This window comes from Bradyrhizobium sp. LA6.1, assembly GCF_040547805.1.
Taxonomy (GTDB): Bacteria; Pseudomonadota; Alphaproteobacteria; order Rhizobiales; family Xanthobacteraceae; genus Bradyrhizobium; species Bradyrhizobium barranii.
Map to the genome: position 1 here is coordinate 112603 of NZ_JBEPQK010000006.1, position 224566 is coordinate 337168.

Here is a 224566-nt window from a genome sequence, read left to right on the forward strand (position 1 = left end):
CCTCAACGCCTTCGAGGGCCGCGCCATCGTGTTCGAGGGCCCGGAGGATTATCACGAGCGGATCGACGATGCCTCGCTCGACATCGACGAGAATTGCATGCTGTTCGTCCGCGGCACCGGCCCGATCGGCTACCCCGGTGGCGCCGAGGTCGTGAACATGCAGCCGCCGGCTGCGCTGATCAAACGCGGCATTCTCGCCCTGCCCTGCATCGGCGACGGCCGCCAGTCCGGCACCTCGGGCTCGCCGTCGATCCTGAACGCCTCGCCGGAAGCTGCCGCCAATGGCGGGCTCGCGATCCTCAAGACCGGCGACAAGGTGCGCATCGACCTCAACAAGGGCAGCGCCAATATTCTCATTTCGGACGACGAGGTGAAGAAGCGCCACGCCGAGCTGATGGCCAATGGCGGCTTCAAGCATCCGGCGAACCAGACGCCGTGGCAGGAGATCTACCGCAACACGGTGGGCCAGCAATCGACCGGCGCCTGCATGGAGCTCGCCACACGCTACCAGAACGTCGCCGGCACATTTGGTGTCGCCAGAGACAACCACTAACAGCCACGTCGTCATTGCGAGCGAAGCGAAGCAATCCAGAGATATCTCCAAGGAGACAGTCTGGATTGCTTCGTCGCAACAGTGCAAAATTGCTGCGCAATTTTGTCACGAGCTCCTCGCAATGACGAGCCGTTAGACAAATTCAAGCCAAGGAGAAAAACAACATGGCAGACCGCCTCAAGGGAAAGCGCGCCGTCGTCACGGCTGCAGCGGCAGGCATCGGGCGCGCATGCGCCATCGCATTCGCGCGTGAAGGCGCAACCGTCATCGCCACCGACATCAACGAGGCCGGCATCGCGGGCCTGACCAAGGAAGGCATCGCCGAGGTCGCAAAGCTCGACGTCCGCAACACCGCCGACGTCAACGCCTTCGCCAAGCGCATCGGCAAGGTCGACATCCTGCTCAACGCGGCCGGTTTCGTGCATCACGGCACCATCCTGGAGTGCACGGAAGAGGATTTTGACTTCTCGTTCGACCTCAACGTCAAGTCGATGCACCGGACCATCAGGGCGTTCCTGCCCGAGATGCTGGCGGGCGGCGGCGGCAGCATCGTCAACATCTCGTCCTGCGCGGCGCTGCGGCCACCGGCCAACCGCTACGTCTACAGCGCGTCGAAGGCCGCGGTGTCGCTGCTGACGCGCGCGGTGGCGCTCGACTTCATCACCAAGGGCATCCGCTGCAACAGCATCTGCCCCGGCACCGTCGAGACGCCCTCGATGCTCGACCGCGCCGCCGCGCAGGGTCCGCAGGGCAAGGAGATGTTCGTCTCCCGCCAGAAGATGGGCCGGCTCGGCACCGCCGACGAAATCGCATCCATGGCGGTCTATCTCGGCAGCGACGAAAGCGCATTCACCACCGGCGTCGACCTTGTCGTCGACGGCGGCTACATGCTCTGATCGCTCCTCATCCCGAGGAGGCGCGACAGCGCCCTCTCGAGGGATGGGCCACGGGCTTATGGTTCGAGGCGCGCGCAAGTGCGCGCTCCTCACCATGAGGGATAGATAAGGGAGTTCTCGATGAACAAGATCGATCTCAACGGCCGCATTGCCGTCGTCACCGGCGGCGCGCAGGGCTTTGGCCGTGCCATCACCCGGCGTTTCATCGACTCCGGCGGCAAGGTCGCGATCTGGGATTTCGACTCGGCTCTCGCCGAGAAGACCGCGAATGAAGTCGGCGGCGAGACAAAAGTCTTCAAGGTCGACGTCACCGACCCCGCCGCCGTCGAGCAGGCGCGCGATGCGACGCTTGCCGCCTTCGGCAAGATCGACATCCTCGTCAACAATGCCGGCATCGCCGGCGTCAACAAGCCGGTCTGGGAGACAGATCTCGAGGAGTGGCGCAAGGTCCTGCGCATCAATCTCGACGGCCCTTTCATCGTCTGCAAGGCGATCGTGCCGACGATGCTCAAGCAGAAGTACGGGCGGATCGTGAACATCGCCTCGATCGCCGGCAAGGAAGGCAATCCCAACGCCTCGCATTATTCGGCCTCCAAGGCCGGACTGATCGCGCTGACGAAATCGCTCGGCAAGGAATTGGCGGCACATGACATCCTCGTGAATGCGGTGACGCCGGCCGCGGCGAAGACCGCGATCTTCGACCAGATGACGCAGCAGCATATCGACTTCATGCTGTCGAAAATCCCCAAGGCACGCTTCGTGCTGGTGGAAGAGCTCGCCGCGATGGTGAGCTGGCTCGCATCCCAAGATTGTGCCTTCTCCACCGGCGCGGTGTTTGATATTTCCGGCGGACGGGCGACTTACTGAAGCTTTGGCCGCCCCTTGAAGGGGTGGACCATGCGGCTTGGACGTCGGGATTTTGGGCGTCGGGATTTCGTGAAGCTCGCAGCGGGCGCAGGCGCGCTGCCGTTGCTGTCGCGTGTTGCGCCCGCGCAACTGGCGCCCAGCCCGCCGAGCATCCGTCCGCCCTCGCCGGCCGAACGCGGCGCCATGGCGCGGCTCGCGCGCAGCTACATGGACAAATACGACGTGCCGGCGCTGTCCTTTGCGATCGGCTATGCCGGCACTGTTGTCCACGAGGACGCCTTCGGTCTTGCCGATCGCGAGCGGAACGAGACCGTGACGCCGCGGCATCTGTTCCGGATCGCCAGCGTCAGCAAGATGATCACCTCGGTCACGATCTTCCGCCTGATCGAGGAGAACCGCCTCAAGCTCACGGATCGCGTGTTCGGCCCCGGTGCATTGCTCGGCACCGATTACGGGTCACCGCCCTACTCCGCCGGCATCGACCAGATCACGCTCGAGCATCTGCTGACGCACGCTGCCGGCGGCTGGAGCAACGACAACCGCGATCCCATGTTCACGCATCCGCGGATGGATCATGCCGAGCTGATCGCCTGGACGCTCGCCAACCGGCCGCTGGACCGGCCGCCGGGCCAGCACTACGCCTATTCCAATTTCGGCTATTGTGTTCTGGGCCGCGTGATCGAGAAGCTCACCGGCCAGGCCTATGCCGAGCACGTCCGCACCGAGGTGCTGGCGCGCTGCGGCGTCACCGACATGACCATCGCCGGTAATACCCGCGACCAGCGTCAGGCCGGCGAAGTCGCCTATTACGGTCAGGGCGAAAGTCCGTATGAGATGAAGGTGAGGCGGATGGATTCCCATGGTGGCTGGATCGCGACGCCAACGGATCTGGTTCAGTTCCTGATGCATGTCGACGGCTACACGAGGCCCGCGGACATCCTGCGGCCGCGCACCATAGAGGTCATGACCACCGCGCCCAGTTACAGCCCGAACTACGCCAAGGGCTTCTGTGTCAACAAATTCGACAATTGGTGGCACAATGGCAGCCTGCCGGGCACGAGCACGATTGCCGTGCGCACCCATGGCGGCTTCTGCTGGGCCGCCTTCACCAACACCAGACGCGGGAATTCCAACATGGATGGCGATCTCGACAATCTCAACTGGAGCATGGCGCGCCAGGTCGGCGAATGGCGGGTGGCCTGAGCCATGATCCGGGAAGGTGGATGCCTGTGCGGCGCGGTGCGGTTCAAGGCGGAGGGTGAGCCGCTCAACGTCCGCATCTGCCATTGCCGCCTGTGCCAGAAGGCGATGGGCTCGCCCTACTTCGCCCGCGCGCAATTCGATCAACGCGCGCTGACCGTCGAGGGTGACATCGAGCGCTATGCCTCGTCCGAGAACATCGACCGCGTTTTCTGCAAGCGCTGCGGCACGCGCCTGTTCTCCTGGCGGCGCAACGGCACGCTGGCGGGTGTTTCGCTCACGACCTTCGACGATCGCAACGCCTTCGCGCCGACCGAGCACATCTGGGTCTCGGAGAAGGTCGCCTGGCTGAAGCTCGACGACGGCCTGACGCAATATCAGGGCACCATCCCGGCGTGACGTCAGGCTTGCCCTGACGCAGGCACTCTCGCCGCCTGAGCGCGCCGTCCCGTCGTCGTCGCGATCCAGATCCCGGCAAACACCGCGACAATGCCGGCCGCCAGATTCCAGCGCAGCGGTTCGTTCAGCAGCCAGGCGCCGACCAGCGATGCCGTGATCGGGTTGACCGTGACCGAGATCGCAACGCGCGTCGGCGTGGTCCGCTCCAGCGCGAAGGCCCAGAGATAGAAGGTCAGCGCTGCGCCAAAGGCGCCGAGATAGAAAGCCGCCAGCCATTGCGGCGCGCCGAAGCCGGCGACGGGCGCAAAACTGCCGCGGACATACGAGAGCAGGATGAGGCAGGCCGCCCCGGCCGCCATGCTCATGGTCGTGAAGGCGATCGGGCCGGAGCGCCGGATCAGCGGCTTCGACCAGATGCCGTACAGCGCCATGCACAGCGCGGCCGCCATCATCAGGAGATCGCCGCGCCAGGCGCCGGATGGTGCCGAGGTCAGGTCGGAGAGCAGCGCGACGGCAACGCCAAATGTCGCGATCACGACACCGATCGATTTGCGCCAGCTCAGGGCTTCGGCGCCGAGCGCGGCGCCGATCACGAGCGACAGCAGCGGAAGCGTCGACAAGGCGAGCGCGCCGCGCGCGGCGGTCGTGAAGATCAGCGATGCGTTGAACAGGATCGGAAACAGCGCAAAGAACAGGATGCCGAGCCCGGTCGCGGCGGCCCAGTCCCCTCGCCCCGGCCAGCGGTCACCGCGGAGCAGCGTGAGGGGCAGCAGCAGCAAGAAGCCGATGCCGAACCGGAACGAGCCGATCGCCAGCGGATCGAGGCTGCCCACCAGATAGCGCGTGGCGCCGATCGAGGTGCCGCCGAGGCCGCTCGACAGCACCGCGGCCAGAACGCCGGAGATTTCGCCCACACTCCCTCCCTTGACGAGCCCTGAACGCAGCATACGAGGCGCGCCGAAACAGGGAATGGAGTTTCCGTCATGCTGGGATAAGTTTTCGTCATGACCACGCCTGTTCTCGATCCCGATCTGCTGAAGGCCTTTCTCGCCGTCGCCGAGCATCGCTCGTTCACGCGCGCAGCCCAATTGCTCAACCGGACCCAGTCGGCGGTCAGCGTCCAGATCAGGCGACTGGAGGAGCGGATCGGCACCAAGTTGTTTCAGCGCACCAGGGCCGGTGTCGCGTTGACCCCGGCGGGCGATGAACTCCTCGTTTATGCGAGACGGCTTCTCGACCTCAATGCAGAGGCGATCGATGTGCTCCGCGCACGCAAGCGCGACGCCGTGGTCCGCCTCGGCGTGATGGACGATTACGGCACGATCGTCATTCCGCCCTTGCTAGCGCATTTTGCAAAAGGCCATCCGGAGATCCGGGTCGAGATCGAGACCGGCCTGACCGCGACGATGCCGGCCCGGCTCGGCGAGGCCTATGACCTCGTCATCGCCATGCATCCGGAAGGACGCGGCGATGGCGAACTGCTGCGGCGCGAGCAGGCGGTCTGGGCTGCGGCCAGAACGTATCGGGCCGAAGCACAGGACACGCTGCCCGTCGCGCTCTACCCGCCGGGCTGCCTGTTCCGGCAATGGGCCGCGGAGGCCCTCGATGCCGCAGGCCGGCCTTGGCGCCTTGCCTTCGTCAGTCGCACCCTTGCGGCGGTGGAAGCGATCGCGGCGGAGGGCCTTGCGATCACGGTTGTGAAGGCCGGCACCCTGCCGCCTCGCCTGCGCGCCCTGTCGAACGGCCTGCCGCCGCTGCCGGCTGCCGACATCCGCCTGCACCGCGCGCGCAACCTGTCGCAGCCGGCGGCGCTGCTGGCGGATCATTTACGGCTTGGGATTTCGGAACCCGCGTCCCATATCCTGACCTGACGCGTTGCCCCATCACCGGATCGGCCGGGTTGGCTGCAAGGCCACGAGGCACAAACCGGGACGGACGAGCCGTGAACATTTCCCTCTATGAGCTTTCTGTATGGGTGCTACCGCTGCTGCTCGCCATCACCTTCCACGAGGCCGCGCACGCTTTCGTCGCGTACCGTCTCGGTGACAACACGGCCTGGCAGCTCGGCCGCGTCAGCTTCAACCCTATCAAGCATATCGATCCGTTCGGCACCCTGATCCTGCCGGCGATGCTGCTGTTCGCGCACTCGCCGTTCCTATTCGGCTATGCCAAGCCGGTTCCCGTCAATTTCCGCAAGCTCAACCATCCCAGGCTCGACATGGTCTGGGTGGCCCTTGCCGGGCCCGCCACCAACATCCTGCTGGCGCTCGCGGCGGCTCTTGCCCTCCATGCCGTGCCCTTTGCACCGGCCGGCTCGGCCCAGTGGATCTTCGACAACCTCAAGAACGCGCTGGTCATCAACGCGGTGCTGGCGGTGTTCAACATGATGCCGATCCCGCCGCTCGACGGCGGGCGCGTCGCGGTCGGGCTGCTGCCCCGGCCGCTCGCTTTGCCGCTGGCCCGGCTCGAGCCGTTCGGGATGCTGATCCTGATCGGCCTGTTGATCCTGCTGCCGCTCGCGGGCTCGCAGTTCGGTCTAAATCTTGATGTTATTTCAGGAATACTGCGAACGTTGACCGGTTATGTGATTCAGGCTGTTCTCTTCCTGACCGGCAACGCGTAGTTCAACAGAACACCCGAACATAAGCCGAAGGGCTCGAGGCCGACTTGGTCAAAGCTGCCGATATGCTGATCGCGCGACGCGCGGACACCCGTGCCCGCGCCGATTTTGCCACCTGGAAGATGATGGCCAAGCTCAACGGGGCCTCCGCGCTGCCTGCAGAGGCGCAGGAGTTCCTGGTCAGCTACAAGAATCTACTGGCGCGGATGAGCGAGGGCGAGGCCACCGAGGCCACGATCGGCGCGATCTACAAGGCCTACTATGCCGAGATGGGCGGCGCGGGAACTCCGCCCGACGTCCGCACCCGTCCGCCCGAGCCGGCGGCGGACAATGTTACCGCTTTCCGCCGCCCGCCTCCGAAACCGACGAAGACGGCCTCCTTTACGGCGGCGTTTAGCGGAGCCCAGAAACGGCCGCTCCCGGTGGCGCTGATCTTCGTCTGCCTGGTCGTGGTCTATGTCGGGATCCGGCTCTACTGGCGCTGAGCCGATTTCTTCTTTTTCTTCTCGTCCGGCGGCGTGAAGATGATGTCGACGGTCCGCTCGAACCGGTCTTCGGTCAGTCCGGCCGGGGGCTGCGGGATGGGATCGGACTTGCGGACAATCGAGAGCGCGGCCGCATCGTAGGCCACATCCCCCGATGACTCCACGACGTCGACGGACAGCACGTTGCCCCTGCGGTTGATCGCGAAGCTGACCTTCACCTTCTGATTATTGGGCTGCTTGCCCTCCGGGTTGACCTTGTGGGCCGTGAGGTGCGCGCTGATCTTGCGATTCCAGTCGGTCGTGATCCTGAGGATGTCCTTGCCAAGGCCAAGCACCGGCGCCAGGGCCTTCTCGGCCTCGCGCGCGTCCTCGTCGAGTGTCTGCCGCGCCGTTGCAACCGACTGCGGCGAAGCCTCGGCAGCGGGTGTCTCGACCGCCGCGATCTTGGGATCCTCGTCCTGCGGCTTCTTCGAGATGTTTTCGGTGACGACTCGATCGGGATCGTCGACCTGTTGCGACTGGTCCTTTGGAAGCTCGGTTTCCTTGGTCTCGGCCTTTTGCTCGGGAAGCGCCTGCTGCTCCTGCATCGCTTCGCTGTCCGGTCCCGGCGGAAGGTCGGTCTCGGGCGCCTTGGGCGAGGCCATCTCGACGGCGAACTCCGCGCCGGACGCGCCCAGGCCATCGTCGTCGTCATCGGTCCGCAGATGGGCCAGGGCAAGCGCGGCACCGCCCAGATGGAGCGCGAGCGCCGCCACCGCCGCCAAAATCCAGAGCTTCCGGGATGGTCTGGCTTCGTCCGACATCGTGCGCCTCTAAGGCTGACCGGCGCCTGCCGCAGGCGCTCCGGGAGCGCCCTCCAGCGCGACCAGCTTCACCCGGGAATAGCCGCCTGAGCGCAAGAGCTCCATGACACTCATCAATTCGCCATACGGCACCGAGCGATCGGCGCGCAGGAAGACATACTTGTCCTTGCTCATGTCGGACAGGCCGTCGAGGGTCCCGATCAACTCGGCGCGGTGGACCGGGTTTTCGCCGATCGCAAGCGTCAGGTCAGGCTTGATGCTGAGATAGGTCGGCTTGTCCGGCTTCTTCTGCGGGGTCGCGCTCGAGGTCGGCAGATCGATCGGCAGGTCGACCGTGGAGAGCGGAGCTGCGACCATGAAGATGATCAGCAGCACCAGGATGACGTCGATGAACGGCGTGACGTTGATGTCATGCGTCTCGCCGAAATCGTCGTCGTCATCATTGTCTGCGAGCGAGACGCCCATGGTTCACTCCGCCGCGCGCGAATGCGCGCTGCCGTGGCTGCGGTCGAGATCGCGCGAGAGCAGCCGCGCCGCCGCGCCCGAGGCACGGCTGACGAGCTCGAGATAGCTTTTCGTCACGCGCGAGAAGTGGTTGTAGATGATGACGGCGGGAATGGCGGCGACGAGGCCGATCGCGGTCGCGAGCAGCGCCTCGGCGATGCCGGGCGCGACCACGGCGAGGTTCGTGGTCTGCGACTTCGAGATGCCGATGAAGCTGTTCATGATGCCCCAGACCGTGCCGAACAGGCCGACGAAGGGCGATGTCGAGCCGATGGTCGCGAGCACGCCCATGCCGATGCGGATGCGCCGCGCCTCCGCGCGCACGATCTCGGAAAAGCTCGAGGCCGCACGCTCCTTGATGCCGGCATCGCTGGACAGGCCGGCCGACATCCGCGCCTCACGCAGCGCCGCCGCCAGGAAGGACGGCAGAATGCCCTGCTTGGCGCCGAGCGCCATCTGCGCTTCCGCGAGCGAGCGCGCCTCCGAGATCTTCTTCAGTGCCGAACGAAGCTTGCCGGACGCGACCGACAGCTCGATCGACTTGGCGATCAGGACGGTCCAGGTCATCAGCGATGCGAAGGCAAGCCCGATCATCACCGCCTTCACGATGACGTCCGCCGACATGAACATCACCCAGGGGGACAGCTCCTTCATGGCCGGCGCGATGGCGGCCGCGTCGGGCTTCGCCGCAGGCGCCACCACCGCCGGAGCGGCAGCCGGAGCCGGGCTGGCGGTGGCCGGCTGAGCCGTCGCCTGTGCCGGTGCAGGTGCCGCCGGCGGGGTCTGTGTCTGGGCAGAAACAGGGGATACGAGCCAGGCGGCCGCCAGCATCAAGGCGGCGGCAAGGCTTGCTTGGAAGGACATGATCTTCATACTTCGGCCCAGTAGCGAATGAGGTTGTGATAGATACCCGTCAATTTGACCGTTTCGGGATCGTCACGCCCGAGCCGTTCCACCAGCGCCTGTATCGCGGTGTCGAGGTCAAAGATCATGCTCCGGGCTTGATCGTCCCGTATCATGCTCTGAAGCCAGAAGAAAGACGCAACCCGCGTCCCCCTCGTCACCGGCGTGACGAGATGGAGGCTGGTCGAGGGATAGAGCACGCAGTCCCCGGCTTGCAACTTCACTTCGTGCGAACCGTAGGTGTCCTCGATCACAAGTTCGCCACCGTCATACTCTTCCGGCTCGGCCAGGAACAGCGTGACCGACAGGTCTGTGCGGATGCGAAGGCCGGTCAGGCGGTCGCCGCGGATCGCATTGTCGACATGCAGCCCGAAATGATGGCCGCTGTTCGCCGCATAGCGGTTGAACAGCGGCGGGAAGATCTGGAGCGGGATCGCCGCTGCCAGGAACCGCGGATTCGACGTCAGCGCCGAGATGATGCGGTTGCCGAGCTTGCGCGCGACCTCGCTGTCAGGCGGCAACTGCTCATTGCGCTTGACCATTGCTGACTGCGCGCCCGCGGTGGAACGGCCGTCTTCCCATTCGCTGGCGTCCATGATGCGGCGGAATTCCGCCACATCATCCTTGCTCAGGACGCCGTCTATGCATGTCAGCATGGCACCTCGTCGTTACTCCATCAGTAGCGCGCCGAGATCACCAGATAGGCGGCGCGTCCCGGTGCTTCCAGCACGAAGGGCGCGGCGCTCTGGTACAGCGCGTCATAGTAGCGTTTGTCGAAGATGTTGTTCACGAACAGCTTCAACTGCCAGTTCTTGTTGATCTTGGCTTCCGCGAACACATCGAAGCGCCAGTAGCTCGGAAGCGACGTGCCTGCGTTGGCCGCAAGCAACGAGCCACCGTAGATCTTCGAGCGGTAGACGGCCTGCCCGCCCAGTTCCCAGATATCGTTGAACTGGTACTTCGACAGCATGCTGAACGACTGATGGGCAACGTTGGCCAGAGGAAGCCCGACATTGGTGGTGTAGAGAAGCGGCGCGGGCATGTTCGCGGGCTTCACGTTGGACGCCGTAACCTCCGACTGCATCAGGACGAGGCCGCCGAACACACTCCATTTGTCGGTGATCTTGCCGCTCACGCCGAGATCGATGCCGCGAATACGATAAGCGGAACCTGCGGTGATACACGATATGTTGCCGGTCGTGCCGGCGGGATAGACGCATCCCAACGCGGACGCCGTGGCCACACTATTGACGTTCTGTGCCTCGCGCGCATTGTCCTTGGTGGTCTGAAACAGCGCAGCCGTCAGGAGCAGGTGGCGGTCGAACAGCTCCCACTTGGTGCCGAGTTCGATGGCCGTGTTCTTCTCCGGCCCGAAGATCTGATTGTTGCCGCCGGCCAGAGCGGGATTGACGCCGCCATACGCGGTGCTGGTGCCGTCGAACTCGGCGCCCACCGGGTTCGCTGAGGTCGCGTAGGCCACGTACACGCTGCCGTTTGGCGCCGGCTTCAAGGTCAAACCGAGATTGAAGTTGGGAATCAGGAAGTTTGCCGATTGCTGCTTGAGAGCGTTGCCCGCCCCGTATGCAGACGTATCGAGGTTGTAGTTGTCGTAGCGGAAGCCGCCATTGAGGATCACGAGGTCACGATAGTTCGCACTGTCCATGACGTAGCCGCTGACAGTGTCGATGCCGATCTTGGCCGGCAGACCGGCCAGTGCGAGCGCCTTCCCGGGCAAGAACGTGTCCTGAGGGAAGAAGACGCTGACACCTGTCGGCGAGCCGCCTGGAGTGATCGGAACTCCGTTCCCTTCCGAGGTGAGCCCGAGATACTTGTCGATCGACGACCGCTCGCGATCGACTTCGATCCCGGCCAGCGCGGTGTGCTTGAAGCCGGCCCAGTCCTGGAACTTGTAGGTCGCTTCCGTCTGGTTGGCGAGCACGTCAGTGATCTGGAGACGGCTCTGCGGATTCATCGTGAGCGTCGAATTCGAAAGCGGGTTGGCGATCACCGGCTGCTCAGGCAGCGTTCCGACATAGTTCTGGGTCGAACGAGATACGCGGAACTTGTTGCTGACCATCAAGTCGGGCGTGATCTGCACTTCCGCGTTTAACGAGCCGATGTCCTGGCCGGTCCGGTAGAAGTCGCGGTTGATCTGGCCATACCAGTTGTTGCGGTTGGAGCCGAAGTCCGGGAACGGCCCACCGGCGGTCGTCGCCGTGCTCGGCCGGTAGTAGGGCACGCCGAAGTCCGGCACGCCGGTCAACTCGGTGTGGATGTAACCCCCGGTCACCTTGATCGTGTCGGTCGGCTTCCAGGTCGTGGCGACGAACGCGCCGTTGCGATTATCCTTGACGAAATCGCGACCGGCGACATCGGCGTCCTGGAACAGACCGCCGGCACGAACGGCCAGCGTCGGGTTGATCACCTGGTTGACGTCGAGCACCACACGCTTGGTCTGGTCGGTGCCAAACGTCGTGTCCATGTTGTAGAAACTGTTCTGCGTCGTCGCCTGCTTGGTGACGATGTTGATCGCACCACCGGCGACACCGCGGCCCGCGAAAGTTGAGCCCGGACCACGCAGAATTTCGACCTGCTCGGTGAAGAAGTTTTCACGGACGCTAACGCCGGAGTCGCGCACGCCGTCGATGAAGATGTCGTTGCGGGCATCGAAGCCGCGAATGAAGAAGCGGTCACCGAAGGCATTGCCGCCCTCACCCGTTCCGAGCGTCACGCCTGCCGTGCTCAGGATCGCCTGCTTCAGCGTCGTGGCGTTCTTGTCCGCGAGCACATCCTTTGTAAGCACGGTGATCGATTTTGGCGTGTTGAGGATTGGCTCAGGGAATTTACCCGACGCTTGCACTCGGGTGGCCATGTAAGGCGCGGCGGGATTTGCGTACGGATCACGATCGGCAGGACCAGGGCTCGGATTGGCGACAGGCGCTTGTGCGGCCTGCTGCCGCTGCGCCGCGCGCCGCAGCGCGTTGCGCGCACGAATCTGATCGGCGGTGGGCTTCGAAGCGGTCGGACGCGGACGCTGCTGAGGCGCATCGACGTTCACGGGGGGCAGATTGGTCTGCTGCGCCTGTGCGCCGGTCGAGACCGTCGCGACCGCAATCAGACTGGCGACCGTGGACACAGTCTTGCCGGTCGCAGTGTCGAAATTGTTGCCGAAGGATTTCCGATCCGCGACCGAACGCAATGATCGCGGTGTCTTCATCATGCCCATCACACGCCCCACAGTGCTTATGCTTCCATTGGTCGCGTTGCGACAACGCGACGCATTGGTGCTATCGGGCGTGTTCATGGGGGTCAACGCGATCTCTGCAACACTCCGTTTGAATCCGACCATTTCAAAGCAATTCTAAACTCGGTTGAGTGCGCCGCAGTTTTAAATGGTTCTAAACTTGAACCGTTCTAATCTGGACATTGATCGCTGCGATCTCGTCGTACCGCATCAACCTTCGAGCTGATGCGCTTCGTCGATGCAGAAACGCGAACGATGGGGCGGTGCTATCGGTCGGAGAAAAGCAGGTCAATGCGATTGATCTGCCTGCACATTTGAATTCATCCAGATCGGACTCGGTGCAGATTTCAATCTGGAAACATGGGCGCATGCGAGAGCTGCGCAGGCGCGAGCAGCGGCGCCGCTCTCAATCGCTGCTCGGCGGCTTCATCAGCGAGAACAATTCGTCGACGGTTTTCTGCGCGACGGCGCGCACGCGATCGGAGTTGTCCATGCCGGCGATGTTGACGCCGCTAACGACGGCTTTGATCTCGTCGCGGAAGTCGGTCAGAAATCGCAAGGGATCGCGCTGCTCGTTGGCGACGCGCGCGATCAGTCCCGTGATCAGAATCTGGCACGCGATCAGCTTGCCGTTCAGTTCGTCCATCCTGCGCTCCCGTTGTGGCGGGGCCGATATGACCGATGCCGGATTTCCTGACAACCGAAACGCCGTGCAGGCGAATTAGAACCGTTCTCACGGGAGTTGTTTCCGGCTCACTTCGCAGCGCTGCCGGGGCGCCCTTGCGGACAGCTCTGCAGGCCGCCCACACCGGTTCCGGGCATTGCCCAAGATTTACGCGCGGATCGTTCGCGCCGGGAAAATGCAGCACTGCACACCGTAGTGTCACGGAGCTGCCTAGACAGTGCAAAGCTTTCCAATTGTTTAGGATTCCGAACCGATAGTGCTGTTTACACTGGAACTTGGCGTGTATTATACAAGCGCGCTGGAACCCTATGATTGCTCCACAATTCGTAGTTTTGGGCGTAAAAGCCAACGAGCCGACATGAAAAAAACACGGCCGATCCTCTGGATACTGATCATCGCGGCTGTGGCCTCCGCGGGTTACTATGGCTGGCAGAAATTCGGCTCGCCCGAGGCCGGAAAAACCCAGACGGCTCAGAAGGGTCCGCCGCGCCCGCCCGCTATCCCCGTCAGCGTTTCACCGGTCCAGAAGGCCGACTTCCCGGTTTACCTGACCGGTCTCGGCACGGTTCAGGGCTTCAATACGGTACAGGTCCGGAGCCGGGTTGACGGCCAGATCGACAAGATCGCCTTCAGCGAAGGCCAGATGGTCAAGCAGGACGAGCTTCTGGTCTCGATCGATCCCCGGCCCTATCAAGCCACGCTCGACCAGGCCAAGGCCAAGAAGGCGCAGGACGAGGCGAATCTCGCCAACGCCAACCTCGAGCTCCAGCGCGCCATGAAGCTTGGCGAGTTCGCGACTGCGCAGCGGGTCGACACCCAGCGTTCCACCGTCGCGCAGCTGACCGCCCAGATCGCCGCCGACGAAGCCGCCATCTCCAACGCCCAGACCCAGCTCGACTACACCCAGATCAAGGCGCCGTTCACCGGCGTGGCCGGGCTGCGCCTGGTCGACGTTGGCAACATCGTCAACGCCTCCACGCAGACGGGAATCGTGACGATCTCGCAGGTCGAGCCGATCTCGGTGATCTTCACCGCGCCGGAAGACCAGCTGCCCTATATCAGCGAAGGCCAGAAGGCCGGCGCGCTCAAGGTGATCGCGTTCACCACCGACGGCAAGAAAACGTTGGCCGAGGGCAAGCTCGCGGTCATCAACAATCAGGTCGACACGACCAGCGGGACTATTCGGCTCAAGGCGGTGTTCGACAACAAGGAACACACGCTGTGGCCGGGCCAGTCGGTTTCGACGCGCCTTCTGGTACGCACCCTGAAGGACGCGACCGTGGTTCCGGATGACGCGGTTCAGCATTCGACCAACGGCCTCTACGCCTATACCGTCAATCAGGACAACAAGGCGGAAGTGCACAAGATCAAGGTCAGCTACGCCATCGACGGCCGTTCGGTGGTCGACGAAGGCTTGAGCCCGGGTCAACAGGTGATCACCGGCGGCCAGTTCAAGGTCCAGCCCGGAAGCCTCGTCTCGACGGCCGTAGCAAGCTCGGATCCGAGCCAGAATAAGGTACGACAGGAATGACCGAGGGCGGGATTTCGGCACCTTTCATCCGTTATCCCATCGGCACCTCGCTGCTGATGGCCGGCATCCTCTTCGTCGGTCTCGTCGCCTATCCCCTGCTGCCGGTCGCGCCGCTGCCGCAGGTGGACTTCCCGACCATCCAGATCACAGCCAATTTGCCGGGCGGCAGCCCCGAGACGATGGCCTCGTCGGTGGCCCAGCCGCTCGAGCGGCAATTCGCCCAGATTCCCGGCATCGCCCAGATGACCTCGACGAGCTATCTGGGAACCGCCTCGATCACCATCCAGTTCGACCTCAACCGCAGCATCGACGGCGCCGCCAACGACGTGCAGGGCGCCATCAACGCCGCAAGCGGTCAATTGCCGAAGAATCTGCCCTCGCCGCCGACCTACCGCAAGGTCAACCCGGCCGACGCGCCGATCCTGCTGCTCTCGGCAACATCCGATACACTGCCGCTGACCACCGTCAGCGATGCCGTCGACGCCCAGCTTGCCCAGCAGATCAGCCAGCTCTCGGGCGTCGCGCAGGTCTTCATCGGCGGCCAGCAGAAGCCCTCCATCCGCATTCAGATCGACCCGGCGAAACTCGTCGCCAAGGGCCTGTCGCTGGAGGACGTGCGCAGCCAGATCGCGATCACCACAGTCGACAGCCCCAAGGGCAATATCGACGGGCCGAAGCGCGCCTACACGATCTACGCCAACGACCAGCTCACCCAGTCCAAGGACTGGAACGACGTCGTCATCGCCTATCGCAATGGCGGTCCGCTTCGAATCCGCGACATCGGACAGGCGGTGAGCGGCGCCGAGGACGCCAAGCAGGCAGCCTGGGCCAACGGCAAGCGTGGCGTGTTCCTGGTGGTGTTCAAGCAGCCGGGCGCCAACGTCATCGAGACCGTCGACCGGATCAAGGCCACCCTGCCCCGCCTCGTCGCGGCGATTCCGCCCGCGATCAAGATCGAGTTGATCAGCGACCGCACCACGACCATCCGCGCCGCGGTCGAGGACGTCCAGTTCACGCTGCTGCTGACCATTGCCCTCGTGGTCATGGTCATCTTCGTCTTCCTGCGCAGCTTCTGGGCGACGGTCATTCCCACCATCACGGTTCCGCTGGCGCTACTGGGCGCGTGCGCCCTGATGTGGGTGGTTGGCTATTCGCTCGACAATCTATCGCTGATGGCGCTCACCATCGCGGTCGGATTCGTCGTCGACGACGCCATCGTGATGCTCGAGAACATCACGCGCTACATCGAGGAAGGCGAATCGCCGATGGCGGCCGCCTTCAAGGGCTCCAAGGAAATCGGCTTCACCATCGTCTCGATCAGCATCTCGCTGGTCGCGGTGCTGATCCCGCTGCTGCTGATGGGCGGCATCATAGGACGCCTGTTCCGCGAGTTCGCCGTCGTGCTGGCGATGACCATCTTCGTCTCGATGTTCGTGTCGCTGACGCTGACGCCGATGATGGCCTCGCGCTTCCTGCGCGCCCATGGCGAGGTGACCCACGGCAAGTTCTACCAGTGGAGCGAACGCGCCTTCGACGGCATGCTGCGCGGCTACGAGTACGTTCTCGATCATGCTCTGGCCTGGCGCCGCACCACGCTCCTGATCTTCTTCGCCACGCTCGGCCTGTCGATCTATTTGTTCATCCTGATCCCGAAGGGCTTCTTCCCGCAGCAGGACGTCGGCCTGATCACGGCGACCTCGGAAGCGTCCCAGGACATCTCCTTCGCCGAGATGCAGCGCCGCCAGGTCGAACTCGGCAAGATCGTGATGAACGATCCCGACGTCGCCACGATCGCGATGAACATCGGCGGCAGCGGCCGCGCCGGCAACAACGGCAATTTGTTCATCACGCTGAAGCCGCGTAACGAGCGCAACGCGTCGGCGCAGGAGATCATTGCCCGGCTGCGTCCCAAGCTCGAGAAGGTGTCGGGCGCCCGCCTCTACATGCAGGCGGCCCAGGACGTCCGGCTCGGCGGCCGGCCGACGCGCACGCAGTTTGAATTCACGCTACAGGATGCCGATCTCACCGAGCTCAACGACTGGGCGCCGAAAATCCTCGCCAAGATGCAGACGCTGCCGCAACTGCGCGACGTCGCGACCGACCAGCAGACGCAGGGCACCACGGTCCAGCTCAAGATCAACCGCGACACCGCATCGCGCTACGGCATCCAGCCGCAGCTGATCGACGACACGCTGTACGACGCCTTCGGACAGCGGCAGGTCACGCAGTATTTCACCCAGCTCAACACCTACAAGGTGATCCTCGAGATCCTGCCGGAGATGCAGGGCAGTCTCGACAGCCTGAACAAGCTCTATCTGAAATCGCCGCTGACCGGCGACCAGGTGCCGCTGTCGACCTTTGCGACCTGGACCACCGATCCGGTCCGCCCGCTCTCGATCAGCCACCAGGGCCAGTTCCCGGCGATCACGATCAGCTTCAACCTCGCCCAGGGCGTCGCGCTCGGCCAGGCCACCGAGGCCGTGCAGAAGGCGATGGCCGATCTCGGCGCACCACCGACCCTGAATTCGAGCTTCCAAGGCACCGCGCAGGCGTTCCAGCAGTCGCTCGGCACCGTGCCGCTGCTGATCCTCGCAGCCCTCGTCGTGGTCTATCTGATCCTCGGCATCCTGTACGAGAGCTACATCCATCCGATCACGATTCTGTCGACCCTGCCCTCGGCCGGCGTCGGCGCGCTCCTGATCCTGATGGCGGCCGGCTTCGACTTCAGCCTCATTGCATTGATCGGAATCATTCTCCTGATCGGCATCGTGAAGAAGAACGGCATCATGATGGTCGACTTCGCCATCGCGGCCGAGCGCGACGAACACAAGACGCCGGAGGAATCGATCCGTCAGGCCGCGCTGCTGCGCTTCCGGCCGATCATGATGACGACGATGGCCGCCCTGCTCGGCGGCGTGCCGCTGATGCTCGGCCACGGCACCGGCGCCGAGATCCGCCAGCCGCTCGGCTACGCCATGGTCGGCGGCCTGATCGTCAGCCAGGCGCTGACGCTGTTCACCACCCCGGTGGTCTATCTCTATCTCGACGAGCTCAACAACTGGTTCTCGGGCTGGGGCCGTTCGGGTGACGGCAAAGGTCACGAGGCGCCCGAGCACAGCACCGTCAAGCAGGCCGCCGAGTAAGCTTGCACCGCGGCTTCCGCGACGCTACAGCGAGGCCCTCGGTTCACGCCAACGCGGTTTCGCCATGTCCATGCAATCCAGACTTGTCGCCCTCGCCGCCGCCTTTCTGCTGTCGACAGGCGGCGCGTATGCCCAGCAGAGCGCCAAAAAGAACGCCACTTCCCCTGCACCGGCCGCACAGCCCGCGCCAGCTCCGACCCAGCCGCCGGCTGACGGTGCGCAGCAAGCCGGATGGGTCGTGCGCTGCACCAGCGTCAGCCGCGATGCGCCGCTCGAATGCGCGATGGAGCAGAACGCGGTGCTGACCAAGACCGGCCAGACCATCGTCCTGATCAACATCCGCATCGCGCCCGACACCCGCACGCCGGTGGCGCTGCTGCAATTGCCGCTCGGCCTCAACCTGCCCGTCGGGGCCAAGCTCCAGGTCGACGAGGGCAAGACATTCGACCTCCAGATCCAGACCTGCGAGAACCGCGGCTGCTACGCCTCGACGCCGATCGCGGCGGACCTGCTCGCCGCCTTACGGTCGGGCAAGCAGCTGAAGGTCTCCTTCCAGAACATGGCCAAGGAGGCGATCGCGATCCCGATGCCGCTGGGCGATTTCGCGGCGGCCTACGACAAGATCAAGTAAGGACCGCTCCCGTTTCCTGTTGGAGTGGACGCTCTCTCACCTCGTCATTGCGAGCGTAGCGAAGCAATCCAGCAATCTTTCCGCGGAGGCAGTCTGGATTGCTTCGCTGCGCTCGCAATGACGGCGCGGATGCTGCGCCGCCTCTTCCCTATCACTGCCGCGCCATCTGCGCATTGCCGACGGCATCGCCGTCGAGCTTCTGGTCGTCGTGCATGGTGACGGTGACCCGCAGCAGCCGCCCCTCGAACTCGAACGGCGCCTCGTAATGCGACACGGGGCTGCCGCGGTCACGGCCGATGTCGAGGCCGGACCACGAGATCAGCGTGTGGAAGCCGAGCTGGGTCTGGAGCGACCCCGCCGGCTCGCCGTCGATCAGCAGCGTGTATTCGGTGACGCCGGTGCGCGAACCCTTCGCCGGCGGCTCCTTGCGCACGAGCCGCTCGACATGCACGCCGAGCCGCCGCGCGCCTGACGACACCTTGCGGTCCGACCGCACGACCTGGTGGCTGCCGCCGATGTTGAGGTCGTGCACGAGATGGCCGTCCCTGATGTAGAGGCTGTAGCCCGACGTCGCGTCGCCATGCGAGAGCAGCACGCCATCGGCGCCCTGCCCATCGATCTCGACATGCGCCTCGATCGTGTAGCTGCGGCTGCGCACATCCGGCGCGACGTCGGTCGGCACGTGGCCCATGCCGGCGTGGAAGACGAAATGGTGGCGCGCACCATGGAAGCGCGCGGCATTCTCCGCAAAGCGCGGACCGAAGCGGTCGTCGAGCGGCAGCACCTTGTGCCTCTCGGCCTCCGCCCACCACGTCGCGATCATTGCTGTCAGACGCTCCGGCTCCTTTGCGGCGAGATCGTCGGTCTCGGAGAAATCCTGGTCGAGATGAAACAGCTCCCATTTGTCGTTCTCGAACGGCGTGCCCGAGGGATGGAAGGCGACCGCCTTCCAGCCGTCCTGCCAGAGGCCGCGATGGCCGAACATCTCGAAATATTGCGGCGAGCTCTTTGAGGGTGCAGACGCATCCGTGATCGAGCGCGCAAAGCTCTCGCCTTCCAGCGGCATCTGCCGGCAGCCCGCGATCGTCATGGGCGACTCGACGCCGATCAGCTCCAGCAGCGTCGGGGTGAGATCGCAGGCGTGGACGAACTGGTGCCGCAGCTCGCCTTTGCCTGCGATCTTCTTCGGCCAGTTGATGACGAAGGGATCGCGGATGCCGCCGCCATGGGTGTTCTGCTTGTAGCGCCGCAGCGGCGTGTTCGACGCCATCGCCCAGCCATGCGGGAAATTGCTGTGGGTGTGGGGCCCGCCGATGTCGTCGATGCGGCCGAGCTTCTCGGCGATCGGCTCCGGCTTGAAGTTGAACGGCCCCATCGCGTTGACGAAGCCGAGCGGCCCGCCCTCCTGGCTCGCGCCGTTGTCGGACATCACGATGATCACGGTGTTGTCGCGAATGCCGGCTGTTTCCAGGAACGAGACAAGCCGTGCAAGATGCCGATCGGAATGATCGAGCATGCCGGCGAAGGCCGCCTGCAGGCGGGTGAAGACGCGGCGCTCGTCGGCCGAATGCTCCTCCCAGGCTTTTACGCCATCGTTACGCGCCGGCATCCGCGTTCCCTCAGGCACCAGCCCCATCGCCTTCTGGCGTGCCAGACGCCGTTCGCGCTCGACGTCCCAGCCGTGCGCGAATTCGGCATCATAGCTCATGATGATATCGGCCGGCGCCTGATGCGGCGCGTGGCAGGCGCCAAGTGCGACCCAGGTGAGCCAGGGAATGTCAGGACGATCGGCGACGTGATCGCCGATGAAGCGGATCGACTGGTCGATCAGGTCCTCGGTCAGATGATAGCCGTCCGCATACGTGCCCGGTGGATCGATATGCGTGTTGTCGGAGACGAGCTCCGGCGCGTACTGGTCGGTCTCGGCATCGAGGAAGCCGTAGAAGCGGTCGAAGCCACGGCCGAGCGGCCAACCGTCGAACGGGCCGGTGGCTCCGCTTTCGGTCAGCGGCGTGACGTGCCATTTGCCGACCATGTAGTTGCGATAGCCATGTCCGCGCAGCATCTCGGCCAGCGTCCCCGCCTCGCGCGCGATCTTGCCGCGGTACCCGGGATAGCCCGAGTCGAAATTGGCGAGGCAGCCGACGCCGACGGAATGATGATTGCGTCCCGTCAGCAGCGCCGCGCGCGTCGTCGAGCACATCGCCGTGGTGTGGAAACCACTGTAGCGCAAGCCTTCCGCACCGAGCCTGTCGATCGTCGGCGTCCTGATCGCCGAGCCGTAGCAACCGAAATCGGAGAAGCCGACATCGTCGAACAGCACGACCAGGATGTTCGGCGCCCCCTCGGGCGGCTTCGGCGCATCCGGCCACCAGGGTTTTGACTCCGCGACCGTCTTGCCGACGGTGCCGCGGAACGGCGTGCCGCTGTTTGCGCTCATCTGCTCCTCCCGATGTTGCCCGGCGGCTGCGGTTGACCCGCGGCTCGGCCACGCTTAAATTATAATCCGAATTATGATTATGATTTTTGCTGGATGCAAGCGCTGATGCGGCCAAGCTCGGACGAACCCGATTTCGACCTGCCCGGCGTTGCCCCGTCGCGGCAGAAGCGCAGCCGCGAGACGACGCTGGCGCTGCTGCGCGCCGGCGCCGACATGCTGCGCACGCGCAGCCTGGCCGAGCTGTCGATCGAGGCGCTCTGCACCGAGGTCGGCGCCACCGTCGGCGCCTTCTACAGCCGCTTCGAGAGCAAGGAGGCCTATTTCAGCGCACTGATGGCGCTGGCTGCGCGCGACGGCGAACAGAGGCTGGGCGAAATGCGGCGACCGTCACCGGATACGGACCTCGACAAGCTCTGCCACACCATCGTCAGCGGGATCATCGCCTGGATGCGCAACCACGAGGGCGTGCTGCGCGCCGCGCTTCAGCACGATGACACCCGTCCGGACAAATGGACGCCGTTCAAGGCTCTCGCGAAGGCAACGACGGAACGCGCGACCCCTCTCCTGCTCCCGGCCATGGGCAAGGGACGCAAGGCCGCCAAGACCCGCACCATCGCCTTCGGCTTCCAGGTCGTACTGGGCACGCTGGTGAACGCGATCCTCAACGATCCCGGGCCGCTGTCGCTTGGATCAAAAGAGATGGAGACGCGGCTGGCCGGTTGCCTGTTGCTGTTGCTCCAGGCAGAGATCAATCAGTCGACGCCGAGATAGGCCTTCTGCACCTGCGGGTCCTGTGCGAGCGCCGCGGCCGTGCCGGACAGCACGCTCTTGCCGACCTGGAGCACGGTCGCGAAGTCCGAGACTTCCAGCGCGAGCTCGATCGACTGCTCGGCGAGCAGGATGGTCAGGCCCTCGCGATGCAGGCGGCCGAAGGTCTCGTACATGGATTCGACCACCGCCGGCGCGAGGCCGAGCGACGGTTCATCCAGCATCAATAGCTTCGGATCGCTCATCAGCGCGCGGCCGACCGCGAGCATCTGCCGCTCGCCGCCGGACATGGTGCCGGCGCGCTGGTTGCGGCGTTCCTTCAGGCGCGGGAAGATCTCGTAGACGCGCTCAAGCAAATTGGCCTGGCGCGACTTGTCGTGCAGCGGCGTCGCGCCGAGCATGAGGTTGTTCTCGACGCTCTGCTGCACGAACAGCCGCCAGCCTTCCGGCGACAGCGCCAGTCCCTTGCGCACGATCGCAAAGGCCTTCTGGCCGGCGATGTCCTCGCCGCGAAAGCTGATCGAGCCGGAATGCACGGGAATGAGACCCGCAATCGCGTTCAGCGTCGTGGTCTTGCCGCCGCCATTGGAGCCGAGCAGCGCGACGACGCTGCCCTCCGGCACCTCCAGCGAGACGTCGGAGACACCGATGAGGTCGCCATAGCGCACCTCGAGGTGCTCGATCCGAAGAAGCGCGCCGCTCATAGGTCCCGCCCGCCCATCAGTTCGACCGGCGTATGGCCGGCCGCGGCCTTCGCCGCGCGTTTGCCGAGATAGGCTTCGATCACCGCCGGGTTCGAGGTGACCTCGCGCGGCGAGCCGCGGGCGATCTCCTTGCCCTGGTGAAACACCATCACGCGGCTCGCGAGCGACATGATCACTTCCATGATGTGCTCGACGATGACGAGCGTGATGCCGGAGCGGTGGATGTCGCGCACGAGATCGATGGCGAGCCTCACCTCGTGGGCGTTGAGCCCGGCCATGGCCTCGTCGAGCAGCAGCACCTTCGGCTCGGTCGCCAGTGCACGGGCGATCTCCAGCCGCTTGCGGCCGGGCGTGCCCAGCGAGCGCGCCGGCGCATCCGCAAGCCTGCTCATGCCGACGCGCTCCAGCACCGCGCGCGCCCTGGTCTCGGCCTCGTGGCGATGCGAGGTGCGCAGGAAGGCGCCGATCATGACGTTCTCGAGCACCGTCATGCCTTCAAAGGTCTGCGGCACCTGGAAGGTGCGCGCAAGCCCGAGCCCGGCGCGCTGCTCCGGCGCGAAGTCGGTGATGTCGGTCCCCTCGAACAGCACGCGGCCCGAGGTGGTCTTGAGGTCGCCGGTGAGGCAATTGAAGAAGGTTGATTTGCCGGCGCCGTTGGGGCCGATCAGGCCGAGAATATCGCCCTGCTCCAGCGTGACGGACGCATCGTCCACCGCCTTGAAGCTGCCGAACGCCTTCGTGATCCCGCGCGCCTCAAGGAGCATGGCCGGCTCCCTTATCTGCGCCGGGCTTACGTCGTCCCATGAACAGGCTGAGCAGGCCGCCGGGCTGGAAGCGCGCGATCAGCACGATGATCGCGCCATACAGGACGAAGGTGAGGCCGGCCCCCTTGCCGCCAAGCCAGCTGTTGGAGATCTCCTCCAGCGGCACGAGGATCGCGGCTCCCACCAGCGGACCGAACAGCAACCCCGCCCCGCCCAGCGCCGCCATGATCAGGATTTTGACCGAGATCAGGATGCCGAGCCCGGACTCGGGATCGACGAAGCCGAACATCATCGCATAGAGCGCGCCGGCAACGCTCGTCAGCGCCGCGCTCAGCATGTAGGCGTAGAGCTTGGTCCGGCTCGCGGGTGCGCCCAGGGAACGTGCGGCCCTCTCGGAATCCTTGATCGCGCGCAGATAGAATCCCATGCGGCTGTTGGTCATCCACCAGGTGATGAACAGCGTGATCACGAGGACGACCAGGAAGAGGTAGTAGTACGGCAGCGACGACAGGAACGAGAGATCGAAGATGTTGCGGGGGACCGTTGGACCGGAAAGACCCACGGCCGCGCCGAGCCAGTCGGTGTTGGTGACGATCAGCCGCACGGTCTCGGCGACCGCGATCGTCGCCATGCTGAAATAGTGACCCGACAGCCGTAGCGTCGGCACGCCGATGATCGCAGCGAGCCCCACCGCCAGCACGATCCCGCCGGGGATGCCGAACAGCGGCGACAGCCCGAACTTGGCGTAGCTCCCCATCGCGGCATAAGCGCCGCAGCCGAAGAACACGACGTGGCCGACCGAGACCTGGCCGGCATAGCCGCCGACGATGTTCCAGGCCGACGCGGCGATGGCATAGAGCAGCACCAGTGCGCCCAGGCGCTGCTGGAACGGCGAGGACAGCAGCAACGGATAGGCAATCGCCAGTGCTGCGACGATCGAGAGCCAGATCAAGCGCCGCATTGCAGCTTTCTCATCAGAGCTTGCCCATCAGGCCTTGCGGCCGGAACCAGAGGAAGGACAGGAACAGGACATAGACGACGATGTCCTTGTAGACCGCACCGATCAGATAGCCGGAGAGCGACTCGATCACGCCGATCAACAGGCCCGCGACGAGCGCGCCTGGCACGCTGCCGAAGCCGCCAAGGGATACCGTGACGAAGGCGACGATGCCGAGCGTCTCGCCGACCGTCGGCACGATGTAGAAGAAGTTCGCGATTAGCGCGCCGGCAAGGCCGGTGGCGCCGGCCGCGATGGCCCAGGCGATCGCCTGCATCGTATCGGGCCTGATGCCCATGAGCTGAGCCGCGGTCTGATCCTCCGCCACCGCCAGCATTTTTGAACCAAGCGATGTGCGCGTCAGGAGCAGGTGAAGACCGAATGTCACCAGCAGCGCGACGACACCGGCAAGCAGCCGCGAGGCTTCGATGCGCAGGCCCGCAAACGCATAGGTGCCGCCGACGATATTCGACGGCATCGACAGGAAGTTGGCGCCGAACCACCAGAACACGGAATAGCGCAGCAGCAGCGCGAGCCCGAACGTGCCGAGGATCTGCGCCAGCATCGGCCCCTTCATGATGTCGCGGATCAGGGCGAAATAGACGACGACCCCGACGGTCGCGAGCACCAGTGTCGCCAGTGGGGCGCCGAGGATGGGCCCTCCCCCCATCAGGGTATAGACGACATAGGCGACGTACATGCCGAGCATGACGAAGTCGCCATGCGCGAAATTGACGATGTTCATCATGCCCCACACCAGCGTGAGGCCAGAGGAAAACAGGGCGTAGACGGCACCGAGCAGAAGCCCGCCGGCAATCACCTGCACGAGTACGAAGGACATGAGCTGCGTTGCTCTGATCAAAACATTCTGGGAAAGGCGGGACGCGCGGTCCCGCCTTCAGGCAATCTCACCAGCCCTTGTAGGGCAGTACCGGCGCCTTCTCGGCATTGGCCTTCGGCCATACCGCGACGTAGTTCTCGCCATCCTGGAGCTGGATGATGGCGCCGGAAGCCAGGATGTTCTGGCCCTTGTCGTCGAACTTCACGCCCTTGTAGCCGATCATGAGCTGCTCGGGCTTCAGGTCCGTCGCCTTCAGCGCGGCCTGGATCTTGGCAGGCTCGGTCGAGCCGGCGCGGTCGATGGCATCGGCCAGCACGAAGAAGCCCTGCATCTGCCGGGCGACCGTGTCGTCCATCTCCTCGCCGCTCTTCTTCTTGTACATGTCGGCGATGATGGCGGACGCCGAGCCCGGCGGTCCCACGACCCAGGACGAGCGGTTGAAGACGCCTTGCGAGATCTTGCCTACCGCCTTGGTGAAGGACGGATCGGAGTAGCCGGCATCGTCGGCCAGCAGCACGGCCGGCTTGTAGTCGAGCGACTGCATGGTCTTGGCGAACAGGATCGCATCCGACGTGTAGCTGATCATGATGACGACGTCGGGCTTCTTGTCCTTGAGCTGCAGCACCTGGCCCTGCAAATCGGTCGCATTGACGGGATAGGCGATGTCGAGCGCGATCGGCTGGCCCTTTTCCTTGAAGGCGCCGGCGATCGTGTTGGCGACCGAGGTGCCGTATTCGGTGTTGTCATGGACCACCGCGACGGCGTCGGTCTTGGCACCCTGCGCCTTGATGTCGGCGAGGAAGTCGACATAGATCTTGGCGAAATCGGTCGCGATCGGCGTGGTGCGGAAGAACCATTTGAAGCCGCGCTCGGTGAGATTGGCGGCGACCGATTCCGAGTTCAGGAAGGGAACGCCGTATTTCTCGGCGATCGCGCTCGAAGTCAGCGTGACGCCGGACTGGTAGGAGCCGAACACGGCCGCCACCTTCTCTTCCGTGATCAGGCGTAGCGCCTGGTTCTGGCCCGTCGCCGGGTTGCCCTGGTTGTCGGCGAACACAGCCTCGATCTTGGCGCCGCCGAGGCCGGCAAGGCCGGCGTTCTTCGCCAGCGGCAGATTGCCAAGCTCAGGATGAGCGTTGTTGATGATGTCCATGGCGACTTCGAGCGCCGCCTTGGCGTGCGCACCGATCGAGGCGGTGCCGCCGGACATCGGCATGATGACGCCGATCTTGATGACCTTGTCCTGGGCCTGCGCGCCGGAGCCCAGCGTAAGGAACATCGCGGCTGCGCAAAACAGCCCGGTGACGTGCTTGAAATTCATCAAATCAGACCTCCCAAAGGGTTTCCCCGACCAAGCTATTTTGGAAGCTGCAGGCTAAGCGCCCGCTTCCGTTTGTTTATGCCTGGTGGATCTAGGATGGCATGCCAGCCGGACACCGGCAAGACGAAACGGACTTGCGCAATGCTGCATGGGAGAGGCAGCGAATGCGCCGGCGCGGGCAGCGTTCAAATCCGGCGTCGTCCGGCGCGAACGCGGTAACCCGAACGGCGGACGTCATTGCCATCTGCAGGGGTGGGTTAACGCTGCGACTGCGCCAAGCGCGGTCCGCTGGCGTAACCCGGCCCCCGTCTGTTTCCGCGAACGCAGAGGCGGTGGCTGCCGCCAACCCACCCTGCAAAACGCCGTCAGCCGACGACGTCGCTCGCCCGCAACAGCGTCGTGAAGCCGCCATAGATCATGCGCTTGCCGTCGAAGGGCATGTCGGCGCCCTTGAACCGCTCATCAGCCATCACCTTCTTGTTGACGGCATCGCGGGTCTCCCGGTCACGGTAGACGATCCAGGAGAACACCACGACCTCGTCCTCCTTCGCGATCACCGCGCGCGGAAACGAGGTCAATTCGCCATAAGGCACGTCGTCGCCGATGCACTCGACGTAATCGAGCGCGCCATGTTCCATCCACACGGCGCAGGCCTTACGCGCCAGCACCTTGTAGGCCTCGATCTTGTCCTTCGGCACGGCCAGCACGAAACCATCGACATAAGGCATCACGGATCTCCTTGGGTTGCCTGCCCCGAGGACGAAGCGGCGCGGGACGATCCGACACGTCATGCCTCCCGCAAGGTGAGGCAAACTGTCGCGAGGATTTCGTGCGCTACTTCATATTTGAAGCTCGTGGCGCCGTGACATCATCCCGGACGTTTGCGCTCGAACATCGGCTACTTCAGATTGCATTGAGCAGAAGGCAGCTTTCATGAGCACCCGCCTGTCATTGCTTTGCGTCCACGGCGTCGGTCACGCGGAGATCGACGCCGAGTTTCGAAAGTCATGGTCCGAGGCGATCATACGCGCGGTCCAGTCCGTCGATCAGAGCCTCAACCCGGCCATCGACTTCCTCTCGTATGACGACCTGTTCGACAAGAGCCCGCCGAACCTCATCACCTATGGCATCGCGCTGGCAAAACTGCTCGCGAGCGCGACCGTCCACGGGGTCGGTGATCTGCTCGCGGGCACACGCAGCCTCGAAGATGTACCAACCCTGATCAGATGGACCGCGGGCATGGTCGCCCAGTGGTCGGTGGATGAACAGCTGCAGGCCGCGCTGCGCGGCGCAGTCCTCGACAAGCTGAAGAGCGGCAACTACGACGTTGTCCTGGCTCACAGCCTCGGCTCGCTGATCTGCTACGACACGTTCGTGCGTAATCCCGGTGCGATCAGGGACAAGGTCTTCGTCACGTTCGGTTCGCAGATCGGCAATCCCGCGGTGCGCGACATCTTCGCAGGCCGCATTCAGGACCTTCCCTGCCGGAAATGGTACCATCTGTTCAACCGGGAAGATCGCGTTCTCACCTATCCGCTCGAGATCGCCGCAGACAATTTTCAACAGGTGCTGACACCGTTCGATGTCCCCAACGATCTCCTGAATCACAACGCGACCTGGTACCTGTCGCGCCCCGAGACCGTCGCCACCGTCTGGCACGACGTGGTCCCGGTGCCGACGTCCCGCTCCATCGTCAGCGCCGCGCGGGGGATTGCCCGCATTGACGCCCGGCCGACCCGCCGCGCCCTGCTGATCGGCATCAACGACTATCCCAAACCCGCGGACAGGCTCGAAGGATGCGTCAACGACGTATTCCTCATGAGCTCGGTGCTACAGGAGAGCGGCTTCAAGCCGGACGAAATACGCGTCGTGCTCAATGAGCGGGCGACGGCGCAGGGCATCATGGAAAGGCTTCACTGGCTGCTCGAGGGCGTCCGCGACGGCGACGAGCGCATGCTGTTCTACTCGGGCCATGGCGCCCAGATTCCCAGATACAGCCCGAGCGGCGCACCGGATAGCGTCGACGAGTGCCTCGTTCCCTATGATTTCGACTGGACGCCCGAGCACGCCATTCTCGACCGCCAGTTCAGCCAGCTCTACTCACAGCTTCCGTACGACTGCTATTTCGTCGCCATGCTCGACTGCTGCCATTCCGGCGGCATGACACGTGACGGTGGTCCGCGTATCCGCGGCCTGACGCCGCCCGACGATATCCGCCACCGGGCGCTGCGGTGGGAGGCAAGCGAAGGCATGTGGGTGCCGCGTGAGTTCCCTCCCCTGAACGAAAGTCTGAGCAAGAGCAAGAACGGCGCCGACTATCTCGGCGACAACGGCGCCACGCAGCGGCTCGGGCGCAGCATGGCGCTCCGCACCCAGCCCGACAAGGCATACAACAAGACGCGCGCCGAGCTCGGGCATCACGGTCCTTATCTGCCGATTCTCCTCGAGGCCTGCCAGGAGCAGGAGCTGTCCTATGAATATCGTGACGGCGTCACGTCGTATGGCGCCTACACGTTCTGCATGGCGAAGGTGCTGCGCGAACAACGAGACCGCAGCGCCAATCCGTCGTTCCAGGAGCTGAGCGAGCTCGTCACGGCCAAACTCCGTCGCCTCAAATACAACCAGACGCCCAATCTCGTTGGCGCCAAGACGCGCGTCAGCGCGAAAATTCCATGGGGCGCGGCAGATGCAGGTCGCGGCCAGCGACGGGCGACGAAAAAGCGTGCCGCCAAGACGGGCCGGAAGAGGCGCCGCTAGTCATTTCGCCTTGCATCGCCGCGCGGCGCATCGCGGACGCGATAAGTCGGGCCAACGCGCCGAGGCCGCACCGACGACGGGGAGGCCTGCCGACGGCACGTCAGGCTCGCGGCGCGGGCCTGATTCAGAGCAGGTTATGATCTGGGTAAATCGCCCGGAACTGGCTGGGGAACCTGGATTCGAACCAAGACAAACAGAGTCAGAGTCTGTTGTGCTACCGTTACACCATTCCCCACCGAAGTGCTTGATATCACAAGACTTTCTTCGGAAGCTTTGCAAGCCGCAGCAAAAGTTTTGCAAATCAGCGGCGCGCTGGCGCTCATATAGCCGCGCCGGCGTTCGCGGTCTAGCCCCTCTGTAAGCATCGCAGCTTGTTCTCGCTGCGTTCGCGCCGTAGCGGCATGTCCGCCCTCACCCGCGGCCGGCTCCGGCAATCAGCACCAGGAGACCTGGCACGCCTGCCTCGACGACGTCCACATGCCACGATCAACGGGCGCGCCGGCGTGCCGCTTCACGTCGATCAATGGGGATGGTCTGTCGGCTTTACCCAGGCATGATGCGCGCGCTCGACGCCGGCACGCCGCAGCCGGCGATCGCCCGCACGAAGCGCGAGCGGGTTTACAGCCTGATCCGCTGACTTAATCGCCCAAGACCACGGATCGCTTGCCATAGAATTCACCGACGCAATCATTCGGCAGCTGGCCCGGATTTTTGGTTAGCTCACCGTCCATCAGCATGGACGGCTTGACCGATCTCTTGGGGACGACAACATCCAGGTCCTTGGTCGTCCGAAGAAATTGATGCCTCTGGACAACTCTCGCTCCAGAAGGTCGCGAATTGCGACTCCTCGGCGCGGACGTATCCCAGCGCGACGCTATCGAGGAGCAAAAAAGAAAGGAGCCCGCAGGCCACCAGGGCCGTCATGCGAATATGGGCATGATGGCCCAGGGAGGGAAGGAAGCGGGCAGCCAGGGCGACGACGCAGCCCCCTCCGGCAAGAAGAAAAACCACCACCTCATTCCGCCCTCGCGTCGCGAGATCCTCCGCCGTCGCAAAATAGGCAATGACATAAGCGGTGTAGAGACCAGCGAGCACTGCCGCCACGAACCCGACGATCAAGACCAGCAGCCGCGCCGTCGGCCTCGGTTGCGAAGGCACCACGAAGACCGAAAACAACGCCACGAAACCGAGCCAGGCCCACGTCGCAGATTCGGTGTAATGCCGAACCAGCTCGAGCCACAGATAGTACAACCCCATCGAGAAAGAAGCGGCGATCTTCCCCCCCTCCGGATATGCCGCCATCCGGACCGCATTCCCCGGTGACAAAAGCAGGATCGCAAGTCCGATGAAGGTCGCCGTCAGCATCACTGCATGGCCCGCCAGTTGCGGGCGAGGATGGTAGAACGCTCGATAAACGGCAGAACCGGCGACGAGGGCCACGATCCAAAATGGCGTGAACTCGTTGGCCAGAGCACCCAGGAAGCCGATTGCGGAGAGAACGACGATTTGGCCGGTCGAGAGCACGGTTTCGTTCGCTGCGGACCGCACCAGCTCAACGAGGATGATGATCACGAAGAGGGCGGGAACCATGTAGGACGCACTGCCCGAGATCCAGTAAAGCATCTCCCGCAGACTGATCGCCAGAACGAAGCTCGCCGCGCAGAGCATTGCACCCGCCAAAAATCTCTCTGGCCACGACAGGCCGGTCCACATTCGACCAGCCCAATAAACGCTGACTGCCAAGAAGATGGCCATGCCGCAAATGAGTATGACCGGATAGACGACCAAATAATCGACGCCTGTCACCTTGCTGACAACGGCGGGGGCGGCGATCGCCACAAGCGAGGTCAGTCGGCCCATCTGGTGCAAATAATAGGATTTGACCATTCCGACGAGACCCATGCTGTTGACGCGGTTCGTCACGCAATAATCGTCGGATTCAGGCATCGCATAGAGCGCGATGGATGCGAGCCAGAGCAGGATGAAGAGAGCGACAGAAGCGGCCACGATAGGCATCACGTCCGGCATGCGGCTTCCGAGGCGCACAGGAAATCCCCCAAAATCGACTGAACAAAGCGGCAGCAACGAGAGAGCGAACAGCCCCGAATGCAACCCTCGTTATGCAACGCGGCACAGAAGATCACAAGGTTCCGCGGGCAAACAATCGAAAGGCTAGTTCGAGCCGCAGACGCGGACCACGATCTCAGCCTTGCCGTTCGCGATCATCACCTGGCCGTATTCGTCCTGCGGCGGGCTCTCCTCGTAACGGAGCGGGATCGTGGTGATCGCTTCCTGCGCTTCGCCGCCCGGCTGCTGCGTGTTCACGTCGAGGATCAGGATCTTCGGATTGATACCTTGCGGCGAGCGCCTGGTCAGCCGGGCCTGCCAGCCATCGGTCGGTACCCTCACGTCGCCGACCATGACCAGCTTGGGCGGCGCGCCCGGCGCCCGGTCGATCCAGGCCTTGAAGGTGTTTCTCAGCAGGACAGTCATGACACGTCTCTCGGAAACCGCGGAGGACATCACGTTCCTGATGCTTCGGCAGCAGCCGACCCACTTTCCGATCGCAGGAACTTTCTTTCCGACCGACGGCTACAGCCGGATTTTCGAGTCACAAGGCAGGTTTCGCCTGCGGAGCGAAGGACGCCACGCGCACCGTGCGCGAGGCCTCGGCAGTCACGTCCGCAGCGACGTGCCGGATCCCCTGCCGAACGCGCAACGCGCAATGGGCTGGCACGTCGAGGCTGTCAGGCACAACTGGGTTGGCGAATTCTTCGAATGAGGGGCGAGCCCCGCGCTCAGCGGGGGCTCGTGAGGAAGCCGAGCCGACAGCGACCCGTCCGCCAGATAAGCGACCGTCGCCTACTCCAGCTTGATATTCGCCGCTTCGATCACCTTCTTCCACCGCTCGGTCTCGGAGGCGATGTAGGCCTTGAACGGCTCCGAATCCACCGCCACCGCGGCCGCACCGAGCTCGGCCATCTTCTGCACCGTCTCCGGCTGCTGCATGAAGGCGCGGATCTCGCCCGACAGCTTTTCGACGATGGGCTTCGGCGTGGCCGCGGGAACGAAGAAGCCGTGCCAGGCCACCGCTTCGAAGCCCGGCAGGAATTCGGCGACGGCCGGGACTTCCGGATCGAAGGCGGCGCGCTTGGGCGTTGCAGTGGCGAGCATCGCGAGCTGGCCGGTCTTCACCTGTGGCAGCAGCAGTGGCACGTTGTCGAAGGCAAGATCGATCTGGCCGCTCAACAGATCCGTCAGCATCTGGCTGGAGCCCTTGTAGGGCACATGCACCATCTTGGTGCCGGTCATCTGTTGAAACAGTTCAGCGGCAAGATGCTGCGAGGTGCCGACGCCGGCCGAGCCGAACGAGACCTTGTCCGGGTTCGCCTTCAGATAGGCGATCAGCTCCGGCACGGTGCGCGCCTTGATCTTGTTCGGATTCACCACGAGCACGTTCGGCACGACACTGATCTGGGCGACCGCCACCAGGTCCCTATCCGGCTGGTAGCTGAGCTTGGGCCCGTAGAGCGTGGGGTTGATCGCGAGCGCGGAGGTGCTGGCAAGGCCGAGCGTGATGCCGTCAGGCGCCGACTTCGCCAGCCGCGTCACGCCGAGGATCGAGCCGGCACCGCCGACATTCTCGACCAGGAACGGCTTGCCCAGCTTCACTTGCAGATGGTTCGACACCATGCGCGCGAAGATGTCGGCGGTGCCGCCGGCGGCGAAGGGCACGATCACCGTCACCTGCTTGGCCGGATAGCCGTCCTGCGCCTTTGCCGGCAACGTCGCCAGCAGCACGGCTGACACAAGACCAAGCCACATCGATCTCATCGAAGTTTCCTCTATTGTTACTGTTTTGTTGATTGGGTGCCGCGCGCGGCGGAGGTGACTAGAACGCGACCTCGTACATGTTCAGGATCGCATCCCGGCCGAGGTCCCGCGGATTGTTGTCAAGCAGGCGGCGAATGGCGTGTGCCTCGTCGGCCATCACGCCGAGATCGCCCTTGGGCACGCCGAGCGCGGACAGACGCATCTCGATGCCGAGGTTCTTGCAGAAATCGTAAGTGGCGTCGAATGCGAGCTTCGCATCGTTCTGCGCCGGCAGGCCGAGCGCCGCCAGCACCGCGACCGTCTTCGCCTCGACTGCCGGCATGTTGAAGGCCAGCGTGTGCGGGAAGATCAAGGCACAGGCGAGCCCATGCGCGACATGATGGCGCGTGCCGAGCGGATAGGCCACGGCATGGCCGGCGGTGGTGTTCACCGGCCCGAGGCAATAGCCGCCATAGAGTGAAGCCAGGGAGAGACCCGCGCGTGCCTCGCGATCGCCGCCGTCGGCAACCGCCCGCTTGAGATATTGCCCGACCAGCCGCGCGCCCTCGAGCGCATAAAGGTCGATCATCGGATGCGCCTTGCGGCTGGTATAGGCCTCGACGCAATGCGCCAGCGCATCGACGCCGGTGGCCGCAGTGACCTCCTTCGGCACGGTCATCGTGAGATCAGGATCGACGATGGCGATATCAGCAAGCATGAAGCGGCTCTGCACCGCCTGCTTGTTCTGGCTGACGGGATCGGTGACGAGCGCGCGAGTGCCGGCCTCGCTGCCGGTGCCCGACGTGGTCGGGATCTGCATCAGCGGCACGCTGCGGCCGGCGACTTTTTCCGGCCCAACGATATCGGCAAAGGCCACGTCGCTGGTGCAGAGCACCGCGACCAGCTTGGCGAGATCCATCGCGCTGCCGCCGCCGAAGCCGACGACGAGATCAGGCGCGACCTCTTTCGCCATCGCCACCGCCTTCTCCAGATTAGGCAGGTCCGGTTCAGGCTTGACGTCGCCAAACACTTTCACTGCCCCCGGCAGCGCCAGCGCATCGACGCGGCGCGCATTGAACGGATCGGAAATCACCAGCGGCCGCCTGGCGCCGATCCGCTCGGCGAAGCGCGCAGCAGCCGTGATGGTGCCGTTGCCGAATTCCAGGATGGTGGGACGTTGGATTTCGATGGGCGTGAAGGCGTTGGTCATCGTGCGCTAGATCTCATGACTTGGAGGCGGAGACGCCAGCGGAGAGCCGCTCGGCATAGTCGATGGCCTCGATCAGGCTGTGCTCGTTGGCAATGCCCTTGCCGGCAATGTCGAAGGCGGTGCCATGATCGACGGAGGTGCGGATGATCGGCAGGCCCAGCGTGATGTTGACGCCGGAGAGCTCCTGCCAGCGGCCGGTCGCGGGATCGACCTGGAAGCCCAGCAGCTTGACGGGGATGTGCCCCTGGTCGTGATACATCGCGACCGCAGCATCGTACTGGCCGGCGCGCAGCTTGACGAAGATGGTGTCACCGGGCACCGGGCCGACGACGTCGAGGCCATCGGCGACGGCCTTGGCAATCGTCGGTGCCGAAACGTCGATATCCTGCCGGCCGAACAGACCGCCCTCGCCCGCATGCGGATTGAGCGCGGCGATTGCAATCTTCGGCTTGGCGATACCGAGCCGCAGCAAGGCCTCGTTGGTGAGATCGATCACCATGCGCAGACGCTCCGGCGTCAGACGCTTCGGCACGTCTTCCAGCGCCACGTGGGTCGAGACATGGCTGACGCGCATGTTGCCGTGGGCGAGCAGCATCACCGATCCGCGCACACCAGTGAGGTGCGCCAGCATCTCGGTATGTCCAGGGAAATGATAGCCGGCCTTGTTGAGTGCTTCCTTGTTGAGCGGCGCGGTGACAATCGCGGAGGTCCGCCCGGCCTGCGTCAGGCGCACGCCCTGCTCGATCGCCTTGTAGGCAAAGCGGCCGCCGTCGGCGCTCAAGACGCCGGGCTTGATCGGGGTGCCCTCGACATCCGCCTGGAGAAAGCAGAGGTTCGGCCAGTCAGCATCGTCGGCACTCACCTCCGGAATCGCAACGGCAGCGACGAGCGCGACCTTGGCATCCTCGAGCGCGGCGCCGCTGCCGATGATCAGGATGCGCAGATCGCCTTTCGCGATCCGGTCCTTCAGCCCGACGCAGGCCTTGACGATGATCTCCGGGCCGATCCCGGCCGGATCGCCCATGGTAATGGCAAGATGACGAGAGGTCATGTCGGGCTCCCCGTATTGAGCAAATGATTGTCCCGGAGCAGATCGCGCCACAGCTCGCTGGTGCCGAACGCGCCGGATTTCGAGATGACGTCGACGCCGGCCCAGCGGCCGCCTTGCAGCACCGAGCGCGGCAATCCCGGCACGATACGCCCCGTCACCTGGAGCGCATGCTCGCCGAGCGCAACGCATACGGCCTTCAAGGTCTCGCCGCCAGCAACGATCAGGGTTCCGGGCGGATTGAGCACCGCAATCAGCGTTGTCAGCTCGCGCGCGATCCGCTGGGCGGCCTCGGCGCGCGAAAGGCCATCCGCGAGCGCGAATTTCACCAGCGCCACGCCATCGTCAGCCAGCTTGCGTTGAACGCCCGCGCCCCCCTCACCTTCGGCCAACGCGATGGTGGCTTCGCCACATGCTGCGAGCTGGGAGGCGGTGGCGGCTTGGTCGGAACCGAACAGCCCAAGCACCGGCCGCTTCAGCCGGCTCGGCGCATCGGCGCGATGGCCGCGGGCGAGCGCACCGGCCAGCCCGCCGCTTCCGCACCAGAGCACGGGCCCCGGCATCTGCCCCGCCATTTCGACGACGCGATCGAGGTCGATGTCGCTCTCGGCATCGAACACCTGAACGCCACCTTGAGCGAGCGTGTCAGGGCCGCCCTGCCGTGCATCGATACCTTCCAGTTTCAATTGGTCCAGCAGGTTGTCGCCGACGCGATGCCAGTCACCCTGTACAGTGCGCGCGAATTGCTGGCCCTCGACGGTACGGCGTCCCTGATAGTCGAAGGCTGGTGCGACCACGCATGACGCCCAAGGGCCGCCGCGCAGGCAGGCACCGAGCTCGGCCGCCCAGGCACCGCGGAGCAGGCTGTCGACCTTCTTGTAGGCGATCGTCCCACCCTGAAGCTGCGGCGCCAGCCGTCCGACGATCTCGACGCTGTCGGCTTTCGACCGCTCGCGGGTGCCGCTGTCGATCGCGAGGCTTTGCGCGCCTGGAGTCGCGGGCGAATCCGCCCAGGTGACGTCGAACGGTCCGCACAGGCCGACGAACTCCGCCGCGGTGTCGAGTGCGCCGGTGAGATCGTCGGCAAGCAGGCGCACGACCGTCATCGTCATGCTGCTCCCGCGCCCAAGATCTTGCCGGGGTTCATCAGGCCGTTCGGATCGAGCAAGTGCTTGATGCCGCGCATCAGCTCGATATCGAGCGGATCGGCGACACGGGCCAGCCGCACGCGATTGGTGATCCCGATGCCATGCTCGGCACTGATCGCCCCGCCCCGCGCTGCGGTCTCGTCATCGACGATCTCATTGATTTGCGCCACCAGGGCGGCCGTCGTCGCCGGCTCCTGACAATGCGCACGGTCGATCAGGGCGATCACGTGGATGTTGCCGTCGCCGATATGACCATGCATCACCACGCGGGCATGCGGCACAGCGGCCATAATTCGCGCCTCGACATTGGTGACGAAGTCCGCCTGGCGATCCAGCGGCACAACGCTGTCGTGCGAGACGACATAGCCGCTGCGCTTGTTGCCTTCGGACACGCTGTGCCTGACGGCCCAGATCGCCTTCGCCTGTGCGAGGTTCGAGGCCAGGATGACGTCTTCGGCGATGCGGGCCTCCATCGCATCCGCCAGAGCCGTGGCGAGCGGCTCGTCGAGATCGACGCCCGCGAGCGTGTCCGTCAACTCGACGATCAGATACCACGGTGTCGTCAGCTCGAACGGGATGGTGACATGCGGCACGGTCTCCGCGATCGCCTCGATCTGCGAGCGCGACATGATTTCGAGGCTGCCGAGCCGGTCGCCGACCACACCGCGCAGGCGCGCCATGATCTCGAGTGCCTGCGCGACACCCTGCAATTTCACCAGCGCCAGCGCCGAGCTGCGCGGCGGCGAGAACAGTTTCAGCACCGCCGCGGTGACGATGCCGAGCGTGCCTTCCGCCCTGATGAAGAGCTGCTTGAGCGCGTAACCCGTGTTGTCCTTGCGCAGCGCGCGCAGGCCGTTGAAGATACGCCCGTCGGGCAGCACGGCTTCGAGCCCGAGCACGAGATCGCGCGTCGGGCCGTAGCGCAGCACGGCCGTGCCGCCGGCATTGGTCGAGATGTTGCCGCCGATCTGGCAGGAACCCTCGGCACCCAGGCTCAAGGGAAAGTAGCGATCGACGCTACGCGCCGCATTCTGGACCTCGGCGAGAATGCAGCCAGCCTCGACCGTGATCGTGTTGGCGAGCGGACTGACGTCGCGCACAGCTCGCATGCGGTCGAGCCGGATCACGACATTGCCCGCGTGATCGTCCGGCGTCGCGGCTCCGCACATGCCGGTGTTGCCGCCTTGCGGCACGATCGTAAGGCGCCTGTCGGCGCAGTATTTGACGACAGAGGCGACCTCGGCGGTCGAGCCGGGCTTCACCACTGCGACCGCGCGGCCGCGATAGCGCCCGCGCCAGTCCACCACATAAGGCTCCTGGTCGGCTCCGGACGCGATGACGTGCTTCTCGCCGACGATCGCGGCGAGCCCGGCCAATGCATCCTGGAATGAGTCGGACATCAGGTCGCCTCGTCGTCCGTACCGAGCTTAGGCGGAAGCTGCGAATGCCGCAGCATTCGCAAGCAGCTCTTTCAGCTGGTCCGGCGGCAAGGATTCCAGCGGCGGCCGCAGGCGCTGCCAACCGGCGTGCTTCGTGCGATCAGCCGCAAGCGCCTTCAGCGAGGCCATCTGCGGAAATTGCGAGACCAGCTCGCGCGCCTTCACGATGCGCGCCTGCGCCGCCTTGAGCGCCGGATCGTCGTCGCTGTCGCCAAAGTGCTTGAAGACATAGGCAAGACTGCGCGCGACGACATTGGAGGTCGCGGTGATGCAGCCCGCGCCCCCCTTGCGCAACAGCGGCAGCATCAACGGATCGGCGCCGCCGAGGACCGCGAAGCCCGGAAACCGTTCGACCATCGCCGTCATGTTGGCGAAGTCGCCGGACGAATCCTTGATGCCCGTGAACGTGGCCGGATAGGCCTTGCGCAGCCGCTCGATCAGCGCATGCGAGATCGGTTGCGCCGACATCTGCGGGTAGTGATAGAGGACGACTTTCAGGCGCGCATCACCGATGCGCTGCACCACTTCGCTGTATGAGGCATAGATTCCGTCATCAGTGACGTTCTTGTAGTAGAACGGCGGCAGCATCACCACGGTGTTGACGCCGACCGAGAGCGCGTGACGCGTCAGCGCGATGGTGTCGCTGAGCGCGGCAACGCCGGTGCCGGGCAAAAGCCGCCGCGGCGCGATGCCGGCGGCCACCACCGCCTCGAGCAGCGCCGTGCGTTCGGCCACCGAAAAGGAGTTCGCCTCACCCGTCGTGCCCAGCATCGCGATGCCGTCGCAGCCTTCGTCGAGCAGATAGCGACAATGGTCCACGAAGCGCGCATGATCGGGAGCAAGCTCGGCGTCGAGCGGCGTCAACGCGGCGGAGAACACGCCATGAGGGTGCAGCGATGATGTCGACAAAACTTCCTCCGATCGTCAGAACGATGTTGTTCGGAATGCGAACATTTGTTATTTGCTGGTGCAGTCGTAAAATCAGCTCGGCCCGACGTCAAGGGCATGGCTGTCATGGCGGGGCATTCGAGCATGACCAAGGCTGCAGGGAAGGCCGCGAAGCGCGTATCGGAAACTAGCGCCAAAAATCCCAAGAATTATGTCGCCTCCGTCGGCAAGGCCTTTGCCGTGCTCAAGAGTTTCACCAGCGAAACCTTCGAGCTGACCCTGAGTGAGATTGCCGCACGGGCTGATCTCGATCGCGGGACGGCGTTCCGCCTGATCCAGACCCTGACCGAACTCGGCTATCTCCAGGCCGTTCCGCAAAGTCGCCGGTTCCGTCTCGGCATCGCCTGTCTCGACCTCGGCTACACCGTGCTGTCGCACGGCTCGTTGCGGCCGATCGTCGAGCCGCTGCTGCGCGACCTCGTCCCAGCGGTCGGCGATGCGGCATCGCTCGGCATTCTCGATGGCGGCGACGTGGTCTATCTCGCGCGCGTCGGTGCCGGCCTCGACCGTCACAAGATGGACCGCCGGCCGGGCACGCGCATCCCCGCCTACAGCGCCGCGCTCGGTCATGTCATGCTGGCGCATCTGCCACGCGACCAGCAGATCGAGCGGCTCGAGTTGCGTCCTCGAGTAAAGCTGTCGGAGCGAACGCTGACCGATCTCGATGCACTGCTCGCCCGGCTCGATCAGGTGAAGAAGAAAGGCCATGCGGTCTCCGACGGCGAGAATGCCTATGGCCTGCGCACGCTGGCAACGCCGATCTTCGACGCTCAGGGTTTTGTGATCGGCGGCTTGAGCGTCACGGTCGATGCGATGCGCATGGACATGGCGGCCTTCCGCGATCAGGCGCTGCCGCGGCTCATGCAGGCGACGGCCCAAGTCCAGGATCTCGCGATCAAGTCGGGATTGACGAGCTGAGTGCGGTGATGGCGATTAGATCACGATGTGATCGAAGTCGGCGGCGATCCGCGTATTCGGAAACACCTTTGTCGCCTCCGCCAAGATCTCTTCATCCTCGTATCGTCCCGACATGTGGACCAGCACGAGCTGCTTGACGTTGCTGGCGGCGGCAAACGAAGCGGCTTCGGTCGCTGTGAGATGGCCGTAGTCCCGCGCGGTCGCGGCGTCACGGTCGAGGAAGGTCGCCTCGATCACCAGCATGTCGGCGTCGGCGACATGTCGAGATAGACCATCCGTGGTTTCGGTGTCGCCGACCACGACGAGCTTCCTGCCGCCGCCCGGCGGGCCCAGGACGTCCTCCGGATCGATGGTTCGACCGGCGATCACGACCGGCCGTCCGGCGGCCAGCTCTCCGCGCATCGGCCCGTCCGGGACACTGAGCGACGCAAGCCGCTCGGGCAGAAGGTGGCGGTGCGCGGGGCTTTGGAAAGAGAAGCCAAAGCTGTCGGTGTCGCGGTGGCGAACCGGAAAGCAGTCGATGGTGAAGTCGCCGGCATCGATGACTTGCCCCTGGGTGAGCGGTGCGAACGCCACAGGGATCGGCGCCCTGCCCGCACCCCACAAGCCGGCGAGCATGCGAACGACGATGTCGAGCGTGCCCGGGCCCGCATGAACGGTCATCACGTCGGAGGTCTGCCGCAACCCCAGCGTCGAGAAGAGACCGGGGATGCCGAGCACGTGATCGAGGTGCCCGTGCGTCAGCAGGATGCGGTCGAGCCGGCGAAAGCCGGCGCCGCTGCGCAGCAACTGGCGCTGCGTGCCCTCTCCGCAATCAACCAGGATGCGCTTGCCCGCGGCCTCCACCAGGAGGGCCGGATGGTTGCGCTCCACTGAGGGAACGCTTGCCGAGGTGCCGAGAAATGTCAGGGCGAACATGGTCGTCAGCGTCCAGAGACCGACCTCTCCCCGACAGCACCGCAACGGTCCGCACGGTGGATGGCCTCACCGTCCCCAATGCCATGCGAGCAGCAGCGCGTACAAGCCCATCGAGCCAGCATAGAGCGCGGCAAGCAGTGCATATCCCGCAATCTGGCGGCCGAGCGCTGCCTTCGGCTTGATCCACCAGTCGAGCGCCCTGAAGGCGGCCGGCACGAGAAACCAGCCGAGCAGCTGGGTACTCACGAGATTGCCGACGAACAGCGACAGCCAGACCGGCACGCCGTGGCTGTCGATCAGCGGCGCGCTGATGAAATAGCCCCAGAGATAGACCACGGGATAGAGCACCAGCAGGACGATGAGGTTGCTCTTCCAGATCAGGCTGGGCCCTTGCTCCGGAGCCTGCGTCTTGCCGGCCGGGAACCAGAAATTGAAGCCGTAGCTTGCCCGCTTCACGTTCATGCCGGCGTTGAAGCGCGCGCCTTCCTCAAGCAGCGTCTGCCGCAAGGGCGAGTCCAGCCACGCGTTGAGGCTGGCATCGCTGTCGAACGACAGGATGACGATCCACTCGTCGTGCAGGCCCGGGATAGGCCGCTCGATCTTGTGGCGCAGGAACCCCCTGAACTCGGCCTCCGCGGCCTGGATGCGCTGTTGCCATTTGAGGAACGCATCCTCGAGTCCATCCGGCACCTTGAAGGAGATGACGGCGGAGACCGCGCTGTCGCGCTGAACGCCGGTGTCGGGAAGGATATGGACGTCCTCCGACCCGACGAAGAAGCGCTGCACGTCCGCGATCAACCGCGCCCGCACATCGCTCTGAAGCCAGGCGCGGGCAGCGGCCGGGTTCGCGAAGCGCAGGATGGTCACCCAGTCCACATGCGCCGGCGGCTGCGGCGGCACGACCTCCTGGCTGAGGAAGCCGGGCCACGCCTTCAGCGCCTCGCCGACCTCGCCGTTCCACCGCGCGAACGCGGCAAAGCCGTCGTCGGCGATGCGACGCTGGATGACGAGGGCGACCGCCTGGGCCGCTGGATCCGGAGATGCGCTCATCGCGACCGTTCGCTTCAGCTCTGCTTGTAGAGACGCTTGCCCATCACCCAGGTCTCGTCGACGCAGCGATCGTCGCCGACCATCATGACGGCGAACAGCATGTTCGCGGCGTCGTCGACCGTGCGCGGACCAGCACCGTCGGCGATCAGCGACTGGTGCCAGGGTTGCGCCAGCTGGCCACCATTCGGATCGAGCGCGACGAAATCGGCTTCCTTGCCGGGTTCGAAATTGCCGAGCTTGTCGTCGATATAGAGGCCTTCGGCGCCGCCGAGCGTGACCGACCAGAAACCGCGATAGGGCGAGAGCTTGTTGCGCTCGGCTTCCGCGAGATCCTTGCGCGCCGGATCGATGCTGCCGTCGAGCATCGTGTTGTTGCACATGCCGACCTTGTAGGCGTCGTCGAGCACGGAGATCATCGAGAAGCGGTTGCCACCGCCGACGTCGGTGCCGAACGACATCTTTACGCGATGCTCGGGATCGGTGGCACGGCCGAGGCGGAACAGACCGCTGCCGAGGAACAGGTTCGAGCACGGGCAGAACACCACCGCGGCGCCCTTCTTCGACATGCGGCGGAACTCGTTGTTCGAGAGATAGACACCGTGGCCGCCGGAGAACTTTGGCCCGACCAGGTCGAACTTCTCATAGACGCCGAGATAGTCCTGGCAGTCCGGATGCTCGACCAGCACGCCACTGCACTCGGCCGGGTTCTCGGAGATGTGGGTGTTGACCCAGCAGTCCGGATGCTCGTGCTTGAGGCGCTGACATGCCTTGAGCAGCTCCGGCGAAGCGCCGAAGGCGAAGCGCGGCGTGATCGCGTAGAGGTTGCGGCCCTTGTTGTGGTACTGCGCGATCAGACGCTTGCTGTCGCGATAGAAGTTTTCGGGCGTGTCGATGAACTCGGCCGGCGCGTTGCGGTCGATCCCGGTGAGGCCCGCGATCACGCGCATGTTGCGGCGGGCCGCTTCCTCGAACAGCTCTTCGGTCGCGACCGGCGAGGAGCTGGTGAAGGCCTGGCAGGTGGTGGTGCCGGCGGCAAGCAGTGCGTCGAGAAAACGCTTCACACCGTCGCGCGCGTAGTTGCGATCCTTGTACTTGATCTCCTCGGGGTAGATCGATTTCTGGAGCCACGGCAGCAGCTGCTCGCCATAGGCACCGAGCACGCGGGTCTGCGGCAGATGGATGTGGCCGTCGATGAAGCCCGGGACGATGATGCGGTCCTTGATATGGGTGATCTCGACGCCCGGATGCGCGGCGGCGATCTTCTCATACGGACCGAACGCCTTGATGACGCCGTCCGTGACGACCATCAGGCCGTCCTGGTGAAAGCGCGCGGCAGCCTGCTCGTTGCCGATGTGCTTCCAGGGATCGTCGACGAAGTCGAAGAACGTGCCGCGAATACCGACGGTGGTCATGAATGGGTTCCTTCCTTAAGTCTGTGTGGCGTGGCGTGCCGCAGGCAACGAGATCGCAAGCAGCGTCCCTGCGACGGCGCAGAGGCCGAGATAAAGCCATCCGATCGGCGCCTGGGTCGCTTCGGGCAACACCGCCGCGATCGCCATGGCGCCGCTGACCGCGAGATAGCAGAGCGCGCTGATGAGGCCGCCGATCAGGCCGTGGTCGCGCTCGAACAGGCCGAGCGCCATGCCGTACATCATCGGGCACAGCACGCCGCAACCGCCGAGCACCAGCGCACCGCCGATCGTGATCGACATGAAATCGAGACCGACGGCCAAGCCGGTCGCGGTCAAGACCACAGCGCCGGCGAGAAACAGCGCGAAGGCGCCAAAGCCCATCACGCGGGCCGGCATGAAGCGTGCGAAATGCGCGCAGCCGAGCTCGCCCGCGAGATTGACGCCGCCAAGGCCGAGCGCGACGAGACCGTAGATGGCCGCAGAATAACCGAGGCCGGTCTGGTAGAGGAACGGCGCGACGACGCCGAACGCCAGTTGCGCGCTGGCCGCGGCGGCAAACACCAGCACGAAGGCCAGGAAACCCGGACGGACGAGCGCTTCGCGGAGAATGCTCGCCGTGCGGCGCGGATCGAACGGCGCGCGTCGCTCGGCCGGCAGCGTCTCGGGCAGAAGCAGCACGACGATCGCAGCGACGATGGCCGCGGCGATGGCGATGATGACGAAGACCCCGCGCCAGGACGTCAGCTCGACGATGAAACCGCCGGCCGCCGGTGCGAGCACGGGTGCAAGCCCCCAGGCGGCACCAAGCAGCCCAGAGATCGCCGTAAGCTCGCGGCCGCGAAAGCAGTCGGCCGCAACCGCATAGGCGACGACGAGGCAGGTGCAGCCGCCGACGCCCTGCAGGAATCGCAACGCGAGCAGCAGCGATGCGCTGGTGGCGAGCGCACAGGCGATGCTCATCGCGATGAGAACCGATAGCCCCGCAAGCAGAACGTTACGGCGGCCGAGCGTGTCGGAGGCGATGCCGACAGGCACCAGCGCCAGACTCATGCCGAGCATGTAGGCGGTGACGGTGTTCTGCATCGACGCGGAATCGGTCGCGAGATCCACCACCATCTGCGGCAGGCCCGGCGTATAGGCATCGAGCGGAATCTGGCTGAACGGCACCACGCATAGCAGGATCGGCACGATCCCGCCCTTCGCGCGACCAGCGTCCGAAGCAACTGCAGTCATGGCTCACGCCCCCTCGATGCCCGCGGGTCCCGTCTTTTCGTGCGCGCAATAAGAGGCGACGATGCAGGTTGCGGATATTGACGCGCGGAGCGTGCCAGAACTGTGTATAAAAACTCTTAGGAGGCCCGCTTCAATGCGGGCGGCTGATGCTCTGGTCCTCGCTGCCTGGGGCTGCTCCAACAAAAAATGCGAAAACAACCCCACGCACAGTACAAATCATTGAAGAATTTCGCTCCGGCATGGCGCGAGCCTGGCCCCCGAGGACGTTTGACACGTCGGGCAACACAGGCGCAGGACTGCACCATCCCCGCTTGTGAATTCCCGCCGCACAGAAGCCATTAACCGTTCGGAAGGCATCGCCGTTTCGAGCGCAGGATCGGCATCGGCCAGGCGCAGATCAAAGCAGGAAGCCCTTGAGAGCTCCGAGAAACTGCCGCGGCGACTGAAGCTGCGGCACGTGCGCGCAGCCTGGAATGACCTTGAGTTCGGCGCGCGACAAACCGGCGGCCAGTTCGCGCGACATTGGCGGAGGCGTCGCTTCGTCGTGCTCACCAACCAGAACGAGGGCAGGAACATTCACCGCGGCAAGTTCGGCGCGGAGATCGAGGCTTGCCAACGCGTCGCATGCGCTGCGAAACACATCGGGATCCGTCTGCAGAAAAGCTTCACGACGATCCCGCATCAGTTCGGGATGCCGCTCCTGAAACTCGGGCGCAAACAAGCGTCGCATCGCAACGTCAGTGATCGCCTCGAGTCCCTTCTCCCGCGAGACCCTCGCCATGCTGCGAAACGCCTCGCGGCCGGGCTCCGAGAACGCCGCGCCGCAATCGGCGAGAACGAGCTTGCTGGCGATCTCCGGGTGCCGGATCGCCATCTGCAAGGCGACGAAGCCGCCATAGCCGTTGCCGAGCACGATCGCCGGCGCACCGCCCGCAGTCTCCTTCACGGCCTCCGCCATCCTGTCTGCGACAACGACGAGCCCGCCCTCGACCGCGCGTGAGCGGCCGAACCCCGGCAACTCCGGCACGATGGTGCGAAACGATCCCTCAAGCTCGGGCACGATCGCATCGAAGCTCGCACGGTCCGACAACAGCGAGTGGAAGAGAAACAGCGGCGGCCCCTCGCCCGATTGCGCGGCGTTGACGGTCCCGTTGGCAAGAAGCCTGTCCATGTCCGGTCTTTCCTTAACTTCGGCGGCGGGATCACACCCGTTCGCGTGCCGTGGAGGCCCCCGATTGATAAATCAACTGTCAGGGAATTCAAGCATTTGGCTCTTGACGTGAAATATCAGGATTGCCAAATTGGAGCCAACGAGGTCCCTAGAATCATGCTTTTGCGCGAAAACATCTACGATCTTCTGAGGTCTGATATTTTAGCGTGCCGGTTCGCTCCGGGCGATGAAATGCGGGAGCAGGATCTGGCCGAACGCTATTCGGTGAGCCGCCAACCAGTTCGGGATGCGCTTTTGAGGCTGCAGCGCGAGCACCTGGTGACGGTGCAGCCGCGGCAGGGCTACCGGGTCACGCCGATCTCGCTGTCGGACGCCCGCGACCTCCTGCGCTTCCGTCTTGCGCTGGAGCCGGCCTGCGTCGCTGAAGCGATCGAGAGCGCTCCCGACAGCGTCCTGAAATCGCTCGATGAATTTCGCCGCTTCTCCGGCAACCACGAAGACTTCATCGCCTACAATCGCGGCTTCCACTCCGCGCTGGCTCACGCGTCCGGCAATCGCCGCATGGCGACGGCGCTGTGCGACCTGATCGGCCAGGCCGACCGGCTGGTCCGCGTCAGTGTGTCCAATCTGAAGGGTCACGATCCGGCAAAGCTCGTCGCCGAGCACGTCGCCTTGATCGACGCCATGCAGAGCCGCGAAACGCGAACCGCCGCGCGCATCATCAAGGCCCATATCGGGGCGACCGAAAAACGCGTTCTGCCGGCGCTCAAGCGCAACGCCGTCATCGTCGAGGAGAGATCATCATGAACATTCCATCGAAACCTGCGTCGATCGACGTCGAAATCCATGGCAATTTCATCGACGGACGTGAGGTCGAAGCCGGCAACGGCGTGATGCTCGACGTCCGCAATCCCGCGACCGGCGACGTGATCGCCCGCATCCCCAATTCGACCGCCGAGGACATCGACCGCGCGATGAAGAGCGCGCGCGCGGCGTTCGAAGGCAAGGCCTGGGGCGGCATGGACACGCGCGCGCGTGCCAGGCTGGTCAACAGGCTCGCCGATGCCTTCGAGGCCAATCTCGACAGCCTGTACCGGCTGGAAACCCTCAACAACGGCCGGCCGGTCAACGAGACCCGCGCCCAGCTCTCCCGCCTGCCCGACTTCTTCCGCTACTTTGCCGGCGTTGCGCTGGCGCGACGCGACTCCGTCATCCCCGTCGAAGGCGCCTATCTGAACTATACGCTCCGCACCCCCATCGGCATCGTCGCCAATTGCACGCCGTTCAATCATCCCTTGATGATCCTGTGCAAGTCGCTCGCCGTGGTGCTGGCGACCGGATGCGTCACCGTGGTCAAGCCGTCTGAATACACGCCGCTGACGACATTGAAGCTCGCGCAGATCTTCACCGAAGCCGGCCTTCCGCCCGGCGTCTTCAACATCGTTCTCGGCCTCGGCCAGAGCGCCGGCAAGATGCTGGCCGAGCATGGCGACATCAACAAGCTGGTCCTGACCGGCGGCACCGAGGCCGGCCGCATCGCCGGCAGCGCGGCCGCAAAAGTGTTCGCGCATCAGACCATGGAGCTCGGCGGCAAGACGCCGGTGATGGTGTTCGACGATTTCGACATCGACCGCGCCGTCAACTACGCCGCGTTCGGCGCCTTCATCGGCGCCGGACAGACCTGCGTCTGCGCCTCGCGTCACATCGTCCAGGCTTCGATCTATGACGAATTCGTTGAGAAACTGCAGGCCAAGACCCGCACGATCCGCGTCGGCGATCCCTTCGATGCGAACACCCAGATGGGCCCCGTGATCTCCGCCCGGCAGCGCGACCGCGTTCTCACCTACGTAGGGTACGGCCACGAGGATGGCGCGCGTCTGGTCACCGGCGGTGTTGCCGCGAAGGTGCCAGGCCACGACAACGGCTATTTCGTCGAGCCGACCGTGTTCGCCGACGTCACATCCGACATGCGCATCTTCCAGGAGGAAGTGTTCGGTCCCTTCACCTCGGTGACGCCGTTCAAGGACGAGGCCGATGCGCTGCGGCTTGCCAACAACTCGCCCTTCGGCCTCGCTGCGGCCATCCGAACCCGTGACGTCGCCCGCGCGCACCGCGTCGCCGCCTCCGTCAAGGCCGGCATCGTCTGGATCAACGATCACCACCGTCTAGACCCGGCTTCGCCCTGGGGTGGCGTCGACGATTCCGGCATCGGCCGCGAATGCGGCACCGAAAGCTTCAACGACCACTTCAACACCAAGAGCGTGATGGTCGCGACCCACGAGCAGCCGTTCGACTGGTATCGCGACACGGCCAACCAACTGCGCCTGAACTAGCAAAAAAACGACAAGCGGCCGACCGCCCATAGAAGGCGGGCCGCATCGACCAGAACAACAGTCAGGGGAGAGCGTATATGTCGACATTGGTGAACGCAGGCAGCCGTCTGGATCGGCTGCCGATCGGGCCATTCCACCGCCGCATCATGCTGCTGATCGGCATCGGAATGTTTTTCGACGGTTTCGACATCTATATCGCCGGGACCGTGCTCAGCGTCACGCTGAAGACAGGCTTTTCAACCCTCGCCCAGAACGCGGTTTTCATCTCCGCGACCTTCGTCGGCATGATGCTGGGATCATTCGGCACCGGCTTCCTCGGCGACCGCTACGGACGCCGCTTCACCTATCAATTCAATTTGCTCCTTTTCGGCGTTGCCTCCCTGGCCGCGGCGTTCTCACCGAACATGGCCTTCCTGATCGCCTGCCGCTTCGTGATGGGCGTTGGGCTCGGGGCGGAGAACGTCGTCGGCTATTCGACGATGACGGAATTCGTGCCCGCGCGCACCCGTGGCAAATGGCTCGGCTTCACGACCGTGTGCGTCGTCACCGGTCTGCCCGTGGCGCTATTGATCGCGTCCGTGGTGGTGCCGCAATTCGGCTGGCGCTCCATGTTCGTGCTCGGCGGCGTCGGCGCGCTCGTGGTGTGGTACATGCGCAAGTCGCTGCCGGAATCGCCGCGCTGGCTGGAAGCCGTGGGACGCACCGCCGAGGCGGAAGCGCTGATGCAAGCCATCGAGAAGGAAGCCGCGCAGGGTCAGCCTCTGCCTCCTCCCGCGGCCACGACACCGGTCCCGGCATCTGCGGATCTCGGCACGCTGTTCACCGCGCCCTTGCTGTCGCGGATGATCGTCGGCGCGGTGTGCCTGATCACGATCAACACCCTGCTCTATGGCTTCGTGACCTGGCTGCCCGTGTTCTTCGTCAAGCAGGGCCTCTCGATCGCGACCTCGTTCGGCTATTCGCTGCTGATGGCGCTCGGCGCGCCCGTCGGCTCGGCCATCGGCGCGCTAACCGCCGACCGCTGGGGCCGAAAGCCGACCATCATCGGCGCATCCCTGATCACGGTGGCGCTTGGAATCCTTTACCCCATGATCTCCGATCCGATCCTGCTGCCGGCTGTGGGCTTCGCGCTGACGGTACCGATCTACGTGCTGGTCGCCCTTCTGTTCGGCATCTATATCCCCGAGCTGTTTCCGACCGAGGTCCGCCTGCGCGCCTCCGGCATCGTCAACACGCTGGGGCGCGGCGCCACCATCGTCACACCGTTCCTCGTCGTATCGCTGTTCGAGACGCGCGGCGTGGCCGGCGTGATGGCGCTGATGATCGGACTGCTGGTGGTGCAGATCATCACGGTCTGGGCGCTGGGCATCGAACCGCGGCATCGCAGCCTCGAGGAGCTCAAGGCGGAGGAATCTGCCGCGCCGGTGCTGAAGGAAGCTTCCTGAGGCTCTCCACCGCGTCATGGCCGGGCTTGTCCCGGCCATCCACGCCTTGCGACGCCGCACTGAGAACGTGGATGCCCGGGACAAGCCCGGGCATGACGACCAGATGCGATAGCGTCGTAGCCCGGATGAAGCGATAGCGTAATCCGGGTTCTGGATCCGCGTCGGGAAATGTCCCGGATTGCGCTGCGCTCCATCCGGGCTACAAGGTGTCGGCCGGGATACAATGGAGCTCGTGATGACCGCAGATGCCGCTGAGCTGGACTACGGCTCGATCAGCACACTTCTGACCGCCCTGCACGCTCGCAAAGTGTCCGCGTCCGACTTGCTCGCGCATACGATCGCGCGCATCGAGGCGCTGGACGGGCGGATCAACGCGATCATCGTTCGCGATTTCGATCGTGCGAGAGAGGCCGCACGCGCCGCCGATGCCGCGCTTGGTCGCGGCGAGCGGCTGCCCCTACTCGGCATCCCCGTGACCCTCAAGGAACCGTTCAACGTCGCCGGCCTGCCGACGACATGGGGCTTCCCGCATTTCAAGGACTTCCAACCGGCGGAAGACGCCCTTGTGGTCTCGCGGTTGAAGGCGGCAGGCGCCATCATCATCGGCAAGACCAATATCCCGATCGGCTTGCGGGACTTCCAAAGTTACAACGACATCCACGGGACGACGAACAACCCGTGGGACCTCGGCCGGTCACCCGGCGGCTCCTCGGGCGGATCGGGCGCGGCGCTGGCCGCGGGTTTCGGTCCGCTCTCGATCGGCTCGGACATCGGCGGCTCGATCCGGGTGCCTGCGCATTTCTGCGGTGTGTTCGGACACAAGCCGAGCCTCGGCCTGGTGCCGCTGCGCGGCTACAGCCTGCCGCCGGCACTGCCCGTCCCGGGCCAGGGCGATCTGGCGGTCGTCGGGCCGATGGCGCGCACCGCCTCAGACCTCGCGCTGGCGCTCGACGTGATTGCCGGCCCCGACGAGACGCGCGACGGGATCGGCTATCGCCTTGCGCTACCTGCCCCGCGGCACAACGATCTCAAGGATTTCAGGATCCTCGTGATCGATACCCATCCGCTGATGCCGACGGGTGATGCCGTGCGTTCAGCCATCGGGCGATTGGCCGACCGGCTCGACAAATCTGGCGCGCGGGTCACGCGCGCGAGCACCTCGCTGCCTGATCTCGCCGGCTCCGCGCGGCTCTACATGAAGCTGTTGAACGCAGCGAGAAGCCCGCGCCTGACACCGGCCGCTCTCGCGGAGGCGCAAGGAATTGCCGCGGCACTCTCGGCCGACGACCGCAGCCTGCAGGCCGAGCGCGCCCGCGGCTGGGGCATGATCCATCGCGAATGGCTGGCGACCGACGCGGCGCGCCTGCAGTTGCAGCAGCGGTGGCAGCAGTTCTTCCGCGAGTTCGACGCCGTGATCTACCCGGCCGCCGCCGTACCGGCCTTTCCGCACGACCAGTCCGAGCCGTTCGACGCGCGGCAACTCGACATTGACGGAAAGCTGCACCCTTACTCCGATGCGTGCTTCATCTGGGCGGACCCCGCTTCGACCTGCGGACTTCCTGCGACCGCCGTACCGATCGAGCGAACGGCGTCGGGCCTGCCGATCGGGGTTCAGATCATCGGGCCTTATCTCGAGGACCGCACGACGATTGCGCTGGCCGGGTTGATTGAACGCGAGTTCGGCGGCTTCGTCGCGCCGCCGTCGCTGCAATCCTCAAAATGACAACGGCCAGCGGCCGTCACCTTCTGTCGGCCGACTGGGCCTCGACCGCCTGCACGGCAACGCTCGCGACCTGACGCAGCGCCTCGCGGTCGGAGCCTGAGGACGCCATCACGCCCATGCCGACCGAGACGGCCGAGACGTAGCGCGCGAGCGCGGCGGGATCAGAGCTCGGCTTGAGATCGCCTTCGGCCTTGGCGCGAACAAAGCGCTCGCGGAGCTGGTCTTCGTTCTCGGCGCGGCGGGCGGCGAGCTCGAAGGGGACGTTTTCGGAGCCACTGCCGCAGGCGATGCCGCCCTGCACGAGCAGGCAGCCGGGCGGGTTGGCGGGATCGGTCTGCTTGTCGGCGATCCCCATCAGCATCCGCTCGGCAACGTCGCGGGCAGTCGGCGCGGCGACCACCTCGTCCATCCAGACGCCACGCAATTTGGTGTAACGGTCGAGCGCGGCCTTGAGCAGGCCTTCCTTGTTGCCGAAGCAGGCGTAAAGGCTCGGCGGATTGATGCCCATGGCCTCGGTGAGCTGGGCAATGGTGGCGCCCTCATAGCCATGGCGCCAAAACACTTCCATCGCCTGGTCCAACGCCGTTTCGGCGTCGAATTCGCGGGGGCGTCCCATGCCCATGTGCCTGTCTCCTCGGAATTCACGTTCTGCCTGAAGCTTAACGCCGAATCCTATCTATTTGTTCTAGCTTTATTTTCTCTGCCGTCTTCCAATTCTTGCGGTATGCCGCTACAATTTTCTTAGTGAATGGTACATAAGTATCTTGCACTGCGACATCCAGCTCCACATCTGTAGTGAACACTACATATCTGGAGCGCGCAAATGCATCCCTCGCAAAACTCCCCCCGCACCGGCCGTTTCCGCCGCCTCCTCGGCGGCGTTGCCATCGTGGGCGCCCTCGCCGTGGCCGGCTCGATCGCGACCGGCCATTACTTACGTGCCGCGCAGGCGACCGCAACGGCTGCGGCAGCTGAGCAGGCCGTCCCTGTCACGGTCGCGCTGATCGAACCGAAGCAGACCGTGCTGTGGGACGATTTCTCCGGCCGGCTCGAGGCCATCAACCGTGTCGAGCTTCGTCCCCGCGTCGCGGGTGCGATCCTTGCGACCAACTTCACCGAAGGCGCGCTGGTGAAGGCCGGCGACGTGCTGTTCAAGATCGATCCGGCGCCTTACGCAGCAGAGGTCGACAAGGCCAACGCCCAGCTCGAGGCTGCCAAGGCGCGCGTCGTGTTCACCCAGAGCGAGCTCGAGCGCGGCGCGCAGCTGGTCGGCAATGCCGTGGTCACACGGCGCGACTACGACCAGCGCGACAATGCCAATCGCGAAGCCATCGCCAATGTGAAGGCGGCAGAAGCGACGCTCCAGACCGCAAAGCTCAATCTCGACTACACCGAGGTGCGCGCGCCCGTGGACGGCCGCGTCGGCAAGTTCGAGATCACCGTCGGCAATCTCGTCGCCGCCGGCACCGCCTCCCCGGTGCTGACCTCGCTGGTGTCGGTCAATCCGATCTACGCCTCGTTCGATGCGGATGAAGAGGTCGTGCTGCGCGCGCTGAACTCGATCGCGGATGCTTCCGGCAAGCGCGGCAATCTCGACCAGATCCCAGTGGAAATGACGACATCCGGCGGTCTCTCGGCGAGAGGTCATATCCAGCTGATCGACAACCAGGTCAACGGCCAGAGCGGCACCATCCGGGTCCGCGCGGTGTTTCGGAACGAGGACGGGCGTCTCATCCCCGGCCAGTTCGCCCGCGTGCGCATGGGTCAGCCGAAGCAGCAGACGCTGGTGATGATCGATGAGCGCGCGATCGGCACCGACCAGGACAAGAAGTTCGTGATGGGGGTCGGCGACGACAGCCGGGCGGTCTATCGGCCGATCACGCTCGGCGGATCGGTCGACGGCCTGCGCATCGTGACGGCTGGGCTGAAGCCCGGTGATCGCATCATCGTCAATGGCTTGCAACGCGTGCGTCCGGGTGCGCTCCTCAAGACGGAGGTCGCGGCGATGGGTGCGCGTGGACCGCAGCAGGCCTCCAACCACAGCAACCAGGACGTGGTGCAGCGCTAGTTACATCATTCCGGACCGCGTGCCCGGAATAACGACGTCATAGAGCTACCAAGACATCGCATCTCGATTCCGGGTTCGCGGGTATTTCCCGCGTCGGGGTAACGGGAGAGCTGTCTCTCTTGCAGGGGCAAGGCCATGAATCTCTCAAAGTTCTTTATCGACCGTCCGATCTTCGCCGGCGTGCTGTCCGTCCTGATCTTCCTCGCAGGCCTGATCTCGCTGTTCGCGATGCCGATCTCCGAATATCCGGACGTGGTGCCGCCCTCGGTGCTGGTGCGCGCGACCTATCCCGGCGCCAATCCCAAGGTGATCGCCGAGACGGTGGCGACCCCGATCGAGGAGCAGATCAACGGCGTCGAAGGCATGCTCTACATGTCGAGCCAGGCGACCACCGACGGCGCGATGACGCTGACGGTGACGTTCCGGCTCGGCACCGACCCTGATAAGGCGACGCAGCTGGTGCAGAACCGCGTGCAGCAGGCCGAGCCGCGCCTGCCGGCCGTGGTGCGTCAGCTCGGCATCATCACCAAGAAATCGTCCCCCGACCTCACCATGGTCGTGCATCTGCTCTCGCCCAACAACCGCTACGATATGACGTATTTGCGCAACTACGCGGTGCTCAACGTCAAGGACCGCCTGGCGCGGATCGACGGTGTCGGTGACGTCCAGCTCTATGGCGCAGGCGACTATTCGATGCGGGTCTGGGTCGATCCGCAGAAGGCGGCCGAGCACGGCCTGACCGCAAGCGATATCGTCAAGGCGATCCAGGCGCAGAACGTAGAGGCCGCCGCGGGCGTGGTCGGCTCGTCGCCGAACGTCAGGGGTATCGACCTGCAAATGTCCGTCAATGCCGAAGGCCGGCTCGCCAACGAGGAGCAGTTCGGCGACATCGTGGTCAAGACCGGCACGCGTGGCGAAGTGGTGCGGCTGCGCGACGTCGCCCGTATCGAGCTTGGCGCCTCCGAATACGGCCTGCGCTCGCTGCTCGACAACAAGCAGGCGGTGGCGATCCCGATCTTCCAGGCGCCGGGCTCCAACGCGCTGGAGATTTCCGACCACGTCCGCGCCACCATGGCCGAGATCAAGAAGAACATGCCGGAGGGCGTGTCCTACCAGATCGTCTACGATCCCACCCAGTTCGTGCGCTCCTCGATCGAGGCCGTCATTCACACCCTGCTGGAGGCGATCGCGCTGGTGGTGCTGGTCGTGATCCTTTTCCTGCAGACCTGGCGCGCTTCCATCATTCCACTGCTGGCAGTGCCGGTGTCCATCGTCGGCACCTTTGCGGTGATGCATCTGTTCGGCTTCTCCATCAACGCGCTCAGCCTGTTCGGCCTCGTGCTCGCGATCGGCATCGTCGTCGACGACGCCATCGTCGTGGTCGAGAACGTCGAACGCAACATCGAGGGTGGCCTCTCGCCGCGCGACGCCACCTACCAGGCGATGCGCGAGGTCTCCGGTCCGATCATCGCGATCGCGATGGTGCTGATCGCGGTGTTCGTGCCGCTCGCCTTCATCTCCGGCCTGACCGGGCAGTTCTATAAGCAGTTCGCGCTGACCATCGCGATCTCGACCGTGATCTCCGCCGTCAACTCGCTGACGCTGTCGCCGGCCCTGTCCGCGCTGCTGCTCAAGGGCCACAATGAGCCGAAGGACCGGCTGACGATCATCATGGAAAAGGGCCTTGGCTGGTTCTTCCGCGGCTTCAACAAGGCGTTTACGCGGTCCTCGGAGAACTACAGCGGCACCGTCACCAAGGTGATCTCGGGCAAGGCCGCGGTGATGGGCCTCTATGTGGTCCTGGTCGGCGTCACCGCCTTCCTGTTCCAGCAAGTGCCGAGTGGCTTCGTGCCGGGCCAGGACAAGCAGTATCTGGTCGGCTTCTCGCGGCTGCCCGACGGCGCAGCGCTCGACCGCACCGAAGAGGTCATCCGCAAGATGAGCGACATCGCGCTGACCCAGCCCGGTGTCGAGAGCTCGGTCGCGTTTCCGGGTCTGTCGATCGCCGGCTTCACCAACTCCTCCAATGCCGGCATCGTGTTCTCGACGCTGAAACCGTTCGACGAGCGCAAGGGTCCGGCCCTGAGCGGGAACGCGATCGCGGCCGACCTCAACAAGAAATATTCCGGCATCCAGGAAGCCTTCATCGCCATGTTCCCGCCGCCGCCGGTCAACGGCCTCGGCACCATCGGCGGCTTCAAGCTGCAGATCGAGGACCGCGCCGGTCTCGGCTATGAGGCGCTGAACGAGGCGACGAAGGCGTTCATGGCGGCGATGCAGAAGGCGCCAGAGATCGCCGGCGTGTTCTCGAGCTTCCAGGTCAACGTACCCCAGCTCTTCGCCGACATCGACCGCACCAAGGCGCTTCAGTTGGGCGTGCCCGTGACGGAGGTGTTCAACACGCTGCAGATCTACCTCGGTTCCTACTACGTCAACGACTTCAACAAGTTTGGCCGCACCTACTCCGTCTATGTCCAGGCCGACGCGCCGTTCCGCGCCCGCGCCGACGACATCAGGCAGTTGAAGGTGCGATCGTCCTCCGGCGACATGGTGCCGCTGTCGGCGCTGCTCACGATCCGCCAGAGCGCTGGGCCTGAGCGTGCGATCCGCTACAACGGCTTTTTGTCGTCCGACATCAACGCGGCCGCTGCGCCCGGCTTTTCATCGGGCCAGGCGCAGGAGGTCGCGACGCGGATCGCGGCGGAGACGTTGCCGCCCGGCTTTGCCTTCGAATGGACCGACCTGACCTATCAGGAGTTCATCGCCGGCAATTCCGGCCTCTGGGTGTTTCCGCTGGCGATCCTGCTGGTGTTCCTGGTGCTGGCCGCGCTCTACGAGAGCCTGACCCTGCCGCTCTCGATTATCATGATCGTGCCGATGGGGCTGCTGGCTGCGATGTTCGGCGTCTGGATCTCGAAGGGCGACAACAACGTCTTCACCCAGATCGGCTTGATCGTGCTGGTCGGCCTCTCCGCCAAGAACGCCATCCTGATCGTCGAATTCGCGCGTGAGCTCGAATTCGCGGGACGCACGCCGATCCGGGCCGCGATCGAGGCGAGCCGCTTGCGGCTGCGTCCGATCCTGATGACGTCGATGGCGTTCATCATGGGCGTCTTGCCGCTGGTGCTCTCGACCGGCGCCGGCTCGGAGATGCGGCGCGCGATGGGCGTTGCGGTGTTCTCCGGCATGATCGGCGTCACCGTGTTCGGCCTGTTCCTGACGCCGGTGTTCTATGTGCTGCTGCGGACCGTCACCGGCAACAAGCCGCTGGTGCATCACAGCAGCGACACCAGCGCGGCGCCGGTCCAGGGTCTCAAGCACGAAGGCGCAGGCCACTAGATCAGGGAAATCCCTGAGAGCAACAACAGAACGAGCACGGTCTTGCGAAAGACCGTCTCGTTGACCCGGTGAAAGGCGATCACACCGAGCGCTGAGCCGGCGAACAGCGCCGGCAGGCTGATCGCGAGGTCGACGAACACCTTCGACGACAGGTCCTGGTGCCCGACCAGCAGCGCAATCGCAAAGACCTGCATCGCGGCGATGAACGGCTGCACCAGGCCGCGCTGCTCGCTCTTGGGCATGCCGCGCATGTCGCACCAGATCGTGGGGATCGCGCCGGGCATCGCGGTCAGGCCGCCGACCAGCCCTCCCCCGAACCCGATCAGTGCGACCCAGTGCCGGCCGACCGCCTCACCGGCCGTCACAAGCGTCGGCCGCAGCAGCATGTAGGCCGCATAGAGCGCGACGATGATGCCGAAGCCGCGCCGGAGCAGATGCGTGTCGGTGCTCTGCAACAGCGACACCGCGATGGGAACGCCGATCAATCCGCCGACGATCAGCAGCAGGCTGCCCTCCCACCGGATGCTGCGCCGAAGCGCCCACAGATTGGTGGCCTGCACGCCGATGCTGCACGCCATCATCAGCGGCACGGCCTCCAGCGGCTGAAACACGCGCAGCAGAATCGCGCCCGCCACGGCCGAGAACGCGAAGCCCGAGAGCCCCGAGACGAAGGCGCCTGCGAACACGGCGACGCTCACGAGAAGGCTGGTCGTGATATCAGGCACGATGCGTTCTCCGGCTCAGTCGTAGGGTGTCTGCGTCGCCGGGACATCGGCAGTCCCGGTGCAGAGCTCCGCATCGTGCGAATTCAGGAGAGGCCGAACGACCGGCTGCGCGTGCGAACGCTCCAGCATTGCCAGCCCGACCAATTGAAGCGCGACGAGCGCCGCCGTCAGCGCGGCGGCGACAATGTTGACGTTACGCGCGTTCGAACGGGGTGCGGCCGGCCGCGCACTCGCGCGGATCAACTCTGTTGGCATTTTCAAAAGTATCCTCTTCATTGCAGACGGGAATCATTTCATTCAAACGCGACGTTTCATGCGACTGCTCCAGTAAATGGCTGTAGCGCCGCAACGCGCGCTTCGCGTCAATCTCGCGCTGCGCGCGGAATGCCGCGCCGATGCGCGCGACGATGTCGCGGAACTTGCCGGCCGGAGCTGGCGACGCATTTGGCATGACAATCTCCTCTCAACTTGTGCGAGAGATTGATGAGGTTCACTTCCGCTTGCTGTGAGTTGCTTCACACGAAGATCGAACGCGTCGAACAAGAAAACGCGTGAGTTCTCGTAGAAGAGAGCGCGGAGAATCGCGTCATTCGATCGAACGACCCGCGATAACTTTCTAATGATGCTGCTGTTTGAACCTATCGCGAGCCGGAGCGACTCGCCTGCGCCTTCGGAAAGCGCGTCAGTGCAGAACCGGATTGGAGAATCCAGCCGCGAGCTTGACGAGATCGGCCTGACGCGAGACGCCGGTCTTCGCGAACACTCGATGCAGATGCGTCTTCACCGTCGTCTCCGCGATGCCGAGCGCCACGGCCGTCTCCGGCACACCGCCGACCTCGACGATCGATTGCATGACCCTCAGCTCCGCAGGGGTCAACTCGAACGCGCGGTCGATGAGGCCGGCACATGAGCGGCCGTCGAGTTCCGCCTTCCAGATGAACAAGGCGCCGACCGCCGACGTGCGCTCCGCCGCGCCCTCACGCAACAACGACGGCAGCGCGATGACGTGCGCGACGTAGTAGGAGCCGTCATGCGACATCAGCGGAATCTTTCGCCCGGCGGCCGCCGCGACGGCAACCTCGCCTGCGTCACGGAAGATATCGCGCAGCGCCGAATTTGCCGCGGAAGATCGTGCCGCCAGCCGGCCCGCGACAGACCGCAGGACATCATCGGCGGCGAGCAACATGTCCGCGGCGGGATTGCTGTGGACGATGTTGCAGGCCGTATCGAGCAGGATGACGCCGGCATTCAGCCGATCCACGACATCGGCGAGCGCGATCGCCCGCTGCTGCTTCCGCTCGATCGCCCGGTTGATCAGCAGCGCCCGGCTCGCATGCGGAACCAGGAATTGCATCCGCGCCCGTTGCTCAGCATCGAGCATCCCCTTGCCGGGGATCACGGTGATCAGCATCGGACACGGCGACTTCGACTGTTCCAGAACCACGCTGGCAACATCGACGCAGCCCTGGGGCCGCAGCCATTCCTGATAGAACCGCCCGCGGCGATATTCGTCGAAATTCACGAGATCGGGGATGTTACGAACCTCGCCATAGCGAGGCAGCCGTGCCAGCGGATCGTACTGGGCGTAGGTCTCGGCATAGAGCTGGATGTAGTGCGGATCGACACCGCAGTAATAATGCGTCGCGCCGGACTTGCTGACCGGATCCTTCGAAATCAGCCCGCAAGCCTTGCTGCCGATGAACACATTGAGCTTGACGACAACATCGCTCCACAACTCAGGGTCGAGACCCGCGTCATATATATTCTCGATCAACTCGGACTGTTTGGGAGGTCGGGACATCAGAACAGCCAATGGTGACTTGGAGATCGCGAAATGTTCGTCATGCCCGGCGGCACAATTGAGTCTATCGTGGGAGCAAAAGGTTCAACCCCGACCGCGATTGACCGATCAGTTGACGAGCGGATTGGAGAATCCGGCCGCGAGCTTGACGAGATCGGCCTGACGCGAAACGCCGGTCTTGGCGAACACCCGATGCAGATGCGTCTTCGCCGTGGTTTCTGCGATACCGAGCGCTGCCGCCGTTTCCGGGACGCCACCGACCTCGACAATCGACAGGAACACGCGCAGCTCGGCCGGCGTGAGGTCGAAGGTCCGTGCGATCAGCTCGCCATAGGACTGCCCGCCAAGCGACACCTTGCGCAGGAGCAGCGCACCGGCGGCATCGACCACCCCCTCGCTGCCATTTCGCAGCACGGACGACAGCGGCAGGATGTGCGCGACATAACGCTCGCCGCTCGGCGAAAGCAGCGGGATCGCATGGCCCCCTGTGGCAAGCAGGCCGATTTCGGTTCGGGTCGCAAGCGCTTCGCGTAGCGTCTGGTTGGCCTCCGCGCTGCTGGTTACGAGCTGCCCGGCAACGGACCGAACCACGTCGGCGGCGGCAAACAAGGCGTGGCCGGCCGAATTCGCATGCACCACCCGGCAAAAGGCATCGAGCAGGAAGATGCCGGACGCCAGATTGTCCAGAACATCCACCAGCGCCGTCGCCAGTGTCAGTTGCGAGGTGATGGCGCGGTTGATCAGCAGCGCGCGGCTGGCGTGCGGCACAATCAGCGAAAGCCGATGCTTCATCGCTGGGTCCACCATGCGCCGGCCCGATAGCACCGTCATCATCACGGGGCAGCTCGCATGCGATGTCTCGAGCACGACGTTGGCCGCGTCGCTGCAACCCTGCGGCTGCATCCACTCCTGGTAAAAGCGCCCTTTCCGGTATTCATCGAAATTGACGAGATCAGGGATGCTGACGATCTCGCCAAGCGGCGGCAGCACCGTCAGCGGATCGAACTTCGAATAAGTCTCTGAATAGAGTTGGATGTAGCGCGGATCGGCCCCGCAATAATAATGAGTGACGCCGAATTTGCTGATCGAATCCTTGGAAAACAGCCCGCAGGCCTGCCCGCCGACGAAATCGCGAACGCCGGCGACAACGTGGTTCCACAGCGAAGGATCGAGCCCCGCGTCATAGATGGACTCGACCAGTTCGGGCAGCTTCGGTGGTCGATGCATGGCTATAAATGGCCTGAGTGATCAATATCACCAAGAATACCATAACCACGGCATGCGACGTCCTCCGATCGGAGGAGGCGCCGGCCGGGCGGATGGGGCCCGGCCGGCGGGCATCGCGTTCAAGCCGCCAGGGCTGATGCCGGCTCAGAACGCGACGCGAACGCCCCCTTTCGCCGTGCCGGTGCGGCTCCGGTCGGACATCATCATGCCCTCGACCGCGCCGAACACGGACACGTTTTGGGTGGTGCGGTAGTCGAAGCCAAAGCCGGCCCCCGCAGCATTGTTGAGCACTTGGCGCCGCGACCGGTTGTCGGCGTTGCCGCCCCGGAAGGTGAAGCCGGAACAGTCATGCCTGGTCCCAGCCAACCTTCTCAGAATTTTCTGACCAGACCGCGGCGCGATAGACCTCTCGTCCGCCGGCATCCCTGACGCGGATCCAGGCGTCGCGATCGCGCAGATCGTCACGCCAGACGAACAGATGTCTCGCCATCTCGTCGGCCACGACGAACGTGGCCCTGGCCTGCTCGAAGACCATGCCGCCCGGATCGATCTTCACGACATTGTCGACCAGGAGATCAAAGAAGAAGCGGCGCATTCACAACTCCAACTACAGGCGCCGTCCGAAACGCAGCGTCATCGTTCTACTCCGCGCGCTTAGAAGACGTAATCGGCCGAATACGCGCACTGCGACAGGCACCCGCCTGGTCACACGAACCGCGCACCGCGCGGTCACAGCGCTTCGCCGCTCCTGACGCCGCTGGGCGTCGCGCCATAGGCCCGGCGGAAACAACGATTGAAATAAGAGAGATCGCCGAAGCCCACGTCGTAGGCGATCGAGCTCACCGGCCGCCCGGCGAAGTCAGGCTCGCGCAGCATGCGATGGGCGCGTTTGAGGCGCTGCCCGGTCAGGAAGGACGAGAACGTCTTGCCGTCGGCTTCGAACAGCCGCTGGAGATAACGTGTGGTCACGCCGAATTCCTGCGCCACGGTCGCGACCGAGAGGTCCTGATGCCAGCAATTGTTGACGATGAAGGACTTCACCTTCCGCAGCCGCGCGGCCCGGACGCCTCGGCGCCCGGCCAGCTCGTGAACCTCATCCGTCGCGCCGAGAACACGCGCCATCAGATCATGGAGATGTGCTACGGCGAGCTGGCGCAATGCGGGCACCGCGAACGCGCGCTCGCGCACCAGAGACGTCGCGTAGTCGACCAGCAGGCGAAGTCCGGTGGCGCGCTCCGGAATGATTCGCATCACGGTGTCGTCGATGTCCACGATCATGGGCGCCAGCACCCGCCGCGGCACGCGCAGCGACAGACAATTTCCAAGCGAGAGGCGTTCGTAGATCGTCGCGTCCTCCGCGCTCGTCAGAACCGCGTCACCGGGATGAAGCCTCAGATCTCGTCCTCGCGCAGATACTTCGACGATGCCGGATCGGTTGATCATCAGGCCAAGGCTGTCGTTGCCGTCGACGACCAGTTGCTTGGTACGGATGACCCGAGCTCCGACCAGCCCGCCGATCACCAGCTGGACGTCCGGCAAGCCATGGGATGTGAGGCTCGCCGCGAACGGTTTTTCGTCCGTCGGCTCGACCTCCGCCTTGAGCACGCCGCGGCAATAGAATTCGCGCAGCAGCGGCACACGCTCGTCTTCGGGAATGTGGTCCGTCGAAACATTGAGAATGGAAAATTCGTCCTTGCCGCTCACTGCAATTTCTCCAACCGACAGGCAAGCTCGCTCACGCGCTGTCGTCTCCCGCGTCCGGTGCCGGCGCGCATTGTTCCGTGGCGCACGCTGCCCTTCTCATTCAAGTGGCGTCATATACGAAAGTATCAAATGACGCGCGTCGTACGTTCGGAGGACCTGACGATCCTGCTCATCACAATGGATTGAGATTGCATCGCCGCGCGGCTCGCGCCGTGAAATGAATCACATGGTGTCATCGTCGCGGCGCGTTCGCTGTACAAACGGCGCGGTGAAGCCGGCGGCGATCTTCACGAGATCTGCCTGCCTGCCGGCACCGGTCTTCTCGAACAGGCGACCGAGATGCGTCTTCACCGTCGTCTCGGCAATGCCGAGCTTTGCCGCGATATCGGGAACGCCGCCGACCTCGACGATGGCCATCAGCACGCGCAATTCGGACCGCGTCAGCCTGAAGGCCGCAGCAATGGCGTCGGGCACGAGCGATGGCACCATCGCGGCCTTCTGTACGAGGAGCACCCTGGCCGCGACGTCTCGCGGCAGGCTGCACTCCCGCTTCAACGGAAGGACATGAACGAGATAGTGCTGACCGTCCGCCGACGTCGCGAGCTCGATGCGGCGGCGACCAGCCGGCTGAGCTTCGCTATCCGCAACAACTTCGAACAGGCCGCGGAATAATTTGTCGGTCTGAGTGTTACGCGCCACGATCCGGTCGCCAACCATCGCGAGCAGGTTTGCATCGACGAACAGCTGCCGGCACGCCGCGTTGGAGTGGACGACCCGGCCATCGGCGTCGAGCAGGCAGATCGCCGTGCTCAGGCCGTCTAGCACATCGGCAAGGTCGTCCACGGTGTGCGAGCGCGCCCTGATCTGCCGGCCCATGATCCTGGAACGCTGGATGTGGGGTGCGAGCAGCCGCATGCGTTCGCGCATCGCCTCGTCGACGGTTCCGCGGGATCGATGGCGTAACACCTGCAAGACCGTGGTGCGCGCTTCCGATCTCTCGAGCGCGACGGTCGCGAGGTCGATCGCGCCCTGCGGCTCGACCCACTCGCGATAGAAGCTCGTCGCCACGAAGTCCGCGTGCGGCATGATATCGGTCACGCCGATGGCGTGCCCGGCCGCAAAAGCGAGATGACGATCGAGCAGAGGATCCTGCTCGACATATCTGTCGCGATAGAGCTGGCGAAAGCGGGATTCGGTGCCAAAATGCTGGTGAATCTCGATCGAGAGCCTTGCCGCATCGCGGGACAGGATGGTCGCGGCATACCCGCCGACGAAATGGGAAACCTGTTCCAGCGCGCCGCTGCGCAGCGCAGGATCGACCGCAGCATCGTAGATCTCGCCGACGAGAGACGAGAACCGGTTTGCCTGGAGGATCGTCATCGGAAGGACGATGCGATCGGCGTGCGGCCCCGGTGACGAAGGGAGCTTGCGCATTGGACATTGGCAGAGGCGACGGAGCGGTCAATCGTCGCCTTCGGCGTGGAAAAGGCAGTGCAGCGAGATGCTAAAATATCGAACATCGTCCTTGCGTAACGTCAACCGCAGGGTGCGGCTTGGACGTTTTCGCCAAAGACTAGGATAAAAGCGAACAGCGCGCGGGCTGTGTGCTGTGGGTCACGCGCCCTCGCGCTGCTTGCTCGATCGCGCGCACTGTGCGCGGCGCAGCACTTTACTTCCGGTTCTCCTCGCAGAACTTCAGCGCGGCCAGCGCCTCGCCGGCGCGCGGGATCTGCATCTCGATGCTGTCCTCGTCATCGTCCTCGAAATCGAGCGAGAGACGCCTGGCCTTCGACAGCCGATCCATGATCGTCTGGTCGTATTCGAAGATGCCGCGCACGGTGGTCTTGTCCATGACCTCCCACTTCGCCTTCTTCATGATGTCGGCGTCATCGGTGCCGACGTCGGCCCGGAGGATCTCGCCGACCTTGTCCCACTCCCAACCGTCATAGATCATCACGATCACGATGGCCTTCTCGGAATAGGTGATCACGATGACGTAGTTGCGGTTCTCGTCTTCCTTGTCCTTGTAGCCGCGGCTCGCATTGCAATGCGTGTCCTGCGCGCGCTTCTCGATGGTCCAGTCGCCGACCCTGGATTGCTGCGCGAACGCCGGCCCTGCGCTCGATACGGCTGCGCCCAAGGCGCCCGCGCTCAGCAAAGCGGCAAGAAGGAATCGTCTCATGTCAGCCTCCAGCGTTCCCCACGCGGAGATGACCACCTCAGCCTGCGGCCCGCAAGGGCTCGAGGAGGCTGATCCTGGCCGATGCTGACGTCGCCGACCCTACACCCGCCTGGGGATGATGGCGATCGGGGTGAAGGTGTAAACCTCCTCGCCGTTCTGGTTGAACATGGTCCATTTCACCAGCGCGATGCCCTGCGGCTTCGACTTCGACGGCGTCAGGCTCATGACCTCGCCGACCAGATGCAGGCGGTCATTGGGCCGTACCGGGATGGTCCAGCGCAGACCGTCGACGCCCGCGCCGATCAGCGGATGCGGGCCGAACGGGCGGGCCTGGATCGCGAGGTTCATGGCGATCGCGGCGGTGTGCCATCCTGATGCAGCCAGGCCGTTGAACAAGGTCTGCTTGGCGGCCTCGTGGTCGAGATGCATCGGCTGCGGATCGAACTCGGCTGCAAAGCGCTTGATGTCGGCTTCGGTGACTTGCACCTCGGGGGATTTGAACCGCATTCCGATGGTGAGATCGTCGAACCACTCGACCTGCGCCATGATTTTGCCTCGCAATATGACTTGCCGCCCACCCGAAAGGCCCGGCTGAAGGACTGAGCAGAGCGGGATGTAGCGGGTCTGCGGTGCACAAACCAGCCCCGGGTTCCCCGCGAAACCCGTTTCCCAAAACGACGAAACACGCCTGAAACAGATTGCCGGTTATCTGGTTGTCAAAATCATACAGGGACGGCCACCATGCAATTCTTCCTCGACCTCATCCTGGATTATGCCTGCTGCCAAAATCTCGTCTCCCAGCCGCTACGGGAGGATGAGCTATGATCGAGCTGATCTCAGCCGTGCTCGCGCTTTGCAGCGTAGCTGTCTTCGCGGCACATGCTTTGGATGCCTACCGCACCAAGCACTCCTGATCTGTACGCCCTCCGGCCGCTAGAACGGGCGCCGGTAAAAGTGCTCTGAGTGCGTGGCCGGCGGAAACCGGTTTGCGAGCGCGATTGCCGCGTTCTCGTCAGTCTCGAGCGCGACCTTCTGCGCCAGCATCACGTCGCCGGGCACGAGAAAGCCTGACGGGACGAAGCACCATCCCATCGCCGCACGCCCCTCATCGTCGATCTCATGGACATTGGCGGCCGTGCCGTAGTGGATGCGGTACCTTTTGCCGGTATCGCAGCCGATGACATCGAAATACCGATGCTGCTCGAATTGCGCGCGCTGCGCCGGCGACAGCCATTCGGCCAAAAGCCGGCGGCCGCGGGCATCCGGCGTGTTCTCGCCGAAGAAGCGCCGATAGAGCTCGCGCAGCGCATGCAGACGCGCACGCGCCGGCGCACGGAGCCAAATTGCCGCGATCATGAGCAGCTCAGATCAACCGCCGACCAGGCGGGGATAGAACAGCGTTTCGTGCGCGGTCGGATCGAATGACTTGATGCGGGTGACTTCACCGGGTCCAGTACGATAGGCGGCGGTGAAGCCCGCTCCGGTCAGCTCACGAAAGCGCCGTTCGGCTCGCGCCAGCGCTTCGGCATTGTCAGGATCAAACTCGTGGCGCGTGTCGCCCGTCTGGTCCATCACGATCTGGGTAGCCATATTGAGTCTCCTCATGCCAGCCCTGCCCCCGATCAAAGCAAACCTCGTGCCGTCAGTTCCTCAACGCAAGAACTTTCTCGTGCGCGGCCGAGCCTTCATGCGGCCTCAACGCAACGCGGCCGCCCCTCCTCCCTCGTCGATCTGCCGTCCCATCAGGGCGATTGCCTTCTGATAGACGCCGGCAGCATTCCAAGCCTCGATAGCGGCAAAATTCGGTTCGCCCGGCTGGTAACCGGCTCCTGCGCGCCAGCCATGAGCTTTCAGGAAATTCGCCGTCGAGTTCAGCGCATTGGCGGCAACCTCGAGATTACCGGTGCCATAGGCCAGGATGTTCTTGGGCATGAACTGGGTCTGGCCGACCTCGCCGTGCATAGAGCCGCGGGTCGCCCCGGACAGCGTGCCGCGGTCGATCAGCTTGAGGGCGGCATAGAGCTGGTCGGTGAAGAATTCGGGACGGCGGCAGTCATAGGCAAGGGTCGCGATCGACGACAGCATGTTCTGGTTGCCGCGCTGACTGCCGAAACCGGTCTCCATGCCCCAGATCGCGATCAGCGGCCCGGGCGGGACGCCGTAGCGCTGCTGGATCGAGGCGAACAAGGCGGCCTGCGATTGCTTGAGCTGCCGCCCCTTGGCGACGATGGTGGTGGCGCCGCGCTTGGCGAGGAACTGGTCGAGCGTCAGCGAGAAGCTGCGCTGGCCGCGGTCGGCCGCAATCGTGGCACCGGCGTAATTGGTCTGCATCAGCGCCGCGAGCGCGGTCTGGCCGACGCCCTTGCCCTGCGCCTCCGCGCTGAACTCGCGCTTCCAGGCCTCAAAGCCCGCCGGCGAGCTGCCGCATTGCGCGGCCTCGGCCATGGATATCAGGGACATGGGCGCCAGCGAGAGAAGCAGCGCTGCAGCGCCGATCATGGCCGTCGCAACGGTCCTGCCCTTGGTCATTCCCTGGTCCTCTCACATAAACGTGCGCGACCGGCTCGCGCGCGCCCATGATCCTACGTCGGCCCCGATCGCTCAAGCCCCATCCGGCGCAACCTGTGCCTTGACACCGGGACGACTGCCTAGCCTTCCCCGTCGCGGCCGAGCAGGAAATCCACCATGATGCCCTGGTGCTGCTCGTACATGTCCGTACCGGTCCCGGTCACGCAGCCGATCCTGCGGGCGGCAGCGACGAAGGGCGAGACTTCGGGCTTTGTGATGACGCAGCCGCAATAGGCCGTCGGCGCAAGCCGCGCGACATCGACCGGCAGCGGATCGCCCTCCTTCATCCCGGCGGGTGTCGCATTGGCGACGAAATCGAAGCCCGCGGGATCCCCGGTGCCGACCTGCACGGGCGTTCTGCCGAGCCCGTTGAGCCGGCCGATCAGTGCGTCGCGGCGCTCGGGCTCGCTGTCGTGAATCGCGAGATCGCTCACGCCGGCCTCGACCAGCGCAAGCGCGATCGCCGATCCTGCGCCGCCGGCGCCGACGAGCAGCGCCCGCATGCCCCGGGGATCGATCCCCTTCGCCCGCGCCGCACCGACGAAGCCGAGGCCGTCCACCATGTCGCCATGCCATGAACCGTCCGCGCGCCGGCGCATCAGGTTCGCGGTGCGCAGGAAATGTGCGCGCTCGGTCGCACTGGCGCAGGCCTGATAGCAGGCAAATTTGTGCGGGATGGTCACGACGATGCCGTCGAGGTTCTTCAGCCGCGTTGCCACCGAGAGGAAATCCGGCAAATCCGCTGGCGCGACCTGAACCGGCACGAGAATGCCGTCATGGCCGCGCGCAGCGAAGGCGGCCGTCACGCCTGCCGGCGAGCGCACCTGCGCGATGGGATCGCCGACAATGACGTAGAGCCGCGTCGCGCCTGATAGACCCGGGATCATGCCGGTGAAGCCGGACCCTGAGAGCCGCCCGCCTCGGTCCCCTCAGTCAATTCCAGGCCATCCAGATTGCCTTCCTTGCGCCATTTGTCGAGCAGCCGCAGGAACGCCACCGGCCCGCGCCAGTACTGGCTGTTTCGTGCCGCGATCGGATCGAACACGCCCTCGTTGTTGTAGTAGCCCGGCGTGCACTCGGCCAGATAGGTCTGGCGGCCGAGCGCGGCCTTGACGACCTCCTCGACCCAGGCGTCCTCGGCGGCGAGCGTCGGCTCCAGCGTCCGCGCCTTGCGCTTGCGCGCCTCCGCGATCACATAGGCGATGTGCTGCGACTGCTCGTCGATGATGTGCGGAAAATTGGCGCTCTGACCGGCCTGCACCGTGACGATCAGGAAGCAATTCGGGAAGCCACGGCTGTAGAAGCCATGCAGCGTCTTGACGCCATCGCGCCATCGCTCGGACAGGCTCACGCCGTCACGGCCGTAAACCTCGAAGCCCATGCGGCGGGCGTAATCAGTGCCGACCTCGAAGCCGCTGGCATAGATCAGGCAGTCGAGCTCATAGGCCTTGCCGTCAACCACGACGGCGTTCTCGGTGATCCGCTCGACGCCCTGCCCTTTGGTGTCGACCAGATGCACGTTGGGACGATTGAAAGTGTCGAGATATTCGTCGTGGAAGCATGGGCGTTTGCAGAACGCCTTGTACCAGGGCTTGAGCGCCGCCGCGGCGGCTTCGTCCTTCACGACGGTATCGACGCGCGCGCGGATCTCTTCCATCTTGCGGTAGTCGGCCTGCTCGATGACCTTCAGCGCCTCTTCGAGCGAGGTCACCGGCTGCGGCTGGCGGCGCGGCGCCAGCAGGATCTCGCCAAGCAGGCCGGTCCAGCCGTCCTGCACCAGATCCCGTTCGAACGGCTCGCCGGAGATGACCGCAGTGAAATTGTCCATGCGCTCGCGCTGCCAGCCGGGCTCGAGGCTCTGCGCCCAGCTTGCGTCCGTCGGACGGTCGTCGCGCACGCCGATCGCCGATGGCGTGCGCTGGAAGACATAGAGCTCTTTCGCCGATCGGCCGAGATGCGGCACGCATTGCACGGCGGTCGCGCCGGTCCCGATGATGCCGACGCGCTTGTCGGCCAGACCGGTGAGACCGCCTTCAGCCGTGCCGCCGGTGTAGCCATAGTCCCAGCGGCTGGTGTGGAAGCTGTGGCCCTTGAAGGTCTCGATGCCGGGAATACCCGGCAGCTTCGGACGGCTCAGCGGGCCCCCGGCGAGAATGACGAAGCGTGCGCGGATGCGATCGCCACGATCGGTCTCGACCAGCCAGCAACCCTCCTGCTCCTGCCATTCCATCCGCGAGATGATCGTCTGAAACAGCGCGCGCTCGTAGAGGCCGAAGTGACGGCCGATGCGGCGGGAATGCTCGTAGATCTCGGGCGCGCGCGCATATTTGCGCACCGGCATGTAGCCGGTCTCTTCCAGCAGCGGCAGATAGATGTAGCTCTCGGTATCGCAGGCCGCACCGGGATAACGATTCCAGTACCAGGTGCCGCCGAAATCGGCGGCCTTTTCCACGATACGAAAATCCTCGATGCCGGCCTCGCGCAGGCGCGCGCCGCAGAGCAGACCGCCGAAGCCGCCGCCGACTATGAGAACTTCGGTCTGTTCGCTGACAGCTGCGCGCGCAAATCCGGGATCGGCCCAGGGATCGTCGAGATAGCGGCCGAAATCGCCTGCGACCTCGACATATTGCGCCTTGCCCTCGGCGCGCAAACGCCGGTCGCGCTCGTCGCGATAGCGCGCGCGGAGTGCGGAAATATCGACCGTAGATTCGCCGGCTGCACCGGTCTTGTGTCTTTCCGCTGACATCGATTTCCTCCACGGCGGACGCTGCTTCGGATCAGTTAGCCCCGAAAAAGTGACGCATGCAATCGCGTCCATCGCTTTTTGCGTGAACGTCCCGTGACGTTCCGCTAACCTCACGCGCAAATCACAACATATGCCACGCAACGACGTGGCCGCGGAGGAGACCATGCAGGGATTGATGATGGATATGCCGCTCCTGATCAGCGGCCTGATCCAGTATGCCGCGGACTATCACGGCGAAGCCGAGATCGTCGCGCGCGAGATCGAGGGCGACATCCATCGCTACACCTACGCCGACGCCCATCCACGCATCAAGCGCATGGCGCTGGCTCTGAAGCGGCTCGGCATGAAGCAAGGCGACCGCGTCGGCACCCTGGCCTGGAATACGCACCGGCATTTCGAGATGTTCTATGCCGCGCCCGGCATGGGCTATGTGCTGCACACCATCAATCCGCGGCTGTTCCCCGAGCAGCTCGTCTACATCATCAACCACGCCGAGGACCGGCTGCTGTTCATCGACCGCGCCACGCTGCCGCTGGTCGAGGCGATCGCGCCGCAACTGAAGACGATCGAGGCCTATGTCGTGATGTCCTCGCGCGAGCGGATGCCGGAGACCAGGCTTGCGAACGTGCATTGCTATGAGGATCTCCTCGCCAGCGAGAACGACGCCGGCTTCGCCTGGCCGGAGTTCGACGAAAAATCCGCCTCCACCATCTGCTACACGTCGGGCACGACGGGCAACCCCAAGGGCGTGATCTACTCGCACCGCGCCGCCATCCTGCAGACCATGACCTGCTGCAATTTCGACTTCCTGCCGGGACATCTCGAAGGCGTACGCGAAGTCATGATGCCGATGGCGCCGCTCTTCCACGGCAACGGCTGGAACATGCCGTTCACCGCGCCTTACACGGGATCAAAGCTGGTGCTGCCCGGCCGCAACTATGAGCCCGACAAGCTCTATGAGCTGCTCGAAGGCGAGAAGGTGACGCTCTCCGCCGGCGTGCCGAGCTTCTGGCTGATCCTGCTCGACTGGCTGGGGCGCACCGGCAATAAATTCTCGACCCTGCGCGCGACGCTGTCGTCCGGCTCGGCGCCGCCGCGCGCGATGGTCGAGAAGCTCAAGCGCGACTATGACATCGACTACGTCCAGGCCTGGGGTATGACCGAAGCCCTGGGCTGCTCGATGCCGGGCTTGCGGCCCGGCTCCGAGCATCTCGGCGACAAGGAGAAATTTGACCGGCGCCAGGTGTCGGGCCGCGCCTGCTTCGGCACATCCTTGCGCATCGTCGACGACGGCGGCAACGAGCTGCCGCGCGACGGCAAGACCGTCGGACATCTGCGAGCACGCGGGCCGTGGGTCGCCTCGGGCTACATGAAGCTCGACGAAGGCCTCGACCGTGATGGTTGGCTGATCACCGGCGACATGGCGGTGATCGACAGCCAAGGCCACGTCACGCTGACCGATCGCTCCAAGGACGTGATCAAGTCCGGCGGCGAATGGATCTCCTCGATCCAGCTCGAGGACGTCGCCTTGTCCCACCCCGACGTGCTGCAAGCCGCGGTAGTCGCGATCAACCATGAGAAATGGCAGGAGCGTCCGCTGCTCCTCGTCGTCCGCAAGAAGGGCGCGACCGTGGACGGCAAGACCTTGCTCGACCACATGCGCCCGAAGATTGCGAGTTGGTGGATGCCCGACGCCGTCGAATTCCTGGACGAATTTCCGATGACCGGCACCGGCAAGGTGCTCAAATCCGCGCTGCGCGAGAAGTTCAGGGAGTACCGCGTCGTCTGAAGTACGCGCACCCTGCGTGCGCGGTCTTCATCTTTTGGTAGATTCGACGGCGATATATCGAGGTGTCGCTAACTCCAGGGATAGAGGACAGCATGGCGTTTTCCGGATTGGGCCTGCATCTCGGCAATCTGTCGCGCCTGTCGAATGCGCAGACGCGCTCGATCAGCCCCGAGAATTTCACCGGCGAGAAGGGCAAGGGCGGCATGTCCGTCGACGGACCCGCCGCACGCCAGGCCCGCGATCTCGGCCAGGGCTGGAAGATCTCGCCCTATGTCGTCATCGAGCCCGGCGCTACCTTTACGCTCGCCGACATTCAGGGCCAGGGCGCGATCCAGCAGATCTGGATGACGCTGGCGCGCGGGCGCCTGCGCCATTCGATCCTGCGCATCTACTGGGACGACCAAATGCTGCCAAGCGTGGAATGCCCGGCCGGCGATTTCTTCGCCTGCGGATGGGAGGAGTTCGCGCAGGTGTCCTCGCTCGCGGTCTGCGTCAATCCCGGCCGCGCGTTCAACTGCTACTGGGAAATGCCGTTCCGCACGCGCGCGCGCTTCACGCTGGAGAACCGCAGCGAGGAGCAGCTCACCGTCTACTACCAGATCAACTACACTCTCACTGAGGTGCCCGAGGACTGCGCCTATTTCCATGCGCAGTTCCGGCGTACCAACACGCTACCGTACAAAGAGGTCTACACCATCCTCGATGGCGTCAGCGGTGCGGGCCACTACGTCGGCACCTATATGGCCTGGGGCGTCAACAACAACGGCTGGTGGGGCGAAGGCGAGATCAAGTTCTTCATCGACGGCGACGGTGCATTCCCGACCATCTGCGGCACCGGCACCGAGGATTATTTCTGCGGCGCCTATAATTTCGATCCCTATGTCGCGCATGCCGGTCAGGGGCAATCCCGCTACCAGGAATTCACCACGCCCTATGCCGGCCTGCCGCAGGTGATCCGTCCCGATGGGGCCTACAAGTCGCAGCAACGCTTCGGCCTGTACCGCTGGCACATCCCCGATCCCGTGCGCTTCCGTTCCGATCTGCGCGTGACGATCCAGGCGCTGGGCTGGCTGCCGGGCGTCAAGGAGGCGAAGTATCTTCCATTGCAGGACGACATCGCCTCGGTCGCGTTCTGGTACCAGACGCTGCCGACCCCGCCCTTCCCGAAGCTGGCTGATCCTGACTATCTCGAAATCGGCTAGCCGCCCTTCCCTGCGCTCACAGCATTTGCGCCGCCCGGACGTCGTGAAGATCGTCCGGGCGGCGCCTTCGTGTTCGGCGCCGGCTACCAGGAATACTGGAGCCCCACGCGTCCAAGGGCGCGCACGTCGCTCCACGACTGCGCCGGAAGCGCCACGCCAAACTCCGTCGCGGTCCGGTTGGACGTGGACGTCAAGCTGCCGCGATCGAGACCGAACGCGATGCCCATCGTCAGTGACAGGTTTCCCTGGATCCTGATCATTCCAACCACACCGGCGGCATGCTGCCCGTCGAAGACGGCCCAGTGCGTCGAGATCGCATAGTTGGTCCCGTCGGGCAGGAACGGATTGACGAGCGAAGTCGCCATGGCCGTTCCCGTCGCTGCACGGGTAATCTGGCGTGCGAGATCGAACTGGCTCTGCACCGTCTGCCCCGCGTTCACGCAGGTGTCAGTACCCGGTATGTAGAAGAAGTTGGCACCGTAGATCGAGCAGATCTTTTCGTACTCGACCGCAGCACGGCCGGGCGTCGGGATCGCCAGAACCAGAGCGGCAGTCGCAAGGATAGCGCGCAGGTGACGTCGGAAGACGTCTCGTGCCGCGTTGATTTGCTTCCACATGTTTGTCTCCAATCAGTGACGTTGACGCGGCTCAGTAACGAGCAACGATGGCATCGCCGTTGAAGCGGTAGTTCACGCCGAGCTTCACGAGGTGCAGGTCATGGTCGACGTTTTGGGTACTGATCCGTGTGCTCAGCGCGATCGCGGCCGGACCGAAGTACAGATAGTCGTACTCCAGTCGCGCCGAGAGATTGCTCGTCAGCGCGTATTCAAGGCCAACGCCGCCGGTCAAACCGGTCCGCTGGTGGTTTATGTCGGTTGGAACGGGCGTGCCGACGAAGGCCTGGTAGGCAACATTGGCCCATGCAACGCCGCCCTTGGCGTAGACCAGCACGCCATCAAACGCGTAGCCGATGCGACCAGTGCCGGTCGCCAGTGCCTGGTACGACACCGCAAGGCCGGACAAAATGGGGTTCGCTGGATCAAAGGGCCGATTGCCCTTGATCGACGCCCAGGAGAGATCGAGTTCGGCACCGACCACGATGTTGTCGAACTGCCAATTGCCGCCGACCTGCGCACCTGCAATTGCGCCACGCGTGTCCATCGTGAAGCGATCCTGCGCGAAAGCGAAGCTCGGGTCGACAAGCCGGCTGCTGCCCATGCCATAACCGCCATGAGCACCAATGTAGAAGCCGTTCCAGAGCGGCACCGGAGCGACGACCGGAGCCTTCACGGTCATGTCGGCTGCGTTCGCCGATGTAACAGTGAGCGACATGGCCGCGAGAATCGGCGTGACGGCAGCGGCACGTGAGAGCAAGCGGCGCGCCGATCGCGAGAGAGAGGTTGTCATGGGATGATCTTTCAAAATACGGAATTGATTTATCGGATGAGGTTTCGGGCGCTTCACCAGGCGTACATGAAGCCCGCGCGGCCGAGGCCGCGGACGTCACTCCACGATTGCGCCGGGATCGCCGTGCCGAATTCCGTCTGCGTCCGGTTGGTGTTGGACGTGAGGCTTCCCTTGTCGAGGCCGAGCGAGAACCCGCCCGAGAACACGAAATTGCCGGAGACCCGCACCAGGCCCGAGAAGCCCGCGGCGTGCTGGCCGTCATAGGTCGCCCAGTGGGTCGAGACCGCGTAGTTGGTGCCGGTCGGAAGCCACGGCGCGACGAGCGACGCAGCCATCGCGGTACCGGTCGAAGCGCGGGTCTGCGCACGCGCGAGATCGAACTGGTTCGTCGCGATCTGGTTGGCGTTGGTGCAGGTGTCGGTGCCCGGAATGTAGAAGAAGCCGGCGCCGTACAAGGAGCAGACCTTGACGTACTCGACTGGAGCGGCGGCGTGGCTTGGTGCGGCGATCGTGGCGCCGAGGCCGGCGGTGACGACTGCGGCGATCTTGGACATGGTGGACATGATGTTGTCTCCGAGGATTTCTGTTGAATGTTGTTTCGATGTGCCGGGGAATTAACGCGGGAGGCCGCCGTCGCCGTTGAAACGGACGTTGATGCCGGCCTTCACCACCTGGACGAAATGCTTGATCTCGGAGGTCGTGTCCTGGCTCACCCAATGCAGCGTTTCGGTGGGGAGAAAGATCGCGTTGTATTCGACCTTGGCAGAGACGTTGCGCAGGAAGGCCACTTCCAGGCCGACGCCGCCAACGGCACCGAACAGTTCGCGGTTGTAGTTGGTGATCTCCGGGGTGAACCGCGACGAGAGCTCCATGCGGGCATAGGCGGCACCGCCCTTGGCATAGGCGAGCCATTGCCCCGATGCGTAGCCGACACGGCCCGTCGCGGTCGCGAGGGCGGTGTAGCCGACCCCGTTGGTGGTGCTCGACGTGAGAAGGGGCGAGGTGCTGGTGTTGCCCTTCACGAAGGACCAGGAGCCGTCGACCTCGGCACCAAGGACATAGTTGCCCAGCTGCCAATTGTAGCCGAGCTGCCCGCCCGCGAGCGGTCCGTTGTAGGAGGCAAAGAACGGATTGTTGGCGGGGCTGTTGAGGGGATCGCGAAACTCCGACTTCCCCCATCCCCAGCCGCCATGGACACCGGCGTAGAATCCGGACCAGGAGACGACGGGTGCAGGCAGCGGACCGCCGGCGAAAGCAGGTGAAGTGATAATCGCGCTCACCGCTGCAACGGTGGCGGCGAGTCTGATGCGGTGAGTTACGGAACGTCCTGATTGCGTGTGCATGTCGATGTCCATTTCCTTTTCGAATTCAAGATTGGTGTTATTATATTTCTCTATTTTAGATTGTGTCTTGAGACGCAACGTTTGGATCAAGCCCTTGCTTGCTTTTGAACGAACGAAACCGGCGACCGCGCAGCTTGCGGATCGACGGGACGAACTATCGGTTGTTGGAAGAACCCGTGCGCAGTCTAGGACAATGCGCTCCGCGTCCTATCGACTGGCGAACTAGGGGCGCGCGATCCGTAAGGATGTGCTTCCGTAGTCCCCTTGTGTTGTCATGACTGCTGCCCCCACTTTTGATTGAGGCCGATCTTAGGCACGACCTTTCGGATTGCCAGTCGCGTCAAAGTCACAGTTGCTGATTGTTTCCCGCGCGTTTCTCATTCGGTGCACAAACGCAAGACAACGCATGAATGGACGTTAATATCGCTACGCAACAGGTGAGCTCTGACGCGATTTGCGCAGAGCCGCGCCGATGAACATGCGATGAGGCAAGCGCCGCTATCGTCGACTCGATTCTGATGCAGGCCGGCCCCGCGTGCAGGCGCTGCTTGATCTACAGGAGGTCCAGATGCTCTACCCGATGTCGCCCAAAGTCGTCGAACTCAAGCGCAAGCTCGAAAGTTTCATGGACCGGCACATCTATCCGAACGAGGAGCGCTTCTATCGCGAAGCGGAGGAGCTCGGACCGTGGAAGGTCTATCCGGTCGTCGAGGAGCTGAAGCCGCTGGCGCGCGCCGAAAGTCTCTGGAATTTGTTCCTGCCGGAGTCCGGCCACGGCGCGGGTCTCACCAATCTCGAATATGCCCCGCTCTGCGAGGTGATGGGGCGCACGCATCTGGCGCCCGAAGTGTTCAACTGCTCGGCGCCCGACACCGGCAACATGGAGGTGCTGGAGCGCTATGGCACGGAGAAGGACAAGGAGCGCTGGCTGAAGCCGCTGCTCGCCGGCGAAATCCGCTCCTGCTTCGCCATGACCGAGCCCGCGGTCGCATCATCCGATGCGACGAACATCGAAAGCTCGATCGTGCGCGACGGCGACCATTACGTCATCAACGGGCGGAAATGGTACACGACCAACGCGACCGATCCGCGCTGCAAGATCTGCATCTTCATGGGCAAGACCGATCCGGACAATCCCGACCGCCACAAGCAGCAATCCATGATCCTGGTGCCGATGGACACGCCGGGCATCGAGGTCAAGCGTCCGCTGCCCGTGTTCGGCTTCTACGGCGTGCCCGACCGCGCTTCCGAGGTCGTCTTCACCAATGTGCGCGTGCCCAAGGAGAACATGCTGCTGGGCGAAGGCCGCGGCTTCGAGATCGCACAGGGCCGCCTCGGCCCCGGCCGCATCCATCACTGCATGCGGCTGATCGGCCTTGCCGAGCGTACGCTGGAAAAGATGTGCCGCCGCGTGCGCAGCCGCGTCGCCTTCGGCAAGCCGGTCTCGGAGCAGACCGTGACGCAGGAGCGAATCGCGGAAGCCCGCATCATGATCGAGCAAGCCCGGCTGCTGACGCTCAACGCCGCCTATGCGATGGACACCGTCGGCAACAAGGTCGCGAAGGCCGAGATCGCGATGATCAAGGTCGCCGTGCCCAACATGGCCTGCCAGATCATCGACTGGGCCATCCAGGCGCACGGCGGCGGCGGCACCTCGAACGATTTCGGTCTGACCCAGGCCTACGCGACCGCGCGCCTGCTGCGGCTTGCCGATGGGCCGGATGAGGTGCACCGAAACCAGATCGCGCGGTTCGAGCTGAAGAAATACTCGAATGCCTGAGCAGACGCTGGTTCGTCAGTCCCGAGCGGAACGCCTGAGCGTCGAAGTCTAATCGATGCTTGGCGGCTCCTGGATGGGTGCAGAGACATTTTGCTTCGAAATCGCTTCGAGCATCGCTCCGAAAATGATGATCGGCAGATAGAACGCAAGCATGATCGTATTCCTCCTGCTGTGACAACCTTGGCCTGCAGGACCGGGTTCCTCAAATTGACACTCGCCCGCCTCGGAACAATTTCGTCGGTTACCTAGCTACCGACGAAACCGAGTCGCAGGCAGTATCAGGAACGCATCGCGTCAATCGCATGGGCGATCAGAACGACTGCGCTCGCGGCAATGAGAAACACAAACAACCAGCTCATGTCCGCCTCCGATCCCGGAAGTGAACGCGGTCATCCATGCACAGTCAAAAACCATCGGTCTGGAACCGCTATTCAACGGCTGGCTGATGCTTCGCAGCAACATTTGCGTCCGCTCGCGGCTCTATCGGCAGAATGCCAAAAGGAGCAACGCGCCGACGACGCAAGCTGCCAGGACTAAGAACCAAACGCCCATACGGTCCCCCGACTCACACAAGCGCGTCAGGATTAGCCCTGCGATTTGGCATTGAAACGCCTGTTGGCGGTTTTCCCCAAGCCAGGCGCGATCCATGGACCCGCTGCGTTAGTCCAATACCTCTACCGTCGCAGAGCGGCCGGCGACGAGCGAGATGGTGTCGGGGACATTGTCCAGCGCGATGCGCACCGGGACGCGCTGGGCGAGCCGCACCCAGCTGAAGGTCGGGTTGACATTGGCAAGCAGGTTCGCGCCCTCAGCGCGGTCGCGGTCCTCGATGCCGGCGGCGATGCTCTCGACATGGCCCGACAGCGTAACCGTTTCGCCCATCAGGCGGACCCGCACCTTGTCGCCGGTGCGGATGCGCGCGAGCTTTGTCTCTTCGAAATAACCCTCCACGTGCAACGTATCCGTGTCGACCAGCGCCATCACGCCCTTGCCGGCCGTGACGTAAGCGCCGGGACGCAGATCCATGTTGGTGATGACACCGTTCACGGAGGCGTGGACCTCGCTGCGATCGAGGTTGAGCTGGGCGACCGCGCGGTCGGCGACGGCCTGATCGAACGCCGCCTTGGCCTGGAGCTGGGTGGCCAACACCTGCTCCTGCTTCTGCTGCGATACCGCATCGGTGGTCAGCGCGCTGTAGCGCTTCAAATCGGAATTGGCCTGGTCGAGCGTGGCCTGATGACCCGCGACCGATGCATCGGCTTGCCGCAAGGCCAGCGCGAAACGTTCGCGATCAATCCGGAACAGCACATCGCCGCGATGGACTTTCTGGTTGTCCTTGACCAGCACCTCCGTGACGAACCCGGAGACGTCAGGCGCGACCTGCACCACGTCGGCGCGGACGCGGCCGTCGCGGGTCCAGGGCTGCTCCATGTAATAGACCCAAAGTTCACGGCCGACCGCGAGCGCGGCGACGACGGCGAGAACGGTCAGCGCAAGGCGGCCAAACCAGGCGAAATTCCCCTTCATGGCAAAAACTCCGAGAGATAGACGACGCCGCCGAGAAGACAGACGAAAATCGCGAAATCGAACAGCGCGCGGTGCCAGACCAGCCGGTAGAGATCGAAGCGCTGCAACAGCCGGCGCAGCACCGCGCTCAGCGCATAGGCGACGATGATCCACAGCAGCAACGCCGGCACGAGCACGCCATAGATGTCGATCACGTATCTCATGCGGCAACACTCGCGCCTATACGCGGCCGGTAGGCCGGTGCGTCCGGGAACAGGCCGCGGCGGATGCCGACGAGGCCGATCAGAGCGTCTTCGCGCGCGCGGTCATTGGAATCCGTCACCGCCTTGGCCAGCGCCCGATCGACGCTGGTCAACAGCTCGGTCGGCATTCCTCCACCGGCATGGCTGCGGCAAGCGATCGCGAGCTGATCAAGCATGTCGTCGATGACGGCAATGGTGGTTGCGGCAAGCCCATAGCGGGCGCGGCGCAGGTCGATGATATTGATCCCGATTCGAAGCTGCACGAGGCTGTCGGCATCGTGGCGATCGCTCTCGGAGAGGAAGGCGATCCGCTGCACCAGAAGGCCCAGACGGTGCAGCATGAGGCCCGCAAACTCTGCCCGATCATGCTTGCCACGGCGCTCGGCAGCGACCGCGAGCGTCTTCCAGCTCGATAGCACCAGGCGATTGGCGATCCACTCGGCGCCGACCCCGCGCGCGATCCGCGTCACGAGCTCGGCGATGACGACGCCGACGAAGAAGGCGACCGCGGAATTGGCATAGGATGCGAAATCCGCGCTGTAGGTCGATTGCAGCGCCAGCAGCGTGGCCGTGTTGGCCGCGAGCGCCATGCCTGTTCCCGCCGTTGCCGGCCGTCCGATCAGGAAGCCGTAGAGCAGGAAGGTCGGCGCCAGCGCGACGATCAGAACCTCGATATGAGAGATCGCGGGCACCAGCGCGAACAGATAGATCGCGACGACCACGATGGCGACCAGCGACCACAGGCCGAAACTGCGGATGAAACGTGCGGGCTCGTCCTGCGCGGCAAAGAAGGAGCATGCGACCGCCGCCATCATCGGCGCCGAGGCGCCGTCCGGCCAGCCGGTCCCGATCCAGAACGCGCAGCAGATCAGGATGGCCGTGGCCGCGCCGGCCGCCGACCACAAGGCAAGGCCGCGGTCGCGATGGCGCACCGGCGCGGCACCGGCCTCGGAACGGAAGGCCAGATCGAGCGTCGAAACATTGCGGCTCTCGGCGATGGCCTCGCTGAGCACGTGGCAGTCGCGCGAGAGGTCGACCAGCTCGCGCAGCCGCAACAGCAGACTCGTGGTGATGATCCGCTCCCATGAGGCGCTGTCATCGAGCACCGCCTGTCGCTCTGCAATCATGGCGCGGATCGGCTCGGCCGGTTGCCGCGCGCCGACATCGCTCGCAATCCATTGCGCAAGATCCTCCAGCAGCCGCTTCAGCTCGGGCTGCCGGCGCATCGCCTCTTCCCCCAGCGCTGCCAGCCGATCCTCCAGCGAGGCGATCACCGGCAACAGCATCAGCATGCGCAGCCGGATCTCGCCGAGGCCAGTCACCACATTGCGATCGGTCAGCCGGTCATACGCGAGATGGGTGGAAAGCGTGTCGATCTCGACGATGTCGGTCGCAAGCTTGAGTCGCCTGCCGCGGCGCGTTTCACTCGTTCCCTGACGAAGCAGCACCGCCTGGCTCAGGCGCTGCGCATCCGACATCCAGGCGTCGACGCGGTTGGCAACGGCCGGCGCGACGCTGCGGGGAAAGATGATGGTGGAGACGAGGCTCGCGCAGATGATGCCGAGGGAAATCTCCTCCACCCGCGCAATGGCGGTATCGAAGATGGCGCCAGGCTCGGAGACGGAGGGAAACCCGATCAATGCGACCGTGTATCCCGCCAGCATGAAGACGTAGCTGCGCGGCGTGCCATCGAGCAGCGACAGATAGAGGCAGAGCCCGACCCAGAGCGCGATCGCGAGGCAAAGCAATTCCGGCGCATCGATCAGGTTCGGCACCAGCGCCACCGTCATGGTGGCGCCGACCAGCGTGCCCATGACGCGGAAGAACGCTTTTGAGCTGGTCGCGCCCGCCAGCGGCTGCGAGGTGATGTAGACGGTCGCCATCGCCCAATAGGGCCGCGGCAGGTCCATGGCGAAGGCGATGACGAGCGCCAGCATCGACGCGGCAAACGTCTTCAACGCAAAAATGACGTCCGCGTGGCGGACCAGGAACGGCTCTTGCGCACGCATGCTATTTCGTCTCTGGACCGGTCTTGGTGTCCTGCAGGCGACTGGCCCGCTGTTCGATGCGCTGAAGAGTTTCGAAGGTTATCGCAAGTTCGTCCGCGCCGATATCCTTGAGCAGGCTCGCCCGTACCCGGCGCAGCACCCGGTTGGTCTCTTCGACCTTCGCCTCGCCCGCTTTGGTCAGATGTAACGTTTTGGCACGGCGGTCGCTCGGATCCTCGCGGCGTTCAACCAGCCCCTCGGCCTCGAGCAGATCGATCAACCGGACCAGCGACGGCCCCTCGATGCCGAGCTCGTCGGCGAGCACGCCCTGGCGCACGTTCTCGCCCTGACGCGACAGCACCAGCAGCGGAATCGCGGTCGCATAGGACAGGCCGTGATCGGACAGCGCCTGATCCGACTCGCGGCGCCAGATGCGGGCCAGTCGCGCGATCAGCCGGCCGATCTCACCGTGGATATGAGCCTGCGAGGGAGCCATGCAAATTAGATAGGACGCGAACTATTAGCCTGCAACTATATAATCCGGCGTGTCGCAATCGATCACGCAAATGCGACCGAGGACAGCGCTGGATGGGACCGGGTTCCGCGACCGAGGCAAGGGAGACGATAGCGGGCGAGAGCACGCTGACGCTGATCCCGACCTTCGTGGTCGTCGCTGTGGACGCGACGGGCATGGGAATCATCCTGCCGCTGCTGCCGTTCTACTCGCAGCGGCTCGGCGCAACGCCGTTTCTGCTCGGCGCACTGATCTCGGTCTATGCCGCCTGCCAGCTCGTCGCCGGCCCCGTGGTCGGCATGCTCTCGGATCGCTACGGCCGGCGGAAGGTTCTGGTCGTCAGCCAGATCGGGACCTTCATCGGCTTTATCCTGCTCGCATTGGCGGGCAACCTGACGCTGGTGTTCCTGGCACGCATCATCGACGGCCTGACCTCAGGCAACATTTCGGTTGCTCACGCCTATGCCGCCGAGCACAGCGCGCCGGCAACACGCAAGCAGGCACTCGGCATGACCAGCGGTGCGATCGGAACCGGGCTGCTGCTCGGCCCTGCTCTCTCGAGCTTCCTCGTGCATTACGGCCAGACCGCGCCGGTGTGGGCCGCGGCCGCGCTCTCGCTGATCAGCATCGTTGCGACGATCGCCCTGCTCCCGCCGGATCACCCGGCGTCCGAGCCGCTCTACCAGCATCGCGTGCCCGAGCCGACGCTGACCCGCAGCCTGCTCGGCATGCGCTATGCCTGGCGGCTGCTCGGCCTGCTCATCGTGTTCTTCTTCGTCAACTCGATGTTCCTGTCGCAGATCGGCCTGTTCCTGTCGGCACGGTTCTCCTGGGATGGACATCCCTTCGGCGCGCGCGAGCTCGGCTGGATGTTCGCCTATGCCGGCTTCATCAACATGGTGGTTCAGGGACTGCTCATCACGCGTGTGAGCATCATCGCGTCAGACCGCAGCATCGTGATGGCCGCGTTCGCTTGCATGGGTCTCGGATTTGCCGGACTTGCGGCCCGCGACAATGTCGGCCTGCTCGCGATCAACCTGACACTGATCATCGTCGGCACCATGTTCGCGCGCAGCACGCTGACGGCCGAGCTTTCGCGCTCGACCGCGATCAATCGTCAGGGCATGATTATGGGCCTGAACCAGTCGCTGATGTCGGGCGCGAATATCAGCGCGCCGCTCCTGAGCGGCGCGCTGATCGGTCATCGGCTGTTCGTTCCGTGGGCGCTTGCTATGGCCGCCATCGCGGCGATCGGCGCGGCGTTGGCGGGCCAGTTACTGGACACGCCGCGGGCGCGCTAGCGCCCTCGCCTCAGTTCACCACGTAGACGTCGGGATCGAAGCTCGAGCTCGGCTTCTTGAAGGCGTTGCGCAGGGCCGCCGACATCGGGACATTGTAGTTGAGGCCGTTCGGCGGCGTCGGCGATTCCAGCCAGCGCTTGTAGAGCACCTCGATCTCCGGGCTCGCGTAGAGCTCGGCGGTGGCGCGGTCGGCGAGCGCCTTGAACGGCGCGTCTTCCCGCCGCAGCATGATCCCGAAGGGCTCGGCCTTCGAGAACGTCTCTTCGCTGATCATGAACAGCGCCGGCTCCTTCGAGCGCGCAATCGCGACCGCAAGCTGGACGTCGTCGAGTGCGTAAGCCTGAGCGCGGTCGGTTTCCAGCAGCAGGAACGCTTCGGCCTGATCCACGGCCGGCATGATTCTGATGCCGAGATTTCGCTCGGTGTTGACCTTGGCGAGCTGATTCAGATTGACCGAGCCTGCCACCGCCGTGACGGCCTTGCCCTTGAGATCGTCGATGGTGTTGATCTTCGCGGCTTTCTTGGCTGCAAACCGGGTCGCGCTGAGGAAATGCGTGTTGGTGAAGGCGACCTGCTTCTGGCGGTCGGCGTTGTTTGTTGTCGCCGAGCAGTGCAGATCGAGGGTGCCGTTGACCATCAGCGGAATCCGGTTTGACGACGTCACGGCGAGCGTGTCGACGGCGATGTCGGGCATGCCGAGCTGCTTCTTCACGGCATCCACGATCTTGAGGCAGATATCCATCGCAAAGCCGATCGGCTTCTGGTTGCCGTCGAGATAGCTGAACGGAACCGAGGCCTCCTGATAGCCCAGCGTGATCTTCTTGGTCTCCTTGACCTTCTGGAGCGTGCCGGACAGGTCCTCGGCCGAAGCTGCGCCCGCAAGACATGTGACGGCCAGGATAATTGTGGGAAGACGCATCGCAGGGCTCCTCAAGGGGGTCATGGGCTGCGCCGCAGCGCAACTCCAGGGTTCATAGCCCACAGCCCGGATGATCGCCAGACGAGGTTCCGTCTATCAGCTATTGCGGTTTTGTATGTACCACTGCGGGAGAAAATACCGTGCCGCGCCGTCAGGGTTGAGCGCGCTGCAGCGCAGGCGTCTCTGGTCTGACAACCAGTCAGCACAAGTTTTCAGAGTTGGCGCGCAATACCTTGCCTCTCGCGAGGCTGCCTCTCTCCTGCGGTTTGATCCCACATCGATTGCCGTGCGCTGCCTCGCCAAAACCGGTTGCCGTAAGCGCGGCCGGGACAACAAGGGATGGACGGCCGGGTGGCAAGTTCCGGGGAAACGCGTCGCGGCGCGAGCGAGGTGCTGCGCGTCGAAGGGCTGACCGTGCAGTATGGCGCGCTCGTCGCCCTGCGCGACGTGAGCTGGTCAGTCCATAACGACGAGATCCTCGGCATCATCGGCCCGAACGGCGCGGGAAAAAGCAGCTGCTTTGCCGCCGTCACCAATGCCGTCACCCATCGCGGCCACACATTCCTCGACAAGGCCGACGTCTCGGCGCTCCGGACGTTCGACCTCGCCGGCCGCGGCCTGCGCCGCACCTTTCAGCAGAACTCGTTCTTCGGCGAGCTGACCGTCCTGCAGAACGCGGTCTCGGCCATCTTCCGCGATTTCTCGACCGATCTCGCCACATCCCTGTTCGCGCCCTGGCGCGAGGCCACCACGCGCCGCGCAGCCGAACTGGCGGCCGCACAACTGCTCGACTTCTTCGGCATCGCCCGACAGTACCACGACCACCTTCCCGGCGACATTCCCTACGGCGTGCAGCGCCTGCTCTCGGTCGCACTCGCCTATGGCACCGGCGCAAAGGTGCTCCTGCTCGATGAACCCGCGGCCGGCCTCAGCGGCGGCGACATGAAGAAGCTCGCCGACGTCCTGATTGGCCTCCGCAAGCGTAACCTCGCCCTCGTCGTCATCGAGCACCACATGGACCTCATCATGTCGATTGCCGATCGCATCGTCATGATCGACCAGGGTGCCATGCTGGCGACGGGAACGCCTGTTGACATCCAGCGCGATCCGCGCGTGCGCGAAGCCTATCTGGGACGCGACGAATGAGCGGCGTACTCCAGAGCGACGGTCTCTCAGTCCGCTACGCAGGCAATGTCGCGGTGTCAGGCGTCAATATCGGCGTGCCCGCGGGGCGAATGGTTGGCCTCGTCGGCGCCAACGGCGCCGGCAAGACCACGCTGGTCAATGCGCTCGCCGGCTGGTCCCGTGGCCGCGCCGTGGTCACCGGCAGCGTCCAGCTCGAAGGACGCAGCATCGAGAAACTCGCCGCGCACGAGCGGGTGGCGCGCGGCCTTACGCTGGTGCCGGAAGGCAAGAACATCTTTGCGGAGCTGACCGTCGACGAGAACCTGGCACTGGTGCGGCCGCCCGCGGACACGACCGGCCGGCATCTCTTCACCATCCCCGAGGTTTTCGAGTTCTTCCCGCGCCTCGCCGAGCGCCGTTCGCACAAGGGCGCAGCACTCTCCGGCGGCGAACGGCAGATGCTCGCGGTCGGGCGCGCCTTGCTCGCCGGCCCGCGCGTGCTGATGCTGGACGAGCCTTCCGCGGGCCTCGCGCCCCGGCTGATCACCGACCTGCTCTCCCGCATCCGCCTGCTGGTCGATCGCGGCCTGCCGGTGCTGCTGGTCGAGCAGAACATCAAGGCGGCGCTGAAGGTGGTCGACCACCTCTACCTGCTCGAACGCGGCAAGATCGTCGGCGAAGGTCCTGCCGACGTCATGGCCGCGGACCATCGCATCATCGAGGCCTATCTCGGCACCATCGCCGATGGAACGCCGGCATGAATATCGCGCAGCAGGTCATCAACGGCATCGTGCTTGGCTCCGGTTATGCCTGCATCGCGCTGGGCTGGACCATTTTGCTCGGCGTCGCACGACTGGTGAATTTCGCCCATGGCCAGCTCTACATGCTCGGCGCCTTCGTCACCTGGTACGCCATCACCAAACTGGGCCTGCCCTACCCGCTCGCCATTCTGGTGGCGATCATCGTGCTCGGCGTGATCGGCCTCCTGATGCAGAACGCGATGATGCGCCTGGTCATGACGCAGAACCTGACCAGCCTGATGATCGTGACGCTCGGTCTCGGCTACGTCCTGCAGGGCAGCAGCGCGCTGATCTTCGGCGGCAATCCGCAGACGCTGCCCGGAACATTGGCGCGCGCCAAGATCGACATCGGTCCGCTCTGGTTCACCTGGCAGGACGTGCTGGTGCTGGTCGTAACCCTTCTTCTTTACGGCGCAGTCTGGCTGTTCACCCAGCGAACCCGCTTCGGCTCGGTCATCCGCGCCGTCGCCGAGGACCCGAAGCTCGCAGAGCTGTTCGGGATCAACGCAAAGTTCGTCTATCTCGGCGTCTTCGTGTTCGAATGTTCCGCGGTCGCGCTGGGGGCGGCGCTGGTGGCGCCCCGCTCGCCGATCCTGACCAGCATGGGTTTCAACGAGGTCATCATGACCTTTGTCGTGGTCGTGCTCGGCGGCATCGGCTCGATCGGCGGCGCGCTCGCGGCCGGGCTCGGGCTCGGCCTATTCACCGCCTTCTTCGGCGCGTTCGTCGCGCCGGCCTATACGACGGCGGCGGCCTTTGCGCTGTTGCTGGCGCTGCTCGTGATCCGTCCCGCGGGGCTTGCAACCAAATGACCGCGATCGAATCCCCGCAGCCCGCCTCGATCCCGTTCCTGCGCCTCACCGTAGTTGCGGCCTTCGTCGTGATCGGCTTCTTCCTGCCGCGCCTGCTGGGCGGTACCTCGGTCGCCTATTCCACGCTGACCACGATCGCGATCTTCGCGGTGATGTGCTACGGCGCCGACATCGTGCTGTCCTATCTCGGCGAGGTCAGCCTCGGCCACACCGTGTTCTGGGCCATCGGCGGCTATGCGGCCGCGAACCTCTCGGTCAAATACGGCCTGAACGGCTGGGCGACGGCGGCCGCGACGATCGCGCTGTGCCTCGCGGCCGCGGCCTTCCTCGGCGCCGTCACCTTGCGGACCCGCGAGTTCGTGTTCTCCCTCGTGACCTATGCGGCCGCCGTGGTCGCCTACGAGATCGCGTTCAACTGGGACGCCGTCGGTGGGTCCGACGGCATCGTCGGCATTCCGCCGCTGAAACTCCCATTGCTCGTGACCAACTTCTCCGGCGCGATGCAGGAAGATCTCTGGCCGATCGCCTTCGCGCTGCTGCTGCTCACCCTCGCCTTCATCGCGCGCTTCCGCCGCTCGCGGCTGGGCACCACCGCGCTGATGGTGCAGATGAACCCCGCGCTGGCCGCAAGCCTCGGCGTCGATCCGCGCCGGATCAGGCTCGCCGTGTTCGTGATCTCGGCACCGATCACCGGGCTTGCCGGCTGGCTTTACGCCTATCAGCGCGCCTATGTCGGCCCCGACATGTTCGAGTCCTACTTCCTCGTCATGATGCTCACCGCGATCGTGCTGGTCGGGCGCCGTATCCTGCTCGGCCCCTTGATCGGCACCGCCCTCCTGATTGCCCAGCAGAACTTGCTGTCGCTCGGCGGCGACTGGAACAAGATCGTGTTGGGATCGGTGCTGGCGCTCGTCCTGATCTTCTGGCCCGCCGGGCTCGTGGGCCTCTACCGCCGTATCACCAAGAAGACGTAGAACGCATTGGGAGGAAGCGCATGCACAAGACGAAACTGGCTCTCGCGCTATTGTTGGGTCTCGCATCTGTGCCAGCCGTGGCGCAGGACATCAAGGTCGGCACCATCTTTCCGCTCAGCGGCGGCGCCGGCCCTGATGGCCAGACCGTGACCAACGCCGTCAAGCTGATGGTCCAACAGATCAACGACAAGGGCGGCCTGCTCGGCCGCAAGCTGACGGTGATCTCCAAGGACGACGAGAGCACGCCCGCGGTCGGCGTCAGCCGCGCCAACGAGATGGTTGCCGAGAAGGCGGACATCGTCATCGAAGGCTGGAACTCACCGGTCACATTGGCGATGCAGCCGATTCTTGCCCGCGGCAACATTCTCGACTTCACCGCGGTCTCGAAGTCGGATCTGATCCTCAGCGGCGAGACGAACCCTTACGCGATGCGCATCAACAGCTCGAACGGCTTCGACGCGGAAGTCATCGCAAAATACGTCGCCCAGACGATGAAGGCGAAAAAAATCGCGTTCCTCACCCAGAACGACGTCTATGGCAACGGCTTTCAGACCGCCGTCGAGGCCGAGTTCAAGAAGATGAACTTTTCGGGCGAAGTCATCATGACCGAAAAGTTCGCGTTCAAGGACACCGACTTCCGCGTCCAGCTGACCAATATCAAGGGCGCCAATCCAGACGCCGTCATCGTCACTAGTTCGTCGAATTCCTCAGGCCTTCCCGCGCTGGTCGACCAGTATCGCCAGGCCGGCATAAAATCCACCTTCGTCGGCGCCGTCGGCATCATGCTGAGCACCGTGTACAAGGTCGCCGGCGACGCCAACAACGGCGTGATATCGGCCGACATCTTTTTCCCCGATCTGCCGCCGTTCACGACGCAGCCGGAGAGCGTAGCGTTCGTCGCGGCCTACAAGAAGGCCTACGGCGTTGATCCGGACAAGAGCGCCGCGCTCGGCGCCGCCGCCGTGCAGGTGTGGGCGCAGGCGGTCGAACAGACCAAGTCGCTCGATCGCAAGACCGTGGCAGAGGCGATCCGCGGCAAGCCCGTCAAGGGCACCGTGTTCGGCGACGTCCAATTCCTGCCGAACGGCCAGATGCAGCCTCGCTATGTCGTTTTCGAGGTGGTCGACGGCAAGAACACCAAGCTCAAGGCATTGCAGTAACGACGGCATTCGTGCCATTGGAAGCGCTCGCCCGATCGTCAGGCGGGCGTTTCCCTGGTCGCCTCCTACTCGCAAATGAGCTGCTGCTCGAACCAACCGGAGACGCGCTCCGATAGGGACGGCCACATGCGCTGAAAACTTCCGAGCTTGCCGACATTGACGCGGTACATCGCCCGCAACTCCTGCTCGATGGCCGGCAGGTCAACGCCCATGCAGGCCCCGTCCTTCGCGATCGTCTTGCCGGCGACGACGACCTCCTTCACCAGCGACGCATTGCCCCGCGCGAACAGAAGCGCCATGGGGTCGACGGGCATGATCTGATCTCGGTCCAGCCGGTCGAGGTCGATCACGACGAAATCGGCGGGATTGCCTGCGACGAGCCCGCCGCTCCCGGGCGCGCCGGTGGCACGACGCCCGTTGCGGACAGCAAGCGCGAACATCTCGGCCGGCGTCCAGGTCGCCCTGAAGCCGAGGCCGCCATGGGCCATCTGCACCAGCCGCATCTCGCGCAGGATGTCGTCGTCCTCGTCCAGCGCCAACCCGTCGACGCCGACCGCGATGGCGCAGCCACATTTGTGTGCGGCGGCGATCGGGGCGAGCCCCGAGCGCAGATGCATGTTCGAGCTGAAATTGGTGACGATGCGCGCGCCGGAGGCCGCGATCATCTCCAGCTCATCGGGACGGGCGTGGATGCAGTGCGCCAGCGTCAGCCGCTCCGAGAGGAAGCCGATATCGCGCAGCCAACGCACCATGTCCGGAAAGTTTTGGTCGGCCCAGGCGCGCTGATAGACGGTCTCCAGCAGATGCATGTGAATGCGGCGGCCCGTCTGCGCCGAGTTCTCGGCGACCGCCTCCAGCAGCGGCTTCGAGCACCATTGCACGCCGGCGGGTCCAAGCTGCACGTCGACCATCGGGCCGAAGATGGCGGCGGCAATCGCATCGGTCAGCTCGATATAGGCCTTCGGAGACATCGGCGCGCGGACAAAGAGGTCTTCGATGGTCTTGCGGTCGTCACTGGGGAGGTCGGAGAGAATCGGCTCGGCATCGCCATAAACGATTGGATTCTGGTCTCGCACCGCGAGGGCAAATGCCACGTGGATGCCGACATCGGATGCCGCCCTCGCAATCGCCTTGGCTTCATCGAGCAACGGCATCGTCCCGCTTGGGCGGGTGTAGTGCACCATCATCGCCGCGCAACCAGCCTTGGCGGAACGGGCCAGTGCAGAGGCCGCGGTCAGATATGGATCGACCGGCGTGCCGAGCGCGGTCCGCAGGATCCAGCTTTCGAGCGGCATGCCGACCGCGCCGAAAGATGATGCGGTCGCGCGGGCATGATCATGGGCGTTGACGAAGGCAGGAATGACGAAGGAGCGAGGCCCGCCAGCAGGCCCCGCTCCTTCAAGAATGTCGGTGATGATACCGTTATCGTACCGCAGCACGACATTGTCGGTCACACCGAGATCAGGGCCACGGAACAGGCTGGTTGCCGCAATCTCCGTGGCCATGACGGTCTCTCCAAAGATCTGTGAAGATCAGTTGGCAGTATACACCAGCTCCCGCTCCGCACGCGGCGGCAGGAATTCGCGAGAGAACACCTCTGCGGGTGTCGGCGCGCGGGCGAGCTGATAGCCCTCCACCACAATGCCGATCGCGCGCGTCATGCGGTCGTCCTTGATGTCGCCGATGCCGATCTCCTTCATCTCGGGCGAGACGATCAGCTTGTCGAAGGAATATTGCAGCCGGCGTTTCTCGACGGCGACGTCGATCAGATTGTCGTAGTTCAGCGCCGCCTTCATGCCGGCGTTCTGGTCCTTGGCCACTGCAATCGCGCCCTTGTTGATGGCGCGCACGAGCCCGGCCACCGCCTTCGGGTTCGACGCGATCAGCTTCTTCGAGACCATCACGCCGTTGGAGTAGAGGTCGAGGCCGTACTCACCGAACGAGAACCATTTGAAATCCTTGTCGGGGTCCTGGCGGTTCAGCACCAGGTTGAAATAGCTGGTGATGTTGAACACGAGCGCGGCGTCGATGTCGCCCTTGATCAGCATCGGCTCCTGCAGGTTCGGGGCCATATTGGAGATCTTGATCTTCTCGCCGTCGAGCCCGTTCTTGCGGGTGAACACCGGCAACAGCCGCGTCGTCGGAGTGCCCTGCGCGCCGCCCAGCGTGTGGCCCTCAAAATCCTTGATGGTGTTGATGCCGCTGGTCTTCTTGGCGACGATCGCGAACGGCGGCTGGTTCCACATCATATAGACCATGACGGGCGCCTCCTGCGGCTTGGTCGAGGCATTCTGGATGATGGCATTAACGTCACCAAAGCCGGCGTCATAAGCCCCCGACATCACGCGCGTGGCAGTGGCGCCGGAGCCCTCGCCCTGATCGATGACGACATTGAGGCCTTCCTCTTTGAAATAGCCGTTGTCCTTGGCATAGAAGAATGCCGCATCGCTGCCTTGCGTCTTCCAGCCCAGCGTGAACTTGATCGTGGTTTCCTCGGCCACGGCGGCGCCCGCGGACAGAGCCAATCCCAGCAGCGCGACAGTTACTTTTCTCAACATCGAGACCTCCTCAAGCTTCGTTGCGTGACGGTTCAAGAATTCAGGTGGCGATCACGTCGTTCTTGCGCGTGGCCCAGCCGGTGACGCGCCCTTCGATCAGCGAGAACACGGCGTAGAGCGCGACGCCGAGGCCGGCGAGCACGAACAGGCCGGCGAACACGAGCGGCACGTTGAAATTGGAGGACGCGGTCATCATGACATTGCCGATGCCGCGGTTGGAGGCGACCGTCTCCGACAGCACGGCGCCGACGAAGGCGTAGGAGATCGCGACCTTCAGCGAGGCGAAGAAAAACGGCATGGTCCTGGGCAAACCTACGTTCCAGAGGATGTCGAACTTGCTGGCGCCGAGCGCCTTCAATACGTCTTCGAGCTCGGGCTCGGTGGTCGCGAGGCCCGTAGCGATATTGACGACGATCGGGAAGAAGCAGATCGACAGCGCCGTCAGCACCGCCGGCACCGTGCCGGAGCCGAACCACAGTACGAAGATCGGCACCACCGCGACCTTGGGGATCGAGGAGAAGCCGATCAGCAGCGGATAGCAGGTGTCATAGGCCGTCCTGGAGACGCCGATGATGGCGCCGAGGGCGACCCCAAGCGCAACGCCGAGGACGAAGCCGAACATGGTGGTCGCGAGCGTCTGCACGATGTGCGGCCACAGCACCGGAAAGCGCTGGAACAGCGTGACAAAAACCTGCGACGGCCGTGGCAGCACCAGGTCGGACATGCCGGTCATCAGGCAGAACAGCTCCCAGGCGACAAAGAACAACACGATCAGCCCGGCCGACCACGCCTTCTGCCTGACATCGATCCCGAACATCAGCCTGTCCCCTGTTGGGCCGCACTGCGCGCATCCTCGATGAAGGCGCGCAGCTTCTGGTTCAGCGCGACGAAATCCGGCTCGAAGGTCATGGCGACGGTGCGCGGCCGCGCGAATTCAACTCGGCTGTCGTCGAGGATGCGGCCGGGACGCGCGCTCATCACGCAGATGCGGCTGGCCAGGAAACCGGCCTCGCGCAAATCGTGCGTCACCAGCAGCACCGTCGGCTTGTGCGTCATCCAGAGGTTCTGGAGGATCGCCCACAGCTCCTCGCGGGTGAACTGGTCGAGCGCGCCGAACGGCTCATCCAGCAGCAGCATGCGCGGCTCATGGATCAGCGCACGGCAGAGATTGGCGCGCTGAAGCATGCCGCCGGAAAGCTGCCAGGGATAGCGGTTGCCAAATCCCCTAAGGCCGACCTGCTCCAGCAGCGCGTTAGCTTTGTCGCGGAATTCGGTCTTTCGCAGCTTGCGGAAATTTGAGCGGAACGGCTCGACGATCTTCAGCGGCAGCATGATGTTCCGCTCGATCGTCATCCACGGCAGCATGGTCGGGTTCTGGAAGGCCATGCCGACCCGCAGCGCCCGTGCCGCGACCTCGCGGCCACCGACGATGACGACGCCGCTGGTCGGCTGCACCAGGCCGCTGACGAGACGCAAAATGGTCGATTTGCCGCAACCGGATGGGCCGACCAGTGCGACAAACTCACCGTCGGCGATCCGCAACGTCGTCTTCAACAGGGCGGGCACGGCGCGGTCGCCGCGCCCGAAGGTCACGGAGGCCTCGGACAGCTCGATGGCAACAGGGCCGGAGCCTTCGGGAACAGGCTGGCCGTCAAATTGGGCGTTGGGTTGCATGCGCATCACAGCCAAACTGCATGCAAGCTGGGTGCCAATCGACCGGCCCCGTAAAATCGACGGTTTGGCCAAACGACGCACCAAACGGCCGGATTCGATTTAGGCAATCCAGACGCCAAACTGCATGCAATTGGAGCGCTGGATTGGCGCGGAGTTGTGCTAAAGAGTGTTCGACCCTCCCCGCAAGGATTCGCCGATGGCGGCGCGCACCACCAGCAAGACGTCTGAATCATCGGACAAGGTCGGCGTGATCTGCCGCGCACTCAGGCGCGCGATCATCGAGCAGGCGCTGGAGCCCGGTGCAAAGCTGCCCGAGGATGCGCTCGGCGAACGTTTCGGCGTCAGCCGCACCATTGCGCGCCACGCGCTGGGGCAGCTTGCTGCCGAAGGTCTCGTCGAACTCCGCCGCAACCGGATCGCGGTGGTGGCAACGCCGAGCTGGCAGGAGGCGCGCGATGCCTTCGACATCCGCATCCAGCTCGAGGGCCTTGTCGTCCGCCAGCTCGCGGGCAAGCTGAGCAAGAGCCAGATCGCCGAGCTGAATGCCCATGTTGACGCCGAGGACCGCGCGCGCGGCGGCACGGATGCAGTTTCGATCCGGCTCGCCACCGAATTCCACATCCTGCTCGCACACATGACGAACAGCCCGATCCTGGTGCGCTATGTCAGCGAGGTCGCCTATCGCTGCTGCCTGACGCTGTCGCTCTACAGCCGACCGCACTCAACCGAATGCGCGATCAACGAGCACCGCGCCATCATCGCATCGCTCGCCAAGGGCGACGAAGCCAAGGTGATGCAATTGATGCATCATCATCTGGATTCCGTGGCCAATCGTGCATTGGTGGCCCCCACCCCGCAACGTGGCCGCGACCTGCTCGATATTCTCGCGCCTTATGCGGATGAAGTGACGAGCGACCGCGTCGTCAAGCTGCCGAAAGTAGCCCGCAGGGGTTAGGCCTCAATCCCGCGCTGGACCAGGATACGTTCGGCGCTGTCGTTCCAGACGTCCATCTTCACGATCTGCCCACCCCGCACGACAAAGCGATCGACATAGCGATTGCCCTCGAACGGCGTGCCGTCCATCCACTCGCCATAGAGCGTGCCGACGCTATAGACGACCGTCTCGTCCGCGCCGGGGCAAACGTCGAACCGGTCCATCTTCTTCTTGACCCAGCGGTAGCGTTTTGCGTTGAAGCCGGTCGGGCCGCGCGGATGATCGAACTCGCGCCCGCCGGTAAACGTGATCACCGTGCCCGGCTTCATATAGGCCGCGGCCGCATCGGGATCGGGTATCATCGAGGCGGTGAGATAGGCCTCCACGATCTGGGCGTCGGTCATCGAGCGTTCGGCTTTTGCGGGGACAGACATGGTGGGGCTCTCCGAGGTGCCGGCATTCTACAATTCACGCCCCAAAGTGCATGCACATTTTTTGGACAATTTGGTGGCATAACTGCACACAATCTGGAGCTGCCAGCTTCTACAGCTTCCGCTAGGCTACCACAGCTGAATCCGACGCCATGACCGCCCAACCCGCCTTCGACCTGATCTTCCGCAACACGCTGTTGCGATCATCCGCCGCACCCGTCGATATCGGCGTGAAGGGCGGCCGCATCGCCGCGATCGAGCCGCAGCTTGCCTGCGAGGCCGTCGAGGTCGATGTCGGCGGGCGCCTCGCCCTGCCCGGGTTCGTGGACACCCACATCCATCTCGACAAGGCCTGCCTGCTCGGCCGCTGCGGGCACAATCACGGCAGCGTCTCGGAGGCGATCCGCGCCGTTGCCGGGATGAAGAAGGACTTCACGGTCGAGGACGTCTACGCGCGCGGCGCCCGGGTGCTTGAACGCGCCATCGTGCACGGCACGACGCGCATGCGGACCCATGTCGAGATCGACCCGCGCATTGCCTTGCGCGGCTTCGAGGCCGTCAAGGCGCTGAAGCGCGACTATGCCTGGGCGATCGACCTGTCGCTCTGTGTCTTCCCGCAGGAAGGCCTGACCAACGACCCCGGCAGCGAAGAGCTGCTGGTGCAGGCGCTGCGCGACGGCGGCGATGCGATCGGCGGCTGCCCCTATATGGACACCGACCCCAACGCCCATCTCGCGCGCATCTTCGATCTCGCGCAGGAATTCGACGTCGACGTCGACCTCCATCTCGATTTCGACCTCGACCCCTCCTGGTGGCACCTCGACGAGGTCTGCCGCCAGACCGAGCGGCGCAACTACGGAGGACGCGTGGCGATCGGCCATGCGACAAAACTCTCGGCACTGCCGCCGGAGCGGATGAAGGCGGCCACCGCGCAGCTGGCGAAATCAGGCGTTGCCGTCACTGTGCTGCCCGCAACCGATCTCTATCTGATGGGCCGCGAAGCCACCCACAACGTGCCGCGCGGGCTGACGCTTGCGCACAAGCTCGCCGGCGACGGCGTGCTGTGTTCGGTCGCGACTAACAATGTGCTCAACCCGTTCACGCCGTTCGGCGACGCCTCGCTGCTGCGGATGGCGAACTTCTACGCCAACGTCGCGCACGCGTCGGTCAGCGACTTCGACACGTGCCTCGATCTCGTGACCGAACTGCCGGCACGGCTGATGAACCTTGGCGATTACGGCATCAAGGTCGGCAACCCCGCCGATCTCGTCGTGCTCGAAACCCAGGACAGCCGCTTCGCTATCGCCGAGCTGCCGGACATCGTGATGGGCTTCAAGGCTGGCCGGCAGACGTTTGAGCGGCAGCGGCCTACGTTGTTCGGGCCTGGCTGACCGAGTTTCCGCGCCTTGCGCCCTACCCGCAGCTTGCGCGATGATCATCACAATCGACCAACGGAGCAACCGGATGGCCTTCGACACGATCTTCCTGAACGCGCGCTTCGACGGCGGAGCCCGGCATCACATCGCCATCGCCGACGGCCGCATCGCCGCGATCACGTCCGTCGATGAACGTCCCGCCGCAAACGAGACCATCGACCTCGGCAACGTCCTCGTCGTTCCCGGCTTCGTCGAAGGCCACATCCATCTCGACACCAGCTTCTATGGCGACGCCTGGCGTCCGCACAAGCCATGCACCAACGGGTTCGACGTGCATGAGCGCGTCGCCTTCCAGGCCCAGAACGTGGCCGTATCAGCGCCGATGGATGTGCGCGCACGCAACCAGCTCGACCTCTGCATCGGCCACGGCACCACGCAGATGCGCAGCCACGTCATGGTCGACGGCTCGGTCGGCCTGAAATCGCTCGAGACGATTTTGCGCGTGCGCGAGGAATACAAGGGCCTGATCGACATCCAGCTCGTCGCCTTCCCCCAGAGCGGCATCCTGATGAGCCCGGGCACGCCGCAATTGCTGGACGAGGCCATCGGGCTCGGCGCCGACCTCGTCGGCGGGCTCGATCCCGCGAGCTTCGATCGCGACGTCGAGAAGCATCTCGACGTCGTGTTCGGCGTGGCCGGCAAGCACGGCGTCGACGTCGACATCCATCTGCATGACATGGGCACGCTGGGCGCGTTCGAAATCGAGCAGATCGCGGCGCGCACGCGCGCGCTCGGCATGGAGGGACGCGTTGCCGTCAGCCATGCCTACGGGCTCGGCGACATCCCCATGGATCAGCTCAAGAAGATCGCCGACACCCTCGCCCGCTCGGGCGTCGCGATCATGACCAATGCGCCGGGCGCCCGGCCCTTCCCGCCGATCCTGGCCCTGCGCAATGCCGGCGTCACCGTCTTCAGCGGCAACGACAACATCCGCGATTCCTGGTGGCCCTATGGCGACGGCGACATGCTGCGCCGGGCCACGACGCTCGGCTATCGCTCGGGCTTCAATATCGACGAAGAACTGCGCGTCGCGTTCGATGTCGTCACCGTATCCGGCGCAACGGCGCTGCGGCTCGAAGGCTATGGCCTGCGCGTCGGCGCCAAGGCCGATTTCGTGACATTGAATGCCGAGCATATTCCTGAAGCCGTTGTCGGAGTGCCGCAAGGGCGCTCCGTGTACAAGGAAGGCAAGCTCGTCGCATGCGACGGTAAGATTGTCGGGAAGCGCGACTAATGATCGGATCTTTTCCGTTCGATTATACCGCTAGCTTTCCTCACTCCCCAATCCGGTAGAATCCCTGACCGTAAATACGCGCATTGCACGACGGGCCAAGGAGATCATACTAAGACCCGCACTGACATCTGCGTTCTCTTGGGGAAGTATGGAATGTTCAGCGCGTTCAGCAGTATCGATTACCATTCCATTCGGGCCAACACGCCCGCCGAGTTGGCCATCAAGCGACTGACCGGCATCGGCGAAGTCCTGTCGGGCATCGACATATCGGCAATCCACACGCAGGACGACATGGCCCGCGCGCTGTTGACGCTCGATACGGCCGACAAATGCATTCGCACGATTCTCACCGAGTTCCGCACCGAGCGCACCACAGAAGTCGTCCGCGAAGCCACGAGCCTGATCAGCCTGATCGAGCTCGCGCGCGACGAACTCTCGGACTACGCGGCGGCGGCAGAGTCTTGAGCTGAATGCGCGCTGGATCTCAGCGCTTGATCTTCGCCAGAATGCGATCCGCCTCGGTACGCCAATCGGCGCTGCGGGCAAATTCCTTCGTCCCCTTGATGCCGAACAGGCCGTCATCAGCGAGATCGGCGACCCACGCCTGCCGCTCGGCGGTGCCCTGCGCCGACCACGGTGTCAGCCCCGCCTCGCGCACGGTCTCGGCGACCTCCCGCACCTCCTCGGCGCGGCGACGGCCGTGCTCGATCACGCGCTGGAAGCAATAGGCGCCCTGCTTCTCCCAGTCGATCGCCGGAAACGTCTCCGCGAGCGAGGCCAGCACCGCATCCTCGACGCCATAGGCGCGCGCGGTGGTAAAGCTCTCGATGACCATGGCCTCCAGGCCCTTGATCATGATGCTGCGGCACATCTTCACCGCCGAGGACACGCCGAGCTTGTCGCTCGCAACCTTGGCCGCAAAGCCAATCGCGTTCAGCAGCGGCTCCAGCTCCCTAGCGCCGGGGCCCCCGAGCAGCAGCGGCACCTTGATGCGATAAGGCGGCACCGAGGTCATCACGGCGCCCTCGACATAGCGTCCTGCAGCGCCGTCGATCAGAGCGGCGGCGCGCTGCTTGGCACCCGGCGAGGCCGAATTGAAATCCAGGAACCAGGTGCCCTGGTTGATCGCAGCCGCGCAGGCTTTTGCAACAGGCACGGCCTGGCTCGCCGTGACCGCGGAGATGATGAAATCGGATTTCGCGGTCAGCTCGGCGTGAGACACGGCCAGCGTCACGCCGAACTTCGCCGCATGCTCCTTCAGCGGAGCGCCGTGCTCGCCTGCGAGCTTGATGTCGTAAGCGGCTACCTGGATATCCTGCTGCCGCAAATCCTCAGCCAGGATCCTGCCGACCTCGCCGTAGCCGACGAGCCCGATCTGCCAGCGCCTGGGATCACCTGCCATCAATTCAATCCTCGTGTCGTCTCGTCGAACAGCTCCTCGACCGCATAGCGGCGCGGGATCAGCGCCTGCTGGAATGCGTAGTCGACGATCAGCTCCAACGGTTTTCTGTTCGCCTCGATCCCGAACGGAACGAGGTCGGGCGTCGCCGCAGGTCCCACCTGCGCCTTGTTCCGCTTCAGGAGATCATAGATGCCTGTGACCAGGTCGGGGCGCGATCTCGCAAGCTGCTCGGTCACGACCACGAGATGATTGACCGGGACGACGCCACGACGGGTGTACCATTTGGCAGCCTCTGCGGCAGGATCGGAGAATAGCGGCGTCAACGTGGGATGATCAGAGGCCTCGCCGAGGACGGCGTCGAGCTCGCCGTCGATCAGCATCTGCAACATCTTCTTTTCCTTCGGCGCACGCTCGGTGCTGTCGACATATTCGGCAACGTGCGGATCCTCGAAGGTGATCCAGCGGATCTTGTCGAGATTGACACCGTAGTCGTTGGCGAGAATGCCCCTGATCCATGCGCCCGTCGTCGTCGTGAACGAGCGGATGCCGACGCGCTTGCCTTCGAGATCGGATGGCCCGAGCACTCCCCTTGCAGGGTTGTAGAGCGCGTAGGAATGCTGGAAGCGGCCGAGCATGGTGGCAGGCAGCAGCACCAGCGGCTTGCCATGCGCCTTCGCCATCAGATAGGTGACGATCGCCATCTCGCAGACGTCGAACGCCTGCTCGCGCACCATCGGCTTGAACGCCGTGTTGGTCGGCGTGTACGCGATGAAATCGAGGTCGAACAGGTTGGAGCGGAGCTCGCCGCCCTTCACCGCCTGCACGTGAGGGTGACTGCCGAGCACAGCCTTCAACTTGAGACGATCCATCCGCCCGCTCCGCTGATTGCCTTAGACGTCCTCGGGATTGTCGACATAGACGAGCCCGGCCTTCGCCAGCGCCTCGCGCATGTTGTACATGTCGAGGCCGAGTTCACCCGAAGCCAGCCGCTTGCGCTTTCCGCCCTCGTCCGCATTGCGCTTCTTCGCTTTCTCGGCGACTTCAGCGGCATAGCGTTTCGGCACCACCACCACGCCGTCGTCATCGGCCACGATGATGTCGCCGGGATCGACGTTGACCCCGGCACAGACCACGGGAATGTTGACCGAGCCGAGCGTCGCCTTGACCGTGCCCTTGGCCGAGACGGCGCGCGACCACACTGGAAACTTCATCTCGTGCAGCGCTTTGACGTCGCGGCAGCCGGCGTCGATGATCAGCCCCTGCACGCCGCGCGCCTGCAGCGACGTCGCGAGCAGCTCGCCGAACATGCCGTCGGTATTGTCAGTGGTGCAGCCGACGACGAGGATGTCGCCCTTCCTGCACTGCTCGACAGCGACATGGATCATCCAGTTGTCGCCCGGCTGCGCGAGCACGGTCACCGCCGGACCAGCAATCGCTGCGCCCGGCCACACGGGCCGCAAGTACGGCTTCATCAGGCCGATACGGCCGTAAGCCTCGTGCACCGTCGAGACGCCGTACTCTGCCATCCCGGCGGGATCGGCACGCTTGATATTGCGAACGACGACGGGCTTCATGCCAGCTCCTCCGCAACCGTCGGGAACAGGCGCTGATAGGCCTCGCCATACGTCATGGGCACGCCGGTGTTGCGGCTGCCCTGGATGCCACGGTTGAGCGCGACGCGCTCGTAATAGCCCCAGAGATGCTTTTGCGCAGCGAGGATCTGGAACGCCTCGTACTTCTCCTTCCAGACCTCGTCGATCTTGAGGAGCAGATCCGGCTTGTAGTTGCACTGCTCGGGCTGGTGCGGCTCGAACAGGAACACCGGGGGCGCCGAATATTTGTACTGCGCGCCGGGCTTGTGGCCCATCGCCTGCGCGACCACGCGGGTCTCCTGCGCGAAATGCGCTGCATTCGGATGGTCGAAATTGTAGGGGTCTTCCAGCGCGTGCGTCAGCACGAAGCTCGGATTGAGCTCGCGGTAGATGTCGACCATGCGATCGAAATGCGCTTCCGTCAGCTTCAGCGGATAGTCGCCGCAGTCGAAGAACTCGATCTTGGCGCCGAGTAGCTTCGCCGCCCGCTCCGCCTCGTCCTTGCGGCCGGCCTTGACCGATTCCAGCGTCGCGCCTTTTTCCTTCCAGGCGAACTGGCTCTCGCCGCGCTCGCCGAAGGACATGCAGACGATCTTCATGCGATAACCCTTCTTCGCATGCAGCGCGATGGCGCCGCCGGCGCGCCAGACAAAATCGCCGGGATGGGCGGTGATCACGAGACCTGTTTTCATGGGACTACTCCCCTCTTTCCTTGATAAGCAATGTATCGATCGCGAGCACCGTCATGTGTCGAACCCAAACAGACGCGCGGGATTGTCGACCAGGATCTTCTGCTGGAATTCCGGCTCCGGCGCGAACAGCGGGATCAGGTCGACTAGGTCGCCGTCATTCGGCATCACCTTGACGTTGGGATGCGGCCAGTCGGTGCCCCAGATGACACGGTCGGGCGCGGTCTCGACGATCTTTCGCGCGAACGGCACGGCGTCGGTAAAGGGCGGACCGGCTGAGGACACCCGCTCCGAGCCGCAGATCTTGACCCAGCATTTCTCGTCGCGCTGCATCAGCTCGATCAGGATTCTGAACGGAAGCTGGTCGAGCCCCTCGGACGCCTTCACCCGTCCCATATGGTCGATGGTGTAGCTCAGCGGCAGCTTGGCCAGCATGTCGGCATATTCGGGCAGATCGATCGCATCGAAATGCAGATCGATGTGCCAGCCGAGCGGCGCGACCATCGCGATGACGCGGTTGAATACGCCCTTGTCTGGGACGCCGCCGAGATGGCGCACGAAATTGAAGCGGCAGCCGCGGAAGCCGCCCTCGTGCAGCACCTGGAGGCCACGCTCGGTGATACTGTCGTCGATATTGGCGACCGCGCGATAGGCGCCATTGCTCTGCGCGATCGCATCGAGCGCGACCGTGTTGTCGGTGCCGTGCACGCTGGCATTGACGATGACGGCCCGCTCGACGCCGAGCTTGGCATGCAGCGCACGAAAGTCCTCGAGCGGCGCATCCGGCGGCGTGTAGGAACGGTCAGGCGCGTAAGGGTATTTCGCGCCGGGCCCGAAGATGTGGCAATGCGCGTCGCAGGACAGCTTTGGCAGCTTGAACTTCGGCGTGCGCGTGTTCGGATCTGGCGGCGGAATGGTCGGCGTGTAAATCGTTGTCATCAGGTGAACCGCCGAGCGAGATCGCTTCTTTCAAGTCTTGCTGCTGACGACCGGCCGCCGCCGTACCGGCGCGGCCTGATCGAGCGCCGGCGCCTGGAAGGCGGCGACGGTGGCCTGCACCAACTGCTCGATGGCGCTGGCGGCATCGCTGCCGTCGGCCTCGCCGCGCGACAGGCGCGAGACGCGATCCGGCGTCACCAGCGAGTAATAGAGTGCGCCGAGCAGGAAGTGGCTGCGCCAGACGATGTCGGTGCGCGGAATATGCGGCAGGCTCTCGTGGACTGCGTCGATGAAGGCATGGCTGGTGTCGTCAAAGGTCTGCGCGATGATTTTTCGCACGACCTCGTTGCCTTCGGCGGACATCACGGCGCGCAGCCGCGTGAAGCGCGCCCCGCCCCCGGCGAGATCGCTGCCCGAGGTGAAGGCCGGCACCACATAGGCGCGCACGATCGCCTCCAGCCGGTCCTGGAGGTCGCGCACGCGCTTGGCTGCGGCGAGCAGCTCGGAACGGCGCAAATTCATCGGCCCGCAATGGCGCTGGTAGATCTCCAGCAGCAGGCCGTCCTTGGTCTTGAAATGATAGGTGACGCTGCCGGGATTGGCGCCGGCGGCCTGCGCGATGTCGCGCACCGAGACGGCATTGAAGCCGTTGGTGGCGAACAGCTCCTCGGCCGCGGCGAGGATCGCCTCGCGCATGTTCGGCTTGCGGGCCGTTTCCTTGCTGGTGGGCTTGCGTACCATGTGATTTGTACTATCGTACAAAAGATCAGGTCTCGTCAACAAGAACCATGGGCGGCGTCCGGACGGCTCGGAACACCGAGGCAGGATGCGAAAGCCCGCAAGGAGTGCTGGAAAATGCTGGGTTTGAACAAGACAATCGGCGGTTTGATGCTGGGTGCCGGCCTGCTGCTCGGCGGCGCCGCGCAGGCCGCCGACAATTACCCGAGCAAGCCGGTCCATATCCTTGTGCCCTACGCGGCAGGCGGCGCCGTCGACGTGCTTGCGCGTACGCTCGGCCAGGCGCTGGCGAAGACCTGGGGCCAGCAGCCGGTGATCGACAACCGTCCCGGCGCCGGCGGCATCGTCGCTTCGCAGGCGCTGACGCAGGCCGCCCCCGACGGCTACACGCTGATCCTGGTCGCGAGCGGACATCCGCTCAACCAGTTCATCTATCCGAGCGTGCCCTATGACACGTTCAAGGATTTTACCGCGATCACCGAAGTCGCCTCCTCGCCGCTCGCGATCGTCGTCGCCAAGGACAGCCCCTACAGGACGCTCGGCGATCTCCTCGCCGCCGCAAAGAAGGACCCGGACAAGCTTTCGTATGGCATGTCCGGCAACGGCACTTCCGCGCATCTCGCCGGCGAGCTGTTGAAGCACATGTCCGGCACCAAGATCGTCGCGATCCCCTACAAGGGTGGCGCCCCGGCGCTGACCGCGGTGATCGCCGGCGATATCCCGCTCAGCATCAATCCGCTCGCCGAAGCGATCGGCCAGCTCGAAGGCGGCCCGGTGCGCGCGCTCGCGGTGACCTCGGCCGAACACTCCAAGGCGCTGCCGAATGTCCCGACCGTCGCCGAGTCCGGCGTCCCCGGCTACGACGTCTCGGTCTGGTGGGGCGTTCTCGGCCCGGCCAAGATGCCGCCGGAGATCGTGGCGAAACTCGAAACCGATCTGAAGGCGGCGCTGCAGGATGCGAACGTGCTGTCGACGCTGGGCAAGATCGGCGCGGCTCCGGTCGGCTCGTCCGCCAAGGACTTTGACGCCTACATGCACGCCGAGGCGACCAAGTGGGAGCCGGTGCTGAAGGCTGCCGACATCCGCGCGCAGTGAGGCTCTTCACATGAGGACCTCTTCCCGGCGATTTGCGCGCACCGCCCTGCTCGCATTTGCAATGACCGGCCTGCTCGGCGCGCCCGCGCGCGCCGATGGCGAAGCCAGGCTGCTGGCGCCGAGCGGCACGTTGCGTGTCGGCATCTATCCGGGCAGCCCGACCTCGATGGTGACGGATGCGGCCGGCAAGCCGCATGGCCTCGCCCACGATCTCGGCGCCGAGCTGGCGAAACGGCTCGGCGTTGGCATCGACTATGTCAGGTTTCAGCGCGTCGCCGACATCGTCACCGCGATCCACGACGGCCAGGTCGACTTCACCGTGACCAACGCCACGCCGGCCCGCGCCGACGAGGTCAGCTTCAGCCAGCCCGTGCTGGCGATCGAGCTCGGCTATCTCGTCCCGGCGAACTCGCCGATCGGCAGGATCGAGGACATCGACAGACCGGGTGTGAAGATCGGCGTCACCAAAGGCTCGACCTCAGAACGGACATTGCCGGCGAAGTTCAGGAGCGCGACCATCGTTCCCGCCGAAAGCGTCAAGGTCGCCATCGCCATGTTCGGCCGCGGCGAAATCGACCTCTACGCCACTAACAAGCCGACGCTGTTCGAGATGTCCGACCAGATGCCGGGCGCGAGAATCCTCGACGGCAATTGGGGCGCCGAGCATATGGCCATTGCGATCCCCAAGGGGCGTGAGGATGCCCTTCCCCTGCTCAACCGCTTCGTGACGGACGAGCAGTCGTCCGGCGCGCTGGACACGATCCAGCAGCAAGCGGGCCTGCGCGGCGCAACCAAGGCGGCGCGCGAGTAGCTCGCGGACTTGGGTGCCGACTTGGGTGACGTGTCCTCCCGCCCGGCCCAATACAGTATTCCCTCGATGCAACCGTCGCCGAACTGCGCTAATTTGCGTCGATCATGACTCGACGTACCGGCGGCGCCGATCTTCCTCTCCACACCGGGCGGGTTCCGCCATGGCTTGCGAGCCGCATGTCGTCACTGGGCGCGATCGTCACACAGGCGATCGTGCATCATTATGGACGCGACGCCTTCCTCCAGCGGCTGTCGCATCCGTTCTGGTTCCAGTCATTCGGCGCCGTGATGGGGATGGACTGGCATTCCTCGGGCATCACGACCTCCGTGATCGGCGCCCTGAAGCGCGGGCTAGGCCCGCTCCAGGACGAGCTCGGCATCTATGTCTGCGGCGGCCGCGGCCAGCATTCGCGCAAGACGCCTGACGAGCTGTTGCAGCTCGGCGATCGCGTCGGCTTCGACGGTGCGAGCCTCACGCGGGCCAGTCGCCTGGTCGCCAAGGTCGACAGCGCCGCGGTCCAGGACGGTTTTGATCTGTACTTGCATGGCTTCTTCGTCACTGCAGACGCCAAATGGACTGTGGTGCAGCAAGGCATGAACGGCGACAAGCGGCAGGCCCGCCGCTATCACTGGCATTCCGAGGCCTTGAAGAGTTTTGTCGACACGCCGCATAGCGCGATCGACGGACCGCAGCAGGGCGAGATCGTTAATCTCACCGATCACCGCGCCGATGTCTCGCGCGCCGCGCAGCTCGAACTGTTGAGCGGTCTCGGCCCCGATCGCATCCTCACAGAATTCGAACGCCTCGTTGGGACGGCGCCCGCGCCGGCGCAGGCGATGCTGCCGCATCTGATCATGCCCGCGCATCATGATGTCAGGCCCAAGGACGTGTTCGCGCGCCGCCTGCACGGCACGCTGGCCGCCGCGGCCGAACGCGGCCCGGTCGATTTTCCGGAATTGCTGCTGACGCCCGGCGTCGGCGCGCGCACCGTGCGCTCGCTGGCGATGGTCGCCGAGGTCGTGCATGGCGCGCCCTATCGCTTCAACGATCCCGCGCGCTTCTCGCTCGCCCATGGCGGCAAGGACCGGCATCCCTACCCCGTCCCGATCAAGGTCTATGACGAGACCATCCGCGTACTGAAGGGCGCGATCCAGAACGCCAAGCTCGGACGCGAGGAGGAGATGCAGGCGATCAGGCGCCTCGACGACCAGGCGCGGCGGCTGGAGCGGACTGCCGGCGGTCCGTCGGTCGAGGCCTACATCGCCGGAGAGCGTGAAGCTTCGCCCGATCTCGACGGCCGCTCCGTGTTCGGCTGGGAGCGCGATGTCGTGGCGTCACGGAAATCGACGGGCTGACTGTCCACCGCGACGACCGGCAACTCCGCGATGGCACGCATGCCCGGCCGCTTGCGCCAGTGAATCTGCGCGGGATCGACGGCGAGACCGAGCTTCGGCCATCGCGCAAACAGCGCCTCCAGCGCACAGGCCGCCTCGATCCGTGCGAGCTGATGGCCGAGACAGAAGTGAATTCCCGTTCCGAACGAGATGTGGCGGTTCGGCTTGCGCGTGAGGTCGGGCCGCTCGGGCTGGTCATGCACCGCCGGATCCATGTTCGCCGCGGCGAGCATGACCATGACGCGATCGCCCTGTTTCAGCGGCACGCCCGCAAGCTCGATATCCCGCCGCACATAGCGCGGCTTGGAAAACTGCACCGGTGACACGAAGCGCAAAAACTCCTCGACAGCGAGCCCGACGCGGCTCCGGTCTTGCTCCAGCCAATCGCGCAAGCCCGGATTTCTGAGGAGCTCGTAGACCGAGCCGCTGATCAGATGCGTCGTGGTCTCCGATCCTGCCGCGAGCAGCAGGAACACCATCGACACCATTTCGTCCGGCGTGATCAGGCCGCCCTCACGCTCGACCTGAACCAGCTCGGCAATCAGGCCCTCGCCGCCCTGCACGCGCGCGACCTGCAACTGCTGTTCGAGATAGGCGCGCATCTTGCGAAACGCGAGCAGCAGGCGGAAGAAGCTGACGACATTCGTCAGCGACGACATCTTGTTGGCCCAGGCGATGAATCGTGGGCGATCGGCCGCAGGCAGGCCCAGCAATTCGCAGATCACCGACACCGGCAGGATGCGGGCGTAACGCTGGACGAGGTCGGCGGGGCTGCCATCGGCAAACAGGTCGTTCGCCAAGCCATCGGCGATGGCGCGAATGCGTGGCTCCATCGCCACGATCGCGCGGCGGCGAAAAGCCTCGTCCACGATGCTGCGCAGCCTCGTGTGATCAGGCTCGTCCATCGTCAGCATGTTGTTGGCGATGGTGGTGACGAGTTTTGGCATCCACCAGCGCAGGCCGGCGACTTTGCCGTCCCCCTTGCGCAGCGTGAAGGTGGTGCCGTCCTTCAGGACCTGCGCCGTGGCGTCATGGGTCGTGGTGACCCAGACATCGCCGACCAGAGGAAATCGCGTCGCGATCACGGGGCCGGACGCGCGCAGCGCCGCGATCGCCTTGGGCGGATCGCGGAAGAAGGCCTCGCTGGTGAAATCGAGGCGCGGTGTCATGGGATCACCGTATTGGTTGGTGGCGCCTCAACCAGATGGTGTGTACGAGGCGCCGCGCAAGGGCCGGAACCGCGCGAGAAGAAGCGAGCCTATCCGCGCCCCGGCGAGCGTTGGCCGGTCTTGCGCTGCTGATTGGTGTAGGCGTCCCAATGGCTCCAGCTACCGTTGGCGAGGCTTTGCAGATCGGTGCCGAGGGGGCGGCGCGTGCGCTTGTCGTGATCGGCGATGACGCGCTCGGATAGCGAGATCTTGCGCTTGAGTTCCGCAATCGTCTTCTGGGTCTCCCCATTCCGCTTCGAAGACGCGATCTCGCCCATCGTGAAGCGCGCGGTCTCCAGCGCCTTCAACTCGGCGCGGTTCTTCTTCAACTGGACCCGGTGCCAGGCGATGTTGCTGTCGCTGTCCGCAACCATGTGGGAACTCCGCTGATTCGCTCCCACAGTGTATCGCGCACGGAATCGGCGCCGCAACGCCCGCCGAACGGCGGAAATACGGTCTTATTGCGCGAAAAATCCGCGATCAGCGCTCGGCAAAGGCCTTTTCGACCACGAATTGGGCCGGCTCGCCGTGATTGCCCTCAATGAGGCCACGCTCGCCCAGGAGTACGCGGGTGTCAGCGACCAATGCCGGGCTGCCGCAGATCATGACCCGGTCATGGGCGGCTTCCAGCGGCGGCAGGCCGATATCGGAGAACAGCTTGCCGGACGTGATGAGGTCGGTGATGCGGCCGCGGTTGCGGAAGGGATCGCGGGTCACGGTCGGATAATAGATCAGCTGATCGCGGATGTACTCGCCGATCAGTTCGTCCTTCGGCAGCGTCTCGGTGATCATCTCGCCATAGGCAAGCTCCTTCACATGCCGGCAGCCGTGCAGCAGCACGACCTTCTCGAACCGCTCATAGGTCTCGGGGTCCTTGATCACGCTCAGGAACGGCGCGAGGCCCGTGCCGGTGCCGATGAGGTAGAGGTTGCGGCCCTCTTCGAGATTGTCGATCACCAGCGTGCCGGTGGCCTTGCGGCTGACGATGATCTCGTCGCCTTCCTTCAGATGCTGGAGGCGCGAGGTCAGCGGACCGTCCGGCACCTTGATCGAGAAGAACTCCAGCGTGTCCTCGTAATTGGCGCTGGCGACGCTGTAGGCCCGCAGCAGCGGCTTCTCGCCGACCTTGAGCCCGATCATGGTGAATTCGCCGTTGCGGAAACGGAAGGTCGGGCTGCGGGTGGTCTTGAAAGAGAACAGCGTGTCCGTCCAGTGGTGGACGCTCAAAACGCTTTCCTGATTGAAATTGCTCATCTCACCTTCCCTGTCGCTTCCAATGCGGTTCCGAGGCGGGCAGCTATGCGTCGTTTGTACACGATCATTCGTGTACTAATGAATAATCCTGCTTGCTCCCGGGGTCAAGGCTGCCCAAGATCGCGAGCGTTGCAGTTAGGAACAAGGAGCCCCTTCCATGGCGCATGACGCCCCCCAGGCCACCGGACCCTCGAAGCTCGTGATCCGGAATATCGGCCTGATCCTGTCCGGCGCCCTGGAAAAGCCGATCCTGGACGGCGACACCATCGTCGCCGAGAACGGCAAGATCACTGCGATCGGCCGCTTCAAGGACCTCAACACCGAAGGCGCGACCACCATCGTCGAGGCCAACGGCACCACGGTCGCGCCCGGCCTGATCGACAGCCATGTCCACCCTGTGGCGGGCGACTGGACGCCGCGCCAGAACCAGATCGGCTGGATCGACAGCAATTTGCATGGCGGCGTCACCACCATGATCTCGGCCGGCGAGGTACACATGCCCGGCCGCCCGCGCGACGTCGTCGGGCTGAAGGCGATGGCGATCTTCGCACAGCGCGCATTCTGGAATCTGCGCCCGGGCGGCGTGAAGGTTCACGCCGGCGCACCGGTGATCGAATGCGAGATGGTCGAGGAGGATTTCAAGGAGTTGGCCGCCGCCGGCGTCAAGCTGCTCGGCGAGGTCGGCCTCGGCGGCGTCAAGGACGGCCCGACGGCGCGCAAGATGGTCGGCTGGGCCCGCAAATACGGCATCCAGAGCACGATCCACACCGGCGGCCCTTCGATCCCAGGCTCCGGCCTGATCGACAAGGACGTGGTGCTGGAGGCCGACACCGACGTGGTCGGCCACATCAATGGCGGCCACACGGCGCTGCCCGACGACCAGATCCGCTGCATCTGCGAGGGCTGCAAGCGCGGCCTCGAGATCGTTCACAACGGCAATGAGCGCTCGGCCCTGTTCACGCTGCGCATCGCGCGCGAAATGGGCGACCTGCACCGCGTCATCCTCGGCACCGACGCGCCCGCCGGCTCCGGCGTGCAGCCGCTCGGCATTCTGCGCATGGTCTCGATGCTGTCCTCGCTCGGTGATTTGCCGGCCGAGCTCGCCTTCTGTCTTGCCACCGGCAACACCGCGCGAATGCGTCAGCTTGATTGCGGCCTGATCGAGGTCGGCCGCTCCGCCGATTTCGTCATCATGGACAAGGCCCAGCACTCGCCCGGCAAGACCATCCTGGAGAGCGTGCAGCTCGGCGACCTCCCCGGCATCGGCATGACCATCATCGACGGCATCGTGCGCACCCAGCGCAGCCGCAACACGCCGCCGGCCGGCCGGGTGCCGGAAGTGGTGGCGAAGTGACGCAAGCCTCGCAGGCGTTGAACAAGTCTGCTGCCTGCTGCGTCTAACGCAGGCAGCCCTCGGCGGCGGCAGTTCATTGCTGGACCATCGAGGGAGACATGAAAAGTTCGCTGCGGATTGCCGCCGGCATCGCCGGTGCGGCGGCAGGCTTCATCGCCACGATGGGGCTGCTCGAGCTGACCGGCTTCGGCAATCGTGCAGACCCGATCACGACGGGGCTGGTCGCCCTGTTCGTCGTCGCCCCCATCGGCGCAGTCATCGGCCTGGTGCTCGCCACCAAGCTGGCGACACGCAAGGACGACGATAGCGGCGGCCTCGCACGCAACAGCCTGAAGTCACTCGGCGTCGTCGTCCTGCTCTGCCTCGCCGCCGGTGTCACTTGCGCCGTCTACGCGTATATGACCGCCACGCCCTGGCTCAATCCGAACGCCAGCAATCCACTGCTCGTGTTCGAGGTTCGTCTTCCGGCAGAAGCAACGGTGCCGACGTCACCGCAAGGCATTACCATCGAGCTGCAGACCGACATCAACACCATGCCGGGTGAAGTGACCCCCTCCGCCTTCTATCGTGATGGCGACCAACCCGTCATCGCAGGCGAAGTCGAGCTTGCCTTTAGAACCTCGCACCGGCAGCTCGCCGTCAACATCCAGGGCCAGCCGAGCCGGATCTATCCGATCGACTTGACGGCCCGGGCGCCGCATACGCCGGAGTTCGGCACGTGGCGGCGGCTCGCCGATGGCAGCGAAATCCGCTACCGCGCCAAATGGCCGGGGAAGACGTAAGGGATCAGCGCTTCTTTGCGATCTCACAGCGCACGTAGGTCTGGCGCTTGGCCTGGCCGACCGGGCCATTCTCGATCACCAGCCGGCCATCCGCCGCAACGGAGACTCGGGGATTGGAGCGAAACTTTTCGCCCTCGCCTTCGCAGGCAAGCCGCATCTTCCAGCTTTGCTTGCCGTCTGCGGTGATCTCGCCGGCGCGGCAGCGCGTCTCGTACCAATAGAGGCGGTTGCCGCCTTCGATGCTCATCCGGCCGGCGCTGTCCTGATCGCGGCAATCCTTTTTGGTCGACGCCCAGAAGCCCTCATAGGGCTGCACGGCAAAGGCGGCAGTGCAGCTGCTCGCCAACGCGGCAGTAAGACTCAGAACCATCGCAAATCGCGTGACTGCTCGCATGACGACAACCTCGATAAACCCTTCATCGACGTTAGTCGCCAGTTCCCGCCCCTTGTTCAACTGCCGTAGGGTGGGCAAAAGGCGCGAAGCGCCGTGCCCACCATCTTTGCGACTTGAGGAAGAACGGTGGGCACGCTTCGCTTTGCCCACCCTACGAGACCGTCCTCACCGCAGCTTGTTCAACAGCGCCATCAGCATCTCGCGCTCCCTGGCGTCGAGCGGCGCAAGCGTTTCCCTGGTGATCGCGAGCGCACTCGGCGCGACCTTCTCCGCAAGCTGCTGACCGGCGCGCGTCAGGCTGACCAGCAGCCGCCGCCCGTCCTCGGGGTCCTGGCTGGTCTCGGTGAGCCCGCGCGCCGTCAGCCGATCGATCACGCCCTTGATGGTCGCGACATCCATCGCCGTCAGCCGCCCGAGCTGGTTCTGCGAGCATGGCCCGGTCTCGGCCAGCTTCGACAGTGCCGCCCACTGCGTCGGCGTCAGATTGGTGCCGATGTCGCGCGAGAAGATCGAGCTGTGGCGCTGCCAGACCTGACGCAGGATGAAGCCGACCTGCTCGTCGAGCACGTAAGACGATTTTGCCGGTTTGACGCTTTTCTTCGCCGCAACGCTTCTCGCCATCCGCTCCCCGCCCCTCACAACGACAGATGCGCGTCGCGGATATCCGGACGCGCGTCGAGCTCGGCCATGGTGCCGCCGAAGCAGATGCGGCCGCGCTCGATGATATAGGCGCGGTCGGAAATCAGCCGCGCAAAATGCAAATTCTGTTCAGACACGACGATGCTGACGCCTTCCTTCTTCATGGTCAGGATGGCATCGACCATCTGCTCCACGATCTTCGGCGACAGGCCTTCCGAGGGCTCGTCCAGCAGCACCAGCGACGGATTGCCCATCAGCGTGCGCGCGATGGTGAGCATCTGCTGCTCGCCACCGCTCATGCGGCCGCCCGGTCGGTTCTTCATCTCACCCAAATTTGGAAACAGCGCGAACAGCTTTTCGCGGGTCCAGTGCGGGGCGTTCGGACGCTTCGGCTGCCGGCCGACCTCGAGATTCTCCTCCACCGTCAAATCAGTGAAGATGCGCCGCTCCTCGGGCACGTAACCAAGCCCGTCGCGCACGATCTCATGCGTCGGGCGCGCCGAGACATCCTTGCCCTCGAACATGATGCGCCCCGAGCGCTGGGCAACGAGCCCGACGATCGAGCGGAACGTCGTCGACTTGCCGGCGCCATTGCGGCCGAGAAGCGCCACCACTTCGCCCTCACCGACCTCGAAGCCGATGTCGAACAGGATATGGGCCGGGCCGTAATGACTGTTGAGGTCCTGCACCGTGAGCTTCATGCGGAGGCTCCATGCCCGGCATCGTAAAGCAGGCCCTCGCCGAGATAGACGGCCTGCACCTGCGGATTGCCGCGCACCTCGGCCGGCGAGCCTTCGGCGATCAGCGTGCCGCGGTTGAGCACGATGATGCGGTCGGCATGCTCGAACACGACGTCCATGTCGTGCTCGGTGAAGAGCACGCCGATCGATTTTTCCCGCGCGATCTGCGCCGTCAGCCGCATCAGATCGACGCGCTCACGCGGCGCCATGCCGGCGGTCGGCTCGTCCATCAGCAGCAGCTTGGGATCGTTGGCAAGCGCCACCGCAAGCTCGAGCCGCTTGAGGTCGCCGTAGGCGAGCTCGCCGCAGGGTCGATCGGCGTAGCCGCCCATGCCCACGAGCTCGAGCAGCCGCCCGGCCTCGCCACGGTCGAAGTTCGGCGCCGAGCCGAAGAGATTGAACAGCTGCTTCCCATGCGAGATCAGCGCGACCTGCACGTTCTCGCGCACGGTCATCGTCGCGAAGGTTGCGGTGATCTGGAAAGTGCGCCCGACGCCGAGCCGCCAGATCTCGCGCGGCTTCTTGCCGGTGGTCTCCTCGCCCAGCAGGCGGACATGGCCGGTATCAGGCTTGTTCTGGCCGTTGAGCATGTCGAAACAGGTGCTCTTGCCCGCGCCGTTCGGGCCGATCAACGCCAGAATTTCGCCTGATCGCAGCGAGAACGAGACGCCACGCACGGCGTGGATGCCGCCATAGGATTTGGACAGGCCTTCAACCGCGAGAAGTGGGGGTGCGACGCTCATTCGACGGACTCGATCGGCTTGGCAAGCAAGGGAGATCCCGGCGGCGATGTCTTCCTGCGCCGCTGCGCCAGCATCTCCAGCGTGCCGACGATGCCCTTGGGGAAGACGACGACGATCAGCACGATGAAGCCGCCGAGCACGAGCTTTGACAGGTCGGTCTGGCTGACCAGCCAGATGTTGAGCGCCTTGTAGACGATGGCGCCGATCACCGCACCCGACACCGTCTCGACGCCGCCGAGCAGCACCATGACGAGCGCGTCGACCGACAGCGAGATCCCGAGATTGTCGGGGAAGACGCTGCCCTTGAGGTAGGCGAACAGCGCGCCGCCGATGCCGGCGGTCGTGCCTGCGATCACGAACGCCGTCCACTGGATGCGCTTGGCATTGATGCCGACCGCCTCGCTGCGCAGAGGCGAGTCGCGCGTGGCCCTGAGTGCGTAGCCGAACGGCGAGAATACCATGGCCCGAAGCGCGACCGTCACGAGTGCCGCAACGCCGAGCGCCAACCAATAGAAATGCCCCGGGCTCGCCGCCCAGCTTGACGGCCAGACGCCGAGTATGCCGTTGTCGCCGCCCGTTACACTCACCCACTGGAACGCGATCGACCAGACGATCTGCGCAAACGCAAGCGTCAGCATCGCGAAATAGACGCCGGAAAGCTGCACCGCGAAGAAACCGAACACGGCAGCGCCCATGCAGCCCAGCAGCGGCCCGAGCAGCAGGCACACGACCATCGGCAGCCCGGCCATCTTGGCGAGGAAGGCGACGCCGTAGGCGCCGAGACCGAAATAAGCGGCATGCCCGAAGGACGCGAGCCCACCGACCGACATCAGGAAATGCAGGCTGACGGCGAAGATCACGAAGATCGCAATCTCCGAACCGACTGTGAGAACATAATTGCCGGCGAACAGCGGCAACGTCGCCGCGATGACGAGCGCGGCAAGCGCCGCGAGCCGCTCGTTCGACGTCAGCGGCCGCCAGGGATTAACAGTGAGGCCTGGTGTCTTGCGCGCGGGCGCCTCGGGCTTGCCGAACAGACCCCAGGGCCGGACGATCAGCACCACCGCCATCACCAGGAAGACCAGGATGATGGAGATCTTCGGGAAGATCAGGATGCCGAAGGCGTTGAGCTCGGAGACCAGCACCGCCGCAACGAAGGCGCCGACGATGCTGCCGAGGCCACCGATCACGACGACGACGAAGACCTCGACGATGATCCGCAAATCCATGGCGTGATGCACGGCATCGCGCGGGATCTGGAGCGCGCCGCCGAGTGCGGCGAGGAAGACGCCGACCGCAAACACGGATGTGAACAGCCATTTCTGGTTGACGCCAAGCGCTGCGACCATGTCGCGGTCCTGCGTCGCCGCGCGCACCAGCACGCCCCAGCGCGTGCGCTGGAACAGCAGCCAGAGAATGCCGAGTACGACCGGGCTGAGCACGATCAGGAACAAATCGTAGCTCGGGATGTTCTGGCCGAAGAAATCGATGGCGCCCTTGAAGCCCGGCGCGCGGCGGCCGACGAGATCGTCGGGGCCCCAGATCAGCACGACGAGATCCTCGACCATCAAGGTCAGGCCGAAGGTCGCAAGCAGCTGGAACAGCTCGGGCGCGTGATAGATGCGGCGCAGCAGCACCATCTCGACGATGACGCCGATCAAGGCCACGGCAAACGCGGCGACGACGATCCCGCCCCAGAAGCCGAACGCACCCGAAAGCCGCTCCGTCAGCGTGAAGGCGATGTAGGCGCCGATCATGTAGAAGGCGCCATGCGCGAAATTCACGATCCGCGTCACGCCGAAGATGATCGACAGGCCCGAGGCCACCAGGAACAGCGACGCTGCGCTGGCGAGACCGGTCAGAAACTGTACGACATAAAAGGCCATCGGCGGTCCGGGTTAAGAATAAGTCTCAGTATGGGGCTTCATCCTTCGAGACGGCGCTACGCGCCTCCTCAGGATGAGGTCCGGGACCCTCATGGTGAGGAGCGCGGCAACGCCGCGCGTCTCGAACCACGAGGCCCCGGTTCCTCTTCACATCAGTCCTTCGGACGCAGCTTATCGACTTCGGCGTCGCTCGGCAGATAGTCCGAGCCCTTCTTGTAAGAAGAATCCACCATCACGCCCTTGCCGTCCTTCAGCGCGGTCTTGCCGACATAGGCACCGAGCGTCGACTGGTGGTCGATCTTGCGGAAGGTGATCTCGCCGAACGGCGACGGCATCGACAGCCCCTCCGCCGCGGCGATCAGTTTCTCCGGATCGGTCGAGCCGGCCTTCGCAAGGATCGCAGCGGCCGCCTTGATGGTCTGGTAACCGACGATCGAGCCCAGGCGCGGATAGTCGTTGTACTTGGCCTGGTAGGCCTTCAGGAACGCGTCATGCTCGGGCGTCTTGATCGAGTACCAGGGATAGCCGGTCACGATCCAACCCTCCGGCGTCTCGTCCTTGAGCGGATCGAGATATTCGGGCTCGCCAGTCAGGAACGATACGACCTCGCGCCCCTTGAACAGGCCGCGGGTGTTGCCTTCACGCACGAGCTTCACGAGGTCGGCGCCGAAGGTGACGTTGAGGATCGCTTCGGGATTGGCCGCGGCAACCGCCTGCACCACCGGACCCGCGTCGATCTTGCCCTGGGGCGGCCACTGCTCGTCGACCCACTGGATGTCGGGGCGCTTCTCCGACATCAGCTTCTTGAACACCGCGACCGCGGACTGGCCGTATTCATAGTTCGGCGCGATGGTCGCCCAGCGCTTGGCCGGCAGCTTGCTGGCTGCTTCCACCAGCATCGCCGCCTGCATGTAGTTGGAGGGGCGCAGACGGAAGGTGTACTTGTTGCCCTTGGACCAGGTGATGGCATCCGTCAGCGGCTCGGCCGCGAGGAAGAACACCTTCTTCTGGTTGGCGAAGTCGCTGACGGCGAGGCCGATGTTCGACAGGAACGTACCCGTCAGCATCGCAACACCCTCGCTGGAGACGAGCTCGTTGGCAGCGGTCTGCGCATCGGCCGGCTTGCCGCCGTCGTCCTTGGAGACGACGACGAGCTTCTTGCCGTTGATGCCGCCGGCCGCGTTGACCTGTTCGACTGCGAGCTGCCAGCCCTTGCGATAGGGCTCGGTGAACGCCGGCAACAGCGAGTAGCTGTTGATCTCGCCGATCTTGATCTCCTGCGCCACGGCCGAATGAGCCATGCCGCCCGCCAGCAGCGCGAAGGCCGCGCCCACAAAAGTGTTTCTCGCTCGCATCCCAACCTCCAGTTTTGAACTCTCTACGTCTTCAGCGTGATCTTGTCGGAGAAGCTATGCCCGCCTCCCCGGTTCAAACTCTATTTCAAACCGTCTTCACCCTTCACTTCCGCAACCGTCAGCCCGCCGACGCGCGGCAAGGGACGGCCGCTATCGGTGACGGCGACCGCGACCATGATCTCGTTGGCGCGCGGCGCGTCGTTGATCTGCACCTCCATGCCGTCGAAATGGCTGCGCACGAAGGCTGCGTCCTTGTGCCCGAGCGGAATGTCCAGCGTCGTGCCCGGGCCGCTGCGCTTCTTCGACGATGGGATCAGCGCCGCGCCCTTGCTCAGGACCTTGCGCACCGGAGCGCCCATCTTCGGATGCAGGATAGCCGCCGCATGCTCCAGCTCGCCGTTCTCGCCGACAGCCGCGGCCTTGCCGTAGCTTTGCGCCTTCGCGCCATCGATGCCCAGCGCCGCCACCGCGCGCTTCGCCAGGAGCTCGCCGAGCTCCTCGCCGATCGCGATCAGGGGCGAGAGATCCTCGACATATTTGCCGGCAAAGGGATTTTCGATCACGGCGATCGCCGCTGCGCGCCGCGTCGGCGGCGAGACCTGGCGGCCCATTTCCATCTGCGTCTCTTCGACGACGGTGACGATCTTGCGGATGATCGCGCTCATGTTTCGCTTCCCTGTTCAGGCATAGACCGCGTTCTCCAGCATGCGCGGGCGCGTTCGTTGCTCTTCCATATCCCTGGTTCCGATGACAAGCATATCACCACAAAGCTGCAACACGGCACCCTCGATCAATCCACGATCGAACAATTGCCGTGCACATTCCGCGCCAGATTCCAGCGCGGCCGCGATCTCGCTCTGCGACAATTCACCGACATCGCGGGTGACGAGACGCGCGCCGAGGTCGCTGTCGGGCTGAAGCTCGTTCGCAGACTTTCTGATGATGGCGGGATGCCCGGGCAGATCGACGGCATTGGCGATGACCGTCGCGGCCGCATCGGCCTGCGATGCGGTGGCAGCCAGCACCGTGACCGCGTCGGCAATGCCGAGCGAAAAGCTGCGGCCGTGACGCCCGCTGGTCGCGATGCCGCGCACGGGATCACCTGAGTAGACCCTCATCTTGCGCAGCACGCCGGCACGATCAGGCCGATCCATCAGGCCGACCGAAAAATGCTCGCCCTCGCCGAGATGCAGCGCGATATCGCCGCCATTGTTGACATAGGCCTGATCGAGCGTCGCAGCGCCCAGCATGGCGCCAAGAATCTCCTCTGCAACGCTGCCGGCAACCGCGGCCATCGGCGTAATGAAGCAATCGGCGGCATAGGGTGCGACAGCAGCGTGCATCCGACGCGCCACCACGCCTTTTAGCGAAGTTTGCTTTTCAGCGGCCGTCCGCAGTTCCGGCAATTCCGCGCAGAGTTCGTCGAGCAGTCCGGTGAAATGCTGCGCCGCTGCCTCATAGGCCGCACGCACTGCGTCAGCGCGCCCCCTCGCCTCCACGATCAGATCAATCGGTCCATCCTGCAAATGCAGCCGCCGGCCACCAGACAGCAATGCGATTTGCGGGAGCCTGGTCATGCCCAGCGCCCTGGAATCGGATTCTGCCAGGGCAATTGGCGGACGTCGTCACCGCTCTGCACCTCGGACAGCGGCTTCACATAATCCATGTGCCCGCCGAGCGCGGCATAGTCGGACAGCTTCATCGTGAACTCGATCGGCGCGACCAGCGCCGGGGTCGGCACATAGCCGAACGCGCCTGAAGGCATCTGTGTCACGTCGACCATGTAGGTGATGCCGCCGCCCGGCCAGACATAAACAGGCGCGCCGCCGCTGGTGACGCGCGTCAGCGCGTCCTTCACCGAACGCGTCAGCCGCACCGGATTGTCGGTGACGCCGGCGCGCAAGGAGCCGCCGGCCCCCGCCATGAACAACACCGTGCACAGCGCCGGCTCGCAATTCTCCTGGATGCGCTCGACCGAGAACTTCAGGTCATCAGGCATCTCGGTTTCGACCGGCTTCAGGGCCTCGTCGAGCACATAGTAAGACGAGTGCTCGCCGGTCGTGGAGACCATCAGCATGGAGAGACCAGGCTTGGCTTCCTTGGCGTCGAACGGCCCGAGAATCGCCAGCGGATCGGAAATGTTGGTGCCGCCCCACCCCGTGCCGGGATCGGCGACCTGGAAATAGCGGCCCGGCGTCGAGCGGCGGCCCTTCATCTTGATGCCGGTGTCGGCGATGTCGAGCAGCTTGCCGGCCTGGTGCTCCGAGAGCACGCCGGTGATGTGGTCGTCGACGACGACGACCTCGTCGACCTTGCCGTGCCATTGCTTGGCGAACATGCCAATCGTCGCCGAGCCGCAGCCGACGCGCATGCGCTCTTCCTTCATGCCGTTGACGATCGGCGCCTGGCCGGCCTGCACCACCACGCTTGCGCCGCCGTCGATGGTGAGCTCGACCGCCTTGCAATTGGCGAGATCCATCAGCGTATCGCAGGTGACGCGGCCCTCTTTCTTGGAGCCGCCGGTGAGATGATGCACGCCGCCGAGCGACAGCATCTGCGAACCGTATTCGCTGGTGGTGACGTGGCCGACCGCCTCGCCCTGCGCGCGAACGGTCGCGGTTTCCGGGCCGAGATAGCGGTCGGTGTCGATCTTCACCTTGATGCCGCAATAGGAGAAGATGCCCTCGGTGACGACAGTCACCATGTCGACGCCATCGATCTCGGACGAGACGATGAAGGGCGCCGGCTTGTAGTCGGGATAGGTCGTGCCCGCACCGATCGCGGTGACAAAGGTAGAGGGCTCGTGGACGATCTTGCCGTCCCAGTCTTCGGTGCGGCTGAACGGAACGAGCTTCCCGCCATGCGAGACGGTGCGTTCCAGGATCACGTGCGGGTCGACGCGGACGAGCTTGCCGTCGTGGTTGGCATAGCGGTCGCAGGCGCCCGCCGCGCCCGGCTTGATGTAGCACATCACCGGACAGGCATCGCAACGGATCTTGTCGATGGCGGCGCTCGTCGTTTCAGTCACCATGTCCAAAGCCAGTCGACTGCGGTTATCATTCGTATACGAACGATGTTGCGCGCCCTCCCGAAGGCTGTCAAGCGGCGGTGCGGCGCAAAAGATGCGGCTGCCGCATAAAACCCCATTTGCCTATCCGCTCTGTCCACAAAGAAGGCAGTCGCGCTGCAGTGCGGCATGCGCGGCTTGCACGTTTGTGTACAAACGGTATCGTCGCGACGTAGGTTTTGATGAGCACTTGGCCACGGGCTTGGGAACGAGGATGACGCAGACACCGATCCGCCTCACCGTGAACGGCAGGATCCACGAGATCACGGCAGCGCCGCAGACACCGCTGCTCTATGTGCTGCGCAACGACCTCGCGCTCAACGGTCCGAAATATGGCTGCGGCTTGGGCGAATGCGGCACCTGCACTGTCCTGATCGACGGCGCCGCCGCGCGCTCCTGCGTGATTCCCGTGAGCGGCTGTGCAGGCCGCGACATCCTGACGCTCGAAGGGCTCGGCACGCACGACAAGCCGGATGTGGTGCAGCAGGCCTTCATCGACGAGCAAGCCGCGCAATGCGGCTATTGCCTTAACGGCATGATCATGACCACCAAGGCGTTGCTCGCGATCAACCCGCAGCCGACCGAACAGGAGGCGCTGGCGGCGCTGCGCTACAATCTCTGCCGCTGCGGCACCCATGTCGAGATCCTGCGCGCGGTGATGCGCGCATCCGGCCAGATCACTGAGGCCGTTGATTGATGGCCTCCCCTCTTTCGAACGGAGCTGAGCGGCAATCCGGTTCGCTCGTCGTCGTCCGCACCGTGGACGAAGTCACGTCCGAAACCTTCGTCCGCATCACCGCGGATGGATCGGTCTCGGCCTATAACGGCCATGTCGATCTCGGCACCGGGATCCGCACCGCACTCGGCCAGATCGTCGCCGAAGAGCTGGATGTGTCCTTTGCGCGCGTCGTCGTGGTGCTCGGCGATACCGCCGTGGTTCCAAACCAGGGCGCGACGATCGCGAGCGAGACCATCCAGATCACCGCCGTCCCCCTGCGCAAGGCCGCCGCGCAAGCGCGGCACTTTCTGATCGCGCGCGCAGCCGAGCGGCTGGAGCTGCCGGCCAGCGACCTCAAGATCGAAGACGGCCTCGTGCGCGGGCACAACCGCAGCGTCAGCTATGGCGAACTGATCGGCGGCGAGACCATTCGCCTCGAGCTTGCCGACGACGTCGCACTCAAGCCCGTTGGCGACTACGCCATCGTGGGCCAGTCGACGCCCCGCGTCGACCTGCCCGCCAAGGCGACGGGCGAGTTGACCTTCGTGCACGACATTAGGGTGCCCGGTATGCTGCACGGCCGGGTGGTGCGTCCGCCCTATGCCGGCGTCGATGCCGGGCCGTTCGTCGGCACCAGCCTGATCGCGGTGGATGAGGCCTCGGTACGCGACATTCCCGGCATCATTGCCGTCGTGCGCATCGGCGATTTCGTCGGCGTGGTCGCCGAGCGCGAGGAGAACGCGATCCGCGCGGCGGAGCAGCTCGCGGTGAGCTGGAAGCCGACACCTCATCTAACCGATCTCGCCGACGTCGAGACCGCGCTGCGCGCCCATCCATCGACGCCGCGCACGCTGATCGACAAGGGCGATGTCGATGCTGCGATATCGGGCGCGGCCAAGCCGATGCAGCGCACTTATGTGTGGCCGTACCAGATGCACGCCTCGATCGGGCCGTCCTGCGCAGTCGCCGATGTCCAGGACGGCGACATCCGCGTCTGGTCCGGCACGCAGAACCCGCATGTCCTGCGCAGCGATCTGGCGCTCCTGATCGAGCGTCCCGAGAGCGAGATCGAGGTGATCCGCCTGGAGGCCGCCGGCTGCTACGGCCGCAACTGCGCCGATGACGTCACCGCGGACGCGCTGCTGCTGTCGCGCGCCGTCGGCCGGCCCGTGCGCGTGCAGCTGACGCGCGAGCAGGAGCACGCCTGGGAGCCCAAGGGCACGGCGCAGCTCATCGACGTCAATGGCGGGCTCGACGCGGACGGCGGCGTCGCCGGCTACGACCTCGCCACGCGCTACCCTTCCAACGCTGCGCCGACATTGGCGCTGCTGTTGACGGGGCGAATCTCGCCGGTGGCCGATGTGCTCCACATGGGCGACCGCACCGCGATTCCGCCTTACGACTACGACCACATGCGCGTCGTCGCCCACGACATGGCGCCGATCGTGCGCGCGTCCTGGTTTCGCGGTGTCTCGGCGCTGCCGAACACGTTCGCGCATGAATCCTATATCGACGAGGCCGCGACCGAGGCCGGCGTCGATCCGATCGAATACCGCCTGCGTTACCTGAAGGACCAGCGCGCCGTCGATCTCGTCAATGCGGTGGCCGAGCGCGCGGGCTGGACGCCCCGGCCTGTCCGCGAAGAGAAAAACGGCGACATCGTGCACGGGCGCGGCTTTGCCTATGCGCTCTATGTCCACAGCAAGTTTCCCGGCTATGGTGCGGCGTGGTCGGCCTGGGTTGCCGACGTTGCGGTGAACAAGTCCACCGGCGATGTCAGCGTCACGCGCGTCGTCGCCGGGCAGGACTCCGGCCTGATGATCAATCCGGACGGCGTGCGCCACCAGATCCACGGCAACGTCATCCAGTCCACCAGCCGCGCGCTGATGGAGGAGGTTTCGTTCGAGCGCGGCGCGGTGGCGGCGCGCGAATGGGGCGCTTATCCGATCATCCCGTTCCCCGACGTGCCCAAGATCGACGTGCTGATGTTGCCGCGTCAGGACCAGCCGCCGCTCGGCGTCGGCGAGTCCGCCTCGGTGCCGAGCGCAGCCGCGATCGCCAACGCGATCTTCGATGCCACCGGCGTGCGCTTCCGCGAGCCGCCGTTCACGCCCGAGCGTATCCTGAGGGGGTTGCACGCTGAAACATCGCCCGTGCCGCAAGCCCTGCCCGCGCCCGCTGCGCCGCCGCCGTCACGCATCTGGCAGAATCCGTTCGCCAAGCGCGCCGGCATCTTCGCGACGATCGCGGCCGTCTGCACCGCCGCGATCGGCGTCGGCGCGGCCCTCTTGCCCGGACGCGCCATCGCGCCGATCGCGCGGCCTGATGCCTCGGTCTATTCCGCGGCGACGATCGCGCGCGGAGAGCAACTCGCAGCACTCGGCAATTGCGCGGAGTGCCACACCAGCCTCAATGGCGTGCTCAACGCCGGCGGCCGCGCACTTCAGACGCCGTTCGGCACGATCTACTCAACCAACATCACGCCTGACGTCGAGACCGGCATCGGCGCCTGGTCCTATCCCGCCTTCGAGCGCGCGATGCGCGACGGGCTGCACCGCGACGGACGGCAGCTCTACCCCGCCTTCCCCTACACCCATTTCGCCAAGACCAGCGACGCCGACATGCAGGCGCTCTACGCCTACCTGATGACCCAGCCTTCGGTTCGCGCCACAGCGCCGGCGAATGCGCTCGCCTTCCCGTTCAACCTCCGCCCGCTGCTTGCGGGCTGGAATGCCCTGTTCCACAGGACGAGCGAATTCAAGCCCGATCCCGCCAAATCCGAGCAGTGGAACCGCGGCGCCTATCTCGTCGAGAGCCTCGGCCATTGCACCGGGTGTCATTCGCCGCGCAACGCGCTCGGCGCGGAGCAGCGCAATGCGTATCTCGCGGGTGGATTTGCCGAGGGCTGGGAAGCGCCGGCCCTGACCTCGCTCTCGCATGCGCCGATTCCATGGAGTGAAGACGAACTCTTCGCCTATTTGCGCACCGGCCAGTCGCGTTATCACGGCGTGGCGGCCGGTCCGATGGCGCCGATCGTCAGGGATCTCACGGCGCTACCCGACCAGGACATCCGCGCGATGGCGATCTACCTCAACTCGTTCAACGACCCCGCAACCGATACGCAGACGCAGGATGCGCTCGCCGCGAAGCTCGAAGGCGCAACGCAAGTCGCGACCGCCGCTTCCACCGGAGCGCGGCTCTATCAGGGCGCCTGCGCCGTCTGCCACGAGGTCGGCGGCCTGCCGCTGTTCGGCAGCCGGCCCTCGCTCGCGCTCAACAGCAATCTGCACAGCAGAATGCCGGACAATCTTGTCCAGGTGATCCTGCACGGCGTCACCGAGCCCGTCTCCAGCGACCTCGGCTACATGCCCGCCTTCAAGAACAGCATGAGCGACGCACAAGTCGAAGAGCTCGTCACCTTCCTGCGCCGGCAGTTCGCGCCGGACAAGCCGGCCTGGACCGGCGTCCGCGAGACGATCGCGCGCGTGCGCACCTCAACGCATTGATGGAGCACGACCTAATCGGAAAGCCGCTTCACACTTTGCGCTAACGCGGCCCTTCGGGTCCGGGTCATGCTCTAGCCGTGCTTCTTCGCCTCCACCGGCGGTGTGCCGTGGGTGTGGAACGACTCGATCGTCTTCAATCCCCACGCCTGGCCCTTCTTGCGCTCCTCCTCGGTCCACACGATCGGCTTCCAGTCGGGGGCGAGGATGAGGCGCGCGCCGGCATTGGCGACCTCGACGCGGTTGCCGCCGGGCTCGTAGACATAAAGGAAGAAGGTCTGCTGGATCGCGTGCTTGTGCGGGCCGGTCTCGATGTGCACGCCGTTCTCCAGGAAGATATCGGCGGCGCGCAAAATCTCCTCGCGGCTGTCGAGCGCGTAGGTGACATGGTGGAAGCGGCCGGGTGTGCCGGAGTGGTCGAGCGAGTAGGCGAAGTCGTAGCTCTTGTTCGACATCGTCAGCCACATCGCCGCTTCCCGCCCGTCGTTGAGCACGATCTGCTCGGTGAGGCGGCAGCCGAGATAGTTTTCGAAGAACTCGCGGTTGGCCTTGATGTCGACGGCGAGGCAGTTGAGGTGATCGAGGCGGCGGACATTGACGCCGCGCGCGGGAAAGCGTTGCGCCTGGTTCTTCAGCGCGGGTCTAAGCTCCGGCGGCGCCTGGTACCATTCGGTCTCGTAATAGAGCTCGACGATATGGCCGTCAGGGTCGCGGCAGCGGAAGGTCGGCCCCTGCCCCATGTCGCCGTCGATCCAGCCGATGTCGAAGCCGGAGCCTTTCAGCGCGGCGACGCGGCGCTCCAGCGCCTGCTGGCTGCGCGCGCGCAGCGCCATATGCTCCATGCCTGATGTCTTCGACGCCGTCAGCTTGAGCGAATAGCGCTCATAATCGTCCCAGCCGCGCAGGTAAACCGACTCGCCCTTCTGCCCGCTGACGGTCATGCCCATGACGTCGACGAAGAATTTCAGGCTCTCGTCGGGCTTCGGCGTCAGCAGCTCCATGTGGCCGAGATGAGCAAGATCAAGGATCGGTTCGGGCTGCATGCTTTCCTCCAGGCGTGACTGCGATCCGCCGGACCGGATCGCGCAACCGGACGCAAGGCTGCAAACGCGCTCGAGCGTACGGGGGCGGCATCCAGGCCGCAGGTTCATTTGTACTAATGTACAAATGATTAGGTCCCGTCAACAAATCAAAACATGGCCGTCCGGATCGAGTGACGCGCCAGCCGGGATGACCTCCATCCCCGAACGGCGGACCGACTGGCCGAATGGTAAAATCTTCCTTAAGCGCTGTCGGGCCTATCGGCCTAGAAAAGCGGCATCCCCCTACCGATTCCGCCCGCAAGTATGCATTAGGAGCAAATCTCTCAACCGAATTGTCGCAGATTTAACAAAGCCCCCGCGCCTGCCGTTTAACCGTTTGTCCAGCCGCGGCACGCATAGTCAGGGTTAAACCCCTTGCTCATGCCAGGTTCATTCATCGTGACATCCTTTGGACGCGTGATTTCGGTACGCGGGTCGCTCGCCCGGGTCGGGCTGCTGGCGGCAAGCCAGATGCCGGTCTCAGAAATTCGGGCCACCGTCGGCCGTTTCGTCAGCATCCGCTGCGCCAGCTCGGTGATCGTCGCCATGATCACCGAGGTGTCCTGCGAGAACCTCTCGAGCTCCGACTACATCGCCATCGCGTCGGTCGACCTGCTCGGCGAAATCCACAATGCCGCCGACAAGGCCAAGTTCCAGCGCGGCGTCACCAACTATCCGACCATCGGCGATTCCGTCGACCTGATCACGAGCCAGGAGCTGCGCACGATCTACGCGCCGACCGGATCGGACCAGATCAATGTCGGCTTCCTCCAGCAGGACCGCTCCGTCGTCGCCTATGTCGACGTCGAGGAAATGCTCTCCAAGCATTTCGCGGTGCTGGGATCGACCGGCGTCGGCAAATCCACCGGCGTGTCGCTGCTGCTCAACGAGATCCTGAAATCACGCCCGAACCTGCGCATCTTCCTGCTCGACGTGCACAACGAATATGGCCGCTGCTTCGGCGATCGCGCGCTGGTGCTCAACCCGCGGAACCTGAAGCTGCCGTTCTGGCTGTTCAACTTCGAGGAAATCGTCGACGTGCTGTTCGGCGGCCGCGCCGGCGTGCCCGAGGAGCTCGACGTCCTCGCCGAGGTGATCCCGATCGCCAAGGGCATCTACACCCAGTATCAGAACACCGATCGGCTCGGCCTGAAGCGCATCGATCCCAAGCAGGTCGGCTTCACCGTCGACACGCCGGTGCCATACCGCCTGGTCGATCTGATCTCGCTGATCGACGAGCGCATGGGCAAGCTGGAAAACCGCTCCTCTCGCATCATCTATCACAAGCTGATCTCGCGCATCGAGGCCGTCCGCAACGACCCGCGCTACGCCTTCATGTTCGACAACGCCAATGTCGGCGGCGACACCATGGCCGAGGTGATCAGCCATCTGTTCCGCCTGCCCGCCAACGGCAAGCCGATGACGGTGATGCAGCTCGCCGGCTTCCCGGCCGAGGTCATCGATTCCGTCGTCTCGGTGCTGTGCCGCATGGCCTTCGACTTCGGCCTGTGGAGCGACGGCGTGTCGCCGATGCTGTTCGTCTGCGAAGAGGCGCACCGATATGCCTCCGCCGACCGCAATGTCGGCTTCGGCCCGACCCGCAAGGCGGTGTCGCGCATCGCCAAGGAAGGCCGCAAATACGGCGTCTATCTTGGCCTCATCACCCAACGTCCAGCCGAGCTCGACGCCACCATCATCTCCCAGTGCAACACGCTGTTCACGATGCGTCTGGCCAACGAGCGCGACCAGGCGCTGCTGCGCGCCGCGGTGTCGGATGCCGCCGCGAACCTGCTGTCCTTCGTGCCATCACTCGGCACCCGCGAAGTCCTGGCGTTCGGCGAAGGCGTCGCGCTGCCGACCCGCCTGCGCTTCAAGGAGGTGCCGCCGCACCAATTGCCGCGCGGCGAAGCCACCATCTCAAGCGTGCCGTCGGTCACCTCCGGTCACGACATGCATTTCGTCGGCGCCGTGCTCGAGCGCTGGCGCGGCGCCACCTCGCAACGCGACGTGCCGAACGACCCGGTGTTCTCGCAGCCGCCCGCAAAGACGCTCGCGACCGCCGAAGCGCCGATGCTGCAGCCCTCGATGGGGCTGGACCCGGATCGCTTCTCGCTGCTGAAGAAGCCACTGCGGTAAGGAACGGACACCGCTTCGGCAAATTCCGCTGTCATGCCCCGGCTTGACCGGAGCATCCAGTACGCCGCGGCCCCTCGATTCAATCACGATCGCCTCTGGAATTTCCCGAACAGCGGACAGTCGTGAAAGACGGGGAATGCCCCCGGATATCGCGGCTCAAGGCCGCGTCTCGCGGATAGCCCAAGGCTTGTCCTTCGTGCTACCTTTGCCTTTTAGAGCCGGTTTGAGCACGCGGGGCGCGAAGATGTCCGTGGGCGGTGCCAATATTGCGGATCGTAACATCATAACGGTGCTCGCCGTCGACATGGTGGGTTCAACTCGCCACATCGCGGCTTGCGATCCCGATGAAGCTCAAGCGTTTTTGGACCAGTGGCTGGATCACATCCGCAACTCCGTGGAGCGTCTCGGGGGACAGATTGTCCACTATGCGGGAGACGGTGGCATTGCCATATTCGGCTGGCCAACCGCATATGAGGATCATGCGGATCGTGCGTGCATCGCAGCCTGGGACATTCAGAGTCATAGCCAGTCGTCCGGCCCCAGGGGAGATCCGGTCAATTTTCGCGTCGGACTTCACTCCGGCCTGGTCGGCTTACGCATAGGCGGCAAAAATGCCATCGCCCGCTTCGACGTTGCCGGAGCGACCGTGCACGTTGCTGCCAAGCTGCAGCAGGAAGCAGCGGCAGGCGAGATCAGGGTTAGCGCCGAAACCGCAAAGCTGTGCCGATCGCCACTCGGCCTTACGGCGCACAAGACGACTTCGGGAATCGCCGATCGGGTCATCGAGGCCTACACGCTAAATGCCCGGCCGGACGATGTCGATCACAACGAAATCGCCAGCCGCTATCAAAATCCGATCGTGAATCGGGTCGACGAACTTGCGGCGCTTCGGGAGCTCCTCCCGCGCCCGGGCGCCAAAAGCTGCTCCGTCACGCTGCTGGGCGAACCAGGTATCGGTAAGAGCCGCCTTGCGACAGCCGTAATGACCGAGGCACTGACATCCGACGTGCGATGCTGCGTCTTTTATGGCGGCGTACAGAAACGTGCCACCGCATTCGCCGCCGCCCGCACCTTGGTGGGCGACATGCTCGCTGCAAACAGCTCATCTTCGGATGCACATATTCGTGAGGCTCTCGCGGAACTGCACATCGAGGCAGCCGATCGCAGAAAGCTCGAAGCCCTATTCATCGCCGGAAAAGCGTCCTCTCGCCAACGATTGACCGACAATACGCAAACGCAAATTGCACGTGCACTTGTCAATGCCTTCCTCGCATTGGCGCTTGATAGACCAACTCTCTTGCTGATCGAAGACCTCCAGTGGATCGATCCGGAAAGCCGCCATTTCCTGAAATTGCTCGCGCGCGCAAGTACCCCAAAGCCGCTTTGCATATTGCTGACCGGACGTCCGGAATCATCAGACCAGTCCATGGAGATTGCGGACTCGCTCATTCATCTACAACCGCTGTCGCGGGCCTGCATGGAGGCTTTGGGACGCCAATTGTGGCCGAAAACTCGATCCCCGACCGTGTTTGCGAGAGCAATCGATCGCGCCGACGGCGTCCCCTTCGTATTGGAAGAGTTCTTGCGTTCGGCGGACGCGACGAACGCAACGAGCGAACATTCGCTGCCTCAGAGCGTCGAGTCCGTGATTCATGCGCGCCTGCAACGGCTTTCTCCGAAGTTGAAGGCATTCGTGCAGACGCTCAGCCTGCTGGGAGAGGAGGTCGAAATCCAATTGGCTACGACGGTGCTCGGCGTGGACGTAGGCGAGCTGCTGACTGCGTTGTTCGAGCTTGCCCGATTTGCTTTTGTCCATCCGCTTGCGGGTAACTCCGTGCGTTTCCGGCATCAGATCATCGCCGAGGCCTGTGCAAACACGATACCGCGTGGCCGGCGTCTGGAAATCCACCAGGCCGCTGTCCAGGCGATCATTCGGCGTTACCCGAATCTGGATGGTCGTTACGAACAGTTGGCCTTTCATGCAGAGGAAGCCGGAGATGCTGATGCTGCACTTGGCTACCTCTGGGACGCCGCCGTCGAAGCGCGCCGGAACGCCGCAGCCTCATCGCTCAGTTTGATATACGACCGGGCGCTCAAGCTCATCGAGCGTCTTGGGGAAGCCGCCGAAGAAAAATATGTCGACTTCGGTCGAATGAGCTTCGCTTCGATGCTGCAACTCGGCGAATTCAAAAAAGTAAATATGCATTTGCCACGGACGTTGGAGCTGGCGCGGCGCCAAGGCAGGATTGCTCACGTGTGCAGCGTCCAGTCGCAACTCGGGATGGTCTACTGGTTTGAGGGCCGGTATGAAGAAGGGCTGCAAATAACGAGCGAGGGACTGAGGACGGCTCGAGCGCTGAAATCGACTGCACTCATATTTTCAAATCAGACCATCATGGCAAATGTGTTGCACAGCATGGGCCACGTCCATCGCGCGATTGCGGCGATGGACGAACTGAATGAAATGCTCACAGGAGAACTCGAGACTGCCCGTCTCGGGACACCGGCCGGTCCAAAATGCACGGTTTTGGCATTCAGGAGCTGGTTCATGAATGCAACAGGTCAATATGCGGAGGCGCTCGGATTCGCATTGCGTGCATTGGAGATCGCAGTTCGCGAACAGGATTCATATGGGCAAGTGCTCGCCCGCATTACGATGGGACGAAATCTCCTCATGCTCCATCGAAATGACCAGGCTGTGGAATGCTTGTCGATTGCAAGGGAGATCGTCGAACGTAACGGCTACGATGCCAGCAAGGCCAACCTGACCGGAGCAATGGCGACCGCTCTGGCACGAACAGGCCAGGCACATCAGGCCGTCGACCTGATAGACGCCTGTATGGAGAGCGGCACGCATCTGCGGACAGGCCAGATCGAGCTCTGCCTTCTCTATGCGGGTTACGCTGAGGCTCTCGTTCGGGACGGGAAATCCGAACGTGGCCTGAGCGCCTTGGATGACGCTCTTTCCATCGCCAGGACCATCAGGAACCCATGGCTGATTGTCGAATGTCTCGGTTTGAGGGTGCGACTGCTCGCCGAGGCGAAGCCTGGCACCGCCCGCGTCGCTGAGGATCTCGCCGAGATGCACGCGATTTGCGATCAGTTTGGCATTGTTGCCTGGGACGGATCCCGGCTCGCGGTTTAGCAAGGCCGCTCGTGTCGAGACACACCAGTTCACCGGGCCCGTTTCGTGGGCTCGCCGCGCTTCAACGGGCGCGGCATGCAATCCGGGGCTCCGACCCGGAGCAACGACCTTGACGGGACTTTGCCAAGAAGTACAATCTCGAGCATCGGACGGCTATTTCTGACAGCTCTCGTCGCTACCGGGCGAGCTGCGTCTCGCCGAGCTGCGCATATCTCCACAAATTCTGATTTCGAGAAAACGGGTGGTTCAATTGTAGTTCACGGAGGCTCATGCGATGCGTCGTGTCGCTTTCCTCATTCGCTTTGCGCTGGTCGTCGCTGCAAGTTCGGGAATTGAGACCGCTCTCGGCGATCCGATATATGTCGACCAAGGCCCGACATGGACAGCGGAAGACAGGGCTGACTACTACACGCGCGACCAAGGCTCCCGCTTAATCAACCTCACCTGGTTACGGGCATTGAAAGCGAAGGACGGACAACCGTTCCTCTCGGATGGTCTTACCCGATACGGCTTTCTCCCAAATCCGGGCAATAATACCAACCTCCCCGTCGGCCTCCACACCACGGGTCCCGCAGAGTCCCAGATGGTCGGGATAACATGCTCCGCGTGTCACACGCGGCAGGTTGAAGTTGGGGGCAAGACGTACCGCATCGACGGCGGTCCGGCGTTTATGGATTTCCAGGAGTTCCTGAGCGACCTGGACAAGGCGGTAGGAGACGTAACCGCAAGCGACACGGCATTCGCTGCATTTGCTGCGGCCGTCTCCCAACCTGCGACACCTTCTGCTGCCGATGTTGCCGCACTACGTCAGAGGGTTGATGCATGGCACCGGCGCGTTCATGCATTCGTGACCGGTACATTGCCGCCAGTTGGTTGGGGCCCCGGACGTCTGGACGCGATCGGGATCATCTTCAACCGCATATCCGGCACCGACGTTGGGCCGCCGCCCGATTTTTTGATCCCGGAGAACATGAAGATTGGCGATGCTCCGGTGCGCTATCCTTTCCTGTGGAATTCACCGATGCAGAACCAGACCGACTGGGCCGGTTTTGTGTTGAATGGAAACCGCGTCTTCGCACTAGCCCGGAACGCGGGACAGGCTCTCGCATTCGGCAACTTCGAACCAAGGCGCTCGTTCGGCCCGTTCTTCAACTATGCCAACTCCATCAACTTCGATGGACTGAAACGACTTGAGGAATTGCTCCAGAAGATGGGCCCGCCAAAATGGCCATCAGATTGGCCTATCGACTCGAAGCTGGCTAAAGACGGTCAAAAAATCTTCGAGAGGCAGTGCAGCAAGGGGTGTCACGAGAAGAAGGAAGTCCGTGCCCTGCGCGACCTGTTTGTTACGACGTGGGTGACGCCGGTTCAGAACGTCGGCACCGACACACGTCAATTCGACGAGCTTGGTTGGAGGGTGAAGACCGGCGCGCTGAAGGGAGCAGGTATCCCGTTGATCGCCAGGCACCTCGAGGAGGAGGATTATGCCGTCCACATGATGTTCAGTGCAGTCGCCGGAGCGATCCTCGACAATAAGCTGTATCTGGGGAGCGACGTCGGCCCCGGTGACGGCTTTGGCTCCTCGTTGCCTCCCAACGCCCAAAAGGCGCCCTCCACATCCCTCTCTCTGTCACCGGCTCCGGTCAAGGCGTCCATCGCGCCGCCCAGCAGCGCGCAACCTCCGAACCAGCCAGAAAGCCTGACGATCGAACCTGGGACGCTTCTTGAGCGGACCCTCAACAGAGGCGAGTATGAAGCTCGCGTGCTGGAGGGAATTTGGGCCGCGGCGCCTTATTTGCACAACGGCTCGGTGCCGACATTGGCGGAATTGCTCGTACCGCCTGCGAAGCGCATGTCACAATTCAAAGTTGGCGCGAGATACGACATCAAGAATGTTGGTCTTGACGTCACACAAGAGGGGCCAACTCGTCCAGTCACCGATTGCAATGACCTCAATTCAGGAAACAGCCGGTGCGGGCATGACTATGGCACGCGCTTGAGCGACGACGAAAAGAAGGCACTCCTCGAATATTTGAAGACTCTTTGAGAGCCTCGGCTCTGTCTGCGCTAGCCAGGATGTAGTCCGCGCATGCGCTTTGCGCTAAGGACTGCGATCGACTATGTTCCGCGCTTCCCCGAGAGCCCCATCCGGAACATCGTCATGCCCCTTCCTCCTTCACAACGCTTCCCCGCACCCGCCCTCGACACGCTCCCCGACGACATCCGCACGCGCCTGCTCGCCGTGCAGGAGAAGAGCGGCTTCGTGCCGAACGTGTTCCTGACGCTGGCGTACCGGCCCGACGAGTTCCGCGCGTTCTTCGCCTATCACGACGCGCTGATGGAGAAGGACGGCGGCCTCACCAAGGCCGAACGCGAGATGATCGTGGTCGCGACCTCGGCGGCCAACCAGTGCCAGTATTGCGTGATCGCGCACGGCGCGATCCTGCGCATCCGCGCCAAGAACCCGCTGATCGCCGACCAGGTCGCGGTGAACTATCGCAAGGCCGACATCACGCCGCGGCAAAAGGCGATGCTCGATTTCGCGATGAAGGTCTCGGCCGACGCACAGCGCGTCTCCGAGGAGGACTTCGGGGCGCTTGCACCGCACGGCTTCAGCGACGACGACATCTGGGACATCGCCGCGATCTCCGCCTTCTTCGCGCTGTCCAATCGGCTGGCAAACTTCACCGGCATGAGGCCGAACGAGGAGTTTTACCTGATGGGGCGCTTGCCGAAAAAATGACGGAGCTCGACTGGTCCGAAATCCTTGCTCGTCTCGGTGCCGCGACCGTCGCCGCCGGCGCGATCGGCCTCGACCGCGACCTGCACGGCAAACCGATCGGGCTGAAGACGCTCGGCATCGTCGGGCTCTCCACGGCGACCGTGGTTCTGCTCGCCCTGCAGCTCGCCGAGCCAACCAGGGTCGCCGATGCCACCAGCCGCGTCATCCAGGGCATCCTCACCGGCATCGGCTTTCTCGGCGCCGGCGTCATCGTGCATCAGAGCATGGGATTTCGCGTCCGCGGGCTGACCAGCGCCGCCTGCACCTTTCTCGCGGCCTGCATCGGCATCGTCTGCGGCGCCGGACAGTGGAAGATCGTCGCCGTCGCGCTGGCGCTCGCCTTCGTGCTGCTGACGGTGGGCCGCCACATCGAGCGACGGCTGCACCGCATGCTCGGCGGCAAGGGGGATGCGCACACCGCGGAGACGTCTCCGGACGCGCCGCCGCGGACCTAGCCGGCTGCGCCAGCACGCGGCTCTCACATCCGTCACGTTTTCCGTCGCTGGCTCCAGAAGCTTCCGACACCGACGATGGCGGTGACGAGCAGAACGGCAACGAAGGTCTGGATGATCGTGAAATTCAGGGCATCGCGCGCGACGAACAGCGCGGTGATGGCACCGGCAACGATGAACAGAATGCGAAAGATTGCGCTCACGGTGATGCCTCCGGGTCAGCATGACTCGGAGCCACCTGCGCCCTCGACATTCAGGCAACACCGGTTCGGCAATCATGCCGACGGACCATAGCGCCCTGCACCGATACGAATTTGCGGTAGGTCAAGTCGCCTGCGCGCCTCAAAGCGTTGGCGACTGATGCAGGTAACGGCCGTCGAAATCGGCAAGTTCCAAGAATTTCCGCTCGTCCAGCACCGTGACGCGGCCGCGGTGCAGCTCGACGATGCCCTCCTGCCGCAACTGCTTGATCACGCGGTTGGCGTGCACCCCGGTGATTCCCAGGGCTTCGCCGATCTGCTCCTGGGTCAGCGGCATCTCGAAGCTGTTGCCGTCAAGACGCCCGATGACCCGGAGGCGTTCGCGCAGCTCGATCATGACATGGGCAAGCCTTGCGGGCGCGGGACGCTGGCCGACATTGACGATCCATTCGCGAAACATGGCAGCGTCGATCAGCGTGTCTCGCCAGAACAACTCGGCGACGCTTGGACTGCGCTGGTGCAATTTTCGCAGCGTTTCGTGACTGATGAAGCCGAGCGTGCATGGCGTCAGCGTCGACAGATCGTGATCCATCACATGCAGGAACAGGCTCATCAGGTCGGGGATCTCGCCGGGGATGTGGATAGAGAGGATCTGACGCTTGCCGCTTGCTATCGTCTTGGAACGCGCACAGAAGCCATCTGCGATCAGGCAGCAATCGGTTGCGCGCTCGCCGTCGTGCACCACGGGCGCCTCCGCCGGATATTGACGAACCGCGATTGGGAGCGCCTCGATCTCCTTCACGTCGTCGTCCGAGATGCCTGAAGATGTACGCAAACGCCTGACAAGCGCAGCACGGATCGTATCGCTAGGCACGCGAGCTAGCTCCGGTTGGTATGAGGTGGGATCTGTATTGCAATCCCTGGCGCCGAAGCGCCGCTGCAATGAAAAACCCGCGATCCACGCCCCCGGTTCCAACAAAAGTTAAGGACGCCACTCGCCTCCCCATGGTTGGCTTTGCGCCGGAAAGGTGCAGCCATGACCAAGAAGCGCAACCGCACGCGACCGGCCCTGTCACTCCAGGAGCGCCTGAACAGGTTCACGCAGGACGCCCGCGCCGCGGCCAAGAAGCTGCCCGCCGGCACCGAACGCCACACACTCTTGCAGAAGGCGCGCAACGGCGAGGCAGCCGCCGAGATCGAACGCCTTCTGTCCTCACCCGGCCCGCAGCACCAGAAGTGATCGTCCCACCGTTGCGTAGCGGCGACTGCGAGGCGCTACACCGCTAGCGCTGCGCCATCAACTCGAGCGCCGGAGCAAAGCGCTCAGAGAATGTCAGCGTCTTGGCGTGGCGAACTGCAGCAAACGATGCCGAGATTCCTGCTGTGGCGACTGCGAGCAAGGCGATTACGAAAACCAGACGGCGCATTTCGGCCTCCTGTGTGAGCTCGACTACCCACCAGAGATGGGGTGGCTCTGTTTCAGGACGGTTTCATCCCTGCAGAAAATGACTTCGCTCAAGCGGCTGTGATGAGATCCGGCTTCTCGGGCCGCCGCGCCGTAACCAACTAATAATCATCGTCGTTGTCTTGCGACGGTCGCGAGCGGCAACGGGAATTTCGCGCCAGCGACCACGATCATGAATCGCAAGACTGCCGCGATAAGCAGTATTCGCGGGAACGCGGAGTCATCGAGGATTGCTCAAATGAACGTCGTCATCCGGAGGCTCAATGGTCTGTGGCACCTCGTCGTCGGCTCGTGCCAAATCCGAACGCCCTTCCTGGCAACCCAGGACCGCGCGCTGGTCGTGAGCTACGCCCGGCGCGTCTACCCCGGCGCCAAGATCTTTCAGCGCGACTGATGCGAGCGGTTGCGCCTAATCGTCATCCGCCGGCCCGCACCAGCCGGGCAGATAGATAGCGTCCTTGCTCTTGGCCGCGGACAGGGCCTTCTCGAGCGCCTTGTCGAAATTGGCATCGACCGCCTTGCGCGTCAGTTTCCGGCGCAGAAAGTCGGCCCACAGGAATTCCGAGAACGGCGTGGTATCCTTGGCGAAGCCGCCCATGCGGCGGAGCTCGCCGGCAAGGCTCCGGAACGGATCGTCCTTGAGATCGACGACCGATTTCGGCAGATCGCGGAACGGACGCCGCTCGCCCTTGGAATCGTAAGGATAGACCCAGCGCTTGTTGTCCATCACGCCCCAGAAAGCTTCGCGCTCGACCATTCTGAGGTCGCCGACCACGGTCACCAGCACTTCCTTGACGCCCTCGTCGTGCAATGCGCGGCCGAGATGATGATGGTCGATCACGTAGTAGCGCTGGTCCGGTCCGTAGACGACGGGGATCATGTGATTGCCGAGCAGGTCGGCCTGCTTCTTCTTGCCGTGCTCGCGCCAGCGCTTGCGCTTCTCCTTGACCTCGCGCATGCCGACCGTCATCTGCGTCGGCCGGAGCGACAGGATCGGCACCGGATGCACTCTCGGTTCGCGTGCGTTGGTGGTGGTCATGATGAAGGCCCCTCACATGGTTGCAACCGGTGGTCCGGTTCCCTTGATTATGCCATGGGCCCCGCGGCGGCAAAATGCGTTCGATCCGGCCGCGGATATCACAAGCAGATGTTCACGAGAGCCGACGGTGCGTGCTTCGGTGTCGTTGCTGCGACGCAACCTCCGCTTCCTGTCACCGACCTGACAGCCGGCACCGCGTTCGCGCGCGCCGTTCCGGAAATATGCCATGCAAGATAGTGCGAAAGCGCAATGCACGTGTGCGTTGAGAAGATTTTCTGCAAGGCATTCACGACGTATGCTATCTAAAAACCGCTGCTTCGGAGTGATCCCCTCACCATGAAAACACAGCGGCCCATCAGCTCGGATGACGAGCACCGGGTGCTCCAGTTCAGGCCGCGCAACGCGTCTCCCCCGCCGGTCCAACGGGGCAGCGGTACCGTGCAGCCGCTGCGCGTCGCGCCCGAGCCGCTCGACCTGTCGCGCTACGAGAAGCCCCGCCCGGAACCGGACAATTTCCGCCACCGCATGCTCGCCAATATTGCGGCGCTCGCCTTCACCATCGCGCTGACCGCGATCGGGATCTGGCTCGCGGTGAGCATTGCCGACCTGCGCCGCACCCAGGATTGCGTGCTGATGGGCCGCCGCGACTGCGCCAAGATCACGACGCCCCATATCTAGGCACCCCCCGGGTGAAAAGGCCCGCCGACGGCATCCCCAGCCCTGTCGCCGGGGCCGCCCGGCTCCATTGAACTCAGGGCGGCGCTCCGATATACGGGCTTTCGACCCGGCCAGAGGGGGGTTTGAGGGCGTCATCGGGGCGCGATGCCCACCCACCGTTCCACTCTGGAACTTCCGACAAATATCAGCAATATATCAAAGGCTTAGTGATGTCCTCCACATTCGATCAGGTCGCTACGATCATCGCTGAAACCTGCGACATCCCGCGCGACACGATCACGCCGGATAGCCACGCCATCGATGACCTCGGCATCGACAGCCTCGATTTCCTGGACATCGCGTTCGCGATCGACAAGCAGTTCGGCATCAAGCTGCCGCTGGAAAAATGGACCCAGGAGGTCAACGACGGCAAGGCGACCACCGAGCAGTATTTCGTGCTGAAAAATCTGTGCGCCCGCATCGACGAACTGGTTGCGGCCAAGGGCGCGAGCGCCTAAGCGCGCGGTCATGCAACTCGAATACTTCCACATGATCGATCGCGTCGTCGACCTCAACGTCGACGCGAAGACGATTGTCGTCGAAGCCCTGGTCCCCAAGGAGAGCACGATCTTCGAGGGGCACTTCCCGGGCTATCCCCTGATGCCCGGCGTGCTCCTGATCGAATCGATGGCCCAGGCCTCGGGCTGGCTTCAGCTCGGCGTGCTCAAGTTCGAGCGCATGCCGATCCTGGCCGCCGTCAAGGAGGCCAAGGTCCGCGGCTCGGTCTTCCCCGGCGATCTCATGACCATCGAGGCGACCCTGTCGCATCAGGGCTCGGGCTATGCGGTGACCGAGGCCAAGATCAAGGTCGGCGGCAAGCTGCGCGCGAATTCGACGCTCACCTTCACGCAGATCCCCTTCCCCAATGCGGATATGCGCGGCTTCATGGACGCGGTCGCCAAACGCGTCGGCTTCCCGCAACAGGCCGGATCGCCATGACTGACACTGCTTCGAAGCCCGGCCAGACGGAAGTCTGGATCACCGGCATTGGCCTTGCCACCTCGCTCGGCGAAGGCCTGGACGCCAACTGGGCCGCGCTTCAGGACAAGCGCATCAATGTCGACGAGAAGGGCTTTGCGCCCTGCATCGTGCATCCCCTGATGCCTGTGACCTTCGACAGCCAGATCCCGAAGAAGGGCGACCAGCGCCAGATGGAAGCCTGGCAGCGCATCGGCACCTATGCCGCGGGCCTTGCGCTCGATTCCGCCGGGATCAAGGGCAACAAGGACATCCTGTCGAAGATCGACATGGTGGTGGCCGCCGGCGGCGGCGAGCGCGACCTCAATGTCGACTCCGGCGTGCTCACGGCCGAGGTCAAGGGCGCCAATGCGCCCGGCTTCCTCAACGAACGGCTGATGAGCGATCTCAGGCCGACGCTGTTCCTGGCCCAGCTCTCGAACCTGCTCGCCGGCAACATCGCCATCGTGCACGGTCTCGGCGGCACCTCGCGCACTTTCATGGGCGAAGAGGTCGCGGGTGCCGATGCGGCGCGCATTGCGCTCGCGCGCATCGCCTCGGGCGAGAGCGACATCGCGCTGATCGGCGGCTCCCACAATGGCGAGCGCAAAGACCTGATGGTCCTCTACGAATTCGGCGACTTCAACCTGAAAGACAAGTTTGCTCCGGTGTGGGCGCGCAAGGATCACCCCGGTTTCGCGTTGGGATCTGCCGGCGCGTTCCTGGTGCTGGAATCGAAGGCGCACGCGGAAGCGCGCGGCGCAAAGCCGTTCGCAAAGCTGTCGAGCGTCGTTGCCGACCTCGCCCGGCGCAAGCAACCCGGCGACACGGCCGCGACGCTGGAGAAGCTTTGGGAAAAGCTGCCCAGGCGCGAGGGCAAGGGCGCGATCATATCGGGCGCGACCGGCGCGGAGCCCGCGACGTCAGAGGAGCGCGGCTTCCTGAAGGGCCATGCTGACTTCCCGGTGCGTTCGACCGGCACGATGTTCGGCCACGCCATGGAAACGCAATTCCCGCTTGGCATCGCGCTCGCGGCGCTGTCGATCTCGCGCGGTGCGCTGTTCCCGCCGAACGATTCCACCGGGACCGAGATTGAAATGCAGGGCGCGCCCACCCAGATTGTGGTGGTGGGGGCCGGACACTGGCGCGGCGAGGGCATGGCTCTGGTCGAGGCCGTAAGCTGAAGCGCGTCGCGCTTTGGCGGATGCTCTAGCTCAATCGGGGGATCGACATGACTGCACCACGCGACAAACTCGGGCGTCCCGTCGTCGTCGTCACCGGCATGGGCATCATGACCTCGCTCGGCAACGGCAAGGCCGACAATTGGGCGAAGCTCGTGGCCGGCGAATCCGGCATCCGCACCATCACGCGCTTTCCGGTCGACGGCCTGAGGACGACGATGGCCGGCACGGTCGATTTCGTCAGCGTCGATCCGTTCTCCTCCACCGGCCTGTCCGAGCGGATGGCTGAGCTCGTCACGCAGGAAGCGCTCGCGCAGGCCGGCATCGGCGCCAAGGCCGATTTCCCCGGTCCGCTCTTCCTTGCGGTTGCACCGGTCGAAGTCGAGTGGCCGCAGCGCCGTGAGCTCGGCCGTGCCGTCGGCGCGCAGGATATCACCTATGACGATCTGCTGCGCATCTCCGGCGGCGGCAAGTACAGCGCCTATCACCACCGCTTCATGTTCGGCTCGGTAGCAGCTTATCTCGCCGAGACCTTCGGCACCAAGGGCTCGCCGATCTCGCTGTCGACGGCCTGCGCCTCGGGCGCGACCTCGATCCAGCTCGGCGTCGAGGCGATCCGCCGCGGCGAGACCGATGCCGCGCTGTGCGTGGCAACCGACGGCACCGTGAACCCCGAAGCTCTCGTGCGGTTCTCGCTGCTCTCGGCGCTGTCGACCCAGAACGATCCCCCGCAGGCGGCCTCCCGCCCCTTCTCCAAGAACCGCGACGGTTTTGTCATGGCCGAAGGCGCCGGCGCCCTCGTGCTGGAAAGCTACGAAGCAGCGACCGCGCGCGGCGCAAAAATCCTCGGCGTGATCGCCGGCTGCGGCGAGCTCACCGATTCCTTCCACCGCACCCGCTCTTCGCCTGATGGCAAGCCGATCATCGGCTGCATGAACAAGACGCTGGCCGATGCCGGCATGACGCCGGACCAGATCGACCACATCAACGCGCACGGCACCGCGACGCCCGAGAACGACAAGATGGAGTTCAACACGACATCGGCCGTGTTCGGCGATCTCGCGCAGAAGATCCCGGTGACCTCCAACAAGTCGATGGTCGGCCACACCATCTCGGCCGCGGGCGCGGTCGAAGCGATCTTCTCGCTGCTCACCCTCGAGCATCAGCGCATTCCGCCGACGATCAACTACGACAATCCGGATCCCACGATCCTGTTCGACGTCGTCGGCAACAAGGCGCGCGATGCCCGCGTCACCGCGGTCATGTCGAACTCGTTCGGCTTCGGCGGCCAGAACGCCTCGCTGATCCTGACCCGCGAACCGGCCTGACCGGACGCATGGCGCTGTTACCTGCGAGCATCAAGGCCCGCGCGCGGGAGGCTGCCAAGTCGCTCGGCGGAAGCCTGATCGGGGCCACCACCGTCGGCATGCTGCGCACCACGCGCTATTTCGATCCGGCCAAGACCTCGGACTTCTTCTCCCGCGTGGTGAAGACGATCGGCCCGCGCCTGCGCGAGCACCGCATCGGCCGCGCCAACCTCACCGTGGCATTTCCGGAGAAGTCGCCGGAAGAAATCGAAACCATCCTGATGGGCGTGTGGGACAATCTCGGCCGCGTCGGTGCCGAATTCGCCCATATGGACCAAGTCTGGGATTACGACCGCGATCATCCGGAAAAGAGCCGGATCGAACTGCCCCAGCGCAGCATCGAGCTGTTCGACCAGATCCGCGACGACGGCAAGCCGGCGCTGATCTTTGCAGCCCATCTCGCCAACTGGGAACTGCCGGCGCTCGCCGCCGTCGCGCATGGGCTGGACACTGCGATCCTCTATCGCCGGCCGAACATCGCCTCTGCCGACCGCATCATCCAGGAGATGCGCCAGGTCAACATGGGCACGCTGATCGCTGCGGGGCGCGACGCGCCTTTGCGCCTCGCGCAGGCGCTGAAGGACGGCAAGCACGTCGCCATGCTGATCGACCAGTACCTGACCGGCGGCGTCGAGGTCACCTTCTTCGGCCGCAAGACCCGCGCCAATCCGATGCTGGCGCGCCTGCTGCGCCAGGTCGAATGCCCGATCCACGGCGTCCGTATCATCCGCCTGCCCGGCAACCGTTTCCGCGGCGAGCTGACCGAGGAGATCCCGCCGGTGCGCGACGCCGACGGCAAGATCGACATCCAGGGCACGACGCAGGCGATCACAAGCGTGGTGGAAGGCTGGGTGCGCGAGCATCCCGAGCAGTGGCTGTGGCTGCACAGACGGTGGCGGTAGCGAGCCGCCAAACGGCTAACGCGGCTACCTATTCCTCATCCTGAGGAGCGCGAAACGCGCGTCTCGAAGGATGCAGGCCCGGCCGGTGGCCTCGCCCTTCGAGACGCGCGCGAAGAGCGCGCTCCTCAGGGTGAGGGTCTGGCCTTCTCTCTACCGAAAGACTTCGTCCCAAACAAAAAGGCCCCGGCGCATGACCGGGGCCTTCGCATTCAAGCTCTCGAACCGTTCAGTACTTCGCGACCACCGGTCCACCGAACGTGTAGTTCACGCGCACCGTGCCGATGTCGATGTCCTGGCTGATGCGGTGGGTGCTTGGCGGCGCGGCGAAGGGGGCAATGGTGTTCGTGGTCACGTCCCGGCTGCCCATGAACAGATGATCGTATTCGACAGCGACAGACCAGCCCGGCGCGAAGCCGAACTCGATTCCCGCTCCCACGGTCCCTCCCCAACGCGTCTCGGAGCCGACGGCACCGGTCTGGCCGGCGACGACGGCGAAGAACGGCGCGAGAGCGGCCGCGCCGGCCGGCGTCACCGTGAGCGAGTATTTGTCGTGAACGACGGCCGCACCGCCCTTGGCATAGAGCAGCACGTTGTTGAAGGCGTATCCGATCTGCCCCGTGAACAGGCCGAAGGCGTCGACCTTGGTGACGTCGTTGAGGAGAGAGGTGGTACCAAAGACGGCATACTGGCTCGCGTTGCTGCCCCTAAAATCGGCCCAGTTGCCCTGCGCCTCCAGGCCGAACACCCAGTTGGTCGCCTGCCAGCGATAGCCGATCTGTCCACCGACGGTGGCGCTTGTCGCGTTGTGGCACCCCTCGGGAACTGACGGCACGATCGGGAAGCCGGAATCGTTGAAGATGTCCCAGCAGGTGTGCGCAGAACCGCCGCCACCGTTGATACCGAGATAGAGACCGCTCCAATTGTAGACCGGCGCCACGACAGGAGCCTTGGTGTAACGCGGGGCCATGTCAGCCGCCGACGCAGCGGTGACGAACAGCAACGAGCCAGCCGCAGCCAGAACAAATTTCTTCATCGGGGCAATTCCTATGAACGAATGTATTCCGGTTCCATACACCGGAACCGCGCCGGACGCTGTCACCCCAAGGACACATCCGGATACCATCGCAACGACTTCAGGTTGTGTGCGCGATCTGAGAAGGCCGGCAACGGATCGGCGCCGCGCGCGCTGCTTCAGGTCATTGCATCCGCGCGTCGATGAAGCCAGGCGTCATCGCGACTTAAGCACCGCCACCGCCGGCGACCCGCAGGTGACGCTTCTACTGTGCATGGGGTTGTTTTGCAGATTTTGGCTTCCGGGCGGTTCCCAGAGCGACTACCGCCCCGTCTTCACCTTCGTCCACAGCCGGTTGATGATCCGCTGCGTCGCCGGCTCACGCGCCGTGATGACGAACAGTTTTGAAAGCGTCGCGTCGTCAGGATAGATGTTCTTGTCGTTCAGGATCTTCGGGTCGACCAGCTTTTGGCTGGCGAGGTTGCCGTTGGCATAGGACAGGAAATCCGAATTCTTGGCGGCGACGTCAGGACGGTAGAGATAGTTGATCAGCTCGTAGGCTTCCTTGACGTTCTTGGCATCCGCGGGGATCGCGAGATTGTCGAAGAACATCTGGGCGCCCTCCTTCGGGATGGCGTAGCCGATCTCGATGCCGCTGCTATCGTCCTTCTTGGCCTCCGCCGCGCGGGCGCGCGCCTGCATGATGTCGCCGGACCAGCCGACCACGAAGCAGATCTCGCCGGTGGCGAGTGCGCTGAGATATTCGGACGAGTGAAACTTGCGCACGGACGGTCGGACCTTGGCGACGATTTCGGCGGCCTTCTCGAGGTCGGCCTGCTTGGTCGAGTTCGGATCGAGCCCGAGATAGTTCAGCGCCGCCGGAAAAATGTCGTCGGCGGAGTCGAGCATGTGGACGCCGCAATCTCTAAACTTCGCCAAATTCTCCGGCTTGAAGACGATGTCCCAACTGTCGATCTTCGCGTCGGGCCCGAGGATCTGCTTCACCTTGGCGACGTTGTAGCCGATGCCCGTCGTGCCCCACATGAAGTTGGCGGCGTAGACATTGCCGGGGTCGTAAATGCCAAGGCGCTCGGTCACCACCGGCCAGGCATTGGAGAGGTTCGGCAGCTTCGACTTGTCGAGCTTCTGGAAGATGTTGGCCTTGATCTGGCGCTGGAGGAAATAGGCCGTGGGCACCACGACGTCGTAGCCGGACTTGCCGGCCATCAGGCGCGTCTCCAGCGTCTCGTTGGCGTCGAACGTGTCGTAGACCACCTTGATGCCGGTCTCCTTGGTGAAGGCATCAAGGACGTCAGGCGCCATATAGTTGGACCAGTTGTAGAAGTTGACGACCCGCTCCTCGGCCCCTGCGGGGGCGGAAAGCAACGTCAGCGCCGCGGCGATTGCAAAACCAAGGCAACGCCTGGAGCGGCCGACGTTCGTCATCTTTCCTACCTCTTGCGTCCGCGCACCGCGTCCGACAACCGCTCCAGCGCGGTGTCGAGCGTCGCGTCCTTCTTGGCAAAGCAGAAGCGGACCACGGAGGTCACCGCGTCCTGCTCGTAGAAGGCCGACACCGGGATCGCCGCGACCTTGTAGTCCTTCACGATCCGCCAGCAGAACTCGGTATCGCTCTCGTTGAGCCCGAGCGGCGACAGGTCGACGGTGAGGAAGTAGGTGCCCTGCGACTTCAGCACGGGGAAGCCGAGGCTCTCCAGCCCCCTGGTCAGGCGGTCCCTGCTCCGCGTCAGGTCCTTGCGCATCGACAGGAAGTAGTCGTCGGACTTGCCGAGCCCATAGGCGACGGCGGCCTGGAGGTTCGGTGCGGTGGTGAAGGTCAGGAACTGGTGCACCTTGGCTGCCACCCGCAGCAGCGGCGGCGCGGCGCAGACGAAGCCGATCTTCCAGCCGGTCAGCGAGAAGATCTTGCCGGCCGAGCCGACCTTGATGGTGCGATCGCGCATGCCGGGGATGGTGATCAGCGGGATGTGCTTGTGCTCGTCGAAGGTGACGTGCTCCCAGACCTCGTCGCAGATCGCGATGACGTCGAACTCCTGGCAGTAGCGGGCGAGCAGCTCGAGGTCCTCGCGCGGATAGACCACCGCGGACGGATTCAGGGGATTGTTGAAGAGCACCGCCTTGGTCTTTGAATTGAAGACGCTTTTCAGCATGTCCTCATTCAACCGCCAGTGCGGCGGCTCGAGGCGGACCAGGCGCGGAATGCCGCCGGCCTGGCGGATGATCGGCAGGTAAGAATCATAGACCGGCTGGAAGCAAACCACCTCGTCGCCGGGCTGGACCACCGCGAGGATCGCCGAGGTCAGCGCCTCGGTGCCGCCGGAGGTCACCATCACCTCGCTCATCGGATCGAGCTTGAGGCCGTGCCAGTGACCGTAATGAGTCGCGATCGCCTGGCGCAGCTCCGGCAGGCCCATCATCGAGGGGTACTGGTTGTAGCCGTTCAGCGAGGCATCGGCCGCGGCGCGGCGGATGTCCTCAGGCCCGGGATCGTCGGGAAAGCCCTGGCCGAGATTGATGGCGTTGTTGTCGCGCGCGGCCTGCGACATCGCCTCGAAGATGGTGACGGGAAGGTCGGCAAAGACCTTGTTCAGCGAGGAGCTCTTGGTCGTCATCGCGAGGTCAGCCACCGACCTTGCTGGGAAGTCCCGCCGCCTTCCAGCCCAGCATGCCGCCGGCCAGATGTTTGTCGTAAGGAAGCCCCGCCGCCTGCGCCGCGAGCGAGGCCGTCACCGAGCGCTTCCCCGAGCGGCAGGCGAACACGACCTCCTTGCCCTGGGGATCGGGGATCGCCTTGGGATCGAAGGTCGAGAGCGGCACGACAACGCCGTAAGGATAGGCCTCGGCGTCGACCTCATTCGGCTCGCGCACGTCGACGAGCAGATAGCGCCCTTCCGCGACACCCTTGGAGACCTCGTCCGGGGTCAGATCCTGTACCTGGTTTGCCACATCATCCTCCAACGTCACGAGCCGCCTGCCGGGGCGATCCCGGCGGGCGGCAACCTTGCCTCTCGGCAGCCGAAAATCAAGCGCTACAAAGGCTTGACCTGCATGCCGCAAGTTAAAGCTAAATCGCAGCGACTTGAAGCGCGGCTTTCAGGATGCCTGAAACTCCTGCTTCGCATCCCACCACGCGCTCGGTGTCATTCCCCGCGAAGGCGGGGAATCCAGTACGCCGCGGCCTATCGATTCAACCACAACTGTCTCGGAGTACTGGGTCGCCCGGTCAAGCCGGGCGACGACAGCGGTGGAGCCGGACAGAGCGCGCCTCGGCTCTAGATCGTCACCTGAGTACCGACCTCGACCACGCGGCCGGAGGGGATCTGGAAATAGTCGGTGGCGTCGTTGGCGGAGCGGCTGAGCGAGATGAACAGCCGGTCCTGCCAGCGCGGCATGCCAGAATGGGCGGCGGGCTTGAGCGCCCTGCGCGACAGGAAGAACGAGGTCGACATGATGTCGAACTGCCAGCCGAGCTTGCGGGCGATCGCCAGCGCCTTCGGCACATTGGGCGATTCCATGAAGCCGAACTTCAGCGTCACCTTGGAGAAGGTCGGTGAGATCTGCTCCAGCCTCACGCGCTCGGCCGGATCGATCCGCGGTGTCTGCGCGGTCTCGATGGTGAGAATGACGTTCTTCTCATGCAGCACTTTATAGTGTTTCAGACTATGCATCAGCGCGGTCGGGGCGCTGAGCGGGTCTGAGGTCAGGAACACCGCGGTGCCGGGCACGCGCTGCGGCGGCCGCTTCTCCAGCATCGCCACGAGGTCGGCGAGCGGGAATTCGAGCTTGCGCGACTTCTCGAACAGCAGCCTGCTGCCGCGCCGCCACGTGTACATCAGGATGATCATGAGCGCGCCGAGCGCGAGCGGCACCCAGCCGCCCTCGAACACCTTGAGCAGGTTGGCGGCGAGGAAGGTCAGATCGAGGAACAGGAACGGCACGATCAGGGCGGCGGCAGCGAACGGCGACCACTTCCAGACCTTCCAGATCACGACGAATCCCATCATCGCCGTGACCACCATGGTCCCGGTAACGGAGATGCCATAGGCCGATGCCAGCGCGCTGGAGGAACGGAACAGCAGCACCAGCAGCACCACCGCGACCAGCAGAAGCTGGTTGATGCGCGGGATGAAGATCTGGCCCGAATGGGCTTCAGAGGTATGGCGAATCTCGAAGCGCGGCAGCAACCCGAGCTGAATCGCCTGGCGCGTCAGCGAATAGGCGCCGGTGATGACGGCCTGGCTCGCGATCACCGTCGCGGCGGTGGCGAGAACGACCATGCAACCACGGAAAAAGCCTTGCGGGAACAGCTGGAAGAACGGGCTCACGATCGCGCCGGGATCGCCGAGGACGAGAGCGCCCTGCCCCAGATAGTTCAGCGCCAGCGACGGCAGCACGATGAACAGCCAGGCGGTCTGGATCGGCCGCTTGCCGAAATGGCCGAGGTCGGCATAGAGCGCCTCCGCACCGGTGACCGCCAGGAACACGGCGCCCAGCGTCACGAAACCAATGATGCCGTGGTGGAACATGAAGGACACGGCGTAGAGCGGGTTCAGCGCGAACAGCACCTGCGGCTGCTCGATGATCGGGTGGATTGCCGCGATCGCGATCACCGCGAACCAGACGCACATCACGGGACCGAAGAACGCGGCGACGCGGGCGGTGCCACGCGACTGCACGGCGAACAGGCCGACCAGGATGATCACGGTCAACGGAACGATGTAGGGCTCGAAGTGCAGGGTGACGTCCTTCATGCCTTCGATGGCCGACAGCACCGAAAGCGCCGGCGTGATCACGGCGTCGCCGTAGAACAGGGCGCCGGAAATGATGCCGAGCAGGACGATGGTCGCCCCGCCGGTGCCGACCGCGCGCTGGGCCAGCGCCATCAGCGCCAGCGTGCCGCCCTCGCCATTGTTGTCGGCGCGGAGCAGGATCACGACGTATTTGAGCGTCACCACGACGATGAGCGCCCACAGGATCAGCGAGAGCACGCCGAGCACGGCCGCCGGCGTCGGCACCCCCTCCGCGCCCGAGGCGGCCATCACCGCCTCGCGGAACGCGTAGAGCGGGCTGGTGCCGATATCGCCGTAGACGACGCCGATGCTGCCGAGCGTCAGCGCACCGAAACGGGCGGTGGTGTGGGCTTCGCCATGCCCATTGGCCGCCGCCGTTTCCGGGGCGGAAATCGCTACGTCACTTGTCATGGGAGAGCCCAGTGGCCTCTAGAATGCTTCACTGCACAACGGCGGAAGAGCGCGCGGCTTATAGTCCTGCGCTGCCGGCATAGCCTAGCCCGATTTTGGGCCCTTGCCATGCGAAATTTGCATGACTTGACCAATTGCGTTCAGATGGTGACTTGGGTGCCGACTTCAACCACCCGTCCGGTCGGAATCTGGAAATAGTCGGTGGCGTCGTTGGCGGACCGGCTCAGCGCGATGAAGAGGTGGTCCTGCCACAGCGGCATGCCCGACTGCGCCGAGGCCTTGAGCGACCTTCGCGACACGAAGAACGACGTCGACATGATGTCGAACTGCCAGCCCTGCTTGCGGGCGATCGCCAGCGCTTTCGGGACGTTCGGCTGCTCCATGTAGCCGAAGCGCAGTCTGACCTTGGAGAACTTGTCGCTGATCTTCTCCATGCGGAACCGCTCGGACAGCTCGACCCGCGGCGTGTGCGCGGTCTCGATGGTCAGGACCACGTTGTGCTCGTGCAGCACCTTGTTGTGCTTGAGATTGTGCAGCAGCGCGGTCGGCACGAAGGCGGGATCGCTGGTCAGGAACACCGCGGTGCCCTTGACGATGTGCGGCGGGCGCTTCTCGAGGCTGCGGATCAGGTCGTCGAGCGGCACCTCGATCCGGCGCGTCTTCTGGAGCAGGATCCCAGTCCCTTTGCGCCAGGTCCAGATGGTCCCGGCCATGACCGCGCCGAACAGCAGCGGCACCCAGGCGCCCTCGAGCAGCTTGAGCAGATTGGCACTGAAGAAGCTGATGTCGACGACGACGAAGGGCACGATCACCGCCGCAGCCGTCGCGGCGCGCCAGTTCCACAGTTTCCAGATCACGACGAAGCCCATGACGCCGTCGGCGACCATGGTGGTGGAGACCGCGATGCCGTAGGCCGAAGCCAGATTGCTGGGGGTGTGGAACAACAGCACCAGCAGCATCACGCCGATCAGCAGCAGCCGGTTCACACGCGGCAGATAGATCTGGCCAGCATGGGTCTCGGAGGTGTAGCGCACCTCGAAGCGCGGCAGGAGGCCAAGCTGCACCGCCTGATAGACCAGCGAATAGGCGCCGGTGATCACGGCCTGGCTCGCGATCACGGTCGCCGCGGTCGCAAGTCCGACCAGCGGCAGCACCAGACTCTCGGGCACCATGCGATAGAACGAATGCTCGATCGCGCTGGGGTCGGACAGCACCAGCGCGCCCTGCCCGAAATAGTTGATCAGGAGCGCGGGCAGCACGAAGAACATCCAGGCCGACTGGATCGGCTTGCGGCCGAAATGGCCGAGATCGGCGTAGAGCGCCTCGCCGCCCGTCACCGCCAGGAACACGGCGCCCAGCGTGACCAGACCGATCGTGCCGTGCGACAGCAGGAAATGCAGCGCGTAATAGGGATTGATGGCCGCCAGCACCGACGGATCGTCGGCGATGTGCACGGCGCCCATCACCGCAAGAACGGTGAACCAGATCACCATCACCGGCCCGAAGGCCGAGGCCACCAGCGCCGTCCCCTTGCTCTGGACCGCGAACAGCAACACCAGGATGATGACGGTGAGCGGTACGACATAGTGGTCGAAGGCGGGGGTCACGAGCTTCAGACCCTCGACCGCCGACAGCACCGAGATGGCCGGCGTGATCATGGAATCGCCGATGAACATGGAGGCGCCGACCACGCCGAGCGCCATCAGAAACCAGCTTCGCCGCCCGAGCGCGCGCTGGCCGAGTGCCATCAGCGAGAGCGTGCCGCCCTCCCCGTTATTGTCGGCGCGCAGCAGGAGCAGGACGTATTTGGCGGTGACGACGATAAAGAGCGCCCAGAGAATCAGCGAGAGCACGCCGAGCACCATGACCCGCGAGACCGGCTCGCCATGGGCCGCGCCCCTGACCGCCTCGTGGAATGCGTACAGCGGCGAGGTGCCGATATCGCCGAAGACAACGCCGATGCTTCCGAGCGTCAGGCCCCAGAAACCCGACGTGACCGGCCCGTCCTGAGCGTCGGTCGATGTGATGCTCGCCGTCATGTGAGATGAGAAACGCTTCTTCCCGAGAATTGATCCGGCGCCTTTTGACCGTTCCGGCGCGCCTGTCAATCGGCACACCACCATAGCAGCCGCCGGGGCGGATGCTGTGACGGCGCAGCAACGATCGTTGTTAGCGCGACGACATGCCTCAGGTAAGATGGTAGCGCAAGTGCCTGGAGCCGTCCGCTCCGCGGGAAGCGGAACGGGGCTCGAGATTCTGGGTTTGACGCGTTTTCTTCACGCGAAACCGGCGGCCGCTTCGCGTGAAACGCTCTACGGCTTCAAATTCGGCGGCAGCGGCGGATCCTCGCGCATCAGCGTGATCGTCACCCGCCGGTTGGCCGCAAGCGAAGGATCGTCCGGAAACAACGGCTGGGTGTCCGCCTTGCCGGCGACGGCGAAGATGTGGGACGGCGGCAGGCCCTCGCGTTCGAGGATCTGACGCACGGCATTGGCGCGATCGGCCGACAGGTCGAAGGCGCCATAGTCGCTGCGGGTCGGCACGAATCCGGCCGCGGTGTGGCCGGCGATGGAGACACGGAGCGGCGTCGCCTTCAGCGGGATCGCGAGCTTCTCGATCAGACGGCGGGTGCGGTCATACGGCACCTTGGAGCCGTCGGCGAACATCGAGCGGCCATCCTGATCGACGATCTCCAGGTTGAGGCCCTGCTTGGTCTCCTCGAACATGATGTGCTTGGACATCTCGGTCAGTTCCGGCATGTCCTGCAACGCCTGGCGCAGCGAGGCCGCGGCGAGCGCAAAGTTGCGGTCGACCTTGATCTTCGCGCCCGACGTGCGGTCGCGGTCCTCCTGATCCGGCGTCGGCGTGTTGGAGGCGTCCTCGGGCTGGATGTGGTCGACGTTCTTCAGCCGCGGGCGGGTCGGCAGGCCGTCGGACTCGACGATACCGGCGTAGCGCGCCTCGCTCTGCACGCCGAATGCGTCGCGCATGGAGCCGGCGACGATCTTCAGCTTGTTGGCGTCCTGGGTCGAGAACGCGACGAGCATCACGAAGAAGCTCATCATCAGGCCCATCAGGTCGGCGAAGGTCACGAACCAGCCGTGACCGCCACCGTGAGCATCGCCGCGCTTCTTCTTGGCCATCTCTCTAGATCCCGGGCGGCGGCTTTACGCCGGCACCGGCTCGCCCTCGGCGTGACGATGCTTCTCCGGCAAATAGGCCAGCAGCATTTCGCGCACGAGCGTCGGGCTCTTGGAGTCACGGATCATCAGGATGCCGTCGATGATCAGCGTGCGGTTGGTTTCCTCGTCGAGCAGCTTGCCGTGCAGCTTGTCGGCGATCGGCAGACAGAACAGGTTCGCGACGAGCGCACCGTACAGGGTTGCGAGCAGCGCGGTCGCCATGAACGGGCCGAGCTTGGAGGGATCGGTCATGTTGGCGAACATCTGCACCATGCCGATCAGGGTGCCGATCATGCCGAAGGCCGGAGCGCAGTCGCCGATGGCGCGGTAGATCTTGCTGCCTTCGTCGAGGTGCATGAGGAAGTTGTCGCGGTCGCGCTCGAGATTGTCGCGGATGAAGTCGAGGTCGTAGCCGTCGGCGACGTAGCGGATACCCTTGGCCAGGAACGGCTCGTCGGTCTCGACCTTTTCGAGGCCGACCGGGCCCTGCTTGCGGGCGATCTCGGCGATACGGGCGAGCTCGTCGACGAGGTCGTGCGCCGACAGGCGGCTCATGGTGAAAGCGAACTTGGCGCCGAGCGGAAGGCCGTGCAGGAGCGCGCTGAGCGGAAAGCGGATCATGGTGGCCGAGACCGAGCCGCCGAAGATGATGATCATGGCATGTTCGGAGATGAACATGTGGAGGTCGCCGCCCATGAAGATCATCGCCGTAATGACGATGATGCCCGCAATGAGCCCGACGCTCGTCATGATATCCATGGGACACTCCAACGCGAACGCAACAACGGCCGTCCTGGCCGCTGGCGCGGCCCAACCCCGAACCGCATCGGAAACCCTAGAGCGCCCCCCTTAAAGCCGCGTAAAGGTTAAGTTGAGCCGGGGCGCCAGACCGACGCAGCGCGCTGACAGGGCGCCGGCTTTGCCCGCGACCGACGGGAATCTCAACACTTCGCTAACCATGATTGCGGGGCGCCAGGACGGCAGCTCAGGACGAAAGTCCGGTCAGCTCGAGGCTGAGTGCGCGCAGGCGCCTGCGGGCGCCGGCATCGTAGGCCTGCGGATTGGCGCGCGTCTCGTTCATGCCGTTGAAGAACATCCCGCTCTTGCCGGCGACATCGTCGCCTTCGACGAGGTGCAGGATCGCCGCACCGCCCTGCTCCACGGTCGAGATCGGCGTGATGCCGCCGGCGCGCACCATCGTGGTGTTCATGTAGGTGGCCGGATGCAGCGCGTTGACGGTGATGCCCATGCGCTTCAATTCCTCCGCGAAATCGATGGTGAACATGATCTGCGCGAGTTTGCTCTGTGCGTAGGCGCGCGAGCCGCTGTAGCCCTTGCTGATCATGACGTCGTCGAAATCGATCGGATGCTGACCGAGGGAGGCAACATTGACGACGCGCGAAGGTGCCGCGGACGTCAACAGCGGCAGCAGCAAGTGCGCCAGCAGGAAGCCCGAGAGGTAATTCACCGCAAAGCGCAGTTCGTAGCCGTCCGGACTCTCCTGCCGTTGCGGTCCGTCGTTCTGCGAGCCGATGCCGGCGTTGCTGACGAACACATCGAGACGCTGGTGATCGCGGATAACGGCCGCGGCGAGCTCTCGCGTGCCTGACATCGACGACAAGTCGGCCTGGTAGAATGTCGGCGCGGCGTGGCCGGCCTGCACGATCTGGTCGATCAGCGCCTTCGCGCGCACGGCATCGCGGCCGTGGATCAGGACCCTCGCACCTGCTTCGGACAGCCGGCGCGCGACGTAGCGGCCGACGCCGTCCGTCGAACCGGTGATCAGGACGGTTTTGCCAGTCATCTTCATTGTGCGTCCTCCGACTGCGGCCCTGCGCCACATCCGCGACGAGAGATCATGCAGTATTCTGTCGCCGGGCGGCATGCTCCATCGCAGGAGCCGTTTTGCCATGTTGACGCTGTTCGGTCTTCTCACCGCGCTGCCCGCGGTACTGGCGCTCCATCTGCTCGAGCCAGGGCTCGTCCTGCCGGCGTTCAGCGTGTTGCTGTTTGTCGAGGCGGGCTTTGCCGTGATCGCAGCGCGCTTGATTCATGTCCCAGATAACGCCGAAAACATCACCCTCTGGGATCTCGCCGGCGGCTTCACCCTGATCGGATGCGCCGCCGCAGTCTTCTGCGAGCCGGATCAGGCCGCCCTGCTTCTGACGGAACAGGGCGGCCCACGGCCGGCGTCGCGGCCGTAGATCGTTCGGTCGCCCCTTAGTGAATCTCCGCCGAACGCTTCAGCGCGGCCTTCAGCTTCTCCAGCGAGAAGTCGGGGCTGCGCGCGATCTCCAGGATCGGCGTCTCGCGGCGGCCGCAGAGTTCGGCAGCCTCAGGAAGCTTTGCGGCGATGTCGAGCGGGATCACGATGGCGCCGTGCTGGTCGGCATGGATCAGATCGTCGGACTTCACGGTCATGCCGGCGACGCGTACCTCGCCACCAAAACTTTCCGCATGCACCCAGGCATGCGACGGGCCGATCGAGCCGGCCAGCGCCTGGAAGCCCGGGGCCCATTGCGGGATGTCGCGGATCGAGCCGTCGGTGATGACGCCGAGGCACCCGAGCGCCTTGTGCACGTTGCTCTGCACCTCGCCCCAGAACGCACCGTAACCGACGTCGGGACCGTCGATGTCCTGGATCACCGAGATGCGCGGACCGTGGCCGGTGCCGACATATTCGTAATATTCGATGCGGCGCTTGGACTGCTCTTCGGCCGGCAGCGAGGACTTCAGCACCGAGCGGATCGCAACCGTGCGGGCATAGCCGACGATCGGCGGCAGGTCGGGAAATGGGCAAACCAGTTGCTTGGTGGTGTAGCCGATCAACCGGCGCTCGGGCGCCACGATCTCCATGGCATTGCAGATCGTCGGCGTGTCATAGCGGCCCAGCGCTTCGAGGACGGCAGCGGGCAGCGGCCCGGTCGCGGTATCAGTCACGGCGTTCTCTCCCAGATTGGCGGCCGCTGTTGGCGCGGTGCCGCCGGCACAGGGCGATATAGCCGAGATCGGGCTTCAACCCAACTCGGCCGCCTTCATGGCAGATATCCGCGAAAACCGCTCAGTGCATGATCCGGAAAAGTGCGTAGCGGTTTTCCGAAAAGATCATGCTCAAACAACGACCTAAAGCGCGATGACGATTCAGCCAAATCTCATCGTGCTTTAGTGCAGCCGTCCGGGCCGGTCGTCGTCGTCGTGCGGCGGCTCCGACAAATTGGCCAGCGTCGGCGCCGAAGGCGGCGACGGGACCTCGCCTCCCGACGGCGCGGTGGCCGCCATCGCCCGCGCCTGGTCGCGGTAGGATTTGTAGCCCAGCGGCAGACCGAGCAGATACAGCACCGTGCCGATCGACAGCACGTGCCAGGGATAGGCGATCAGGATAGCGATGAAGACGATTACCGCGACGAACGCCGGCAGCACCAGCTCGGGCGGCACGCGCATGCGCTTGGTCTTGCCGGAGAATACCGGCAGGCGCGACACCATCAGGAAGGCGATCAAGAGCGTATAGGCCGCCGTCACCGCCGCGGGCAGCCGGCCGAGATCGAGAAACGCGACGTAGATCGGCAGCAGCACCGTGATCGCGCCGGCCGGCGCCGGCACACCGGTGAAGAAATTGGCGGCGAAGGCCGGCTTGTTCGGATCGTCCATTGTGGCGTTGAAGCGCGCGAGCCTCAAGCCCCCGGAGATCGCGAACACCATGGCGGCGATCCAGCCGGCATTGCCGAGCTCGTGCAGCTGCCAGAAGTACAGCATCAAGCCGGGCGCGACGCCGAAATTGACGAAGTCGGCGAGGCTGTCGAGCTCGGCGCCGAACTTGGACTGGCCCTTGATCATGCGCGCGACGCGACCATCGATGCCGTCGAGCGCGGCCGCGAACACGATGGCGTAGACCGCGAGCGTCATCCGCCCCTCGATCGACAGCCGGATCGAGGTCAGGCCGGCGCAGATCGCCAGCAGCGTGATGACGTTGGGCACAAGCATCCGCACCGGAATCGGGCGGAACCGCCGGCGGCGGACGTCGGGATCCTTGAAGTCGTAGGGCGTCATGGCTCGTCCTTATCTCAATGCGAGATATAGCAAGCCCTGTTCCCCTCCGCCATTGCGGCGGAAGGCCCCTTTGGACTGACTATTGGTTAATTGGCGCGGTAGGCGCGGCTTGGGTCGTCCCCGGCAAGATCGGCCAAAATCGTCTCTCCGGCGATCGCGGTCTGCCCTTCCGACACCAGCGCCTTGGTACCCAGCGGCAGGTAGACGTCGAGGCGCGAGCCGAAGCGGATCAGGCCAAACCGCTCGCCCGCCCCGATCGCCTGCCCTTCCCTGACGAAGCAGACGATACGCTTGGCCACGAGCCCCGCGATCTGGATCACGCCGATCCGCGCCGTCGGCGTCGTGATCACGAGCGAGTTGCGCTCATTGTCCTCGCTCGCCTTGTCGAGCTCGGCGTTGATGAACAGGCCCGGCCGGTAGGCGATGCGGTCCACCCTGCCCGCGATCGGGCTACGGTTCACGTGGCAGTTGAACACGCTCATGAACACCGAGATGCGCGGCAGCGGCCGGTCGCCGAGCCCGAGCTCGGCCGGCGGCAGCGCCATGGTGATCATCGAGACGCGGCCGTCGGCCGGCGACACCACGAGCCCCTCGCGCACCGGCGTCACGCGCACGGGGTCACGGAAGAACAGCGCGCACCACACGGTCAGGATCGTGCCGATCCACCCGAGCGGCGACCACAGCCAGAACAGGATCAGGCTTGCCAGCGCAAAGCCGCCAATGAAGGGATAGCCCTCCTTGTGGATCGGCGGGATCTGACGCTGGATCGAATCGAGGATGGACATCGCTATCTGCCGCCTGGGAGTTGATGGCGCCGGGTCGCCCCGCGCGGTGGAGTTGTTTAGGCCAGAGTTGGGACCCGAGACAAGGTCACTCCGCGGCCGCTGATGTCGCGAGGGCGTCGTCGACCGGCGGCGGCTCCCGGTTGGGCGCCTCGCTGGAATCCGCCATCTTGGCCAGTTTCTCGCGTGCCGCCTCGGCCTCGCGCTGCCTGTTCCACATGCTGGCATAGAGGCCGCCCTGCGCGAGCAGCTTGGCGTGGGTGCCCCGCTCGGCGATGCGGCCCTGGTCCAGCACGATGATCTCGTCGGCTCCGACGATGGTGGAAAGCCGGTGCGCGATCACCAGCGAGGTGCGGTTCTTCGCCACGCGGTCGAGCGCGCCCTGGATCTCGTGCTCGGTGTGGGTGTCGAGCGCCGAGGTCGCCTCGTCCAGCACCAGGATCGGCGGCGCCTTGAGCACGGTGCGCGCGATGGCGACGCGCTGCTTCTCGCCGCCGGACAGCTTCAGGCCGCGCTCGCCGACCTGGGTCTCGTAGCCCATCGGCGCCATGCGGATGAAATGATCGATCTGCGCCAGCCGCGCCGCCTCTTCGACCTCGGCATCATCGGCATCCCAGCGGCCGTAGCGGATGTTGTAGCGGATGGTATCGTTGAACAGCACCGTATCCTGCGGCACCATGCCGATCGAGGCGCGCAAGCTGGCCTGCGTGACCTCGCGGATGTCCTGGCCGTCGATCAGGATCTTGCCGCCTGAGATGTCGTAGAGGCGGAACAACAGACGCGAGATGGTCGACTTGCCCGCCCCCGACGGGCCGACGATCGCGACCGTCTTGCCGGCCGGCACCTCGAAGCTGATGCCCTTGAGGATCGGCCGCGTCGGCTCATAGGCAAAGCGCACGTCGTCGAAACGCACGATGCCGGCGGAGATGACCAGCGGCTGCGCATCGGGCATGTCCTTGATCTCGGCCTCGCGTCCGATCACGCCAAACATCTTCTCGATGTCGATGATCGCCTGCTTGATCTCGCGATAGACCATGCCCATGAAATTCAGCGGCTGGTAGAGCTGGATCATCATGGCATTGACCAGCACGAAATCGCCGACCGTGTTGGTGCCGTTGCGCACGCCGATCGCGCACATCAGCATGGTTGCGGTCAGCCCGAGCGTGAAGATCACGGCCTGGCCAGTGTTGAGCACCGCGAGCGAGGTATAGGCCTGAACGCTCGACTCCTCGTAGCGCGCGACCGACTTGTCGTAACGCTGCGCCTCGCGCGTCTCCGCGCTGAAATATTTCACGGTCTCGTAGTTGAGCAGCGAGTCGATCGCCTTGGTGTTCGCCTCGGTGTCGGAATCGTTCATCTTGCGGCGGATGCCGATCCGCCACTCGGTCGCGATGTAGGTGTAGTACATGTAGACCGCGACCGTGATCAGCGTCGCCACCACGTAGCGCCAGTCGAACTGCCACAGCAGCACCGCCAGCAGCAGCGTGACCTCGACGATGGTCGGGATCAGCTGCAGGATCACCATGCGCACGATGACCTCGATACCCTCGCGGCCGCGCTCGAGCACGCGCGTCAGGCCGCCGGTCTTGCGCTCGAGGTGAAAGCGCAGCGACAGCTCGTGCATGTGGATGAAGGTGATGGTGGCGAGCTTGCGCACCGCATGCATGGCGACGCGAGCGAAGATGCCGTCGCGCCATTGCGTCAGCACCGCCATCAGGATGCGCGTCACGCCATAGCTTGCGGTCAGCAGCAATGGCGAGGCGATCACCCAGAGGTGCCAGTTGTCGGCCGCGACCGGCGCGGTGTTGGCGCCGGTCAGCGCATCCGTCGCCCATTTGAAGCTGAACGGCACGGTCAGCGTGATCAGCTTGGCGGCGAGCAGCAGCACCATCGACCAGACCACCCGCATCTTCAGGTCGAAACGGTCGCCCGGCCAGATATAGGGCCACAGATGCGCCAGCGTGCCCATCAGCGTGGCCCGCTCCAGCGATCCCCCTGCGGGAGGATCGGGAACGTCTGCGCCGTCGAACGATTGAGGTTGGTCCATCAAGAAGCCTGAAAGCCCGCCGGGTGCGGGCAGCGTTACGATTTGCGGTTTTCGCCCGTCATATAGAGCCTTCCCGATGCCAGCGCACCCCGCCAGATGGCGAATCTTTGATTGTTTGTCGCCATTTACCGGTAGATTTCCGGGTGATCCGAATCACCAATTGGGCTTGACGCCCCTGCGCTGCAATGCATCATGGCACCAATGAGCACGATCAAAACTGTCTGCGTCTATTGCGGCTCCGGCCCAGGAACCAATCCCAGCTTCACCGAAGGCGCCAAGGCGTTCGGCAAGGCTCTCGCCGAGAGCAACGTCCGCCTGGTCTATGGCGGCGGCTCGCTCGGCCTGATGGGCTCGGTCGCGACCTCCGTGCTCGATCACGGCGGCACCGTCACCGGCATCATTCCTGAATTCCTCCGGAAGCGCGAGAACGCGCTGACCCGCGTGCAGGAGATGATCGTCACCCCCGACATGCACGAGCGCAAGCGGCTGATGTTCGAGCGCTCCGACGCCTTCGTGGCGCTGCCGGGCGGCGTTGGCACGCTCGAAGAGCTGGTGGAGCAGCTGACCTGGAAACAGCTCGGCCGTCACGCCAAGCCGGTGCTGCTCGCCAACATCGACAATTTCTGGGAGCCGCTGTTTTCGCTGCTGTCGCACATGCGCCAGACCGAGTTCATCCGCGCCGGCCTTTCGGTCGACATCCTCAAGGCCGATCGCGTCGAGGATATTCTGCCGAAGCTGAAGGCGGCAGCGGCACAGATCGCCGAATCTGAAACGCAGCTCGCCCCGGAAGTGGCGCGCAAGCTCTAGCGCCTTACTCCGCCGGAAACGTCACCGCCTCGATCCGGTTGCCATCGGGATCGGTCACGAAGGCCGCGTAATAGCGCACGCGGTCATGTGGGCGGATGCCCGGCGCGCCGTCGGACGCGCCGCCGGCGGACAGTGCTGCGGCGTGAAACGCATCGACCTCGGCCGTCGTCTTCGCCCGCAGACAGATGTGAACGCCGCTTTCCGATGGGACGTGCGGCATCCCCTCGCGTAAGTTGATCCAGAACTCCGGATAGGCCTTGCCGAAGCCGACCGTCCGCGGCCGCACGACGAGGCGCGCGAGCCCGAGGGCCGCGAGCGTCGTCTCGTAGAATTTTGCAGAGCGATCGAGATCGGTGACGCCGACGGAGATGTGATCGATCATATAATACCCCCATCCGTCGTTGCCGGCCTCTCCCCACTCTCCGCTGTCATCGCCCGCGAAGGCGGGCGATCCAGTACTCCGAGACGCCGCGGCGTTACGGAGAAGCCACGGCGTACTGGATACCCCGCCTTCGCGGGGTATGACAGCCGTGCCAAGAGCTACGCCGGCGCCCCCGACTTCACCAGCTTGTAGATCACCGAGTCCATCAGTGCCTGGAACGAGGCGTCGATGATGTTCGGGGACACGCCGACCGTGGTCCAGCGATCTCCGTTCTCGTCCTCGCTCTCGATCAGCACGCGCGTGACCGCGCCGGTGCCGCCGTTGAGGATACGGACTCGGTAGTCGATCAGCGTCAGGCCCTCGATGTACTTCTGGTACTTGCCGAGGTCCTTGCGCAGCGCGACGTCGAGCGCGTTGACGGGGCCGTTGCCTTCGGCGGCCGAGATCAAGCGCTCGCCGGCGACGTCGACCTTGACCACTGCAAGCGCGACGGTGACGCGCTCGCCGTGCGAATTGTAGCGCTGCTCGACGTTGACGTCGAACTGCTCGACCTCGAAATAATGCGGCACCTTGCCGAGCGTCCGGCGCGCCAGCAGATCGAACGAGGCGTTGGCGGATTCATATGCGTAGCCGGCAGCCTCACGTTCCTTCAATTCCTCAACCAGCCGCGTCAGCTTGGGATCGCTCTTCTCGTAGGCAATGCCGGCCCGGTCGAGCTCGGCGATGACGTTGGAGCGTCCGGCCTGGTCTGACACCAGCACCTTGCGATGATTGCCGACCAATTCCGGCGGCACATGCTCGTAGGTCTGCGGGTCCTTCAGCACGGCGGAAGCATGAATGCCGGTCTTGGTGACGAAGGCGCTCTCGCCGACATAGGCCGCATGCCGGTTCGGCACGCGGTTGAGCATGTCGTCGAGGGTGCGCGAGACCTTGACGAGAGTTGCGAGCTTTTCGGGCGTGACGCCGATCTCGAAGGCGTCGGAAAACTCCTTCTTGAGCTTCAGCGTCGGGATCAGCGAGCACAGATTGGCGTTGCCGCAGCGCTCGCCAAGGCCGTTCAAGGTGCCCTGGATCTGCCGCGCCCCGGCGCGCACCGCGGCGAGCGAATTGGCCACGGCCTGCTCGGTGTCGTTATGGGCGTGGATGCCGACATGATCGCCGGGGATTTGCTTCGTCACCTCGGTGACGATGGCTTCGATCTCGTTCGGCATGGTGCCGCCATTGGTGTCGCACAGCACCACCCAGCGCGCGCCGGCCTCATAGGCGGCCTTGGCGCAGGCGAGCGCGAAGGTTGAATCCTCCTTGTAGCCGTCGAAGAAGTGCTCGCAGTCGAGCATGACCTCGCGCCCCGCGGCCTTCGCCGCCGCGACGCTGTCGCGGATCGACGCCAGATTTTCTTCCTTCGTCGTCTCCAGCGCGACGCGCACCTGATAGGCCGAGGACTTCGCCACGAAGCAGATCGCATCGGCCTTCGCTTCAAGGAGCCCGGCCACGCCGGGATCGTTGGAGACCGAGCGCCCTGCCCGGCGCGTCATGCCGAAGGCGGTGAAGCGCGCATGCTTGAGCTTGGGCTTGGTGCCGAAGAACTCGGTGTCGGTCGGATTGGCGCCGGGATAGCCGCCCTCGACATAGTCGATGCCGAGATCGTCGAGCATCGCCGCGATGACCTGCTTGTCGGTCAGGGTGAAATCGACGCCGTTGGTCTGCGCCCCGTCGCGTAGCGTGGTGTCGAACAGATAGAGACGCTCCTTGCTCATTGCGCAGCTCCGAGCGTCTTCTTCATCGTGGTGTTGGCGAGCCACTCGTCGTTGATGGTGATGCTGTTACGCTGCATGGCGACATAGCCGCGCTTGGCGAAGAAGTTTTGCGCGGTGTCGCTGGCATCGACCGACAGGCTGGTCGCGCCACGGCCGCCGGCGAGCTTTTCCAGCGCGTCCACCAGCATGGTCGCGATGCCCTGACCGGTCACGGCGGGATGCACATAGAGCATATGGATGTGATCGGCCCCGCGCAGCGAGGCGAAGCCGACGGGCGAGCCCTCCAGCGTGGCGACCAGCGTGAGATCGGCCGCGAGCCGCTTGCCGAACTCTTCGGTTTCCGCCGCCTCCATCCAGGCCTGCTGCTGCGCCTCGTTGTAGTCTTCGCCGGTCAGCTCCTCGATGCTTGCCGTGAAGATCGCGGCGAGAACCGGCACGTCATCAGGCAGGAACGGTCGCAAGCCGGGCTTTGGCAAAGTCTGTCCCATCGTCTTCACCACATCCCATAGAGTTTCAGCGCCAGCGCCACGGCGGCCGCGAGCAGCAGGATCTTCAGCGCGATGTAATAGAGCCAGTGCCGCGGGAAAGGCGTGTCGGGCCGCTTCATCGCGCGACCTCCCAGGTCGTCCCGTCCTTGGAGTCCTTGATCGCAACGCCCATCGCGGCAAGCAGATCGCGAATGCGGTCGGATTCTTTGAAATCCTTGCGGCTACGGGCGGCCGTCCGCTCCGAGATCAGGCGTTCGACTTCCTTGGCATCGACCCCGCTGGCCTGCTGCTTGCGCCCTTCCCACTGCGCAGCGCTTTCGGAGAGGAAGCCGAGCAGGCGCAACGAGCCCGCCAGCGCGCTCACGTCGCTGCCACGCAGGCCGTGCAGCGCCGCGATCGCCAGCGGCGTGTTGAGGTCATCGAGCAGCGGCTCGACCACGGACGCGGCCGGCTGGCCGGGCTCGGCGTCGGCCGCGACCCGATACCAGTCGTCGAGCCTCCTGGCGCTCTCCTCCAGCGACTTCAGGGTCCAGTCGATCGGCGAGCGGTAATGTGTCTTCAGCATGTTCAAGCGCAGCACCTCCCCCGGCCAGTCCGCAAGCAGCTCGTGGATGGTGACGAAGTTGCCGAGCGACTTCGACATCTTCTCGCTCTCGACCTGGAGGAAGCCGTTGTGCATCCAGTAGTTCGCCATGCGCTCCCGGTGGAAGGCGCAGCAGGTCTGCGCGACCTCGTTCTCGTGATGCGGAAACACGAGATCGATACCGCCGCCGTGGATGTCGAAATACTCGCCGAGATGCTTCCAGGCCATGGCCGAGCATTCGATATGCCAGCCCGGGCGACCCTGCGCAGCGATGCCGGCCGGCGACGGCCATGACGGCTCGCCCGGCTTGGACGGCTTCCACAGCACGAAGTCGGTATTGTCCTTCTTGTAGGGCGCGACGTCGACGCGGGCGCCGGCGATCATCTCGTCCAACGAGCGATTGGACAGCGCGCCATAGCGCGGCAACCCGGAATTGGCCGCGTTCATCGCCTGCGGCGAGAACAGCACATGGTCCTCGGCAGCATAGGCAAAGCCACCCTTGACGAGCCTTTCGATGATCTCGCGCATCTCGCCAATATGCTCGGTCGCGCGCGGCTCGACGGTCGGCCGGAGTGCACCAAGCGCATCGACGTCGGCGTGAAACTGCTTGCCGGTCTGTTCAGTGACTTTCCGGATGGCCTCGTTCAGCGGCAGGCCGGGAAAATCGCGCGCGGCGCGGTCGTTGATCTTGTCGTCGACGTCGGTGATGTTGCGAACATATGTGACATGCGCTTCGCCATAGAGATGGCGCAGCAGCCGAAACAGCACGTCGAACACGATCACTGGCCGCGCATTGCCGATATGGGCGAAGTCGTAGACGGTCGGTCCGCAGACATACATGCGGACGTTCTTCGCATCGAGCGGCACGAAGGTGCGCTTGTCCCGGCTCAGCGTATCGTAAAGGCGCAATTCCATATGGATACCCGTCGGCTGTTGGCCGGGCGTCCGAGGCTCTCAATGTTTTTGAGAAAAGACGGCTCCAGCCAGCGAATCGCTAGCTCGTAATCTCGCGGCAAATGCCACAAATGGCGAGGAGACCGTACATGCGGCCACATATGGGCTATCAGGCGCCCCCGCGTCAAGAGAGCCGCGAAAATCGCCGTTTTATCTCCGCAAAGCGCGGCCGTCCCGCCTTGATGGTTCATCATCCTTAACCTTTTGAGTTTACTTGGAACCCGGCGGTTCCCTATAGCCCCGGTGCACCCATGCGATCCCTGCTCGCGCTCGTCTCTTGTGCCTCCATCATCGCGGCATCCAGCGCGTTCGCCGAGACCCGCGTCTTCATCATCGCCAACCAGGCGGACGGCTACGGTGTCGACCAGTGCCTGGCCAAGGGTGAGAAATGCGGCGCACAGGTCGCGCGCACCTATTGCCAGTCACGCGATTTTGCCCAGGCCTCGGCCTACCGCCGGGTCGATCCCGACGAAATTACCGGTTCTGTCCCCAAAACCGGCGCAAACTGCTCCCATGGCCATTGCGACGAATATGTCGCAATCACCTGCCAGCGCTGAATTCTCTCGGAGCTGGCGGATCTTAGGACCAGTTTTCGGCCCCTGAAACGACGTGACGATACCGCAGGAAGCGGCTATTGGAGGGCGCGCGTCGGCCCCCAAAATCACGCTGGGCCGTGACCTCGCTAGAATGGCGGATATGCCTGAATTTTTGTCTCTCTCCCGTGCTCGCTCCATCCTTGCCTGCACCGTGCTTCTGAGCACGGTCGTGCTCGCCAACGGTGCTTTCGCGCAAGCCGGCCCGCCCGGCCCGCCGCCTCAGCCCGGCCAGAACGGGCTCGGCCCCAATCCGATGTGCGTGCGGCTGGAAGGCCAGCTCGCCGGGCTCGATCGTGGCGGCGGCGGTGGCGACCCCGCGCGCGAAGACCAGATCCGCCGCTACCAGGATTCCCAAGCCAAGCAGCAGGCCGAGCTCGACCGCGTCACCATGCAGGCCAAGCGCATGGGCTGCGATTCCTCCGGCTTCTTCTCGCTGTTCAACGGCCAGTCGGCGCAATGCGGTCCGGTCAACACCCAGATCCAGCAGATGCGCGCCAATCTGGACCAGATCACCGGCAATCTCGAACGCCTGCGCGGCGGCGGCCCCGGCGGCTTCAGCCCGGAGCGCGACAACCAGCGCCGCTCGGTGCTGGCGGCGCTGGCGCAGAACAATTGCGGCCCGCAATATGCCAACGCCGCGCAATCGCAAGGCGGCGGCAACTTCCTGAACAATCTGTTCGGCGGCGGCGGCAACAACCCCAACAATCCGCAAGGCATGCCGCCCTCCGATCTCGGACCGCAATCCGGCACTTACCGCACCGTGTGCGTGCGCACCTGCGATGGCGCCTATTTCCCGGTCTCGTTTGCCACCGTGCCGGCGCGCTTCCCCGACGACGAGAAGACCTGCAAGGCGCTGTGCCCGGCCGCGGAAGCCGTGCTCTACACCCATCGCAATCCCGGCGAGGACATGAACTCCGCGGTCTCCACCAGCGGCCAGCCCTACACGGCGCTGCCGACCGCGTTCAAATTCCGCAGTGAGTTCAACCCGTCCTGCTCCTGCAAGGCCGCAGGCCAGACCTGGGCCGACGCGCTGAAATCCGCCGACGACAAGGCGGCGGCCGAGCAGCAGGGTGACATCATCGTCACCGAGGAGAGCGCCAAGAAGATGCAGCAGCAGCGGCTCAACAAGGGCACGCCTGCGACTGCCAAGAAGGGCGCGGCTCCCGCGCCGACGACGGCCAGCGCGCCGGCTGCGGCAGCGCCTGCGGAGACCAGCACGGCCACCAATTCGTCGGAGAACAAGCCGATCCGCTCGGTCGGTCCGACGTTCCTGCCGCAGCAGCAGAAGTAGGCTCTAACCCGTCATGCCCCGCGAAGGCGGCCGCCAGGTGCGGCCGTTTCGCTGTTACTGCTTACCCTCGCGGCTCCACGGGAAGAGATTGGCCGGAAAGTCCGCTGCGTAGCGCTTTCCCTTCGGGGGCGGCGGCGGCTCGTCCGGTGGATTCGGATTCGGCTCGACCACCCGCCGATAGAGGTGCCAGGTGGCATGACCGAGCACCGGCAGGACGACAGCGAGACCGACGAAGAACGGCAGCGAGCCGATCACGAGCAGTGCCGCGACGATGAGGCCCCATCCGGCCATCGCAACCGGATTCGCGGCCACTGCTCGGAGCGACGTGCGGATCGCGTCGATCGCAGTCGCATGCCGGTCGAGCATCAACGGAAACGACACGACGCTGACGCACAAGGCCACAACCGCAAACAGGAAGCCACAACCGCAACCGACGATGATGAGCGACCAGCCTTCCGGTGTCGTCAGCACCCGCGTTGCGAAGTCGGGAATGCTTGCGGCCGCCGCGTGACCGAAGATCGTGACATAGATTGCGTTCGCCACACCGATCCAGGCCCCGAACAGGACCAGCAGGAGCACACCGAGCTCGACCATGGCGCCGAACGACGGTGCGCGCAGCACCTTGATCGCATCCCATGCATCGACCTCCTCGCCGCGCTCGCGACGCCGGCTGAGTTCATAGAGACCGATCGCGGCAAAAGGGCCGATCAAGGCAAAGCCGGCAGCCAGCGGAAACAGGAGCGGCAGCACCGAATAGCCGAGAACCATCCTGAACAGGACGAGACCGAGAACGGGATAAATCACGCACACGACGATCGCGTGGCTCGGCATCGCCTGGAAATCCTCCCAACCCAGGCGTAGGGCCTCGGTCAGGTCGGACAAGCTGATCTTGCGAATGGGATAGGAGGCCGCTTCGCCGAACAGGTGCCGCTTTATGATGTTGTCGGAATAAAGAGTGGCCATGGACACACCCTCCTCTGCTGAAAGTCGCGGCGGCAAACGGCGCGCTTTCCGGCCGCGCGTATCCGCCCTTATGTGCGGGAGACGCGATCGAGCCGAGTACGGCAGTTCCAGGCTCAACGAGGAAGGAGCTTAGCCGGACGAAACCCGTCGCGACCTGCGCCCCGAGCTTAGCGCGCGCGATCTGGAATGACCAGCGCTCCCGGCTGGGCGAATTGTGCGTCGCATATTTTGTGCGATGCATCACATCGAGAATGCGACCGAGGCTCGCCAGCTCGCACGGCAACATCGATCGCCCACGCCGCGTAAGCGTGTTGACATGCTATTGACGCCGGGTTCGCGGGGGATCATTTTAAATGCCTGGACGCCCCCAGCGGTCGCGGTCTTCCTCTTGAATATCGCGACTGGTTGAATGGGCGAGGCAAGAGGCGCGGCGATGGCGCATATGTCAGCATAGATGTCCGCGTAGAGAAAGTCCGCCATCGCGACAGACGTGAGCTCCGCCCTGGATTCGTATCCGTAGCCTTCGATGGCAAGGATGGATCAGGATGGCTGTCGCACTGATACTGCTTCTGGTCGCGATCGGCTCGGTGCTGTTTCACCTCTACAGCCCGTGGTGGTGGACGCCGATCGCCACGAACTGGGCCTATATCGACCACACCATCAGCATCACGTTCTGGATCACGGGCTTCGTTTTCGTCGCGGTCATCGCCTTCATGGCCTATTGCGTCTTCCGCTTTCACCACAAAGAGGGAAGACGGGCCGACTACAATCCGGAAAACAAAAAGCTCGAATGGTGGCTGAGCGTCGGGACCGGCGTCGGAGTCGCGGCCATGCTGGCGCCCGGTCTCGTGGTCTGGCACCAGTTCGTGACGGTGCCTGCGGATGCCACCGAAGTCGAGGTCATGGGCCAGCAATGGCAATGGAGCTTCCGCCTTCCGGGCAAGGATGGGCGGTTGGGCACATCCGATGTCCGCAACATCGCTTCCGACAATCCGATGGGGCTCAATCGTGACGACCCGCATGCGCAGGACGACGTCGTGATCGAGAACGGCGACCTGCACCTTCAAATGGGAAAGCCGGTCAAGGTTCTCCTCCGCTCGGTTGATGTCCTGCACGATTTCTACGTGCCCGAATTCCGCGCCAAGATGGACATGGTCCCTGGCATGGTGACCTACTTCTGGATAACGCCGATCCGAACCGGAACGTTCGATGTTCTATGTGCGGAGCTCTGTGGCGCGGCTCATTATCAGATGCGGGCCAAGGTCATCGTCGACGAAGAGCGTGAATATCACGCCTGGCTTGAGCAACAAAAGACGTTTGCCGAATTGTCGCCGGCAAGAGCTGTCGTGAAGGCGACGTACCAATCCGGTGGCAAGTAGCAGGCTGCCGCTGCGAAGATCGGGTGCACGAGGCCAATGCCTCACCCCCGATGGAAACGACCGAGGAGGTTTCTATGGTCGATATTCCATATGAAGGGATCGCAGGCATCCCGCCTGCCGAAGTACCTGAAGTCGAGCTCTATCATCCAAGGAGCTGGTGGACACGGTATGTCTTCTCGCAGGACGCCAAGGTGATCGCCATTCAGTATTCGCTGACGGCCTCGGCCATCGGGCTGGTGGCCCTGGTGCTGTCGTGGCTGATGCGACTGCAACTGGGATTCCCCGGCACCTTCTCTTTCATCGATGCCAACCAGTACCTCCAGTTCATCACCATGCACGGCATGATCATGGTGATCTATCTGCTCACCGCATTGTTCCTCGGCGGCTTCGGCAACTACCTGATCCCGCTGATGGTCGGCGCCCGGGACATGGTCTTCCCCTATGTGAACATGCTGAGCTACTGGGTCTACCTGCTCGCAGTCCTGGTGCTGGCCTCGACATTCTTCGTGCCCGGCGGCCCCACCGGCGCCGGCTGGACGCTATACCCGCCACAAGCCATCCTCTCCGGAACGCCCGGGCAGGATTGGGGCATCATTCTCATGATGTCGTCCCTGATCCTGTTCATCATCGGCTTCACCATGGGCGGACTGAACTACGTGGTCACGGTGCTCCAGGCGCGCACCCGCGGCATGACATTGATGCGCCTGCCCCTGACGGTGTGGGGCATTTTCACGGCGACCGTCATGGCGTTGCTGGCATTCCCTGCACTGTTCGTTGCCTCGGTCATGCTGCTGCTCGACCGTCTCCTGGGAACCAGCTTCTTCATGCCCTCCCTCGTCGAGATGGGCCAGCTGTCGAAATATGGCGGCGGCAGCCCGCTGCTCTTCCAGCATCTGTTCTGGTTCTTCGGCCACCCCGAGGTCTACATCGTCGCCCTGCCCGCCTTCGGCATCGTCTCGGATCTGATCAGCACGCATGCGCGCAAGAACATCTTCGGTTATCGCATGATGGTCTGGGCCATCGTGGGGATTGGTGCGCTCAGCTTCGTCGTGTGGGCGCACCACATGTATGTGAGCGGCATGTTCCCGCAATTCGGGTACTTCTTCGCCACCACGACGCTCATCATCGCGATCCCCACCGCGATCAAGGTCTACAACTGGGTGCTGACGCTGTGGCGCGGCGACATTCATCTCAGGGTGCCGATGCTGTTCGCCCTCGGCTTCATCATCACCTTCGTGAATGGCGGCCTCACCGGCCTCTTCCTCGGCAATGTCGTCGTGGACGTGCCCCTCTCGGACACCATGTTCGTCGTCGCGCATTTCCACATGGTGATGGGCGTGGCACCGATCATGGTCGTGCTCGGCGCGATCTATCATTGGTACCCCAAGGTCACGGGACGGATGCTGAACGACGTCCTGGGCAAGTTTCACTTCTGGGTCACCTTCCTCGGCGCCTACCTGATCTTCTTCCCCATGCACTATCTGGGACTGCTCGGGGTTCCGCGCCGGTATTTCGAACTCGGCGACACGGCGTTCATCCCGTCCTCGGCCCATACACTGAACGCCTTCATCTCCGTGGTGGCCTTGACCGTCGGCTTCAGCCAGATGGTGTTCCTGTTCAACCTTGCATGGAGCCTGTTCAAGGGTGAGGCCTCGGGCGGCAATCCGTGGCGGGCGACGACGCTGGAGTGGCAGACGCCGGAGACGCCCCCCGGACACGGCAACTGGGGCAAGGAGCTCCCGATCGTGTACCGCTGGGCCTATGACTACAGTGTGCCCGGCGCCGCGGAGGACTTCATTCCGCAGAACCAGCCGCCGCGCGCGACGCAGCTCGTTCAGGGAGCTGCTTCGTGAGCGCCATCATCCTGTTCCTGGCTGTGCTTGCGGTGATCGCCGGATGGTGGCTGTCGCAGCAGCGGCTGATGGCCAAGCCCTGGCTGGAGGAAGGCTCGGTCGGTGACTTCCCCGGCGGCGATAGCATGACCTGGCCGGCAGCGAAGGTCGGACTAGGCGTGTTTCTAGCCGTCGCGAGCGCACTGTTCGTCCTCTTCATCAGCGCCTACTCGATGCGCATGAGCGTGGTGGACTGGCGGCCGCTGCCGGTACCGCGGCTGCTGTGGGTCAACACGGGCGTCCTGGTCCTGAGCAGTGTCGCGCTGCAATGGTCGTACGTGGCTGCCGGGCGAGACGATACCGAGAGCGTCAAGATCGGTCTGCTCGCCGGCGGAGCAACTGCCGTGATCTTCCTCGCCGGACAGCTCCTGGCCTGGCAACGGCTCGGGGCTGCCGGATATTTCGTGGCGTCCAATCCGGCGAATTCCTTCTTCTACCTGTTGACCGCGGTGCACGGGCTGCATCTGACGGGCGGCCTGGTGGCCCTCGGGCGAACCTCGGCCAAGGTGTGGCGCGGCACCGAGATCGCCGACATGCGCTTGAGCGTGGAGCTGTGCGCCATCTACTGGCACTTCCTGCTGTTGGTCTGGCTTGTCCTGCTCGGGCTTCTCACGGGCTGGACCGACGACTTCGTCAACATCTGCCGTCAATTGCTGAGCTAGGGAGGCGAGACCAGATGGCTGAAACCGTGCTGACACATTCGGGCCAATCGCCTGCGCGGCTTGAAGGCTGGCGCGGCATCGCCGCCGACTGGGCGTCCGATCAGCGCGCCTTCAAGAACGTGTCCTGGGGCAAGGCCATGATGTGGATCTTCCTCCTCAGCGACACCTTCATCTTCAGTTGCTTCCTGCTCTCCTACATGACGGCGCGCATGTCCACGACCGTGCCGTGGCCGAATCCCAGCGAAGTCTTCGCCCTCAATATCGGGGGCCACCACATCCCGCTGATCCTGATCGCCATCATGACCTTCGTCCTGATCAGCAGCAGCGGCACGATGGCGATGGCCGTCAATTTCGGCTACCGCCGCGATCGCGTGAGAACCGCAATCTTGATGCTGGTCACGGCGGCATTCGGCGCAACCTTCGTCGGAATGCAGGCGTTCGAATGGACCAAGCTGATCATGGAGGGCGTCCGGCCCTGGGGCAATCCATGGGGCGCGGCGCAGTTTGGCTCAAGCTTTTTCATGATCACGGGTTTCCACGGCACCCACGTGACGATCGGCGTGATCTTCCTGATCGCGATCGCGCGAAAGGTCTGGCGGGGCGACTTCGACGTCGAGAGGCGCGGCTTCTTCACAAGCCGCAAGGGCTATTACGAGATCGTCGAGATCATGGGCCTGTACTGGCACTTCGTCGATCTCGTGTGGGTGTTCATCTTTGCATTGTTCTATCTTTGGTGAGGTCGGCGCATGACAAACGCGGCGGTACACATGGAAGGCCAGCTCCACGCTCCGGCGCACGGCGCAGTCGCAACAGCAGCCGTGCACGCCAAGGGGCAACAGCACCCGATCAAGCTCTACCTCGTGGTCTGGGGCTGGCTGTTCGTCCTCAGCACGTGCTCCTACCTCGTCGACTACTTTGGCCTACACGGCTACCTCAGGTGGTCGCTGATCCTGCTGTTCATGGTGTTGAAGGCCGGCCTGATCGTCGCCGTCTTCATGCACATGGCCTGGGAGCGGCTGGCCCTCACCTATGCCATCCTGCTGCCGCCGATCGCGGTAATGGTGTTTGTGACCATCATGGTGCTCGAATCCGAATACACCCACTTGCTTCGGGTGATGTTTTTCGCAACCCCGTCGTAGCGGCAAGCTGATTTCGCACTGTCATGCCCCGCGAAGGCGGGGCATCCAGTAACCCGTGTCAGCAGTCGGTTCCTACAATGCCCGCCACGGAGTACTGGATCATCCGCCCCCGCGGATGATGACAGCGGTGGGGCGCCATCGCCTGCCCCGCCGCGCGGCTCGCATCAGCCCTCGAACGCGTCGATCGACGCCTTGCTGCCGCGTGAGACCAGTGTCTCGTCCGCCGCAGGCGACGGCTCGCCCTTGTCGCGAAAGCGGTTGGTGATGGGATAGCGGCGGTCGCGGCCGAAATTCCGGGCCGTCACCTTCACGCCCGGTGCAGCCTGGCGGCGCTTGTATTCGGCGACGTTGAGCAGATGATCGATGCGGGTGACCGTCTCGCGGTCGAAGCCGGCGGCGATGATCTTGTCGAGCGGCTCCTCGCGCTCGATCAGACGCTCCAGGATGGCGTCGAGCACGTCATAAGGCGGCAGCGAGTCCTGGTCGGTCTGGTTCTCGCGCAGCTCCGCCGTCGGCGGGCGCGTGATGATATCGGGAGGAATCACCTCGCCCGCAGGCCCGAGCGCGCCGTCGGGCTTCCAGTGGTTGCGCAGCGCGGCCAGCCGAAACACCTGCGTCTTGTAGATATCCTTGATCGGATTGAAGCCGCCGTTCATGTCGCCATAGAGCGTGGCGTAGCCGACCGACATTTCCGACTTGTTGCCGGTCGTCACCACCATCAGCCCGGTCTTGTTGGAGATCGCCATCAGCAGCGTGCCGCGGGTGCGGGCCTGCAGGTTTTCCTCGGTGATATCGGGCGGCAGATTCTTGAAGATGCCGGACAGGATGGTCTCGAAGCCGGTCACGGCTTCAGCGATCGGCAGCACCTCGTAGCGGATTCCGAGATGCCCGGCGAGCTCGCCCGCGTCCGCGATCGAGCTCGCCGCGGTGTAGCGATAAGGCAGCATCACGCCATGCACCTGGTCGGCACCGAGCGCATCGACCGCAATCGCCGCGCAGAGAGCGGAGTCGATGCCGCCGGAGATGCCGAGCAGCACGCCGGGAAAGCCGTTCTTGGCGACGTAGTCGCGCAAGCCCAGCACGCAGGCGGCGTAGTCGGCGTGGTCGCCCTCGGGCTGCGCGGCAATCGGCCCCGCGCAGCGCCAATCGTCGCCGTTCCTGGTGAAGCGCAATGTGGTGACGCTCTCTTCGAACGCCGGCAATTGCGCCGCGAGCGAAAGATCGCCGTTGAGCGCGAAGGAACCGCCGTCGAACACCAGTTCGTCCTGGCCGCAAACCTGGTTGAGATAGACCAGCGGCAGGCCGCTCTCGGTGACGCGCGCCACGGCGACCGAGAGGCGCACGTCGCTCTTGTCGCGGGCATAGGGCGAGCCGTTCGGCACCAGGATGATCTCGGCGCCGGTCTCGGCCAGCGTCTCGACCACGTTCTCGTAATCCTCGGACTCCTCCAGCCAGATGTCCTCGCAGATCGGCACGCCGATGCGCACGCCGCGCACGGTCACGGGACCTGCGGCAGGTCCGCGCGAAAACAGCCGCTTCTCGTCGAACACGCCGTAATTCGGCAGATTGCACTTGAAGCGCAAGGCGGCGATTTTTCCGCCGTCGAGCAGCGCGCAGGCATTATGGAGCCTGCCGTCCTCGACCCAGGGCGTGCCGACCAGCACCGCCGGGCCGCCGTCGGCGGTCTCGCGCGCGAGCGCCTCGATCGCGGCGCGGCAGGCGTCCTGAAACGCCGGCTTCTGCACCAGATCTTCCGGCGGGTAGCCGGCGATGAACAATTCCGGAAACAGCACGAGATCGGCGCCGTCGGACCTGGCTTGCGCGCGCGCGGCACGAACCTTCGCGGCATTGCCCTCGATGTCGCCCATGGTCGGATTGAGCTGGGCGAGCGTGACCGCGAATACGTTGAGACGTTCGGTCATGGCCGCCGCACTCCGCTTCAGAGGAACCCCAATCGCTCGATGATGGCGATGATCCAGAACGCGCCGGCCATCAGCAGCGCAACGCCCACCGCGGCCGAGCCCATGTCCTTGACCCGACCGATCTGCTTGTCGTGATCCATGGTCAACCGGTCGGCAAGCTTCTCGATCGCGGTGTTGAGCAGCTCGACCGTCAGCACGAACGCAACCGAACAGACCAGCTCGACCGCCCGCAGCGCCGTCGCGGCGACGAACCATGCCAGCGGCACCGACAGGATGAGCGCAAAAATCTCCTCGCGAACGGCCTGCTCCGACCGGAACGCGAAGGCCAGACCGTTGCGTGAATTGATCGTCGCCTTCCAGATCCGCAGCAAGGTGTTAGAGCCCCGCGGCGACCGGCATCGGCCTGGCCTTGCCGGCGCGTTCCTGCTTGAGGAGCTCCGCGATCAGGAAAGCCATGTCGATCGATTGCTCGGCATTGAGGCGGGGATCGCAGACCGTGTGGTAGCGGTCGTTGAGATCCTCGTCGGTGATCGCGCGGGCGCCGCCGATACACTCGGTGACGTCCTGGCCGGTCATCTCCAGATGCACGCCGCCGGCGTGCGTGCCCTCCGCCGCGTGGATCGTGAAGAACGACTTCACCTCCGACAGGACGCGATCGAACGGGCGTGTCTTGTAGCCCGACGTCGAGGTGATGGTGTTGCCGTGCATAGGATCGCACGACCAGACCACAACCCTGCCCTCGCGCTTCACGGCGCGGATCAGTCCCGGCAGATGGTCGGCGACCTTGTCGGAGCCAAAGCGGTTGATCAGCGTCAGCCGGCCCGGCTCGTTGTCAGGGTTGAGCACGTCGATCAGCTTCAACAGCTCGTCGGGCTTGAGCGACGGGCCGCACTTCAGGCCGATCGGGTTCTTGATGCCGCGGAAATATTCGACATGGCCGTGGTCGAGCTGACGGGTACGGTCGCCGATCCAGATCATGTGGCCCGAGGTCGCGTACCAGTCGCCGGTGGTGGAATCGACGCGGGTCATGGCCTGCTCGTAGCCGAGCAGCAGTGCCTCATGGCTGGTGTAGAAATCGGTCGCGCGCAGCTCCGGATGGCTCTCGAGGTCGAGGCCGCAGGCCTGCATGAAGTTGAGCGCGTCGGAGATGCGGTCAGCCAGCTCCTTGTAGCGCCGGGACTGCGGCGAATCCTTCAGGAAGCCGAGCATCCATTGATGCACGCTGCCGAGATTGGCAAAGCCGCCGGTCGCGAACGCCCGCAGCAGGTTCAGCGTCGCGGCCGACTGGCGATAGGCCATCAGCTGGCGCTGCGGATCCGGCACGCGCGCTTCCTTGGTGAAGGCGATGTCGTTGACGATGTCACCGCGATAGCTCGGCAGCTCGACACCGTTCATCTTCTCGGTCGGCGACGACCGCGGTTTTGCGAACTGGCCGGCAATGCGGCCAACCTTCACCACCGGCACCGCGCCGGCATAGGTCAGCACCACCGCCATCTGGAGCAGCACGCGGAAGAAGTCGCGGATGTTGTTGGCGCCGTGCTCGGCAAAGCTCTCGGCGCAGTCGCCGCCCTGGAGCAGGAAGGCCTCGCCGGCCGCAACGCGCCCCAGCGCCTTCTTCAGATTGCGCGCCTCGCCCGCGAACACCAGCGGCGGAAAGGTCGCAAGCTGCGCCTCGACGTCGGCCAAGGCCTTGGCGTCGGGATAATCGGGCACCTGTAGCACCGGCTTGCTGCGCCAGGACTCGGGCGTCCACCGCTCGGACATCGCAATCTCTCCGTGAAGTAAAAAAGCACAACCTGATCTGTGGGTTGCGAGGGCCGCCTTATACACAGCCCGGTCCCCGGCCGCCAGTTGTAAATCCATTTCGCACTGCAAACCCTTGCGGGGAAAGCCGAATTCGCATTTGCTGAGGGCTGGCAAGGAAACCGGCGGGACATCGGCTGCCCATGGACGCGGCGCGCGACGACGTTTTCATCGACGAGATCACCTTCCCGGCGACGGACGGGTATCCGCTGGCAGGCACCCTGTTCCTGCCGCGCGGCTCCAAACGCCATGCCGTGCTGATCAACTCCGCCACCGCCGTCCCGCGAAAGATCTATCGCGGCTTTGCCTCCTACCTCGCCCATCGCGGCTGCGCGGTCCTGACCTACGATTATCGCGGCATCGGCGATTCCCGGCAGCCGGCAATGGTCGGCTACAACCAGCCGAAATCGCTGGTCGGCTTCAAGGCCTCGATGTCGGACTGGGCCGCGCAGGACGTCACCGCCGCGGTGCGCTGGATGCGCGAGCGCTACACCACCCTGCCGCTCGCCTATGTCGGCCACTCCTTCGGCGGCCAGGCGCTGGGGCTGATCGACAACAACAGCGACATCTCACGCGCCGCCTTCGTGGCCTCGCAGGCCGCGACCTGGCAGCTGATGGCGTCGCCGGAGAAATATCGCGTCTACGCCTTCATGAATTTCGTCGGCGTACCGCTCGTCCACGCGCTCGGCTACGCGCCGGCCTGGGCCGGCATCGGCGAGGATCTGCCCAAGGGCGTCTTCCTGCAATGGGCCGACTGGGTCTCCAGCCCGCGCTATCTGTTCGACTCCAAATTACCGGCGCTGGAGAACTTCGCAAAGTTCAAGGGCGAGCTACGCGCGCTCTGCTTCTCCGACGATCCCTGGGCAACGCGGCCCGCGGTCGAGCTGCTTGCGAGCGGCTTCTCCGCGATCAAGCCGGAGGTGCTGACGGTCAAGCCGTCCGACGTCGGCGCCAAGGCGATCGGCCATTTCGGCTTCTTCCGCCCCGAGCACCGCGACACGCTGTGGCGCGGCGTGGCGGAGTGGATCCAGGGAGAGTGAGACTACGCGGCCGCCGCGGGCAGTTTGATGACGATCCGCAATCCGCTTCGTTCGCCCTCCGTGATGTTCGCAGCGTCGATCGATCCCTCGAGTCGATCGACAATCCGCTTGACGATCGAGAGGCCCAGACCGACGCCCTCGCCTTCCGGCCGCTGCCCACGGAAGAACGGCTCGAATATCCGGCCGATCTCTTCGGGGGACACGCCCGGCCCATTGTCCTCGATCCGAAGCACAGCCATGGCACAGTCCCGGTAAATCGCCACATCGATCCTGCCGCCCGCCGGCGTGAAACGGAGCGCGTTATCGAGAAGATTGCGGATCATGGCTGCGAGCATGACCGGCTCGCCGCGCACCGGAACAGACTCGGCCCGTTCGAAACCGAGATCGACGCCGCGGCTGATCGCCTCCCGCAGGAGATCGGCGATGACGCTCTTCGCCGCGTGATCGAGCTCCACAACCTCCCATTGCCCGCAATCGGTGGGCGCAGCGTCGTGTCGCGCCAGCGCAAGCAACTGCTCCAGAAGATGCTTGCTGCGACTCATGCCCTGCCGAAGCGCCGCAAGGCGCTCGCGGGCGGCCGGTGGCAGTTCGACGTGATCGAGATTCTCAGCCTGTACACTCAATGCCGTAAGCGGTGTGCGCAGTTCGTGCGCGGCGTCCGCGATGAACCTTCGCTGCTGCCCTATCATCTCGTGCATGCGCTGCAACAGGCCGTTGATGGAAGACACGAACGGATTCAGTTCGCTTGGGAGGTCGCGAAGCGGCAGGGCCGTCATGTCATCCGCACGCCGTGCGTTGAGTTCGTCCGCCAGCCGGACCATGGGCCGAAGCGATCCGGCAATGACAAAGGCGATCACCAGCATCAGGCAAGGGATCAGCGCGGCGATCGGAAGCACGGTGCGGAGCGCCATGTCACTTGCGATCTCATCCCTGACCCCCGTGCTCTGGGCCACGGCAAACCGGCTGCCGTCGGATCGCGTCCTCAGCACCACCCGGACCGGCTTTCCCTGTCGCGTTGCATCGCGCATCCCATCCTGAAGCCGCCACAACTGGCGCTCCTCGGGTGTGCCTTGCGGCGTCCTGCCCAGCTCCATCAGCCAGACTTCGGAGTTTTCATCGACCCCATGGAGGTCCTGAGCTCCGGTGAAGCCACCGCTCTGAACGAGGCCCGCGATCTGGATCAGCACGGAGTCCTGCGTCTCGATCGCCTCATCGAATGCCCACCGGTGTGCGAAGACGCCTCCGATGAGGCCGGTCACCAGCACGATCGTCGTCAAGCTGATGAACAGCCGGCCGCGCAGCGAGTTGATCATGGCGCGCGATCCACCATCCATCCCATCCCGCGCACGTTACGGATCGCCTCCGTGCCGAGCTTCTTGCGGATGGTGTGGATCAGGAATTCGACCGCGTTGCTTTCGACCTCCTCGTTCCAGCCGTAAAGCTGCCGCTCGAGCTCGCTCCGCGACAGGATGGTGCCGGGGCGCGTCAACAAAGCCTGGAGCAGCGCGAACTCGCGCGCGGTCAGGAGGGCCGTTTGGCCACACAGCGAAGCCTCGCGGGTCGCAGGATCGAGACTGAGCTTGCCGTTGCCAAGCACAGCGGGCGCACCGCTGCCCTCGCGGCGAAGCACCGCCCGCATCCGCGCCAGCAATTCACGTATCTCGAACGGCTTGACCAGATAATCGTCGGCGCCGAGATCGAGGCCTTCGATCCTGTGATCGACGCCGTCCCGCGCGGTGACGATAATGACCGGGCACCTGCATCCATTCGCGCGCAACTGCCGCAGGATATCCCGGCCGTCCGCGTTCGGCAGGCCGAGATCGAGCAGCAGCACCTCGTAAGACTCGGCTGAGGCGGCAAGCAGCGCGGACTCGCCATCCCTCACCCAGTCGACGGCGTAGGCAGCATCCTTCAGCGCCTGCTCGACGGCGGCACCGACCATCCTGTCATCCTCGATCAGTAAAACCCGCAAAGCTCGATCCTCGAAACCGCCGGGCCATCCGGCCGTCAAAATCATGACCGTTCCGACTTAGCGCAGAGTTAGGGAGCGCCAGCAGGCCCAAAATGCGGCGAAGGCCGCCCTGCATTGAAAATTCTCGTCCCTAAGCCCGGCCTAAGTCGCCTGCGCGACGGTCTCGCATCGCTTCGGCTTTGGGAGATTTGGGCGTGTCGCAATATTCAGGTTTTGGCGCAGGACGGATGCTGAACAAGGTTCCGGAGGTCACGGCGATCTTCTGGGCCATCAAGATTCTCTCGACCACGGTTGGCGAGACCGGCGCCGACTATCTCGCGGTTCATGTCGGCCTCGGCGCCAGCCTGACCGCGATCTGCATGAGCGGCCTGCTGGTCGCGGCACTGCTGCTGCAACTGAACCGCCGCGTCTACGTGCCCTGGATCTACTGGCTGACCGTCGTTCTCGTCAGTATCGTCGGCACGCAGCTCACGGATCTCCTGACCGACAAGCTCGAGATCAGCCTCTACATCAGCACAGCGGCGTTCGCTTGCGCGCTCGCCGCGACCTTTGCGGTCTGGTACGGCGTCGAGCGCACGCTATCGATCCACAGCATTGTGACGACGCGGCGCGAGCTGTTTTATTGGACGGCAATCCTGTTCACCTTCGCGCTCGGCACGGCCGCAGGCGATCTTGCCACCGAAGCACTTGGTCTCGGTTTCCAGCTCGGCGTCGCCGCCTTCGGGGTGCTGATCGCGGCGGTGATGATGGCCTATTATTTCGGCGCCAATCCCGTCCTCACCTTCTGGCTTGCCTACATCCTGACCCGCCCGCTCGGCGCCTCGCTCGGCGATCTGCTCTCGCAATCACGCGAGTACGGCGGCATCGGCCTCGGCACGATCCAGACCAGCATCGCCTTCCTGACCGTGATCGTCGGCCTCGTCGCCTGGGTGACCTTCGAGGGCGACGGCAGGCGCCGCGCCGATCCGGCGCAATAGCTTCAACCGCGAAATCCCGCTCTCTGCATGAAGCAGGAGCTCCACCAGGAGAAACCACATGATGAAACTGATTTCCGCCGTCGCCGTCTGCCTGCTGACGACCTTCACGGGCGAACCGCACATGCACGCGAGCCAGCACTTCACCTTCGTGCCGCTCGCGGTAGCCGCGACCGCAAAGCTCGGCGATCTCACGCAGTTCCGGAGCATCGTGGTCGACGTCGCCGCGTTGATCGACAAGGGCGACCTCCCCGCCGCCAAGACAAGGATCAAGGACCTCGAGACCAAATGGGACGAGGCCGAAGCCGGATTGAAGCCGCGCGCGGCAGCCGATTGGCACACCGTCGACAAGGCGATCGACCGCGCGCTGGAAGCGCTGCGCGCGGGCGCGCCGGATGCGGCGAAGTGCAAACAGGCGATCGCTGATCTGCTCGCGGCCATGGATACCGCCGCGAAGTCCTGACGCCTCTGCGCACCATCATCCCGTCAGCCGCGGATCCCGGTCCACGGCTGACGCATCAACGAGGACACCATGGAAGATCAGACCAAAAGCAGTATCATCAGCGAGAGCAAGGTCCCCGAGGTCACGCTCGGTTTCTGGATCATCAAGATCGCCGCCACCACGCTCGGCGAGACCGGCGGCGACACCGTCACCATGACGCTGAACTGGGGCTATCTGGCCGGGACCTGCCTGTTCCTCGCGGCCATGATCGTGCTGGTCGCGGCGCAGGTCCGCGCGCGCAAATTTCATCCGGCACTGTATTGGGCCACCATCGTCGCATCGACCACCTTCGGCACCACGATGGCTGACTTCGCCGACCGCTCGCTTGGCATCGGCTATACCGGCGGCTCGACGCTGCTCCTCACTTGTCTCGTGCTGGTGCTTGGCCTCTGGTATCGCGCCCAGGGAACGATCTCGGTCAACAGCGTCAGCACACCGCGCGTTGAGGCGTTCTATTGGGCCGCGATCACCTTTTCGCAAACACTGGGTACTGCGCTCGGCGACTGGATCGCGGATACCGGCGATATGGGCTATCGCGGTGGCGCATTGATCTTCGCGGCCGGACTCGCCGTTGTCGCAGCACTTTACTTCTGGACTCGCGTCTCACGCGTGTCGCTGTTCTGGGCCGCCTTCATCTTGACGCGTCCGCTGGGTGCGACCGTCGGCGACTTTCTCGACAAGCCGCTCGACCACGGCGGCCTGGCGCTGAGCCGGCCGCTGGCCTCGGTCGTGATCGCAGCTTTTATGCTGGTGTGCCTGCTGCTGATCCCGCAACGCGCGGGGCAGCATCCCGGTGACGCCCCGGCGCCAGAGCAAGCCTGAATGGCCGAACGTTAGCGAATGATCGTCGTCAGAGACGAGTAGCGCCGGTTCGGCTTGGCCTCGCCCGGCGCAAACTGCGCGAAGGCCTCGCTGACGCGGACCGCCGGCGGCGTGTCGCTGGCGAAGTGGAATTCCTTCGGCTTCGGCGCGTAGAAGCTGGCGCTGTAATAGGCGTCGTCGAAACGCGCCTCGCCGACGCCGAACAATGCGTCGCAGACGAACAGGAGCGCGTAGACTCCCGCAACCGCCGCAACGATCTCCCTGAGAACAGACATGTCGATGCCCCAACCTTTTGCAGGCAGGAAGCACGCCGGTTCCAAAGCCGAGGTTTAAGGCAGCGGCCTTCTTGTCCGCAGGGTTTGCCGCCGCTGAGCGGAATGCAGACAATTTTATCGATGTCGAAAAGAGAGCCCGCCTGACCGGACGATCAGGCGGGCCCAGGATTGGCCGATCGGGAGGTTATCAGACGGCCAGATTCATCCAGACAGCCTTGGGCTCGGTGAAATTGTCGAGCGCGGCGGTGCCGTGCTCACGGCCGAGGCCGGAGTCGCGCTCGCCGCCCCAGGGCAGGCGCACGTCGGTGTAGCCATAGGTGTTCATCCAGACAGTGCCCGCACGCGCCCGCTTGGCGAAGCGCTGGAGCTTGCCGATGTCGCGGCTCCACACGCCGGCGGCGAGGCTGTAGGCCGTGCCGTTGGCGATCCTGAGCGCATCGGCCTCGTCCTTGAACTTGATGACGCTGACGACGGGGCCAAAAATCTCCTCCTGCGAGATCCGCATCTCGTGTGCGACGCCTGCGAACACCGCGGGGCTGATGAAATAACCGCGATCGCCGACCTTCTCGCCGCCGGTGACGAGGGTCGCGCCCTCCTTCTGGCCGATGTCGACATAGTCGAGGATCGACTTCATCTGCTTCTCGGAGATGACGGGGCCGAGCGCCGTCTTGCGATCGAGCGGATCGCCGATCCTGAGCGACTTTGCGCGCGCCGCGAGACGCTCGACGACTTCGTCGTAAGCCTTCCCCTGCACAAGCACGCGGGAGCCGGCCGAGCACACCTGGCCGGCATTGAAGAAGATGCCTGAGGCCGCAGCCTTGGACGCCGCTTCGAGATCGGCATCGTCAAAGATGACGTTGGCCGACTTGCCGCCGAGCTCGAGCGAGACGCGCTTGAAGTTGCTGGCGGCGCCCTTCATGATTCCGCGGCCCACGCCGGGCGAGCCGGTGAAGGTGACCTTGTCGACGTCGGGGTGATTGACCAGCGCGTCGCCGACGACGCGGCCCGGCCCGGTGACGACGTTGAAGACACCCGCCGGCAGGCCCGCCTCGAGCGCGAGCTCGGCGATGCGCAGCGCCGACAGCGAGGTCAGCTCGGCCGGCTTCATCACGATGGTGCAGCCGCAGGCCAGCGCTGGCGCCAGCTTCCACATGCCGATCATCAGCGGGAAATTCCACGGCACGATCGCCGCGACCACTCCGACCGGCTCGCGCACGGTGTAGGTCAGGGCATCGTCGCGCACCGGCACGACATCGCCGCTGATCTTGTCGGCCCAGCCGGCGTAATAGATCAGCGTGTCGACGGCAGCCGGAAAATCCTGGCGCGTCGTCGCGGAGATCGGCTTGCCGGCATCGATCGACTCGAGCTCGATGATTTCTTCGGCGTGCTGCTTGAGCAGGTCCGCCCAGCGCAGCAGGATCTGGCCGCGCTCGGAGGCACGCATCGTACGCCACGGACCTTCGAAGGCCCGGCGCGCGGCTGCCACGGCGTGCTCGACATCGGCCTCGCCGCCTTCGGCGACGACGGCGATGACCTGCCCGGTGGCGGGATTGAGGGATTTGAAGGTCCGGCCGGAGCTCGCGGGGACGCGGCGGCCGTCGATGAGCAGATGCTGCGGCCGGGCCATGAATTCGGTCGCCGGAGAGTGCGCAAAGTCATATGCAACGGACATCATATTTCCTCCTGTTCTGGTATACCAGACTAGGCGCCTATTGGCTGGAGTAAATATGATATGGTTTGCAAATGGACGCCCCATATATGAAGCGAAATTCATAAGGAAGACCCATGCTTCAGATCGAGATCGAGGCTGTCTGGCGGTTTCGCCGGGAAGGCAATCCGCGCACCGTGGTGGTCATGATCGGCGTCCTCAACGAAATCCGGAAGACGGGGAAGATCACCAGCGCGGCCCATGACGCGCACCTCTCTTACCGGCATGTCTGGAATCTGATCGAGCAATGGTCCGAATTCTTCGGCACGCCGCTGGTCGAGACCCAGCGCGGCAGAGGCTCGAAGCTCACGCCATTCGGCGAGCGGCTGGTATGGGCGGGCGAGCGCATGCAGGCCCGGCTCGGGCCGCAGCTCGAAAACCTGGCGCAGGAACTGGCGAGCGAGATCAAGCCGTTCCTCGAACAGCGCCCTTCGGTAATCCGCGTTCATGCCAGCCACGGCTTTGCCGTGGCAAAACTGCGCGAATTTCTCGATCGCGAACCCGGCATCGGCGTCGACCTGCGCTATGTCAGCAACCAGCATTCGCTGGTCGCGCTGGCCCAGGGCGCCTGCGACCTCTCCGGCCTGCATCTGCCGCACGGCGCATTGCGGGCGCAGGGCATCAAGGCGGCGCGCGAATGGCTCGATCCGCGCGAGGATCGCATCATCAGTTTCGTCACGCGCGAGATGGGGCTGATGGTCGCGCGCGGCAATCCGCTGCGTATTGCCTCGCTTCAGAATCTCACCGGTCCAAAAGTCCGCTTCGTCAACCGCGACCATGATTCCGGCACGCGCCTGTTGTTCGACCAGCTGCTTGCCGCGAACGGCATCGACGAGAGCAAGATCAACGGCGCGCAGCAGATCGAGTTCACCCACGCGGCCGTCGCGGCCTATGTCGCGAGCGGCATGGCGGATGCGAGTTTTGGCGTCGAGGCGGCCGCCCGCCACTTCGGCCTCGATTTCATCCGCACCCTCACCGAGGATTATTTCTTCGTCTGCAAGCGCGCCTTCCTCGATACCGGGCCGATGCAACGCATCCTGGAGATCATGCGCAGCGCCGATTTCCGTGCCGCCGTCGCCACCCTGCCCGGCTACGTGCCGTCGGATACCGGCAACGTGACCGGCGTGAAGGCGTTTCTGGAGATGCACGCCGTGCGGTGATGCTCGGCTCGGCAATGATCTCGCGTCCCGCCGATGGGATGCGCGGCACGGGCACTATCGCCAGCGGCTGACCTTCGTTGGCTCACTCAAGCTGATCGTCAACCACATCTGACCCGGCGCGGCACCTTATTGCCGAGCGCTCGGACTCAGCAGGCAGGCCGCAAGCTCGGTGCGGTTGTGCACGCCGAAGCGTCGGCACAGGTTCGCGACGTGCTCCTTCACGGTCTGATCGGAAATCCCCATCTCGCGGGCGATTTCCTTGTTGGTCTGGCCGCGGCAGACCCGGATGGCGACGTCCGCGGATCGTGGCGGAAGCGATGCCGAGAGCGTCGCCACCGGCTCGGGGACGCGGATTGCGGCAGGATGGGCGTCGATCGCGCCCGCGTTCGTCATGTTGGTCAAAGCGAGCGAGCCGGCCCGACACAGCATCTCCATGCGCTGCCGCGACCGCATCGTGTAGGGCGCGTCCGTGTCGGTCGTCGCCGTAAACAGCACGCCGACGATCTTCTGCCCGCACCACAACGGGCCGCCCATGTTGTATGCAAAGCCCCACTCGTGCAGCATCTCGAAGGACGGACTGTGCCGCCATTGCTGCGGACCGATCACCGTTTCGCCGTCGACCGCGCGGCCTTGGGTCATGATGCAGTCGAGCACGGGGTCGCGCTTCCAGAAGCCGGCCCTGTAATTGTCGAGCAGGCCTTCTGCGACGTGCCGGCTGTAGACCAGTTCCGGTTCGAGCCCGTCGAGCAAATAGAGGCCGACGGTCGGCGATCCCGTCAATTCCGTGATCGCCGAGCAGCAGGCAATGCCAAGCGCGCGCACCGAGCGGCTCTCGGCGATGGACATCAGCCGATCTGCGAGCTGGCGCTCGGGCAGACCATCCAAATGCTCCTGCTCGGCTCTCACCGCCACTCCTCGCGCGAACGCGCGGTGCCCTCGGACACACGCGCGTCATTGCCGATTGTTATAGGCTTAAAATTTCTGCCTCGCCTGACCTTTGGTCAAGCGAAAAGAAGCGGCAAAACATGGCTCTCCCGGCCCAGCTTTGCGGCAGAGCAGCATGGCCAACACCCCCCATGATGGGGGATTGCTGCTTTAGCCGCCTCATCTCTAGCATCCCGGCCATTGGGATCGCGTAACGACGTTCGCGCGGTTCCGAAGGGGACATCTCGACACCAACGCGAGCCGTTCGTCGCGCGCACCAACAGTCTTTGGCGCGTGTGGGCGGAGTCTTGCCCGCGACCGGCGTCTGTTCCACCCGACCCAGATCTTCGCGTGCAGCAGCGTTGCGCGAAGAACCAACAGCCCGACGTGGAGACACCGACCATGAGCCCTTCCGTGCAACTCGCCGTAAAGCCTTCCGCGACCCCGACGGTGGCCGAGTTCCATGCGCGCCTCGACGCGCTGCTACCGCTGGTCGAATCCAGGGCGGCGGAGGCTGAGACACAGGGCTATCTGACTGACGACGTGGTAGCGGCGCTGCGCAAGGCCGGCATCTACACCATGCTGTTCCCGAAGGAGGTCGGCGGCGCCGAGCTTCTGCCTTACGACGCCATGACCGTGATCGAGCGGCTCGCTTACGCACACGCCTCCGCCGGCTGGTGCGCCATCGGCAACAACATGGAAGGCACGACGCTCGCCATCTACATCGAGGACGAAGGCATCAAGAAAGTCTTCGCGGGCGGCCCCGACATTACGATTGCCGGCAACGGCGTGCCGCGCGGCTTCGCCCGACCGGTCGATGGCGGTTACATGATCCGCGGTAACTGGGCCTATGGCAGCGGCATTCAGCACGCCGAGTGGGTCCATTCAGGCTGCTTCGTCACCGACGCATCCGGCAAGGACATGGTGTTCGGCCCGAACGGCCAGCCGAAGATCGTCGTCACCCACCATCCGCGCGCGACCATCAAGTTGATGGGCAATTGGGACGTGCTCGGCCTGCGCGCGACGGGAAGTTTCGACTACACTTTGAGCGAGGGCGACGAGTTGTTCGTGCCCACGCACATGACCTACGATTTTGACATTGGTGCGCCGCGCCGAGGTGGCGTGCAGGGTGCACTGGGGCTGGCAGGCTACAGCGCCTGGGCGCATTCCGCCTGGGCCGTCGGTGTCGGCCGCCGCATGCTCGACGAACTCGTCAAGGTAATCGTCCAGCGCCAGGATCCATTCGGCAAGTCGCGCGACAGCGCGAGCTTCAAGTTCCAGTTCGCGCAGGCCGAAGCTCGTTTCCGCGCAGCACGTGCGTTGGTCCACGAAACCTGGAAGGACGTCTCGGGGACTTGTGCCGGCGGTGAAAGTCCGTCGCTGGAGCAGATGACGATGATCAAGCTGTCACTGCGCCACGTCCACGACGTTCTGTCGGATGTCGCCACCTTCGCGCATCGCGCCGCGCGCGGCGCCTCGCTGCACAACACGCCGATGCAGCGGTTCTATCGCGACATCCATTCGGGCACGCAGCACATCCTGATGGCCGACCAGATCGTCGAAGAGTGCGGCCGTGCGTTGCTCGGCCTCCCCGGCCCTGGTGCGCAATGGACGGTCTTCGGGGTGACGGGCTGAGCAAGCGACCAGACACGAGGGCGTCGACGTGAGGACATCCCGCATCGTTGGCTTCTGCGGCAATAGTTGGCGCCCGGCGAAGTCGCGCATGCTGGTGGAAGCCGTCACCGCCGATCTTCAGGCGCAGCATGGACTGAAGACCACCGTCCTCGACCTTGTCGATGCCGGTTGCGGCATCGCCGGCTTCACCCGGACCGCACTCGATGACAATGCGCGCGCCGTCGTCGAGGCCATCGAACAGGCCGATGGCCTCGTGATAGGATGCCCGGTGTTCCAAGGCTCTTATCCCGGATTGTTCAAGCACGTATTCGACTTGATCGAACCCAGCGTGCTGCGCAACCGCCCGGTGCTGCTGACCGCGGTCGGCGGCGGCCTGCGCCACTCGCTGGTGGTCGAGCACCAGCTCCGCCCGCTGTTCGGCTTCTTCGAAGCCTGCACCGTTTCGACGGCGATCTACACCAGCAGCGGCGAGATCGTACCAGGCGAGCCGCTCGCACCAATGACGGCCGCGCGGCTCGCCAACGCCGTCGAACAATTCGCCTCACTTCTCAGCGGTCGCCAGGAAGCCGCCGCATGACTCACCAACGCCCGGCTCTGCCGCCTTCAACCGGAGACGACCATGCTTGATACCGTCAAACCCTCGCCCGATCTCACCGGCTTCTCCCGCGCGGAACATACGATCAACGGCGTGCGGACCGTCGTTCACAGCATCGGAAGCGGCCCGGCGCTAGTGTTCCTGCACGGCACCGGCACCTTCACCGGCTTCGAGATGGCGCGCGATTGGGCGAAGCGGCACACGGTCATCATCCCCTATCATGCGGGCTTTGGCGATTCCGGCGACGCCGAGACGATCGACACCGTCGAGGATCACGTCCTTCACTACATGGATCTGTTCGACAAGCTTGGCCTTGAGCAGTTCGACCTCGCCGGGTTCTCCCTCGGCGGATGGCTTGCCGCGGAGTTCGCGATCCGTCAGCCGCATCGGGTCCGCAAGCTGGTGTTGGTTGCGCCCGCCGGTCTTGTGGTCGGAAGCGCGCCTGCGCCCGGATTGTTCGAGATCGCACCGCAAGAACTGCCAGCCTATCTCGCGCACGATCCGGCCGCGGCACTCCGTTACTTTCCCAAGGCGCCCGATCCGGCCTTCGACGCCCGGCTTGGACGCGAGGTCACGGGCTTTGCCAAGCTGATCCGCAGCGAACCGCAGGGCAATCCCAAGCTCGCGCACTGGCTGCATCGAATCACGATGCCGACGCTGGTGCTGTGGGGGGCCGCAGATCGCTTGCGCCCGACCGCCCAGGCAGATGCCTGGAAAGCAGGGCTCCCCGACGCACGCGTGACGCTGGTGCCGGCGACCGGTCATCTCGTGTTCGAGGAAACGCCGTCTTCCGCACACTACGTCACCGATTTTCTCGCCGATTGATCCGCACACAACAGAGGACACCACCATGATCGAGATGCCTCCGGGCGTGACCCCTGCCAAAGAAGGCTTTGGCAACGTCATCTGGAACATTCTGGGCCAGACCTACACGCTGAAGCAGCATTCCGAGGCGTCGATGGCCTGGCATGCCGTGTTTCCGGATGGCACCTTCGTGCCGCCGCACGTGCATCCGACCCAGGATGAATTCGTCTATGTACTGAGCGGCCGCTACGACCTCTGGCTCGACGGCAAGGACTTTGTCGCCAAGGCCGGCGACCTCGTCCGCATGCCCAAGGGCATCCCCCACGGCATTTTCAACAAGTCGGGTGAAACCGCCACCAGCCTGTTCTGGGTCGCACCGACGCGGTCGCTGAAAGAGCTGTTCGAGCGCATCCACAATCTCCCCGATCCGCAGGAGGTCGTGCGACGTGCCGCCGAACACGAGGTCAACTTCCTGCCGCCGCCCGCCTGAGGCCACGCCGATTCCGTCGACACGCAAACCGCGAGAACCGATGATGACCATGCTGACAACAACTTGGACGTCCATCTCCGAGAACGACCGCCGTCGGATAGCCCGGTGGCAAAAAGGGATGCTGGCCCTCGCCATCCTCTGCGAGATCTTTCTCGCCGCCGACTGGTATGCCTTCGCGGCCGTACTGCCCTTCGTCTCCGAGAGCCTCAAGCTCAATCCCGCCGAGGCCGGGCTTGCGCAAGGCATCTTTGCGCTGACCTACGGTATCGGCATGGTGGTGTGGTCTCCGGTCAGCCGGTCGATGACAGCGCGCAACATGCTGCTGATCGGGCTTGCGGGCACTGGTATCGGCATGGTGCTCCAGGTGTTCGTACAAAGCTACACACAGCTCGTGATGCTCCGGCTCGTGATCGGCTTCTTCGACGCCGGCATCTTCATCGGCAACATGAAGTTGATCTTCGGCTGGTTTCCGCAAAGTCGGCGTGGCTCGGTGGTAGGCATCATCCTCGCCGCCTACAGCCTCGCCATCACCATGGATTTCGCGCTCGGCATTCCCCTGACGATTGCGACCGGTTGGCGGACCTTCTTCGCCGTGCTGGCAATCGGCACGCTGCTCGTTGCAGCCGTCGACGCACTCGTCGTCCGCAACGATCCGCGCGAGCTCGGTATCGACGGTTTCACCTGGGGCAACGAAACACCGCAGGAGCACCTGCCGCTCGGCGAGATCTTCCGCTCGAAATGGATCGCGGTCGGCGGCTTCGGCATCGTGGCCTGCACCTTCGCGATCGCCGGCACCGCCACCTGGGTGGTGCCGGCCTTCATCACAGTACAGCACATGCCGCCGGAAGCCGGCGCTGTCATCGGCACCGTCATGGGGTTGTCGCAGGTGCTATTCCTGGTGATTGGCGGCTACATGTCCGATCGGCTCGGGAAGCCCTTCATGATCAAACTCACCGCATGTCTCGCTTTCCTGACCGCGCTGATGTTCCTGTGGAGCGTGGTCACACCGATGTCGTTCTCGATGCTGGTGCTGTTTGCAGCACTCAGCGGTATCGCGCTTCTCGGCGGCGGTGCTATCTTCGCCCTGCTCAGCGAAAAATACTCCGACGCGCTCGCACCGGCCGCGATTGGATACGCCGAGGTATTTGGCATCTTCTCGGCCTTCGTGGCGCCCTGGATGATGGGCGCCATCATCAACGGCTCGGCCGGCTCGTTCACCGGCGCCTTCATTGCTTTCGCGGTGGTCGAGCTCATCATCGTCGGCCTTTTGATGATCCTCGCCCGCGAGGACGTCAGTCAGGGCGCGGTGGTCGGAAGCCCCGCGGAATAAGATGCAGCGATCAAGGGCACGGGGCTGAAGCCCGTGCTCTGGGGACCTCGACAAAAGGTCCATCTTCTGGGAAATCAGGCGCCCTCACCTTGTCCGCGGCGGGCAAGAGTGGCAATCTCGCATGCAAGTGCCCCAAGAGACCCCGTCATGCCGCGCGCGAGCGCCAAATCGCTTCCCCAGCTCAGTCTGCGCATCGACCTCGATGGCGAGGATCGGATCGGGCCCGGCAAGATCGAGCTTTTGGAGCAGATCCGCGAGCAAGGCTCGATCTCGGCGGCCGGCCGCGCCATGGACATGTCCTACAAGCGTGCCTGGGATCTCGTGGACGAGATCAACCGCATTTGCGGACATCCCGTGGTCGAGCCGCAGGCCGGCGGCAAGAACGGCGGCGGCGCGATGCTCACTCCCTTCGGCGAAAAGCTTGTCGCGCGCTACCGCAAGATCGAACGCGACGCCGCGCGCGCCGTGCACAAGGAGCTGGAAGCGCTCAAGAGCGACATCGGCCGTTCGCGGAAATCGTGAACGGACGGGCGCGCATGGGCGGGGAGCAACCCGGCCGCTGGCGGCTCGCTATCGCATCCAGCGTGGCAGGGGCAGATTTTTCTTGCGCAGGAATTCCGGGTTGAACAGCTTGGATTGATAGCGCTGTCCGCCATCCGCGAGGATGGTCACGATGGTTTTGCCTGGACCGAGGTCGCGCGCAAGTCGCATGGCTCCAACGATATTGATCGCGCTTGAGCCGCCCAACACCAGTCCTTCATGCTCGATCAGGTCGAACAGGACAGGCAAGGCTTCCTCGTCCGTAATCTGATATGCCGTATCGATGGGCGTGCCTTCGAGGTTCCGGGTGACACGGACTTGCCCGATCCCTTCGGTGATGGAGTCTCCTTCTGTCGTCAGCTCGCCTTTGGTGAACCAATTGTAGAGAGCGGCCCCCATGGGATCGCTGAGCGCAATCTTGATGCCGGGATTTCGCTCCTTGAGGGCTCGCGCGATCCCACCCAAGGTACCGCCACTCCCAACGGCACATGTGAAGCCGTCGATTCTTCCATCCGTTTGCCGCCAAATCTCAGGACCGGTCGTGCGATAGTGCCCCTCCCGATTGGCGACATTATCGAACTGATTGGCCCAGAAGGCACCGAGCTCCTCGGCGAGCTGACCGGAATAGCGCGCGTAATGACCCGGATTGGAATAGGGTACGGCAGGGACCAAGCGCAGGTCGGCACCGCACAACCGCAACATGTCCTTTTTCTCCTGACTTTGCGTGTCAGGCATCACGATCACGCTTCGATAGCCGCGTGCATTCGCCACGAGCGCTATGCCGATTCCGACATTGCCGGCCGTTCCTTCGACGATCACGCCTCCTGGCTCAAGCTTGCCGCATCGCTCCGCATCGTCGATCATGGCCAGCGCCGCGCGATCCTTGATCGAGCCGCCGGGATTGAGAAATTCGGCCTTGCCATAGATCTCGCAACCCGTGGCCTCCGACGGCATTCGCAGCCTGATCAATGGCGTGTTGCCGATAGCGTCCAGGAAACCCGTTCGAACATCGCTCATCGCTTGCCACCTCTACCCGCCCGCAACTTTAGGCTGGCGAACAGGCAAAACGATTCTCTAGTTCGGGCGACGCGTGCAACATTTCCGGCGCTCGACCGGCCCAAGCGGCAATTTCATTCTTAGGCGGTGTTTTGTTTGCGCCTTTGGCCCAAGCCGCTAGTTCGGCCGCACCGACATTTCCGGCATCGGCTGGGTCAGCGCTTCGCCGAGCAGACTCTGCTCGGCTTTCGGGATCGAGAAGCGCACCTTGAAGCCATCCTCGGTTTGAAGCGTAATGATGCGCTGGGTCGTATCGGTCGCCTGCTCGATCGCCCAGGACGCCAGCGGATAGGCGTAGCGCAGGCTCTGGTCGCCGTAGCGGGCCTTCAGCGCCGCCTCGAGCAGCCCGGGCAGCGTCATGATGAGGGCGCCGACCTGGTTGAGCGAGACACTGACCGCGGCGGGGTTGCCCGCCAGATCCTCGAAGCCCAGCGAGATCGCGCCGCCGTCGGACGCCACCTCGCAGGTCGTGAGCTGCCTCACCTTGATTTCCATCGTCAGTCCCGGAACACGGTTCGCTATATTCATCACGATATATCGATATGTCCACCCGCGTCCAGCCCTGCTTTTCTGGAATTGATCGAACCGGCCGCCATGGTCGGCCCGGCGAAGTCGTGATATATAGTTCGATATAACGAGGCCCCGAACGGCCCGTTTCTGCAAGGGAGCGCAAAGCCAATGAGTGACTACAATCTTCTCATCGACGGCAAGATGGTGCCCGGCGACCAGACCATGCCGGTTCTCAATCCCGCGACCGAAGAGGTGCTGGCGCAGTGTCCGCGTGCCTCGAAGGCGCAGCTTGATGCCGCCGTCGCCGCGGCGAAGGCCGCCTTCCCGGCCTGGGCCGCGACCCCGATGGCGGAACGCCGCAAGCTCGTGAACGAGATGGCCGACGTGATCGAGGCCAATTCGGGCGAGCTCGCCCACATCCTCACCAGCGAGCAAGGCAAGCCGCTTGGCGACGCCACCGGCGAAGTCCTCGGCATGGCCGCGTTCTTCCGCTACCTCAGCTCGCTCGAATTGCCGATGAAGGTGATCGAGGATTCCGGTGACCGCAAGGTGGAAGCCTATCGCCGCCCGCTCGGCGTCGTCGGTGCCATCATTCCCTGGAACTATCCGCTGCTGATCCTCAGCTTCAAGCTGCCGTCGGCCCTGCTCGCCGGCAACACGCTGGTGGTGAAGCCGGCGCCGACCACGCCGCTCGCGACGCTGCGCTTCGCCGAGCTGATCAAGGACGTCCTGCCGAAGGGCGTACTCAACTTCATCACCGACGCCAACGATCTCGGCGGCGAGATGACCAAGCATCCTGATATCCGCAAGATCTCGTTCACCGGTTCTTCCGCCACCGGACAGAAGGTGATGGCGAGCGCGGCGCAGACGCTCAAGCGCATCACGCTGGAGCTCGGCGGCAACGACGCCGGCATCGTGCTCGACGATGTCGACCCGAAGAAGGTCGCTCCCGGCATCTTCGAGGGCGCGTTCCAGAACTCCGGCCAGGTCTGCCTCGCCATCAAGCGGCTCTACGTCCACGAGTCCGTCTATGACGAGCTCTGCAACGAGCTGGTCGCGATCGCCAAGAGCACGGTGGTCGACGACGGCGCCAAGCAGGGCACCAAGCTCGGGCCGTTGCAGAACAAGATGCAGTACGAGAAGGTGAAGACGTTCCTCGAAGACGCGCGCAAGAACGGCAAGGTGGTCGCCGGCGGTTCGGCGATGGACCGTCCCGGCTATTTCATCGAGCCGACCATCGTGCGCGACATCCAGGAAGGCTCCAAGCTGGTCGACGAGGAGCAGTTCGGCCCGGTGCTGCCGCTGATCAAATACTCCGACAAGAACGATGCGATCCGCCGCGCCAACGCCACCACCTACGGCCTCGGCGCGTCGGTCTGGTCGTCCGACATCAAGCGCGCGCACGAGGTCGCAACGCAGCTCGAGTCCGGCACGGTCTGGATCAACAAGCACCTCGACATGGCCCCGCACATCCCGTTCGGCGGCGCCAAGCAGTCGGGCATCGGTACAGAGTTCGCCGAGGAAGGCCTCGCCGAATTCACCCAGCTCCAGATCATCAACGGCCCGCCGGCGGCCTGATCGGAAAACCGGGGCCGCGGCGGAAGCGTCGCGGCCCCAATTCTCTGCCGCCAAACGGAGGCCGACCATGTTCGATGCGCAATGCGACCTCGCCGCCCTCGTCTACGAGGCGCATCAGGACCCCGACACGGTCCTGCGCAGCTTCGCGGCGGATCTGAATGCGCGTGGCTTTCGCGTCGTCGGCATGGTTCAGGCCGGCCAATGCGCGGATTCGAGCCTGTCGGCCGTGCTGCTTCACAGCGGCGAGACGCTTCTGCTCGCGCAGGATTTCGATCCGGCCGTGCGCGGCTGCCGTCTCGATCTCGCGCGGCTACAAAATGCCGGGATGCGGATCACGGACGCCCTCTCGCATGGCGCCGATCTTGTCATCATCAACCGCTTCGGCAAGCGCGAGCGCGACGGCAAGGGCTTGTCCCATCTGATCGGACGCGCGCTCGACGCCGACATTCCCGTGGTGATCGCGGTCGGCAGAGACCATTTCGCCGACTGGATCAAGTTCGCCGGCGGCATGAGCGTCAGGCTCGGCTGCGAGCGCGACGCGTTGGAGGCGTGGTGGCGGAGCATCTCTACAAGCAACGCGAAGCTTGACGTCGGATCACATCCTACGGTGTGCAAAATTCTGAAGTGAACGATCTGAGCCTGCCGGACTCGCGTACTTGTCCGTGAAGTCCTCACAGCAGCGCGCCGACTTCCCCTGTCGCCGCCGCGCAGGCAGTAGTTTCCCGGAATATGGCCGACGGTCGGGCCTCTGATACGCTTGTGCGGATTCAACCCGCTCACCCCGACATGCCCTGGGATCCCGAAATGCCGGTCCGTCGGCTAAAGCCATCGCGCGTCCTCGGCGTCGAGCGCTTCTCGGACTTCGACGAGTTTCGCGCCAACGAGGTGCTCGGACTCGGCACCAGCACGCCGCTCCGTCCGCGGGAATTCTCGCTGTCTCGCGCCATCCTGCCGCTCCGCGACGGGCTCTTCGTGCTCCAGCGCTCCTTTGCACGGCGGTTTGAGGCCGAGATCGGCACGGACAACGGCATCGGCCTCGTTGTTCCCTTCACCTTTCACTCCATCGCCAATGGCCGCGAGGTCGATAGTTCGATGATCGCCGTCGTGCGCGGCAAAGCACCCGTCAAGGCGATCGAGCATCATCCGAACACTTACCTGATGCTGCGCTTCAACTCGGACATGCGCCATCGCGGCTGGGCGGATTTCGACACCGGCCTCGCCTATGTCCGCACGCAGGACGATCCGATGACGCGCCTGCGCGCGGCTATCCTGGAGATGTTCTCGCTGGCGTCGGCATGCAACGATCCCCGGCAATTCGAGCCGCTCTACCGCCCGATCCAGGAAACGCTGCTCGCCGGCCTCGACGCCACCCTGCTGCCGGCAGGCGCACGCACAGCCCGCCCCGGTTCATTCGACAAGCACCGCAAGCTGATCGCGCATCTCGACGACGTCGTTGCGCTGTTCGGCAGCAAGCCGCTCTACAGCGACGACCTCGCCGCCGCGCTCGGCGTGTCCGTGCGCACGCTCCAGGTCGCGACGCACGCGGTGCACGGCGTGAGCCTGCACCACTATCTGCGCCTCAAACGGTTGTGGGCCGTTCGCGTCCAGCTCATGACCGGGGGCGATGGCTTGACCGTCAAGGCCGCAGCGCTCGGCAACGGCTTCTGGCACCTGGGCGACTTCTCAAGGAGCTACAGACTGGCCTTCGGCGAAGCGCCGTCCGAGACGCTGGCACGCGGACGGCGTCCGTTGCATCTGGCCATCGGCGCCTGAGAGTGCGGATCGCCCCTCAGGCGTGACCGTTCTCCTTGCGGTGCCCGCTCTCGCTGATGCGGTCGACCCAGGCGATACCGATCGCGGAAATGATGAAGGTCAGGTGGATCAGCACCTGCCACATCACGCCGGACTCGGTGAAATTGCTGCGCGTGGTGCCGAGATTCCCGGCCTCGATGAAGGTCCTGAGCAACGAGATTGAGGAAATGCCGATGATCGCCATCGCGAGCTTGATCTTCAGCACGCTGGCGTTGACGTGGCTCAGCCATTCCGGCTCGTCCGGATGGCCGTTCAGGTTCAGGCGCGAGACGAAGGTCTCGTAGCCGCCGACGATCACCATGACCAGCAGGTTCGAGATCATGACGACGTCGATCAGTCCGAGCACGACCAGCATGATCTGCTGCTCGCTGGCGTCGAACGAGTGCGCAACCAGGTGCCAGAGCTCTTTCAGGAACAACAGCACATAGACGCCCTGCGCGACGATGAGGCCGACATAGAGCGGCACTTGCAGCCAGCGCGAGCCAAAGATGAGTTGGGCGAATGGGCCGATTTTCGGTCGCGGCCCGGCGTGCGCCGAAGGTGCTTTGGGTTCAGGCGTCATGGATCACTCCGGATTGCAGGCAGGAATTGTCGCCTCAGAGACTCGCGATGACGGGCGCGAGCTCGAGCGAACCGCGATAGATCATCTCGAAGGCGACGTAAACGATGATGGCGAGACCGACATAGGCGATCCAGCGCTGCTTCTGCAACACCCGGCCGAGCAGATCGGCGGCGACGCCCATCATCGCGACCGACAGCAACAGTCCGAACGCGAGGATGTAGGGATGCTCGCGCGCGGCGCCTGCGACCGCGAGCACGTTGTCGAGCGACATCGAGACGTCGGCGGCGACGATCTGCAACGCCGCCTGCCCGAAGGTCTTGCGCGACGCCGGTGCGCTGCCCGCGCTGCCACCGTGGCTCAACGCGAGCTCGGTGTGCGCGGACTGCTCGCGCAGCTCGCGCCACATCTTCCAGCACACCCATAGCAACAGCACGCCGCCGGCGAGCAGCAGGCCGATCACCTGCAGGAGCTGGGTCGCGACGCCGGCGAAGACGATGCGCAAGGCTGTGGCGGCGACGATGCCGACGATAATGGCGCGGCGGCGCTGCTCGGCCGGCAGGCCGGCGGCGGCAAGGCCGATGACGACGGCGTTGTCGCCGGCGAGCACGAGGTCGATCAGGATGACCTGGAGCAGCGCGGTCAGCGCGTCGGCGGTGATGAATTCAATCATGATTGATCATTTTTCAATGCGGACGGATCGAGCCATTGCGGCTTCTTCCGCTCGACCCAATCCAGGACCCTGGAGCGCGAGGCGCGCAACGCCGGGACGTCTTCGGCGAGCAGTGCGAGGCCGAGCGGCAGCATCCAGACTCCGAGCACCGGCAGGAAGGAGAGCACGCCGCCAACGATGAGCAGCGCGCCCGAAGGGATCCTCACCCAGCGGCTGGACGGTTTGAGCAAATAGGTGACGGTGTCGCCCATGCGCGCCGGCAGGCGGCGGACGAGCTTGTCGAGACGCGGGTCGCCACCGGCCATCTGGCGGGTGGTGACCAGGTTTCCTGTCGTCCGCTCGTCCGATGCTGTGCTCATGCTCACTCCTGCGTGGCGGCGCGCCGTTCAGTGCCTGCGCTGCCCGGCGCCACCGGCTTTGCGCGCGGCAGCACCAGCGTCAGCAGGCGCAACAGCTTGATCGCCTGCACTTCATGGGGATGCACGTCCTCGTCCGCAGCCGCGACGCGCTCCGACAGTTCCATCAGATGAGCCGACAGCGGCAGGTCCGAGACCGGACGCAACGTGTCGATCACCACATTGGCAAAGTCGGGCTCCTCAAGCCGTTCCGCCAGTTCGTCGAATATCGCAAACAGCCGGTCGTCACTCATGTGCGGCGCCAGTCCGCGATCCCTGATGAAGCGGATCACCTCGTCGCGCTCGACCGGCGAAACGCGCCGGTCGGCGACGGCGACGAGCGCGCCGGCGATCACCAACGCGACCGCAGCCTGCTCGTTCAGCCTGGACGGTTCCGTGATCTCGATTTCGATCGGATTTGAAGTGGCGGCGTCAGACATCGTAGCTCCCTTACGTTGCGAAATGACCGCGCGGGGCTGCGATGGGGACGATTGGGTCGGAGAGAACTCGAGAAGGCCCGACGATCGGCCGATCCATCGCATTTGCGCGGGACAGGTCATCCGACATCGCGAGGTTTTGCCGACATGGTCGGCGTCCTCGCCAGAGGGGCCCGGATTCTTGTTCGCTCCAGACATAAAGATGGGTGGGCCGGAATCAAGGTAGCCGGAGTGCGACCAGCCGCCGCATCGGGTTCCGTGTTGCAGGATGTGGTTAAGCAATAGTGCGCGTCTCTCCGTGTCCTGGACGCGCTGCAACGCCCTTCGCGTTGCTGCGCAGAGCCGAGACCCAGAAGGCCACGCATTCCGCCGCAATATGGGCCCCGGCTCAGCAGCGCACCGCCGAAGAGGCGCTGCGCTGCGTCCGGGGCACGAGACCGCCGTTTGACGCGCAACTGCATCAGCATCGTCACTGCGAGCGCAGCGAAGCAATGCAGACTGCCACTGGGGAAAGACTCTGGATTGCTTCGCTGCGCTCGCAATGACGGAAAGTGCGAATCCTACCCCACCCGCTCCACCAGATGCGCGCGCGACGGTGCGGGATCGAACTTCTCACCGAAATATTGCGTCTCGTGCGCCACCAGTCCTTCGCAGAATTCCATGATGCTGACGACATAGGACGGCACGCCGTCATAGGTCAGCACGAACTCGCTCACCCAGAGATCGCCGCCGCCGACGATCCGGCGGACCGTGAAGCGCTTCTTGTTGGGCTGCACGAACCGGCTTTCCTGAATCGTCCTGCGGCCGCGGATGCGCTCGCCGGACTGCGGATAGTCGAGCACGGCGTCCTCGCGGTAGATGTCATGCTCGGCCTCGAAATCATTCGCGTCCGACGCAGCCCAATGGCGCTGAAGGGCCGCCAGTATCGCCTGATCATCCATCGCGATCTCCCGTCTTGCGGTGTCTGCTCCCCAGATCGGGGCGCAGACAGCCGGCGACAAGACCGGCTAGCAACGTCTAACAACGACTAACGGGCCAAAAATCCGACATGGATGCAGATTGGCATTGCAGCGACCTGGAATCCGCCAGAGCCGCGCCGTCACGCCGGGGAACCCCATGGCCCGTTTGCTCTCCCTCAATGTCGGCCTGCCGCGCGACATCGCGTGGCAAGGCAGGACCGTGCATACCGGAATCTGGAAAGCACCCGTCAGTGGTCCGCGCAGGGTGCGCCGGCTCAACATCGACGGCGATGGCCAGGGCGATACCGCCGGTCATGGCGGCGAGCAGCGCGCCGTCTACGTCTACCAGCAGGACTCCTATCAATACTGGCAGGAGCACCTCGGTCGAGCGAACCTCGTCCACGGTCAATTCGGCGAGAATTTTACCGTCGAGGGCCTCGCCGATAGGGACGTCTGCATCGGAGACCGTTACCGGATCGGCTCTGCCCTGCTCGAGGTGACGCAGCCGCGCGTCACCTGCTACCGGCTGGGTATTCGCATGGAAGAGCCGGACATGGCCGCGCTGCTCGTGGCCCGGCTTCTATTTTCGGGTGATCGAGGAAGGCGACGTCGAGGCAGGCGGCGAGATCGTGCAGGTCGCCAGCGGGCCCGAGCGCATGAGCGTGTCCGAGATCAATGCGCTGCTGTATCTGCCCCCTCACCCGCGCGACCGCCTGGAGCGCGCGCTGAAAATTCCGGCCCTGAGCGGCGGCTGGCGTCATTCCTTCGAGGCGCTGCTCGAGCAGCAGCGCAAGGACACGACAGCGGGAAACGCCGGGCTCGGCCCGGCGTCGAGCCCGCCTCCGGCCTGGCGCGGCTTCCGGCCGTTCCGCGTGGCGCGCAAGATCGCCGAAAGCGGCAACGTGACGTCGCTGATCCTCGAACCCACGGACGGACATCCCGTCGCCGCCGCCCTGCCCGGGCAGTTCGTCGTCGTGCGGCTCGGCGCCTCCACGGCACCGGCGATGACGCGCAGCTATTCGCTGTCGAGCCGTTCCGATGCCGCGTCCTGGCGCATCAGCATCAAGCGCGAAGCCCACGGCGCGGCAAGCCAATATGTCGCCGACGAGGTCAAAATTGGTGACGCCGTGCAGATCGGCGCGCCACGCGGAAGTTTCACACTGCGGCAAGATGCACGGCCCGTCGTCTTGCTGAGTGCCGGCATCGGCGTAACGCCGGTGCTTGCGATGCTGCACGCGCTCGCCGCGGAAGCATCGACGCGAGAGGTCTGGTGGCTGCACGGCGCCCGCAACGGTCGCGAACATGCGTTCGCCGCCGAGGTGCGTGGGCTGTTGACTGGGCTGGCCCACCACCACAGCCATGTCTGCTACAGCGCGCCCGATCCGGGCGATCGTCTCAATGTGGATTTCGACTCGATCGGACGTCTGGACCTCCGGGTGCTTCAAACCCTCGGCGTCCCCTCAGACGGCGATTTCTATCTGTGCGGGCCGGCACCGTTCATGACCGATCTCTCGCGCGGGCTTGCCGGACTCGGCATCGCAGCGGATCGCGTTCACACCGAGATGTTCGGCGCGGGACCATCCCTGACACCCGGCATAGCGGCCTCCCCGCAGAAGCGGGCGCACTTGCCGGCCGGCGCAACCGGCCCGGGTCCGATGGTCTCGTTCGCCCGCAGCGGCCTCAATGTCTGCTGGGGACCGTCATATGCCAGCCTGCTCGAACTGGCCGAAGCCTGCGACGTTCCCGTGCGCTGGTCGTGCCGCACCGGGGTCTGCCACAACTGCGAGAGCGGGCTCGTGGCCGGCGCCGTCAGCTATGCGCCGGACCCGCTCGACGCACCTGCGGACGGCAATGTCCTGATCTGCTGTTCACGGCCCCAGGGCGACGTCGTGATCGATCTGTGAGTATCGGCACTCACGCCGGACATGCGAGAGTTCGAAGACATGGGAGAGTTCAATGCGACCTGACATGACGCCGGGAGTAACCTTCCCCGATTACGAGCTCAGCGACCACACCGGTAAGCACCGAAGGCTCTCCGAGCTGCAGGGTGGCGATCCGATGGTGCTCGTTCTCGGCCGCGGCGGCTTCTGTCCGAAGGATCGCCGCCAGGCCGAAGGCCTGCTGCAACTCCATCGCGAGATGGAGGTCGGCTACTGCCGGCTGGTCACGATCACCACCGACAACATCACCCAGACCAACGAATATCGCAGCGGCGTCGGGGCGCACTGGCCTTTCCTGTCGGATTCGCGGCGGATCGTTCAGAAGGATCTCGACATCGCCGAATACACCGATCCCGTCCACAATCCGATGATCCCGCATGTCATCGTGCTGGAGCCCGGCCTGCGCGTTCACAAGATCTATAACGGCTACTGGTTCTTCGGACGCCCGACCGTCGAAGAGCTGCGCCAGGATCTCCGGGCCGTCAGCATGAATTGCCGTCCGGACTGGGACATCACCGCGCCTGGGCTGAAGGCCCTCTGGGATCAGGGCCACAAGGAGCATTTTTATCCCTACGGCAAGGCTTACGTCGAAACTCTCGGCGAACGGGATTAGAACCACATTCCGGCATCTTCCGTTCGAACGAATGCCGACCCAGGAATGTGGATGATCCAGATGAAGACGATTCCCGGCGATCGCGCCGGCCGCATGGGTGCGCGCCAGATCTACGAAGCCCTGAGGGATCAGATTCTGACGCGGGTCTACGGCATCGACGGCCTGCTGCCGTCGTCGCGGGCGCTCGCCGGCGAGATGGGCGTGGCGCGCTCGACCGTGACCGTCGCCTTTGAACAGCTCGCCGCCGAAGGTTTCATCGAGACACGCCATGGCGCGCGGCCGCGCGTTGCCCGTGCCGTCGTCGAACGCGGACGCGGGCGCGCCGCATCGCGGCCCTCGGCGCGCAAGGTACGGCTGTCGGCCTTCGGCGAGCGGCTGCGGTCGGACCCGCCGCGCTGGATCGAGCCGCCGCGCGGGCTCATCGCCAACTTCCGCTATGGCGAGCTCTCGCCGTCGGATTTCCCGGTGCTGGCGTGGAAGAAGGCCGTGACGGCGGCGATGGCGCGCAAGCCCGAGCGGCTCGCCTATGACGACCCCTGCGGCGCACTGCGGCTGCGGACCGCGCTTCAGGGCTATCTGTGGCGATCGCGCAGCGTCCGCTGCGACGTCGATCAGATCGTTGTCGTGAACGGCTCGCAGCAGGGCCTCGACATCTGCGCACGCCTCCTGCTCGACGCCGGCGACCGCTTCGTGATGGAGGATCCCGGCTACCAGATGGCGCGGCACACTCTCGCGGCGACGGGCGCCGAGACGGTGCCGATCCCCGTTGACGCGGACGGACTGGAGACAGCGCGGCTCGACGGCATCGAGGCCCGGCTCGCCTATGTGACGCCGTCGCATCAATATCCACTCGGCGGCGTCATGCCGATCGGACGCCGGCACCAATTGCTCGCCTGGGCACGCAAGCACGACGCCTACGTGATCGAGGATGATTACGACAGCGAGTATCGCTACGACACCAAGCCGATCCCGCCGCTGCATGCGCTGGAGGGCAGCGACAACGTGATCTATCTCGGCACCGTCTCCAAGACGCTCTCCCCGACCTTGCGGATCGGCTACCTGGTCGTGCCCGCCGGGCTGCGATCCCTGTTCGCGGCCGCCAAGCAGATCATGGACCGGCACACGCCGCTGATCGAACAGCACGCGCTCGCTTCGATGCTCGAAAGCGGCGCCTATGACAGCCACGTCAGGCGCGTGCGCCGGCGCAACGCCGAGCGTCAGCAGGCACTGATCGGCGCGTTGCGCCGCCGGTTCGGAGATCGTGTCCGGATCGAGGGCACGGCGGCGGGCCTGCACGTGGTGGCATGGCTCGACGATCTGCCGCAGAAGCGCGAGGATGCATTGATCCAGGCGGCTCGCGCGAAGGGCGTCGGCATCTATCCCGTCTCTGCGTTGTTGGTCGGCCCAAGCCGGACGCCGAGCCGGACGCGGAAGACCGTCGGTCTCGTCATGGGCTATTCGGCGCTGGAGATCGCGCAGATCGAGAGAGGCTGCAAGCTTCTCGCACAGGCCGCCGCCGAACTGGACTGATTAAATCACGTGAAACTGGCCGTTTCGTATAGGCCAGATTTCGGCTATCTCCGCATCGAGAACGGAGACACGCCATGTACATCCCGCCCGCCTTCAAGGACGACGACATCGAGAGCATCCGCGCGACCATCCGCGGTGCGCGCCTCGCCAGCCTGGTGACGGCCACCGCCGAGGGCCCGGTCGCAACGCCCCTGCCGCTCTTCCTCGACGAGAGCGAAGGCGAGCACGGCGTGCTCTATGGGCATGTCGCCAGGGCCAACCCGCAATGGAAGCTGCCGCCGATCGGCGATGCGCTCGCCATCTTCAACGGCCCCGACGCCTATGTGACGCCGTCCTGGTATGCGACCAAGCAGGAGACCGGCAAGGTGGTGCCGACCTGGAACTACGTCGCCGTGCACGCCTACGGCCCGGTCGAATTCTTCCAGCAGCCGGAACGCCTGCTCGACGCCGTGACGCGGCTGACGAACAGGCACGAGGGCGCACGCGCCAAGCCGTGGGCCGTCAGTGACGCCCCCGCCGATTTCATCGCCGCGCAATTGCGCGGGATCGTCGGTGTGCGCATTCCCGTGGTTCGGTTCGAGGGCAAGCGCAAGATGAGCCAGAACCGCCCTGAGGCCGATCGCGTCGGCGTCGCGCAAGGTCTTGCGGCAAGCGAGGACGCGCATGATCGCGAAGCTGCCGCCCTGATCCCGCTTCCGGTCTGAGAGAGCGGGATTCTCGGTGCTGAGAGGCTTCACCGAGAGTCTCCGTGGACCATCAGCTTGCGCAGGAATGCGCGACGACGCGCTCGCCCCTCACAACGGCTTCCGCCAGTTTGCGCCCGACGTCACCGAAATCCGATAGGGCAAGATAGCCTTGCGCGTAGGCTTCCTGCGTCAGGCGTTCGAAGCGCTTGTCGTCTCCGGTCGACCATTGCTTGGCGATGTAGTCTGCCCCGGCTTTCCCGAAAATCTTGGGGTAGTGTTCCATGTCGTTCTGACGACGATAATAGTAATAGTCGATATGGGCGACGAACTGCTTCCGCCCCTCTCCCGCGCAACGCGATCCATAAGGGCGCTCGAACGCCAGGGCGGTCTCGCGGCGCAAGCCTGCGCGACCGTCCACGAAGATCTCTTCGTTGGAGCCATAACCCGGACCATCGACCGGTGCTGCTGGTTGCTGGGCTGTCTTCTGCGGAGCGAATGCCCAGGCGGCGACCTGCCAGATGACAAGCGCCCAGACGATGAACCAGGCGCGGCTCATTTGAAGCTCGCCGACGCCTGCTGCCGCGGCAGGCATACCGGAGACGGATCAAACAACATACCAGGCCCGGTGAACCAGAGAACGACGTCGCGGATATCCTCCGGGAAGTCTTCCTTGACGATGCCCTTTTGTTTGAACGCCTCGGCCAGCTGCGCCTTGACGCGAACGTCCAGCGGCGTGGAATACGCGGCGTTCGCCCGATCGCGCTTCTCTTCACTGCAGAACATGCCCATTCTCGGATTTGGGCAGTCGTAGATCTTCACCCAGCCCCGCGCATAGGCCTCCGTAGCCGCCCTCAGGTTCGCCTTCATGGTGTCGTCGCACGGCGACATCGCGTAAGCGGTGCTTGCCTGCAATGCGTCCATCCGCAGTGCGTCTTGCTTCGGGTCCTTGTCGCTTTGCAGGGTGTGCTCCGCTTCCCAATCCTTCCGCTGCTTGGCCTTTGAATGCTCATCGCCGAACGAGGAACTGAGCGTGGGCCTCAATTCACCGACCAGCGAAACGTGCGACACCGGAAATCCGCGAATCGCCCAGGAGACGCCCACGAACGTGGAGACGAACGCCATGCAGGTAAAAAGAACAAATCGGCTCATGATGCGCACTCAAAATTCGCGCGCAACCTAACCGTGTCGGCGTTAAGAGACGTATTAATGCGCGGGTTCCCGCAATGCAGGGTAAATGAACGTCTAAAACACGCCGCAGAAATGATCCGGACTTTGCAGAACACATCGCCGGGGAACCCAACACAGGCGATCTTGTTGGTGAACCTTACGCCACATCCTGACAGGAAGGCCGCATGTGCCGCTGGATCGCATACCGGGGCGAGACCACCTCGTTCGAGCCTTACGTCACCGAGCCCGAGCATTCGCTGATCGCGCAGAGCATCCGCTCGCTGCAGTCGACGGCGGGCTCGAACGGCGACGGCTTTGGTCTCGGCTGGTATGGCGAGCATCCGGAACCCGGCCTTTATCGCGAGACCCGTCCGGCCTGGTCGGACGAAAACCTGCGCTACCTCTGCCGCCATCTGCGCTCGCATCTGTTCTTCGCCCATGTGCGCGCCGCCACCGGCACGGCGGTGACGCGGCAGAATTGCCATCCGTTCGCCTGCGGTCAGTGGATGTTCATGCACAACGGCTTCGTCGGCAGCTGGAATCGCCTGCGGCGCAAGGTCGAGGCCCTGATCCCCGATGCCTACTACCCGTCGCGGCTGGGCACGACCGATTCGGAAGCCGTGTTCCTCGCCATGATGGGCGCGGGTCTCGACAGCGATCCCCTTGGCGCAACGCAAGCCGTACTGCAATCGCTGGTCGGCCTGGTCAACGAGGGCGAGCTTCGTGAGCGCCTGCGTTTCACCAGCGCGATCGCAAACGGCCGGGATCTCTATGCGTTTCGCGTCGCGGTCAACGATGCCGCCAACACGCTCTATTATCGCGAGGCCGGCGGCGGCCAGGTCGTCGTCGTGTCCGAGCCGTTCGACAAGGAAACGGACTGGACGGAAGTGCCGCCGAATCACGCGCTGGTCGCGCGCGCGTCCGAAACCGTGAAAATTGTTCCGTTCGACGTTGCAATTTCCGGTGGGTCCGACGCGGAACCGGCCCGCGTCAGGCGGATTATTGCCCGCAGGTAATACCACTGCCGGGTGGCCCTATGACATTTGCTTCAGACGTTTTGAAACTGCTGCGCCTCGATTCCTCCGATGACAAGCAGCACCTCGTCATCCGCTCTGCCGGCGGACGCGGCAAGGCGGCTGAATACTCCTTCGGCATCGAGGAGGAATACTTCCTTGCCGATCGCCGCAGCTTCGAGGTTGCGATCGAAACACCCAACGCGCTGTTCGAGTCGGCGAACTGGTCCACCGGCGGCCAGGCGATGCGGGAGATGCTGCAATCCCAGCTCGAGGTCGCCACCAACGTTCACGTCGATGTCAATGACGCCCGGGAGGAGCTGCGCTTCCTCCGCCGCGAGGTCGCCAACGTCGCCGCGCAATACGGCTTCGTCATCATGGCCTGCGGCACGCATCCGACCGCGGTCTGGCGCATGTCGCAGCCGAGCCCGAAGCCGCGCTACGAGGAGATGATCGAGGATCTGCGCAGCATCGGCCACCGCAACATGATGTGCGGCATGCATGTGCACGTCCAGCTGCCCGATCCCGAGAAGCGGATGGCGGTGATGCGGGCGATGCTGCCGCATCTGCCGCTGTTCATCGCGCTGTCGGCCTCCTCCCCGTTCTGGAATTCCCACAAGACCGGGCTAAAGGGCTACCGGCTTGCCGCCTATTCCGAGTTGCCGCGCACGGGCTTGCCCGAACTGTTCGAAACCAGGCACGACTACGACGAATATGTCGGCGCGCTGCAACGCTCCGGCGTGATTCCCGACGAGAGCCATATCTGGTGGGCGATGCGGCCGTCCATGAGGCATCCGACCCTCGAGCTTCGCGCGCCCGACACCTGCACCTTCATCGACGACGCCGTTGCCATCGCCTCGCTCTATCGCTGCCTGACACGCCATCTTTATCTGCGGCCGCATCGGTCGAAGGAGGTCACAGTGGTCGAGCGCGCGATTGCGGTCGAGAACAAATGGCGGGCCCAGCGCTACGGCACCGATTGCATCTTTGCCTCGAAGGATGGGCCGGTCACCATCTCGGAGCAGCTCGCCCGGATCATCGACGACGTCGCCGGGGACGCAGCCGCGCTGAACTGCGCCGCCGAGGTCGAGCACTGCCGGACCATCGTGGAGCGCGGCAGCTCGGCGGAATTCCAGCTTCGCGCCTATCGCGAGAATGTGGAGGACATCGGGGCGGTCTCGCGCTGGATCGCAGCCTCGACGATCTCGGGCGCGAGCGCTCCGATCGGAAGCGTTCGTGCGCCGTCATAGCGCCCGCGCAAGCTTGGCGAACGACAATGTCGCTCCTGAATTCGGTGATCGTGGAGGAACGCGTGAATCGCGTCACGTCTTGCGCTGGCTGCGGCCACGGACTTGTACCGCTGCTTTCGGCCAAGGGCCGCGCGGAGCTCAGCTGCCTCTGGTGCGAAGGCATCGACGCGCGAACGGTGGACATGGCGAAGTGGGCGGACAGCCCGATCGGCAAGCCCGAGCGGATCACCCGTCAGCCGTTCGAATGAGCGGTTTCACATGGCCAGCCGCCGGCCTTTGCTGATCGACGCGACCTGCGCGGCTGCACGCCTGCGCCGGGGCTTGCCGACAAATTAGACAAACCGCGCCCCGTCGTCGGGGTTGCGGGCTCGGCGATGAGGCCCAGGCAAGCCAGCCTAACGCGCCGTCTAACCTCAGGTGCAATCTCGATTTTTCATCGCGCCGTGCGGGGCCACCGGGCCCGCGCATCGCGCTGCATCTCGACTGGCCCAGAATTCGCAAGGCAGCGTCAGGCCTGATTCCCTGCTCCCACGAATTGGCGCAGCAAGATGCGTGCGCCCGGAGACCGGATGAGCGGTAAAGATCGGAGAGTGCCATGAACGTGCATGCCGCCGGCGATCTCAAATTTACCGGCCTCACCCATCCGAACGGCGCGCCGCTACGCCTCAACGCCCAGGATTTCGTGGCGATCGATCGCGACAGGAATGCCAGGTTCGAGCCGACGTACCGGCCGCAAGCCCTCTACAACCGCGCGAACGAGGGCTTCCACGCCAACAACGAAACCTTCCTCCTGCACGAAGTCGCGACGAACCTCCCGATCTACCGCCCGGACACCGGCCCCACCGATTTCCATCTTCATCTTCCCCCAGGCGGCTTTCAGCTCGTGCTGGTCACTTCGGGCGCCTTCACCTTCGACTACGACGGGCGCTTCTACAATGTCGGCCCCGGCGCGGTGATGTTGCAAAGCGCGATCGTCCACCGTCAGCTGTTCTACACCTGGTCGGGACTGTCGACCGAAGAAAACCTGAAGACGCCGCAGACCGTGGTGCCCGACCCGATCTCGATGGGCTACTCCGGCAAATTTCTCGAAGCCTTCGTGACCGATCCGACCACCTTTCCGAACCCGACGATCGTCGGTCCGGACCAGATCAACGAGGCCGAGACGCCGCGCGTGGCCTGGAGCCACCCGCTGCACAACCGGCCGGCCGACGCGGGCTTCTGGCTTCAGGATCCCCTCGCGCTGGACGCGCTGTTCAAGCCACTCGTCGACGGTCCGATCAAATCGGCCATGCCGGTCTACCTGCGCGATATCGGGATCGAGATTCCCAGCGGCCATCTCGTCAGCGGCCACATCATCGCAACCGACCCGCGTGGCCACTCACTCCTGCCGAAGAGCACTTCGACGGCAGCAGACGCCACATGTCTTGCCAAGGGCGAAGTCGCGATCTACCGCGTCATTCGCGGCACGGCCGAATTCAAGAACAAGGCCGGCGAGACGTTCGAGCTTGCGGCTGGCGACGTGGTGACGGCGGGCAAGAGCTCGATCAGCCTCGTCGGCCTCGGCGAGAACACGCAAGTGCTCCGCCTCGGTCTTCTAAAGGGCATGAACGACCTTTGCAGCTGGACGCCGACCCAGCGCGACGAGATCGACGGCCTCGCCGGCCAGATCATCACGCAGAAGGACATCCGCCCCCTGCGCATCGAGGGCAAGCCGGTTGGATATCTGTACGCGTAGCCGCACGAAAAGACGGCCCGCCGAAGCGGGCCGTCGCGATCTCATTGGCGCATTGATCCTTAACGCACTGATCCACCGTAGAGCTGCCGCTCCTTGCGAACTTCGTCCGCACCGTAGGGCTTGCTGGCGGGATCGAACGACTTCCATCCGGTCTTCTGCCAGGCGGCGCTGCGGTCACGCAAATTGACCGACGACTCGTTCAGGACTGCGTCAAGGCGGGATCGATCGGCATCTGCGACCCGCGCCGACACCAGCGTGCCTCCCCGACGCACGCCCTCGGCGTAGGAGTCCGCATCTTCCCGCGAAATGCCGGCCTCAGTCATCGCTCCGACGACACCGCCGGTTGCGGCTCCGGCGGCCGCGCCGACCGCGGTCGCGGCGAGCCAACCGGCCGCAACGACGGGTCCGAGGCCGGGGATTGCGAGGAGGCCGAGACCGGCGAGAAGGCCGGCAGTGCCACCCACGCCCGCACCGATGCCGGCGCCCTTGCCGGCACCTTCGGCGCGATCGTCGACGCCATCGCGGTCACGGTCCACCTTCTTGTCGGTGTTGAACCAGCTGTCCGAATTATTGGCGACGATGCTGATGTCCGAATGCGGCACGCCGGCAGCTTCGAGACGCTGAACCGCCTGCTGCCCAGTGCTGTAGTTGTCGTAAAGACGAGAAATTGTAACGGTCATTGTGTGTCCTTCTTATTTGCTTAATGGCTTACTTGGCCGAATTGACGTTGCCTTGAAAGTCGACGCTGACCGCGGTGGCAGATCCACCCTTGCTGGCATGGCCGCGCCAAACACCGTTGTCGTCCTTCTTCAGTTCGGTGACGTTGGCGTAGCCGGCATCCTCGATCTTCGACTTGGCTTGTCCTTCGGTGAAACTGTTGCGACCTGCGACAGGAGCGTCGGAGTTGTTTTGCCCCGCGCTGTTGACCGCGCTGTTGTTCGGTCCGGACTGCGCCGGTGGATTTTGTGCCGAGGCCGGAGCAGCTGCGAAGGCGGTGGCCGCCGCGAATAAAGAAATGCAAACGATAAACGATGGGCGCTTCATGATGGTCTCCAGTGTCTAAGGAGTGATCCAAGCCCCCATCAGAGCTTTAGTTCCTACGTCTCGCGCTGTGACATCTCCTTCACGCTCAGGTTCTGAAGAATATCATCCACGTCATCACCATGAGGATGACTGCAAGTCCCACACTCACACCCAGCAGCATCAACACGCTGGGACCGAGCTCGCCTTGGCGCGCTTCGAGCGCAGTCTCAACGATGCGGCCGCTCTTGTCTCGATCCATGTCATCTGGTCCTTGCATTCCGGGGAAAGGTCGACCGTTTGCCTGCGTCAGACCCGGCAGTGCTGCCCACGCCAAATCGTCCATGGATCTCAATCGGACCCTTGGTGGTTCGTTACTATTGGCAAACGGTGAAAGCCCGGGCTCGAGATCTGCGCTGGCTATCCAGGCAAGCGGCGTCCCGGAGCGGTCAGACAGGAGTTGATATCGGCAGCCATCTTGTTCCGGTGTGCCTTGCTCAGCAGCGCATCCCGCTCTGGGCCGGGTTCAAGGTGCGAGGCCTCTTCACGCAGCCTCAGTGCATCAGCTGCGAGACGCTCGGCAAGTGAATCCGCCTGACGCACGCGGTTGCGCTTCTCATTCATGACGAACGCCCCTGCGTTGGCATCGGAATCAAATCAGCGCTTTGCGGCTGCGGTCGCGAGACCGGCGGCGTCGCGCCATCGAGCCACTCCTGCGTCTCCGCGAGAGCGAGCCAGGCATCGCCCATGCTCCTGAACTGCTTGCGCGCCGCGTCACTGGCAGCGGATTCTTCCAGCGTCAGGCAATGCCCGGCATTCTGCCGAAGATGCTCGGAACGGCTCAGTTGGATATCAGCGCAGCTCGCGGGCTCGGCGGAGGTTTGCCAGGAGTTCTTGCACACAGGGCACCGCCACTGATTGACGAAGTTCCCGGTGGGCAAGTAGGTCGCATGCACGGGAGCCGCCACTATTCGTCCGCAGGCGGTACAGCCGTTGGGCCGTTGTGACGGGGATTGCTGTGTCTCGTCCTGAACCGCTTTCGCGCTCCAGCGGCGTTCGAACTTGCGGCAGAGATGCAGGGGATAGGAGATAACGTTCAATGCGCGCCTCCGGCTGTGGCGGGAGCGCGGCAGCGTCTCTCTGTCACCGGCGCCTGTCATGTCTGTGCGGGTGATACCCTGGATATGGTATCGCAAATGACATTCACCAGTGCGCGGCCCCGAGAAACCACCCCTTTGCCTCCGATCTACGTCAATGGCCGACTGCTGGCTGCATCCATTGGGGTTAGGAACATCTCTCCGTCCCTCCTGTTGCGTCTGCACGACATGATCCGTGAATGCGCATGCCGGGACGTCCGGACCAGCACTGTTCCGGGTCCCAAGAAGGCGAAATCGATCCCTGCTCGATGGTGCTGATCCGGTCTCCGAACCGCACCCGCGATGCACGGAAATCTCCTCCAGCAAGAATCCGGCGCCATCGCGGTCGTGATGCGATCAAGGGCGTCAATGCGGAAGCGTCCCTTCCCCACTCTCCAACAGCTGGCTGCAGTCAGCGAAAGTGTCACATGCGCATACTGAAAAAACGTTCGCCGTCGCTGGCGACTACGGCCCTTCGTACCCTGGCGGAATATCCAATCGCCTCCGCCCTCATCGCGACTGCTGGCCTGATGGCCGGGGCAGCGTTCGTCAATCGGCGACTTGCCGACAAGGCGCAGCGCGATAATCCGCCCCAAGGGCGGTTCATCGACATCGACGGTGTTCGGTTGCACTATGTCGAGCGCGGGTCCGGACGCCCGCTGGTCCTGCTCCATGGCAATGGCAGCATGATCCAGGATTTCGAGTCGAGTGGCCTGATCGATCTCGCGGCCAAGGATTATCGGGTCATCGTGTTCGACCGTCCCGGCTTCGGGCACAGTCTGAGGCCGCGCAACGTGGTGTGGACGCCGGCGGCCCAAGCCGACCTCTTCAAGGACGCGCTTGCGCACCTCGGCGTCGACAAGGCGATCGTGCTCGGGCATTCCTGGGGCGCATCGGTTGCGATCGCCCTGGCAAGCAGACATCCCGCGATGGTCGAAGCCTTGATACTGGCGTCGGGCTATTATTTCCCGACGGCCCGCACCGACGCGATGATGGCGATGGCCGGGCCGGCCGTCCCCGGGTTTGGCGACATCCTCAGCCACACGATCTCACCAATCCTCAGCCGCCTGATGTGGCCGGCGATGCTGCGGCAACTGTTCGGACCCAAATCCGTCCCGCAAAAATTCGACGGCTTCCCCAAATCACTGGCGGTGCGTCCGTCGCAGCTTCGTGCGGGTGCCGCCGAAGCAGCCTTGATGGTCCCTTCTGCGATGCTGTCGGCAAAGACCTACGGCGAACTGGCCATGCCGGTCACCATCCTGGCCGGCGAGGACGACCGCCTCATCGACATCGACGAACAGTCCGGCCGACTGCATGACGAGATCAAGCACAGCAAGATGCGTCGCGTCCCGAATGCGGGTCACATGATCCAGCAATCAGATACGGCTGACCTGATGGCCGCTGTCGACGAAGCCGCGGCGGAAACGCTGCATTGAGCCACCTGATTCTCCCGAGAAGCATCTGGTCGCGGCACGATCCGAATTAGGAACGTCCAACACAGCGCTCAGTTGGCCCCGGTGTCTCCTGTAGTCAAAGGTCTTTCCATGTATCATCACGTCAAAAAGCTCATGTTCACAGTCCGGGTCGACGAGCCCGATCCCCGGTTCGGCAATATGCTGCTGGAGCAATTCGGTGGCGCCAACGGCGAGCTTGCGGCCGCCATGCAGTATTCCATTCAGGGTCTCAATTGCGAGGATCCTGACCGTAAGGATCTCCTCATGGATATTGGAACCGAGGAGTTGAGCCACCTTGAGGTCGTCGGATCGCTCGCGCGCCTGCACTTGAAGCCCATGAAGTTCGATCGCGAAGCGGCGGAAGCCGATCCCTTGATCGCGATTGCCGGAGGCGGCGGCGTCAATCTGTTCAACTCGCAAGGCAGTGCCTGGACGGCGGATTATCTCAAGATCACCGGAGAACTCGACGTCGATCTGCGCAGCAACATCGCCGCAGAAGCTCGGGCCAAGATCGTCTATGAGCGCCTGATCAATTTCTGTGATGACGCCGGCACCAAAGACGCCCTGCAATTCCTGATGACACGGGAGATCACCCACATGAAGGCGTTCTCACGCGCGCTGGAAAGCATGAACAAGCCCACGTTCAGCATCGGCCGCATCGCTCCGACGCCCGGTCTCGTGGACCAGTTCTTCAACGATTCGACAGGGTCCGGCGACAATGGCGAAATCGACACCAGAGGTCCCTGGAATGAAGGCGAGGACTGGGTTTTCATGGAATCACCGGCACTCCAGAACGGCGATCCCGGTGCGGCGCCTTCCATCGTTGCCGAGAGCTCGCCATCGGAACCGTCCGTTGGCCTTGACGACCTGCTGATCGATCAGCTGCGGGATCTCCTGCACGCGGAGAAGCAGTTGACCAAGGCATTGCCTCAGATGATCGAGGCTGCCCGCTACGACCAGCTCTCTGAGCTGTTCACCGTTCACCTGGCCGAAACCGAAGCGCAGATCGAGCGTCTCGACGAGTGCTTCGAACTTCTCGGGAAGAAGCCGCGCGCCAAGGCTTGCAAGGGCATGCAGGGGCTTGTCGAGGAAGGCGACGAAGTGATCAAGGAGGGCGCCAGGAAGGACGATGCCGCCGCGGATCTCGCGTTGATCGGTGCGGCACAGCGTGTCGAGCATTACGAGATTGCCGGCTACGCGACCGCCCGCAACCTGGCGCAGCAGTTGCGTCACACCGCCGTCGTCGCGCTGCTTTCCAAGAATCTGGCGGAGGAAGAGAACGCGGACCAGTTGCTCAATCAGGTCGCACGTTCGTTGATGTCGGTTGCGAAGATGCCCGCCGCCATCGAGCAGACCTTCGCCGAGGATGAGCCCGCCGGAGGCTAGGCCGGCCTTGAACCATTGACCACAAGGCAAGGCGGCCCCTGCAGGGGCCGCTGCGCCACCACAGCCGGAAAGGATCTAGCATGCCCCCGAAGATCAAAGAACATACCTGCCCGCTGTGCAACGGAACCGGCTTTCCCAAGTCCAAGGAGCCAGCGCACCCGGGCCGCAAGATCTATCCGGTCAAATGCGAGTCCTGCCAGGGCAAGGGCAAGATATCGGAGATGACGTGACGTGATCTCAGCGCTTTGAGGTCGCGCTGAAGGCCGGTCCTACTCCGCCGCCTGACGCACATGGCGCGCCGTCGGCGTGCGCATGGTGACGAGCTCTTCGGCCGCGGTCGGATGCAGCGCGATCGTCGCGTCGAAGTCGGCCTTGGTCGCCTTCATCTTCACCGCGATCGCGACCACCTGGGTGACCTCGGCAGCGCAATCGCCGACGATGTGGCAGCCGAGCACGCGGTCGGTCGAGCCATCGACGACGAGCTTCATCAGCACGCGGGTGTCGCGGCCGGACATGGTCGCCTTGATCGGGCGGAACGTCGTCTTGTAGATGTCGACGTGGCTGAATTGCGCACGCGCCTCGGTTTCCGTCAGACCAACCGTGCCGACCTCCGGCTGCGAGAACACCGCGGTCGGAATGTAGGAATGATCGACCTGCACCTCGCGCTTGCCGAACACGGTGTCGGCAAACGCATGCCCCTCGCGGATCGCAACCGGCGTCAGGTTGTGCCGGTGGGTGACGTCGCCGATCGCATAGATGTTGTCGACCGAGCTCTTCGAGAAATGGTCCACCGCGATGCCGCCATTCCCGGGGTTGATGGCGACGCCGGCCTTCTCCAGGCCGAGATTGGCGACCGACGGATGGCGGCCGATCGCGAACATCACCTGGTCGGAAGCAAGGCTCGAGCCGTTCGACAGATGCGTGGTGAATTCCTCGCCGTGCCGATCGACCTTCGCCACCGTGCAGCCGGTGAGAATGGTGATGCCCTGCTTCTCCATCTCGCTGCGGACGTGGGCGCGAACGTCCTCGTCGAAACCGCGCAGGATGTTGTCGCCGCGATAGATCACGGTGACGTCGGAGCCGTAGCCGGCGAAGATGCCGGCGAATTCCAGCGCGATATAGCCGCCCCCCTGGATCACGATCCGCTTCGGCAGCTTCTTCAGATGGAACGCCTCGTTGGAGGAGATCACGTGCTCGATGCCGGGGATCGAGGCGCCGTGGTTGGGCGCGCCGCCGGTGGCGATCAGGATGTATTTTGCGGTGATCTTCCGGTCGTTCTCGAGCAGGCGGACGGTGTGCTTGTCCTCGATCACCGCGCGGCTCTTGACGACCTGCGCGCCCGACTTCTCGACATTCGTCGTGTAGGCCGCTTCCAGCCGCGCGATCTCCTTGTCCTTGTTGGCGATCAGCGTCGGCCAGTCGAAGGTCGCGGGCGGAACGGTCCAGCCGAAACCGGCGGCATCTTCCAGCTCGTGACGGACATGCGATCCGATCACGAACAGCTTCTTCGGCACGCAGCCGCGGATCACGCAGGTCCCACCCATGCGGTACTCTTCCGCGATCATCACACGCGCACCGTGGCCGGCCGCGATGCGGGCGGCACGCACGCCGCCCGAGCCGCCACCGATGACAAAGAGGTCGACGTCGAATTCAGCCATTGTCCACTCCGACCTCTTCTTTCAGCGCATGATCCGGAGAAGTGTGCAGCGGTTCTCCGATAGGATCATGCGCAAATAACAGCCTAAAGCGCGATGACGCGCTTTAGGGATTTCTGATCAGATAGGTACTGTCAGATTTCCTTGCCACGCTTGCGCATCTCGGCACGGAAGGCACCCATCACGGTCTCGGAGAAGTTCTGGGCCCAGGAGTTCATGAAGGCCATGCTCAGGCCGATGGCGCGCGGCTCGGCGTCGATCAGCTTCTTGCCCAGCGGCGACTTGTAGAAGGTGACGAGGTCCTTCAGCTCCTGCTCGGTGAACTCGCTGGCATAGATCTGCGCCATGCCTTCGCCGATCTCGTTCTGGCGGCCGTTGAGCTGCTGGGCCACGATCGGCGCGACCTCGCTGAGCTCCTTCTGGTAGTTGAGATTCTGCTGGATCAGCGTGATCTTGGTCTTCTCGACCATGCCAGGCACGGCGCCCTGATACATCGCGGTGGCGTTCTTGATCTGCAGGATCTCCTTGGCCGCCGCGATCGCCGCAGGCGAGGCTTTCGGCGGGGCCGGCGCGGGAGCAGCCTTCTGGGCCGGCGCGGCCTGCTGCGCGATCGCCGGGACCGCCGAGACGGCCAGTCCAGCAGCAAGCGTCGCGGCCGGCAAGAATCTCAATACGCTCTTCATTCCTAGTCTCCTTTCGGCTTACGCCGTTCAATCACGCGAATTCCCTCGCCGCCCGCCAAAACGGCCGAGCTGGCCAAGCCGATAAACAAGCCATGCTCGACCACGCCGGGGATCGAACTCAACGCCTTGGCGAGGCCAGGCGGATCCACGATGCGTCCGAGCTGAGCATCGAGAATCCAGTGGCCGCCATCGGTGACGAAAACGTGGCCATCCTTGTCGCCGCCTTTGGCTTTGCGGACCGCCATTTGCCCGGAAACGCCGCATTCGGCAAATGCCTTCTCGATCGCGCGGCGCGTCGCGCCGAGCCCGAACGGGATGACCTCGATCGGCAGCGGAAAGCGGCCGAGCGTCGGCACCCATTTGCTGTCGTCGGCAATCACGATCATGCGATCCGAGGCGGCCGCCACGATCTTCTCGCGCAGCAGCGCGCCGCCGCCGCCCTTGATCAGGTTGAAGTCGGGATCGATCTCGTCGGCGCCGTCGACGGTGAGGTCGAGATGATCGATCTCGTCCAGCGTCGTCAGCTTCACACCGCAGCGCTCGGCGTCGAGGCGCGTCGCCTCCGAGGTCGGTACGCCGATCACTTTCAACCCGGCCTGTACGCGCTCGCCGAGCAGCTCGACGAAATGCTTGGCGGTTGAGCCGGTGCCGAGCCCGAGCTGCATGCCGTCACGCACCTCCTCGAGGGCGCGCGCCGCAGCCTGCCGCTTCAACTGGTCCATGTTCACGATGCGCCCGCCCCTGAATTTTAGAGTGTGCCGCCGATAGGTTGCTTGCGGCGGCCTATGTAGCCTCGTTTTTCCTGCCGGAACAGGCCTCCGGGCCGATCTTATAAGGTGAACTTATGGCTTCGGCCCTTGCGCCGATCCGGCCGGCCCGATAGCGCTGGGACCATGACCTCCTCTTACACCCTCGTCTTCGATCTCGACGGCACGCTTGTGGATACGGCGCCCGACCTGATCACCGCGCTGAATTTCGTGCTCGACCGCGAAGGGCTGCCGCCCGTGCCGATGGCCTCGGCCCGCAACATGATCGGCGCCGGCGCCCGCAAGCTGATCGAACGGGGGCTGGAGGCCGAAGGCCGCATGGTCACGCCGGCTGACATGGACCGGATGACGGCGGATTTCATCGCCTATTACGCCGACCATATCGCGGTCGAATCCCGCCCGTTCGAAGGGCTCGAGGCCGCGCTCGACCAGTTTGCCGCCCAGGGCCACCGGCTGGCGGTCTGCACCAACAAGCTGGAATGGCTGTCGAAGCGGCTTTTGGACCAGCTCGACCTCACCCGCCGCTTTGCCGCGATCTGTGGCGCGGACACCTTTGGCGTCCAGAAGCCCGATCCGACCATTTTCCGCGAGACCGTGGCGCGCGCCGGCGGAGCGGTCAAAGCCAGCATCATGGTCGGCGATGCCGGAACCGACGTCGGCGTAGCCCGGCGCGCCGGGGTGCCCGTGATCGGGGTCAGCTTCGGCTATACGGACGTGCCGATCGCCGAGCTGAAGCCGGACCGGCTGATCCATCACATGCGCGACCTGCCGGCCGCGGCCCACAGCCTGATGACCACCTAGGAGCCACAAGCCTCTGAGATAACTGGCATATTCTACGGAACCCTGCGTTAACCATCTATTAACTATGCGCAGCGCGCCGGTTGCTTGCTTGGAACGACGCTCGTAGGTTCGCCCGGGGATGTGGCGGTTCGTCGCAGTTAGAAGTGGGTGGTCATGCGTCGTGTCATCGCGATTGCGCTAGCGGGAGCGAGCCTTGGTGGCTGCTCCTCGATGTCTTGGGACATGTTCAAATCGGCGCCGCCGACCGTCCAGGTCCGGCTCGAATCCAATCCTCCAGGGGCTGATGCCACGACCTCGCTCGGTGCAGGTTGCAAGACCCCCTGCTCCGTCTCGGTTCCCGCCCCCGACGCGCCGTTCACCGTCGCTTTCGCGCTGCCGAAATATCAGCCGGCCAGCGTGCCGGTGAACGTGATCAAGAATCCCGGGGATTTCACCACGCCCGCCTCGGTCACCACCGACCCGAATCCGGTGTTCGCGGAACTCCAGCCGGCAGTGCCGCCCAAGCCTGTGAAGAAGCCGCACCGGCCGAAGAAGCCGAAGCCGGCCGCAGCCGCCGCGGCCCCTGCGGATGCCGTACCCGCTGCGGCCCCTGCGGATGCTGCACCTGCTGCGGTGGCGGCCTCGCCGTTTCCCGATCCGAACGCAGGAAAGCGCTGATCCAGGCGCTGATTACGTATACCACCCGATTGTCCTAGCCGCGTCCGATGCTTAGATTGCTTCCAAGGCACAGCTGAAGTAAAGGCGCGCCCGTCGCCGTAAGTGACAAGGCATTTGGCAAGGCATCTGGTATGAACGGACCTTCCGCGAGCCCTCTCGCAGCAGCGAGCCCCCGCGACGCGCTGTCGAGCGCGATGACCGATCCGTTCGGGCGGACCATCTCGTATTTGCGCGTATCCGTCACCGACCGCTGCGATCTGCGCTGCTTCTATTGCATGTCGGAAGACATGACCTTCCTGCCGAAGGCGGACCTGCTGACGCTGGAGGAGCTCGACCGGCTCTGCACGGCCTTCATCGCCAAGGGCGTGAAGAAGCTGCGGCTCACCGGCGGCGAGCCGCTGGTCCGCCGTAACGTGATGACGCTGGTGCGCTCGCTGTCCCGCCACCTTTCGAGCGGTGCCCTGAGCGAGCTGACCCTGACCACCAACGGCACCCAGCTTGCGAAACACGCCCGGGAGCTCGCCGATTGCGGCGTCCGCCGCATCAACGTCTCGCTCGACACGCTCGATCCCAAGAAATTTCGCGAGATCACCCGCTGGGGCGAGATCGACAAGGTGCTGGAGGGCATCGAAGCCGCGCGCGCCGCTGGGCTTGGCGTGAAGATCAACGCGGTGGCGCTGAAGAACCTCAACGAGGACGAGCTTCCCGACCTGATGCGCTGGGCGCACGGCAAGGGCATGGGCCTGACGCTGATCGAAGTCATGCCGATGGGCGAGATCGGCTCGGGCCGTATCGACCAGTACCTGCCGCTGTCGCTGGTGCGCGCGCGGCTCGCCCAGCAATTCACGTTGACCGATCTGGCCGAGAGCACCGGCGGGCCGGCGCGCTATGTCAGCATTGCCGAGACCGGCGGCAAGCTCGGCTTCATCACGCCGATGACCCATAATTTCTGCGAATCCTGCAACCGGGTGCGCATCACCTGCACGGGCACGCTGCACACCTGCCTCGGCCACGAGGATGCTTCAGATTTGCGCAAACCCCTGCGTGCATCTGACGACGACATGCTGCTTGCGGATGCGATCGACCTCGCCATCGGGCTGAAGCCCAAGGGCCACGATTTCATCATCGACCGCCGCCACGACCGCCCCAGCGTCTCCAGGCACATGAGCGTCACGGGCGGCTGAGGGATTCGCGCCCTCCCCGCCATAAGCTTTTGACTCGGCGTCAATTTGCCCATTTTCCGATTGACGGCGCACAAGCCCGCTGGTTTGGTGCAGCCGCCTTTGCTTGCCCGGCAGCAATAAGCCGGCCGCGCCCCTTTGGCGGTCGCGGTCAAGACGGCAAGGCACGAGGGGAGGACTGACGCCGCAATCGCTCCGGAATATTGTCCGTGCGGTCGCGTGCTTTTCGCACGCCGGCCAGGCGATGCGTGCTGAAGCCTCCCGTAAAGTGTTAGGCCGCGACGGCGACGGAGAGAAAGTAAGATGCGTCCATTGCTGGCGGTGAGCAACGCCATCGACGCCCTCAATGAAAAGATTGGGTACGTCTGTAATATCCTGGTGCTGCTGGCGTGCCTGGTCAGCGCGGCCAATGCCATGATCCGCTATGCCTTCAGCAACTCCTCGAACGGCTGGCTGGAGCTGCAATGGTACATGTTCGCCATCCTGGTGATGTTCGGCGCGTCCTACACCTTCAAGCGCAACGAGCATGTCCGCGTCGAGATCTTCTACCTCACGCTCTCGGAACGCGGCCAGCTCTGGCTCGACATGATCGGCACGCTCTGCTTCCTGATCCCCTCCTGCCTCCTGCTCGCCTATCTGTCCTGGCCGTTCTTCATGCAGGCCTATAACGTCGGCGAGATGTCGGGCAATGCCGGCGGCCTGATCCGCTGGCCCATCAAGTTCGTGATCCCCGCCGGCTTCGTGTTGCTGGCGCTCCAGGGTGTTTCCGAAGTCATCAAGCGAATCGCGGCTCTCCAGGGCTATGTGACGATCGACGCCAAGTACGAGAGGCCGACCCAATGATTACGCTGGAAATGATGCCGCCGCTGATGTTCGGCGGCCTGGTTCTGGCGATGCTGATCGGCTTCCCCGTCGCGTTCACGCTCGCGGCGGTCGGCCTCTCCTTCGGCTTCCTCGCCATCCATCTCGGATTCTTCGACCTCAACTTCCTCCAGGCGATTCCCGGCCGCGTGTTCGGCAGCGTGCTTTCCAACGAGCTGCTGCTCGCGATCCCGTTCTTCACCTTCATGGGCGCCATATTAGAGAGATGTGGACTAGCCGAAGATATGCTGGACTCGATGGGCCAGCTGTTCGGCCCGGTCCGCGGCGGCCTCGGCTATTCCGTCATCATCGTCGGTTTCATCCTCGGCGCCATCACCGGCACGGTGGCGGCCCAGGTCATCGCCATGGCGCTGATCTCGATGCCCGTGATGATCCGCTACGGCTACAACATGCGCTACATCACCGGCGTGCTCGCGGCCTCCGGCACCATCACGCAGCTGGTGCCGCCCTCGCTGGTGCTGATCGTGCTCGCCGACCAGCTCGGCAAGTCGGTCGGCGACATGTATCTCGGCGCCTGGGGTCCGTCGGTGTTCCAGATCATGCTGTTCGCCGGCTACACCTTCATCCTCGGCCTGATCAAGCCGAGCCACGTGCCGCCGGTGCCGAAGGAAGCGCGCACGCTCACCGGCTGGGCGCTGTGGAAGAAGTGCCTGATGGGCATCATCCCCTCGGCCGTGCTGATCTTCGTCGTGCTCGGCACCATGATGATGGGTCTTGCGACCCCGACGGAAGCCGGCGCGATGGGCGCGGTCGGCGCCATCGTGCTCGCCGCGATCCATCACAAGGACTTCACCTCGAAGGATCGCATGATCCTAATCGGCGGCGTGATCGCCGCCGGCGTCGGCACCATCGTCGCGATGCTGTTCACCGAGAACCTGGTCTTCAGGCTCTCGTTCGCCGTCACCTATCTCGCCGTGGCGTGGATCTGCATCCAGGCCGCACGCATCCCCGAGCTGCGCGACCTGATCAAGCAGGGCTACGAGTCCACCATGCGCCTCACCTGCATGGTCACCTTCATCCTGATCGGCTCGACCTGCTTCTCGGTGGTGTTCCTTGGCGTCTCCGGCGGCGTCTGGCTCGAGCATCTGCTGACCTCGCTGCCCGGCGGCGTGTGGGGTTTCCTGATCTTCATCAACCTCTTCATCTTCTTCCTGGCGTTCTTCCTCGACTTCTTCGAGATCGCCTTCATCATCCTGCCGATGATCGCGCCGATCGCGCAGAAGGTCCTCGCCCCGGTGGTGGGACCGGACGCGGCGCTGATCTGGTTCGGCGTGATGCTGTGCGTGAACATGCAGACCTCGTTCCTGCATCCCCCGTTCGGCTTCGCGCTGTTCTATCTGCGCGGCGTGGCGCCGAAGGAAGTGAAGAGCTCCGACATCTATTGGGGCGCGATCCCCTGGATCGGCCTGCAGCTGATCATGGTGCTGCTCGTGATCATCTTCCCGATCACGGTGACGGGCCTGCTCGACAAGCCGCTCAACGTCGACCTCGACAAGGTCAAGATCGAAGTGCCGCAGATCGACCTGCCGCCGCTGGATCTCGGACCGCCGCAGAAGTAGCGGCCATAACCATCGCCGTCATGTTCCGCCTCGGCGGTTCATGACGCGCGCGCCCGCGCGCGTGACAAGCAACGCAAACACGGGCATACCGGGCCATCCTCCAACTGATGGACCGCCGCGCATGTCCCGATCGCTCCCTGCTCCGTCGCTCGCTCCCTTGATCGCATCGCTCTGGGTGGCATGTGCCGCAACGTTTGCGCATGCGGAACCGATGACCGATGTCCATGCGCTGGCGCAAAAGGAGCAGCAGCCGCTGCTCGACACGCTGCGCGATCTCGTCAGTATCGAATCCGGCAGCAAGGACATCGACGGCCTGAACCAGATCGCCGAGCGCGTTGCCGGCCAGCTCAAGCAGCTCGGCGGCACGGTGGAGATTTTGCACCCCACCGACGTCTATCGCCTCGACGACACGCCCGAGACAATCGGCCCGGCCGTGCACGCCGTGTTCAAGGGCACCGGCAGCAAGAAGATCATGCTGATCGCCCACATGGACACGGTGTACCTGAAGGGCATGCTGAAGGACCAACCGTTCCGCGTCGACGGCGACAAGGCCTACGGCCTCGGCATTGCCGACGACAAGCAGGGCGTCGCGCTCATTCTCCATACCGTGGCGATGCTCCAGAAACTCAATTTTAGGGATTACGGCACGCTCACGGTGCTCACCAATGGCGACGAGGAGATCTCCTCGCCCGGCTGGCGCAGCACCATCACCAAATTCGCCGCGGATCAGGACGTGGTGTTCTCGTTCGAGGGCGGCGGCACCGACGGCACGCTGCGCCTTGCCACCAGCGGCATCGGCTCGGCCTATCTCACGGTGCACGGCAAGTCCTCGCACGCGGGCGCGCGGCCCGAGGGCGGCGTCAACGCGCTGTACGAGCTCTCGCACCAGGTGCTGCAGATGAAGGACCTGTCCAAGCCCGAGCAGGGCCTGAAGCTGAACTGGACGGTCTCGAAGGCCGGCACCAACCGCAACGTCATCCCGGCCGACGCCTCGGCCCAGGCCGACGCACGTGCGCTCAAGGTCGCCGATTTCGACGAGTTGCAGAAGGCGTTGCAGGAGAAGATCAAGAACCGCCTGCTGCCCGACTCCGGGGTCGAGCTGAAATTCGAGGTACGTCGTCCGCCGCTGGAGGCCAACGATGCCTCACGCCGCGTCGCGGCCTACGGCAAGACGATCTATGGGGAGATCGGACTGTCCCTCAAGGTCGACGAGAAGGCCACCGGCGGCGGCACCGACGCCGCGTTTGCCGCGCTCAAGACCAGCGGCGCCGTGGTGGAAGGCATGGGCCTGTCAGGCTTCGGCGCGCACTCCAACGATGCCGAATATGTGCAGATCAACAGCATCGTGCCGCGGCTCTATCTGGCCACGCGCATGGTCATGGACCTGTCCACGGGCAAGCTGAAATAGCGCGCCGCGTCTCGCCGCTTATCGCGGCGAGCCACCCTCTCCCACAAGGGGAGAGGGTGAAGAAGCCGTCTTCTCCGCCAGCCGAAACCGCAGCGTGAACTCCGCGCCGCCGCCCGGAAGATTCTCCACCGCCACCGTCGCGGCATGATCGTCCGCGACCCCGCGCACGATCGAGAGCCCGAGGCCCGCGCCGTCGCTGCGCTGGCGGTCGGCGCGCCAGAAGCGCTGGAAGATCAGCTCGCGCTCGTTCTCCGCGATGCCGGGGCCGCAATCGCGCACGCGCACCGAACCGTCCTCGCGCACCTCGACGTCGACGGCGGTATCCTTCGCCGTGAACTTGATGGCGTTTTCGGCGAGGTTGAAGATCGCGCGCTGGAGCATCTCCGCATTGCCATGGATCAGCACCGGCGCGTCGGCGCCCTTCAGCGCGATGTCCTTGTGCTGCGCGATCGCGAACGGCGCGATGGAGCCGACCACCTCGGCACAGACGGCGCGCAGGTCCGCGGTCTCGCCGGGATCGAGCACCAGGGTGTCGAGCTCGGCGATCTCCAGCAGCTGGGCGACGATGCGGCTCATGCCTTCGATGTCATCGTGCAGCGCCTTCCTTGCGGCGCCATCGCCCAGCGTCTCGATCCGCGTGCGCAGGATCGTGAGCGGCGTGCGCAACTGATGCGCGGCATCCGCCGTGAACTGCCGCTGCACGCGAAAGCCGTCCTCGAGCCGGTCGAGCGCCTGGTTCACGGCGGTGACGAGCGGCATGATCTCGCGCGGGATCTGTTCCGTCGGCAGGCGGATGTCGGTGCGCGCCGGCCCGATATTGCTGGCCTCCTCCGAGGCCTTCCACAATGGCGCGATGGCGCGGCGGAAGATGATGATGTCGGCGGCGAGCAGGATCAGCAGGATCGGAATGGTGATCCACCCGACCCGGCGGAAGAAGTTCGAGATGATGTCGTCGATGATGACGTCGCGATGCGCCAGATCCTCGGCCACGCGGATGCGCACGATCTTGCCGTCGATGATGCGGGTGACGCCGGCGCCGGAAATCGTCTCGGAAAGTGTCGGCGGCGCCGACGCTGCCGCTCCCGTCTTGCGGCGGGACGAAAACAGCAAACGGCCGTCGGCATCGCGGATATCGTAGAGATAGCGGCCGTAGGCTTCCGAATAGAGCCCCCGCAGGCTGTCCGGCAGGTTGAACGTCAGCAGGCCGTCCGGCGCGGCGACAATGCGCTCGGCCAGCACCTCGGCCTGCGCGCGCATGGCTTCGCGGTGCAACTGGTCGACTTCGGAATTGAGCAGCCAGAACAGCACCAGCGGCAGGAAGATCGCGACCACCGCGACCGCCACGATGTGCATGAACACGATGCGCCAGATCAACGATTTGAATGTCGGCGATCTGCCATAGGCCCCGGCGGCCGCCACGCTATTTCTCCTCGGACATGAGATAGCCGACGCCGCGGATGGTGTGGATCACGACCTTGGCGCCGTGCTCGGTGAGCTGCTTGCGCAGCCGCGAGACGTAGACCTCGACCGCGTTGGAGGCGACCTCGCCCTCGAGCCCGAAGATGTGGTCCTCGACGTTCTTCTTCGGCACCACCCGCCCCTGCCGGCGCAGCAGAATCTCCAGCACCGAGGTCTCGCGCGCGGAGATGATCCGCGGCTGATCGTCGACGAAGATCTGGCGGCTTTCGGTGTCGTAGACGAGATTGGCGAGGCGCAACGAGCGGCCGAGCAGCTGGCCGGGCCGGCGCAGGATCGCCTCCAGCCGCGCCACCAGCTCCTCCATGGCGAACGGCTTCGCCAGATAGTCGTCGGCGCCGCTGCGCAGGCCGCTGACGCGGTCCTGCAGGCCGCCGCGCGCGGTCAGCACCAGCACCGGCAGCGGCTCCATCTGCCGGCGCAGCTCGCGCAGCACCGACAGGCCGTCGCCGTCGGGAAGGCCGAGGTCGAGGATCATCGCAGCGTAGCTGACGCTGCTGACCGCCTCGCGTGCCTCGGCCGCGGTGCTCACGATGTCGCTCTGGTAGCCGGCGGCCGACAGCCCCGCGGCAACGAGCCGCGACAGCTCGACATTGTCCTCGACGATCAGAAGGCGCATCGCAGTCCCGCCGGATGTTCCGGTGCAATCACGGCTCGCGCCGCATCTTCGCTCTCTTCCACCATTCCGGCCGCCTCGGCCAGCGAAAAAGCGCGTGGCAGGCTCGCCCGCGCCCCTGTCAGGTTCGTGTAAGCCGATCTGGGCGCGTTCCCATGATGGTTTACTCGATCACCTCGTCCGCGCCGGCAATGACTGCTGCAGAGAACGGATGGCCGAGCAGTTTCGCTGCCTTCAAATTGACAACGAGCTCCACCTTCGTGACGAGCTGAACTGGAAGATCAGAAGGCTTCTCGCCCGACAGAATGCGTCCGGCATAGATACCCGCGCGACGGTGCGACTGCGTGAAATCTCCCCCATAGCTCATCAAACCTCCAGCCACGGGAAAGTCTCGGGTCTGCGTGATTGCGGGCAATTGATATTTCATCGCGAGAGCCGCCAGCCGGGCACTGCGAAATGCAAAATAGGGGTCGGAGGTAAACACAACTCCGCCTGGCCCGTCCCTGACCACGGCAGCGAACACGGATTCAAATTCATCCTCCTTGCTTGCGCTATAGATCTGCAGTTGAACCCGCAGGGTTTCTGCGGCCGCCTGAAGCTTCTGCAATTGTGAGGGTGCGGTCGGACTTGTCGGGTTGGCGACCACCGCCAATCTGGTCGCCGTGGGCAACAGGTCGCGCATCAGCTCAAGCCGCTTTGGCGACACATCGACGCTCAGGCTCGATACTCCCGTGATGTTTCCGCCCGGCCGCGACAGGCTGTCCACCACGCGTAGCTGAACGGGGTCGCCGCCCATCTCGAACACGATGGTCTTGGTCGTACCCGTACCCTTCGCGGCAAGTGCCACGGGAGCCCCGCCAGGAGCCACGATCAGGTCTACATTTCTGGCGACCAATTCGGCAGCCAGGGCTGGCAATCGAGAATATTGTCCAGCGGCCCACTGAAAGTCGATCGCCACATTGCGCCCCTCGACGAAGCCGGCTTCCTCCAGTCCCTGTCGGAAAGCCTCAAGTCGACTGCCAAAGAGCTCGGGTGACTCCGGGCAAAGATATCCGATGACCGGCATGGAGGGCTTCTGCCCATACGAGACGGTCGTCCACGTCGCGGCGCCTGCCATCCAAAGAAGAAAATCACGCCGTCTGGCGCGTCTGCGTAGCGTTGCTGCTTCAGAGTTGGCGCACCTCATGCCCACGGACCCGCTGCCGTCAGCCGTTTGCCGGAGCATAGCCCCGGATACGCGGACAGTCTCTAGCGGATTGTGCCGGGCATCCCGCGGCCACTCGGCTCGAGAGCCTCGAAGGATATTCCGAAGACTGGAATGGCTTCGTCAAATCCTTTGATCTCGCGGCCCCCGAGATCCTCAACGGGCCGCCTGCCCTTGACGTCGGCGGCGACTTTGGCGTCGATCAGGATTTCCTTGTCTGCGGCAGATGCGCACAGCCGGGCCGCAAGATTCACGACGCTTCCAATGGCGGTGTAGTCGAGCCGGTCCTCGTATCCGATCCGGCCGACAGTCGCCGGCCCGCTGGCAAGGCCGATTCCGAAACCAATGTGGTAGCCACGCGATCGCCAGCCGGCGATGAGGGCTTGCACGTTCGTCTGCATGTCGACGGCGAGATCGATGGCTCTCAATGCAGGCTCTTCGACCGGGACAGGTGCGTTCACCAGCACCATCAGTCCGTCGCCGGAGAAATTGATCAGCGTTGCCTCGAATTTCGTGATGACCCTGCCAAGGCTTTCATAATATTCCGACAGTACGCTCATGACGTCCTCGGGCGCGGCGCCCGCTGAAAACGCGGTGAACCCCCTCAAATCGCAGAAGACAACGACGACTTCCGTACGGCGGCCGTCCAGCACGCTGTCATCGCCGGCTCGATCGACGAGATCGGCGACCTGGGGGGCAAGGAACCGCTTGAGCTTGGCGATGCGCTCCTGGTGCTGCTGCGCCAGCGCCAACTCGGAAGCCATTCTGTTGAAACTGTTTGCAAGACGCTGGAACTCGTCACCGGTGTGGATTGAGATGCGGTGGTCAAAGGACCCGGCACCAATCCTCTCCGTGCCCTCCTCGAGCAGCTTGATCGGCTCCGTCATCCGGTGCGCCAATGCATAGGCAAGAATGCCTGCGAGCATGGTGCTGATTGCGAGAAGCATTGCCGTCCGCCACAGGGCGGAATAGATCGGCGCGTAA

At 64.3% G+C, this 224566-nt stretch carries 220 protein-coding genes, 1 tRNA gene and 1 pseudogene (2 of these 222 running past the window's edge); 94 read left to right on the forward strand and 128 right to left on the reverse strand.

The window, feature by feature from the left end; all coding sequences use genetic code 11:
• From ABIB99_RS17345 to ABIB99_RS17365, 5 genes are all read left to right on the forward strand, one after another.
• A protein-coding gene (locus tag ABIB99_RS17345) for an IlvD/Edd family dehydratase (RefSeq protein WP_028146570.1) crosses the window boundary here: on the forward strand, positions 1-553 show its 3' end. 1277 nt of this gene lie to the left of the window's left edge; 553 of the gene's 1830 nt are visible here — the last part of the coding sequence; the start codon falls outside the window, past its left edge; the stop codon is at positions 551-553.
• Between the two features lie 164 nt (positions 554-717).
• Positions 718-1449, forward strand: a complete 732-nt coding sequence (locus ABIB99_RS17350; protein WP_354176778.1) for an SDR family oxidoreductase — start codon at positions 718-720, stop codon at positions 1447-1449.
• A gap of 120 nt (positions 1450-1569) precedes the next feature.
• Entirely contained in the window at positions 1570-2316 is a 747-nt protein-coding gene (locus tag ABIB99_RS17355) for an SDR family NAD(P)-dependent oxidoreductase (protein ID WP_354176780.1), read from the forward strand.
• A gap of 69 nt (positions 2317-2385) precedes the next feature.
• Positions 2386-3519: a serine hydrolase domain-containing protein gene (locus ABIB99_RS17360; RefSeq protein ID WP_354176782.1), complete on the forward strand. Its 1134-nt coding sequence runs from the start codon at positions 2386-2388 to the stop codon at positions 3517-3519.
• 3 nt (positions 3520-3522) lie between these two features.
• Entirely contained in the window at positions 3523-3915 is a 393-nt protein-coding gene (locus ABIB99_RS17365; protein WP_071914943.1) for a GFA family protein, read from the forward strand.
• A 2-nt stretch (positions 3916-3917) separates the two neighbouring features.
• Here ABIB99_RS17365 and ABIB99_RS17370 read toward each other — a convergent pair whose 3' ends face one another.
• A complete protein-coding gene (locus ABIB99_RS17370) occupies positions 3918-4829 on the reverse strand; it encodes a DMT family transporter (protein ID WP_354176784.1) in 912 nt (303 codons plus the stop codon).
• Between the two features lie 90 nt (positions 4830-4919).
• Here ABIB99_RS17370 and ABIB99_RS17375 point away from each other — a divergent pair, with 90 nt between their 5' ends.
• The 3 genes from ABIB99_RS17375 to ABIB99_RS17385 all read left to right on the forward strand — a co-directional run bounded on the left by ABIB99_RS17375 (position 4920) and on the right by ABIB99_RS17385 (position 7020).
• The gene (locus ABIB99_RS17375) at positions 4920-5786 is read left to right on the forward strand and encodes a LysR family transcriptional regulator (protein ID WP_085401994.1); all 867 of its coding nucleotides are present in this window, start codon (positions 4920-4922) and stop codon (positions 5784-5786) included.
• Between the two features lie 71 nt (positions 5787-5857).
• Positions 5858-6538 (forward strand): site-2 protease family protein, encoded by a 681-nt coding sequence (locus ABIB99_RS17380; protein ID WP_085401995.1) that lies wholly within the window; start codon positions 5858-5860, stop codon positions 6536-6538.
• Between the two features lie 62 nt (positions 6539-6600).
• Entirely contained in the window at positions 6601-7020 is a 420-nt protein-coding gene (locus ABIB99_RS17385; protein WP_028146575.1) for a hypothetical protein, read from the forward strand.
• Here ABIB99_RS17385 and ABIB99_RS17390 read toward each other — a convergent pair.
• From ABIB99_RS17390 to ABIB99_RS17415, 6 genes are all read right to left on the reverse strand, one after another.
• Entirely contained in the window at positions 7008-7823 is an 816-nt protein-coding gene (locus ABIB99_RS17390) for an energy transducer TonB family protein (RefSeq protein WP_071914947.1), read from the reverse strand. The two genes, ABIB99_RS17385 and ABIB99_RS17390, sit on opposite strands and share 13 nt — an antisense overlap.
• A gap of 9 nt (positions 7824-7832) precedes the next feature.
• Entirely contained in the window at positions 7833-8288 is a 456-nt protein-coding gene (gene exbD / locus ABIB99_RS17395) for a TonB system transport protein ExbD (RefSeq protein ID WP_014495997.1), read from the reverse strand.
• Positions 8289-8291: 3 nt separating this feature from the next.
• The gene (exbB, locus tag ABIB99_RS17400; protein ID WP_354176786.1) at positions 8292-9200 is read right to left on the reverse strand and encodes a tonB-system energizer ExbB; all 909 of its coding nucleotides are present in this window, start codon (positions 9198-9200) and stop codon (positions 8292-8294) included.
• The gene (locus ABIB99_RS17405) at positions 9197-9886 is read right to left on the reverse strand and encodes a Fe2+-dependent dioxygenase (RefSeq protein ID WP_028146578.1); all 690 of its coding nucleotides are present in this window, start codon (positions 9884-9886) and stop codon (positions 9197-9199) included. Before ABIB99_RS17405 ends, exbB begins: the two co-directional genes overlap by 4 nt.
• Before the next feature lie 20 nt (positions 9887-9906).
• Positions 9907-12456 (reverse strand): TonB-dependent receptor, encoded by a 2550-nt coding sequence (locus ABIB99_RS17410; RefSeq protein ID WP_354176787.1) that lies wholly within the window; start codon positions 12454-12456, stop codon positions 9907-9909.
• Between the two features lie 424 nt (positions 12457-12880).
• Entirely contained in the window at positions 12881-13120 is a 240-nt protein-coding gene (locus ABIB99_RS17415) for a hypothetical protein (RefSeq protein WP_071914955.1), read from the reverse strand.
• A gap of 397 nt (positions 13121-13517) precedes the next feature.
• Here ABIB99_RS17415 and ABIB99_RS17420 point away from each other — a divergent pair, with 397 nt between their 5' ends.
• From ABIB99_RS17420 to ABIB99_RS17430, 3 genes are all read left to right on the forward strand, one after another.
• On the forward strand, positions 13518-14690 hold the full coding sequence (locus ABIB99_RS17420) for an efflux RND transporter periplasmic adaptor subunit (RefSeq protein WP_085401999.1): 1173 nt from the start codon (positions 13518-13520) through the stop codon (positions 14688-14690).
• On the forward strand, positions 14687-17833 hold the full coding sequence (locus ABIB99_RS17425) for a multidrug efflux RND transporter permease subunit (RefSeq protein ID WP_354176788.1): 3147 nt from the start codon (positions 14687-14689) through the stop codon (positions 17831-17833). Before ABIB99_RS17420 ends, ABIB99_RS17425 begins: the two co-directional genes overlap by 4 nt.
• A gap of 64 nt (positions 17834-17897) precedes the next feature.
• Complete coding sequence (locus tag ABIB99_RS17430) at positions 17898-18464, forward strand: invasion associated locus B family protein (RefSeq protein WP_354176790.1); 567 nt, start codon at positions 17898-17900, stop codon at positions 18462-18464.
• 151 nt (positions 18465-18615) lie between these two features.
• Here ABIB99_RS17430 and ABIB99_RS17435 read toward each other — a convergent pair whose 3' ends face one another.
• Positions 18616-20904 (reverse strand): arylsulfatase, encoded by a 2289-nt coding sequence (locus ABIB99_RS17435; RefSeq protein ID WP_354176791.1) that lies wholly within the window; start codon positions 20902-20904, stop codon positions 18616-18618.
• 105 nt (positions 20905-21009) lie between these two features.
• Between ABIB99_RS17435 and ABIB99_RS17440 the strand changes: the two genes are divergently transcribed.
• Positions 21010-21675: a TetR/AcrR family transcriptional regulator gene (locus ABIB99_RS17440; protein ID WP_354176793.1), complete on the forward strand. Its 666-nt coding sequence runs from the start codon at positions 21010-21012 to the stop codon at positions 21673-21675.
• Here the strand turns inward: ABIB99_RS17440 and ABIB99_RS17445 are convergent.
• The 6 genes from ABIB99_RS17445 to ABIB99_RS17470 form a co-directional block, all read right to left on the reverse strand.
• Positions 21657-22376 (reverse strand): ABC transporter ATP-binding protein, encoded by a 720-nt coding sequence (locus tag ABIB99_RS17445; RefSeq protein ID WP_014496007.1) that lies wholly within the window; start codon positions 22374-22376, stop codon positions 21657-21659. The genes ABIB99_RS17440 and ABIB99_RS17445 overlap by 19 nt on opposite strands.
• Complete coding sequence (locus tag ABIB99_RS17450) at positions 22373-23140, reverse strand: ABC transporter ATP-binding protein (protein ID WP_071914964.1); 768 nt, start codon at positions 23138-23140, stop codon at positions 22373-22375. Before ABIB99_RS17450 ends, ABIB99_RS17445 begins: the two co-directional genes overlap by 4 nt.
• Complete coding sequence (locus tag ABIB99_RS17455; protein ID WP_063983868.1) at positions 23130-24101, reverse strand: branched-chain amino acid ABC transporter permease; 972 nt, start codon at positions 24099-24101, stop codon at positions 23130-23132. Before ABIB99_RS17455 ends, ABIB99_RS17450 begins: the two co-directional genes overlap by 11 nt.
• Before the next feature lie 13 nt (positions 24102-24114).
• Positions 24115-24978, reverse strand: a complete 864-nt coding sequence (locus tag ABIB99_RS17460; RefSeq protein WP_063983869.1) for a branched-chain amino acid ABC transporter permease — start codon at positions 24976-24978, stop codon at positions 24115-24117.
• Between the two features lie 67 nt (positions 24979-25045).
• A complete protein-coding gene (locus ABIB99_RS17465) occupies positions 25046-26299 on the reverse strand; it encodes an ABC transporter substrate-binding protein (RefSeq protein ID WP_063983870.1) in 1254 nt (417 codons plus the stop codon).
• Between the two features lie 365 nt (positions 26300-26664).
• Positions 26665-27027: a DUF1428 domain-containing protein gene (locus ABIB99_RS17470; protein WP_063983871.1), complete on the reverse strand. Its 363-nt coding sequence runs from the start codon at positions 27025-27027 to the stop codon at positions 26665-26667.
• A 205-nt stretch (positions 27028-27232) separates the two neighbouring features.
• On the opposite strand from ABIB99_RS17470, the gene ABIB99_RS17475 reads away from it, so the two are divergent.
• A complete protein-coding gene (locus ABIB99_RS17475; RefSeq protein ID WP_063983872.1) occupies positions 27233-29056 on the forward strand; it encodes a caspase family protein in 1824 nt (607 codons plus the stop codon).
• Positions 29057-29217: 161 nt separating this feature from the next.
• Here the strand turns inward: ABIB99_RS17475 and ABIB99_RS17480 are convergent.
• The 3 genes from ABIB99_RS17480 to ABIB99_RS17490 all read right to left on the reverse strand — a co-directional run bounded on the left by ABIB99_RS17480 (position 29218) and on the right by ABIB99_RS17490 (position 31549).
• A tRNA-Gln gene (locus ABIB99_RS17480) sits at positions 29218-29291 on the reverse strand.
• A 485-nt stretch (positions 29292-29776) separates the two neighbouring features.
• The gene (locus tag ABIB99_RS17485) at positions 29777-31084 is read right to left on the reverse strand and encodes a DUF6056 family protein (RefSeq protein ID WP_354176795.1); all 1308 of its coding nucleotides are present in this window, start codon (positions 31082-31084) and stop codon (positions 29777-29779) included.
• Between the two features lie 144 nt (positions 31085-31228).
• Positions 31229-31549, reverse strand: coding sequence for a hypothetical protein (locus tag ABIB99_RS17490; protein WP_063983883.1), 321 nt, complete (start codon positions 31547-31549; stop codon positions 31229-31231).
• Here ABIB99_RS17490 and ABIB99_RS17495 point away from each other — a divergent pair.
• Positions 31548-31838: a hypothetical protein gene (locus ABIB99_RS17495; protein ID WP_247311897.1), complete on the forward strand. Its 291-nt coding sequence runs from the start codon at positions 31548-31550 to the stop codon at positions 31836-31838. The two genes, ABIB99_RS17490 and ABIB99_RS17495, sit on opposite strands and share 2 nt — an antisense overlap.
• Positions 31839-31918: 80 nt before the next feature.
• Here the strand turns inward: ABIB99_RS17495 and ABIB99_RS17500 are convergent, their stop codons facing one another.
• Genes ABIB99_RS17500 through ABIB99_RS17525 form a run of 6 tightly spaced genes read right to left on the reverse strand, consistent with a single transcriptional unit; the run spans position 31919 to position 38623 of the window.
• Positions 31919-32890, reverse strand: a complete 972-nt coding sequence (locus ABIB99_RS17500; RefSeq protein WP_354176797.1) for a Bug family tripartite tricarboxylate transporter substrate binding protein — start codon at positions 32888-32890, stop codon at positions 31919-31921.
• A gap of 58 nt (positions 32891-32948) precedes the next feature.
• Positions 32949-34079, reverse strand: a complete 1131-nt coding sequence (locus ABIB99_RS17505) for an iron-containing alcohol dehydrogenase (RefSeq protein WP_354176798.1) — start codon at positions 34077-34079, stop codon at positions 32949-32951.
• Between the two features lie 13 nt (positions 34080-34092).
• Positions 34093-35130, reverse strand: a complete 1038-nt coding sequence (gene pdxA / locus ABIB99_RS17510; RefSeq protein ID WP_354176800.1) for a 4-hydroxythreonine-4-phosphate dehydrogenase PdxA — start codon at positions 35128-35130, stop codon at positions 34093-34095.
• Positions 35127-36233 (reverse strand): four-carbon acid sugar kinase family protein, encoded by a 1107-nt coding sequence (locus ABIB99_RS17515; protein ID WP_354177098.1) that lies wholly within the window; start codon positions 36231-36233, stop codon positions 35127-35129. Before ABIB99_RS17515 ends, pdxA begins: the two co-directional genes overlap by 4 nt.
• Before the next feature lie 2 nt (positions 36234-36235).
• Positions 36236-37675, reverse strand: a complete 1440-nt coding sequence (locus ABIB99_RS17520) for an FAD-binding oxidoreductase (RefSeq protein ID WP_354176801.1) — start codon at positions 37673-37675, stop codon at positions 36236-36238.
• Between the two features lie 27 nt (positions 37676-37702).
• Entirely contained in the window at positions 37703-38623 is a 921-nt protein-coding gene (locus ABIB99_RS17525; protein ID WP_247311880.1) for a dihydrodipicolinate synthase family protein, read from the reverse strand.
• A 123-nt stretch (positions 38624-38746) separates the two neighbouring features.
• On the opposite strand from ABIB99_RS17525, the gene ABIB99_RS17530 reads away from it, so the two are divergent.
• Positions 38747-39580: an IclR family transcriptional regulator gene (locus ABIB99_RS17530; protein WP_354176804.1), complete on the forward strand. Its 834-nt coding sequence runs from the start codon at positions 38747-38749 to the stop codon at positions 39578-39580.
• Positions 39581-39595: 15 nt separating this feature from the next.
• On the opposite strand, the gene rnz is transcribed toward ABIB99_RS17530, so the two are convergent.
• The 5 genes from rnz to ABIB99_RS17555 all read right to left on the reverse strand — a co-directional run bounded on the left by rnz (position 39596) and on the right by ABIB99_RS17555 (position 45364).
• On the reverse strand, positions 39596-40498 hold the full coding sequence (gene rnz / locus ABIB99_RS17535; protein WP_354176805.1) for a ribonuclease Z: 903 nt from the start codon (positions 40496-40498) through the stop codon (positions 39596-39598).
• Between the two features lie 66 nt (positions 40499-40564).
• On the reverse strand, positions 40565-41548 hold the full coding sequence (locus tag ABIB99_RS17540) for an antibiotic biosynthesis monooxygenase (protein ID WP_354176806.1): 984 nt from the start codon (positions 41546-41548) through the stop codon (positions 40565-40567).
• Positions 41549-41562: 14 nt separating this feature from the next.
• Positions 41563-42960, reverse strand: coding sequence for a guanine deaminase (gene guaD, locus ABIB99_RS17545; protein WP_028146606.1), 1398 nt, complete (start codon positions 42958-42960; stop codon positions 41563-41565).
• Positions 42961-42975: 15 nt separating this feature from the next.
• Positions 42976-44193: a multidrug effflux MFS transporter gene (locus ABIB99_RS17550; protein WP_354176807.1), complete on the reverse strand. Its 1218-nt coding sequence runs from the start codon at positions 44191-44193 to the stop codon at positions 42976-42978.
• A gap of 397 nt (positions 44194-44590) precedes the next feature.
• Positions 44591-45364, reverse strand: a complete 774-nt coding sequence (locus ABIB99_RS17555; RefSeq protein WP_354176809.1) for an alpha/beta fold hydrolase — start codon at positions 45362-45364, stop codon at positions 44591-44593.
• Between the two features lie 156 nt (positions 45365-45520).
• Between ABIB99_RS17555 and ABIB99_RS17560 the strand changes: the two genes are divergently transcribed.
• From ABIB99_RS17560 to ABIB99_RS17575, 4 genes are all read left to right on the forward strand, one after another.
• Entirely contained in the window at positions 45521-46171 is a 651-nt protein-coding gene (locus ABIB99_RS17560; protein WP_028146609.1) for a GntR family transcriptional regulator, read from the forward strand.
• On the forward strand, positions 46168-47697 hold the full coding sequence (locus ABIB99_RS17565; RefSeq protein WP_354176810.1) for an aldehyde dehydrogenase: 1530 nt from the start codon (positions 46168-46170) through the stop codon (positions 47695-47697). Before ABIB99_RS17560 ends, ABIB99_RS17565 begins: the two co-directional genes overlap by 4 nt.
• A gap of 77 nt (positions 47698-47774) precedes the next feature.
• Positions 47775-49142, forward strand: a complete 1368-nt coding sequence (locus tag ABIB99_RS17570; RefSeq protein WP_071915003.1) for an MFS transporter — start codon at positions 47775-47777, stop codon at positions 49140-49142.
• 235 nt (positions 49143-49377) lie between these two features.
• Complete coding sequence (locus tag ABIB99_RS17575) at positions 49378-50865, forward strand: amidase (protein ID WP_354176812.1); 1488 nt, start codon at positions 49378-49380, stop codon at positions 50863-50865.
• Positions 50866-50881: 16 nt separating this feature from the next.
• Here ABIB99_RS17575 and ABIB99_RS17580 read toward each other — a convergent pair whose 3' ends face one another.
• Positions 50882-51487 carry a TetR/AcrR family transcriptional regulator gene (locus ABIB99_RS17580; RefSeq protein WP_354176814.1) on the reverse strand — a complete coding sequence of 202 codons (606 nt, stop codon included), beginning with the start codon at positions 51485-51487 and terminating at the stop codon, positions 50882-50884.
• A gap of 201 nt (positions 51488-51688) precedes the next feature.
• On the opposite strand from ABIB99_RS17580, the gene ABIB99_RS17585 reads away from it, so the two are divergent.
• Together ABIB99_RS17585 and ABIB99_RS17590 are read left to right on the forward strand one after the other, a co-directional pair.
• Positions 51689-52933, forward strand: coding sequence for an efflux RND transporter periplasmic adaptor subunit (locus ABIB99_RS17585; protein ID WP_071915009.1), 1245 nt, complete (start codon positions 51689-51691; stop codon positions 52931-52933).
• Between the two features lie 135 nt (positions 52934-53068).
• Positions 53069-56272, forward strand: a complete 3204-nt coding sequence (locus tag ABIB99_RS17590; RefSeq protein ID WP_354176816.1) for an efflux RND transporter permease subunit — start codon at positions 53069-53071, stop codon at positions 56270-56272.
• Here ABIB99_RS17590 and ABIB99_RS17595 read toward each other — a convergent pair.
• The 15 genes from ABIB99_RS17595 to ABIB99_RS17665 all read right to left on the reverse strand — a co-directional run bounded on the left by ABIB99_RS17595 (position 56269) and on the right by ABIB99_RS17665 (position 69225).
• Entirely contained in the window at positions 56269-56997 is a 729-nt protein-coding gene (locus ABIB99_RS17595) for a sulfite exporter TauE/SafE family protein (protein WP_354176818.1), read from the reverse strand. The genes ABIB99_RS17590 and ABIB99_RS17595 overlap by 4 nt on opposite strands.
• A 193-nt stretch (positions 56998-57190) precedes the next feature.
• Entirely contained in the window at positions 57191-57448 is a 258-nt protein-coding gene (locus ABIB99_RS17600) for a hypothetical protein (protein WP_354176819.1), read from the reverse strand.
• 231 nt (positions 57449-57679) lie between these two features.
• Entirely contained in the window at positions 57680-58798 is a 1119-nt protein-coding gene (locus tag ABIB99_RS17605; protein ID WP_354176820.1) for a helix-turn-helix transcriptional regulator, read from the reverse strand.
• A 108-nt stretch (positions 58799-58906) separates the two neighbouring features.
• A complete protein-coding gene (locus ABIB99_RS17610) occupies positions 58907-60025 on the reverse strand; it encodes a helix-turn-helix transcriptional regulator (protein ID WP_354176821.1) in 1119 nt (372 codons plus the stop codon).
• Between the two features lie 144 nt (positions 60026-60169).
• Positions 60170-60316 carry a hypothetical protein gene (locus tag ABIB99_RS17615; protein WP_354176822.1) on the reverse strand — a complete coding sequence of 49 codons (147 nt, stop codon included), beginning with the start codon at positions 60314-60316 and terminating at the stop codon, positions 60170-60172.
• 55 nt (positions 60317-60371) lie between these two features.
• Positions 60372-60620: a DUF6894 family protein gene (locus ABIB99_RS17620; protein WP_282518163.1), complete on the reverse strand. Its 249-nt coding sequence runs from the start codon at positions 60618-60620 to the stop codon at positions 60372-60374.
• A gap of 134 nt (positions 60621-60754) precedes the next feature.
• A complete protein-coding gene (locus ABIB99_RS17625) occupies positions 60755-61729 on the reverse strand; it encodes a helix-turn-helix transcriptional regulator (protein WP_135214390.1) in 975 nt (324 codons plus the stop codon).
• A 222-nt stretch (positions 61730-61951) separates the two neighbouring features.
• The gene (locus tag ABIB99_RS17630) at positions 61952-63109 is read right to left on the reverse strand and encodes a helix-turn-helix transcriptional regulator (RefSeq protein ID WP_354177100.1); all 1158 of its coding nucleotides are present in this window, start codon (positions 63107-63109) and stop codon (positions 61952-61954) included.
• Positions 63110-63398: 289 nt separating this feature from the next.
• Positions 63399-63911, reverse strand: a complete 513-nt coding sequence (locus ABIB99_RS17635) for a hypothetical protein (protein WP_166352411.1) — start codon at positions 63909-63911, stop codon at positions 63399-63401.
• A 99-nt stretch (positions 63912-64010) separates the two neighbouring features.
• Positions 64011-64457, reverse strand: a complete 447-nt coding sequence (locus tag ABIB99_RS17640; RefSeq protein ID WP_014496047.1) for a MaoC family dehydratase — start codon at positions 64455-64457, stop codon at positions 64011-64013.
• A 387-nt stretch (positions 64458-64844) separates the two neighbouring features.
• Positions 64845-65267, reverse strand: a complete 423-nt coding sequence (locus ABIB99_RS17645) for a hypothetical protein (RefSeq protein ID WP_063983909.1) — start codon at positions 65265-65267, stop codon at positions 64845-64847.
• 12 nt (positions 65268-65279) lie between these two features.
• Positions 65280-65501: a hypothetical protein gene (locus tag ABIB99_RS17650; RefSeq protein WP_028146622.1), complete on the reverse strand. Its 222-nt coding sequence runs from the start codon at positions 65499-65501 to the stop codon at positions 65280-65282.
• A 105-nt stretch (positions 65502-65606) separates the two neighbouring features.
• Positions 65607-66440, reverse strand: a complete 834-nt coding sequence (locus ABIB99_RS17655) for a lytic murein transglycosylase (RefSeq protein ID WP_354176824.1) — start codon at positions 66438-66440, stop codon at positions 65607-65609.
• 119 nt (positions 66441-66559) lie between these two features.
• Positions 66560-67366, reverse strand: coding sequence for a shikimate dehydrogenase family protein (locus ABIB99_RS17660; RefSeq protein ID WP_354176826.1), 807 nt, complete (start codon positions 67364-67366; stop codon positions 66560-66562).
• Positions 67363-69225, reverse strand: a complete 1863-nt coding sequence (locus ABIB99_RS17665; protein WP_063983912.1) for a flavin-containing monooxygenase — start codon at positions 69223-69225, stop codon at positions 67363-67365. Before ABIB99_RS17665 ends, ABIB99_RS17660 begins: the two co-directional genes overlap by 4 nt.
• A 163-nt stretch (positions 69226-69388) precedes the next feature.
• On the opposite strand from ABIB99_RS17665, the gene ABIB99_RS17670 reads away from it, so the two are divergent.
• Both ABIB99_RS17670 and ABIB99_RS17675 read left to right on the forward strand, forming a co-directional pair.
• Complete coding sequence (locus tag ABIB99_RS17670) at positions 69389-71014, forward strand: long-chain fatty acid--CoA ligase (protein WP_354176828.1); 1626 nt, start codon at positions 69389-69391, stop codon at positions 71012-71014.
• Between the two features lie 92 nt (positions 71015-71106).
• On the forward strand, positions 71107-72216 hold the full coding sequence (locus tag ABIB99_RS17675; RefSeq protein ID WP_354176829.1) for a glycoside hydrolase family 172 protein: 1110 nt from the start codon (positions 71107-71109) through the stop codon (positions 72214-72216).
• 83 nt (positions 72217-72299) lie between these two features.
• Here ABIB99_RS17675 and ABIB99_RS17680 read toward each other — a convergent pair whose 3' ends face one another.
• From ABIB99_RS17680 to ABIB99_RS17695, 4 genes are read right to left on the reverse strand one after another with little or no spacing between them, the layout of a single operon-like run.
• Positions 72300-72833, reverse strand: a complete 534-nt coding sequence (locus tag ABIB99_RS17680; protein WP_354176830.1) for a porin — start codon at positions 72831-72833, stop codon at positions 72300-72302.
• A gap of 31 nt (positions 72834-72864) precedes the next feature.
• On the reverse strand, positions 72865-73680 hold the full coding sequence (locus ABIB99_RS17685; protein WP_354176832.1) for an outer membrane protein: 816 nt from the start codon (positions 73678-73680) through the stop codon (positions 72865-72867).
• The gene (locus tag ABIB99_RS17690) at positions 73677-74186 is read right to left on the reverse strand and encodes a porin (protein ID WP_354176833.1); all 510 of its coding nucleotides are present in this window, start codon (positions 74184-74186) and stop codon (positions 73677-73679) included. Before ABIB99_RS17690 ends, ABIB99_RS17685 begins: the two co-directional genes overlap by 4 nt.
• A gap of 51 nt (positions 74187-74237) precedes the next feature.
• Positions 74238-74966, reverse strand: a complete 729-nt coding sequence (locus ABIB99_RS17695) for an outer membrane protein (RefSeq protein ID WP_354176834.1) — start codon at positions 74964-74966, stop codon at positions 74238-74240.
• 568 nt (positions 74967-75534) lie between these two features.
• On the opposite strand from ABIB99_RS17695, the gene ABIB99_RS17700 reads away from it, so the two are divergent.
• The gene (locus tag ABIB99_RS17700) at positions 75535-76746 is read left to right on the forward strand and encodes an acyl-CoA dehydrogenase family protein (protein ID WP_135214400.1); all 1212 of its coding nucleotides are present in this window, start codon (positions 75535-75537) and stop codon (positions 76744-76746) included.
• Between the two features lie 660 nt (positions 76747-77406).
• Here the strand turns inward: ABIB99_RS17700 and ABIB99_RS17705 are convergent.
• Genes ABIB99_RS17705 through ABIB99_RS17720 form a run of 4 tightly spaced genes read right to left on the reverse strand, consistent with a single transcriptional unit; the run spans position 77407 to position 80999 of the window.
• On the reverse strand, positions 77407-78273 hold the full coding sequence (locus ABIB99_RS17705; RefSeq protein WP_063983918.1) for an efflux RND transporter periplasmic adaptor subunit: 867 nt from the start codon (positions 78271-78273) through the stop codon (positions 77407-77409).
• Positions 78270-78476 carry a DUF1656 domain-containing protein gene (locus tag ABIB99_RS17710; protein WP_071915038.1) on the reverse strand — a complete coding sequence of 69 codons (207 nt, stop codon included), beginning with the start codon at positions 78474-78476 and terminating at the stop codon, positions 78270-78272. The genes ABIB99_RS17705 and ABIB99_RS17710 overlap by 4 nt, the downstream gene beginning before the upstream one ends.
• Complete coding sequence (locus tag ABIB99_RS17715; protein WP_354176835.1) at positions 78473-80524, reverse strand: FUSC family protein; 2052 nt, start codon at positions 80522-80524, stop codon at positions 78473-78475. The genes ABIB99_RS17710 and ABIB99_RS17715 overlap by 4 nt, the downstream gene beginning before the upstream one ends.
• Before the next feature lies 1 nt (position 80525).
• Complete coding sequence (locus ABIB99_RS17720) at positions 80526-80999, reverse strand: MarR family winged helix-turn-helix transcriptional regulator (RefSeq protein ID WP_028146632.1); 474 nt, start codon at positions 80997-80999, stop codon at positions 80526-80528.
• Positions 81000-81091: 92 nt separating this feature from the next.
• Between ABIB99_RS17720 and ABIB99_RS17725 the strand changes: the two genes are divergently transcribed.
• Positions 81092-82318: an MFS transporter gene (locus tag ABIB99_RS17725; protein ID WP_354176836.1), complete on the forward strand. Its 1227-nt coding sequence runs from the start codon at positions 81092-81094 to the stop codon at positions 82316-82318.
• 10 nt (positions 82319-82328) lie between these two features.
• Here the strand turns inward: ABIB99_RS17725 and ABIB99_RS17730 are convergent, their stop codons facing one another.
• Positions 82329-83237 (reverse strand): amino acid ABC transporter substrate-binding protein, encoded by a 909-nt coding sequence (locus ABIB99_RS17730; protein WP_014496061.1) that lies wholly within the window; start codon positions 83235-83237, stop codon positions 82329-82331.
• A 351-nt stretch (positions 83238-83588) separates the two neighbouring features.
• Between ABIB99_RS17730 and ABIB99_RS17735 the strand changes: the two genes are divergently transcribed.
• Genes ABIB99_RS17735 through ABIB99_RS17755 form a run of 5 tightly spaced genes read left to right on the forward strand, consistent with a single transcriptional unit; the run spans position 83589 to position 88108 of the window.
• The gene (locus ABIB99_RS17735; RefSeq protein WP_354176838.1) at positions 83589-84383 is read left to right on the forward strand and encodes an ABC transporter ATP-binding protein; all 795 of its coding nucleotides are present in this window, start codon (positions 83589-83591) and stop codon (positions 84381-84383) included.
• A complete protein-coding gene (locus ABIB99_RS17740) occupies positions 84380-85123 on the forward strand; it encodes an ABC transporter ATP-binding protein (RefSeq protein ID WP_063983924.1) in 744 nt (247 codons plus the stop codon). Before ABIB99_RS17735 ends, ABIB99_RS17740 begins: the two co-directional genes overlap by 4 nt.
• Positions 85120-85974 carry a branched-chain amino acid ABC transporter permease gene (locus tag ABIB99_RS17745; protein ID WP_063983925.1) on the forward strand — a complete coding sequence of 285 codons (855 nt, stop codon included), beginning with the start codon at positions 85120-85122 and terminating at the stop codon, positions 85972-85974. Before ABIB99_RS17740 ends, ABIB99_RS17745 begins: the two co-directional genes overlap by 4 nt.
• Entirely contained in the window at positions 85971-86948 is a 978-nt protein-coding gene (locus tag ABIB99_RS17750; protein WP_354176840.1) for a branched-chain amino acid ABC transporter permease, read from the forward strand. The genes ABIB99_RS17745 and ABIB99_RS17750 overlap by 4 nt, the downstream gene beginning before the upstream one ends.
• Positions 86949-86968: 20 nt before the next feature.
• The gene (locus ABIB99_RS17755; RefSeq protein ID WP_166352383.1) at positions 86969-88108 is read left to right on the forward strand and encodes an ABC transporter substrate-binding protein; all 1140 of its coding nucleotides are present in this window, start codon (positions 86969-86971) and stop codon (positions 88106-88108) included.
• Between the two features lie 65 nt (positions 88109-88173).
• Here ABIB99_RS17755 and ABIB99_RS17760 read toward each other — a convergent pair whose 3' ends face one another.
• From ABIB99_RS17760 to ABIB99_RS17775, 4 genes are read right to left on the reverse strand one after another with little or no spacing between them, the layout of a single operon-like run.
• The gene (locus ABIB99_RS17760; RefSeq protein WP_354176841.1) at positions 88174-89613 is read right to left on the reverse strand and encodes an amidohydrolase family protein; all 1440 of its coding nucleotides are present in this window, start codon (positions 89611-89613) and stop codon (positions 88174-88176) included.
• A gap of 27 nt (positions 89614-89640) precedes the next feature.
• Positions 89641-90666, reverse strand: coding sequence for an ABC transporter substrate-binding protein (locus ABIB99_RS17765; protein ID WP_354176842.1), 1026 nt, complete (start codon positions 90664-90666; stop codon positions 89641-89643).
• A gap of 40 nt (positions 90667-90706) precedes the next feature.
• Positions 90707-91483, reverse strand: a complete 777-nt coding sequence (locus ABIB99_RS17770; RefSeq protein ID WP_014496070.1) for an ABC transporter permease — start codon at positions 91481-91483, stop codon at positions 90707-90709.
• Positions 91483-92340 carry an ABC transporter ATP-binding protein gene (locus ABIB99_RS17775; RefSeq protein ID WP_354176844.1) on the reverse strand — a complete coding sequence of 286 codons (858 nt, stop codon included), beginning with the start codon at positions 92338-92340 and terminating at the stop codon, positions 91483-91485. Before ABIB99_RS17775 ends, ABIB99_RS17770 begins: the two co-directional genes overlap by 1 nt.
• 196 nt (positions 92341-92536) lie before the next feature.
• Here ABIB99_RS17775 and ABIB99_RS17780 point away from each other — a divergent pair, with 196 nt between their 5' ends.
• Positions 92537-93295, forward strand: coding sequence for a GntR family transcriptional regulator (locus ABIB99_RS17780; protein WP_166094703.1), 759 nt, complete (start codon positions 92537-92539; stop codon positions 93293-93295).
• Here ABIB99_RS17780 and ABIB99_RS17785 read toward each other — a convergent pair.
• Positions 93292-93708, reverse strand: coding sequence for a nuclear transport factor 2-like protein (locus ABIB99_RS17785; protein WP_354176845.1), 417 nt, complete (start codon positions 93706-93708; stop codon positions 93292-93294). The genes ABIB99_RS17780 and ABIB99_RS17785 overlap by 4 nt on opposite strands.
• 149 nt (positions 93709-93857) lie before the next feature.
• On the opposite strand from ABIB99_RS17785, the gene ABIB99_RS17790 reads away from it, so the two are divergent.
• The 3 genes from ABIB99_RS17790 to ABIB99_RS17800 all read left to right on the forward strand — a co-directional run bounded on the left by ABIB99_RS17790 (position 93858) and on the right by ABIB99_RS17800 (position 96840).
• The gene (locus ABIB99_RS17790) at positions 93858-95096 is read left to right on the forward strand and encodes an amidohydrolase family protein (protein ID WP_354176846.1); all 1239 of its coding nucleotides are present in this window, start codon (positions 93858-93860) and stop codon (positions 95094-95096) included.
• Between the two features lie 73 nt (positions 95097-95169).
• On the forward strand, positions 95170-96375 hold the full coding sequence (locus ABIB99_RS17795; RefSeq protein ID WP_354176847.1) for an amidohydrolase family protein: 1206 nt from the start codon (positions 95170-95172) through the stop codon (positions 96373-96375).
• 153 nt (positions 96376-96528) lie between these two features.
• A complete protein-coding gene (locus ABIB99_RS17800; protein ID WP_354176850.1) occupies positions 96529-96840 on the forward strand; it encodes a hypothetical protein in 312 nt (103 codons plus the stop codon).
• Positions 96841-96859: 19 nt separating this feature from the next.
• Here ABIB99_RS17800 and ABIB99_RS17805 read toward each other — a convergent pair whose 3' ends face one another.
• Genes ABIB99_RS17805 through ABIB99_RS17830 form a run of 6 tightly spaced genes read right to left on the reverse strand, consistent with a single transcriptional unit; the run spans position 96860 to position 101738 of the window.
• Entirely contained in the window at positions 96860-97777 is a 918-nt protein-coding gene (locus ABIB99_RS17805; RefSeq protein ID WP_354176851.1) for a DUF1932 domain-containing protein, read from the reverse strand.
• Complete coding sequence (locus ABIB99_RS17810; protein WP_354176853.1) at positions 97777-98646, reverse strand: substrate-binding domain-containing protein; 870 nt, start codon at positions 98644-98646, stop codon at positions 97777-97779. The genes ABIB99_RS17805 and ABIB99_RS17810 overlap by 1 nt, the downstream gene beginning before the upstream one ends.
• 21 nt (positions 98647-98667) lie before the next feature.
• A complete protein-coding gene (locus tag ABIB99_RS17815) occupies positions 98668-99351 on the reverse strand; it encodes a 4-carboxy-4-hydroxy-2-oxoadipate aldolase/oxaloacetate decarboxylase (RefSeq protein WP_354176854.1) in 684 nt (227 codons plus the stop codon).
• Positions 99348-100061, reverse strand: coding sequence for a PIG-L deacetylase family protein (locus ABIB99_RS17820; protein WP_354176856.1), 714 nt, complete (start codon positions 100059-100061; stop codon positions 99348-99350). The genes ABIB99_RS17815 and ABIB99_RS17820 overlap by 4 nt, the downstream gene beginning before the upstream one ends.
• 51 nt (positions 100062-100112) lie before the next feature.
• Complete coding sequence (locus ABIB99_RS17825) at positions 100113-100997, reverse strand: amidohydrolase family protein (RefSeq protein WP_354176858.1); 885 nt, start codon at positions 100995-100997, stop codon at positions 100113-100115.
• Positions 100998-101027: 30 nt separating this feature from the next.
• Positions 101028-101738: a TetR/AcrR family transcriptional regulator gene (locus ABIB99_RS17830; protein ID WP_166094647.1), complete on the reverse strand. Its 711-nt coding sequence runs from the start codon at positions 101736-101738 to the stop codon at positions 101028-101030.
• 114 nt (positions 101739-101852) lie between these two features.
• Here ABIB99_RS17830 and ABIB99_RS17835 point away from each other — a divergent pair, with 114 nt between their 5' ends.
• The 3 genes from ABIB99_RS17835 to ABIB99_RS17845 all read left to right on the forward strand — a co-directional run bounded on the left by ABIB99_RS17835 (position 101853) and on the right by ABIB99_RS17845 (position 104996).
• On the forward strand, positions 101853-102830 hold the full coding sequence (locus ABIB99_RS17835) for a tripartite tricarboxylate transporter substrate binding protein (RefSeq protein ID WP_354176859.1): 978 nt from the start codon (positions 101853-101855) through the stop codon (positions 102828-102830).
• Between the two features lie 10 nt (positions 102831-102840).
• Entirely contained in the window at positions 102841-103641 is an 801-nt protein-coding gene (locus ABIB99_RS17840) for an ABC transporter substrate-binding protein (protein WP_354176860.1), read from the forward strand.
• A 104-nt stretch (positions 103642-103745) separates the two neighbouring features.
• A complete protein-coding gene (locus tag ABIB99_RS17845) occupies positions 103746-104996 on the forward strand; it encodes a DUF763 domain-containing protein (RefSeq protein ID WP_354176862.1) in 1251 nt (416 codons plus the stop codon).
• On the opposite strand, the gene ABIB99_RS17850 is transcribed toward ABIB99_RS17845, so the two are convergent.
• The 3 genes from ABIB99_RS17850 to ABIB99_RS17860 form a co-directional block, all read right to left on the reverse strand.
• The gene (locus ABIB99_RS17850) at positions 104897-106204 is read right to left on the reverse strand and encodes a cytochrome P450 family protein (protein ID WP_354176863.1); all 1308 of its coding nucleotides are present in this window, start codon (positions 106202-106204) and stop codon (positions 104897-104899) included. The genes ABIB99_RS17845 and ABIB99_RS17850 overlap by 100 nt on opposite strands.
• An 89-nt stretch (positions 106205-106293) precedes the next feature.
• The gene (locus ABIB99_RS17855) at positions 106294-106617 is read right to left on the reverse strand and encodes a hypothetical protein (protein WP_166352348.1); all 324 of its coding nucleotides are present in this window, start codon (positions 106615-106617) and stop codon (positions 106294-106296) included.
• A gap of 106 nt (positions 106618-106723) precedes the next feature.
• Positions 106724-107497 carry a ferredoxin--NADP reductase gene (locus tag ABIB99_RS17860; protein WP_354176865.1) on the reverse strand — a complete coding sequence of 258 codons (774 nt, stop codon included), beginning with the start codon at positions 107495-107497 and terminating at the stop codon, positions 106724-106726.
• 157 nt (positions 107498-107654) lie between these two features.
• On the opposite strand from ABIB99_RS17860, the gene ABIB99_RS17865 reads away from it, so the two are divergent.
• Together ABIB99_RS17865 and ABIB99_RS17870 are read left to right on the forward strand one after the other, a co-directional pair.
• A complete protein-coding gene (locus tag ABIB99_RS17865; RefSeq protein WP_166352344.1) occupies positions 107655-108851 on the forward strand; it encodes an amidohydrolase family protein in 1197 nt (398 codons plus the stop codon).
• 98 nt (positions 108852-108949) lie between these two features.
• Positions 108950-109633, forward strand: a complete 684-nt coding sequence (locus ABIB99_RS17870; RefSeq protein WP_354176867.1) for a hypothetical protein — start codon at positions 108950-108952, stop codon at positions 109631-109633.
• Positions 109634-109637: 4 nt separating this feature from the next.
• Here the strand turns inward: ABIB99_RS17870 and ABIB99_RS17875 are convergent, their stop codons facing one another.
• The 9 genes from ABIB99_RS17875 to ABIB99_RS17915 all read right to left on the reverse strand — a co-directional run bounded on the left by ABIB99_RS17875 (position 109638) and on the right by ABIB99_RS17915 (position 118421).
• Positions 109638-110027, reverse strand: coding sequence for a hypothetical protein (locus ABIB99_RS17875; RefSeq protein ID WP_502917505.1), 390 nt, complete (start codon positions 110025-110027; stop codon positions 109638-109640).
• A gap of 165 nt (positions 110028-110192) precedes the next feature.
• The gene (locus ABIB99_RS17880; RefSeq protein WP_063983949.1) at positions 110193-110648 is read right to left on the reverse strand and encodes a MarR family winged helix-turn-helix transcriptional regulator; all 456 of its coding nucleotides are present in this window, start codon (positions 110646-110648) and stop codon (positions 110193-110195) included.
• Between the two features lie 14 nt (positions 110649-110662).
• A complete protein-coding gene (locus tag ABIB99_RS17885; protein WP_247307205.1) occupies positions 110663-111367 on the reverse strand; it encodes an ABC transporter ATP-binding protein in 705 nt (234 codons plus the stop codon).
• A complete protein-coding gene (locus ABIB99_RS17890) occupies positions 111364-112149 on the reverse strand; it encodes an ABC transporter ATP-binding protein (protein ID WP_166352338.1) in 786 nt (261 codons plus the stop codon). The genes ABIB99_RS17885 and ABIB99_RS17890 overlap by 4 nt, the downstream gene beginning before the upstream one ends.
• Positions 112146-114035 carry an ABC transporter permease gene (locus tag ABIB99_RS17895; RefSeq protein ID WP_231144589.1) on the reverse strand — a complete coding sequence of 630 codons (1890 nt, stop codon included), beginning with the start codon at positions 114033-114035 and terminating at the stop codon, positions 112146-112148. Before ABIB99_RS17895 ends, ABIB99_RS17890 begins: the two co-directional genes overlap by 4 nt.
• 152 nt (positions 114036-114187) lie before the next feature.
• The gene (locus tag ABIB99_RS17900; protein WP_063983953.1) at positions 114188-115390 is read right to left on the reverse strand and encodes an ABC transporter substrate-binding protein; all 1203 of its coding nucleotides are present in this window, start codon (positions 115388-115390) and stop codon (positions 114188-114190) included.
• 80 nt (positions 115391-115470) lie between these two features.
• Positions 115471-116055 carry an amino acid synthesis family protein gene (locus ABIB99_RS17905; protein ID WP_063983954.1) on the reverse strand — a complete coding sequence of 195 codons (585 nt, stop codon included), beginning with the start codon at positions 116053-116055 and terminating at the stop codon, positions 115471-115473.
• Positions 116056-116070: 15 nt separating this feature from the next.
• Positions 116071-116967 (reverse strand): UPF0280 family protein, encoded by an 897-nt coding sequence (locus ABIB99_RS17910; RefSeq protein ID WP_063983955.1) that lies wholly within the window; start codon positions 116965-116967, stop codon positions 116071-116073.
• Entirely contained in the window at positions 116964-118421 is a 1458-nt protein-coding gene (locus tag ABIB99_RS17915; RefSeq protein WP_187387735.1) for a 6-hydroxynicotinate reductase, read from the reverse strand. Before ABIB99_RS17915 ends, ABIB99_RS17910 begins: the two co-directional genes overlap by 4 nt.
• A 250-nt stretch (positions 118422-118671) precedes the next feature.
• Between ABIB99_RS17915 and ABIB99_RS17920 the strand changes: the two genes are divergently transcribed.
• Complete coding sequence (locus ABIB99_RS17920; protein WP_063983956.1) at positions 118672-119154, forward strand: (2Fe-2S)-binding protein; 483 nt, start codon at positions 118672-118674, stop codon at positions 119152-119154.
• Positions 119154-122681, forward strand: coding sequence for a molybdopterin cofactor-binding domain-containing protein (locus tag ABIB99_RS17925; protein ID WP_354176871.1), 3528 nt, complete (start codon positions 119154-119156; stop codon positions 122679-122681). Before ABIB99_RS17920 ends, ABIB99_RS17925 begins: the two co-directional genes overlap by 1 nt.
• Positions 122682-122752: 71 nt before the next feature.
• Here the strand turns inward: ABIB99_RS17925 and ABIB99_RS17930 are convergent, their stop codons facing one another.
• Entirely contained in the window at positions 122753-123721 is a 969-nt protein-coding gene (locus tag ABIB99_RS17930) for a catechol 2,3-dioxygenase (protein WP_038955078.1), read from the reverse strand.
• A gap of 420 nt (positions 123722-124141) precedes the next feature.
• Here ABIB99_RS17930 and ABIB99_RS17935 point away from each other — a divergent pair, with 420 nt between their 5' ends.
• The 5 genes from ABIB99_RS17935 to ABIB99_RS17955 all read left to right on the forward strand — a co-directional run bounded on the left by ABIB99_RS17935 (position 124142) and on the right by ABIB99_RS17955 (position 132278).
• Entirely contained in the window at positions 124142-125896 is a 1755-nt protein-coding gene (locus tag ABIB99_RS17935; protein ID WP_162136488.1) for an ATP-binding protein, read from the forward strand.
• Positions 125897-126032: 136 nt separating this feature from the next.
• Positions 126033-129041 (forward strand): ATP-binding protein, encoded by a 3009-nt coding sequence (locus ABIB99_RS17940; protein ID WP_354176872.1) that lies wholly within the window; start codon positions 126033-126035, stop codon positions 129039-129041.
• 274 nt (positions 129042-129315) lie between these two features.
• A complete protein-coding gene (locus ABIB99_RS17945) occupies positions 129316-131088 on the forward strand; it encodes a di-heme-cytochrome C peroxidase (protein ID WP_063983960.1) in 1773 nt (590 codons plus the stop codon).
• Between the two features lie 114 nt (positions 131089-131202).
• Positions 131203-131784 (forward strand): peroxidase-related enzyme, encoded by a 582-nt coding sequence (locus ABIB99_RS17950; RefSeq protein ID WP_063986449.1) that lies wholly within the window; start codon positions 131203-131205, stop codon positions 131782-131784.
• Positions 131781-132278: an MgtC/SapB family protein gene (locus ABIB99_RS17955; RefSeq protein ID WP_063983961.1), complete on the forward strand. Its 498-nt coding sequence runs from the start codon at positions 131781-131783 to the stop codon at positions 132276-132278. The genes ABIB99_RS17950 and ABIB99_RS17955 overlap by 4 nt, the downstream gene beginning before the upstream one ends.
• Positions 132279-132310: 32 nt before the next feature.
• Here the strand turns inward: ABIB99_RS17955 and ABIB99_RS17960 are convergent, their stop codons facing one another.
• Positions 132311-132478 carry a hypothetical protein gene (locus tag ABIB99_RS17960; protein ID WP_166094532.1) on the reverse strand — a complete coding sequence of 56 codons (168 nt, stop codon included), beginning with the start codon at positions 132476-132478 and terminating at the stop codon, positions 132311-132313.
• Positions 132479-132617: 139 nt separating this feature from the next.
• The gene (locus tag ABIB99_RS17965) at positions 132618-133349 is read right to left on the reverse strand and encodes a Crp/Fnr family transcriptional regulator (protein WP_063983962.1); all 732 of its coding nucleotides are present in this window, start codon (positions 133347-133349) and stop codon (positions 132618-132620) included.
• A gap of 162 nt (positions 133350-133511) precedes the next feature.
• Between ABIB99_RS17965 and ABIB99_RS17970 the strand changes: the two genes are divergently transcribed.
• Entirely contained in the window at positions 133512-133715 is a 204-nt protein-coding gene (locus ABIB99_RS17970; RefSeq protein ID WP_063983963.1) for a hypothetical protein, read from the forward strand.
• Positions 133716-133758: 43 nt separating this feature from the next.
• Here ABIB99_RS17970 and ABIB99_RS17975 read toward each other — a convergent pair whose 3' ends face one another.
• The gene (locus ABIB99_RS17975; RefSeq protein ID WP_166094525.1) at positions 133759-133902 is read right to left on the reverse strand and encodes a hypothetical protein; all 144 of its coding nucleotides are present in this window, start codon (positions 133900-133902) and stop codon (positions 133759-133761) included.
• A 276-nt stretch (positions 133903-134178) separates the two neighbouring features.
• On the opposite strand from ABIB99_RS17975, the gene ABIB99_RS17980 reads away from it, so the two are divergent.
• Positions 134179-134334 carry a hypothetical protein gene (locus tag ABIB99_RS17980; protein ID WP_166094517.1) on the forward strand — a complete coding sequence of 52 codons (156 nt, stop codon included), beginning with the start codon at positions 134179-134181 and terminating at the stop codon, positions 134332-134334.
• A 15-nt stretch (positions 134335-134349) separates the two neighbouring features.
• Here the strand turns inward: ABIB99_RS17980 and ABIB99_RS17985 are convergent, their stop codons facing one another.
• On the reverse strand, positions 134350-134979 hold the full coding sequence (locus ABIB99_RS17985; protein WP_063983964.1) for a ParB-like protein: 630 nt from the start codon (positions 134977-134979) through the stop codon (positions 134350-134352).
• 336 nt (positions 134980-135315) lie between these two features.
• On the opposite strand from ABIB99_RS17985, the gene ABIB99_RS17990 reads away from it, so the two are divergent.
• The 6 genes from ABIB99_RS17990 (at position 135316) to ABIB99_RS18015 (ending at position 140103) form a co-directional block, all read left to right on the forward strand.
• Positions 135316-135657 (forward strand): hypothetical protein, encoded by a 342-nt coding sequence (locus tag ABIB99_RS17990; protein ID WP_063983965.1) that lies wholly within the window; start codon positions 135316-135318, stop codon positions 135655-135657.
• Between the two features lie 209 nt (positions 135658-135866).
• Entirely contained in the window at positions 135867-136154 is a 288-nt protein-coding gene (locus ABIB99_RS17995) for an acyl carrier protein (protein ID WP_007592476.1), read from the forward strand.
• Positions 136155-136164: 10 nt separating this feature from the next.
• On the forward strand, positions 136165-136635 hold the full coding sequence (locus ABIB99_RS18000; RefSeq protein WP_063983966.1) for a 3-hydroxyacyl-ACP dehydratase FabZ family protein: 471 nt from the start codon (positions 136165-136167) through the stop codon (positions 136633-136635).
• Positions 136632-137837, forward strand: coding sequence for a beta-ketoacyl-ACP synthase (locus ABIB99_RS18005; protein ID WP_063983967.1), 1206 nt, complete (start codon positions 136632-136634; stop codon positions 137835-137837). Before ABIB99_RS18000 ends, ABIB99_RS18005 begins: the two co-directional genes overlap by 4 nt.
• A 47-nt stretch (positions 137838-137884) precedes the next feature.
• Complete coding sequence (locus tag ABIB99_RS18010) at positions 137885-139162, forward strand: beta-ketoacyl-ACP synthase (RefSeq protein WP_063983968.1); 1278 nt, start codon at positions 137885-137887, stop codon at positions 139160-139162.
• Positions 139163-139170: 8 nt separating this feature from the next.
• Complete coding sequence (locus ABIB99_RS18015; protein ID WP_063983969.1) at positions 139171-140103, forward strand: lipid A biosynthesis lauroyl acyltransferase; 933 nt, start codon at positions 139171-139173, stop codon at positions 140101-140103.
• A 226-nt stretch (positions 140104-140329) separates the two neighbouring features.
• On the opposite strand, the gene ABIB99_RS18020 is transcribed toward ABIB99_RS18015, so the two are convergent.
• The 9 genes from ABIB99_RS18020 to ABIB99_RS18060 all read right to left on the reverse strand — a co-directional run bounded on the left by ABIB99_RS18020 (position 140330) and on the right by ABIB99_RS18060 (position 151329).
• Entirely contained in the window at positions 140330-141136 is an 807-nt protein-coding gene (locus ABIB99_RS18020; protein ID WP_354176875.1) for an outer membrane protein, read from the reverse strand.
• A 300-nt stretch (positions 141137-141436) separates the two neighbouring features.
• Positions 141437-142561, reverse strand: a complete 1125-nt coding sequence (locus ABIB99_RS18025; RefSeq protein WP_354176877.1) for a polyamine ABC transporter substrate-binding protein — start codon at positions 142559-142561, stop codon at positions 141437-141439.
• Positions 142562-142566: 5 nt separating this feature from the next.
• Positions 142567-143748 carry an aminotransferase gene (locus ABIB99_RS18030; protein WP_354176878.1) on the reverse strand — a complete coding sequence of 394 codons (1182 nt, stop codon included), beginning with the start codon at positions 143746-143748 and terminating at the stop codon, positions 142567-142569.
• Positions 143749-143755: 7 nt separating this feature from the next.
• Complete coding sequence (locus ABIB99_RS18035; protein WP_028170872.1) at positions 143756-144082, reverse strand: rhodanese-like domain-containing protein; 327 nt, start codon at positions 144080-144082, stop codon at positions 143756-143758.
• Between the two features lie 326 nt (positions 144083-144408).
• On the reverse strand, positions 144409-146337 hold the full coding sequence (locus ABIB99_RS18040) for a potassium transporter Kup (protein ID WP_028146684.1): 1929 nt from the start codon (positions 146335-146337) through the stop codon (positions 144409-144411).
• A 140-nt stretch (positions 146338-146477) separates the two neighbouring features.
• Entirely contained in the window at positions 146478-148376 is a 1899-nt protein-coding gene (locus tag ABIB99_RS18045; RefSeq protein WP_354176880.1) for a potassium transporter Kup, read from the reverse strand.
• Between the two features lie 273 nt (positions 148377-148649).
• A complete protein-coding gene (locus tag ABIB99_RS18050; protein ID WP_014496126.1) occupies positions 148650-149480 on the reverse strand; it encodes an OmpA/MotB family protein in 831 nt (276 codons plus the stop codon).
• Positions 149481-149504: 24 nt separating this feature from the next.
• Entirely contained in the window at positions 149505-150278 is a 774-nt protein-coding gene (locus ABIB99_RS18055) for a motility protein A (protein WP_028146686.1), read from the reverse strand.
• Between the two features lie 226 nt (positions 150279-150504).
• Positions 150505-151329 carry an SDR family NAD(P)-dependent oxidoreductase gene (locus ABIB99_RS18060; RefSeq protein WP_354176881.1) on the reverse strand — a complete coding sequence of 275 codons (825 nt, stop codon included), beginning with the start codon at positions 151327-151329 and terminating at the stop codon, positions 150505-150507.
• A gap of 100 nt (positions 151330-151429) precedes the next feature.
• Here ABIB99_RS18060 and ABIB99_RS18065 point away from each other — a divergent pair, with 100 nt between their 5' ends.
• On the forward strand, positions 151430-151723 hold the full coding sequence (locus tag ABIB99_RS18065) for a hypothetical protein (protein WP_354176883.1): 294 nt from the start codon (positions 151430-151432) through the stop codon (positions 151721-151723).
• A gap of 16 nt (positions 151724-151739) precedes the next feature.
• On the opposite strand, the gene ABIB99_RS18070 is transcribed toward ABIB99_RS18065, so the two are convergent.
• The 4 genes from ABIB99_RS18070 to ABIB99_RS18085 all read right to left on the reverse strand — a co-directional run bounded on the left by ABIB99_RS18070 (position 151740) and on the right by ABIB99_RS18085 (position 156395).
• Complete coding sequence (locus ABIB99_RS18070; RefSeq protein WP_028146688.1) at positions 151740-152459, reverse strand: RraA family protein; 720 nt, start codon at positions 152457-152459, stop codon at positions 151740-151742.
• Positions 152460-152681: 222 nt separating this feature from the next.
• On the reverse strand, positions 152682-153566 hold the full coding sequence (locus ABIB99_RS18075; protein ID WP_166094396.1) for a CDP-alcohol phosphatidyltransferase family protein: 885 nt from the start codon (positions 153564-153566) through the stop codon (positions 152682-152684).
• An 86-nt stretch (positions 153567-153652) separates the two neighbouring features.
• Positions 153653-154510, reverse strand: coding sequence for a phosphatidylserine decarboxylase (locus ABIB99_RS18080; protein ID WP_354177102.1), 858 nt, complete (start codon positions 154508-154510; stop codon positions 153653-153655).
• Positions 154437-156395 carry an ABCB family ABC transporter ATP-binding protein/permease gene (locus ABIB99_RS18085; protein ID WP_354176885.1) on the reverse strand — a complete coding sequence of 653 codons (1959 nt, stop codon included), beginning with the start codon at positions 156393-156395 and terminating at the stop codon, positions 154437-154439. Before ABIB99_RS18085 ends, ABIB99_RS18080 begins: the two co-directional genes overlap by 74 nt.
• A gap of 201 nt (positions 156396-156596) precedes the next feature.
• On the opposite strand from ABIB99_RS18085, the gene ABIB99_RS18090 reads away from it, so the two are divergent.
• The gene (locus ABIB99_RS18090) at positions 156597-157202 is read left to right on the forward strand and encodes an LOG family protein (protein ID WP_063983978.1); all 606 of its coding nucleotides are present in this window, start codon (positions 156597-156599) and stop codon (positions 157200-157202) included.
• 4 nt (positions 157203-157206) lie between these two features.
• Here ABIB99_RS18090 and ABIB99_RS18095 read toward each other — a convergent pair whose 3' ends face one another.
• From ABIB99_RS18095 to cysS, 4 genes are all read right to left on the reverse strand, one after another.
• Complete coding sequence (locus ABIB99_RS18095; RefSeq protein ID WP_063983979.1) at positions 157207-157584, reverse strand: VOC family protein; 378 nt, start codon at positions 157582-157584, stop codon at positions 157207-157209.
• A gap of 158 nt (positions 157585-157742) precedes the next feature.
• Positions 157743-159341, reverse strand: a complete 1599-nt coding sequence (cimA, locus tag ABIB99_RS18100; RefSeq protein ID WP_063983980.1) for a citramalate synthase — start codon at positions 159339-159341, stop codon at positions 157743-157745.
• On the reverse strand, positions 159338-159829 hold the full coding sequence (locus ABIB99_RS18105; RefSeq protein ID WP_063986451.1) for a GNAT family N-acetyltransferase: 492 nt from the start codon (positions 159827-159829) through the stop codon (positions 159338-159340). The genes cimA and ABIB99_RS18105 overlap by 4 nt, the downstream gene beginning before the upstream one ends.
• A gap of 115 nt (positions 159830-159944) precedes the next feature.
• On the reverse strand, positions 159945-161327 hold the full coding sequence (cysS, locus tag ABIB99_RS18110) for a cysteine--tRNA ligase (protein WP_354176886.1): 1383 nt from the start codon (positions 161325-161327) through the stop codon (positions 159945-159947).
• Positions 161328-161617: 290 nt separating this feature from the next.
• Here cysS and ABIB99_RS18115 point away from each other — a divergent pair, with 290 nt between their 5' ends.
• Positions 161618-161923, forward strand: coding sequence for a hypothetical protein (locus ABIB99_RS18115; protein WP_354117388.1), 306 nt, complete (start codon positions 161618-161620; stop codon positions 161921-161923).
• A gap of 130 nt (positions 161924-162053) precedes the next feature.
• A complete protein-coding gene (locus ABIB99_RS18120) occupies positions 162054-163253 on the forward strand; it encodes a DUF2865 domain-containing protein (protein WP_354176888.1) in 1200 nt (399 codons plus the stop codon).
• A 54-nt stretch (positions 163254-163307) separates the two neighbouring features.
• Here ABIB99_RS18120 and ABIB99_RS18125 read toward each other — a convergent pair whose 3' ends face one another.
• The gene (locus tag ABIB99_RS18125; protein ID WP_354176890.1) at positions 163308-164216 is read right to left on the reverse strand and encodes a DUF2189 domain-containing protein; all 909 of its coding nucleotides are present in this window, start codon (positions 164214-164216) and stop codon (positions 163308-163310) included.
• A gap of 545 nt (positions 164217-164761) precedes the next feature.
• Between ABIB99_RS18125 and ABIB99_RS18130 the strand changes: the two genes are divergently transcribed.
• The 5 genes from ABIB99_RS18130 (at position 164762) to ABIB99_RS18150 (ending at position 169288) form a co-directional block, all read left to right on the forward strand.
• On the forward strand, positions 164762-165595 hold the full coding sequence (locus tag ABIB99_RS18130; protein ID WP_071915136.1) for a cytochrome c oxidase subunit II: 834 nt from the start codon (positions 164762-164764) through the stop codon (positions 165593-165595).
• Positions 165596-165669: 74 nt separating this feature from the next.
• The gene (locus tag ABIB99_RS18135; protein ID WP_208086127.1) at positions 165670-167448 is read left to right on the forward strand and encodes a cbb3-type cytochrome c oxidase subunit I; all 1779 of its coding nucleotides are present in this window, start codon (positions 165670-165672) and stop codon (positions 167446-167448) included.
• Positions 167445-168149, forward strand: coding sequence for a cytochrome c oxidase subunit 3 (locus ABIB99_RS18140; protein WP_354176892.1), 705 nt, complete (start codon positions 167445-167447; stop codon positions 168147-168149). The genes ABIB99_RS18135 and ABIB99_RS18140 overlap by 4 nt, the downstream gene beginning before the upstream one ends.
• A gap of 14 nt (positions 168150-168163) precedes the next feature.
• Entirely contained in the window at positions 168164-168886 is a 723-nt protein-coding gene (locus tag ABIB99_RS18145) for a heme-copper oxidase subunit III family protein (RefSeq protein ID WP_063983988.1), read from the forward strand.
• Between the two features lie 9 nt (positions 168887-168895).
• The gene (locus ABIB99_RS18150) at positions 168896-169288 is read left to right on the forward strand and encodes a cytochrome C oxidase subunit IV family protein (protein ID WP_085404837.1); all 393 of its coding nucleotides are present in this window, start codon (positions 168896-168898) and stop codon (positions 169286-169288) included.
• 164 nt (positions 169289-169452) lie between these two features.
• Here the strand turns inward: ABIB99_RS18150 and ABIB99_RS18155 are convergent, their stop codons facing one another.
• Genes ABIB99_RS18155 through ABIB99_RS18165 form a run of 3 tightly spaced genes read right to left on the reverse strand, consistent with a single transcriptional unit; the run spans position 169453 to position 172974 of the window.
• Positions 169453-171210: an NAD+ synthase gene (locus ABIB99_RS18155; RefSeq protein ID WP_354176894.1), complete on the reverse strand. Its 1758-nt coding sequence runs from the start codon at positions 171208-171210 to the stop codon at positions 169453-169455.
• Between the two features lie 17 nt (positions 171211-171227).
• Positions 171228-171581, reverse strand: a complete 354-nt coding sequence (locus ABIB99_RS18160; RefSeq protein ID WP_063983991.1) for a diacylglycerol kinase — start codon at positions 171579-171581, stop codon at positions 171228-171230.
• Between the two features lie 4 nt (positions 171582-171585).
• Positions 171586-172974 carry a class II 3-deoxy-7-phosphoheptulonate synthase gene (locus tag ABIB99_RS18165; RefSeq protein ID WP_354176896.1) on the reverse strand — a complete coding sequence of 463 codons (1389 nt, stop codon included), beginning with the start codon at positions 172972-172974 and terminating at the stop codon, positions 171586-171588.
• Between the two features lie 182 nt (positions 172975-173156).
• On the opposite strand from ABIB99_RS18165, the gene ABIB99_RS18170 reads away from it, so the two are divergent.
• On the forward strand, positions 173157-174053 hold the full coding sequence (locus tag ABIB99_RS18170; protein WP_354176898.1) for an alpha/beta hydrolase family protein: 897 nt from the start codon (positions 173157-173159) through the stop codon (positions 174051-174053).
• Positions 174054-174055: 2 nt separating this feature from the next.
• On the opposite strand, the gene ABIB99_RS18175 is transcribed toward ABIB99_RS18170, so the two are convergent.
• Complete coding sequence (locus tag ABIB99_RS18175; RefSeq protein ID WP_354176899.1) at positions 174056-175366, reverse strand: ATP-binding protein; 1311 nt, start codon at positions 175364-175366, stop codon at positions 174056-174058.
• The gene (locus tag ABIB99_RS18180) at positions 175363-176025 is read right to left on the reverse strand and encodes a response regulator transcription factor (RefSeq protein ID WP_071917541.1); all 663 of its coding nucleotides are present in this window, start codon (positions 176023-176025) and stop codon (positions 175363-175365) included. The genes ABIB99_RS18175 and ABIB99_RS18180 overlap by 4 nt, the downstream gene beginning before the upstream one ends.
• 227 nt (positions 176026-176252) lie before the next feature.
• Here ABIB99_RS18180 and ABIB99_RS18185 point away from each other — a divergent pair, with 227 nt between their 5' ends.
• The 3 genes from ABIB99_RS18185 (at position 176253) to ABIB99_RS18195 (ending at position 178323) form a co-directional block, all read left to right on the forward strand.
• Positions 176253-177002, forward strand: a complete 750-nt coding sequence (locus ABIB99_RS18185; RefSeq protein ID WP_259261112.1) for a COG4705 family protein — start codon at positions 176253-176255, stop codon at positions 177000-177002.
• A 121-nt stretch (positions 177003-177123) separates the two neighbouring features.
• Positions 177124-177462, forward strand: a complete 339-nt coding sequence (locus tag ABIB99_RS18190; protein WP_354177103.1) for a hypothetical protein — start codon at positions 177124-177126, stop codon at positions 177460-177462.
• Between the two features lie 69 nt (positions 177463-177531).
• Positions 177532-178323, forward strand: a complete 792-nt coding sequence (locus ABIB99_RS18195; protein ID WP_354176900.1) for a COG4705 family protein — start codon at positions 177532-177534, stop codon at positions 178321-178323.
• A gap of 11 nt (positions 178324-178334) precedes the next feature.
• Here the strand turns inward: ABIB99_RS18195 and ABIB99_RS18200 are convergent, their stop codons facing one another.
• Both ABIB99_RS18200 and ABIB99_RS18205 read right to left on the reverse strand, forming a co-directional pair.
• Positions 178335-178598 (reverse strand): hypothetical protein, encoded by a 264-nt coding sequence (locus ABIB99_RS18200; protein ID WP_354176901.1) that lies wholly within the window; start codon positions 178596-178598, stop codon positions 178335-178337.
• A 187-nt stretch (positions 178599-178785) separates the two neighbouring features.
• Positions 178786-180270 (reverse strand): aldehyde dehydrogenase family protein, encoded by a 1485-nt coding sequence (locus ABIB99_RS18205; RefSeq protein WP_354177105.1) that lies wholly within the window; start codon positions 180268-180270, stop codon positions 178786-178788.
• 113 nt (positions 180271-180383) lie between these two features.
• Between ABIB99_RS18205 and ABIB99_RS18210 the strand changes: the two genes are divergently transcribed.
• Positions 180384-181466: a substrate-binding domain-containing protein gene (locus ABIB99_RS18210; protein WP_354176903.1), complete on the forward strand. Its 1083-nt coding sequence runs from the start codon at positions 180384-180386 to the stop codon at positions 181464-181466.
• Between the two features lie 126 nt (positions 181467-181592).
• On the opposite strand, the gene ABIB99_RS18215 is transcribed toward ABIB99_RS18210, so the two are convergent.
• Positions 181593-182372 (reverse strand): response regulator transcription factor, encoded by a 780-nt coding sequence (locus tag ABIB99_RS18215; RefSeq protein ID WP_354176904.1) that lies wholly within the window; start codon positions 182370-182372, stop codon positions 181593-181595.
• Between the two features lie 420 nt (positions 182373-182792).
• Here ABIB99_RS18215 and ABIB99_RS18220 point away from each other — a divergent pair, with 420 nt between their 5' ends.
• The 6 genes from ABIB99_RS18220 (at position 182793) to ABIB99_RS18245 (ending at position 187766) form a co-directional block, all read left to right on the forward strand.
• Positions 182793-184025 (forward strand): acyl-CoA dehydrogenase family protein, encoded by a 1233-nt coding sequence (locus ABIB99_RS18220; RefSeq protein ID WP_354176905.1) that lies wholly within the window; start codon positions 182793-182795, stop codon positions 184023-184025.
• 28 nt (positions 184026-184053) lie between these two features.
• Positions 184054-184602, forward strand: a complete 549-nt coding sequence (locus ABIB99_RS18225) for an NAD(P)H-dependent oxidoreductase (RefSeq protein ID WP_354176906.1) — start codon at positions 184054-184056, stop codon at positions 184600-184602.
• Positions 184603-184644: 42 nt separating this feature from the next.
• Entirely contained in the window at positions 184645-185445 is an 801-nt protein-coding gene (locus ABIB99_RS18230; RefSeq protein WP_354176908.1) for an alpha/beta fold hydrolase, read from the forward strand.
• 25 nt (positions 185446-185470) lie between these two features.
• Positions 185471-185914, forward strand: coding sequence for a cupin domain-containing protein (locus ABIB99_RS18235; protein ID WP_028159377.1), 444 nt, complete (start codon positions 185471-185473; stop codon positions 185912-185914).
• Between the two features lie 118 nt (positions 185915-186032).
• Positions 186033-187244, forward strand: a complete 1212-nt coding sequence (locus tag ABIB99_RS18240; protein ID WP_354176910.1) for an MFS transporter — start codon at positions 186033-186035, stop codon at positions 187242-187244.
• A gap of 147 nt (positions 187245-187391) precedes the next feature.
• Positions 187392-187766 (forward strand): winged helix-turn-helix domain-containing protein, encoded by a 375-nt coding sequence (locus tag ABIB99_RS18245; RefSeq protein ID WP_354117372.1) that lies wholly within the window; start codon positions 187392-187394, stop codon positions 187764-187766.
• Between the two features lie 48 nt (positions 187767-187814).
• On the opposite strand, the gene ABIB99_RS18250 is transcribed toward ABIB99_RS18245, so the two are convergent.
• Together ABIB99_RS18250 and ABIB99_RS18255 are read right to left on the reverse strand one after the other, a co-directional pair.
• A complete protein-coding gene (locus ABIB99_RS18250) occupies positions 187815-188801 on the reverse strand; it encodes a cysteine synthase A (protein WP_354176911.1) in 987 nt (328 codons plus the stop codon).
• 156 nt (positions 188802-188957) lie between these two features.
• Complete coding sequence (locus ABIB99_RS18255; protein ID WP_028159380.1) at positions 188958-189335, reverse strand: hypothetical protein; 378 nt, start codon at positions 189333-189335, stop codon at positions 188958-188960.
• A gap of 183 nt (positions 189336-189518) precedes the next feature.
• Here ABIB99_RS18255 and ABIB99_RS18260 point away from each other — a divergent pair, with 183 nt between their 5' ends.
• The 3 genes from ABIB99_RS18260 to ABIB99_RS18270 all read left to right on the forward strand — a co-directional run bounded on the left by ABIB99_RS18260 (position 189519) and on the right by ABIB99_RS18270 (position 192701).
• On the forward strand, positions 189519-190928 hold the full coding sequence (locus ABIB99_RS18260) for an aldehyde dehydrogenase family protein (protein WP_085404849.1): 1410 nt from the start codon (positions 189519-189521) through the stop codon (positions 190926-190928).
• A 67-nt stretch (positions 190929-190995) separates the two neighbouring features.
• The gene (locus tag ABIB99_RS18265; RefSeq protein ID WP_354176913.1) at positions 190996-191556 is read left to right on the forward strand and encodes a DUF2478 domain-containing protein; all 561 of its coding nucleotides are present in this window, start codon (positions 190996-190998) and stop codon (positions 191554-191556) included.
• A 176-nt stretch (positions 191557-191732) separates the two neighbouring features.
• Entirely contained in the window at positions 191733-192701 is a 969-nt protein-coding gene (locus ABIB99_RS18270; protein WP_354176914.1) for a helix-turn-helix domain-containing protein, read from the forward strand.
• A gap of 16 nt (positions 192702-192717) precedes the next feature.
• Here the strand turns inward: ABIB99_RS18270 and ABIB99_RS18275 are convergent, their stop codons facing one another.
• From ABIB99_RS18275 to ABIB99_RS18295, 5 genes are all read right to left on the reverse strand, one after another.
• The gene (locus ABIB99_RS18275) at positions 192718-193302 is read right to left on the reverse strand and encodes a TIGR00645 family protein (RefSeq protein ID WP_071915153.1); all 585 of its coding nucleotides are present in this window, start codon (positions 193300-193302) and stop codon (positions 192718-192720) included.
• Between the two features lie 34 nt (positions 193303-193336).
• Positions 193337-193972, reverse strand: a complete 636-nt coding sequence (locus ABIB99_RS18280; RefSeq protein ID WP_354176915.1) for a TerC family protein — start codon at positions 193970-193972, stop codon at positions 193337-193339.
• A complete protein-coding gene (locus ABIB99_RS18285) occupies positions 193969-194331 on the reverse strand; it encodes a hypothetical protein (RefSeq protein ID WP_354176916.1) in 363 nt (120 codons plus the stop codon). The genes ABIB99_RS18280 and ABIB99_RS18285 overlap by 4 nt, the downstream gene beginning before the upstream one ends.
• 2 nt (positions 194332-194333) lie before the next feature.
• Positions 194334-194807, reverse strand: a complete 474-nt coding sequence (locus ABIB99_RS18290) for a TerB family tellurite resistance protein (RefSeq protein ID WP_166352261.1) — start codon at positions 194805-194807, stop codon at positions 194334-194336.
• Between the two features lie 557 nt (positions 194808-195364).
• Entirely contained in the window at positions 195365-195745 is a 381-nt protein-coding gene (locus ABIB99_RS18295; RefSeq protein ID WP_354176917.1) for a nuclear transport factor 2 family protein, read from the reverse strand.
• Positions 195746-195920: 175 nt separating this feature from the next.
• On the opposite strand from ABIB99_RS18295, the pseudogene ABIB99_RS18300 reads away from it, so the two are divergent.
• From ABIB99_RS18300 to ABIB99_RS18315, 4 genes and pseudogenes are all read left to right on the forward strand, one after another.
• Positions 195921-197667 (forward strand): annotated as a pseudogene (locus ABIB99_RS18300) (MOSC domain-containing protein).
• A gap of 52 nt (positions 197668-197719) precedes the next feature.
• Positions 197720-198316: a redoxin domain-containing protein gene (locus ABIB99_RS18305; protein WP_354176918.1), complete on the forward strand. Its 597-nt coding sequence runs from the start codon at positions 197720-197722 to the stop codon at positions 198314-198316.
• Between the two features lie 51 nt (positions 198317-198367).
• Complete coding sequence (gene pdxR / locus ABIB99_RS18310; protein ID WP_354176919.1) at positions 198368-199846, forward strand: MocR-like pyridoxine biosynthesis transcription factor PdxR; 1479 nt, start codon at positions 198368-198370, stop codon at positions 199844-199846.
• A gap of 74 nt (positions 199847-199920) precedes the next feature.
• Positions 199921-200550 carry an FMN-binding negative transcriptional regulator gene (locus ABIB99_RS18315; RefSeq protein WP_354176920.1) on the forward strand — a complete coding sequence of 210 codons (630 nt, stop codon included), beginning with the start codon at positions 199921-199923 and terminating at the stop codon, positions 200548-200550.
• A gap of 52 nt (positions 200551-200602) precedes the next feature.
• On the opposite strand, the gene ABIB99_RS18320 is transcribed toward ABIB99_RS18315, so the two are convergent.
• Together ABIB99_RS18320 and ABIB99_RS18325 are read right to left on the reverse strand one after the other, a co-directional pair.
• Positions 200603-201088, reverse strand: a complete 486-nt coding sequence (locus ABIB99_RS18320; RefSeq protein ID WP_085404860.1) for a hypothetical protein — start codon at positions 201086-201088, stop codon at positions 200603-200605.
• Entirely contained in the window at positions 201085-201681 is a 597-nt protein-coding gene (locus tag ABIB99_RS18325) for a hypothetical protein (protein ID WP_231144579.1), read from the reverse strand. The genes ABIB99_RS18320 and ABIB99_RS18325 overlap by 4 nt, the downstream gene beginning before the upstream one ends.
• 203 nt (positions 201682-201884) lie before the next feature.
• On the opposite strand from ABIB99_RS18325, the gene ABIB99_RS18330 reads away from it, so the two are divergent.
• From ABIB99_RS18330 to ABIB99_RS18345, 4 genes are all read left to right on the forward strand, one after another.
• Positions 201885-202715 carry a class II glutamine amidotransferase gene (locus tag ABIB99_RS18330; protein WP_354176922.1) on the forward strand — a complete coding sequence of 277 codons (831 nt, stop codon included), beginning with the start codon at positions 201885-201887 and terminating at the stop codon, positions 202713-202715.
• A gap of 20 nt (positions 202716-202735) precedes the next feature.
• The gene (locus ABIB99_RS18335; protein WP_354176924.1) at positions 202736-203962 is read left to right on the forward strand and encodes a carboxylate-amine ligase; all 1227 of its coding nucleotides are present in this window, start codon (positions 202736-202738) and stop codon (positions 203960-203962) included.
• 26 nt (positions 203963-203988) lie between these two features.
• A complete protein-coding gene (locus ABIB99_RS18340; protein WP_175618061.1) occupies positions 203989-204210 on the forward strand; it encodes a hypothetical protein in 222 nt (73 codons plus the stop codon).
• Between the two features lie 347 nt (positions 204211-204557).
• Positions 204558-205697, forward strand: coding sequence for a hypothetical protein (locus ABIB99_RS18345; RefSeq protein WP_354176925.1), 1140 nt, complete (start codon positions 204558-204560; stop codon positions 205695-205697).
• A gap of 59 nt (positions 205698-205756) precedes the next feature.
• Here ABIB99_RS18345 and ABIB99_RS18350 read toward each other — a convergent pair whose 3' ends face one another.
• The 5 genes from ABIB99_RS18350 to ABIB99_RS18370 all read right to left on the reverse strand — a co-directional run bounded on the left by ABIB99_RS18350 (position 205757) and on the right by ABIB99_RS18370 (position 207817).
• Positions 205757-206377 carry a hypothetical protein gene (locus ABIB99_RS18350; protein ID WP_071915165.1) on the reverse strand — a complete coding sequence of 207 codons (621 nt, stop codon included), beginning with the start codon at positions 206375-206377 and terminating at the stop codon, positions 205757-205759.
• A gap of 28 nt (positions 206378-206405) precedes the next feature.
• Positions 206406-206741, reverse strand: a complete 336-nt coding sequence (locus tag ABIB99_RS18355) for a hypothetical protein (protein WP_063984016.1) — start codon at positions 206739-206741, stop codon at positions 206406-206408.
• An 85-nt stretch (positions 206742-206826) separates the two neighbouring features.
• Positions 206827-207063, reverse strand: a complete 237-nt coding sequence (locus ABIB99_RS18360) for a hypothetical protein (RefSeq protein ID WP_071915167.1) — start codon at positions 207061-207063, stop codon at positions 206827-206829.
• A gap of 74 nt (positions 207064-207137) precedes the next feature.
• Positions 207138-207341 carry a hypothetical protein gene (locus tag ABIB99_RS18365; RefSeq protein WP_063984017.1) on the reverse strand — a complete coding sequence of 68 codons (204 nt, stop codon included), beginning with the start codon at positions 207339-207341 and terminating at the stop codon, positions 207138-207140.
• Positions 207338-207817 carry a hypothetical protein gene (locus tag ABIB99_RS18370; protein ID WP_354176926.1) on the reverse strand — a complete coding sequence of 160 codons (480 nt, stop codon included), beginning with the start codon at positions 207815-207817 and terminating at the stop codon, positions 207338-207340. Before ABIB99_RS18370 ends, ABIB99_RS18365 begins: the two co-directional genes overlap by 4 nt.
• Positions 207818-208281: 464 nt before the next feature.
• Here ABIB99_RS18370 and ABIB99_RS18375 point away from each other — a divergent pair, with 464 nt between their 5' ends.
• From ABIB99_RS18375 to ABIB99_RS18385, 3 genes are all read left to right on the forward strand, one after another.
• Positions 208282-209289 carry an alpha/beta fold hydrolase gene (locus ABIB99_RS18375; protein ID WP_354176928.1) on the forward strand — a complete coding sequence of 336 codons (1008 nt, stop codon included), beginning with the start codon at positions 208282-208284 and terminating at the stop codon, positions 209287-209289.
• 108 nt (positions 209290-209397) lie between these two features.
• The gene (locus tag ABIB99_RS18380; protein WP_071915169.1) at positions 209398-210693 is read left to right on the forward strand and encodes a DUF892 family protein; all 1296 of its coding nucleotides are present in this window, start codon (positions 209398-209400) and stop codon (positions 210691-210693) included.
• Positions 210694-210773: 80 nt separating this feature from the next.
• Complete coding sequence (locus ABIB99_RS18385; protein WP_208086099.1) at positions 210774-210923, forward strand: hypothetical protein; 150 nt, start codon at positions 210774-210776, stop codon at positions 210921-210923.
• A gap of 39 nt (positions 210924-210962) precedes the next feature.
• On the opposite strand, the gene gor is transcribed toward ABIB99_RS18385, so the two are convergent.
• From gor to rpiA, 3 genes are all read right to left on the reverse strand, one after another.
• Positions 210963-212351 (reverse strand): glutathione-disulfide reductase, encoded by a 1389-nt coding sequence (gene gor / locus ABIB99_RS18390; protein ID WP_071915170.1) that lies wholly within the window; start codon positions 212349-212351, stop codon positions 210963-210965.
• A gap of 131 nt (positions 212352-212482) precedes the next feature.
• The gene (locus ABIB99_RS18395) at positions 212483-213031 is read right to left on the reverse strand and encodes a DUF2059 domain-containing protein (RefSeq protein WP_071915171.1); all 549 of its coding nucleotides are present in this window, start codon (positions 213029-213031) and stop codon (positions 212483-212485) included.
• 2 nt (positions 213032-213033) lie between these two features.
• Complete coding sequence (rpiA, locus tag ABIB99_RS18400; protein ID WP_028146742.1) at positions 213034-213759, reverse strand: ribose-5-phosphate isomerase RpiA; 726 nt, start codon at positions 213757-213759, stop codon at positions 213034-213036.
• Between the two features lie 165 nt (positions 213760-213924).
• Between rpiA and ABIB99_RS18405 the strand changes: the two genes are divergently transcribed.
• The 6 genes from ABIB99_RS18405 to ABIB99_RS18430 all read left to right on the forward strand — a co-directional run bounded on the left by ABIB99_RS18405 (position 213925) and on the right by ABIB99_RS18430 (position 220286).
• Positions 213925-214599, forward strand: coding sequence for an HAD family hydrolase (locus ABIB99_RS18405; protein ID WP_354176930.1), 675 nt, complete (start codon positions 213925-213927; stop codon positions 214597-214599).
• 153 nt (positions 214600-214752) lie between these two features.
• Positions 214753-215256 carry a hypothetical protein gene (locus ABIB99_RS18410; RefSeq protein ID WP_354176931.1) on the forward strand — a complete coding sequence of 168 codons (504 nt, stop codon included), beginning with the start codon at positions 214753-214755 and terminating at the stop codon, positions 215254-215256.
• A gap of 131 nt (positions 215257-215387) precedes the next feature.
• Positions 215388-216440 (forward strand): GTP 3',8-cyclase MoaA, encoded by a 1053-nt coding sequence (gene moaA, locus ABIB99_RS18415; protein ID WP_354176932.1) that lies wholly within the window; start codon positions 215388-215390, stop codon positions 216438-216440.
• 300 nt (positions 216441-216740) lie between these two features.
• Positions 216741-217280: a TRAP transporter small permease subunit gene (locus ABIB99_RS18420; RefSeq protein WP_014496195.1), complete on the forward strand. Its 540-nt coding sequence runs from the start codon at positions 216741-216743 to the stop codon at positions 217278-217280.
• The gene (locus ABIB99_RS18425) at positions 217277-218878 is read left to right on the forward strand and encodes a TRAP transporter large permease (RefSeq protein ID WP_063984025.1); all 1602 of its coding nucleotides are present in this window, start codon (positions 217277-217279) and stop codon (positions 218876-218878) included. Before ABIB99_RS18420 ends, ABIB99_RS18425 begins: the two co-directional genes overlap by 4 nt.
• 121 nt (positions 218879-218999) lie before the next feature.
• Complete coding sequence (locus tag ABIB99_RS18430; RefSeq protein WP_354176933.1) at positions 219000-220286, forward strand: M20/M25/M40 family metallo-hydrolase; 1287 nt, start codon at positions 219000-219002, stop codon at positions 220284-220286.
• Positions 220287-220304: 18 nt separating this feature from the next.
• On the opposite strand, the gene ABIB99_RS18435 is transcribed toward ABIB99_RS18430, so the two are convergent.
• The 4 genes from ABIB99_RS18435 to ABIB99_RS18450 form a co-directional block, all read right to left on the reverse strand.
• The gene (locus ABIB99_RS18435) at positions 220305-221639 is read right to left on the reverse strand and encodes a sensor histidine kinase (RefSeq protein ID WP_441256845.1); all 1335 of its coding nucleotides are present in this window, start codon (positions 221637-221639) and stop codon (positions 220305-220307) included.
• 67 nt (positions 221640-221706) lie between these two features.
• Entirely contained in the window at positions 221707-222381 is a 675-nt protein-coding gene (locus tag ABIB99_RS18440) for a response regulator transcription factor (RefSeq protein WP_028146749.1), read from the reverse strand.
• Positions 222382-222541: 160 nt separating this feature from the next.
• Positions 222542-223495: an ABC transporter substrate-binding protein gene (locus tag ABIB99_RS18445; RefSeq protein WP_502917504.1), complete on the reverse strand. Its 954-nt coding sequence runs from the start codon at positions 223493-223495 to the stop codon at positions 222542-222544.
• 131 nt (positions 223496-223626) lie between these two features.
• Positions 223627-224566: the 3' portion of a cache domain-containing protein gene (locus ABIB99_RS18450; protein ID WP_354176938.1), read on the reverse strand. 824 nt of this gene lie beyond the right edge of the window; the window shows 940 of its 1764 coding nt (coding positions 825-1764); its start codon lies beyond the right edge, outside the window; it ends in the stop codon at positions 223627-223629.

Excerpts from the sequence above, each read along its gene's own strand:
- ABIB99_RS17490 (WP_063983883.1), bottom strand. The coding sequence starts at position 31,549 with ATGACTGTCCTGCTGAGAAACACCTTCAAGGCCTGGATCGACCGGGCG.
- ABIB99_RS17440 (WP_354176793.1), top strand. The coding sequence starts at position 21,010 with ATGCGGCCAAGCTCGGACGAACCCGATTTCGACCTGCCCGGCGTTGCC.
- ABIB99_RS17870 (WP_354176867.1), top strand. The coding sequence starts at position 108,950 with ATGAAAAGTTCGCTGCGGATTGCCGCCGGCATCGCCGGTGCGGCGGCA.
- ABIB99_RS18280 (WP_354176915.1), bottom strand. The coding sequence starts at position 193,972 with ATGATTGAATTCATCACCGCCGACGCGCTGACCGCGCTGCTCCAGGTC.
- ABIB99_RS17515 (WP_354177098.1), bottom strand. The coding sequence starts at position 36,233 with ATGACGGTCGTGCGCCTGCTTGCCGACGATCTCACCGGCGCACTCGAC.
- moaA (WP_354176932.1), top strand. The coding sequence starts at position 215,388 with ATGAACGGACCTTCCGCGAGCCCTCTCGCAGCAGCGAGCCCCCGCGAC.
- ABIB99_RS17850 (WP_354176863.1), bottom strand. The coding sequence starts at position 106,204 with ATGACACCGCGCCTCGATTTCACCAGCGAGGCCTTCTTCCGCGATCCG.
- ABIB99_RS17500 (WP_354176797.1), bottom strand. The coding sequence starts at position 32,890 with ATGAGATCGATGTGGCTTGGTCTTGTGTCAGCCGTGCTGCTGGCGACG.
- ABIB99_RS18060 (WP_354176881.1), bottom strand. The coding sequence starts at position 151,329 with ATGAAGATGACTGGCAAAACCGTCCTGATCACCGGTTCGACGGACGGC.
- ABIB99_RS17855 (WP_166352348.1), bottom strand. The coding sequence starts at position 106,617 with ATGGTTGCGGACAGCGACAGCAACATCGCCTGGCACCGGGTCCAGTTG.
- ABIB99_RS18030 (WP_354176878.1), bottom strand. The coding sequence starts at position 143,748 with ATGACGACCAAGAGCTCCTCGCTGAACAAGGTCTTTGCCGACCTTCCC.
- ABIB99_RS17910 (WP_063983955.1), bottom strand. The coding sequence starts at position 116,967 with ATGACCAGGCTCCCGCAAATCGCATTGCTGTCTGGTGGCCGGCGGCTG.
- ABIB99_RS17540 (WP_354176806.1), bottom strand. The coding sequence starts at position 41,548 with ATGAGCGCATCTCCGGATCCAGCGGCCCAGGCGGTCGCCCTCGTCATC.
- ABIB99_RS17825 (WP_354176858.1), bottom strand. The coding sequence starts at position 100,997 with ATGACAACGATTTACACGCCGACCATTCCGCCGCCAGATCCGAACACG.
- ABIB99_RS17640 (WP_014496047.1), bottom strand. The coding sequence starts at position 64,457 with ATGGCGCAGGTCGAGTGGTTCGACGATCTCACCATCGGAATGCGGTTC.
- ABIB99_RS17955 (WP_063983961.1), top strand. The coding sequence starts at position 131,781 with ATGACGGAGCTCGACTGGTCCGAAATCCTTGCTCGTCTCGGTGCCGCG.
- ABIB99_RS18285 (WP_354176916.1), bottom strand. The coding sequence starts at position 194,331 with ATGAGCACAGCATCGGACGAGCGGACGACAGGAAACCTGGTCACCACC.
- ABIB99_RS18335 (WP_354176924.1), top strand. The coding sequence starts at position 202,736 with ATGACATTTGCTTCAGACGTTTTGAAACTGCTGCGCCTCGATTCCTCC.
- ABIB99_RS17885 (WP_247307205.1), bottom strand. The coding sequence starts at position 111,367 with ATGAAGCTCACGGTGCAGGACCTCAACAGTCATTACGGCCCGGCCCAT.
- ABIB99_RS17590 (WP_354176816.1), top strand. The coding sequence starts at position 53,069 with ATGAATCTCTCAAAGTTCTTTATCGACCGTCCGATCTTCGCCGGCGTG.
- ABIB99_RS18150 (WP_085404837.1), top strand. The coding sequence starts at position 168,896 with ATGACAAACGCGGCGGTACACATGGAAGGCCAGCTCCACGCTCCGGCG.
- ABIB99_RS18355 (WP_063984016.1), bottom strand. The coding sequence starts at position 206,741 with ATGAAGCGCCCATCGTTTATCGTTTGCATTTCTTTATTCGCGGCGGCC.
- ABIB99_RS18235 (WP_028159377.1), top strand. The coding sequence starts at position 185,471 with ATGATCGAGATGCCTCCGGGCGTGACCCCTGCCAAAGAAGGCTTTGGC.
- ABIB99_RS18025 (WP_354176877.1), bottom strand. The coding sequence starts at position 142,561 with ATGACGAACGTCGGCCGCTCCAGGCGTTGCCTTGGTTTTGCAATCGCC.
- ABIB99_RS17835 (WP_354176859.1), top strand. The coding sequence starts at position 101,853 with ATGCTGGGTTTGAACAAGACAATCGGCGGTTTGATGCTGGGTGCCGGC.
- ABIB99_RS17990 (WP_063983965.1), top strand. The coding sequence starts at position 135,316 with ATGAAAACACAGCGGCCCATCAGCTCGGATGACGAGCACCGGGTGCTC.
- gor (WP_071915170.1), bottom strand. The coding sequence starts at position 212,351 with ATGGCTGAATTCGACGTCGACCTCTTTGTCATCGGTGGCGGCTCGGGC.
- ABIB99_RS18005 (WP_063983967.1), top strand. The coding sequence starts at position 136,632 with ATGACTGACACTGCTTCGAAGCCCGGCCAGACGGAAGTCTGGATCACC.
- ABIB99_RS17730 (WP_014496061.1), bottom strand. The coding sequence starts at position 83,237 with ATGCGTCTTCCCACAATTATCCTGGCCGTCACATGTCTTGCGGGCGCA.
- ABIB99_RS18185 (WP_259261112.1), top strand. The coding sequence starts at position 176,253 with ATGCTGAACAAGGTTCCGGAGGTCACGGCGATCTTCTGGGCCATCAAG.
- ABIB99_RS17905 (WP_063983954.1), bottom strand. The coding sequence starts at position 116,055 with ATGAGCGCGATCATCCGCAAGATCGTCACCGTCGTCGAAGAGACGCAG.
- ABIB99_RS18220 (WP_354176905.1), top strand. The coding sequence starts at position 182,793 with ATGAGCCCTTCCGTGCAACTCGCCGTAAAGCCTTCCGCGACCCCGACG.
- ABIB99_RS17450 (WP_071914964.1), bottom strand. The coding sequence starts at position 23,140 with ATGCTCCTTGAGGCGCGCGGGATCACGAAGGCGTTCGGCAGCTTCAAG.
- ABIB99_RS17845 (WP_354176862.1), top strand. The coding sequence starts at position 103,746 with ATGACTCGACGTACCGGCGGCGCCGATCTTCCTCTCCACACCGGGCGG.
- ABIB99_RS17550 (WP_354176807.1), bottom strand. The coding sequence starts at position 44,193 with ATGACTGCAGTTGCTTCGGACGCTGGTCGCGCGAAGGGCGGGATCGTG.
- ABIB99_RS18435 (WP_441256845.1), bottom strand. The coding sequence starts at position 221,639 with ATGCACATCGTGGCGGTCGCGGTGGTCGCGATCTTCCTGCCGCTGGTG.
- ABIB99_RS17890 (WP_166352338.1), bottom strand. The coding sequence starts at position 112,149 with ATGAGCGTCGCACCCCCACTTCTCGCGGTTGAAGGCCTGTCCAAATCC.
- ABIB99_RS17865 (WP_166352344.1), top strand. The coding sequence starts at position 107,655 with ATGGCGCATGACGCCCCCCAGGCCACCGGACCCTCGAAGCTCGTGATC.
- ABIB99_RS17350 (WP_354176778.1), top strand. The coding sequence starts at position 718 with ATGGCAGACCGCCTCAAGGGAAAGCGCGCCGTCGTCACGGCTGCAGCG.
- ABIB99_RS17425 (WP_354176788.1), top strand. The coding sequence starts at position 14,687 with ATGACCGAGGGCGGGATTTCGGCACCTTTCATCCGTTATCCCATCGGC.
- ABIB99_RS17430 (WP_354176790.1), top strand. The coding sequence starts at position 17,898 with ATGTCCATGCAATCCAGACTTGTCGCCCTCGCCGCCGCCTTTCTGCTG.
- ABIB99_RS17605 (WP_354176820.1), bottom strand. The coding sequence starts at position 58,798 with ATGTCCCGACCTCCCAAACAGTCCGAGTTGATCGAGAATATATATGAC.
- ABIB99_RS17705 (WP_063983918.1), bottom strand. The coding sequence starts at position 78,273 with ATGAAGGGGAATTTCGCCTGGTTTGGCCGCCTTGCGCTGACCGTTCTC.
- ABIB99_RS18015 (WP_063983969.1), top strand. The coding sequence starts at position 139,171 with ATGGCGCTGTTACCTGCGAGCATCAAGGCCCGCGCGCGGGAGGCTGCC.
- ABIB99_RS17895 (WP_231144589.1), bottom strand. The coding sequence starts at position 114,035 with ATGGCCTTTTATGTCGTACAGTTTCTGACCGGTCTCGCCAGCGCAGCG.
- ABIB99_RS18145 (WP_063983988.1), top strand. The coding sequence starts at position 168,164 with ATGGCTGAAACCGTGCTGACACATTCGGGCCAATCGCCTGCGCGGCTT.
- pdxA (WP_354176800.1), bottom strand. The coding sequence starts at position 35,130 with ATGACCTCTCGTCATCTTGCCATTACCATGGGCGATCCGGCCGGGATC.
- ABIB99_RS18425 (WP_063984025.1), top strand. The coding sequence starts at position 217,277 with ATGATTACGCTGGAAATGATGCCGCCGCTGATGTTCGGCGGCCTGGTT.
- ABIB99_RS18105 (WP_063986451.1), bottom strand. The coding sequence starts at position 159,829 with ATGGGACAGACTTTGCCAAAGCCCGGCTTGCGACCGTTCCTGCCTGAT.
- ABIB99_RS17695 (WP_354176834.1), bottom strand. The coding sequence starts at position 74,966 with ATGCACACGCAATCAGGACGTTCCGTAACTCACCGCATCAGACTCGCC.
- ABIB99_RS17975 (WP_166094525.1), bottom strand. The coding sequence starts at position 133,902 with ATGCGCCGTCTGGTTTTCGTAATCGCCTTGCTCGCAGTCGCCACAGCA.
- ABIB99_RS18305 (WP_354176918.1), top strand. The coding sequence starts at position 197,720 with ATGCGACCTGACATGACGCCGGGAGTAACCTTCCCCGATTACGAGCTC.
- ABIB99_RS17765 (WP_354176842.1), bottom strand. The coding sequence starts at position 90,666 with ATGTTGAGAAAAGTAACTGTCGCGCTGCTGGGATTGGCTCTGTCCGCG.
- ABIB99_RS17635 (WP_166352411.1), bottom strand. The coding sequence starts at position 63,911 with ATGAGACGATTCCTTCTTGCCGCTTTGCTGAGCGCGGGCGCCTTGGGC.
- ABIB99_RS18190 (WP_354177103.1), top strand. The coding sequence starts at position 177,124 with ATGCACGCGAGCCAGCACTTCACCTTCGTGCCGCTCGCGGTAGCCGCG.
- ABIB99_RS17560 (WP_028146609.1), top strand. The coding sequence starts at position 45,521 with ATGCTTTTGCGCGAAAACATCTACGATCTTCTGAGGTCTGATATTTTA.
- ABIB99_RS17565 (WP_354176810.1), top strand. The coding sequence starts at position 46,168 with ATGAACATTCCATCGAAACCTGCGTCGATCGACGTCGAAATCCATGGC.
- ABIB99_RS18315 (WP_354176920.1), top strand. The coding sequence starts at position 199,921 with ATGTACATCCCGCCCGCCTTCAAGGACGACGACATCGAGAGCATCCGC.
- ABIB99_RS17645 (WP_063983909.1), bottom strand. The coding sequence starts at position 65,267 with ATGATCGCGGCAATTTGGCTCCGTGCGCCGGCGCGTGCGCGTCTGCAT.
- ABIB99_RS18010 (WP_063983968.1), top strand. The coding sequence starts at position 137,885 with ATGACTGCACCACGCGACAAACTCGGGCGTCCCGTCGTCGTCGTCACC.
- ABIB99_RS18210 (WP_354176903.1), top strand. The coding sequence starts at position 180,384 with ATGCTTCAGATCGAGATCGAGGCTGTCTGGCGGTTTCGCCGGGAAGGC.
- ABIB99_RS17485 (WP_354176795.1), bottom strand. The coding sequence starts at position 31,084 with ATGCCGGACGTGATGCCTATCGTGGCCGCTTCTGTCGCTCTCTTCATC.
- ABIB99_RS18175 (WP_354176899.1), bottom strand. The coding sequence starts at position 175,366 with ATGATCAACTCGCTGCGCGGCCGGCTGTTCATCAGCTTGACGACGATC.
- ABIB99_RS17810 (WP_354176853.1), bottom strand. The coding sequence starts at position 98,646 with ATGGATCGTCTCAAGTTGAAGGCTGTGCTCGGCAGTCACCCTCACGTG.
- ABIB99_RS17465 (WP_063983870.1), bottom strand. The coding sequence starts at position 26,299 with ATGAATTTCAAGCACGTCACCGGGCTGTTTTGCGCAGCCGCGATGTTC.
- ABIB99_RS17505 (WP_354176798.1), bottom strand. The coding sequence starts at position 34,079 with ATGACCAACGCCTTCACGCCCATCGAAATCCAACGTCCCACCATCCTG.
- ABIB99_RS17755 (WP_166352383.1), top strand. The coding sequence starts at position 86,969 with ATGCACAAGACGAAACTGGCTCTCGCGCTATTGTTGGGTCTCGCATCT.
- ABIB99_RS17475 (WP_063983872.1), top strand. The coding sequence starts at position 27,233 with ATGAGCACCCGCCTGTCATTGCTTTGCGTCCACGGCGTCGGTCACGCG.
- ABIB99_RS17940 (WP_354176872.1), top strand. The coding sequence starts at position 126,033 with ATGCCCCCGGATATCGCGGCTCAAGGCCGCGTCTCGCGGATAGCCCAA.
- ABIB99_RS18325 (WP_231144579.1), bottom strand. The coding sequence starts at position 201,681 with ATGAGCCGATTTGTTCTTTTTACCTGCATGGCGTTCGTCTCCACGTTC.
- ABIB99_RS18360 (WP_071915167.1), bottom strand. The coding sequence starts at position 207,063 with ATGGACGATTTGGCGTGGGCAGCACTGCCGGGTCTGACGCAGGCAAAC.
- ABIB99_RS18265 (WP_354176913.1), top strand. The coding sequence starts at position 190,996 with ATGTTCGATGCGCAATGCGACCTCGCCGCCCTCGTCTACGAGGCGCAT.
- cysS (WP_354176886.1), bottom strand. The coding sequence starts at position 161,327 with ATGGAATTGCGCCTTTACGATACGCTGAGCCGGGACAAGCGCACCTTC.
- ABIB99_RS17690 (WP_354176833.1), bottom strand. The coding sequence starts at position 74,186 with ATGTCCACCATGTCCAAGATCGCCGCAGTCGTCACCGCCGGCCTCGGC.
- ABIB99_RS17740 (WP_063983924.1), top strand. The coding sequence starts at position 84,380 with ATGAGCGGCGTACTCCAGAGCGACGGTCTCTCAGTCCGCTACGCAGGC.
- ABIB99_RS17575 (WP_354176812.1), top strand. The coding sequence starts at position 49,378 with ATGACCGCAGATGCCGCTGAGCTGGACTACGGCTCGATCAGCACACTT.
- ABIB99_RS17610 (WP_354176821.1), bottom strand. The coding sequence starts at position 60,025 with ATGCATCGACCACCGAAGCTGCCCGAACTGGTCGAGTCCATCTATGAC.
- ABIB99_RS18365 (WP_063984017.1), bottom strand. The coding sequence starts at position 207,341 with ATGAATGAGAAGCGCAACCGCGTGCGTCAGGCGGATTCACTTGCCGAG.
- ABIB99_RS17795 (WP_354176847.1), top strand. The coding sequence starts at position 95,170 with ATGGCCTTCGACACGATCTTCCTGAACGCGCGCTTCGACGGCGGAGCC.
- ABIB99_RS18410 (WP_354176931.1), top strand. The coding sequence starts at position 214,753 with ATGCGTCGTGTCATCGCGATTGCGCTAGCGGGAGCGAGCCTTGGTGGC.
- ABIB99_RS17600 (WP_354176819.1), bottom strand. The coding sequence starts at position 57,448 with ATGCCAAATGCGTCGCCAGCTCCGGCCGGCAAGTTCCGCGACATCGTC.
- ABIB99_RS17715 (WP_354176835.1), bottom strand. The coding sequence starts at position 80,524 with ATGCGTGCGCAAGAGCCGTTCCTGGTCCGCCACGCGGACGTCATTTTT.
- ABIB99_RS17915 (WP_187387735.1), bottom strand. The coding sequence starts at position 118,421 with ATGGTGACTGAAACGACGAGCGCCGCCATCGACAAGATCCGTTGCGAT.
- ABIB99_RS17820 (WP_354176856.1), bottom strand. The coding sequence starts at position 100,061 with ATGAAAACAGGTCTCGTGATCACCGCCCATCCCGGCGATTTTGTCTGG.
- ABIB99_RS18260 (WP_085404849.1), top strand. The coding sequence starts at position 189,519 with ATGAGTGACTACAATCTTCTCATCGACGGCAAGATGGTGCCCGGCGAC.
- ABIB99_RS17750 (WP_354176840.1), top strand. The coding sequence starts at position 85,971 with ATGACCGCGATCGAATCCCCGCAGCCCGCCTCGATCCCGTTCCTGCGC.
- ABIB99_RS17840 (WP_354176860.1), top strand. The coding sequence starts at position 102,841 with ATGAGGACCTCTTCCCGGCGATTTGCGCGCACCGCCCTGCTCGCATTT.
- ABIB99_RS17390 (WP_071914947.1), bottom strand. The coding sequence starts at position 7,823 with ATGTCGGACGAAGCCAGACCATCCCGGAAGCTCTGGATTTTGGCGGCG.
- ABIB99_RS18130 (WP_071915136.1), top strand. The coding sequence starts at position 164,762 with ATGGCTGTCGCACTGATACTGCTTCTGGTCGCGATCGGCTCGGTGCTG.
- ABIB99_RS17670 (WP_354176828.1), top strand. The coding sequence starts at position 69,389 with ATGCAGGGATTGATGATGGATATGCCGCTCCTGATCAGCGGCCTGATC.
- ABIB99_RS17385 (WP_028146575.1), top strand. The coding sequence starts at position 6,601 with ATGCTGATCGCGCGACGCGCGGACACCCGTGCCCGCGCCGATTTTGCC.
- ABIB99_RS18430 (WP_354176933.1), top strand. The coding sequence starts at position 219,000 with ATGTCCCGATCGCTCCCTGCTCCGTCGCTCGCTCCCTTGATCGCATCG.
- ABIB99_RS18120 (WP_354176888.1), top strand. The coding sequence starts at position 162,054 with ATGGCGGATATGCCTGAATTTTTGTCTCTCTCCCGTGCTCGCTCCATC.
- ABIB99_RS17585 (WP_071915009.1), top strand. The coding sequence starts at position 51,689 with ATGCATCCCTCGCAAAACTCCCCCCGCACCGGCCGTTTCCGCCGCCTC.
- ABIB99_RS18085 (WP_354176885.1), bottom strand. The coding sequence starts at position 156,395 with ATGGACCAACCTCAATCGTTCGACGGCGCAGACGTTCCCGATCCTCCC.
- ABIB99_RS17415 (WP_071914955.1), bottom strand. The coding sequence starts at position 13,120 with ATGGACGAACTGAACGGCAAGCTGATCGCGTGCCAGATTCTGATCACG.
- ABIB99_RS17655 (WP_354176824.1), bottom strand. The coding sequence starts at position 66,440 with ATGACCAAGGGCAGGACCGTTGCGACGGCCATGATCGGCGCTGCAGCG.
- ABIB99_RS17830 (WP_166094647.1), bottom strand. The coding sequence starts at position 101,738 with ATGGTACGCAAGCCCACCAGCAAGGAAACGGCCCGCAAGCCGAACATG.
- ABIB99_RS18205 (WP_354177105.1), bottom strand. The coding sequence starts at position 180,270 with ATGTCCGTTGCATATGACTTTGCGCACTCTCCGGCGACCGAATTCATG.
- ABIB99_RS18380 (WP_071915169.1), top strand. The coding sequence starts at position 209,398 with ATGTATCATCACGTCAAAAAGCTCATGTTCACAGTCCGGGTCGACGAG.
- ABIB99_RS17700 (WP_135214400.1), top strand. The coding sequence starts at position 75,535 with ATGCTCTACCCGATGTCGCCCAAAGTCGTCGAACTCAAGCGCAAGCTC.
- ABIB99_RS18020 (WP_354176875.1), bottom strand. The coding sequence starts at position 141,136 with ATGAAGAAATTTGTTCTGGCTGCGGCTGGCTCGTTGCTGTTCGTCACC.
- ABIB99_RS17875 (WP_502917505.1), bottom strand. The coding sequence starts at position 110,027 with ATGCGAGCAGTCACGCGATTTGCGATGGTTCTGAGTCTTACTGCCGCG.
- ABIB99_RS17950 (WP_063986449.1), top strand. The coding sequence starts at position 131,203 with ATGCCCCTTCCTCCTTCACAACGCTTCCCCGCACCCGCCCTCGACACG.
- ABIB99_RS18320 (WP_085404860.1), bottom strand. The coding sequence starts at position 201,088 with ATGAGCCGCGCCTGGTTCATCGTCTGGGCGCTTGTCATCTGGCAGGTC.
- ABIB99_RS17620 (WP_282518163.1), bottom strand. The coding sequence starts at position 60,620 with ATGCGCCGCTTCTTCTTTGATCTCCTGGTCGACAATGTCGTGAAGATC.
- ABIB99_RS18240 (WP_354176910.1), top strand. The coding sequence starts at position 186,033 with ATGCTGGCCCTCGCCATCCTCTGCGAGATCTTTCTCGCCGCCGACTGG.
- ABIB99_RS17580 (WP_354176814.1), bottom strand. The coding sequence starts at position 51,487 with ATGGGCATGGGACGCCCCCGCGAATTCGACGCCGAAACGGCGTTGGAC.
- ABIB99_RS17800 (WP_354176850.1), top strand. The coding sequence starts at position 96,529 with ATGTTCAGCGCGTTCAGCAGTATCGATTACCATTCCATTCGGGCCAAC.
- ABIB99_RS18250 (WP_354176911.1), bottom strand. The coding sequence starts at position 188,801 with ATGAGCGATGTTCGAACGGGTTTCCTGGACGCTATCGGCAACACGCCA.
- ABIB99_RS18245 (WP_354117372.1), top strand. The coding sequence starts at position 187,392 with ATGCCGCGCGCGAGCGCCAAATCGCTTCCCCAGCTCAGTCTGCGCATC.
- ABIB99_RS17785 (WP_354176845.1), bottom strand. The coding sequence starts at position 93,708 with ATGTCTGTCCCCGCAAAAGCCGAACGCTCGATGACCGACGCCCAGATC.
- ABIB99_RS17445 (WP_014496007.1), bottom strand. The coding sequence starts at position 22,376 with ATGAGCGGCGCGCTTCTTCGGATCGAGCACCTCGAGGTGCGCTATGGC.
- ABIB99_RS18075 (WP_166094396.1), bottom strand. The coding sequence starts at position 153,566 with ATGACGCCCTACGACTTCAAGGATCCCGACGTCCGCCGCCGGCGGTTC.
- pdxR (WP_354176919.1), top strand. The coding sequence starts at position 198,368 with ATGATCCAGATGAAGACGATTCCCGGCGATCGCGCCGGCCGCATGGGT.
- ABIB99_RS18385 (WP_208086099.1), top strand. The coding sequence starts at position 210,774 with ATGCCCCCGAAGATCAAAGAACATACCTGCCCGCTGTGCAACGGAACC.
- ABIB99_RS18065 (WP_354176883.1), top strand. The coding sequence starts at position 151,430 with ATGTTGACGCTGTTCGGTCTTCTCACCGCGCTGCCCGCGGTACTGGCG.
- ABIB99_RS17725 (WP_354176836.1), top strand. The coding sequence starts at position 81,092 with ATGGGACCGGGTTCCGCGACCGAGGCAAGGGAGACGATAGCGGGCGAG.
- ABIB99_RS18200 (WP_354176901.1), bottom strand. The coding sequence starts at position 178,598 with ATGTCTGTTCTCAGGGAGATCGTTGCGGCGGTTGCGGGAGTCTACGCG.
- ABIB99_RS18375 (WP_354176928.1), top strand. The coding sequence starts at position 208,282 with ATGCGCATACTGAAAAAACGTTCGCCGTCGCTGGCGACTACGGCCCTT.
- ABIB99_RS18295 (WP_354176917.1), bottom strand. The coding sequence starts at position 195,745 with ATGGATGATCAGGCGATACTGGCGGCCCTTCAGCGCCATTGGGCTGCG.
- ABIB99_RS17460 (WP_063983869.1), bottom strand. The coding sequence starts at position 24,978 with ATGTCCTTCGTACTCGTGCAGGTGATTGCCGGCGGGCTTCTGCTCGGT.
- ABIB99_RS18000 (WP_063983966.1), top strand. The coding sequence starts at position 136,165 with ATGCAACTCGAATACTTCCACATGATCGATCGCGTCGTCGACCTCAAC.
- ABIB99_RS18050 (WP_014496126.1), bottom strand. The coding sequence starts at position 149,480 with ATGGCCAAGAAGAAGCGCGGCGATGCTCACGGTGGCGGTCACGGCTGG.
- ABIB99_RS17745 (WP_063983925.1), top strand. The coding sequence starts at position 85,120 with ATGAATATCGCGCAGCAGGTCATCAACGGCATCGTGCTTGGCTCCGGT.
- ABIB99_RS18345 (WP_354176925.1), top strand. The coding sequence starts at position 204,558 with ATGAACGTGCATGCCGCCGGCGATCTCAAATTTACCGGCCTCACCCAT.
- cimA (WP_063983980.1), bottom strand. The coding sequence starts at position 159,341 with ATGAGCAAGGAGCGTCTCTATCTGTTCGACACCACGCTACGCGACGGG.
- ABIB99_RS18170 (WP_354176898.1), top strand. The coding sequence starts at position 173,157 with ATGGACGCGGCGCGCGACGACGTTTTCATCGACGAGATCACCTTCCCG.
- ABIB99_RS17570 (WP_071915003.1), top strand. The coding sequence starts at position 47,775 with ATGTCGACATTGGTGAACGCAGGCAGCCGTCTGGATCGGCTGCCGATC.
- ABIB99_RS17375 (WP_085401994.1), top strand. The coding sequence starts at position 4,920 with ATGACCACGCCTGTTCTCGATCCCGATCTGCTGAAGGCCTTTCTCGCC.
- rnz (WP_354176805.1), bottom strand. The coding sequence starts at position 40,498 with ATGTTCGCCCTGACATTTCTCGGCACCTCGGCAAGCGTTCCCTCAGTG.
- ABIB99_RS18440 (WP_028146749.1), bottom strand. The coding sequence starts at position 222,381 with ATGCGCCTTCTGATCGTCGAGGACAATGTCGAGCTGTCGCGGCTCGTT.
- ABIB99_RS18165 (WP_354176896.1), bottom strand. The coding sequence starts at position 172,974 with ATGTCCGAGCGGTGGACGCCCGAGTCCTGGCGCAGCAAGCCGGTGCTA.
- ABIB99_RS17880 (WP_063983949.1), bottom strand. The coding sequence starts at position 110,648 with ATGGCGAGAAGCGTTGCGGCGAAGAAAAGCGTCAAACCGGCAAAATCG.
- ABIB99_RS17790 (WP_354176846.1), top strand. The coding sequence starts at position 93,858 with ATGACCGCCCAACCCGCCTTCGACCTGATCTTCCGCAACACGCTGTTG.
- ABIB99_RS18230 (WP_354176908.1), top strand. The coding sequence starts at position 184,645 with ATGCTTGATACCGTCAAACCCTCGCCCGATCTCACCGGCTTCTCCCGC.
- ABIB99_RS17775 (WP_354176844.1), bottom strand. The coding sequence starts at position 92,340 with ATGCAACCCAACGCCCAATTTGACGGCCAGCCTGTTCCCGAAGGCTCC.
- ABIB99_RS18090 (WP_063983978.1), top strand. The coding sequence starts at position 156,597 with ATGAGCACGATCAAAACTGTCTGCGTCTATTGCGGCTCCGGCCCAGGA.
- ABIB99_RS17455 (WP_063983868.1), bottom strand. The coding sequence starts at position 24,101 with ATGCGGCGCTTGATCTGGCTCTCGATCGTCGCAGCACTGGCGATTGCC.
- ABIB99_RS17680 (WP_354176830.1), bottom strand. The coding sequence starts at position 72,833 with ATGTGGAAGCAAATCAACGCGGCACGAGACGTCTTCCGACGTCACCTG.
- ABIB99_RS17710 (WP_071915038.1), bottom strand. The coding sequence starts at position 78,476 with ATGAGATACGTGATCGACATCTATGGCGTGCTCGTGCCGGCGTTGCTG.
- ABIB99_RS18115 (WP_354117388.1), top strand. The coding sequence starts at position 161,618 with ATGCGATCCCTGCTCGCGCTCGTCTCTTGTGCCTCCATCATCGCGGCA.
- ABIB99_RS17920 (WP_063983956.1), top strand. The coding sequence starts at position 118,672 with ATGACGCAGACACCGATCCGCCTCACCGTGAACGGCAGGATCCACGAG.
- ABIB99_RS18155 (WP_354176894.1), bottom strand. The coding sequence starts at position 171,210 with ATGACCGAACGTCTCAACGTATTCGCGGTCACGCTCGCCCAGCTCAAT.
- ABIB99_RS17355 (WP_354176780.1), top strand. The coding sequence starts at position 1,570 with ATGAACAAGATCGATCTCAACGGCCGCATTGCCGTCGTCACCGGCGGC.
- ABIB99_RS17995 (WP_007592476.1), top strand. The coding sequence starts at position 135,867 with ATGTCCTCCACATTCGATCAGGTCGCTACGATCATCGCTGAAACCTGC.
- ABIB99_RS17780 (WP_166094703.1), top strand. The coding sequence starts at position 92,537 with ATGGCGGCGCGCACCACCAGCAAGACGTCTGAATCATCGGACAAGGTC.
- ABIB99_RS18135 (WP_208086127.1), top strand. The coding sequence starts at position 165,670 with ATGGTCGATATTCCATATGAAGGGATCGCAGGCATCCCGCCTGCCGAA.
- ABIB99_RS17665 (WP_063983912.1), bottom strand. The coding sequence starts at position 69,225 with ATGTCAGCGGAAAGACACAAGACCGGTGCAGCCGGCGAATCTACGGTC.
- ABIB99_RS18195 (WP_354176900.1), top strand. The coding sequence starts at position 177,532 with ATGGAAGATCAGACCAAAAGCAGTATCATCAGCGAGAGCAAGGTCCCC.
- ABIB99_RS17405 (WP_028146578.1), bottom strand. The coding sequence starts at position 9,886 with ATGCTGACATGCATAGACGGCGTCCTGAGCAAGGATGATGTGGCGGAA.
- ABIB99_RS18405 (WP_354176930.1), top strand. The coding sequence starts at position 213,925 with ATGACCTCCTCTTACACCCTCGTCTTCGATCTCGACGGCACGCTTGTG.
- ABIB99_RS17365 (WP_071914943.1), top strand. The coding sequence starts at position 3,523 with ATGATCCGGGAAGGTGGATGCCTGTGCGGCGCGGTGCGGTTCAAGGCG.
- ABIB99_RS17520 (WP_354176801.1), bottom strand. The coding sequence starts at position 37,675 with ATGTCCGACTCATTCCAGGATGCATTGGCCGGGCTCGCCGCGATCGTC.
- ABIB99_RS17660 (WP_354176826.1), bottom strand. The coding sequence starts at position 67,366 with ATGATCCCGGGTCTATCAGGCGCGACGCGGCTCTACGTCATTGTCGGC.
- guaD (WP_028146606.1), bottom strand. The coding sequence starts at position 42,960 with ATGACCACCGTCGGTATTCGCGGCACGTTCTTCGACTTCGTCGACGAT.
- ABIB99_RS17650 (WP_028146622.1), bottom strand. The coding sequence starts at position 65,501 with ATGGCTACCCAGATCGTGATGGACCAGACGGGCGACACGCGCCACGAG.
- ABIB99_RS17470 (WP_063983871.1), bottom strand. The coding sequence starts at position 27,027 with ATGCCTTATGTCGATGGTTTCGTGCTGGCCGTGCCGAAGGACAAGATC.
- ABIB99_RS18040 (WP_028146684.1), bottom strand. The coding sequence starts at position 146,337 with ATGACAAGTGACGTAGCGATTTCCGCCCCGGAAACGGCGGCGGCCAAT.
- ABIB99_RS17770 (WP_014496070.1), bottom strand. The coding sequence starts at position 91,483 with ATGTTCGGGATCGATGTCAGGCAGAAGGCGTGGTCGGCCGGGCTGATC.
- ABIB99_RS17900 (WP_063983953.1), bottom strand. The coding sequence starts at position 115,390 with ATGCGAGCGAGAAACACTTTTGTGGGCGCGGCCTTCGCGCTGCTGGCG.
- ABIB99_RS17410 (WP_354176787.1), bottom strand. The coding sequence starts at position 12,456 with ATGGGCATGATGAAGACACCGCGATCATTGCGTTCGGTCGCGGATCGG.
- ABIB99_RS17760 (WP_354176841.1), bottom strand. The coding sequence starts at position 89,613 with ATGGCCACGGAGATTGCGGCAACCAGCCTGTTCCGTGGCCCTGATCTC.
- ABIB99_RS17935 (WP_162136488.1), top strand. The coding sequence starts at position 124,142 with ATGCCAGGTTCATTCATCGTGACATCCTTTGGACGCGTGATTTCGGTA.
- ABIB99_RS18445 (WP_502917504.1), bottom strand. The coding sequence starts at position 223,495 with ATGGCAGGCGCCGCGACGTGGACGACCGTCTCGTATGGGCAGAAGCCC.
- ABIB99_RS17435 (WP_354176791.1), bottom strand. The coding sequence starts at position 20,904 with ATGAGCGCAAACAGCGGCACGCCGTTCCGCGGCACCGTCGGCAAGACG.
- ABIB99_RS17420 (WP_085401999.1), top strand. The coding sequence starts at position 13,518 with ATGAAAAAAACACGGCCGATCCTCTGGATACTGATCATCGCGGCTGTG.
- ABIB99_RS17925 (WP_354176871.1), top strand. The coding sequence starts at position 119,154 with ATGGCCTCCCCTCTTTCGAACGGAGCTGAGCGGCAATCCGGTTCGCTC.
- ABIB99_RS18330 (WP_354176922.1), top strand. The coding sequence starts at position 201,885 with ATGTGCCGCTGGATCGCATACCGGGGCGAGACCACCTCGTTCGAGCCT.
- ABIB99_RS18275 (WP_071915153.1), bottom strand. The coding sequence starts at position 193,302 with ATGACGCCTGAACCCAAAGCACCTTCGGCGCACGCCGGGCCGCGACCG.
- ABIB99_RS18045 (WP_354176880.1), bottom strand. The coding sequence starts at position 148,376 with ATGACGGCGAGCATCACATCGACCGACGCTCAGGACGGGCCGGTCACG.
- ABIB99_RS18095 (WP_063983979.1), bottom strand. The coding sequence starts at position 157,584 with ATGATCGATCACATCTCCGTCGGCGTCACCGATCTCGATCGCTCTGCA.
- ABIB99_RS17805 (WP_354176851.1), bottom strand. The coding sequence starts at position 97,777 with ATGGCAGGTGATCCCAGGCGCTGGCAGATCGGGCTCGTCGGCTACGGC.
- ABIB99_RS17980 (WP_166094517.1), top strand. The coding sequence starts at position 134,179 with ATGAACGTCGTCATCCGGAGGCTCAATGGTCTGTGGCACCTCGTCGTC.
- ABIB99_RS17530 (WP_354176804.1), top strand. The coding sequence starts at position 38,747 with ATGACCAAGGCTGCAGGGAAGGCCGCGAAGCGCGTATCGGAAACTAGC.
- ABIB99_RS18350 (WP_071915165.1), bottom strand. The coding sequence starts at position 206,377 with ATGACCGTTACAATTTCTCGTCTTTACGACAACTACAGCACTGGGCAG.
- ABIB99_RS18290 (WP_166352261.1), bottom strand. The coding sequence starts at position 194,807 with ATGTCTGACGCCGCCACTTCAAATCCGATCGAAATCGAGATCACGGAA.
- ABIB99_RS18055 (WP_028146686.1), bottom strand. The coding sequence starts at position 150,278 with ATGGATATCATGACGAGCGTCGGGCTCATTGCGGGCATCATCGTCATT.
- ABIB99_RS18270 (WP_354176914.1), top strand. The coding sequence starts at position 191,733 with ATGCCGGTCCGTCGGCTAAAGCCATCGCGCGTCCTCGGCGTCGAGCGC.
- exbB (WP_354176786.1), bottom strand. The coding sequence starts at position 9,200 with ATGAAGATCATGTCCTTCCAAGCAAGCCTTGCCGCCGCCTTGATGCTG.
- ABIB99_RS17860 (WP_354176865.1), bottom strand. The coding sequence starts at position 107,497 with ATGAGCAATTTCAATCAGGAAAGCGTTTTGAGCGTCCACCACTGGACG.
- ABIB99_RS17970 (WP_063983963.1), top strand. The coding sequence starts at position 133,512 with ATGACCAAGAAGCGCAACCGCACGCGACCGGCCCTGTCACTCCAGGAG.
- exbD (WP_014495997.1), bottom strand. The coding sequence starts at position 8,288 with ATGGGCGTCTCGCTCGCAGACAATGATGACGACGACGATTTCGGCGAG.
- ABIB99_RS17675 (WP_354176829.1), top strand. The coding sequence starts at position 71,107 with ATGGCGTTTTCCGGATTGGGCCTGCATCTCGGCAATCTGTCGCGCCTG.
- ABIB99_RS18340 (WP_175618061.1), top strand. The coding sequence starts at position 203,989 with ATGTCGCTCCTGAATTCGGTGATCGTGGAGGAACGCGTGAATCGCGTC.
- ABIB99_RS17630 (WP_354177100.1), bottom strand. The coding sequence starts at position 63,109 with ATGACGATCCTCCAGGCAAACCGGTTCTCGTCTCTCGTCGGCGAGATC.
- ABIB99_RS17945 (WP_063983960.1), top strand. The coding sequence starts at position 129,316 with ATGCGTCGTGTCGCTTTCCTCATTCGCTTTGCGCTGGTCGTCGCTGCA.
- ABIB99_RS17720 (WP_028146632.1), bottom strand. The coding sequence starts at position 80,999 with ATGGCTCCCTCGCAGGCTCATATCCACGGTGAGATCGGCCGGCTGATC.
- ABIB99_RS17555 (WP_354176809.1), bottom strand. The coding sequence starts at position 45,364 with ATGGACAGGCTTCTTGCCAACGGGACCGTCAACGCCGCGCAATCGGGC.
- ABIB99_RS18125 (WP_354176890.1), bottom strand. The coding sequence starts at position 164,216 with ATGGCCACTCTTTATTCCGACAACATCATAAAGCGGCACCTGTTCGGC.
- ABIB99_RS17495 (WP_247311897.1), top strand. The coding sequence starts at position 31,548 with ATGACACGTCTCTCGGAAACCGCGGAGGACATCACGTTCCTGATGCTT.
- ABIB99_RS18255 (WP_028159380.1), bottom strand. The coding sequence starts at position 189,335 with ATGGAAATCAAGGTGAGGCAGCTCACGACCTGCGAGGTGGCGTCCGAC.
- ABIB99_RS17985 (WP_063983964.1), bottom strand. The coding sequence starts at position 134,979 with ATGACCACCACCAACGCACGCGAACCGAGAGTGCATCCGGTGCCGATC.
- ABIB99_RS17930 (WP_038955078.1), bottom strand. The coding sequence starts at position 123,721 with ATGCAGCCCGAACCGATCCTTGATCTTGCTCATCTCGGCCACATGGAG.
- ABIB99_RS17815 (WP_354176854.1), bottom strand. The coding sequence starts at position 99,351 with ATGAAGCCCGTCGTCGTTCGCAATATCAAGCGTGCCGATCCCGCCGGG.
- ABIB99_RS18420 (WP_014496195.1), top strand. The coding sequence starts at position 216,741 with ATGCGTCCATTGCTGGCGGTGAGCAACGCCATCGACGCCCTCAATGAA.
- ABIB99_RS18395 (WP_071915171.1), bottom strand. The coding sequence starts at position 213,031 with ATGAAGAGCGTATTGAGATTCTTGCCGGCCGCGACGCTTGCTGCTGGA.